At 67.0% G+C, this 228069-nt stretch carries 210 protein-coding genes, 8 tRNA genes, 2 pseudogenes and 1 riboswitch (1 of these 221 only partly in view); of the genes and pseudogenes, 88 read left to right on the forward strand and 132 right to left on the reverse strand.

Annotated elements, in window-relative coordinates; genetic code table 11:
• Positions 1–506, reverse strand: a 506-nt coding sequence (locus RBB34_RS03540; protein WP_306117819.1) for a GTP-binding protein, incomplete at its 3' end; no start/stop codon positions are given.
• A gap of 142 nt (positions 507–648) precedes the next feature.
• Positions 649–722: transfer RNA gene (locus tag RBB34_RS03545), tRNA-Gly, on the reverse strand.
• Positions 723–818: 96 nt separating this feature from the next.
• Between RBB34_RS03545 and asnB the strand changes: the two genes are divergently transcribed.
• The gene (gene asnB / locus RBB34_RS03550; RefSeq protein WP_306117820.1) at positions 819–2333 is read left to right on the forward strand and encodes an asparagine synthase (glutamine-hydrolyzing); all 1515 of its coding nucleotides are present in this window, start codon (positions 819–821) and stop codon (positions 2331–2333) included.
• Between the two features lie 19 nt (positions 2334–2352).
• On the opposite strand, the gene RBB34_RS03555 is transcribed toward asnB, so the two are convergent.
• A tRNA-Gly gene (locus tag RBB34_RS03555) sits at positions 2353–2426 on the reverse strand.
• Between the two features lie 40 nt (positions 2427–2466).
• Positions 2467–2551: transfer RNA gene (locus RBB34_RS03560), tRNA-Tyr, on the reverse strand.
• 165 nt (positions 2552–2716) lie between these two features.
• Here RBB34_RS03560 and RBB34_RS03565 point away from each other — a divergent pair.
• The 4 genes from RBB34_RS03565 to RBB34_RS03580 all read left to right on the forward strand — a co-directional run bounded on the left by RBB34_RS03565 (position 2717) and on the right by RBB34_RS03580 (position 5479).
• A complete protein-coding gene (locus RBB34_RS03565) occupies positions 2717–3550 on the forward strand; it encodes an RNA methyltransferase (RefSeq protein ID WP_306118028.1) in 834 nt (277 codons plus the stop codon).
• 179 nt (positions 3551–3729) lie between these two features.
• Positions 3730–4383 carry an OmpA family protein gene (locus RBB34_RS03570; RefSeq protein WP_306117821.1) on the forward strand — a complete coding sequence of 218 codons (654 nt, stop codon included), beginning with the start codon at positions 3730–3732 and terminating at the stop codon, positions 4381–4383.
• A gap of 162 nt (positions 4384–4545) precedes the next feature.
• A tRNA-Thr gene (locus RBB34_RS03575) sits at positions 4546–4621 on the forward strand.
• A gap of 93 nt (positions 4622–4714) precedes the next feature.
• Positions 4715–5479 carry an NAD kinase gene (locus tag RBB34_RS03580; protein ID WP_306117822.1) on the forward strand — a complete coding sequence of 255 codons (765 nt, stop codon included), beginning with the start codon at positions 4715–4717 and terminating at the stop codon, positions 5477–5479.
• A 74-nt stretch (positions 5480–5553) separates the two neighbouring features.
• Here RBB34_RS03580 and RBB34_RS03585 read toward each other — a convergent pair whose 3' ends face one another.
• Entirely contained in the window at positions 5554–6000 is a 447-nt protein-coding gene (locus RBB34_RS03585; RefSeq protein WP_306118029.1) for a fasciclin domain-containing protein, read from the reverse strand.
• Positions 6001–6321: 321 nt separating this feature from the next.
• On the opposite strand from RBB34_RS03585, the gene RBB34_RS03590 reads away from it, so the two are divergent.
• Complete coding sequence (locus RBB34_RS03590) at positions 6322–7722, forward strand: DEAD/DEAH box helicase (protein WP_306117823.1); 1401 nt, start codon at positions 6322–6324, stop codon at positions 7720–7722.
• A gap of 42 nt (positions 7723–7764) precedes the next feature.
• Here the strand turns inward: RBB34_RS03590 and RBB34_RS03595 are convergent, their stop codons facing one another.
• The 11 genes from RBB34_RS03595 to RBB34_RS03645 form a co-directional block, all read right to left on the reverse strand.
• Positions 7765–8100, reverse strand: coding sequence for a TfoX/Sxy family protein (locus tag RBB34_RS03595; RefSeq protein ID WP_306117824.1), 336 nt, complete (start codon positions 8098–8100; stop codon positions 7765–7767).
• Positions 8101–8139: 39 nt separating this feature from the next.
• The gene (locus tag RBB34_RS03600) at positions 8140–8316 is read right to left on the reverse strand and encodes a hypothetical protein (RefSeq protein WP_306117825.1); all 177 of its coding nucleotides are present in this window, start codon (positions 8314–8316) and stop codon (positions 8140–8142) included.
• 95 nt (positions 8317–8411) lie between these two features.
• Positions 8412–8795, reverse strand: coding sequence for a Fe-S cluster assembly scaffold SufA (sufA, locus tag RBB34_RS03605; protein WP_306117826.1), 384 nt, complete (start codon positions 8793–8795; stop codon positions 8412–8414).
• A gap of 231 nt (positions 8796–9026) precedes the next feature.
• Entirely contained in the window at positions 9027–9425 is a 399-nt protein-coding gene (locus RBB34_RS03610) for an SUF system Fe-S cluster assembly protein (RefSeq protein WP_306118030.1), read from the reverse strand.
• A 26-nt stretch (positions 9426–9451) separates the two neighbouring features.
• Positions 9452–10696: a cysteine desulfurase gene (locus tag RBB34_RS03615; RefSeq protein ID WP_306117827.1), complete on the reverse strand. Its 1245-nt coding sequence runs from the start codon at positions 10694–10696 to the stop codon at positions 9452–9454.
• A 198-nt stretch (positions 10697–10894) separates the two neighbouring features.
• Positions 10895–12169: a Fe-S cluster assembly protein SufD gene (sufD, locus tag RBB34_RS03620; protein ID WP_306117828.1), complete on the reverse strand. Its 1275-nt coding sequence runs from the start codon at positions 12167–12169 to the stop codon at positions 10895–10897.
• A gap of 12 nt (positions 12170–12181) precedes the next feature.
• Positions 12182–12937 (reverse strand): Fe-S cluster assembly ATPase SufC, encoded by a 756-nt coding sequence (gene sufC / locus RBB34_RS03625; RefSeq protein ID WP_306117829.1) that lies wholly within the window; start codon positions 12935–12937, stop codon positions 12182–12184.
• A gap of 123 nt (positions 12938–13060) precedes the next feature.
• Positions 13061–13438, reverse strand: coding sequence for a GIY-YIG nuclease family protein (locus RBB34_RS03630; RefSeq protein WP_346432523.1), 378 nt, complete (start codon positions 13436–13438; stop codon positions 13061–13063).
• 71 nt (positions 13439–13509) lie between these two features.
• Positions 13510–13707 (reverse strand): hypothetical protein, encoded by a 198-nt coding sequence (locus tag RBB34_RS03635; protein WP_306117830.1) that lies wholly within the window; start codon positions 13705–13707, stop codon positions 13510–13512.
• 84 nt (positions 13708–13791) lie between these two features.
• Positions 13792–15261, reverse strand: coding sequence for a Fe-S cluster assembly protein SufB (gene sufB / locus RBB34_RS03640; RefSeq protein ID WP_306117831.1), 1470 nt, complete (start codon positions 15259–15261; stop codon positions 13792–13794).
• Between the two features lie 201 nt (positions 15262–15462).
• Positions 15463–16608: a cysteine desulfurase family protein gene (locus RBB34_RS03645; protein WP_306117832.1), complete on the reverse strand. Its 1146-nt coding sequence runs from the start codon at positions 16606–16608 to the stop codon at positions 15463–15465.
• Between the two features lie 183 nt (positions 16609–16791).
• Between RBB34_RS03645 and RBB34_RS03650 the strand changes: the two genes are divergently transcribed.
• Together RBB34_RS03650 and tyrS are read left to right on the forward strand one after the other, a co-directional pair.
• Positions 16792–17472: an alpha/beta hydrolase gene (locus tag RBB34_RS03650; RefSeq protein WP_306117833.1), complete on the forward strand. Its 681-nt coding sequence runs from the start codon at positions 16792–16794 to the stop codon at positions 17470–17472.
• A 110-nt stretch (positions 17473–17582) separates the two neighbouring features.
• Positions 17583–18833 (forward strand): tyrosine--tRNA ligase, encoded by a 1251-nt coding sequence (tyrS, locus tag RBB34_RS03655; RefSeq protein WP_306117834.1) that lies wholly within the window; start codon positions 17583–17585, stop codon positions 18831–18833.
• 275 nt (positions 18834–19108) lie between these two features.
• Here tyrS and RBB34_RS03660 read toward each other — a convergent pair whose 3' ends face one another.
• Entirely contained in the window at positions 19109–22555 is a 3447-nt protein-coding gene (locus RBB34_RS03660; protein ID WP_306117835.1) for a DUF3971 domain-containing protein, read from the reverse strand.
• Between the two features lie 156 nt (positions 22556–22711).
• On the opposite strand from RBB34_RS03660, the gene RBB34_RS03665 reads away from it, so the two are divergent.
• Positions 22712–23161 carry a peroxiredoxin gene (locus tag RBB34_RS03665; protein WP_306117836.1) on the forward strand — a complete coding sequence of 150 codons (450 nt, stop codon included), beginning with the start codon at positions 22712–22714 and terminating at the stop codon, positions 23159–23161.
• 179 nt (positions 23162–23340) lie between these two features.
• Complete coding sequence (locus RBB34_RS03670; RefSeq protein ID WP_306117837.1) at positions 23341–24624, forward strand: M23 family metallopeptidase; 1284 nt, start codon at positions 23341–23343, stop codon at positions 24622–24624.
• Here RBB34_RS03670 and recJ read toward each other — a convergent pair whose 3' ends face one another.
• The 5 genes from recJ to RBB34_RS03695 form a co-directional block, all read right to left on the reverse strand.
• Positions 24625–26406, reverse strand: coding sequence for a single-stranded-DNA-specific exonuclease RecJ (gene recJ / locus RBB34_RS03675; protein ID WP_306117838.1), 1782 nt, complete (start codon positions 26404–26406; stop codon positions 24625–24627). It abuts the gene before it with no gap.
• Between the two features lie 49 nt (positions 26407–26455).
• Positions 26456–27436, reverse strand: a complete 981-nt coding sequence (gene glpX / locus RBB34_RS03680) for a class II fructose-bisphosphatase (RefSeq protein WP_306117839.1) — start codon at positions 27434–27436, stop codon at positions 26456–26458.
• Positions 27437–27568: 132 nt separating this feature from the next.
• The gene (locus RBB34_RS03685) at positions 27569–28906 is read right to left on the reverse strand and encodes a homoserine dehydrogenase (protein ID WP_306117840.1); all 1338 of its coding nucleotides are present in this window, start codon (positions 28904–28906) and stop codon (positions 27569–27571) included.
• Positions 28907–28948: 42 nt separating this feature from the next.
• The gene (locus RBB34_RS03690) at positions 28949–30166 is read right to left on the reverse strand and encodes an LL-diaminopimelate aminotransferase (protein WP_306117841.1); all 1218 of its coding nucleotides are present in this window, start codon (positions 30164–30166) and stop codon (positions 28949–28951) included.
• Positions 30167–30222: 56 nt separating this feature from the next.
• Positions 30223–30615 (reverse strand): hypothetical protein, encoded by a 393-nt coding sequence (locus tag RBB34_RS03695; RefSeq protein WP_306117842.1) that lies wholly within the window; start codon positions 30613–30615, stop codon positions 30223–30225.
• Between the two features lie 136 nt (positions 30616–30751).
• Between RBB34_RS03695 and phaC the strand changes: the two genes are divergently transcribed.
• The 4 genes from phaC (at position 30752) to radC (ending at position 35101) form a co-directional block, all read left to right on the forward strand.
• Positions 30752–32593 carry a class I poly(R)-hydroxyalkanoic acid synthase gene (phaC, locus tag RBB34_RS03700; RefSeq protein WP_306117843.1) on the forward strand — a complete coding sequence of 614 codons (1842 nt, stop codon included), beginning with the start codon at positions 30752–30754 and terminating at the stop codon, positions 32591–32593.
• Between the two features lie 111 nt (positions 32594–32704).
• On the forward strand, positions 32705–33427 hold the full coding sequence (gene sfsA, locus RBB34_RS03705) for a DNA/RNA nuclease SfsA (RefSeq protein ID WP_306117844.1): 723 nt from the start codon (positions 32705–32707) through the stop codon (positions 33425–33427).
• A gap of 35 nt (positions 33428–33462) precedes the next feature.
• Positions 33463–34296 (forward strand): type I methionyl aminopeptidase, encoded by an 834-nt coding sequence (map, locus tag RBB34_RS03710; protein WP_306118031.1) that lies wholly within the window; start codon positions 33463–33465, stop codon positions 34294–34296.
• 40 nt (positions 34297–34336) lie between these two features.
• On the forward strand, positions 34337–35101 hold the full coding sequence (gene radC / locus RBB34_RS03715) for a DNA repair protein RadC (RefSeq protein WP_306117845.1): 765 nt from the start codon (positions 34337–34339) through the stop codon (positions 35099–35101).
• Between the two features lie 183 nt (positions 35102–35284).
• Here radC and RBB34_RS03720 read toward each other — a convergent pair whose 3' ends face one another.
• Positions 35285–36817, reverse strand: coding sequence for an acyl-CoA carboxylase subunit beta (locus tag RBB34_RS03720; RefSeq protein WP_306117846.1), 1533 nt, complete (start codon positions 36815–36817; stop codon positions 35285–35287).
• An 81-nt stretch (positions 36818–36898) separates the two neighbouring features.
• Positions 36899–37681 (reverse strand): ATP12 family protein, encoded by a 783-nt coding sequence (locus RBB34_RS03725; RefSeq protein WP_306117847.1) that lies wholly within the window; start codon positions 37679–37681, stop codon positions 36899–36901.
• A 244-nt stretch (positions 37682–37925) separates the two neighbouring features.
• Here RBB34_RS03725 and parE point away from each other — a divergent pair.
• Positions 37926–39875, forward strand: a pseudogene (parE, locus tag RBB34_RS03730) (DNA topoisomerase IV subunit B); the annotation flags it as partial.
• A gap of 29 nt (positions 39876–39904) precedes the next feature.
• Here parE and RBB34_RS03735 read toward each other — a convergent pair.
• Complete coding sequence (locus RBB34_RS03735) at positions 39905–41041, reverse strand: DUF2336 domain-containing protein (protein WP_306117849.1); 1137 nt, start codon at positions 41039–41041, stop codon at positions 39905–39907.
• 165 nt (positions 41042–41206) lie between these two features.
• Positions 41207–41824: a nitroreductase gene (locus RBB34_RS03740; RefSeq protein WP_306117850.1), complete on the reverse strand. Its 618-nt coding sequence runs from the start codon at positions 41822–41824 to the stop codon at positions 41207–41209.
• An 88-nt stretch (positions 41825–41912) separates the two neighbouring features.
• On the opposite strand from RBB34_RS03740, the gene RBB34_RS03745 reads away from it, so the two are divergent.
• On the forward strand, positions 41913–42863 hold the full coding sequence (locus RBB34_RS03745) for a hypothetical protein (RefSeq protein ID WP_306117851.1): 951 nt from the start codon (positions 41913–41915) through the stop codon (positions 42861–42863).
• A 3-nt stretch (positions 42864–42866) separates the two neighbouring features.
• On the opposite strand, the gene RBB34_RS03750 is transcribed toward RBB34_RS03745, so the two are convergent.
• Both RBB34_RS03750 and thrS read right to left on the reverse strand, forming a co-directional pair.
• Positions 42867–43739, reverse strand: a complete 873-nt coding sequence (locus RBB34_RS03750) for a lysophospholipid acyltransferase family protein (RefSeq protein WP_306117852.1) — start codon at positions 43737–43739, stop codon at positions 42867–42869.
• A gap of 96 nt (positions 43740–43835) precedes the next feature.
• Entirely contained in the window at positions 43836–45851 is a 2016-nt protein-coding gene (gene thrS / locus RBB34_RS03755; protein WP_306117853.1) for a threonine--tRNA ligase, read from the reverse strand.
• 144 nt (positions 45852–45995) lie between these two features.
• Between thrS and RBB34_RS03760 the strand changes: the two genes are divergently transcribed.
• Positions 45996–46382 carry a DUF1622 domain-containing protein gene (locus tag RBB34_RS03760; RefSeq protein WP_306117854.1) on the forward strand — a complete coding sequence of 129 codons (387 nt, stop codon included), beginning with the start codon at positions 45996–45998 and terminating at the stop codon, positions 46380–46382.
• A 90-nt stretch (positions 46383–46472) separates the two neighbouring features.
• Positions 46473–46715 carry a hypothetical protein gene (locus RBB34_RS03765; RefSeq protein WP_306117855.1) on the forward strand — a complete coding sequence of 81 codons (243 nt, stop codon included), beginning with the start codon at positions 46473–46475 and terminating at the stop codon, positions 46713–46715.
• Between the two features lie 50 nt (positions 46716–46765).
• On the opposite strand, the gene RBB34_RS03770 is transcribed toward RBB34_RS03765, so the two are convergent.
• Positions 46766–47107: a hypothetical protein gene (locus RBB34_RS03770; protein WP_306117856.1), complete on the reverse strand. Its 342-nt coding sequence runs from the start codon at positions 47105–47107 to the stop codon at positions 46766–46768.
• 146 nt (positions 47108–47253) lie between these two features.
• Positions 47254–47338: transfer RNA gene (locus RBB34_RS03775), tRNA-Leu, on the reverse strand.
• Positions 47339–47490: 152 nt separating this feature from the next.
• Between RBB34_RS03775 and lipB the strand changes: the two genes are divergently transcribed.
• On the forward strand, positions 47491–48210 hold the full coding sequence (lipB, locus tag RBB34_RS03780) for a lipoyl(octanoyl) transferase LipB (protein WP_306117857.1): 720 nt from the start codon (positions 47491–47493) through the stop codon (positions 48208–48210).
• 2 nt (positions 48211–48212) lie between these two features.
• On the opposite strand, the gene RBB34_RS03785 is transcribed toward lipB, so the two are convergent.
• The 3 genes from RBB34_RS03785 to RBB34_RS03795 form a co-directional block, all read right to left on the reverse strand.
• Entirely contained in the window at positions 48213–49463 is a 1251-nt protein-coding gene (locus tag RBB34_RS03785; protein WP_306117858.1) for a site-2 protease family protein, read from the reverse strand.
• Between the two features lie 75 nt (positions 49464–49538).
• On the reverse strand, positions 49539–51551 hold the full coding sequence (locus RBB34_RS03790) for an acetyl/propionyl/methylcrotonyl-CoA carboxylase subunit alpha (protein WP_306117859.1): 2013 nt from the start codon (positions 51549–51551) through the stop codon (positions 49539–49541).
• A 131-nt stretch (positions 51552–51682) separates the two neighbouring features.
• Positions 51683–52684 carry a hypothetical protein gene (locus RBB34_RS03795; protein ID WP_306117860.1) on the reverse strand — a complete coding sequence of 334 codons (1002 nt, stop codon included), beginning with the start codon at positions 52682–52684 and terminating at the stop codon, positions 51683–51685.
• A gap of 138 nt (positions 52685–52822) precedes the next feature.
• Here RBB34_RS03795 and RBB34_RS03800 point away from each other — a divergent pair, with 138 nt between their 5' ends.
• The gene (locus tag RBB34_RS03800; RefSeq protein WP_306117861.1) at positions 52823–53647 is read left to right on the forward strand and encodes a methyltransferase; all 825 of its coding nucleotides are present in this window, start codon (positions 52823–52825) and stop codon (positions 53645–53647) included.
• Here RBB34_RS03800 and mnmD read toward each other — a convergent pair.
• Positions 53617–54330, reverse strand: coding sequence for a tRNA (5-methylaminomethyl-2-thiouridine)(34)-methyltransferase MnmD (gene mnmD / locus RBB34_RS03805; RefSeq protein WP_306117862.1), 714 nt, complete (start codon positions 54328–54330; stop codon positions 53617–53619). The two genes, RBB34_RS03800 and mnmD, sit on opposite strands and share 31 nt — an antisense overlap.
• On the opposite strand from mnmD, the gene RBB34_RS03810 reads away from it, so the two are divergent.
• Positions 54330–55487, forward strand: a complete 1158-nt coding sequence (locus RBB34_RS03810; protein WP_306117863.1) for an FAD-dependent oxidoreductase — start codon at positions 54330–54332, stop codon at positions 55485–55487. The genes mnmD and RBB34_RS03810 overlap by 1 nt on opposite strands.
• Here the strand turns inward: RBB34_RS03810 and RBB34_RS03815 are convergent.
• Positions 55465–57000 carry a cryptochrome/photolyase family protein gene (locus tag RBB34_RS03815; protein ID WP_306117864.1) on the reverse strand — a complete coding sequence of 512 codons (1536 nt, stop codon included), beginning with the start codon at positions 56998–57000 and terminating at the stop codon, positions 55465–55467. The genes RBB34_RS03810 and RBB34_RS03815 overlap by 23 nt on opposite strands.
• A gap of 8 nt (positions 57001–57008) precedes the next feature.
• On the reverse strand, positions 57009–57731 hold the full coding sequence (locus RBB34_RS03820; protein WP_306117865.1) for an SDR family oxidoreductase: 723 nt from the start codon (positions 57729–57731) through the stop codon (positions 57009–57011).
• Positions 57732–57908: 177 nt separating this feature from the next.
• Here RBB34_RS03820 and RBB34_RS03825 point away from each other — a divergent pair, with 177 nt between their 5' ends.
• Positions 57909–58109 (forward strand): hypothetical protein, encoded by a 201-nt coding sequence (locus RBB34_RS03825; RefSeq protein ID WP_306117866.1) that lies wholly within the window; start codon positions 57909–57911, stop codon positions 58107–58109.
• Positions 58110–58172: 63 nt separating this feature from the next.
• Here the strand turns inward: RBB34_RS03825 and tig are convergent, their stop codons facing one another.
• From tig to RBB34_RS03845, 4 genes are all read right to left on the reverse strand, one after another.
• Positions 58173–59657, reverse strand: a complete 1485-nt coding sequence (gene tig, locus RBB34_RS03830; RefSeq protein ID WP_306117867.1) for a trigger factor — start codon at positions 59655–59657, stop codon at positions 58173–58175.
• Positions 59658–59741: 84 nt separating this feature from the next.
• A tRNA-Leu gene (locus RBB34_RS03835) sits at positions 59742–59826 on the reverse strand.
• Between the two features lie 89 nt (positions 59827–59915).
• Entirely contained in the window at positions 59916–60503 is a 588-nt protein-coding gene (locus RBB34_RS03840) for a GDYXXLXY domain-containing protein (RefSeq protein WP_306117868.1), read from the reverse strand.
• A complete protein-coding gene (locus tag RBB34_RS03845; RefSeq protein ID WP_306117869.1) occupies positions 60496–61665 on the reverse strand; it encodes a DUF2157 domain-containing protein in 1170 nt (389 codons plus the stop codon). The genes RBB34_RS03840 and RBB34_RS03845 overlap by 8 nt, the downstream gene beginning before the upstream one ends.
• Positions 61666–61875: 210 nt before the next feature.
• Here RBB34_RS03845 and RBB34_RS03850 point away from each other — a divergent pair, with 210 nt between their 5' ends.
• Positions 61876–62019, forward strand: a complete 144-nt coding sequence (locus RBB34_RS03850) for a DUF1127 domain-containing protein (protein ID WP_306117870.1) — start codon at positions 61876–61878, stop codon at positions 62017–62019.
• 188 nt (positions 62020–62207) lie between these two features.
• Positions 62208–63629, forward strand: a complete 1422-nt coding sequence (trmFO, locus tag RBB34_RS03855; protein WP_306117871.1) for a methylenetetrahydrofolate--tRNA-(uracil(54)-C(5))-methyltransferase (FADH(2)-oxidizing) TrmFO — start codon at positions 62208–62210, stop codon at positions 63627–63629.
• 15 nt (positions 63630–63644) lie between these two features.
• On the opposite strand, the gene RBB34_RS03860 is transcribed toward trmFO, so the two are convergent.
• The 5 genes from RBB34_RS03860 to yajC all read right to left on the reverse strand — a co-directional run bounded on the left by RBB34_RS03860 (position 63645) and on the right by yajC (position 69043).
• On the reverse strand, positions 63645–64358 hold the full coding sequence (locus RBB34_RS03860; RefSeq protein WP_306117872.1) for a cyclic nucleotide-binding domain-containing protein: 714 nt from the start codon (positions 64356–64358) through the stop codon (positions 63645–63647).
• Positions 64359–64468: 110 nt separating this feature from the next.
• Complete coding sequence (locus tag RBB34_RS03865; RefSeq protein WP_306117873.1) at positions 64469–65308, reverse strand: phytoene/squalene synthase family protein; 840 nt, start codon at positions 65306–65308, stop codon at positions 64469–64471.
• 289 nt (positions 65309–65597) lie between these two features.
• Positions 65598–65996, reverse strand: a complete 399-nt coding sequence (locus RBB34_RS03870) for an Mth938-like domain-containing protein (RefSeq protein WP_306118032.1) — start codon at positions 65994–65996, stop codon at positions 65598–65600.
• A 19-nt stretch (positions 65997–66015) separates the two neighbouring features.
• The gene (secDF, locus tag RBB34_RS03875) at positions 66016–68595 is read right to left on the reverse strand and encodes a protein translocase subunit SecDF (protein ID WP_306117874.1); all 2580 of its coding nucleotides are present in this window, start codon (positions 68593–68595) and stop codon (positions 66016–66018) included.
• 100 nt (positions 68596–68695) lie between these two features.
• Entirely contained in the window at positions 68696–69043 is a 348-nt protein-coding gene (gene yajC / locus RBB34_RS03880; RefSeq protein WP_306117875.1) for a preprotein translocase subunit YajC, read from the reverse strand.
• 139 nt (positions 69044–69182) lie between these two features.
• Between yajC and RBB34_RS03885 the strand changes: the two genes are divergently transcribed.
• Complete coding sequence (locus RBB34_RS03885) at positions 69183–70070, forward strand: ATP-binding protein (RefSeq protein WP_306117876.1); 888 nt, start codon at positions 69183–69185, stop codon at positions 70068–70070.
• A gap of 203 nt (positions 70071–70273) precedes the next feature.
• On the opposite strand, the gene RBB34_RS03890 is transcribed toward RBB34_RS03885, so the two are convergent.
• Together RBB34_RS03890 and ppsA are read right to left on the reverse strand one after the other, a co-directional pair.
• Positions 70274–71878 carry an isocitrate lyase gene (locus tag RBB34_RS03890; protein ID WP_306117877.1) on the reverse strand — a complete coding sequence of 535 codons (1605 nt, stop codon included), beginning with the start codon at positions 71876–71878 and terminating at the stop codon, positions 70274–70276.
• Positions 71879–72226: 348 nt separating this feature from the next.
• A complete protein-coding gene (gene ppsA, locus RBB34_RS03895) occupies positions 72227–74608 on the reverse strand; it encodes a phosphoenolpyruvate synthase (RefSeq protein WP_306117878.1) in 2382 nt (793 codons plus the stop codon).
• A gap of 159 nt (positions 74609–74767) precedes the next feature.
• Here ppsA and RBB34_RS03900 point away from each other — a divergent pair, with 159 nt between their 5' ends.
• Positions 74768–75148, forward strand: a complete 381-nt coding sequence (locus RBB34_RS03900) for a hypothetical protein (RefSeq protein WP_306117879.1) — start codon at positions 74768–74770, stop codon at positions 75146–75148.
• A gap of 123 nt (positions 75149–75271) precedes the next feature.
• On the opposite strand, the gene prfB is transcribed toward RBB34_RS03900, so the two are convergent.
• The 3 genes from prfB to RBB34_RS03915 form a co-directional block, all read right to left on the reverse strand.
• Positions 75272–76400, reverse strand: a protein-coding gene (gene prfB / locus RBB34_RS03905) for a peptide chain release factor 2 (RefSeq protein ID WP_306117880.1) whose coding sequence is annotated in 2 segments (ribosomal slippage) — positions 75272–76330 and positions 76332–76400 — 1128 coding nt in all. Because the reading frame shifts where the segments join, the coding sequence is not laid out codon by codon here.
• Between the two features lie 98 nt (positions 76401–76498).
• On the reverse strand, positions 76499–78973 hold the full coding sequence (locus RBB34_RS03910; protein ID WP_306117881.1) for a penicillin-binding protein 1A: 2475 nt from the start codon (positions 78971–78973) through the stop codon (positions 76499–76501).
• Positions 78974–79199: 226 nt separating this feature from the next.
• Positions 79200–80471, reverse strand: coding sequence for an N-acetylmuramoyl-L-alanine amidase (locus RBB34_RS03915; RefSeq protein ID WP_306117882.1), 1272 nt, complete (start codon positions 80469–80471; stop codon positions 79200–79202).
• Positions 80472–81056: 585 nt separating this feature from the next.
• Between RBB34_RS03915 and RBB34_RS03920 the strand changes: the two genes are divergently transcribed.
• The 5 genes from RBB34_RS03920 to aat all read left to right on the forward strand — a co-directional run bounded on the left by RBB34_RS03920 (position 81057) and on the right by aat (position 87029).
• Positions 81057–83774, forward strand: coding sequence for a ribonuclease E/G (locus RBB34_RS03920; RefSeq protein ID WP_306117883.1), 2718 nt, complete (start codon positions 81057–81059; stop codon positions 83772–83774).
• 236 nt (positions 83775–84010) lie between these two features.
• Positions 84011–84454 carry a type II 3-dehydroquinate dehydratase gene (gene aroQ / locus RBB34_RS03925; RefSeq protein ID WP_306117884.1) on the forward strand — a complete coding sequence of 148 codons (444 nt, stop codon included), beginning with the start codon at positions 84011–84013 and terminating at the stop codon, positions 84452–84454.
• Between the two features lie 64 nt (positions 84455–84518).
• Positions 84519–85010: an acetyl-CoA carboxylase biotin carboxyl carrier protein gene (gene accB / locus RBB34_RS03930; RefSeq protein ID WP_306117885.1), complete on the forward strand. Its 492-nt coding sequence runs from the start codon at positions 84519–84521 to the stop codon at positions 85008–85010.
• A gap of 22 nt (positions 85011–85032) precedes the next feature.
• Complete coding sequence (accC, locus tag RBB34_RS03935) at positions 85033–86385, forward strand: acetyl-CoA carboxylase biotin carboxylase subunit (RefSeq protein WP_306117886.1); 1353 nt, start codon at positions 85033–85035, stop codon at positions 86383–86385.
• A 23-nt stretch (positions 86386–86408) separates the two neighbouring features.
• Complete coding sequence (aat, locus tag RBB34_RS03940; protein ID WP_306117887.1) at positions 86409–87029, forward strand: leucyl/phenylalanyl-tRNA--protein transferase; 621 nt, start codon at positions 86409–86411, stop codon at positions 87027–87029.
• A gap of 69 nt (positions 87030–87098) precedes the next feature.
• On the opposite strand, the gene RBB34_RS03945 is transcribed toward aat, so the two are convergent.
• The 9 genes from RBB34_RS03945 to gatB all read right to left on the reverse strand — a co-directional run bounded on the left by RBB34_RS03945 (position 87099) and on the right by gatB (position 92825).
• Positions 87099–87536 (reverse strand): DUF2155 domain-containing protein, encoded by a 438-nt coding sequence (locus tag RBB34_RS03945; protein WP_306117888.1) that lies wholly within the window; start codon positions 87534–87536, stop codon positions 87099–87101.
• 63 nt (positions 87537–87599) lie between these two features.
• Positions 87600–88346 carry a metallophosphoesterase family protein gene (locus tag RBB34_RS03950; protein WP_306117889.1) on the reverse strand — a complete coding sequence of 249 codons (747 nt, stop codon included), beginning with the start codon at positions 88344–88346 and terminating at the stop codon, positions 87600–87602.
• 18 nt (positions 88347–88364) lie between these two features.
• A complete protein-coding gene (locus tag RBB34_RS03955; protein ID WP_306117890.1) occupies positions 88365–88760 on the reverse strand; it encodes an NADH:ubiquinone oxidoreductase subunit NDUFA12 in 396 nt (131 codons plus the stop codon).
• Positions 88761–88835: 75 nt separating this feature from the next.
• A complete protein-coding gene (locus RBB34_RS03960; protein ID WP_306117891.1) occupies positions 88836–89216 on the reverse strand; it encodes a DUF427 domain-containing protein in 381 nt (126 codons plus the stop codon).
• Between the two features lie 136 nt (positions 89217–89352).
• Positions 89353–89745, reverse strand: coding sequence for a monovalent cation/H(+) antiporter subunit G (mnhG, locus tag RBB34_RS03965; RefSeq protein WP_306117892.1), 393 nt, complete (start codon positions 89743–89745; stop codon positions 89353–89355).
• On the reverse strand, positions 89738–90040 hold the full coding sequence (locus tag RBB34_RS03970; protein WP_306117893.1) for a monovalent cation/H+ antiporter complex subunit F: 303 nt from the start codon (positions 90038–90040) through the stop codon (positions 89738–89740). Before RBB34_RS03970 ends, mnhG begins: the two co-directional genes overlap by 8 nt.
• Complete coding sequence (locus RBB34_RS03975; protein WP_306117894.1) at positions 90019–90540, reverse strand: Na+/H+ antiporter subunit E; 522 nt, start codon at positions 90538–90540, stop codon at positions 90019–90021. Before RBB34_RS03975 ends, RBB34_RS03970 begins: the two co-directional genes overlap by 22 nt.
• Positions 90541–90708: 168 nt before the next feature.
• Positions 90709–91197: a GNAT family N-acetyltransferase gene (locus tag RBB34_RS03980; RefSeq protein WP_306117895.1), complete on the reverse strand. Its 489-nt coding sequence runs from the start codon at positions 91195–91197 to the stop codon at positions 90709–90711.
• Between the two features lie 128 nt (positions 91198–91325).
• A complete protein-coding gene (gene gatB / locus RBB34_RS03985) occupies positions 91326–92825 on the reverse strand; it encodes an Asp-tRNA(Asn)/Glu-tRNA(Gln) amidotransferase subunit GatB (RefSeq protein ID WP_306117896.1) in 1500 nt (499 codons plus the stop codon).
• A 210-nt stretch (positions 92826–93035) separates the two neighbouring features.
• Here gatB and RBB34_RS03990 point away from each other — a divergent pair, with 210 nt between their 5' ends.
• The 4 genes from RBB34_RS03990 to RBB34_RS04005 all read left to right on the forward strand — a co-directional run bounded on the left by RBB34_RS03990 (position 93036) and on the right by RBB34_RS04005 (position 95092).
• Complete coding sequence (locus tag RBB34_RS03990) at positions 93036–93320, forward strand: DUF6455 family protein (protein ID WP_306117897.1); 285 nt, start codon at positions 93036–93038, stop codon at positions 93318–93320.
• A 300-nt stretch (positions 93321–93620) separates the two neighbouring features.
• Positions 93621–93875, forward strand: a complete 255-nt coding sequence (locus RBB34_RS03995) for a YjhX family toxin (RefSeq protein WP_306117898.1) — start codon at positions 93621–93623, stop codon at positions 93873–93875.
• A gap of 87 nt (positions 93876–93962) precedes the next feature.
• The gene (locus RBB34_RS04000; RefSeq protein WP_306117899.1) at positions 93963–94541 is read left to right on the forward strand and encodes a Uma2 family endonuclease; all 579 of its coding nucleotides are present in this window, start codon (positions 93963–93965) and stop codon (positions 94539–94541) included.
• Positions 94538–95092, forward strand: a complete 555-nt coding sequence (locus RBB34_RS04005) for a Uma2 family endonuclease (RefSeq protein ID WP_306117900.1) — start codon at positions 94538–94540, stop codon at positions 95090–95092. The genes RBB34_RS04000 and RBB34_RS04005 overlap by 4 nt, the downstream gene beginning before the upstream one ends.
• A 6-nt stretch (positions 95093–95098) precedes the next feature.
• Here the strand turns inward: RBB34_RS04005 and RBB34_RS04010 are convergent, their stop codons facing one another.
• From RBB34_RS04010 to RBB34_RS04025, 4 genes are all read right to left on the reverse strand, one after another.
• On the reverse strand, positions 95099–95353 hold the full coding sequence (locus RBB34_RS04010; protein WP_306117901.1) for a hypothetical protein: 255 nt from the start codon (positions 95351–95353) through the stop codon (positions 95099–95101).
• The gene (gene gatA, locus RBB34_RS04015; RefSeq protein WP_306117902.1) at positions 95350–96831 is read right to left on the reverse strand and encodes an Asp-tRNA(Asn)/Glu-tRNA(Gln) amidotransferase subunit GatA; all 1482 of its coding nucleotides are present in this window, start codon (positions 96829–96831) and stop codon (positions 95350–95352) included. Before gatA ends, RBB34_RS04010 begins: the two co-directional genes overlap by 4 nt.
• A gap of 31 nt (positions 96832–96862) precedes the next feature.
• Positions 96863–97150: an Asp-tRNA(Asn)/Glu-tRNA(Gln) amidotransferase subunit GatC gene (gene gatC / locus RBB34_RS04020; RefSeq protein ID WP_306117903.1), complete on the reverse strand. Its 288-nt coding sequence runs from the start codon at positions 97148–97150 to the stop codon at positions 96863–96865.
• Positions 97151–97231: 81 nt separating this feature from the next.
• Positions 97232–97939, reverse strand: a complete 708-nt coding sequence (locus RBB34_RS04025; RefSeq protein WP_306117904.1) for a metal-dependent hydrolase — start codon at positions 97937–97939, stop codon at positions 97232–97234.
• Between the two features lie 74 nt (positions 97940–98013).
• On the opposite strand from RBB34_RS04025, the gene ruvX reads away from it, so the two are divergent.
• Positions 98014–98493 carry a Holliday junction resolvase RuvX gene (gene ruvX, locus RBB34_RS04030; protein ID WP_306117905.1) on the forward strand — a complete coding sequence of 160 codons (480 nt, stop codon included), beginning with the start codon at positions 98014–98016 and terminating at the stop codon, positions 98491–98493.
• Here the strand turns inward: ruvX and RBB34_RS04035 are convergent.
• The gene (locus RBB34_RS04035; RefSeq protein ID WP_306117906.1) at positions 98469–98810 is read right to left on the reverse strand and encodes a DUF6105 family protein; all 342 of its coding nucleotides are present in this window, start codon (positions 98808–98810) and stop codon (positions 98469–98471) included. The two genes, ruvX and RBB34_RS04035, sit on opposite strands and share 25 nt — an antisense overlap.
• 181 nt (positions 98811–98991) lie before the next feature.
• Between RBB34_RS04035 and RBB34_RS04040 the strand changes: the two genes are divergently transcribed.
• Entirely contained in the window at positions 98992–99933 is a 942-nt protein-coding gene (locus RBB34_RS04040) for an AEC family transporter (protein WP_306117907.1), read from the forward strand.
• Here the strand turns inward: RBB34_RS04040 and RBB34_RS04045 are convergent.
• Positions 99915–101555 carry an acyl-CoA dehydrogenase family protein gene (locus RBB34_RS04045; RefSeq protein WP_306117908.1) on the reverse strand — a complete coding sequence of 547 codons (1641 nt, stop codon included), beginning with the start codon at positions 101553–101555 and terminating at the stop codon, positions 99915–99917. The two genes, RBB34_RS04040 and RBB34_RS04045, sit on opposite strands and share 19 nt — an antisense overlap.
• 159 nt (positions 101556–101714) lie before the next feature.
• Here RBB34_RS04045 and RBB34_RS04050 point away from each other — a divergent pair, with 159 nt between their 5' ends.
• The 4 genes from RBB34_RS04050 to dprA are packed head-to-tail and all read left to right on the forward strand — an operon-like array spanning position 101715 to position 105778.
• The gene (locus RBB34_RS04050; RefSeq protein WP_306117909.1) at positions 101715–102677 is read left to right on the forward strand and encodes an aspartate carbamoyltransferase catalytic subunit; all 963 of its coding nucleotides are present in this window, start codon (positions 101715–101717) and stop codon (positions 102675–102677) included.
• The gene (locus tag RBB34_RS04055) at positions 102677–103972 is read left to right on the forward strand and encodes a dihydroorotase (RefSeq protein ID WP_306118033.1); all 1296 of its coding nucleotides are present in this window, start codon (positions 102677–102679) and stop codon (positions 103970–103972) included. Before RBB34_RS04050 ends, RBB34_RS04055 begins: the two co-directional genes overlap by 1 nt.
• 29 nt (positions 103973–104001) lie before the next feature.
• Positions 104002–104610 carry a glycerol-3-phosphate 1-O-acyltransferase PlsY gene (gene plsY, locus RBB34_RS04060; protein ID WP_306117910.1) on the forward strand — a complete coding sequence of 203 codons (609 nt, stop codon included), beginning with the start codon at positions 104002–104004 and terminating at the stop codon, positions 104608–104610.
• Positions 104611–104614: 4 nt separating this feature from the next.
• Entirely contained in the window at positions 104615–105778 is a 1164-nt protein-coding gene (gene dprA / locus RBB34_RS04065) for a DNA-processing protein DprA (protein ID WP_306117911.1), read from the forward strand.
• Here dprA and RBB34_RS04070 read toward each other — a convergent pair.
• A complete protein-coding gene (locus RBB34_RS04070) occupies positions 105740–105943 on the reverse strand; it encodes a hypothetical protein (protein WP_306117912.1) in 204 nt (67 codons plus the stop codon). The two genes, dprA and RBB34_RS04070, sit on opposite strands and share 39 nt — an antisense overlap.
• A gap of 245 nt (positions 105944–106188) precedes the next feature.
• Between RBB34_RS04070 and topA the strand changes: the two genes are divergently transcribed.
• The 5 genes from topA to rpmG all read left to right on the forward strand — a co-directional run bounded on the left by topA (position 106189) and on the right by rpmG (position 112555).
• Positions 106189–108789 carry a type I DNA topoisomerase gene (gene topA / locus RBB34_RS04075; RefSeq protein ID WP_306117913.1) on the forward strand — a complete coding sequence of 867 codons (2601 nt, stop codon included), beginning with the start codon at positions 106189–106191 and terminating at the stop codon, positions 108787–108789.
• A 111-nt stretch (positions 108790–108900) separates the two neighbouring features.
• A complete protein-coding gene (gene rnr, locus RBB34_RS04080; protein ID WP_306117914.1) occupies positions 108901–111180 on the forward strand; it encodes a ribonuclease R in 2280 nt (759 codons plus the stop codon).
• Positions 111181–111187: 7 nt separating this feature from the next.
• Positions 111188–111643, forward strand: a complete 456-nt coding sequence (locus RBB34_RS04085) for a DUF983 domain-containing protein (protein WP_306117915.1) — start codon at positions 111188–111190, stop codon at positions 111641–111643.
• Positions 111644–111761: 118 nt separating this feature from the next.
• Positions 111762–112286, forward strand: coding sequence for an NUDIX hydrolase (locus tag RBB34_RS04090; RefSeq protein ID WP_306117916.1), 525 nt, complete (start codon positions 111762–111764; stop codon positions 112284–112286).
• A 101-nt stretch (positions 112287–112387) separates the two neighbouring features.
• A complete protein-coding gene (rpmG, locus tag RBB34_RS04095; RefSeq protein WP_306117917.1) occupies positions 112388–112555 on the forward strand; it encodes a 50S ribosomal protein L33 in 168 nt (55 codons plus the stop codon).
• 69 nt (positions 112556–112624) lie between these two features.
• Here rpmG and RBB34_RS04100 read toward each other — a convergent pair whose 3' ends face one another.
• Entirely contained in the window at positions 112625–113998 is a 1374-nt protein-coding gene (locus RBB34_RS04100; protein WP_306117918.1) for a PleD family two-component system response regulator, read from the reverse strand.
• Between the two features lie 37 nt (positions 113999–114035).
• On the reverse strand, positions 114036–114407 hold the full coding sequence (locus tag RBB34_RS04105; RefSeq protein WP_306117919.1) for a response regulator: 372 nt from the start codon (positions 114405–114407) through the stop codon (positions 114036–114038).
• A 146-nt stretch (positions 114408–114553) separates the two neighbouring features.
• Here RBB34_RS04105 and RBB34_RS04110 point away from each other — a divergent pair, with 146 nt between their 5' ends.
• Together RBB34_RS04110 and RBB34_RS04115 are read left to right on the forward strand one after the other, a co-directional pair.
• A complete protein-coding gene (locus tag RBB34_RS04110) occupies positions 114554–114850 on the forward strand; it encodes a DUF3572 domain-containing protein (protein WP_306118034.1) in 297 nt (98 codons plus the stop codon).
• 97 nt (positions 114851–114947) lie between these two features.
• Positions 114948–116234, forward strand: a complete 1287-nt coding sequence (locus RBB34_RS04115) for a DNA polymerase IV (protein ID WP_306117920.1) — start codon at positions 114948–114950, stop codon at positions 116232–116234.
• Between the two features lie 67 nt (positions 116235–116301).
• Here RBB34_RS04115 and dnaE read toward each other — a convergent pair whose 3' ends face one another.
• The 26 genes from dnaE to RBB34_RS04245 all read right to left on the reverse strand — a co-directional run bounded on the left by dnaE (position 116302) and on the right by RBB34_RS04245 (position 145205).
• The gene (dnaE, locus tag RBB34_RS04120) at positions 116302–119811 is read right to left on the reverse strand and encodes a DNA polymerase III subunit alpha (protein ID WP_306117921.1); all 3510 of its coding nucleotides are present in this window, start codon (positions 119809–119811) and stop codon (positions 116302–116304) included.
• Positions 119812–120125: 314 nt separating this feature from the next.
• A complete protein-coding gene (locus RBB34_RS04125) occupies positions 120126–120830 on the reverse strand; it encodes an ABC transporter ATP-binding protein (protein WP_306117922.1) in 705 nt (234 codons plus the stop codon).
• A complete protein-coding gene (locus RBB34_RS04130; protein ID WP_306118035.1) occupies positions 120830–122056 on the reverse strand; it encodes a lipoprotein-releasing ABC transporter permease subunit in 1227 nt (408 codons plus the stop codon). Before RBB34_RS04130 ends, RBB34_RS04125 begins: the two co-directional genes overlap by 1 nt.
• 99 nt (positions 122057–122155) lie before the next feature.
• On the reverse strand, positions 122156–123481 hold the full coding sequence (gene proS, locus RBB34_RS04135) for a proline--tRNA ligase (RefSeq protein WP_306117923.1): 1326 nt from the start codon (positions 123479–123481) through the stop codon (positions 122156–122158).
• 497 nt (positions 123482–123978) lie between these two features.
• Entirely contained in the window at positions 123979–124269 is a 291-nt protein-coding gene (locus RBB34_RS04140; protein ID WP_306117924.1) for a DUF1467 family protein, read from the reverse strand.
• Positions 124269–124679: a methylmalonyl-CoA epimerase gene (gene mce / locus RBB34_RS04145; RefSeq protein ID WP_306117925.1), complete on the reverse strand. Its 411-nt coding sequence runs from the start codon at positions 124677–124679 to the stop codon at positions 124269–124271. The genes RBB34_RS04140 and mce overlap by 1 nt, the downstream gene beginning before the upstream one ends.
• Before the next feature lie 8 nt (positions 124680–124687).
• Positions 124688–126373, reverse strand: a complete 1686-nt coding sequence (locus RBB34_RS04150; protein WP_306117926.1) for a ribonuclease J — start codon at positions 126371–126373, stop codon at positions 124688–124690.
• A gap of 15 nt (positions 126374–126388) precedes the next feature.
• Entirely contained in the window at positions 126389–127237 is an 849-nt protein-coding gene (locus RBB34_RS04155; protein ID WP_306117927.1) for a biotin--[acetyl-CoA-carboxylase] ligase, read from the reverse strand.
• 61 nt (positions 127238–127298) lie between these two features.
• Positions 127299–128744 carry an NADH-quinone oxidoreductase subunit NuoN gene (nuoN, locus tag RBB34_RS04160; RefSeq protein ID WP_306117928.1) on the reverse strand — a complete coding sequence of 482 codons (1446 nt, stop codon included), beginning with the start codon at positions 128742–128744 and terminating at the stop codon, positions 127299–127301.
• Between the two features lie 9 nt (positions 128745–128753).
• Positions 128754–130274: an NADH-quinone oxidoreductase subunit M gene (locus RBB34_RS04165; RefSeq protein ID WP_306117929.1), complete on the reverse strand. Its 1521-nt coding sequence runs from the start codon at positions 130272–130274 to the stop codon at positions 128754–128756.
• Positions 130274–132286 (reverse strand): NADH-quinone oxidoreductase subunit L, encoded by a 2013-nt coding sequence (gene nuoL / locus RBB34_RS04170; RefSeq protein WP_306117930.1) that lies wholly within the window; start codon positions 132284–132286, stop codon positions 130274–130276. The genes RBB34_RS04165 and nuoL overlap by 1 nt, the downstream gene beginning before the upstream one ends.
• An 8-nt stretch (positions 132287–132294) precedes the next feature.
• Positions 132295–132603, reverse strand: coding sequence for an NADH-quinone oxidoreductase subunit NuoK (gene nuoK, locus RBB34_RS04175; RefSeq protein WP_306117931.1), 309 nt, complete (start codon positions 132601–132603; stop codon positions 132295–132297).
• A gap of 8 nt (positions 132604–132611) precedes the next feature.
• Complete coding sequence (locus RBB34_RS04180) at positions 132612–133238, reverse strand: NADH-quinone oxidoreductase subunit J (protein WP_306117932.1); 627 nt, start codon at positions 133236–133238, stop codon at positions 132612–132614.
• A 125-nt stretch (positions 133239–133363) separates the two neighbouring features.
• Positions 133364–133855, reverse strand: a complete 492-nt coding sequence (gene nuoI, locus RBB34_RS04185; RefSeq protein ID WP_306117933.1) for an NADH-quinone oxidoreductase subunit NuoI — start codon at positions 133853–133855, stop codon at positions 133364–133366.
• Positions 133856–133873: 18 nt separating this feature from the next.
• Positions 133874–134908: an NADH-quinone oxidoreductase subunit NuoH gene (gene nuoH / locus RBB34_RS04190; protein ID WP_306117934.1), complete on the reverse strand. Its 1035-nt coding sequence runs from the start codon at positions 134906–134908 to the stop codon at positions 133874–133876.
• Between the two features lie 30 nt (positions 134909–134938).
• Positions 134939–137029, reverse strand: coding sequence for an NADH-quinone oxidoreductase subunit NuoG (gene nuoG / locus RBB34_RS04195; RefSeq protein WP_306117935.1), 2091 nt, complete (start codon positions 137027–137029; stop codon positions 134939–134941).
• 30 nt (positions 137030–137059) lie between these two features.
• Positions 137060–137521, reverse strand: a complete 462-nt coding sequence (locus RBB34_RS04200) for a DUF3291 domain-containing protein (protein ID WP_306117936.1) — start codon at positions 137519–137521, stop codon at positions 137060–137062.
• A 90-nt stretch (positions 137522–137611) separates the two neighbouring features.
• The gene (locus tag RBB34_RS04205) at positions 137612–138679 is read right to left on the reverse strand and encodes a hypothetical protein (RefSeq protein ID WP_306117937.1); all 1068 of its coding nucleotides are present in this window, start codon (positions 138677–138679) and stop codon (positions 137612–137614) included.
• Between the two features lie 199 nt (positions 138680–138878).
• Positions 138879–140183: an NADH-quinone oxidoreductase subunit NuoF gene (gene nuoF, locus RBB34_RS04210; protein WP_306117938.1), complete on the reverse strand. Its 1305-nt coding sequence runs from the start codon at positions 140181–140183 to the stop codon at positions 138879–138881.
• A gap of 9 nt (positions 140184–140192) precedes the next feature.
• Positions 140193–140426, reverse strand: a complete 234-nt coding sequence (locus tag RBB34_RS04215; protein WP_306117939.1) for a hypothetical protein — start codon at positions 140424–140426, stop codon at positions 140193–140195.
• Between the two features lie 7 nt (positions 140427–140433).
• On the reverse strand, positions 140434–141885 hold the full coding sequence (gene nuoE / locus RBB34_RS04220) for an NADH-quinone oxidoreductase subunit NuoE (protein WP_306117940.1): 1452 nt from the start codon (positions 141883–141885) through the stop codon (positions 140434–140436).
• A gap of 103 nt (positions 141886–141988) precedes the next feature.
• The gene (locus RBB34_RS04225) at positions 141989–143179 is read right to left on the reverse strand and encodes an NADH-quinone oxidoreductase subunit D (protein WP_306117941.1); all 1191 of its coding nucleotides are present in this window, start codon (positions 143177–143179) and stop codon (positions 141989–141991) included.
• A gap of 46 nt (positions 143180–143225) precedes the next feature.
• Positions 143226–143615 carry a four helix bundle protein gene (locus RBB34_RS04230; protein WP_306117942.1) on the reverse strand — a complete coding sequence of 130 codons (390 nt, stop codon included), beginning with the start codon at positions 143613–143615 and terminating at the stop codon, positions 143226–143228.
• A gap of 32 nt (positions 143616–143647) precedes the next feature.
• Complete coding sequence (locus tag RBB34_RS04235; protein WP_306117943.1) at positions 143648–144259, reverse strand: NADH-quinone oxidoreductase subunit C; 612 nt, start codon at positions 144257–144259, stop codon at positions 143648–143650.
• A gap of 11 nt (positions 144260–144270) precedes the next feature.
• Positions 144271–144849: an NADH-quinone oxidoreductase subunit B gene (locus tag RBB34_RS04240; RefSeq protein ID WP_306117944.1), complete on the reverse strand. Its 579-nt coding sequence runs from the start codon at positions 144847–144849 to the stop codon at positions 144271–144273.
• Positions 144840–145205: an NADH-quinone oxidoreductase subunit A gene (locus tag RBB34_RS04245; RefSeq protein WP_306117945.1), complete on the reverse strand. Its 366-nt coding sequence runs from the start codon at positions 145203–145205 to the stop codon at positions 144840–144842. The genes RBB34_RS04240 and RBB34_RS04245 overlap by 10 nt, the downstream gene beginning before the upstream one ends.
• 298 nt (positions 145206–145503) lie before the next feature.
• On the opposite strand from RBB34_RS04245, the gene RBB34_RS04250 reads away from it, so the two are divergent.
• Together RBB34_RS04250 and RBB34_RS04255 are read left to right on the forward strand one after the other, a co-directional pair.
• Complete coding sequence (locus RBB34_RS04250) at positions 145504–146268, forward strand: GntR family transcriptional regulator (protein WP_306117946.1); 765 nt, start codon at positions 145504–145506, stop codon at positions 146266–146268.
• Positions 146269–146273: 5 nt separating this feature from the next.
• Complete coding sequence (locus RBB34_RS04255; RefSeq protein ID WP_306117947.1) at positions 146274–147305, forward strand: SIS domain-containing protein; 1032 nt, start codon at positions 146274–146276, stop codon at positions 147303–147305.
• Positions 147306–147350: 45 nt separating this feature from the next.
• Here the strand turns inward: RBB34_RS04255 and RBB34_RS04260 are convergent, their stop codons facing one another.
• The 8 genes from RBB34_RS04260 to RBB34_RS04295 all read right to left on the reverse strand — a co-directional run bounded on the left by RBB34_RS04260 (position 147351) and on the right by RBB34_RS04295 (position 154578).
• Positions 147351–148247: an N-acetylmuramic acid 6-phosphate etherase gene (locus tag RBB34_RS04260; protein ID WP_306117948.1), complete on the reverse strand. Its 897-nt coding sequence runs from the start codon at positions 148245–148247 to the stop codon at positions 147351–147353.
• Positions 148244–149170 carry a BadF/BadG/BcrA/BcrD ATPase family protein gene (locus RBB34_RS04265; protein WP_306117949.1) on the reverse strand — a complete coding sequence of 309 codons (927 nt, stop codon included), beginning with the start codon at positions 149168–149170 and terminating at the stop codon, positions 148244–148246. The genes RBB34_RS04260 and RBB34_RS04265 overlap by 4 nt, the downstream gene beginning before the upstream one ends.
• Positions 149167–149826, reverse strand: coding sequence for a putative N-acetylmannosamine-6-phosphate 2-epimerase (locus RBB34_RS04270; RefSeq protein ID WP_306117950.1), 660 nt, complete (start codon positions 149824–149826; stop codon positions 149167–149169). Before RBB34_RS04270 ends, RBB34_RS04265 begins: the two co-directional genes overlap by 4 nt.
• The gene (locus RBB34_RS04275; protein ID WP_306117951.1) at positions 149823–150692 is read right to left on the reverse strand and encodes a carbohydrate ABC transporter permease; all 870 of its coding nucleotides are present in this window, start codon (positions 150690–150692) and stop codon (positions 149823–149825) included. Before RBB34_RS04275 ends, RBB34_RS04270 begins: the two co-directional genes overlap by 4 nt.
• Positions 150689–151609: a sugar ABC transporter permease gene (locus tag RBB34_RS04280; protein WP_306117952.1), complete on the reverse strand. Its 921-nt coding sequence runs from the start codon at positions 151607–151609 to the stop codon at positions 150689–150691. The genes RBB34_RS04275 and RBB34_RS04280 overlap by 4 nt, the downstream gene beginning before the upstream one ends.
• Before the next feature lie 284 nt (positions 151610–151893).
• Positions 151894–153147 (reverse strand): extracellular solute-binding protein, encoded by a 1254-nt coding sequence (locus RBB34_RS04285; RefSeq protein ID WP_306117953.1) that lies wholly within the window; start codon positions 153145–153147, stop codon positions 151894–151896.
• Between the two features lie 32 nt (positions 153148–153179).
• Entirely contained in the window at positions 153180–154247 is a 1068-nt protein-coding gene (gene ugpC / locus RBB34_RS04290; protein ID WP_306117954.1) for a sn-glycerol-3-phosphate ABC transporter ATP-binding protein UgpC, read from the reverse strand.
• Positions 154248–154501: 254 nt separating this feature from the next.
• Positions 154502–154578, reverse strand: a tRNA-Asp gene (locus RBB34_RS04295).
• Between the two features lie 262 nt (positions 154579–154840).
• Here RBB34_RS04295 and RBB34_RS04300 point away from each other — a divergent pair.
• A tRNA-Val gene (locus RBB34_RS04300) sits at positions 154841–154916 on the forward strand.
• 50 nt (positions 154917–154966) lie between these two features.
• On the opposite strand, the gene RBB34_RS04305 is transcribed toward RBB34_RS04300, so the two are convergent.
• Together RBB34_RS04305 and RBB34_RS04310 are read right to left on the reverse strand one after the other, a co-directional pair.
• Complete coding sequence (locus RBB34_RS04305) at positions 154967–156616, reverse strand: EAL domain-containing protein (RefSeq protein ID WP_306117955.1); 1650 nt, start codon at positions 156614–156616, stop codon at positions 154967–154969.
• A gap of 271 nt (positions 156617–156887) precedes the next feature.
• Complete coding sequence (locus RBB34_RS04310; RefSeq protein WP_306117956.1) at positions 156888–158240, reverse strand: pilus assembly protein; 1353 nt, start codon at positions 158238–158240, stop codon at positions 156888–156890.
• Positions 158241–158461: 221 nt separating this feature from the next.
• Between RBB34_RS04310 and RBB34_RS04315 the strand changes: the two genes are divergently transcribed.
• Entirely contained in the window at positions 158462–160066 is a 1605-nt protein-coding gene (locus RBB34_RS04315; protein WP_306117957.1) for a fumarate hydratase, read from the forward strand.
• A gap of 9 nt (positions 160067–160075) precedes the next feature.
• On the opposite strand, the gene RBB34_RS04320 is transcribed toward RBB34_RS04315, so the two are convergent.
• Positions 160076–160429, reverse strand: a complete 354-nt coding sequence (locus tag RBB34_RS04320) for a DUF971 domain-containing protein (protein ID WP_306117958.1) — start codon at positions 160427–160429, stop codon at positions 160076–160078.
• A 59-nt stretch (positions 160430–160488) separates the two neighbouring features.
• Here RBB34_RS04320 and moaA point away from each other — a divergent pair, with 59 nt between their 5' ends.
• The 12 genes and pseudogenes from moaA to RBB34_RS04380 form a co-directional block, all read left to right on the forward strand.
• Entirely contained in the window at positions 160489–161505 is a 1017-nt protein-coding gene (gene moaA, locus RBB34_RS04325; protein WP_306117959.1) for a GTP 3',8-cyclase MoaA, read from the forward strand.
• A 1-nt stretch (position 161506) separates the two neighbouring features.
• Entirely contained in the window at positions 161507–162610 is a 1104-nt protein-coding gene (locus RBB34_RS04330) for an FAD-dependent oxidoreductase (protein WP_306117960.1), read from the forward strand.
• Between the two features lie 122 nt (positions 162611–162732).
• Entirely contained in the window at positions 162733–163656 is a 924-nt protein-coding gene (locus RBB34_RS04335) for a DMT family transporter (RefSeq protein WP_306117961.1), read from the forward strand.
• A 3-nt stretch (positions 163657–163659) separates the two neighbouring features.
• A complete protein-coding gene (locus tag RBB34_RS04340; RefSeq protein WP_306117962.1) occupies positions 163660–164556 on the forward strand; it encodes a DMT family transporter in 897 nt (298 codons plus the stop codon).
• A gap of 120 nt (positions 164557–164676) precedes the next feature.
• A complete protein-coding gene (locus tag RBB34_RS04345; RefSeq protein ID WP_306117963.1) occupies positions 164677–164832 on the forward strand; it encodes a hypothetical protein in 156 nt (51 codons plus the stop codon).
• A 353-nt stretch (positions 164833–165185) separates the two neighbouring features.
• Positions 165186–166394 (forward strand): multidrug effflux MFS transporter, encoded by a 1209-nt coding sequence (locus RBB34_RS04350; protein ID WP_306117964.1) that lies wholly within the window; start codon positions 165186–165188, stop codon positions 166392–166394.
• Between the two features lie 61 nt (positions 166395–166455).
• The gene (gene fdhD / locus RBB34_RS04355; protein WP_306117965.1) at positions 166456–167358 is read left to right on the forward strand and encodes a formate dehydrogenase accessory sulfurtransferase FdhD; all 903 of its coding nucleotides are present in this window, start codon (positions 166456–166458) and stop codon (positions 167356–167358) included.
• The gene (gene mobA, locus RBB34_RS04360; protein ID WP_306117966.1) at positions 167351–167989 is read left to right on the forward strand and encodes a molybdenum cofactor guanylyltransferase MobA; all 639 of its coding nucleotides are present in this window, start codon (positions 167351–167353) and stop codon (positions 167987–167989) included. Before fdhD ends, mobA begins: the two co-directional genes overlap by 8 nt.
• Complete coding sequence (gene mobB, locus RBB34_RS04365) at positions 167986–168525, forward strand: molybdopterin-guanine dinucleotide biosynthesis protein B (RefSeq protein WP_306117967.1); 540 nt, start codon at positions 167986–167988, stop codon at positions 168523–168525. Before mobA ends, mobB begins: the two co-directional genes overlap by 4 nt.
• Positions 168526–168533: 8 nt before the next feature.
• Positions 168534–169808 carry a gephyrin-like molybdotransferase Glp gene (gene glp, locus RBB34_RS04370; protein WP_306117968.1) on the forward strand — a complete coding sequence of 425 codons (1275 nt, stop codon included), beginning with the start codon at positions 168534–168536 and terminating at the stop codon, positions 169806–169808.
• Positions 169805–170431, forward strand: a complete 627-nt coding sequence (locus RBB34_RS04375) for a cytochrome b/b6 domain-containing protein (protein ID WP_306117969.1) — start codon at positions 169805–169807, stop codon at positions 170429–170431. Before glp ends, RBB34_RS04375 begins: the two co-directional genes overlap by 4 nt.
• A gap of 57 nt (positions 170432–170488) precedes the next feature.
• Positions 170489–171409: pseudogene (locus tag RBB34_RS04380) on the forward strand (NAD(P)-dependent oxidoreductase); the annotation flags it as partial.
• 10 nt (positions 171410–171419) lie between these two features.
• Here the strand turns inward: RBB34_RS04380 and RBB34_RS04385 are convergent.
• From RBB34_RS04385 to RBB34_RS04395, 3 genes are all read right to left on the reverse strand, one after another.
• Positions 171420–171893 carry an Lrp/AsnC family transcriptional regulator gene (locus RBB34_RS04385; protein ID WP_306117970.1) on the reverse strand — a complete coding sequence of 158 codons (474 nt, stop codon included), beginning with the start codon at positions 171891–171893 and terminating at the stop codon, positions 171420–171422.
• Between the two features lie 70 nt (positions 171894–171963).
• Positions 171964–172587, reverse strand: coding sequence for a uracil-DNA glycosylase family protein (locus RBB34_RS04390; RefSeq protein WP_306117971.1), 624 nt, complete (start codon positions 172585–172587; stop codon positions 171964–171966).
• Entirely contained in the window at positions 172580–173194 is a 615-nt protein-coding gene (locus tag RBB34_RS04395; protein WP_306117972.1) for a thermonuclease family protein, read from the reverse strand. The genes RBB34_RS04390 and RBB34_RS04395 overlap by 8 nt, the downstream gene beginning before the upstream one ends.
• A gap of 156 nt (positions 173195–173350) precedes the next feature.
• Between RBB34_RS04395 and RBB34_RS04400 the strand changes: the two genes are divergently transcribed.
• A complete protein-coding gene (locus tag RBB34_RS04400) occupies positions 173351–174895 on the forward strand; it encodes a HAMP domain-containing sensor histidine kinase (RefSeq protein WP_306117973.1) in 1545 nt (514 codons plus the stop codon).
• Positions 174896–174916: 21 nt separating this feature from the next.
• Here RBB34_RS04400 and cobT read toward each other — a convergent pair whose 3' ends face one another.
• Positions 174917–175951 (reverse strand): nicotinate-nucleotide--dimethylbenzimidazole phosphoribosyltransferase, encoded by a 1035-nt coding sequence (gene cobT, locus RBB34_RS04405; RefSeq protein ID WP_306117974.1) that lies wholly within the window; start codon positions 175949–175951, stop codon positions 174917–174919.
• 99 nt (positions 175952–176050) lie between these two features.
• Between cobT and RBB34_RS04410 the strand changes: the two genes are divergently transcribed.
• Genes RBB34_RS04410 through RBB34_RS04420 form a run of 3 tightly spaced genes read left to right on the forward strand, consistent with a single transcriptional unit; the run spans position 176051 to position 177858 of the window.
• Positions 176051–176836, forward strand: coding sequence for an adenosylcobinamide-GDP ribazoletransferase (locus RBB34_RS04410; RefSeq protein ID WP_306117975.1), 786 nt, complete (start codon positions 176051–176053; stop codon positions 176834–176836).
• A gap of 56 nt (positions 176837–176892) precedes the next feature.
• On the forward strand, positions 176893–177132 hold the full coding sequence (locus tag RBB34_RS04415; RefSeq protein ID WP_306117976.1) for a DUF1289 domain-containing protein: 240 nt from the start codon (positions 176893–176895) through the stop codon (positions 177130–177132).
• Between the two features lie 33 nt (positions 177133–177165).
• On the forward strand, positions 177166–177858 hold the full coding sequence (locus RBB34_RS04420; RefSeq protein ID WP_306117977.1) for a TIGR02281 family clan AA aspartic protease: 693 nt from the start codon (positions 177166–177168) through the stop codon (positions 177856–177858).
• Here RBB34_RS04420 and RBB34_RS04425 read toward each other — a convergent pair.
• The 8 genes from RBB34_RS04425 to RBB34_RS04460 form a co-directional block, all read right to left on the reverse strand.
• On the reverse strand, positions 177855–178679 hold the full coding sequence (locus RBB34_RS04425; RefSeq protein WP_306117978.1) for a sulfite exporter TauE/SafE family protein: 825 nt from the start codon (positions 178677–178679) through the stop codon (positions 177855–177857). The two genes, RBB34_RS04420 and RBB34_RS04425, sit on opposite strands and share 4 nt — an antisense overlap.
• A gap of 97 nt (positions 178680–178776) precedes the next feature.
• Entirely contained in the window at positions 178777–179784 is a 1008-nt protein-coding gene (dusA, locus tag RBB34_RS04430; protein WP_306117979.1) for a tRNA dihydrouridine(20/20a) synthase DusA, read from the reverse strand.
• Between the two features lie 391 nt (positions 179785–180175).
• A complete protein-coding gene (locus RBB34_RS04435; RefSeq protein WP_306117980.1) occupies positions 180176–180796 on the reverse strand; it encodes a YdeI/OmpD-associated family protein in 621 nt (206 codons plus the stop codon).
• 68 nt (positions 180797–180864) lie between these two features.
• Positions 180865–181218: a DUF1428 domain-containing protein gene (locus RBB34_RS04440; protein WP_306117981.1), complete on the reverse strand. Its 354-nt coding sequence runs from the start codon at positions 181216–181218 to the stop codon at positions 180865–180867.
• Between the two features lie 15 nt (positions 181219–181233).
• Complete coding sequence (locus RBB34_RS04445; protein WP_306117982.1) at positions 181234–181734, reverse strand: VOC family protein; 501 nt, start codon at positions 181732–181734, stop codon at positions 181234–181236.
• Positions 181731–182150: an SRPBCC domain-containing protein gene (locus RBB34_RS04450; RefSeq protein WP_306117983.1), complete on the reverse strand. Its 420-nt coding sequence runs from the start codon at positions 182148–182150 to the stop codon at positions 181731–181733. Before RBB34_RS04450 ends, RBB34_RS04445 begins: the two co-directional genes overlap by 4 nt.
• Before the next feature lie 12 nt (positions 182151–182162).
• Positions 182163–182582: a VOC family protein gene (locus tag RBB34_RS04455; RefSeq protein WP_306117984.1), complete on the reverse strand. Its 420-nt coding sequence runs from the start codon at positions 182580–182582 to the stop codon at positions 182163–182165.
• A gap of 38 nt (positions 182583–182620) precedes the next feature.
• Positions 182621–183277, reverse strand: a complete 657-nt coding sequence (locus RBB34_RS04460; RefSeq protein ID WP_306118036.1) for a TetR/AcrR family transcriptional regulator — start codon at positions 183275–183277, stop codon at positions 182621–182623.
• A 294-nt stretch (positions 183278–183571) separates the two neighbouring features.
• Here RBB34_RS04460 and RBB34_RS04465 point away from each other — a divergent pair, with 294 nt between their 5' ends.
• The 7 genes from RBB34_RS04465 (at position 183572) to RBB34_RS04495 (ending at position 191176) form a co-directional block, all read left to right on the forward strand.
• A complete protein-coding gene (locus RBB34_RS04465; RefSeq protein ID WP_306117985.1) occupies positions 183572–184531 on the forward strand; it encodes a putative sulfate exporter family transporter in 960 nt (319 codons plus the stop codon).
• Positions 184532–184676: 145 nt separating this feature from the next.
• Entirely contained in the window at positions 184677–185699 is a 1023-nt protein-coding gene (locus RBB34_RS04470) for an ABC transporter substrate-binding protein (protein WP_306118037.1), read from the forward strand.
• A gap of 100 nt (positions 185700–185799) precedes the next feature.
• Complete coding sequence (locus RBB34_RS04475) at positions 185800–186600, forward strand: ABC transporter permease (RefSeq protein ID WP_306117986.1); 801 nt, start codon at positions 185800–185802, stop codon at positions 186598–186600.
• The gene (locus RBB34_RS04480; protein WP_306117987.1) at positions 186597–187385 is read left to right on the forward strand and encodes an ABC transporter permease; all 789 of its coding nucleotides are present in this window, start codon (positions 186597–186599) and stop codon (positions 187383–187385) included. Before RBB34_RS04475 ends, RBB34_RS04480 begins: the two co-directional genes overlap by 4 nt.
• A gap of 10 nt (positions 187386–187395) precedes the next feature.
• A complete protein-coding gene (locus RBB34_RS04485; protein WP_306117988.1) occupies positions 187396–188463 on the forward strand; it encodes an ABC transporter ATP-binding protein in 1068 nt (355 codons plus the stop codon).
• The gene (locus RBB34_RS04490; RefSeq protein WP_306117989.1) at positions 188463–189788 is read left to right on the forward strand and encodes an amidohydrolase; all 1326 of its coding nucleotides are present in this window, start codon (positions 188463–188465) and stop codon (positions 189786–189788) included. The genes RBB34_RS04485 and RBB34_RS04490 overlap by 1 nt, the downstream gene beginning before the upstream one ends.
• Complete coding sequence (locus RBB34_RS04495) at positions 189785–191176, forward strand: M20/M25/M40 family metallo-hydrolase (protein ID WP_306117990.1); 1392 nt, start codon at positions 189785–189787, stop codon at positions 191174–191176. Before RBB34_RS04490 ends, RBB34_RS04495 begins: the two co-directional genes overlap by 4 nt.
• A gap of 1 nt (position 191177) precedes the next feature.
• On the opposite strand, the gene RBB34_RS04500 is transcribed toward RBB34_RS04495, so the two are convergent.
• From RBB34_RS04500 to RBB34_RS04535, 8 genes are all read right to left on the reverse strand, one after another.
• Positions 191178–191924, reverse strand: coding sequence for an energy-coupling factor transporter transmembrane component T (locus RBB34_RS04500; protein WP_306117991.1), 747 nt, complete (start codon positions 191922–191924; stop codon positions 191178–191180).
• Entirely contained in the window at positions 191918–193585 is a 1668-nt protein-coding gene (locus RBB34_RS04505) for an ATP-binding cassette domain-containing protein (protein ID WP_306117992.1), read from the reverse strand. Before RBB34_RS04505 ends, RBB34_RS04500 begins: the two co-directional genes overlap by 7 nt.
• On the reverse strand, positions 193557–194144 hold the full coding sequence (locus RBB34_RS04510; RefSeq protein WP_306117993.1) for an ECF transporter S component: 588 nt from the start codon (positions 194142–194144) through the stop codon (positions 193557–193559). The genes RBB34_RS04505 and RBB34_RS04510 overlap by 29 nt, the downstream gene beginning before the upstream one ends.
• 60 nt (positions 194145–194204) lie before the next feature.
• On the reverse strand, positions 194205–194816 hold the full coding sequence (locus RBB34_RS04515) for a YkoF family thiamine/hydroxymethylpyrimidine-binding protein (protein WP_306117994.1): 612 nt from the start codon (positions 194814–194816) through the stop codon (positions 194205–194207).
• Positions 194808–194919: riboswitch (TPP riboswitch) on the reverse strand. It overlaps the preceding gene by 9 nt.
• Positions 194920–195043: 124 nt before the next feature.
• On the reverse strand, positions 195044–195601 hold the full coding sequence (locus RBB34_RS04520) for a hypothetical protein (RefSeq protein ID WP_306117995.1): 558 nt from the start codon (positions 195599–195601) through the stop codon (positions 195044–195046).
• Between the two features lie 146 nt (positions 195602–195747).
• A complete protein-coding gene (locus tag RBB34_RS04525; protein WP_306117996.1) occupies positions 195748–202032 on the reverse strand; it encodes a GEVED domain-containing protein in 6285 nt (2094 codons plus the stop codon).
• A 23-nt stretch (positions 202033–202055) separates the two neighbouring features.
• Positions 202056–207839, reverse strand: a complete 5784-nt coding sequence (locus RBB34_RS04530; protein WP_306117997.1) for an SdrD B-like domain-containing protein — start codon at positions 207837–207839, stop codon at positions 202056–202058.
• Between the two features lie 82 nt (positions 207840–207921).
• Positions 207922–210951, reverse strand: coding sequence for a hypothetical protein (locus RBB34_RS04535; RefSeq protein ID WP_306117998.1), 3030 nt, complete (start codon positions 210949–210951; stop codon positions 207922–207924).
• A 660-nt stretch (positions 210952–211611) separates the two neighbouring features.
• Here RBB34_RS04535 and RBB34_RS04540 point away from each other — a divergent pair.
• The 3 genes from RBB34_RS04540 (at position 211612) to RBB34_RS04550 (ending at position 213834) form a co-directional block, all read left to right on the forward strand.
• Complete coding sequence (locus RBB34_RS04540) at positions 211612–212229, forward strand: exopolysaccharide biosynthesis protein (protein WP_306117999.1); 618 nt, start codon at positions 211612–211614, stop codon at positions 212227–212229.
• A 79-nt stretch (positions 212230–212308) separates the two neighbouring features.
• On the forward strand, positions 212309–212968 hold the full coding sequence (locus tag RBB34_RS04545) for a hypothetical protein (RefSeq protein WP_306118000.1): 660 nt from the start codon (positions 212309–212311) through the stop codon (positions 212966–212968).
• 215 nt (positions 212969–213183) lie between these two features.
• Positions 213184–213834: a Crp/Fnr family transcriptional regulator gene (locus RBB34_RS04550; protein WP_306118001.1), complete on the forward strand. Its 651-nt coding sequence runs from the start codon at positions 213184–213186 to the stop codon at positions 213832–213834.
• 52 nt (positions 213835–213886) lie between these two features.
• Here the strand turns inward: RBB34_RS04550 and RBB34_RS04555 are convergent, their stop codons facing one another.
• Entirely contained in the window at positions 213887–214228 is a 342-nt protein-coding gene (locus tag RBB34_RS04555; protein ID WP_306118002.1) for a hypothetical protein, read from the reverse strand.
• A gap of 92 nt (positions 214229–214320) precedes the next feature.
• Here RBB34_RS04555 and RBB34_RS04560 point away from each other — a divergent pair, with 92 nt between their 5' ends.
• On the forward strand, positions 214321–214758 hold the full coding sequence (locus tag RBB34_RS04560) for a hypothetical protein (protein ID WP_306118003.1): 438 nt from the start codon (positions 214321–214323) through the stop codon (positions 214756–214758).
• A 66-nt stretch (positions 214759–214824) separates the two neighbouring features.
• Here the strand turns inward: RBB34_RS04560 and RBB34_RS04565 are convergent, their stop codons facing one another.
• Positions 214825–215085, reverse strand: a complete 261-nt coding sequence (locus tag RBB34_RS04565; RefSeq protein ID WP_306118004.1) for a DUF1127 domain-containing protein — start codon at positions 215083–215085, stop codon at positions 214825–214827.
• Between the two features lie 92 nt (positions 215086–215177).
• Between RBB34_RS04565 and RBB34_RS04570 the strand changes: the two genes are divergently transcribed.
• The 3 genes from RBB34_RS04570 to purL all read left to right on the forward strand — a co-directional run bounded on the left by RBB34_RS04570 (position 215178) and on the right by purL (position 220204).
• On the forward strand, positions 215178–216596 hold the full coding sequence (locus tag RBB34_RS04570; protein WP_306118005.1) for a PLP-dependent aminotransferase family protein: 1419 nt from the start codon (positions 215178–215180) through the stop codon (positions 216594–216596).
• A 103-nt stretch (positions 216597–216699) separates the two neighbouring features.
• Positions 216700–217896, forward strand: a complete 1197-nt coding sequence (locus tag RBB34_RS04575) for a DUF418 domain-containing protein (RefSeq protein WP_306118006.1) — start codon at positions 216700–216702, stop codon at positions 217894–217896.
• 43 nt (positions 217897–217939) lie between these two features.
• Positions 217940–220204 (forward strand): phosphoribosylformylglycinamidine synthase subunit PurL, encoded by a 2265-nt coding sequence (gene purL / locus RBB34_RS04580; protein WP_306118007.1) that lies wholly within the window; start codon positions 217940–217942, stop codon positions 220202–220204.
• On the opposite strand, the gene RBB34_RS04585 is transcribed toward purL, so the two are convergent.
• Complete coding sequence (locus RBB34_RS04585) at positions 220140–220853, reverse strand: hypothetical protein (RefSeq protein WP_306118008.1); 714 nt, start codon at positions 220851–220853, stop codon at positions 220140–220142. The genes purL and RBB34_RS04585 overlap by 65 nt on opposite strands.
• Positions 220854–220936: 83 nt before the next feature.
• Between RBB34_RS04585 and RBB34_RS04590 the strand changes: the two genes are divergently transcribed.
• The 6 genes from RBB34_RS04590 (at position 220937) to RBB34_RS04615 (ending at position 224833) form a co-directional block, all read left to right on the forward strand.
• Positions 220937–221170 carry a BolA family transcriptional regulator gene (locus tag RBB34_RS04590; RefSeq protein WP_306118009.1) on the forward strand — a complete coding sequence of 78 codons (234 nt, stop codon included), beginning with the start codon at positions 220937–220939 and terminating at the stop codon, positions 221168–221170.
• A gap of 3 nt (positions 221171–221173) precedes the next feature.
• On the forward strand, positions 221174–221689 hold the full coding sequence (locus RBB34_RS04595) for a GNAT family N-acetyltransferase (RefSeq protein ID WP_306118010.1): 516 nt from the start codon (positions 221174–221176) through the stop codon (positions 221687–221689).
• 130 nt (positions 221690–221819) lie between these two features.
• Positions 221820–222155 (forward strand): Grx4 family monothiol glutaredoxin, encoded by a 336-nt coding sequence (grxD, locus tag RBB34_RS04600; RefSeq protein ID WP_306118011.1) that lies wholly within the window; start codon positions 221820–221822, stop codon positions 222153–222155.
• A 121-nt stretch (positions 222156–222276) separates the two neighbouring features.
• Complete coding sequence (locus RBB34_RS04605) at positions 222277–222759, forward strand: YtoQ family protein (RefSeq protein WP_306118012.1); 483 nt, start codon at positions 222277–222279, stop codon at positions 222757–222759.
• Positions 222760–222872: 113 nt separating this feature from the next.
• On the forward strand, positions 222873–223577 hold the full coding sequence (locus RBB34_RS04610; protein WP_306118013.1) for a TIGR02453 family protein: 705 nt from the start codon (positions 222873–222875) through the stop codon (positions 223575–223577).
• On the forward strand, positions 223574–224833 hold the full coding sequence (locus tag RBB34_RS04615) for a multidrug effflux MFS transporter (protein ID WP_306118014.1): 1260 nt from the start codon (positions 223574–223576) through the stop codon (positions 224831–224833). The genes RBB34_RS04610 and RBB34_RS04615 overlap by 4 nt, the downstream gene beginning before the upstream one ends.
• Here RBB34_RS04615 and ttcA read toward each other — a convergent pair.
• The 4 genes from ttcA to murI form a co-directional block, all read right to left on the reverse strand.
• Complete coding sequence (gene ttcA / locus RBB34_RS04620; protein ID WP_306118015.1) at positions 224821–225678, reverse strand: tRNA 2-thiocytidine(32) synthetase TtcA; 858 nt, start codon at positions 225676–225678, stop codon at positions 224821–224823. The genes RBB34_RS04615 and ttcA overlap by 13 nt on opposite strands.
• A gap of 96 nt (positions 225679–225774) precedes the next feature.
• Positions 225775–226392 (reverse strand): 30S ribosomal protein S4, encoded by a 618-nt coding sequence (gene rpsD, locus RBB34_RS04625; protein ID WP_306118016.1) that lies wholly within the window; start codon positions 226390–226392, stop codon positions 225775–225777.
• A 295-nt stretch (positions 226393–226687) separates the two neighbouring features.
• Positions 226688–227116: a hypothetical protein gene (locus tag RBB34_RS04630; RefSeq protein WP_306118017.1), complete on the reverse strand. Its 429-nt coding sequence runs from the start codon at positions 227114–227116 to the stop codon at positions 226688–226690.
• Positions 227117–227282: 166 nt separating this feature from the next.
• Positions 227283–228069, reverse strand: the 3' portion of a protein-coding gene (murI, locus tag RBB34_RS04635) for a glutamate racemase (RefSeq protein WP_306118018.1). The gene runs 20 nt beyond the window's last position; 787 of the gene's 807 nt are visible here — the last part of the coding sequence; its start codon lies beyond the right edge, outside the window; the stop codon is at positions 227283–227285.

Below are 228069 nucleotides of genomic sequence, written 5' to 3' on the forward strand. Positions count from 1 at the left end.
GAACCCTTGATCACCGGAATGTCGTCGCCGGGGAAGTCGTAGGACGACAGAAGCTCGCGCACCTCCATCTCGACGAGTTCGAGAAGCTCCTCGTCATCGACCTGGTCGACCTTGTTCAGGAACACCACGATCGCCGGAACGCCGACCTGGCGGGCCAGCAGAATGTGCTCGCGGGTCTGCGGCATCGGGCCGTCGGCGGCCGAAACGACGAGAATCGCGCCGTCCATCTGCGCAGCGCCCGTGATCATGTTCTTGACGTAGTCGGCATGGCCCGGGCAGTCGACATGCGCATAGTGGCGCGCATCGGTCTCGTATTCGACATGCGCCGTCGAGATGGTGATGCCGCGCGCCTTCTCCTCGGGCGCCGCATCGATCTGGTCATAGGCCTGGAAATCGCCGAAGAACTTGGTGATCGCCGCCGTCAGCGACGTCTTGCCATGGTCAACGTGACCGATCGTGCCAATGTTCACGTGCGGCTTGGTGCGCTCAAACTTTGCCTTGGCCATTGATGCGTCCTACTGTTTCAGGAGAGGAAGGGTCGGGTTCGACCGATTATGAGCGCGCGACATAAGCGTTCTGTCCGGCAATCGCAAGTGGCAAGTGCCAGCCATGATGCGGCGGCCGGACGCGGCGCAAGGCGCCCGGATATGGAGCGGGTGAAGGGAATCGAACCCTCGTCTTAAGCTTGGGAAGCTTCTGCTCTACCATTGAGCTACACCCGCGCGCGGATCATCATTAGCGGGTGCGGCGCGCGATGCAAGGCCGGCGAGACGATGACGCGCGTTTGCCTGCCAACCGGCCGGGAAGGACGAGCTCCCATGTGCGGATTTGTGTGTTTGTGGAATGTCGGCGACGAGGCACTCGCCGGAACGATGATCGCAAGGATCGCCCATCGCGGACCCGATGCGGTCGAGATCGCCCGGCTGCCCGGCGCACCGGTGGTCATGGCCCATTGCCGGCTATCGATCATCGGCACGCAGGACGGCGCGCAGCCGATCCACCAGACCGACGACCTGCTGGTCGTCAATGGCGAGATCTACAATCACGCCGATCTGCGTGCGATCCTGGGCGAGAGCGCGTTCGAGACCGAAAGCGACAGCGAGACGATCCTGCACCTGTTCCGCTCGGGCGCCTCGCGCTGGATCGCACGGCTCGACGGCATGTTCGCCTTCGTGCTGGCAACGCGCGGCCGCATCATCGCCGCGCGCGACCCGCTGGGCATCAAGCCGCTTTACATGGCGCGGATCGGCGAAGGACTGGCGTTCGCCTCCGAACTGAAGGCGTTCGACGGCATCGCCGTCGACGCGGTCGAGGCGATCGGGCCGGGCACGCTGTTCGACAGCCGCGACGGATGGCGCCATTGGTATCGCACGCCGCATGGCGCCGCCGAGATCGACCCCGATCTCGACATCGAGCGCACCGCGCACGAATTGCGGCTGGTGCTGATCGAGGCGGTCGCCAAATGGATGGTCGCCGATGTCGAGGTCGGCTCGTTCCTTTCGGGCGGGCTCGACAGCTCGATCATCGCGGCGATCGCGCAGAACGTGCGGCAACAGGCCGGCAAGGGTCCGCTCAAGACCTTCTCGGTGGGCATGGCCGGCTCGCCCGACCTCATCGCCGCGCGCGCCGTCGCCGAGCATATCGGCTCCGACCACGCCGAATACGCCTTCACCGCCGAAGACGTCGCCGCCAATCTCGGCCATGTCATCTATCATCTGGAAAGCGCCGACGTCGATCTGGTGCGCAGCGCCATTCCGACCCTGTTCGCTGCGCGGCTTGCCCGCCAGAAGGTCAAGGCGGTGCTGACCGGCGAAGGGGCGGACGAGCTGTTCGCCGGCTATGCCTATCACCACGGCTATGTGGACGATCCGCGCGCGCTGGCCGACGAACTCACCCGGTCGCTGGGCACCATGCACAACATCAACCTGCAGCGGGTCGACCGGGTGACCATGGCCGAGGGGCTGGAAGCGCGCACGCCCTTTCTCGATCGCGACTTCATCGATTTCGCCCAGTCGGTGCCGGCCGCCCTCAAATTGCGGCGCACCGATCCCCGGGCGCGCGAATCGACCGGCGAGACGACGGAGAAATGGATCCTGCGCAAGGCCTGCGCCGATCTGCTGCCCGCCGAACTGGTATGGCGCAAGAAGGCGCAGTTCGACGAGGGCTCGGGGACCGTCGACGCGCTCGGCCAGGCGCTGCGTACGCTGACGGGCCAGGGCGCGGTTACGCGCGAGGACGAGGCCCGGCTCTATGAGCGGGTGCTGCGCGAGCGGTTCGTCGATGCCGACCGGATCATCGACAATGCCGGGCGGTGGACGGCCGATCGGGTCTAGATGCGAGCTTTCAGGAGGCTGGAGCGGGTAGCGGGAATCGAACCCGCATATTCAGCTTGGAAGGCTGCTGCTCTACCATTGAGCTATACCCGCGACGGCGCCGATGGCGCGCTGTGCGAAGCCGGTTCGCCGATGGTGGAGGAGGCTGGATTCGAACCAGCGTAGGCATAGCCAACGGATTTACAGTCCGTCTCCTTTAACCACTCGGACACTCCTCCATGCGGCGAATGCCGGTGCGCGGCGCCTTCCTGCGCCGCGCCGCCTTATGCGGCGGCGAAAATGCCCTGTCAACATCGGCCAGGGCGTCACCGATAATATGGGGGCCAATTCGGTTTTCGCAATCGGCCATTTGCCGAGCAATGCAGACCGGCTATAGCGAGCCGATGAGCGATCCGACCGGCAAGCGCACGCGCAAGGACAGCCATTACGCGCGCCTGCGCCGCGACCACCGCGCCCGCAAGGCCGCGGGCGGGGCGCCGCCGTCGCAGGGTCCGCCCGAGGGCCAGGTCCTCCTTTACGGGCTGCACACCGTGCGTGCGGCGCTCGACAACCGTGCGCGCGTGATCCACGACATGCTTGTCACCGAAAACGCCGCCGCCCGGCTCGGTTTGCCCGATCCGGACGCCCTGCCCTTTGCGGTCGAGACCGTTCATCCGCGCCGCATCGATGCGCTGCTCGGCGGCGAGGCGGTGCATCAGGGCGTGGTCCTTCGCGCCGATGCGCTCGCGCCCAGGACCCTTGCCGATCTCACCGATGCCCGGCTCGTCATCGTGCTCGACCAGGTCACCGATCCGCACAATGTCGGCGCGCTGATGCGCTCGGGCGTGGCCATGGGTGCCGATGCGCTGGTCACCACCGCCCGACACAGCCCGGCCGAATCGGGCGTGCTGGCCAAGGCCGCATCGGGCGCGCTCGAACATCTGCCGATCGTGCATGTGCGCAATCTGGCCAACGCGCTCACGCAGATGGCCGAACGCGGCTTTCAGACGGTCGGGCTCGATTCGCAGGGCCCGCAAACGCTCGAGGAGACGCTGCGCGCAGGCCGAATCGCGCTGGTGCTGGGCGCCGAGGGCAAGGGCCTGCGCCACAAGACCCGCCAGAGCGTGACCGACCTGGCCAGGCTCGACATACCCGGCCCGATCAAATCGCTCAATGTTTCCAATGCCGCCGTGCTGTCGCTCTATATCGCGCACCGGCATGTTGGGGACGCCCGGTGATGCCGGTTTGACGGGCGCGGCGGGGCACAGCACAATGACCCAGACGGGAACGGCGACAGGACCACACGCCCGGGCGGCGCGCTTGCGGCCGGACGCAATTTGGCCTTGATTGGCCGGCAGTGGCGAGCGCGCCTCGCGCAATACTCCCGGCGGCATCGCAAAATTCATACGGGGACGACATGAACGTCAAGACCATCACCGCACTGGCCGCAACGGTCGCGTTCACGGCCGCGTGCACCACCATCGACCCGTTCACGGGTCAGCCGCAGGTCTCGCGCACGGCGGGCGGTGCGGCCATCGGCGCCGGCGTGGGCGCCGGCCTTGGCCTTCTCGCCGGCGGCGACGACCGCCGCAACGCGCTGATCGGTGCCGGCATCGGCGCGCTGGCGGGCGGTGCCATCGGCAACTACATGGATCAGCAGCAGGCGGCATTGCGCGCCCAGCTCGAGGGCACGGGCGTCTCGGTGACGCGCGTGGGCAACAACATCATCCTGAACATGCCCTCGAACATCACCTTCGCCACCGATCAGGACCAGGTGATCCCGGCCTTCTTCCCCACGCTCGATTCGGTGGCCATCGTGCTGCAGCGGTTCAACCAGACGCTGATCGACGTCTATGGGCATACCGATTCGACCGGTTCGCAGGAATACAATCAGGCGCTGTCGCAGCGGCGCGCCAGGGCGGTCGCCGACTACCTGGCCGGGCGCGGCGTCAACCGGCAGCGCATGGCGGTGATCGGCTTCGGCGAAAGCCGGCCGGTGGCCGACAACGCGACCGAGGCGGGCCGGGCCCAGAACCGGCGCGTGGAAATCCAGATCGTGCCGCTGAGCTGAGCGGCACCGAGATCGGGCGCCGCCTCCTTGCGGCGCTGCCGCCTGTCCGCGAAGGGGCCCGGATAGCGGCCCGTTCCGCACCATGTGAACCGCACCGGTCGGGCGTGACGGCGAATGTGACTTTACACGTGCCGCCGCTATGATAATCCCGAGACGGGACAAGCCCCTATAGCTCAGTTGGTAGAGCAACTGATTTGTAATCAGTAGGTCCGCGGTTCGAGTCCGTGTGGGGGCACCACAACCATGCCGGCGGCGGCCGCCGCGATGAACCTGCCATCGGATGCCAGGGTCGGCCGCCCTCGAAACGAGGGCCGATGCGGCGAAGCGACAGATGACAACCGCCCTCGCCTTCCTGTCCTCGGGCACGCCGGACGCCGACGAGTCGGCGCGTCTGCTCGCGGCAATCTACGGCCAGTGCGCGATCGAGCAGGCCGACGTGATCGTGCCGCTTGGCGGCGACGGCTTCATGCTGCAGACCATTCACCGGTTCATGAGTTCGGGCAAGCGCATCTACGGGATGAACCGCGGCTCGGTCGGCTTTCTGATGAACGATTATCGCGAGCAGGATCTGCACGCGCGCATCGCGGCGGCCGAAGCCGAATCCATCCATCCGCTGCGCATGGTCGCCCGGGACGCCGAAGGCACCGCTCACGAAGCGCTGGCGATCAACGAGGTATCGCTGTTCCGCCAGTCCTACCAGGCGGCCAAGCTGCGCATTTCGGTGGACGGCCATGTCCGCATCGACGAGTTGGTCTGCGACGGCGTGATGGTGGCGACCCCGGCCGGTTCGACGGCCTACAACCTGTCGGCCCACGGGCCGATCATCCCGATCGACGCGCCTTTGCTGGCGTTGACGCCGGTCAGTGCCTTTCGCCCGCGGCGCTGGCGCGGAGCGCTGCTGCCCAACCGGGTGACGGTGGACATCACCGTGCTGGAACCGGGCAAGCGCCCGGTCAACGCGGTCGCCGACCACAACGAGGTCAAGTCGGTGCGCCATGTGTGCGTGCGCGAAGAGCGCGCGGTGACCGCGACGATTCTGTTCGATGCCAGCCATTCGTGGGACGAACGCATTCTCGCCGAGCAATTCCGCTACTGACAACGAATAAAGGCCGGCGGCCCAGGGACCACCGGCCATGCGCGCCCCGGCGGAGCGCTTCCGTCATGCGACGATTACATCGTGCCTTCGGGCATGAGCACGGAGTCGATGACGTGGATGACGCCATTGGAGGCCTCGATGTCCGCCGTGACGATATTGGCATCGTTGACCATCGCGCCGTCGTCGAGGCTGATCGTGATGGTCGAGCCCTCCACGGTCTCGGCGGTCATGCCGTCTTCCAGATCGGAGGACATCACCTTGCCGGGCACCACGTGGTAGGTCAGGATCGAGGTGAGTTGATCGCTGTTCTCTTCCATCAGAAGGCTGTCGACGGTGCCGTCGGGAAGCGCCTCGAAGGCCGCGTCGGTCGGCGCGAAGACCGTGAACGGGCCGTCGCCCTTGAGCGTGTCGACGAGACCGGCTGCCTGGACGGCAGCGACGAGGGTCTCGAAGTCGTCATTGCCGGCGGCGGTGTCGACGATGTCCTTCATGTGGCCGTCGGCGAGCGCGGCGCCGGTCATGAAGCCAGCGGTGGCGACCGCTGCGATCGTCGTCTTGATGAAATTCATGAGTAGAACTCCCTGTGAGGAAAATGGGATGTGTCTGCGATGCTCGCGGCATCGAAAGGCATTACGCGTCTGGGGGCGATCGGTTTTCGCGGAACGCCGCGAAGAAGGCCGCCGGTCTTTTCCGCCACAGGGCTTTAAAGCCACAATTGGTGACACAAGCGGTCGGGTCATTGCGGGCGGTTGTTGACAAGCGGCCGCTTTTTTCCTAGGCGCGGGCCAAAGCGCCGCCCGTACGGGGCGCAGCGCGTACGCCAAAACCCAACGGACACACGCTTGGTATCCTTTGCCGAACTTCCCTTGTCGCCGAAGGTGATCAAGGCCGTCGAAGACGCCGGTTACACGGTGCCGACGCCCATTCAGGAACAGGCCATTCCCCATGTCGTTGCCGGCAAGGACGTGCTTGGCATCGCACAGACGGGAACGGGCAAGACGGCCTCCTTCGTTCTGCCGATGATCACGCGGCTCGAAAAGGGCCGCGCACGGGCGCGCATGCCGCGCACGCTGATCCTGGAGCCGACGCGCGAGCTCGCCGCCCAGGTCGACGAGAACTTCCAGAAATATGGCAGGCACCACAAGCTGTCGGTCGCATTGCTGATCGGCGGCGTCTCGTTCGAGGACCAGGATCGCAAGCTGGAGCGCGGCGCCGACGTGCTGATTGCGACGCCGGGCCGGCTGCTCGACCATTCCGAGCGCGGCAAGCTCCTGCTCAATGGCGTCGACATTTTGGTCATCGACGAAGCCGACCGCATGCTCGACATGGGTTTCATTCCCGATATCGAGCGCATCGCCTCGCTGATCCCGTTCACGCGCCAGACGCTGTTCTTTTCGGCGACCATGCCGCCGGAGATCGCCCGGCTCGCCGACCAGTTCCTGTCGGCGCCGGTGCGCATCGAGGTGGCCAAGGCGGCGACCACGGCGGCCACCGTCGAGCAGAAGGTGCTCAAGACCGGCCCGAAGGACTACGACAAGCGTGCCGCGCTTCGGGCGCTGCTGCAGTCGCAGGACGATCTGAAGAACGGCATCATCTTCTGCAATCGCAAGCGTGACGTGGCAACCTTGTTCCGGTCGCTCGAAAAGCACGGCTTTTCGGTCGGCGCGCTGCATGGCGACATGGACCAGCATTCGCGCACCCAGATGCTGGAAGGGTTCCGCAAGAACAAGATCCAGTTGCTCGTTGCCTCCGATGTCGCCGCGCGGGGCCTGGACATCCCCGATGTCAGCCACGTGTTCAATTTCGACGTGCCGATCCACGCCGAGGACTATGTGCACCGCATCGGCCGCACCGGCCGCGCGGGGCGCACGGGCAAGGCGTTCACACTGTTCGACAAGAGCACCGCGAAATATCTCGAGGCGGTCGAAAAGCTGATCGACAAGCAGTTGCCGCATGTCGAAGGCGTCGAGATCGAGGGCGAGGCGGACACCGGCGGCGGCGCGGGCGAGGAACGCAAGACGCGGCGCGACCGGATCCGCCAGGACAATGCCAAGCGCGCCGAAAAGGGCGGCCCGCCGCCCAGAGAAGATGGCGCGCCCGAATCGTCGCCGACGGAAAGAAACGGGTCCGACGAGCACAAGCCGCGCCAGAGCCGCGGCCGCGGTGGCCGGCGCAAACGCGACGAGGACACGCCGGTGGGCTTTGGCGAGGACATCCCCGCATTCATGATGAACGGCCGGTAAGCCGTACGACCGTCTCAAGGGACGGCGCGCCCGCGCCGGGACCTATCCCGCGCTTGCCGGCTGCGCGCGCTCGGCGGTTTCCATTGCAAGTCTTGCCCAGGGCGCCATCGCTTCGGGGCTGTCGAGCGCCTCGTCGGGCACCTGCCAATAGGGCATCGAGGAGTGCCGGCCCGTCCTGGGTGTGGTGTAGGTCCAGCGCGTCATGCCGGCGGCCTCGTATCGCGGCGCGGAGACATCGTCGCCCTTGACGTGGAGCGCGCCGTCGACGACCACCGCGCAGATGCCGGCCGGGCAATAGATCCCCTGGCCGCCGAACATGCGTCGGACCGTCACCGGGCAGACCGGGGCGAACAACTCGATCAGGAAAGCGTCATCCATGCCGTCATGGCCGCCGGCAAACGCCAAGCGGCGGCGATTTCACATCTTGTCGATGCCATACCACACGATGCTGGCCAGCACAGCAGCAAGCTGGATCGCAAACATGTGACGGACCATGAAACCGCCGACGCGCCCGGCGATCGTGCCGGTGAGGCTGGCCGCGGCCAGGGAAGGAATTTCGGTCCGGGAGAAGCCTGTGGCCTGAAGCGTTGTCATGTCTGCGTCTCCTGTCGTTGTTGACAGGATCAAAGCAGATGGCGCGCAGTGGCGATGTGCGGATCGTCACAGGGCGCTCGACCCCGGCCGCCCGGTCAGAGTTCGCCGCGCGCTTCGGCCAGTTCCTTCAGATCGGCGGGCTTGAGTTCGACCGACTCGCCGCAGCCGCAGGCCGAGGACTGGTTGGGATTGTTGAACACGAACCCCGTGCGCAGCTTGGTGACCTCGAAATCCATCTGTGTGCCCAGAAGGTACAGCATGGCCGCCGGGTCGACCCAGACATGGGCGCCGGCATGATTGATGTGGTCGTCCTTCGGATCGGGCTCGGTGACCAGGTCGACCGTGTATTCCATGCCCGCGCAGCCGCCCTTCTTGATGCCGACGCGCACGCCCTGCGCGCCCTGGTCGGCACGCGAGGTGACGATTTCCCTGACGCGGTCGGCGGCCGCATCGGTCATGGTCATGATGGCAAAGGCCATATTGAAACTCCGTGTCTTCCCATCAAGGTAGGCAGGGTGGCGGCGTGGCGCAAGGCAAAGCGGGCGTGCCCCTCATCCTTACCTTCTCCCCGCGAGCGGGGAGAAGGGGGCCTCGACCATCGCGGCTATCGTTTACCGCCGGCTGTATGCCGACACAAAGGCCGCTACAGTCCAAGTCTCCTTCTCCCCGCGAGCGGGGAGAAGGTGAGGATGAGGGGCAATGCACTGGTGTCAGTAGAGCCCCACCGCGATCTGCGCTTCCTCGCTCATGCGGTCGGGCGTCCAGGGCGGGTCGAAGGTCATCTCGACCTCGACATCCATGACGCCCTCGACGCCGCGCACGGCGTTCTCCACCCAGCCCGGCATCTCGCCGGCCACCGGACAGCCTGGCGCGGTCAGCGTCATCTCGATCTTGACCGTCCTGTCGTCCTCGATGTCGACCCGGTAGATCAGGCCGAGTTCGTAGATGTCGGCCGGGATCTCCGGATCGTAGACCGTCTTCAGTGCGGCGACGATGTCGTCGGTCAGGCGCGCGAGTTCCTCGCGCGGAATGGCGGATTGTGCGCCCGGCGCGGCCGTGTCGGCCGGGGCCGGCTCGGCAACCGTGTTCGGTGTGGCTTGATCGTCCATCATGGCCCTACCCTATCAGAAAACCGTCATGCGAAAAACGTCTGCGCCTTCTCGAGCGCTTCGGCCAGCGCCTCGATCTCGGCATGGGTGTTGTAGATGCCGAACGAGGCGCGGCAGGTGGAGGTTGCGCCAAAGCGCGTCAGCAGCGGCTGGGCGCAATGGGTGCCGGCGCGCACGGCAACGCCCGACCGGTCGATGACCATCGAAATGTCATGCGCGTGCAGTCCCTCGATCTCGAAGGAGACGATGGCCGCCTTGTCCGGCGCATCGCCGATGATGCGCAGCCCTTCAATGGCGCCCAGGCGCTCATGGGCATGGGCGCGCAGGTCGGCCTCATGGGCGGCGATGGCCGGGCGGCCGACGCGGTCCATGTAGTCGAGCGCCGCGCCAAGGCCGATCGCCTGGACGATGGGCGGCGTGCCGGCCTCGAAGCGGTGCGGCGGATCGGCATAGGTGACGCTGTCCTCGGTGACATCGAGGATCATCTCGCCGCCGCCCTGAAACGGGCGCATCTCGGCGAGCCTGTCCTTGCTGCCGTAAAGCACGCCGATGCCCGAGGGACCATAGGTCTTGTGGCCGGTGAACACATACCAGTCGCAACCGAGCGCCTGGACGTCGACCGGCAGGTGCACCGCGCCCTGGCTGCCGTCGACCAGAACCGGAATGCCGTGGCGGTGCGCGATCTCGCAAACCTGCCGGATCGGCACGACCGTGCCCAGCACGTTCGAGACATGGGTGATCGCGACGAGCCTGGTGCGCTCGGTCAGCCGTTTCTCGAACTCGGCGATGTCGAACCGCCCTTCATCGTCGACCGGCACCCAGACCAGTTTCGCGCCGTGACGCTCGCGCAGGAAGTGCCAGGGCACGATGTTGGAATGGTGTTCCATGATGGTCAGGACGATCTCGTCGCCCTCGCCGATGTTCGGAACGCCATAACCATGGGCGACCGTGTTGATCGCCTCGGTCGCCGATTTGGTGAAGACGATCTCGTCGACCGAGCCCGCGTTGAGAAAGTGCCGCACCTTCTCGCGCGCGCCCTCATAGGCCGCTGTCGCGGCGTCCGACAGGAAATGCAGGCCGCGATGGACGTTGGCATATTCGTTTTCATAGGCGTTTGTGAGCGCATCGATCACCGCGCGCGGCTTTTGCGCCGATGCGCCATTGTCCAGATAGACCAGCGGCTTGCCATAGACCTGGCGATGCAGGATTGGAAAGTCGGCGCGGATGGCGTCGACATCGTAGCCGGCGTTGGAGATCGGGTCAGCGCTCATATCTGCTTGTCCTTGCGTGCCTGCCCCTCATCCTCACCTTCTCCCCGCCTGCGGGGAGAAGGGGTCGCCGAAAACAGTGCGTCGGCATTCGCAGCACGGCGCCCGGGTCGGGCAGGACGCGAGCCGATCTGGATGTCACCTTCTCCCCGACTGCGGGGAGAAGGTGAGGATGAGGGGCGTTGCGAGACGACCGAAGCATCACCCGTGCGCCTCGAGCCAGGCATCGATGCGCGCTTCGAGCGCATCGACCAGGGCTTCGTCCTTGAGTTCCTCGACGATCTCGGCGACGAACGCCTTGATCAAGAGGCCGCGGGCGGTCTTTTCGGAGACGCCGCGCGCCATCAGATAGAACAGGTGGTCATGGTCGATCTCGGCGACGGTGGCGCCGTGGGCGCAGACGACATCGTCGGCGAAGATCTCCAGTTCCGGCTTGGTCGAAAAGCCGCCATGGTCGGACAGAAGCAGCGTGTTGCATGCCATCTGCGCGTCGGTCTTCTGCGCCGGCTGGGCGACGCGGATCTGACCCTGAAAGACGCCCTGACCCCTGGCGGTGACGACATTGCGCACGGTCTCGGTGGATGTCGTATGCGGCACGAGATGGTCGAGTTCCAGCGTGACGTCGCAATGGGCGTCGCCGCCGATCATGTTGACAGCGCGGAACGCCAGTTCGGCCCGTTCGCCGGTCGCCGCCGCATGCACTTCCTGGCGCACCAGCCGGCCCGACAGGTTGGCGATGAAGACCGTGGCCCTGGCATCCTCCTCGAGCGTCAGCCCGAGGCTTGCCAGATGGCTCGCCTGGGCGCCCTGCTCCTGCACGATGATCCAGGTGACATCGGCGCCCTTGCGCACGGTCAGTTCGGTGACGTTGGAGGCCAGTACCGCGTCATCGGTGCCAGTATGCCGGTCGACGAACAGCGCCCTGGCGCCCGCGCCGACCGTCACCTGGCTGCGCGTATGCACCTGCCCGCCGGCGTGCACGGACTGGATCTCGACGGGCGCCGCGATCTCGGCATCATCGGCAACGCTCAGGCGCAGGCCATCGGAGACAAAGGCGGTGTTGATCGCGCCAACGGCGTCATCGGCCTCGGCCGGCGCCTCGAGCGTCACGCCGCCGACATCGGCGCGCAGGCTGTCGGCCATGGCGTCGAACTGAAGGCCATCGACAGCCGGTGTCTCGGCAAGCGCACCGTTGACGAGCGCGAAGCGCCGCGCGCCGGGCAGGATTGGGTCCACCGGTTTTGCCGGGGCATCGGCGCGCCAGGCCGGCACCGAGCTGAGCAGCCGGCGAAGGTCGGTGTAGTGCCAGGCCTCGACCTTTCGGGTGGGCAGTCGGTTGGCCTTCAGGGCAGCCACCGCCTTGTCGCGCGCCGAAACGGCGCCGGCATTGCCCGGCAGGTCGTTGCAGCGCTGGGCGAACAGGTCGATCAGGGCGGTTTCGGCGCCGGTCAGGGGCGCTTGGGCTTGAAGGTTCATGGCGCGCTCCCCTCAGGCCGCCTGCTCGATGACGCCGGCATAGCCCTGCGCCTCGAGCTGGGCGGCCAGCTCCTTGTCGCCGGTCTTCACGATCTGACCGCGCGAGAGGATGTGCACGGTGTCGGGGACGATGTATTGCAGAAGCCGCTGATAGTGCGTGATCACCACGATGGCGCGATCGGGCCCGCGCAGCGCGTTGACGCCGTCGGCGACGATCTTCAAGGCATCGATGTCAAGGCCCGAATCGGTTTCGTCGAGCACGCACAGCTTCGGCTCGAGCAGCTTCATCTGCAGGATTTCCGAGCGCTTCTTCTCGCCGCCCGAAAAACCGACATTGACCGGCCGCTTGAGCATTTCCATGTCGATGTTCAGCGTCGCGGCGGCCTCGCGCACGCGCTTGATGAAGTCGGGCGTGGTCAGTTCGTCCTGCCCGCGCGCCTTGCGCTGCTCGTTCATGGCCACCTTGAGGAACTGCATGGTGGCGACGCCGGGGATTTCCATGGGATACTGGAAGGCCAGGAACATGCCGGCGCTGGCGCGTTCGGCCGGGTCCATCTCGAGGACGGACTCGCCATTGTAGAGGATGTCGCCCTGCGTGACTTCATAGTCCTCGCGTCCGGCGAGGATATAGGACAGCGTCGACTTGCCCGAACCGTTCGGACCCATGATGGCGGCGACCTCGCCGGCATTGACCGTCAGGTCGAGGCCCTTGATGATCTCGGTGCCATCCTCGGCGATCCGGGCGTGCAAATTCCTAATTTCTAGCATTTTTCCCTCTATGCGTCATTGCGAGGCATATCGCCCCTTGCCCGTTTTCCGTGCCGCCGGTCTATCGCCAATACGGCACCGTTTTCATTCCATCTTTGTTTCGAGCGGGCGGCACTCAGCTCGTCATTCCGGGGCCGCGCAGCGGAACCCGGAACCCAGACCGCCTTCCTTCGCCTTCTCGCCACGATCGCGGATCGCGTCCGATGGATTGTCTCGTTCGTAGCAACTCTCCAGTAAATCCAACCAATCGGGGTTGAAGCCCTCGATCAGGTAGAGTTTCCATGCCCGCCGCCACTTCTTCAGTTCCTTCTCCCTGGCTATCGCCTCAACGATGTTGTCGTGCCGTTCGTACCAGACCAGTGTCGTGCAGCCGTACCGGCGCGAAAATCCCGGTGTCAGACCATCCCTGTGCTCCTGCGCACGTCCCTGAAGATCACTCGTCACGCCGGTGTAAATCGTCCCGTTGCGCTTCGACGCCATGATGTAGACCCAACCGGACAACCGCGTCTCTTACTCCCATTTCTCGGCTCTGGTTTCCGGGTTCCGCTACGCGGCCCCGGAATGACGGCAAATCAGTCTCCTTTCGACCCGAACAGCCCGCGGGCCGCAAAGCTCACGGCGGCGATGCCGCCGAGAATGCCGGCCGAGGTGTAGGGCGAACCGAACGGCGCCCAGAAATAACCGACGGCCGTGGCAACCAGGATCGAGGCGGCGCCGGCCAGCCGGACAGTGCCCGAAAGGTCGCGATCATCGCCCTTGTCCACCATCATGCGCTCCATCAGTGCCAGGCGTGTGGCCTCGCCGTCGCCGCAAAGGGCCTGGCAGGACGGCCAGCAGCGTCCGCTACTGGCGCATCACCCCACGCTTCCCTCGAGCGAGATGCCGATCAGCTTCTGCGCCTCGACGGCGAACTCCATCGGCAGCTCCTGGATGACTTCCTTGACGAAGCCGTTGACGATCAACGCGATCGCCTCTTCCTCCGGGATGCCGCGCTGCATGCAGTAGAAGAGCTGATCCTCGGAAATCTTCGAGGTGGTCGCCTCGTGCTCGAGCTGCGCGGTGGCATTGTTGGCCTCGATATAGGGCACGGTGTGCGCGCCGCAGCGGTCGCCGATGAGCAGCGAGTCGCACTGGGTGAAGTTGCGCGCATCGGTCGCCTTGCGGTGCACCGACACCTTGCCGCGATAGGTGTTCTGCGATGTGCCGGCCGAAATGCCCTTGGAGATGATCCGGCTGGTGGTGTTCTTGCCCAGATGGATCATCTTGGTGCCCGAATCGATCTGCTGGGCGCCGTTCGACACCGCGATCGAATAGAACTCGCCGCGCGAATTGTCGCCGCGCAGGATGCAGGACGGATATTTCCAGGTGATCGCCGAGCCGGTCTCGACCTGGGTCCAGGAGATCTTGGAATTGTCGCCCCGGCAGTCGCCGCGCTTGGTGACGAAATTGTAGATGCCGCCCTTGCCTTCCGCATCGCCCGGATACCAGTTCTGCACGGTCGAATACTTGATCTCGGCATCCTCGTGCGCGATCAGCTCGACCACCGCGGCGTGAAGCTGGTTCTCGTCGCGCTGCGGCGCGGTGCAGCCTTCAAGGTAGGAGACGTAGGCGCCCTTTTCGGCGATGATCAGCGTGCGCTCGAACTGGCCGGTATCCTTCTCGTTGATGCGGAAATAGGTCGAAAGCTCCATCGGGCAGTGAACGCCCTCGGGCACGTAGACGAAGGAGCCGTCGGTGAAGACCGCCGAATTGAGCGCGGCGTAATAGTTGTCCGAAACCGGCACGACCGAACCGATATATTTGCGCACCAGATCGGGGTGCTCGCGCATCGCCTCGGAAATCGACATGAAGATCACGCCGGCCTTGGCCAGCTCTTCCTTGAACGTCGTGACGACGGAGACCGAATCGAACACCGCGTCGACGGCCACCCTGCGCTCCTGCACCCCGGCGAGGATTTCCTGTTCGGCGAGCGGAATGCCGAGCTTTTCGTAGGTGCGGCGGATTTCCGGATCGACGTCGTCGATGGTCTTGGGGCCGGTCTGGCCCTTGGGCGCGGCGTAGTAATAGATGTCCTGGAAGTCGATCTGGGGATAGTCGACGCGCGCCCAATCGGGCCGCTGCATCGTCTGCCAGCGCTTGTAGGCCTCGAGCCGCCACTGAAGCATCCAGTCGGGCTCGTCCTTCTTGGCCGAGATCAGCGCGATGATGTCTTCGTTCAGCCCCTTGGGCGCCTTGTCCATCTCGACGATGGTCTCGAAGCCGTATTTGTACTGGTCCACATCGATCTTGCGAACCTGATCAATCGTCTCCTGAACCGCAGGCATGGCGATCTCCCTTCCGAACAATCCCATCGGCGGCGTTGGGCACCGCTCATTGGAGAATTTAGGTCATAGCGCAGTTTTGAAAAGTTCTAAAGAGAAAAATCTGACTGTTCTCTGCAAGTTTTGTCGGATGTGGGGACTCCCCGCCCCCAGACAAGGCCGCCGGCCAGGCCGGAACGGTTGCCGCGCCGGGTTTTTCGGTGGTCACGCCGCGCGCATCCGTCCGATCAGCGGTGCAAGCGCTTCGCCAAGGGCATCAAGATCGTCGGCGGCGCTTGACGGGCCGATCGACACGCGCACCGCGCCCTCCCGGGCATGAGACCCCATGGCCTCGAGCACGTGGCTCCTGCCGACCTTGCCCGACGAACAGGCCGAGCCCGACGAAACGGCGAAGCCGGCCAGATCGAGGCCGATGGCCAGCGTCTCGGCCTTCACGCCCGGAACGGAGAAGAAACTGGTGTTGGCAACGCGCGGCGCGCCCGCTCCGTGGACGATCGCGTCAGGGGCGATGCCGCACAGCGCGTGTTCGAACCGGTCGCGGCGGTCGGCCAGCGCGGCGAACGCATCGAGCCCTGCCGCGGCCGCCTGGGCCGCCGCACCGAAGCCGGCAATATTCGCGACCGCTTCGGTTCCGGCGCGATGGCCGCGCTCCTGGCCGCCGCCGCCCATGAGCGGCATCGGCATCATCAGGTCCGAACGGGCGACGATGGCGCCGGCGCCCTTTGGCCCGCCGATCTTGTGCGAGGAAACGATCAGGAAATCGGCATAACCCTCTGCGACATCGACCGGAATGCGGCCCAGCGCCTGAACCGCATCGAGCACCAGCACGGCGCCGGCCTTGCGTGCCAGCGCACCGATTTCGGCGACCGGCTGGATGACGCCGGTCTCGTTGTTGACCCAGTGCAGCGCGACGAGCGGCGTGCCATCGCCCCGATCGTGCGCGGCAAGGGCGCGTTCGAGCGCGGCGAGATCGATCAGCCCGTTTGCGTTTACGCCGATCCGCGTGACGTTTTCGGGGGAGAAGCGACCGCCCGCAAGAAGGCAGGGATGATCGCTCGCGCCAACGAAAAGCCGGCCCATGGTCAGCGGCGCGCGGCCCATCGACCAGCCGGGGGTCAGAAGCGTGGCGGCCGCCTCGGTCGCGCCGGAGGTGAACACGACATGGTCGGGCTCGGCGCCGACGAGACCGGCCACCTGCCGGCGCGCCTTTTGCACCATGGCGCGCAGCGCGCGCCCGCTGCGATGGACCGAGGACGCATTGCCGTTGACATCGAGCGCGGCAAGCATGGCCGAGCGCGCTTCGGGCAGAAGCGGCGCGGAGGCATTGTGGTCGAGATAGCGCATGGTCATGGCCGGCTCGCGCCGCTCGGGCGGCGGGATTTCCTTGATATTTCGGCTTCGTTGGTCATATGACGGCCTCCGCCCGCGCGTTCAACCATACAAAGCCTTGAATCGAGGCCGCAAAAACGCATTTCACAGGTGGAAACCGGCGCGCAACGGTCGGGCACAGGCCGGTTTTGCCGAGGAGATACAATGCCAGAAGTGATTTTCAACGGTCCGGCGGGCCGGCTTGAAGGGCGTTACCAGCCCGCCAGCGACAAGACCGCGCCGATCGCGATGATCCTGCATCCGCACCCGCAATTCGGCGGGACGATGAACAACCCGATCATCTACAATCTGTTCTACATGTTCCAGAAGCGCGGCTTCACGACGTTGCGCTTCAATTTCCGCTCGATCGGGCGCAGCCAGGGCGAGTTCGACCATGGCGTGGGCGAGTTGTCCGATGCGGCCGGCGCGCTCGACTGGGTGCAGTCCATGCATCCCGAATCGAAGGCGTGCTGGATCGCCGGCTATTCCTTCGGCGCCTGGATCGGCATGCAACTGCTGATGCGCCGGCCGGAGATCGAGGGCTTCATCTCGATCGCGCCGCAGCCCAATACTTACGACTTCTCGTTCCTGGCCCCCTGCCCGTCCTCGGGCCTGATCATCCATGGCAGCCAGGACCGGGTGGCGCCGCCCGATGCCGTGCAGGGTCTGGTCGACAAGCTGCACACGCAAAAGGGCATCCTGATCACGCAGAAGACCATCGAGGGCGCCAACCACTTCTTCACCGAGCATTCGGACGTGCTGCTCGAGGAATGCGCGGGCTATCTGGATGCGCGCTTGCGCGGCGAGTTGGTGCCCGACACCGTCAAGAAGATCGCCGGCCGCTGATGGTCGCAGGCCCGGCGGCCGGCGCCGCGGGCGGCTTGATCTGGGCGCGCGGCCGGGCCAAGAGGAGCGCGCGCCGGCCCGGCGCGGTGATGCAACCGGAAAAGACCCCGATGTCCGCCTTCAAGTCCGATTTCCTCAACGTTCTGAACGAACGCGGCCTGATCCACCAGATCTCCGATCCCGAGGGCCTCGATGCCCGATGCATGGAAGGGCCGATCACCGGCTATGTGGGCTATGACGCGACCGCCACGAGCCTGCATATCGGCAATCTGATCACGCTCACCCTGCTGTACTGGCTGCAGCAGACCGGCCACCGGCCGATCACGCTGATGGGCGGGGGCACCTCCATGGTCGGCGATCCGTCGTTTCGCGACGATCAGCGCAAGCTGCTCACCAACGCCCAGATCGAGCGCAACATCGCCGGCATCAAGACGATCTTCGGGCGCATCCTGCGCTATGACAGCGGGCCGATGGACGCGATCATGGTCAACAATGCCGACTGGCTGCTGGAGCTGAACTATGTCGACTTCCTGCGCGAGGTCGGCCGGCATTTCTCGGTCAACCGCATGCTGACCTTCGATTCGGTCAGGCTCAGGCTCGACCGCGAGCAGTCGCTGTCGTTTCTGGAATTCAACTACATGATCATGCAGGGCTACGACTTCGTCGAGCTCAACCGCCGCTATGGCTGCGTGCTGCAGATGGGCGGCTCGGACCAGTGGGGCAACATCGTCAACGGGCTCGACCTGTCGCACCGCATGGGCGGCCCGCAGCTCTATGCGCTGACGACGCCGCTCCTGACGACCGCGTCGGGCGCCAAGATGGGAAAGACCGCGCAGGGAGCGATCTGGCTCAATGCCGATCTTTGTTCGCCCTATGACTTCTGGCAGTATTTCCGGAACACCGAGGACGCCGATGTCACGCGGTTCCTGAAGGTGTTCACGCGCCTGCCGCTCGACGAGATCGCCCGGCTCGGCGCGCTCGGCGGCACCGAGATCAACCAGGCCAAGAAGGTGCTGGCGACCGAGGCCACAGCCATCGTGCATGGCCGGCAGGCCGCCGAGGAAGCGGCCGAGACCGCACGCAAGACCTTCGAGGAAGGCGCGCTCGCCGAAAACCTGCCGACGGTCGACGTGCCGGCCGCCGAGCTTGGCGCCGGCATGGGCCTGCTGAGCCTGTTCGTCTCCGCCGGGCTTGCCAGTTCGAACGGGGAAGCGCGCCGGCACGTCAAGGGCGGCGCGGTGCGCGTCAATGACGAACCGGTGAGCGACGAGCGCATGACGCTCGACGACTCGTTCGTGAAAGAAGGCGTGATCAAGCTGTCGCTGGGCAAGAAGAAGCACGTGCTGGTGCGGCCGGCGTGAATGTGTCCCGCGAGTCCGGCCTGTTTGCCCGTCATCCTCCGGCCGACCACTTGATCGTCATCGACGAATGAGGGCGTGTCCGGCGCCCCACCTCCCCCTTGAGGGGGTCCGAAGGACGGGGAGCGACGCGTGGCGCGAGCCCGGCGAGTGGCGAGCGAAGCGAGACAGAGCCGGGTGGGGGTTGTCCTCCGCCCGCCTTGCTACCACCCCCACCCGCTCAACCATCGCTGCGCTCGGTTTCGCGTGCCTCCCCTCAAGGGGGAGACGGGCGCGCGTCAACGGAACTCGAAGATCGAGCGGAACAGCCCCGGCGCGATGATCGACAGCGGGTTGATGGTCACCTGCGGCGCGTCGAACGGCCCTTCGAGCTTGAAGGTCACCCCGATCAGGCCGCGCTCGCGGCCATTGCCCAGGATCAGCCCGACGAGCGGGATGTCGGCAAACAGCGAATTGAGCCCGTAGGCCGGCATGAACGTGCCCGAAAGGCGCATGTTGCGGTCCTGGTCGAAGACGGTGCCGCGCAGCACGAAACCGACCAGCGGGCCGCGCACCACGCCGTCGGCGAGCGTCAGGCCGGACGGCGACAGGCTGATCTCGCCCGAGGCGACCTCGAAACGCACGTCCGAGGTGTCGATGTCGCGCTGCACCGCCTCGCGCAGGCTTTCCGATCCGTCGCGGGGGCGCGAATTGGCCAGTTGCGACAGGCGCGGCTCGTCGAAGACGCGGAAATCGACCAGTTGCACCGGACCCGACAGCGTGCCGTCCGCCTCGCCGGCAAGGGCAAGGTTGAGGACGCCGCCGCGCACCTGGCCGTAGAGGTCGGCGAAACGCAGCAACTCGCCCGCATCGAACGCCTCCACCCGCACCTGGCGCGCCGCACCCTGCCCGCTGATGGCGATCGAAAAGGGCATGCCGCTCGCCGTGGTGCCGGTGATCGACAGGCTCTCGACGCCGCCGCCGGCGATCACGAGTTCGGCGCCGACATTGCTCAGCACCTCGCCGCCAAATCCGGTAACGCGTGCGATCTGCGCGTTGACGGTCACCGGCACCGTGTCGCCGCCGGCGTCCGGACCTGCGCCGATCTGCCGGCGCGCATGGCGGATCAGCGCGCGCACATCGAGCGCGGCACCGTCGACATCGACCCTGTATCCGGCGCCATCGCGGCGGATGTCGACGGCGACGTCGTCACCCGGATTGAGCGCCAGCGAGCCGAACCGCGCGCGCGTCAGCCCCGCCGCGCCGACATCGATGCGCCCGCGCGCGGAAAAGGGCTGGCCGAGCAGGCGGAAGTCCTCGAGTGTGGTCGATCCGTCGCGCATGACGAGTTCGAACGCCGCGCTGGCATCGATGCCCGGCCCCTTGGACCAGCCGATCCACGGCAGCAGCAACTCGGCCGCCGTCAGGTCGGCCTCCACCGACATCTGGGCGCCATCGCCCTCGACACGCACCGGCGTCGCCCCGCGCAGCAGGGTATCGAGCCCCGGCGCGAATCTTGCGCGATCGGCGTCATCGAGGCTCAGCGCGATGTCGCGTTCGGCAAGGACGCCGGAATCGCCGAAGGGCAGCACCATGTCGATGCGCGCCGGCAGGCCGTCGATCATGCCGGTCAGATCCATCACCGCCCGCGATGGGTCGACGGCGATGGTGCCGTCCAGATCGGCGAGCTGGCGGCCCTCGAAGGGCGCCGCGCTGGCGCCGTCGGTGATCGTCAGGTCGACGTTCCAGTCCGGCGGCGGGCCGCCCGGCCCGCCATTGAGCGCGAAATCCATGGTGATGTGGGCATCGACGTCACCGCTGAGGTCGGCCTCGTCATAGTCGCGATACTGCTTTGCATTGATCGGCCGAAAGGCGATGATCTCGCCGATGGCGTCCGCCTTTCCTCGAACATGCATGTCGAGGTCGGCACGCACGAGCCCGGTCTCGTCCTCGGGGTTGATCACCAGCAATCCGTCGCTTGCCGTCGCGGTGCGGCCGCTGGGCAGATAGACGGTGCCCGAGCGCAGCGCGATCTGCGCCGTCTGGTCTATGAACATCACGCGTCCGACGGCATCGCGCACGGGCGGCAGGTCACCTGCCACGTCAAAGCGCACGCCCTCGACCTGAAGATCGACGATCGTGTCGCCGCGCAGGCGCTCATCGGTCCCGGGTATGCGGCGCCGCAGCGGTTCGGCGATGTCGAACGTGCCGGAAACGACGCGCCCGCCGGCCAGATTGGACAGCACCCAGCGCCGCGCCGCGCGCGCCACCGGGGCCGGCCAGAACTGCTTGACCCCGGCGATCGTCATGTCGGTGACTTCGACCTGGAAGACGGCGATCGGCGTGTCCTCGCCGAGCGCCACGTCGCCCTCGGCAACCGCTCCGCCGGCTTCCGAATGCATCTCGATATTGGTGAAATCGAGGAATTGTCGCGCCGGATCAAAGAATCCCTGCGCCCGGGCGGCATAGCGCACCGGCGGTTCGGGCGAATCGGCCGGCGCGAGGTGGCCGCGATTGGCGATCAGATCGAACTCGACCGGCATGAAGGGCAGCGCGCCCCGGCCCGGCCAGTCCTCGAACGGCCGGCCGGCATCGCGGATGCGCGCCGAGACCTGCATGGTCGAGCGGCCAAGGCGCCAGTCGTCGCGCTGCATGGTCACGACATCGTCGTTGAACCCGTAATCGAACAACACTCGACCGGAAAACGGCACGAGATCGTCGGCGGAGAGCTTGAAGGCGAGGTCGCGGGGCTCGAGGGCCAGACGCAGCGTGTTGCCGGCGTCACCTTCGCCGCGATGCGTCATCTGCAGGACGGCGCGCATTGGCACCGGCGGCTGTTCGGCGCCCGGCTCGTGATCGCTCATGTCGTCGGAAAAAAGCGTCGGCAGGCGTCGGAAGGGCAGCCGCACACCGTCCACGCCAACGACCAGGCGCGCCGGCTCGCCGGCATCCGCGCGGGCCGGCACTGCGAGTTCGGCGCGCAGCGTGACCGGTGCACCGCCAAGGCGCATGTCGCCGGCCAGTTCCGCCGCGCCGCCGCTCGCCCTGCCCGAAAGGCTTTCGACGATCAGCGGCTCAGCCGCACCGTCCGGGGCGCCCAGCATCAGGCGCGAATCGGCCAGATCGAGCCTCAGACCGCCGGGCTGGCCATGCAGGTGGGTGGCGCCCCAGCCGCGCAACAGGGCGAACAAGCGATCGAAATGGTCTGGAATGTCCGACAGGCGGACGGGCTCGACCGGCCCGCCGTCCATTCCCAGCGCCGCGCGCAGCGCCGGAACCTGGGCAACCAGGCCACCGAGTTCGATGCCGCCAATGCGCGGGCTGCGCCTCAGCAGCGAGAAGGGATCGATGGCGACGGCGAGGCGATCGGCCTCGACGAGCCGCGCCCCGGTGTCAGCCTCGGTCAGTGCAACGTCCGAATAGGTGACGGCCAGATTGGGCGGCCAGTGCAGCCGCACGCGGGTGTCGCCGAGCATGGCGACCATGGTCTCCGGCACCATGCGGCGCAGCGTGTCTTCCGCGGTCCGCTCGAGCACGCCATCGCGGAGCAGCAGGACGAGCGCGCCGACCAACAGCGCGACCAGGCAGACCAGCACCAGCGCGATGCGGCGCAGGGCACGGCCGATCGGCGGCAGGAGCGGCGCATGAACAGGACCACGGCGACGCTCGCGGTGGGACGGCAGTTCATGCAGGGCCGGCGCCTGGTGCCGGTCGAAACGGACAAATTCGACGTCGTGCTTGTTCAAGCCCAGCTCTCGCGATCAACGCCATGGGCGCCCGGGTGCGGAATCGCGATGGACGCCGGACGCACGGACCTTATATCGTCTTGTGCAACGTTTTTCGATCGTTGACCATCCAACTTGCGAGGGAAACCAGACGTGACCAGTCCCGATGCCGGCGCAATGGCGCCCGACTTCAATCTGCCTGCCGACAATGGCGAAACAATGTCGCTGTCCTCACTGAAGGGGAAGCAGGTCGTCCTGTACTTCTATCCCAAAGACGACACCAGCGGCTGCACAAAGGAAGCTGTCGAGTTCTCGGGACTGCTGGAGGATTTTGCTGCGGCCAACACCGTCATACTTGGCGTTTCGCCCGACAGCGTTGCAAAGCACGACAAGTTCAAGGCAAAGCACGATCTGACGGTCACGCTTTTGGCCGATGAAGACAGGCAAGCCATCGAGGCCTATGGCGTGTGGGTGGAAAAGAGCATGTACGGCAAGAAATATATGGGCGTTGACCGCTCGACCTTCCTGATCGATGCCGATGGCCGGATCGCCAAGGCCTGGCGCAAGGTGAAGGTGCCCGGCCACGCCGAGGCCGTGCTTGAAGAGGCACGCGCGCTCGCCGGCTGACGGTCGGGCCAGGGGGCGGCCGCGCCCCCGCCCTTCCGCGGACGCCATCGCCGGCACGACTGAACCGGCACTGGCGGCCACGGCCCGCCGCAATCTTCGCGTGTGGGGCGTGACACCGATTGTTAACCCTAACGATTTCTAATTGCGCCCGAAACGTCGACTGTCGGGGGCATGGGAACGTGAACAAAACGGCCATATTCGGACGCCGCACTGAACCACACACCATCGTTATCGCAAAGGGCAGCCATATCCGGCATTTCACGCTGCGTCCGTGGGTCGCCGCCCTGGCCGGATCGGTGCTGCTGGCCGCCAGTTGCGGCTATCTGGTCGCCACGGGCTATCTGATCATGCGCGACGACATCATCGATGCCGCGCTCATGCGCCAGGCGCGCGTACAGCACACCTATGAGGACCGGATCGCCGCGCTGCGGGTGGAGGTCGACCGGATCACCTCGCACCGGCTGCTCGACCAGCAGTTCATCGAACGCAAGATCGCCGAACTGGCCAACCGCCAGTCGGCGCTGGCGCAGCGCTCGGGCGCGCTGATGCCGCTGGTGGAGCGGGCACGGGCGACCGGTGTGATGCCCGGCGCGGTGCCGGACGAGGTGCTGCCCATTCCGGCGCAGCGGCCCGACCGGCTCGACGGAACGAGCCGGAAGGCATCGCTCGCGCCGTCGATGCGTGGCAGCGCCCGGGTCGATGAAGGGGCCGCGCCCACACAACGGACCGCGCGGCTGCCCGGGGCCGGTGCGCGCGATGGATTTGCGCGCCTGGGCCAGGTCGACACGACGCTCGATGAACTCGAAACGAACCAGTTCGCCCAGTTGAGCACGCTGACGCGCGCCGCCCTTGCCAAGCGCAACGAGCTGATCGAGACCGCCCGCGCCAATGGGCTGTCCATCGATGCCGAGCCGGTGCAGGTCGAGGCCGTGGGCGGCCCGTTCGTGCCCTATGCCGAAGACATGCCCGGCCAGGCTTTCGTCGAAGGGCTGCAATCGCTGCAGGCCGCGCTCGACGCGCTGGACCAAGCGCGCGGGGAGGTCTCGGCCTATCCGATCGCCCATCCCGTGCCCGGCCAGGCCATCACCAGCGGCTTTGGCAAGCGGCGCGATCCCATCATCGGGCGCAGCGCCTTTCATGCGGGCATCGACTTTCGCGCGCCGACCGGCACGCCGATCCGCGCGACGGCGGCGGGCAAGGTCGTCACCGCCGGACGCAATGGCGGCTATGGCAAGATGGTCGAGATCGATCACGGCAACGGGCTGACGACGCGCTTTGCCCATATGAGCCGGATCGACGTCAAGCGTGGCCAGCGCGTCGTCGCGGGCCAGAAGATCGGCGCCTCGGGCAATACGGGCCGGTCGACCGGGCCGCATCTGCACTACGAGGTGCGGGCGGGCGAACGGGCGGTCGACCCGATGCGCTATCTGCGCGCGGGCAACAAGCTGGGTGCCTATCTGTGATCAGGCCGGCGGCGCCGCGTCGATGACGCGAAGCTGCGGCGTGCGCCGCCCGTTCCAGTGATTGATCGAGACCGTGCCGGCCAGATGCAGCGTCCGGCCGGCATGCTCCGACAACAGGCGGCCCAGGGGCTGATCGGCAACCCGAAAGGCGATCGCATCGAGCGGGCGCAGGCCGAGCCCGCGCAGGGACAGTTTCAGATGGCCGTTGCCGACCGGCCGGACCGAGGCGACCTGGTGATGGGGAAACGCAAAGATCGGCTCGGAATGGCCCGTCCCGTAGGGGCCGGCGGCGTGCAGCCGCTCGATCAGTTCCACCGTCACGCCGGCCGATGACAGCGCGCCGTCGATCTTCAGCGTATCGCTGGCGACGAGCGCATCCACCGCATTGCCGGTCTGCGCCTCGAAGAAGGCGCGAAGATCGGCGAGCCTGTCGCGCATCACCGTGATGCCGGCCGCCATGGCATGGCCGCCGCCCTTTTCGAGCAGGCCGGCCTCGACCGCCTGACGCACCAGCCGGCCCAGATCGAACCCGGCGATGGACCGGCCGGAGCCGGTGCCGCGGCCCGCCGCGTCGAAGGCGATGGCAAAGGCCGGTCGGCGCGTCGTCTCGCGCAGCCGCGCCGCGATCAGCCCGACAATGCCCGGATGCCAGTCGCCGCTGGCGGTGACGATCACGGCGGGCGGATGCGCCGACCGCATTTCGAGCGCCGCTTCGGCCTTGGCCTCCTCGACCATGGCCGTCTCGATGGCCTGGCGCTCGGTGTTGAGCGCGTCGAGCCGTGCGGCGAGCGAGTGCGCGGTGTCGGCATCGTCCGTGGCAAGCAGTTGAGCACCGAGCGCGGCATTGCCGATGCGCCCGCCGGCATTGATGCGAGGGCCGATCAAAAAGCCCAGATGGAACGGGTTCAGCGGCTCGCCGATGCGCGCAACCGCCGTCAGCGCGGCCAGACCGGGATTGCGCATGCGCCGGGCGACGACGAGCCCCTTGGTCACGAAGGCCCGGTTCAGCCCGATCAGCGGGACGACATCGCAGACCGTCGCCAGGGCCACGAGGTCGAGCATGCCCATCAGGTCGGGCAGATCCGTCCGGCCACCCTGCCGGAGCTGGCGAGCGACATCGACCAGTGTCATGAAGACCACGCCGGCCGCGCACAGATGGCCCAGCCCGGACAGATCGTCCTCGCGATTGGGATTGACCACGGCGCGGACCGCGGGCACAGGCCCGCCCACCTGGTGGTGGTCGATGACGACGATGTCGGTACCGCTGCCGGCGACGGCCTCGAACGCCTTCGCGCTGTTGGTGCCGCAATCGACCGTGACGATCAGGTCGGCCGTCTCGGCAAGCGCGCGCAGCGCCTCGGGATTGGGACCATAGCCCTCGAAGATGCGGTCGGGGATATAGACCTGCGCCTGGATGCCCAGCTGACGCAGGAACCTCTGCAGCAGCGCACTGGAGGCGGCGCCGTCGACATCGTAATCGCCGAAGATCGCCACGCGCTCGCCATTGGCGATCGCCTGGACGATGCGCGCCGCTGCCGCGTTGAGGTCGGTGACGACGGAAGGGTCGGGCATCAGCGCCCGGATCGTCGGGTCGAGGAAACCGGGCGCGGCCTCGACGGTCACGTTGCGCCCGGCCAGGACGCGCGCCACGATGTCCTCGATGCCGTGCGTCTGGGCGATGTCGAGCGCGATATTGGCCTGGCGCGGGGTTAGGCGTTCCACCCAACGGCGCTCGCAGGCCGAAACGCGCACATCGAGGAACGGCCTTTGATGTTCGGTCATGGCGTCATCTCGCCCGGCGGCGCGATGGCGTCAAGCAGCGCGCTGCGGCTCAGAACTTTTCCATGTCCAGGTGCCGCGCGGTGATTTCGCGGATCGTCTTGGACTGCGAGCGCATGACGATGGTCTCGGTCTCGATGAAATTGCGGGCAAAGCGCACCCCGGCCAGCATCTTGCCATCGGTGACGCCGGTCGCGGCGAACAGTACGTCGCCGCTGGCCATGTCGTGGATCGCGTAGACGCGCCCGGGATCGGCGATGCCCATGCGCTCGGCGCGGGCCCGCTTCTCGTCGGTGTCGAGGATCAGCCGGCCCTGCATCTGCCCGCCCACGCAGCGCAGCGCGGCGGCGGCGAGCACGCCCTCGGGCGCCCCGCCGGTGCCGATATAGATGTCGATGCCGGTGTCCTCGGGGTCGGTCGTGTCGATCACGCCGGCGACATCACCGTCGCCGATCAGGCTGATCGCCGCGCCCGCCTCGCGCACCGCGTCGATCAGCGCGGCATGGCGCGGCCGGTCGAGGATGCAGGCGGTGATCTCGTTGACCGGCACGTTCTTGGCATTGGCCAGCGCATAGATGTTGTCGGCCGGCGCTGCGTCCAGGTCGACAAGGCCGTCGGGGTAGCCCGGCCCTATGGCGATCTTTTCCATGTAGACATCGGGCGCGTTGAGCAGGCTGCCCTTCGAGGCGATGGCGATCACGGCCAACGAATTGGGCTGGTTCTTGGCGCAGACCGTCGTGCCCTCCAGCGGGTCGAGCGCGATGTCGACCTCGGGCCCGCCGCCGGCGCCGACGTTCTCGCCGATATAGAGCATGGGCGCCTCGTCGCGCTCGCCCTCGCCGATCACCACCGTGCCGGAGATCGGCAGGCGGTTGAGTTCGGCGCGCATGGCATCGACGGCGACCTGATCGGCCGCCTTCTCGTCGCCGCGTCCGCGCAGGCGGGCCGCCGCCACCGCCGCGCGCTCGGACACGCGCGCCAGTTCGATCGACAGTTCGCGGGTCAGCCCGGGGGTGTGCATGGTCTCGTTCATCGGCGGCGCCAAATCCGGTTCATCGTTCTGCAGGTCACAGACCATACAGCGGCCCCATGACAAAGTCGAAAAGGGCCCTGCCCCAAACAAAATCGATTTAACGTTGATCGTCCAACTGCGCCGGACCGGGCCTCATTCGGCCTTCTCGATACGGATGACCTGCGGCCGGTCGATCAGGTGGCCGTCACGGACCATGGCCTCGATCGCCTTGCGAATCGCCTGCTCGGTCGTCTCGTGGGTGATCAGGATCACCGTCTTGGGCGGGTTGTCGGCGCCATCATGGGCCGCATGCGCCATGGGCGCGTCGCCGTGCTGGACGATCGATTCCAGCGAGATGTCGTTTTCGGCCATGCGCGTCGCGATCGCCGCGAACACGCCCTTGCGATCATGGACGGTCAGACGCACGAAATAGCCGCCCGAGTGGGCCCGCATGCGCGCCCGCACGTAAGGGGCGAGCGTTGCCGCGGGACGACCGAGCGCCGGCGCCTGCTGGCGGCCGGGCTGGGACTTGGCGATGTCGGCGATGTCGCCGATCACCGCCGAGGCGGTCGCATTGCCGCCCGCGCCGGGCCCGGACATCAGCAGCGAGCCGACGATGTCGGCCTCGACGGCCACCGCATTGGTCACGCCCTCGACCTGGGCGATCACCGAGCCGAGCGGCACCATGGTCGGATGCACGCGCTGCTCGATGCCCGTGGCGGTGCGCTGGGCGACGCCGAGCAGCTTGATGCGGTAACCCAGCTCGCGCGCCGCCTGGATATCGGCTAGCGAGATGTTGGAAATGCCCTCCATGTAGATTTCGTCGGCAGCGATCTGCGTGCCGAAGGCCAGGCTCGTCAGGATGGCCAGCTTGTGCGCGGTGTCGTGCCCCTCGATGTCGAAGGTCGGATCGGCCTCGGCATAGCCGAGCCGCTGGGCCTCGGCGAGGCAGGTGTTGAAGCCGATCCCGTCGTGCTCCATGCGCGTGAGGATGTAGTTCGCCGTGCCGTTGAGGATACCGTAGACGCGGGTGACGTCATTGCCCGACAGCGATTCGCGCATCGTCTTGATGATCGGGATGCCGCCGGCGACCGCCGCCTCGAAATTCAGGATGACGCCCGCCTGCTCGGCCTTTTGGGCGAGCGAGACGCCATGGCGGGCGAGCAACGCCTTGTTGGCGGTGACCACGTGCCGGCCGGCATCGAGCGCGGCGTCCACGCTGGCCAGCGCCGGCCCGTCCTCGCCGCCGATCAGTTCGACGAAGACATCGATGTGATTGCTCGCGGCCAGTTGCACCGGATCGTCAAACCAGTGCATGCCGGCGTGCTCGAAGCCACGGTCCTTTTGCCGGTCGCGGGCGCTGACCGCGGTCACCTCGACGGGCCGGCCGCATTGCGCGGTCAACACCTCGCTCTTGTGCGCCAGAACGCGCGCCACCGAGGCGCCCACCGTGCCAAGGCCGGCAAGCCCGACGCGCAAACTCTCACTCATCTCGATCGTCCCTTCAATGGCGCCTGGAATGGTCGGGCGCGCTCAGCGCCGCGCGGTCAGAGAGACCACATTGTGCAGATTGCTGTCGGCGCTCGAAACGAAGCGCCGGATGTTGCGCGCGGCCTGCCGGATTCGGTGCTCGTTTTCGACAAGAGCGATGCGCACATGGTCGTCGCCATGCTCGCCGAAGCCGACGCCGGGCGCGACGGCCACATCGGCCCTTTCGATCAGCAGCTTGGAAAACTCCAGCGAGCCCAGATGCCGGAACGGCTCGGGCACCGGCGCCCAGGCGAACATGGTCGCCTCGGGCGCGGGCACGGCGAAGCCGGCATTGGAAAAGCCCGACACCAGCACGTCGCGGCGGCGCCGGTAGGTGTCGCGCACCTGGGCGATGTCAGAACCGTCGCCATTGAGCGCGGCGGTGGCGGCGACCTGGATCGGGGTGAAGGCGCCGTAGTCGAGATAGGACTTGACCCGGGTCAGCGCGCCGATCAGCCGCTCGTTGCCGACCGCGAAACCCATGCGCCAGCCCGGCATGGAAAAGGTCTTGGACATGGAGGTGAACTCGACGCACAGATCCATCGCGCCGGGCACCTCGAGCACCGAGGGCGGCGGCGTCGCGCCGAAATAGATCTCCGCATAGGCCAGATCCGACAGGATGATCAGATCGTGCCGGCGGGCGAACGCGACCACGTCCCGGTAGAAATCCAGCGTAGCCACATAGGCGGTCGGGTTGGACGGGAAGTTGAGAATCACGGCCAGCGGCTTGGGTATGGAGTGCTTGATGGCGCGCTCGAGCGCGGCCATGAAGGTCTCGTCGGGCGCGGCCGGCACGGAGCGGATCACCCCGCCCGACATGATGAAGCCGAAGGCGTGGATCGGATAGGTCGGATCGGGGCACAGCACCACATCGCCCGGCGCGGTGATCGCCTGGGCCATGTTGGCGAAGCCCTCCTTGGAGCCCAGCGTGGCGACGATCTGCGTTTCCGGGTCGAGCTTGATGCCGAACCGGCGCGCGTAATAGGCGGCCTGCGCCTTTCTCAGCCCCGGAATGCCCCTTGAGGAGGAATAGCGGTGCGTGCGCGGATCGCGCACCGTCTCGCACAGCTTGTCGACGATCGTTTGCGGGGTCGGCAGATCGGGATTGCCCATGCCCAGGTCGATGATGTCGCGGCCGGCCGCGCGCGCATCCGCCTTCAGGCGGTTGACCTGTTCGAACACATAGGGCGGCAGGCGCCTTGTCTTGTGGAACTCTTGCATGGCGGGCATCCGGTTTGCTCACATGCTATAGCTCGCACCGGCGCAGAAATCGAGTGTCAGCGTTGCTCGATCCGTGCCAGCGTTTCGTCCGAGTGCGTGGCGGCGAGCCGCTGCAACTCCGCCAGCCGGGCCCGGTAGGCCTGCGTCGAGATCCGTCCGGCCGCCCTGGCGGCGGCGAGCGCCTGCATCTGGGCGAAGAGCGCGGTTCGCGTGCGCGGATCGCCGGCCTGCAATCGTGACTGCGGCTCGCGATTGAGGTTGGGATAGGTGCCCGTATTGCGAATCGCGACCTGAGGGACCAGATCGGACCCGTGAGCGGCCGGCGGTGCGGTCGGCGCAAGATCGGCGAATGCGGTGTCGATGGACGAACTCGACGTGCAGCCGGCCAGCGCGCCTCCGAAAAGCGGGCCAAGCGCAATGGCGACAAGGGCGGATCGTGTCAGGGCCAAGGCGTTGGGCCTTCGTTCTGCTTGATGGTCATCGAACTGCAACGCTAGTATGGCCTGAGCAAGGCCGCCGCAAGCCCGGGCCGCGTCGTGCGGCCCTCCGGATGCGGCAGTCCGGACGATTTGGGATGAACAGTCAATGAGCGCAAAGGCAAAAGACCCCGATCAAACCGGGGCCCATGACGGTCAGGCCGATGCGCTCGATGCCTATGTGATCAAGGATCCCGAGGCATTCGCCCGCAACCTTGCGCGGATGATCGAGGCGGCCGGTCACGCCGCGGCGAACTGGGTGGCCCCGCGCGAGCGCGGGGAAACGCACGATACCATCTCCGAGCCGGCCGCCGAGATGGCCAAGACCTTCTCCAAGGTCACCGAATACTGGCTGTCGGACCCGCAGCGGGCGATCGAGGCGCAGACCAGGCTGTTCTCGGGCTACATGAACATCTGGGCCAACTCGATCAAGCGGATGGGCGACCCCTCCATTGCCGAGGCGGTGAGCACGGACCCGCGCGACAAGCGATTCGCCGACGAGGACTGGAAGGACAATGCCTTCTTCTCCTTCCTCAAACAGGCCTATCTGGTGACCTCGAACTGGGCGAGCGAGCTTGTCGACGAGGCCGAGGGACTGGACCCGCACACCAAGCACAAGGCGCAATTCTACATGCGCCAGTTCACCAGTGCGCTGTCGCCGTCGAATTTCATGGTTTCCAACCCGGAGATCTTCAAGGAGACGGTGGCCACGAACGGCGCCAATCTGGTGCGCGGCATGGAGATGCTGGCCGACGACATCAAGTCCGGCAAGGGCGAGGTGCGCCTGCGCCAGGCGGACTATTCCAAGTTCGAGATCGGCAAGAACCTGGCCACCACGCCGGGCAAGGTGATCGCGCGCAGCGATCTGGTCGAGGTGATCCAGTACGCGCCGACGACCGATACCGTTCTCAAGCGGCCGCTTCTGATCTGCCCGCCATGGATCAACAAGTTCTACATCCTCGATCTGAACCCGGACAAATCCTTCATCAGATGGGCGGTCGGCCAGGGCCACACCGTGTTCGTGATGTCCTGGGTCAACCCGGATGAACGCCACGCCACGATGGACTGGAACGCCTATGTCGAGGACGGGCTGTTCTTTGCGCTCGATGCGGTCCGGCAGGCCACCGGCGAGACGCGCGTCAACGCCATCGGCTACTGCGTGGGCGGCACGCTGCTGGCCGCGGCGCTGGCACTGATGGCGCGCAATGGCGACGAACGCATCGCCACGGCAACCCTATTCACCACGCAGGTCGACTTCACCCATGCGGGCGATCTGAAGGTGTTCGTCGACGACGAACAGCTCGAGGCGCTGGAAGCGCGCATGAAGCGCAGCGGCTATCTGGACGGCTCGAAGATGGCGACCGCCTTCAACATGCTGCGCGCGGGCGACCTGATCTGGCCGTATGTCGTCAACAACTACATGAAGGGCAAGGATCCCCTGCCCTTCGATCTGCTTTACTGGAACGCCGATTCCACGCGCATGGCTGCGGCCAACCACATCTTCTATCTGCGCAACTGCTATCACGAGAACAATCTCGCCCGCGGGATGATGCGGCTTTCGGGCAAGCGCATCAATCTGGGCGACGTCACCGTTCCGGTCTACAACCTGGCCACGCGCGAGGACCATATCGCGCCGGCCCTGTCGGTGTTCGAGGGTTCCAAGCTGTTCGGCGGCGCGGTCACCTACGTGCTCGGAGGCTCGGGTCATATTGCCGGCGTCGTCAACCCGCCGCATCGCAACAAGTACCAGTTCTGGTCGGGCCCGAAGGTCGAGGGCACGTTCGCCGAGTGGCTGGAAAAGGCCGAAATGACGCAAGGCTCGTGGTGGCCCCATTGGGACGGCTGGATCCGCGAGCACGACGATGCCGAGGTCAAGGCGCGCAAGCCGGGGATCGGCCGCAAGAAGCCCCTGGCCGACGCGCCGGGAGACTATGTGCGCGTCAGGGTGTGACGGGCGGGGTCGCCCAGACGTGGCCCATCGCAACGCGTTCGCATCCGCCCCCCTCTGTCCCTGGGGTACAGGGTGGGGTGTTTCATGCCGTGCCGATCCGGATTGTCTGACATGATCTTCGACCCGCCGCTGATCGAGGCGCGGCTGATCCGCCGCTACAAGCGCTTTCTGGCCGACGTCACCCTGGCCGATGGCGGCGAGGCGACCGTCTCGGTGCCCAATACCGGCTCGATGATGGGCCTGACCGCGCCGGGCGCGCGCGTCCTGCTGTCGCGGTCGTGCGACCCCAAGCGCAAATATCCGCACCGGCTGGAGATCGTCGAGGCCGACGGTACGCTGGTCGGCATCAATACCGGCCTGCCCAACCGGCTCGTCGAGGAGGCGATCGACGCCGGCATGATCGGCGATCTGGGCGAATATGCGAGCCTTGCCCGCGAGCGCAAATACGGCGCCAATTCGCGCATCGACATCCTGCTCGAGGATCCCGCGCGCGGGCGCGCCTATGTCGAGGTCAAGAACGTGCATCTGCGGCGCCGGGCCGGCCTCGCCGAGTTTCCCGATACCAAAACGGCGCGCGGCGCCAAGCATCTGCGCGAACTGGCGGCGATGGCGCAGGGCGGGCATCGCGCGATCATGGTCTATCTGATCCAGCGCGCAGACTGCGAAAGCCTGCGCCTTTGCCGCGATCTCGACCCCGACTACGCGGCGCAATTCGACCGGGCGGTGGGGCTCGGACTTGAAGCTTTCGCCGTTCGATGCCAAATCTCGCGGAGTGCGATCGTGCCCGAAGCGGTCATTCCCATCGATGAACCCATCATGACGGCGGCGCAATGACGCGCGGGGTCGCCCGGCAGGAACGGACGGACAACATGGTCAGCTATCTGGACGCAGCCATCGCACCGGTCAAGAACACCGGCCAGATCCGGCTTCATGGCGAAGCCGGCTTCGCCGGCATGCGCAAGGCCGGCGCGCTCGTGGCAAGGGCACTCGACGAAGTGGCCCCGCTCGTCGTGCCGGGCACGACCACCAGCCGCATCGACCGGTTCCTGTTCGAGTTCGGCATGGACCACGACGCCGTGCCGGCGACGCTCAACTATCGCGGCTATACCAAGAGTTCGTGCACCTCGATCAACCATGTCGTCTGCCACGGCATTCCCAACGACAAGCCGCTGCGCAATGGCGATATCGTCAATGTCGACGTGACCTATGTGCTCGATGGCTGGCATGGCGACTCCTCGCGCATGTATCCGGTCGGCCAGCCCAAGCGCGCCGCAGAGCGGCTGCTCGAGGTCACCCATGAATGCCTGATGCGCGGCATCGCGGCGGTCAGGCCCGGTGCGCGCATGGGCGCGATCGGCGCGGCCATCCAGGCTCATGCCGAGGGCGAGCGCTGCTCGGTGGTGCGCGACTTCTGCGGACACGGCATCGGCCAGTTGTTCCACGACGCACCCAACGTGCTGCATTACGGCCGCGCCGACGAGGGTGCCGAGATGAAGCCGGGCATGATCTTCACCATCGAGCCGATGATCAATCTGGGCCGGGCGCACGTCAAGGTACTGGGCGATGGCTGGACGGCGGTCACGCGCGACCGCTCGCTTTCGGCGCAGTACGAGCACACGGTCGGGGTGACCGAGACCGGCTGCGAGGTCTTCACCCTGTCGCCCGGCGGTCTTGACCGACCGGGGCTTCCGATCACACGGTAAGGCGAGCGGCCGGGCACAGCGCCGGCACAGCGGGGCGGTGATGGGCGGAGACGATGACGAGCGGCAGGCATTCTTTTCCGAATCGCAAGGGTCCCGCCCGAAGCCGCAACCTCCGGACGAAAAGGTGCCCCGGCCCTCGCCCAATGCCGGCCACAGGGACCGGCTGAGGGCGCGCTTCGCGCGCGCGGGCAGCGAGGCGCTCGCCGACTACGAACTGCTCGAAATGGTGCTGTACCGGTCGATCCCGCGCCGGGACACGAAGCCGATCGCCAAGGCGCTGATCGCCAGGTTCGGATCGTTCGGCGCGGTGCTCGGCGCCGACGCAAGGCGGCTGGCCGAGGTGCCCGGCATGGGCGAGGCGAGCGCGCTCGATCTGAAGATCGTCGCCGCCGCCGGCCGGCTGATGGCGCGCCAGGGAATTGACGACAGGCGGGTGCTCAGTTCGTGGTCGGCGGTCATCGACTATTGCACCGCCGCCATGGCGCATGAGAGCCGCGAGCAGTTCCGGGTGCTTTATCTTGACAAGAAGAACGGGCTGATCGCCGACGAGGTGCAGCAGACCGGCACGGTCGACCACACCCCGGTCTATCCGCGCGAGGTGCTGCGCCGGTCGGTCGAACTGCACGCCACCGCGGTGGTGCTGGTCCACAACCATCCGTCGGGCGATCCCACGCCCTCGCGGGCCGACATCCAGATGACCAAGACGATCGTCGATGTGCTCGCCCCGCTCGGCATCCTCGTTCACGACCATGTGATCATCGGCAAGTCCGGCCATGCCAGCCTGAAGGGGCTGGGGCTGATGTGACGGGCGGGTGTGCGCGTCTCGCCTCCCCCTTGAGGGGAGGCACGCGAGACCGAGCGTGCGATGGTCGAGCGGGTGGGGGTAACAAATGACCGCGATGTCAGCACCGGCACCCCCACCCGGCTCTGCCTCGTTTCACTCGGCACTCGCCGACCTCCCCTCAAGGGGGAGGTTTGACCGCGCACCTCACAACGGAATGTTGTCGTGCTTCTTCCAGGGGTTTTGCAGATCCTTGTTCCTGAGCAGCCGCAGCGCCCGGGCCACCCGCGGCCGCGTATCGCGCGGCATGATCACCTCGTCGACATAGCCGCGCTCGGCGGCGACGAAGGGCGACAGGAACCGATCCTCATAGGACCGGGTATGGGCCTCGATCCTGTTGGGATCGCCCAGGTCCTTGCGGTGGATGATCTCGACCGCCCCCTTGGCGCCCATCACGGCGATCTGCGCCGAAGGCCAGGCATAGTTGATGTCGCCGCGCAGATGCTTGGAGGCCATCACGTCATAGGCCCCGCCGAACGCCTTGCGCGTGATCACGGTCACCTTGGGCACGGTCGCCTCGCCATAGGCGAACAGAAGCTTCGCGCCGTGCTTGATCAGCCCGCCATATTCCTGGCTGGTGCCCGGCAGGAAGCCCGGCACGTCGACGAAGGTGACGATCGGGATCGAGAACGCGTCGCAGAACCGAACGAAACGCGCCGCCTTGCGGCTGGCATCGGAATCGAGCACGCCCGCCAGCACCAGCGGCTGATTGGCGACGAAACCGGTGGTGCGGCCTTCCATGCGGCCGAATCCGGTGACGATGTTTCTGGCGAATTCGGCCTGGATCTCGAAGAAGTCGCCCTCATCGACCGTCTTCTCGATCAGTTCGGTGATGTCGTAGGGCTTGTTGGCGTTGTCGGGCACCAATGTGTCCAAGGACGGGTCGGGGACGGCCGAGGATTGGTGATGGGCGAGTTCGGGCACCGGCGCGGTGTTGGAAGCGGGCAGGAAATCGACCAGCCGGCGCATCTGCAAGAGCGCGTCGACATCGTCGTCATAGGCGCCATCGGCGATCGACGAGCGCGTGGTGTGCACCCTGGCTCCGCCCAGTTCCTCGGCGGTGACGGACTCGTTGGTGACGGTCCTGACCACGTCCGGTCCGGTGACGAACATGTAGGAGCGCTCGCGCACCATGAAGACGAAGTCGGTCATCGCCGGCGAATAGACATCGCCCCCCGCGCACGGGCCCATGATCACCGAAATCTGCGGGATGACGCCCGAGGCCAGGATATTGCGCTGGAAGACCTCGGCATAGCCGCCGAGCGCGGCCACGCCCTCCTGGATGCGCGCGCCGCCGGCATCGTAGAGCCCGATGATCGGCGCCCGGTTCCTGAGCGCCATGTCCTGGACCTTCATGATCTTGCCGGCGTGCGTTTCCGAAAGCGAGCCGCCAAAGACGGTGAAGTCCTTGGCGAAGACGAAGACCGTGCGGCCGTTGATCGTGCCCCAGCCGGTGACGACGCCGTCGCCGGGGATCCTGGTTTCGTCCATGGAAAAGTCGGTGCAGCGGTGTTCGACGAACATGTCGAACTCCTCGAAACTGCCCTCGTCCAGCAGCACGGCCAGCCGTTCGCGCGCGGTCAGCTTGCCGCGGGCGTGTTGGGCCTCGATGCGCTTTTGCCCGCCGCCGAGCATCGCCACGGCGCGGCGCCGGTGCAGTTCCTCGATCACCTCTTTCATGAAACGTCCCCTCGCAGATCGGTTCTGTCCTGCGATAGCAGGGTCTGCGGGCAAGACAATACGGCGTACGGACGAGGCGGGCTATGTGCGAAGCGCGTCGATCATCCGCGCGGCGGCATCCATCTCGCGCCGGCGGCGCTGCCGGACGGCGCGCGCCTGGGCGTCCTCGCCCCATTGGGCGATGTTGAAATCCTCGTCGACATGGGCAGCGGCCCAGGCGTCGTCGGCGCCCCATGCGGCGCGGTAGACGCCATAAGCAAGGACCGCCGAGCCGGTGAGCGTGGTCATCGAATGCAGCGCGGCGAGGGCGACCGGATCGGTCACCTGAGCGACCAGCGCGGCCATGGCCCTGAGCGTCTCGCGCGGCTGGGCGACATGGATGACCCCTTCGGCGAGATGAAACCGTCCGCCGGCCTGGCGCTCGGCCCATTCGAGCGGGCCGTCCCAACTGTCGCGCTGGAGGGCGACGAGCGTTTCGGGCCCCTCGGCCCGGTAGCACACGAGGTCGGAGCCGAAGAAACGCACGATGTCTTCATGCACCGCCTGGGGGTCGGCCGCCACGCCGTCGATTGCCGTGTTGACAAGCCGGAAGGCCGGCATGGTCGACGGATCGATCGTCTCTTCCTGGGCGCCGAATTCGTCGGCGACGATGCGCGCGGCCGGCGCGGTTCCGAGCGCGACGATCGCCTTGCCGGGCGTGCGGGCCGGCCGGCCGTCGAGTTCGACGGCAAAGCCGCCGTCATGTTCGCCGACGGCCACCTTGTCGTAAAACCGCCGGGGCAGGTCGGGTCGCATATTGGCCCGTGCCGCGCCCATCGGATCGGCGGGCTGGTCGGTGTGCAATTGCGCCAGCAGGTCGCGCACGATCGTAACTCCCAAGATGCAGCTTGCGCGATAGCCGATCGGTGGCCCATGCGGCAAGAGCGGTGGCCGTGGCGTTTCGCCACCGGCGCGCCCATATGCGATAGTGCGGCCTGATTCGGCCCGAATTCTCGGACAATGGATGGTCATGGACGACACAGGCGATCTCTTCGGCAATGCGCAGCCGGCCCCCTCGCCCGCCGCGCACGGAAAACCTTCAGCGCGCGGCCGCGCCGGCAAGGCGCAGGCGGCCACGAACGGAAGCGATTACGATGCCGCCTCGATCGAGGTGCTGGAGGGGCTGGAGCCGGTGCGGCGCCGGCCGGGCATGTATATCGGCGGCACGGACGCCAAGGCGCTGCATCACCTGTTCGCCGAGGTGATCGACAATTCCATGGACGAGGCGGTGGCCGGCCACGCCAGCTTCATCGAGGTGTCGCTCGACGCTGACGGGGCGCTGACCGTTTCCGACAACGGGCGCGGCATCCCGGTCGATGCGCATCCGAAGTACAAGGACAAGTCGGCGCTCGAAGTGATCATGACCACGCTGCATGCGGGCGGCAAGTTCGACGGCAAGGCCTATGAGACGTCGGGCGGGCTGCACGGCGTCGGCGTGTCGGTCGTCAATGCGCTGTCGGAGAGCCTCGAGGTCGAGGTGGCACGCAATCGGCGGCTCTACCGTCAGCGCTTCAGCCGCGGCGTGCCGCTCGGCCCGATCGAGGATCTGGGCGAGGTGCACAACCGGCGCGGCACGCGGGTGCGCTTTCGTCCCGATGCGGCGATCTTCGGCGCCAATGTCAGCTTCGATCCGGCGCGGCTGGCGCGCATGGCGCGCTCGAAGGCCTATCTGTTCGGCGGCGTGGAAATCCGCTGGGAATGCGCCGAGGCGCTCGTCGCACCCAAGGATCGCGACAAGACCCCGCTCAAGGCGACCTTTCACTTCCCGGGCGGGCTCAAGGACTATCTCGAAGCCTCGCTGCCTGGCGATCATCGCGTCACCGATCAGGTGTTCGCCGGGCGCACCGAAAAGGCGAGCGGGCATGGCGCGCTCGAATGGGCGATCACCTGGCACACGGGAGACGGATTCGTTCATTCCTACTGCAACACCATCCCAACGCCCGAGGGCGGCACCCATGAGGCCGGGCTTCGCCAGGCGATCACGCGCGGGCTGAAGGCCTATGGCGAGATGGTCGGCAACAAGCGCGCCGCGATCATCACCACCGACGATGTCATGCTGTCGGCGGCGGCGATGCTGTCGGTGTTCGTGCGCGAGCCCGAATTCGTCGGCCAGACCAAGGACCGGCTGGCGACCACCGAGGCCCAGCGCATCGTCGACACCGCCCTGCGCGATCCGTTCGACCACTGGCTGACCGCCTCGCCGCAACAGGCCAACCAGTTGCTCGACTGGGTGATCGAGCGCGCCGACGAGCGCGTGCGCCGTCGCAAGGAAAAGGAGGTCAGCCGCAAGAGCGCGGTGCGCAAGCTGCGGCTGCCGGGCAAGCTCGCCGACTGCTCGCAGAACGCGGCGGCGGGCGCGGAGATCTTCATCGTCGAGGGCGATTCGGCGGGCGGATCGGCCAAGCAGGCGCGCGACCGGGCGACGCAAGCCATCCTGCCGCTGCGCGGCAAGATCCTCAACGTCGCCGCGGCGGGCCGCGACAAGCTCGGCGCCAACCAGCAGCTCGCCGACATCGTCCAGGCGCTGGGCTGCGGCACGCGGTCAAAGTACCGACAGGACGATCTGCGCTACGAGCGGGTGATCATCATGACCGACGCCGATGTGGACGGCGCGCATATCGCTTCGCTGCTGATCACCTTCTTCTTCTCGGAGATGCCGGAGCTGATCCGCAACGGGCACCTGTTCCTTGCGGTGCCGCCGCTGTACAAGCTCAGCCAGGGCGGGCGCACCGCCTATGCGCGCGACGACGCGCACCGCGCCGAGCTTCTGGCCCGCGAATTCAATGACAGCAAAAAGGTCGAGATCAGTCGCTTCAAGGGCCTGGGCGAGATGCTGCCCAAGCAGCTCAAGGAGACCACCATGGATCCGGCCAAGCGGATGCTGCTGCGCGTGGAGATCGACGAGATCGACCCGGCCGGCACGCGGAAGACCGTCGATTCGCTGATGGGCACCAAGCCCGAGGCGCGCTTTCGCTTCATCCAGGACAACGCGGCGTTTGCCAGGGATCTGGACATCTGAGCGCCGCGGCGGGGTACGGGCCGTCGCGCTCAGGCCGCCGCCAGTTCGCGGGCGTGCGCGCGGGCATTGTCGCGCATGGCATCGAGGTGGATCGCGCGCAACAGGTCGACGATGTCGTCATTGGCCGCGTGCGGCGAGCCGCGCCGCTCCTCGTCCATGGTCTCGATCAGCCGGCGCGTGACCTCCTGGACGCCGGCGACAAGCCGGCCGATGGCGATCTCGCGCCACAGCGCCACGGCATGGACCAGCACCGTCTGGACCGGCTCGACCAGTCCGGCCCGGCCGAGCAGCGCGCGCAACTGGTTGGGCCGATGATTGACCATGATCGCGGTCACACGCCCCGTGGGCACCTCGGTGAGCACGGACAGGAGTTCGGCGAGGAAGTCGATCTGGCCCTCGCAGGCCGCGCGCACCATCATCACGGGCGTCAGATCGCCGGTGTCGCCGAGCGCGTCGATCAGCTTTTCGCAGGGCGCGCCGTCCAGCGTCCTCAAAAGCGCGCACAGCGCCTTCTGGCGCGTGTCGCGAATCAGTTCGGGCGCCGCCTCGCCCACCGCATGCCGGTAGAGCGCGCTTTCGCCGAGCGCGGTGCCGGCCGCGCGCATCAGCGCGTAGCGCAGCTCGGGTTCGAGGTCGCCGCGCTGCAAAAGCGCGCCCCGGACACCGGCGTGACCGGCATGGCGTTCGACGATGATCGCCCGGCACCGGGCGCAGATGCGGGCATTGGCATTGGACAGGAGCGCCACCGCGCTGTCGGCCGACCCATGGCGGGCCAGAGCGAGGGCGAGACGCGGCGGGACTTCGGGTCGCGCGGCGATCAGGCCCTGCAGCCGGCCGGAGGCGCCACGCGCTCGCTCGACCAGATCGCTTTCGGCGATCACCGGCGACCGCGCCAGGATCATCGCGGCGATCTCGGTCTGGTCATGGGCCAGCGCGGTCACGATCTGGGCCGGAGCCCGCGGGCTCGTCGACAGCGCCTCGGCGAGCGCCAGGCGCACTTTCGGGGACGGATCGTCGAGCAGCAGCGTGAGCGCCGCCTCGGCGGCGACGCGCTCGTCGATATCGAGAGCGGCGGTCAGATAGGCGCGCGCCAGCGCGGCCGCCGCGGCGGCGCGCCGCGTGACGTCCGCCGATTCCTTCCACTTGAGAAACTGCCGTACGATCAACGCATTGCACCCCGGCTCACCATGCGGCCGACGCTAGGCGCAAATGGTTTACGTTTGGTTCACCATCACCGGCAAGGGCCCGTTAACCCTGGTGTTCCACGCCCGACATTCGTTGACGCGCGTGCCGCCAGCAATGTGCCGCACGTCAAGTCCGCCACGCCGGCTTCAAGCGGCCGGTTCGCCGGCCGGCGCCTTTGCCTGCGTGATCAGCGCGTCGACATCGGGCCGCGGACGGTCCGGGATGACGGCGTTGCAGTGGCCGATATGGACGATCGCCGCCATCCGCTCATGCGGCGCAAGGCCGATGATCGCCCTGCCCTGGGCATCGTCGCAGAACCAGCCGGTCACCCAATTGGCGGCAAGGCCCTGGGCGGTGGCGGCGGTGACAAGGTTCATCGCCACCGCGCCGGCCGACAGGAACTGCTCCCATTGCGGGATCCGGTCATGCTCGGCGGCGGTGGAGACCACGCCAACGGCCACGGGCGCGCGGGCCAGCCGGTTGCGCTCGCGTTCGCGCTCGTCCTCGCGCATCGGCCCGTTGCGACGCTCGGCGAGCGCAGCGAGCCTTTCGCCGATGGCGCGGCCCGCTTCCGGCCGGTAGACGATGAACCGCCATGGCTCGAGACGCCCATGGTCGGGCGCACGGGCCGCGATCCCCAGGAGCCGGCGCAACTCGGCCTCGGTCGGGCCGGGACCGGTGATCTGCGTCAGCGGCACCGAGCGGCGGCGCTCGAGAAAGGCAAGGACGGTTTCATCGGCGGTGCGAGCGGTTTCGGCAGACATGGGCCCTCCTGTGATTTGTCTCCGATATGCGACAGCGGCCTTGAAATTGCCACCCGATTGGGCTTTCAGTTCGGCACCGGAGGGTTTCGTGACGACATTTTCGCGTGTTTCACGTTGTGCGCGCGCCATGGTGGTGGCGGGGATGGCCGGACTGGTCGCGGCCGGGCCGACGCAGGCGCAGGATGAGCAGGAACAGCAACAGGCGGTCGAGCCGCTGAGCTATGCGCCGGCCGAACGCGTTGCGCCGCTGTTCGGCGTCACATCGGGCGAGTTGCTGCTCGATGCACGCCTGACCGAGCAGAGCGCACCGCTTGCCGACGGTATGGTGTGGCGCATCTTCGGCGCCCAGAGTGGCCCCGATGGCAAATTGCCGCTGATCGCCGTCGCCCGCGGCGGGCCGGCGCGCTTCCAGCTCGAGACGGGCAGCTATCTCATCCATGGCGCCTTCGGCCGGGCGGCGGCCAGCGCGCGGATCGATCTGGGCGCGGAAACGGTGCAGAAATCCATGGTTCTGAACGCCGGCGGGCTCAAGCTCGAAGCCATGCTGCCCGATGGCGGCGAAGTGCGGCGCTCCAAGCTCAGCTTTGACATCTTTACCGCCGGCGACAGCGGCGAGCGCGAACTGATCCTGCCCGACGTGCCGCCAGGGCGGACGATCCGGCTGCACGCGGGCACCTATCACGTGGTTTCCGACTACGGCGAGGTCAATGCGACGATCCGGGCCGACCTGCTCGTGGAGGCCGGACAGTTGACCGAGGCGTCGATCGAGCACCGGGCCGCGCAGGTGACGCTGAACCTGGTGCGCTCGGAGGACGGCTATCCGCTGGCGGACACGGCATGGTCGGTGGTCGGCGTGTCCGGCGAGGTCATCGCCGAGCATGTGGGCGCCTATCCGGAAATGGTGCTGGCCGCCGGCGACTACACGGTCATCGCCAAGAATCGCGACAACATATATCAGCGCGACATCACCGTGGAAGCGGGCAAGGACGTCACCGTGCGCGTCATCGCCAACGGCGAAAACGCGACGGCGGCGCGATGACCGCTAGCCACACGGGGCGTTGCGCGCTTGCTCGCCATGGGCGCGGGAGGCGCGGCGCGGGTCGAGCCGGAACACGCTGTCATGCAGGTGCTGCAGCAGATCCTTGCGGTCGGTGTATCCGGCCAGTTGATCCCAGGGCATGACTTCGCCGATCCAGGCCTTGATCTGCTTGCCGTAAAGGCGCTGGAATTCGCGGATGAGCAGCGAGGTTCGCAATGTCAGCGAGAACTGGCTGACAAGATGGAACAGGCGGCCGTTCTGACCCTCGAAATAGACCGGTATGACCGAGGCCTTCGCCGCCTGCACGAGCCGAGCCACGAACATCTTCCACGGCAGGTCCTGTGCACGGCCGAGCCCCTTGGGGGCGGTCGCCACCCCGCCGGAGGGAAAGATGATGATCGTCACCCCTTCCTTGAGCAGGCGCAACGCTTCCTGGCGCGTCTTCAGGTTCAGCGCGAGCGCCTCCTTGGTCTCCTCGAAGGAGACCGGCAGCGAATAGGGCCGGAGTTCGGGCACCTTGAGCAGATCGTTGTTGATGATCACGCGGAACGGCCGGCCGAGCCGTTCGGCCAGCGACAGGAACGCAATGCCGTCTCCGATGCCATAGGGATGATTGGCAATCATCACCAGCGGCGTATCGGGCAGATCGCGCGGCGGCCACGGCCCGCCGGCATCGAGCCTGACCTCGATCAGGTTGAGCATCTCGGTGAAGACGCCGTCCTGCTTGCCGAAGATCTCGCTGCGCCAGAACTCGTAAAGATCGGCGAGGCGGTCGCGGCCCGACATGGTTTCGACGGTCCGGATCACCCAGCGCTTGATCGGCGGGTCCGTCGGCCGCGCATAGGTCAGTTCGGCGAATCTTACATTGCGTGTCATCGTCGTCGCTGGCCCGGACATTGCTTGCCGTGAGGGGACATTAGCAAGTTGCGCAACGCCTGTCTGCCCAGACAGGTTCAAGCCCAACCGACCGGACTACGCAGCGGCCGGGCGGCCGGATCGCTCGGCCCGGCGGCGAAGATCGGGCGGCAGCGCCTCCTGCTGGAGCGCGGCGAGCGCTTCGTCAAAGCCCAGCACGGTCTGGTCGCGCGAGCCCAGCCGACGCATCGACACCGTGCGTTCTTCGGCCTCGCGCTTGCCGCAGACCAGGATCACCGGCACCTTGGTGACCGAGTGTTCGCGCACCTTGTAGTTGATCTTCTCGTTGCGCAGATCGGTTTCGACCTTCAGCCCCGCCCCGCGCAGGGCCTGTGCGATCCGCTCGGCATAGGCGTCCGCCTCCGAGGTGATGGTGGCGACCACGACCTGCACCGGCGACAGCCATAGCGGCAGATGGCCGGCATGGTTTTCCAGAACGATGCCCAGAAAGCGCTCGATCGACCCGCAGATCGCACGGTGGATCATGACGGGCTGCTTCTTTTCGGAATCGGAGTCGATATAGAACGCGCCGAAGCGTTCGGGCAGGTTGAAGTCGATCTGCGTGGTGCCGCATTGCCATTGCCGGCCGATCGCATCGCGCAGGGTGTACTCGAACTTCGGACCGTAAAAGGTGCCCTCGCCCTCGTTGATCCCAGTGGTGATGCGCCCGCCCGATTCGGCCTGCATGCGGCCGAGCACGCGGCGCAGGATCTCCTCGGCATGGTCCCACATGGCGTCGGTGCCCACGCGCTTTTCGGGCCGCGTGGCGAGCTTGACCAGCACCTCGTCAAAGCCGAAATCGCGATAGACCGACAGCATCAGCTCGTTGATCTTCAGGCATTCGGCCTCGAGCTGGTCTTCGGTGCAGAAGATGTGCGCATCGTCCTGGGTGAAGCCGCGCACGCGCATCAGCCCGTGAAGCGCGCCGGACGGCTCGTAGCGGTGCACATTGCCGAACTCGGCCATGCGGATGGGCAGGTCGCGATAGGATTTCAGCCCGTGCTTGAAGATCTGCACGTGACCGGGGCAGTTCATCGGCTTGAGCGCGAACACGCGCTGATCGGCAGCGGGGTCGTCGGGATTGGTCAGCGCATGGGCCGATTTCACCGCGAACATGTTCTCCTGGTACCAGCCCCAGTGCCCAGAGGTCTCCCACAGGGCGGTGTCGAGCACCTGCGGGGCGTTGACCTCCTCGTAGCTGCCTTCGAGGCGGCGGCGCATATAGGCGATGATCGCCTGAAAGACGCGCCAGCCCTTGCCGTGCCAGAACACGGTGCCCGGACCCTCCTCCTGGAAGTGGAACAGGTCCATCTCGCGACCCAGGCGCCGGTGGTCGCGCTTTTCGGCCTCCTCGATCATGTGCAGATAGGCATCGAGCTGCTCGCGGCTCGCCCAGGCGGTGCCGTAGATGCGCGAGAGCATGGCGTTGTCGGCATCGCCGCGCCAATAGGCGCCGGCCACCTTGGTCAGCTTGAAGGCATTGCCGATCTGGCCGGTGGAGACCATGTGCGGTCCGCGACACAGGTCGAACCATTCGCCCTGGCGGTAGATCTTGACGTCCTCGCCCTCCGGGATCGCATCGACGAGTTCGACCTTGTAGTGCTCGCCCATCTCGCCGAACACCTGCCGGGCCTTGTCGCGCGGCCAGACCTCCTTCTCGAAGCGTTCGTTGCGCCTGATGATCTCGGCCATCTTCTTTTCGATCTTCGGCAGATCGTCGGTGGTGAACGGTTCGTTCTTGGCGAAATCGTAGTAAAAGCCGTTTTCGATCACCGGCCCGATGGTGACCTGGGTGCCGGGCCAGAGCTCCTGCACGGCCTGGGCCATGACATGGGCGGCGTCGTGCCGGATCAGCTCGAGCGCACGCGGGTCCTCGCGCGTGACGATCTCGACGGCACCGTCCTCCACCGGATCGGACAGGTCGCGCACGCTTCCGTCGATCGCGATGGCAACGGCCTTCCTGGCGAGCGACTTGGAAATCGAGGCGGCGACCTCGGCGCCCGTCGTGCCGGCGCGATAGCCGCGTTTGGAGCCATCTGGGAATTGCAGGGAAATCTCGCCGGAAGCGGCCATGATCGTCTCTCCTTTCCAGTCCCGCCAACACATGCGGGTGGTTCTGTTGCACCGCGCAGATAGGGGTTTCGGGCCAGGGCGTAAAGATGCTTGATGAGGCCAATGGCGCCGTGCGCGAGACCCATGGCGGGCAAGGGAGGGACAATGGAACAGGCAATCGAGCAGACCGTGGACAATGGCCTGTCGCCGATGTGGTTCGAGGCGATCCTGCATCGGGTGGCCCTTGGCGCCGAAATCGCGGGCGTCACCGCGATCATCCTGGGCGCGTTGTGGGCGTTCGTCCGCGCCGGCCGGGACTGGGCCGACGCCGATCGCAGGGCGCAGGCCTATCACACCTTCCGGCTCACTCTGGCGCGCGGTATCCTGCTCGGTCTGGAATTCCTGGTCGCCGCGGACATCATCGGGACGGTGGCGTTCGACCCGACGCTTCAAAACCTCTCCGTGCTCGCCGTGATCGTGCTGATCCGGACCTTCCTGAGCTTCTCGCTGACCATGGAGATCGAGGGCCGGCTGCCCTGGCGGGAAAAGTGAGCATCGAGACCGCGGCCGAACGCATTAACGCGGGAACGAAGCGGGATCGCCAGCCGTTGGCCGACGGTGGAAACCGCAAGGAGGTTCGACATGGTGGACGAGGCGACCGAACATATGGGCGAGACCAAGCCCATGGCCAACCACGATCACGACATGGTTCATGAAGTGAGCAAGCGGCTCGATGCGGTCTGGCGCTACGACCAGTACATCGCCAATGCCGAAGGACAGGACCGGCTGCGGCAATACTGGATGGACGTCAAGAACCAGGACCTGAAGAACATCGAGACGCTCAAGGAACTGATCAAGGCGCATGCCAACAAGGGCTGCTTCTGAGCGGCGTGCCCGCGCCGGCATCGGCCGGCCCGCCGCGGCCGGCGAGCCGGTCAGGCCCGCATCACCAGCAGCACCGCCGCCAGCGCCGCGAGGATGAGGACAGCGACGATCGCGGCGATGATCGCGACCGGGGCAATGGCGTCGTAACGCCTCTTGCGTGCCGGTTCGCGGCGATTGCGGTCGCTGCCCGGGTCCGCAACGGCTTCGGGGCGTTGCCGGGTTTCGGCCCGGTGGGCCATGTCGACCTGGCTCGGCGTCGGCGGCGCGCCGGCGGCCTCGGCGTCGGTTCCGAGCGGGGCGGCGGCTGGATCGGGATAACTGACCTTGTCCCCGGTCCTGCCGGTGTCGATGTCGTGCCGCAGCCGGTCGGCGGTTGGCTTGTCGTCGGTCACCATGGTGCTCCCTGCGCGATCGATCCGAAGCAGGAACCCGGCGCATGGCGCACCGTTCCATCGGCCTCATGGGCAGTCCGGCGGCCAGCAGTTCGGCCCGCCCCCAGACATGGCTTGAGCGCCGCGATCAGAAAATGAGCTAAAAATGGTGCGGCCGAGAAGACTCGAACTTCCACGGGTTGCCCCACAGCGACCTCAACGCTGCGCGTCTACCAATTCCGCCACGGCCGCACGCCTTGGCAAACCGGCTCTCGCCGACCCGGTGCCGATAGCAAAGGCGGATTCAAACCACAAGGGCCAAGCGGGGCGAATCGCTTCATGAAGGCCGACTTGCATCGGTCGGCGCGATGGGCCATCTGGCAGCGATGAGCCAGGCACCCAGCATGGAAGGACCCCGAACGCGCGGCGATCTGCCGGGCCTGTTTCATCCCGTGCCCGGCGCGCCGCCGGTGCAATGGCGGATCGCCGAAGGGCTGACCGGCTACCAGCAGGCGCTCGCCGTCATGGAAGCGCGCGTTGCCGCCATTCATGGGGGCTACGCGCCCGAACTGGTCTGGCTCGTCGAGCACCCCCCGCTCTACACGGCCGGCACGAGCGCCGATTCCTCCGACCTGACCGATCCGGAACGGTTTCCGGTCTACCGGACCGGACGCGGCGGCCAGTACACCTATCACGGGCCGGGCCAGCGCGTGGCCTATGTCATGGTCGACCTCAAGCGCCGCCGGCAGGACGTTCGTGCCTTCGTTGCGGCGCTGGAAGCCTGGGTGATCGGCACGCTCGACCGGTTCAACGTGCATGGCGAGCGACGCGAGGACCGCGTCGGCGTGTGGGTGCGGCGGCCCGAGCGCGCCGGCCCCGTGCCCGGCACGGCCGCCGAAGACAAGATCGCCGCCATCGGCATCCGGCTGCGCAAATGGGTGTCGTTCCACGGCGTTTCGATCAATGTGGAACCCGACCTCGATCACTATTCGGGCATCGTGCCGTGCGGGGTGAGCGATTATGGCGTCACCAGCCTGGTCGATCTCGGCCTGCCCGTCACGATGGCCGATCTCGACCTGGCGCTCAAAGCCGAATTCGAAACCCGTTTCGGACCGGTCGGCTGAGGTCAGGCGAAGAGCAGGCCGACGCTCCAGACCAGCACCGCGGCGTGCGTGAGGGACACCGCCGCAAGACCTGCGGCAATGGCCACGCGTTCGGCGCCGCTCATCGCCGTCAGCGGGCGCTTCGGCCTGACGCCATTGCCGGCGGTCATCACGCTGAGCACCGCGATGACGAGGCCTGCGACCAGCATCAGATGCAGCGGCACGCCGAGCGCGATGCCCGTGGCGACCATGCAGATGAGCAGGGTCGAGGCGGCCACGCCCTGGCCGAGCCTTGAGGCAAAGAGTTGGCGGATCACCTGCCCGCCATCGAATTTCCACACCGGCGCCAGGTTGCCCAGGTTGAACAGCGCGCAGATGAGCGCGATGACGACCAATGCCCGGGCATGGAGCGGTTCGAGCCCCGCGGCAAGGAGGCTGTGCGCGGCCATCAGCGTGGCGGCCAGGAAGGCCGAGAAGCCCGCGCCCATGAGCGCGGCGAAACCGACCTCGAAACGCGTGTCATAGGGCCGGCCGCCGAGCGCCAGCCCGCCGAGCACGGGAATGAAGATCATCCGCGCGCTGCGATGGCCCATCAGGCGGAAGGCGGCCATGTGGCCCAGTTCGTGCAGCGCGACAACCGCGGTAAGCGTCGCCGACAGGAACAGGCCGAACGCATCGAGCCCGAACAGTGGCCACAACAGAAGCGCCGACACGCCGGCCATGGCCAGTTGGGTCGACGGACGCTCGAAGACGCCGCCCTTGACGAAGCGGCCCGTTTCGGCCCAGATCTTCAGCTTGCCGGCCATGCGCCGCAGCGCGAAGAAGCGAAACACGAAGAAGGCGGCACCCCGGTAGGTGTCGGTCTCGCACAGCATGACGCGGCAGCGCCCGCCCGGCAGCGGCGCGATCGCCACCTCGTAGCGATGGTTGCGCCAGTGGCTCTGGTCGAGGGCGCTGTCGGCGGTATAACGCATCCGGAACCCATGCGGCGCCACGACGTCTTCAAGGGCGAAATCACGTTCGATCGGCTTGCCGTCGCGGCCCTCATGGGCGGTGACGATCCGGCCGGTTCGCGCATCGCCGTCCAGCGGCCGGACATGGGCGATGGCCCCGTTCCAGCCCGCATCGGCGCCGAAGGGGTAAAGCGCCCGCCAGACGCGTTCGGCGGCGCAATCGACGAGCACGCTCGCGCCCACCGAGCGCCGGCCGAGCGGCGCCGCCATGACGAACCAGATCAGGCCAACGGTCAGGGCAAGACCGAAAAGGATGAACACGGCGGGCTCCGCTTGCAGGGGGCCAATCCTAACCCCGAACCGTTGCGAGAGTGTTGCCGGCCCACGGTGCGGCGGCTATTCGAACTCCATGATCACCGCGTCGACGGCCAGGCTGTCGCCGGCCCGCGCATGGATCGCGGTGACGGTGGCGTCACGTTCGGCGCGCAGGACGTTCTCCATCTTCATCGCCTCGATGACGGCGAGCGTGTCGCCGGCCTGAACCTTCTGGCCCGCCTCGACATGAAGGGAGACGACAAGGCCCGGCATCGGGCACACAAGCGCGCGCGAGGTGTCGGCGACCGCCTTTTCGGGCATCAGCGAGGCCAGGTCGGCGACATGCGGGGGCAGGACGTGCACGTCGAGGCCATGGCCGCGCCAGTCGATGCGGCAGCCATTGGCCCTGGGGCGGATCTGGGCGGTGACGGCGCGGCCGCCGACCTCGCCCCGCCAGAGCGGATCGCCGAGGCGAAAGTCGGTCGATACGGCGAACGGCGGCATGTCGCCGACGGTGACATGCATGCTCGTGCGCTCGCCAAGCACCGGATCGGCAATGGCGACATCGAGCCACGCCGTGTCCAGTTTCGCCACCCAGCGCGAGCGGATGCGGCCCGAATGGGGCGCGATGCGCCCGGCATGGCGGTCGAGCCGGTCCTTGCGGATGATCTCGATGGTCACCGCGATCGCCGCCACAATGCGCTGCGCCTGGGCATCGGGCGCGGGCGGGGCGAAGCCGTCGGGATATTCCTCTGCGATGAAGGCCGTCGTCAGACACCCGTCCCGCCAGCGCGGATGGGCCATGAGCGAAGCCAGAAACGGCATGTTGTGGGCAATCCCGTCGATGACGAAACCGTCCAGCGCCTCCGACATCGCCTCGATCGCCGCCGGACGCGTCGGCGCCCAGGTGCACAGCTTGGCGATCATCGGATCGTAGAACATGGGAATTTCGGCGCCGGCGAACACGCCGGTATCGTTGCGCACGACGAGCGCGTCTTCGCAGCGCTCGGCCGGCGGCTGATAGCGGGTCAGCCGGCCGATCGAGGGCAGGAAGCCGCGCATCGGGTCCTCGGCATAGACGCGGCTTTCGATCGCCCAGCCTTCGAGCCCGACATCGTCCTGCGCCAGCGCCAGCTTCTCGCCGGCAGCGATACGGATCATCTGCTCGGCCAGGTCGAGGCCGGTGACCAGTTCGGTCACCGGATGCTCGACCTGCAGCCGCGTGTTCATCTCGAGAAAATAGAAGTTGCGGTCCTTGTCGACGATGAACTCCACCGTGCCGGCGCTGCGATAGTCGACGGCCCTTGCCAGCGCGACGGCCTGCGCACCCATCGCCGCGCGCGTTTCCTCATCGAGGAACGGCGAGGGCGCCTCCTCGATCACCTTCTGGTTGCGCCGCTGGATCGAGCATTCGCGCTCGCCAAGATGGATGCAGTTGCCGTGGGCGTCGGCGAGCACCTGGATCTCGATATGGCGCGGCTCCTCGACGAACTTCTCGATGAAGATGCGATCGTCGCCGAAACTCGATCCGGCCTCCGATTTCGACCGCGCAAAGCCGTCGCGCGCCTCCGCCTCGGTCCAGGCGATGCGCATGCCCTTGCCGCCGCCGCCGGCCGAGGCCTTGATCATCACCGGATAGCCGATCCGGTCGGCGATAAGCGCGGCCTCGTCGGCATCGGCGATCAGGCCCATATGGCCCGGCACGGTGGACACGCCGGCCTTTGCGGCGATCTTCTTGGAGGTGATCTTGTCGCCCATCGCCTCGATGGCGCTGGCGCCGGGACCGATGAAGACGACTCCCGCCGCTTCCAGTGCCTGGCAGAAGGCGGCGCGTTCTGACAGGAAGCCATAGCCGGGATGGACGGCCTGCGCCCCCGTTGTCTTGGCGGCCTCGATGATCGCTTCGATGCTCAGATAGCTCTCGGCGGCCGGCGGCGGGCCGATCCGCACCGCCTCGTCGGCCATCTGTACGTGCAGGGCCTCGCTGTCGGCGTCCGAATGAACCGCCACCGTCGCGATGCCCATGCGCCGCGCCGTCTTGATGACGCGGCAGGCGATCTCGCCGCGATTGGCGATCAGGATCTTGTCGAACATGGCCGGCTCGCCCGTCTTGCTATGGTTCTTGTCCCGGCCTTGTTAGCGAAAACGCGTGGCAGGGCAATCACCTGTTCGGCCTATGGGCCGCACGGCGGCACCGGGCGCGGGCGCGGGTCCGGCCACGCGGATCAGGCGACCTTGTCCATCAATGGCGCCAGCGAGGGATGCAGGTCGGGCGATTCGGCCTTCAGAAAGCGCAGCAGCGCCTTTTCGTTCTCGTGCAGGATGCCGTCGCGACCGATCCGCTCGGCGATCCACTCGGCCTCCCGGGCATCGATCACCTCGGCGGCGGCGTTCGCCGCTTCGAAGGCCTCGTTCGACCGGCGCCAGCCTTCCTCCAGGCCGCCCTTGCCGGTGACGGCGTCGACATAGCCGCGAAGACCGCCGGCGAAGACGCGCGAGAAGAAGCCGGCGACATCGACCGAAGTGTCGTCGAGCCAGGCCTGGCGGCGCAGTGCCTGCTTGCGGTCCACCGGCACGTGCCGCGTGGCGGCCATCAGCGAAAAGCCGATCGCCTTGACGAACAGATCCGACCAGGCCGGATCGTTGTCGGCTTCGACGGTCGCATCGTTGATCTCGAACAGCACCTCGGCCTCCTGGCGCGAAATGCCGGCATGGCCGTCGCCGCCAAAGGCGTAGAGAATGCGGCGCAGCATCGCCACGTCGTCGGCGGTGACCACGCCCGGCCGCGCCATCCGGCCGCCGGCCAGCGGGCCCTGGCCGGTGACGACCACATGGGCGATCTGGCGCAGCGCGAAGGCGCTCAGTTCGGCCGGCATGGAGCGCGCCTTTTCCATCACATTGACCAGCAATTCGACCTCGGTGCGCGTATCGACCACGCCGTCGGTCGCGATCGCCCTGATCAACCAGTCGGCATTGTGCTCGGAAATATAGCCCCGAGGCGGCTCCTGATTGACGAGATAGTCGGTCAAGGCCTCGACGAAGAACGTAACCCATTCGGGCGCCCGGTCGCGGCAGGACCGGTCGAGCGCGAACAGGGCCTCGGCCTCGGCCCGGCTGACGACGCCGTCGCCGAAGACCTCAAGGCGCAGGGTCAGCACGTCCGCCTCGGTGATGCGATTGCGCGCGACCATTCCGGACATCGGCGCCTTCAGGACCAGTTCACCCATCGTCTTTCTCCGCACCGTGGGGCATATGCGTGCCCGTTGAACCGTGCCAGAATAGGCCGGCCGGCTTGAATTTGCCCTAAACGGCATGGTTAAGGCCGGGTTGCCCGCTTTCCCGCCGCCACAGGAAGGACACAGCCGATGGCCGACGCATTGGCCCAGGCCTATGAGGCCGCCCTCCGGCACGAAAAGGCCGGCCGCATCGATCAGGCCGCCCGGCTCTACCGGCGCTGTCTGGCCCTCGATGCCGAAGATCGGTGCGGCGCGGCGATGCGCCTGGCCTCGATGGGCGCGGCACAAGCGCCCGACAAGGCGCCTGACGCCTATGTCGCCACGCTGTTCGACCAGCATGCCGAACGCTTCGACGACATCCTGACCGGCGCGCTCGGCTATGCGGTGCCGATGCAGGCGGCGCAATGGCTGGCCGACAACGCGCCCGGCCCCTATCGCCGCATGCTCGATCTGGGCTGCGGCACCGGGCTTGCGGGGCTGATGCTGATGGAGATGTGCGCGCATGCCACGGGCGTCGACATCTCGCCGGAGATGGTCGACAAGGCCGACGAACGCGCGGCTTATGACGCGCTCTATGTCAACGAGGCGGTGCATTTCCTAACCGAATGGGCGCGCGGCGACGATCGGGAACATGCGCCGTTCGACCTGATCGTCGCCACCGACGTTCTGCCCTATTTCGGCGCGCTCGAGCCGCTGTTCGACGGCGTCGGCGCCAATGCGGCAGCGGACGCGCGGCTGGTCTTTTCCGCCGAGACGCTGCCCGGCCTTGACCATGAGAGCGCGGCATGGGCCATCACGCCGCATCAGCGGTTCGCGCATGGGCCGCACTATCTTCAGGCGATGTGCGCGCGCGCCGGCTTCGCCTCGATTGAGCACCTGGCGCCGATCACCGTGCGCAGCGAGCAGGGCGCGCCGATTGCCGGCTATCTGGTGGTCGCCGCGCGCGGTCGGTAGCCGCGCAGCATGGCGCGCTTGGCGCCGTGGCCGGGGACCTTCTCCACGGCAAAGCCGGCGCCCTCAAGGTTGCGACGCACCCAGCCCGCGGCCGTGTAGGTCGCGAACGTGCCGCCCGGGCGGGTGCGCCCGAACACCGCGCTCATCAGTTCGGCCGACCACATTTCGGGATTGCGTGCCGGCGCGAAGCCGTCAAGATACCAGGCATCGGCCCTGTCCCGCCAGGCCGGCACGGTCCTCCCCGCTTCGCCGGTGAGGAGCGTCAGTTCGGTCCACGCGTCCAGCGCAAGTGTGTGCGGTTGGTCCGAAAGGGGCGGCCAGTGTGACAGCAGCACCTCGCACAGCGGCGCAAGGTCCGGCCAGCGGCCGATGGCGCGGCGGATGTCGCCGGCCGCCATGGGATAGGCTTCAAAGGAGACAAAGCGCAGGCGCTGGCCGGCCCGGCGCGCAATCCGCCATTGGCGCCAGGTCTCCAGCAGGTTGAGCCCGGTGCCGAATCCCAGTTCGGCGATCACGAAATCGCCGCCAACCGCCCAGCGTTCGGCCAGCCGGTTGTGACCGACGAACACATGGGCGGTCTCGGCGCGGCCGTCCTCGCGCGCATAAAAATGGTCGCCAAAGCGCGTCGAAAACGGCATATCGCCGTCGATCCAGTCCAGTCCGTCTTCCGTGGGTTCGTCCATTGTCCGCCCTTCGCCCGCATACGCCCGATATCGCCGTCATCGGCGCCGGCGTGGTCGGGCTGTGGTGCGCGCTGATCGCCGCCCGGCGCGGCGCCACCGTGACGCTGATCGAAAAGCGCAAATGCGGCGCGGGCGCAAGCGGCGGCGTGCTCGGCGCCCTCATGCCGCACCAGCCGGTCGGCTGGAACGCCAAGAAGCAATTCCAGCTCGACGGCCTGTTGTCGCTGCCCGGTCGGATCGCCGACCTCGAGCGCGCAACCGGTGTTGACTGCGGCTATCGCCGCGTCGGCCGGCTGATGCCGATCGCGCATGCCGAAAAACGGCGCCAGAGCGCGCAATGGGCCTATGGGGCGCGCCGGAACTGGCCGGAGGGCCTCGACTGGACCGTCCTGGAGGGCAATCCGGCACCGGGCTGGCTGGCCGACACGGTGCCCGTCCATGGCTGCAACCGCGATACGCTGGCGGCACGCCTGTACCCGCGCGGGCTCGTCGGCGCGCTCGGCGCGGCGGTCTCCGCCATGCCGAAGATCCGAATCAAGGAACAGGCCGAAGCGATTGATGTCGCCGATGAAATCGGGCTTTTCGATGGCGCTGTGCTCGCCCCGGGCGCGACGATCCTGGCCGCCGGCACGGGCAGCTTCCCACTGGTCGATCCGGCCGATCCGCACCGCATCGGGCGCGGCGTCAAGGGCCAGGGGGCGCTGCTGGCGCCGGCTGCGCCGGTCGATCCGGGCCTGCCGATCCTGTTCGACCGGGGCGTTTACGTGATCGCCCACGACAGCGGGCATGTGGCGGTGGGCTCGACGTCCGAGGACAGCTACGCCGCGCCGGAGACGACCGACAGCCAGCTCGACGCGCTGATCGACAAGGCCAGCGCGTTGTGCCCGGCGCTGGACGGGGCGCGCATCGCCGAGCGCTGGGCCGGCGTCAGGCCGCGCGCGGCGGGCCGCGAGCCGCTTGTCGGCCCCCTGCCCGGCCGCGCGCGCCTCGTGCTCGCGACGGGCGGGTTCAAGATCACATTCGCCATCGCCCATCTGATGGCCGAGGCGGCCGTCGCCCTTGCCGCCGGCGAGCCGCCCCCGCAGGCTCTGCCCGCGGCGTTCCTGCCCGAAAGCCGGCTGAGGGAGACGTCACTCACGCCTCCTCGATCCGCTTGAAGAAGCGCGCACTATCGGCCCGTATCGCGTCCTTTCTTTCGTCCTTCATCCGGTCGAGCGTGCCGTACATCATGGCCATGCGCCGATTGCCGGCAAAGCGCTGGCGGTTCTCGATCAGGAAGTTCCAGTAAAGGTAATTGAACGGGCACGCTTTCGGCCCGGCCTTCCTGTTGACGCTGTACCGACAGCCGCCGCAATAATCGGACATGCGGTCTATGTAAGCGCCCGACGACGCATAGGGCTTGGTGGCGAAAAGGCCGCCGTCGGCGAACAGTGCCATGCCGACCACATTGGGCATTTCCACCCATTCATAGGCATCGTGATAGACGATCAGAAACCACTCCTGGACCTGGCGCGGATCGAGGCCGGCCAGGAGCGCGAAATTGCCGATCACCATGAGCCGCTGGATGTGGTGGGCATAGGCGTTTTGTCGCGTTTGCCCAATGGCCTGGCGCAAACACTTCATGTGCGTCTGGCCGGTCCAGAACCATTGCGGCAGTTCGCGCGTCGCCGCAAGCGCGTTGGCCTCGCCATAGCCGGGCATGTTCAGCCAGTAGATGCCGCGCACAAACTCGCGCCAGCCAATGATCTGGCGGATGAACCCCTCGACCGAGTTGAGCGGCGCGGCGCCCGCGCGCCAGGCGGCCTCGGCCTTGTCGCAGCATTCGCGCGGATCGAGCAGGCCGACATTGAGGAGCGCGGACAGATGCGAGTGATACATCAAGGCCTCATCGCTCATCATCGCGTCCTGATAGGCGCCGAAATCGGCCAGCGCATGGGTGACGAACCAGTTGAGATAGCGCGTCGCCTGCCGGCGCGTGACCGGATAGGCAAAGGGCTCAAGGTCGCCGAAGTGATCGCCAAAGCGCGCTGCGACCAGATCGAGGACCTGCTGCGTGGTCTCGTCGACCGACCAGTGGGGCCGGTCCGGAAAAGACAGGCCGTCGGCCGGCGGCGCCCGGTTGTCCCGATCGAAATTCCAGCGGCTTCCGGCGGGCTCCCCGCCTTCCATCAGAAAGCCGGTACGGCGGCGCATCCGACGATAGAAGGTCTCCATGCGCAGCGACTTGCGGCCCTTTGCCCATGCGGCGAAATCGTCGCGCGTCGCGATGAAGCGGTCGTCGGTGCGGATTTCGACGTCGACGTCGAGTTCGCGCTGCCAGTCCTTCATCATCTGCAGAACGCGCCATTCGCCCGGCTCCGTGACGACCACGCGGTCGGGCCCATGGCGCTCGACCGCCTGCCGCAGCGCCTGTGTGAACGAGCTGACGCGATGATCGGGATCGTCGAGCTGCCGGTAGTCGACCTCGAAACCGTCATTGCGCAGATCGTCCGCATAATGGCGCATGGCCGCAAAGATGAAGGCGATCTTCTTCTTGTGATGGCGCACATAGGTCGCCTCGTCGTCGACCTCGCACATCAACACGATATCGCCGTCGCGATCGGCATCGCGCAGCGTGGCGATGTCGCGCGAGAGCTGATCGCCCAGAATGAAGCGCAGCGCGCGCGCCATGACCGCGCTCAGCCCTTGGTGCGCAGCGTCGACCGGCCGCCATCGACACCGATCACCTGGCCGGTGATCCAGGCGCCCTGGTCGGTCAGCAGCAGGCGGGCCAGTCCGGCAATGTCGGCGGGCGCGCCAAGGCGCGGAATGGCATGCATGCCGGCGATCGCTTCGGCCATCTGGCCCGACCGTGTCATCGGCTTGGCAAGCGGCGTGTCGGTCAGGCTCGGCGCGATGGCGTTCACGCGCACATGGGGGGCAAGCTCGGCCCCCAGCGAGCGCGTCAGCCCCTCGACCGCGCCCTTGGCCATGGCGACCGAAGCGTGGGCCGCGAAACCCTGGGCGACCGCGACGGTCGAGAACAGCACGACCGAACCGCCCTCGCCGGCCTTCAGCGCGTCGACCGACGCCCGAATGACGCGCGCGGCGCCGAGCGCGTTCAACCCAAAGTCTGCCAGGTAGTCGTCATCGGTGAGCCGGCCGAACGGCTTGAGATTGATCGTGCCGACGGCATAGACCAGCCCGGCAATGTCATCGCCGCCCGCGGCCGCCGCCGTGGCGACAGCCGAGGGGTCGTTGACGTCGGCGACGCTGTGCGCGACCCCCAGTTCGGCCGCGAGCTCCTGCAGAGCCTGGCCGTTGCGCCCGACCAGATGCACCGCGTGGCCGGAGCGAACGAGCTCGCGGGCGATGGCGGAGCCGATGCCGCCATTGGCGCCGTAGATCAAATACATGCCCAAATTCCTTCCTTCTTGCTCGGGCGCCGGGTCGGGGACGATCCGACGAACCGCGCACTCCGGTGCGACCTAGCGGGCGATGCGGAAGGTCAAGGCAAAGATCGGCGCGCGGTTTGCGCGCGGCGATGCGGCCGAACCTGGTTCGGGTCACGGCGCATTGCCGAAACCAAGGCCGCAATGATGGGTCTGTCCATACCCAGGATCAGCCAGCGCGCGGCGATGCCCATCGACTCTCAAACGCTCTTGTCGCTCGCCGTCGCCACGGTGGTCTACATCGCGTTGACATGGGTGCGCGAGCGGCGCTTTCCGAGCACGAGACTGCTGGCGGTGTTCATGGTCACGGTGCTCGCCGCGCTCATTGTCGTCGACCTCGTCTTGTGAGCCCGCAAACGAAAAGGCCGGCGCTGGGCACCGGCCTCCTTTTCGGTTCGCCGAACGGGTCGTTCAGCCGGCCTTGTCGGTCTGATCCTTGTCGGTGACTTCCTCGTCGGTCTTGCCCTTGGCGGAAGCCGTCGCCTTCTTGCCCGCCTGCTTCTTCGGGGCGGCCTTCTTCTCTTCGGACGTGTTCGAATCCGCCTTGGCCGCCTCGTCCTCCTCGTCATCGGCCATCAGCTCTTCCTTGCTGACGGTCTTGTCGGTGACGTCCACCTCGGTGAGCAGGTGATCGACGGTCTTCTCCTCGAAGATCGGGGCGCGCAGATTGGCCACCGCATCGGGGTTGTTCTGGAAGAACTCGTAGATCTGGCGCTCCTGGCCGGGATACTGGCGCACATGGGACATGACCGCCTGCTGCATCTCGGTTTCGGTTACCTCGACGCCGGCTTCCTCGCCGATCCGCGACAGCACCAGCCCGAGCCGCACGCGCCGCTCGGCGAGCTTGCGGTATTCCTGCCGCGCCTGGTCCTCGGTGGTGTCCTCGTCCTCGAAGGTCCGGCCGGCCTGCTCGAGTTCGCGCGTGATCTGCGACCAGATGTTGTTGAACTCGGTCTCGACCAGCTTTTCGGGGCTTTCGAACCGGTACATCTCGTCGAGCGCATCGAGCAGCTGGCGCTTGACCTTCTGACGGGTCATGTTGCCGTACTGGCCCTCGATCTGCTCGCGGATGATGGTGCGCAGGCGCTCGATGCTCTCGATGCCGAGCTTTTCGGCCAGTTCGTCATTGAGCTCGATCGGCTCCGCCTTCTCGACCTTGACGACATTGACCTCGAAGACCGCTTGCTTGCCGGCCAGGTGGGCGGCCTGGTAATCTTCGGGAAAGCTGACGGTCACGGTCACGTCGTCACCGGCCTTGACGCCGACGAGCTGTTCCTCGAAGCCGGGAATGAACTGGCCCGAGCCGAGCACGATCTGCGCGCCCTCGTCGGCGCCGCCCTCGAACGCCTCGCCGTCGATCTTGCCCAGATAGTTCATGGTCACGCGGTCGCCATCGGCCGCCTTGCCGTCCTTTTCGGACCATTCGGCCGCCGACTGGGCGACGCGCATGACCTGCTCCTCGACCTCCTCGTCGGCGATCTCGACGACCGGGCGGGTGATCTTGATCGACGAATAGTCCTTGATCTCGATCGGCGGCATCACCTCGTATTTCAGCGAGAACTCGAAATCGCTCTCGCCCTCGAGCACCTTTTCGGCCTCGCTCTCGTCCTCGGTCATGTCGATTTCGGGCGGGGTGGCCGAACGTTCGCCTCGGTCGGCGAGCACCGAACCGGGCGTGTCCTTGATGATCTCGTTGACGATCTCGGCCATGAACGACTTGCCATACATCCGCCGCAGATGGCTGACCGGCACCTTGCCCGGGCGGAAGCCGTTCAGGCGCACGCGCGGCTTGGCGTCGTGCAGCCGGTCGGTCAGCTTCGCCTGAAGGTCGGTCCTGGGAACGACGACCTTGATTTCGCGCTTGAGCCCTTCATTGAGGGTTTCGGTGACCTGCATGTTCAAACCTTCATGTCTGCCGGCGCGGGGCCCGTCATGGCCAACCGATCGCGCCCTTGATCTCGACCTCGCTGGATGGCGAATTGGTGCGGATAGAGGGAGTCGAACCCCCACGCCTTGCGGCACCGGAACCTAAATCCGGCGCGTCTACCAGTTCCGCCATATCCGCACGCGGGACATACCGGAGCATGCCGCCAGTGGCGCGCTCTATACCACCCTGACCGGGCGGTTCAAACGAAAAAGCACCGCGCTCACCGGTCAATAGAGCGGTTCGGTGACGATCACCTCGCCGCCCTGGCGCAGCGCCTTGATCTGGGCGGTGCCGGTCGCGTCGACGGCGAGCACCACTTCGGTAAGCTGGCCATCGCGCATGTTCGTTTCAAGCTCGGGCGCGCGATGCTCGTTGGTGTAGAACCGGTCGATGCCGTAATCGACGGACAAATTGACCGTCTGCGCGCTGGCATAGTTCGCGGTGCCCCGCAAGAAGACACCGCCCGGCGGCGGTTCGAGCGATACGCGCACCGGTTCGAATACGCCATCCGGCCCCGCCTCGACGCTGACATAGACCGTCAGGTCGCGTTGCGCATCCACGCCCTCGAGCGCCGCACGCAGCGGGTCGAGCGCCGGGCCCTCGATGCTGGCGGCCTCATAGCCGAGCCGGACATAGCGCCCGCGCAGCAGGTCGCGCGGGTCGACCGGCGCGGTCCTGAGCACGACCTCCTGCCCCTGGCGAAGAATGCGGGCGCGATCCGCGATCATCCATGCCAGCATGGCGCACAGGGCGAGCGTGGCGATCAGTGCGCCGGGCAGCACGAAGCGTTTGGTGGATGCGGCACGCTCAGCCATGGTCATGCTCCCGGCGGGCGGAACGGAAGCGCCGTTCGGCGACATAGATCACAAGCGCGATCGCCGTCAGCGTCAGGCCGACGGCGAAGAAGAAGCCGGCGGTGCCGAGCAGCGTGGCGACCGTTTCGGCATAAAGGAACAGGGTCTCGCCCACGAACAGCACATAGCCGGCATAGCGGATCGGCCGCGAACGGGCGCCATGGGCGAAAAGGGCAAACAGGGCGAAGGCCAGCGTCATCGGGCCGACGACGATCAGCGGCAGCAGGTCGCCGGCCTCGGTATGCAGCGCGAAAAGGGCGAAGACGCCGAGGCCGAACGCGGCACCGGCACGCGGCCGGCGCAGGCCCGGCACGCCGCGAAGGCGGCCAGGGGCGACCCGTTCGGCCCACAGCACCGCCACCGCGAGCGCCAGCGCGATCAGCCAGATCGCCAGCCGGATCGCATCGGGCAGGCCGTCATAGGCGTCGATGACGGCCTCGATCACCGCGCCGGCAAAGGGCAGAAGTCCGACCACGAAGGCGGCAATGGCGGCCCACCTGACCCACCGCGCGGCCATCAGCGTGCCGAGCCCGTAGCCGGCCGCGCAGAACAGCGCAAACCCGGCGAAGACCGGCGTGAGCAGATTGTCGGGCTCCGGCGTTTCCAGATACCACCAGGCGGCCGCGCCCAGCGCGAAAAGGGCGAGCACATGGCTGCGCACGCACAGCGCGGCAAGGCCCAGCCCGGCGGCGAAGCCAAGCATGGCCTGGCCGACATCGCCGGGCAAATGGTACATCTGGCCGACCAGGGCGACACCGCCGACATAGGCCGCGCCGCCGACGAAATAGAATGCCTCCTCAAGGCGCAGATGCCGGCCATGATCGCGCAGGCGCACCACCGCCCCGCCAACCAGACCGGCGCCGATCAGCACCATGACGCCAGCCACGCGTGCAAGCCGCGGGATGGCCTCCCAGTTGGCCGAGATGAACATCAGGATCGCCGCGGCAAACGAAAGCGCGGCGAAACCGGCCACGATCCGCAGAAAGGAAAAGCGCCGGGCCGGCCTTTCGGTCGCCACCGAGAGCGAACCGCGCACGTCGTCAAGAAGGGTTTGCGCGACGTCATCGGAAACGACGCCGCGGCGCTGCCAGTCCTTGATCTGGTTTTCCAGATAGCTCGCCATGCCGGACCGGATTAATGCCTTTTTCTCAACGGTTTACGCAATCACGCCATGTTACGGACCGGTTACCAACAGGGCGGAATTGTGCAATGCAAAATATGCATGGATGCCATGCACAAATCGCGGTTATCAGCGGCACCGGGCGGGCCTATATCGGGCTCGCAACGAACAACAAACCGGATCACACCGGAAGTCAACGGAAAGGACAACGCCATGAACCTGACACGCTCGTTCGCCCAGTGGCGCAAGGCACGCAAGACCTACAACGAGTTGAGCCGTCTTTCGACGCGCGAGCTCGACGATCTGGGTATTGCACGCGGCGACATCGCCGAAATCGCCCGCCGCTCGGTGCGCTGAATACCGATGGAATTCGTCCGCCGGCCTTCCTCCTCCCGGGCCGGCGCGACGATGAAGGGGAGCGGCTTCCTCCCGGCCGCACCTTCTCATGGAACACCTGCCGTCCTCCCCGGCAGGTGTTTTTTTGTGTCCGACAGGGGCGCGGGAGACGTGTTGCCGGCCTCCGGGCCGTGCGCTAGTTTCGCGCCATGAGCGATGCTCCCATTCATGTTGTCGGCGGCGGCCTGGCCGGTTCGGAAGCGGCCTGGCAGATCGCGCGCCAGGGCGTACCGGTGGTGCTGCACGAAATGCGCGGGGTTCGCGGCACCCAGGTGCACAAGACCGACGCGCTGGCCGAACTGGTGTGCTCGAATTCGTTTCGCTCCGACGATGCCGAACTGAACGCGGTGGGCCTTCTGCATGCCGAATTGCGGCTGGCCGGCTCGCTGATCATGGCGAGCGGGGACGCCAACCAGGTGCCGGCCGGCTCGGCGCTGGCCGTCGACCGCGACGGCTTCGCCCGGCAGGTGACCGAGGCCATTGCGGCCCACCCGCTCATCACCGTGGTCCGCGAAGAGGTGACCGGCCTGCCGCCAGCGCAATGGGGCTCGACGATCATCGCCACCGGTCCGCTGACCGCGCCGGCGCTGGCCGAGGCCATCGCCGCAGAAACCGGCCAGGACGCACTGGCATTCTTCGATGCGATCGCGCCGATCGTTTATGCCGACACGGTCGACACCGACATCGCCTGGTTCCAGTCGCGCTACGACAAGACGGGGCCCGGCGGCACCGGCAAGGATTACCTGAACTGCCCGATGGACAAGGCGCAGTACGAGGCCTTCATCGACGCGCTGCTCGGCGGCGAGACGACCGATTTCAAGGACTTCGAGGGCACGCCCTATTTCGACGGCTGCCTGCCGATCGAGGTGATGGCCGCGCGCGGGCGCGAGACGCTGCGCCACGGCCCGATGAAGCCGATGGGACTGACGAACGCGCACAAGCCCGACGAAAAGCCTTATGCCGTCGTGCAGCTGCGCCAGGACAACGCGCTGGGCACGCTCTACAACATGGTCGGCTTCCAGACCAAGCTGCGCTATGGCGCGCAAAAGGACATCTTCCGGCGCATACCGGGGCTGGAAAACGCCGAATTCGCCCGGCTGGGCGGGCTGCACCGCAACACCTATCTGAACTCGCCGGTCCTGCTCGGGCCCGACCTTTCGCTGCGATCGCGGCCCGATATCCGCTTTGCCGGACAGATCACCGGCTGCGAGGGCTATGTGGAATCGGCGGCGATCGGACTTCTTGCCGGGCGCTTCGCGGCGGCGCAGAAGACGGGCCAGCCGGTCGAACCGCCGCCCCAGACGACGGCCTTCGGCGCGCTGCTGGCGCATATCACGGGCGGCCATCTGGTCGCCGAGGACGAGCCGGGCAAGCGCTCCTTTCAGCCCATGAACATCAATTTCGGCCTGTTTCCGCCGCCGCCCGAGGGGGCGATGCGCAAGCCCGACGGCTTTACCGGCCGGTTCCGCGGCAAGGACAAGGCGCTGGCCAAGAAACGCGCGCTGACAGCGCGGGCGCTTGCCGATTGCCGCGCCTGGCTGGGAACCGGCGCGCTGGAAGCGGCGGAGTAGCCGGTCCGCGGCGCCTCATTCGGGTGAAGGACGGGCGGCCTGTGCGCGGTTCGACAGGTGCAGCTTGGCCCGCATGTCGGCGGCGAAGGCCTGGCCGACCACGTTGCGCAGTTCACGGTCGCGCCCGGTCAGCCGGCGCAGGCGATCCGCATCGATGGCAAAGACGGTCGCGGCGGTCGCGGCGACGACGGTCGCGGTGGCCGGCGTGCCGGTCAGTGCGGTTACCTCGCCAATGAAGGTCCCGGGCAGGCATTCGCCGATGCGCTTGCCCCCCGAAATGACGTCGGCGCGCCCCTGTTTGAGGTACAACAGGTTCGCCACCGGCTGGTCCTCGGTCGCCAGCACGCTGCCCGGTTCGACATCGATCCAGTGGCCGGCGTCGAAGAGCCGGCGGGCCGCGTGCCTTGGCAGGTCGGCGAACTTGCTGGCCAGCAGCGCCTTTTCGTCAGCGGAAAAGCGGACGCGGCGGTCGAGGATGAAGCGCCGGGTCAGGCCGAGCAGCGAGATCGTTATGAAGAAGCACTGGATCACGGCCGAAGCGAGGTTGAAATCGCGCCACAGGCTCAGCAGCATGCAGCAGGCGGCGGCTATGATGACGGTCGGATAGGTGTAGCCGTTGCCGCGCACCGCCCCCAATTGCAGCGCAGCATAGGCGCCGACATGCAGCGCCACGCCGAACAGGCCGACCATCTGGTAGACGGCCACGGTTTCGGGGATCCATGGCGTCACGGCTCCTCCCTTTGCTGCGATGGCGCGCACCACCATATGGCACGCCCTGCCGGCCGCCAAGCATCACGACCGCCGGGCCCGCCGAGCCGGCGTGACGGGCCTTCATATCATCATCGGGAAAGCGCAAAGCGTGTGATGCGCCACTGCGCGCGCACCGGCGAGATCGTCACCGGCCGGGTACTTGCGCCGGCCCCTGCGCGTTCGGCCGCATCGAACACCGCGTCGGCGACGCCAAGCACGGAAAAGGGCGGGCGCAGGGTCCTGTCGACCGATGCAAGGGCGTTCCTGGCCTGGCGCAGATGCTGGCGGCCGAGTGCGACGAAGGCGCTCGTCGCCGTGGCGGCGGCATCGTCATCGTCGCCGGCGAGCCAATGGCTCGCGTCGAAGCCGGCCGCCGACAGCAGGTCCCCGGGCAGATAGACCTGGCCGCGCGCGCGGTGCACCGGCATCTGGCGGATCAGGTTGGCGATGCCGTAGGCGACGCCGGCATGGCCAGCCGGATCGGCGGTGGGGGGCACCGCGCCGCCATTGAGGATCTGGCAGGCCATCTGGATCAGCGCCGAGCCCGTCTCGCCGAGATAGCCCTCAAGATCGGTGCGCGCGGGCATGGGGTCGTCATAGAGATCGAAGATGCGCGCTTCGAGCATGTTGTCGAAGGTGGCGGCGGGCAGGTCAAAGCGGTTGATGGTCTTAAGAAGCGGCGCAGCGACCGGGTGGTGACCGGCCTCCTCGGCCCGGTCGCCGTCGATCACCTCGCGCCACCATTGCAGGCGGATCTCGCCGGGCAGCGGCTCGGAGACAATGTCCCGGATGCGCGCGATCTCGGCGTTGAACAGGAACAGCGCGGCCAGCGCCTCGCGCTTGTCCTCGGGCGCAAAAAGCACCGAAAGGTAGCGCTCGCGATCGGCCGCGCGCAACTGTCCCAGAAGATTGCCGGAGGTGTCGCCCATGGGGGCGATATGGCACTGGCGGGCGAGGTTGGCCAGTGGGGTGGTGCAGAGGGCCTCAGCCGGTTTGTCTTGCTCGATCGGTCGGGCCGTGTCGGATGTTCAGCGGCTTCCTTCTCCCAGCGGGGAGAAGGATACGAGACACATCGAAGCGAAGCTGCGTTGATGTCACAGTTGGATGAGGGGGCGCGATTGCAGGAAATGCCCCTCACCCAGTTGCGGCTGGTTCGCTTGCGCTCACAAGCCTCACATCCCTCTCCCCGCAAGCGGGGCGAGGGAGGCGGGGCGCACTCTACCGCGCATCCTCCACCGCGATCAGCGCGGCGGCGACCTGCCGGTCCTCGGCAAGCAGCACGTTGAATGTGCGCACCGCGGCGCCGGTCGCCATCGACTCGACCGCAACGCCGTGTCCGTTGAGCGCTTCGCGCAGCGGCCGGGGCAGAACCCGCAGATCCTCGCCGCAGCCGACCAGCAGCAGTTCGATGCCGCCGGACTGATCGAAGACCGGCGCCAGGCTTGCCTCGTCGATGTCCTCGAAGCGGGCGACGTCCCAGCCGTGAATGCCCGAGGGCAGGACGATCACCGAGCCCCTGTGCGACATGTCGGCGAAGCGGAAGCCGCCATTGCCATAGGCGTCGATCGGCGCGCGGCCCGGATAGTGCGCGTCGCGGATCTCGATGCCGGCGCGGATGGTGCGGGCCACGGCGCGCCTACGCCGTGTCCATGTCGACGGGGGCGGTGTTGGCCGTCGCCGCCTTCTCCTTTTTGGCCTCGTCGTCCCCCTGCGACAGGGCGCCGGGGCGCAGGCGGAACATGATCAGGATCGGCGCGGCCACGAAGATCGAGGAATAGGTGCCGATCACCACGCCGAAGATCATCGCCGATACGAACGAGCGCAGCACCTCGCCGCCGAAGACGAACAGCGCCGACAGGGCCAGCAGCGTCGTCACCGAGGTCAATATGGTGCGCGGCAGGGTCTGGTTCATCGACATGTCGAGCAGTTCGGGAATCGGCATCTTCTTGTATCGTCGCAGATTCTCGCGCACGCGGTCATAGACGACCACCGTGTCGTTGAGCGAATAGCCGACAATGGTCAGGATCGCGGCGATACTGGACAGGTTGAACTCGAGCCCGGTGATCACGAACATGCCGATCGTCAGCAGCACGTCATGGGTGGTGGCGATGATCGCGCCGAGCGCGAACTGCCACTCAAAGCGCAGCCAGATATAGACCAGAATCGCGGCCAGCGCGGCGAGCACCGCGATGGTGCCGGCGGTCGCCAGTTCGCCCGACACCGTCGGCCCCACCACCTCGACGCGGCGTATGTCGTAATCCTCCTCGAGCGCGGCGCGCACCTTGGTGACGGCGCTCTGCTCGGCGGTATCGCCGCCATCCTGGCTTTCGATGCGGATCAGGACATCGCGTTCCGAGCCAAAGCCCTGCACCTGCACGTCGCCAAGATTGAGCCCCGACAGCGCCGTGCGGATCTCGCCGATATCGGCGGTGTCGGCCTGCGACTGCACCTCGATCAGCGAGCCGCCCTTGAAATCGATGCCAAGGTTCATGTTGACCGTGGCGAACAGCGCCATGGAGGCGACGACGACCGCCGCCGAAGCGGTGAAGGTGTAGCGGCGCAGCCACATGAACCTGATCTTGGTGTCCGGGCGCAAATGCCTGCCAAGGCCGAGCGGCAATTCCTTGGGCTTGCGGCGCTTGAGCCAGAACGCCATCATCCAGCGCGTCAGGATGAAGGCGGTGAACACCGTCGTCACGATGCCGATGGCGAGCGTGACGGCGAAGCCGCGGATCGGCCCCGAGCCGAGATAGAACAGGATCACCGCGGCGATCAGCGTGGTCACATTGGCATCGACAATGGTCGTGAAGGCGCGCTGGAAGCCGGCGTCGATCGCCTGGATCAGACTTCGCCCGCCAAGGCGCTCCTCGCGGATGCGCTCGAAGATCAGCACGTTGGAATCGACCGCCATGCCCACCGTGAGCACGATGCCGGCAATGCCCGGCAAGGTCAGCGTGGCGCCGAGCCCGGACAGCGCGCCCAGGACCAGCGTGATGTTGATCAAGAGCGCCAGATTGGCGATCACGCCCAGGAAACCATAGGCAACGAACATGAAGCCGACGACGAGAAACGCGCCGATCAGCCCGGCGATCTCGCCGGCGGCGACGGAGTCGGCGCCAAGGCTGGGGCCGACCGTGCGCTCCTCGACGAAGGTCGGCTTGAGCGGCAGCGCGCCGGCGCGCAGCAGGATCGCCAGATCGTTGGCGCCCTCGATGGTGAAGTTGCCTGAGATCTGGCCCGAACCGCCCAGGATCGGCTCGCGGATCACAGGCGCCGAGATCACCTGATCGTCAAGGACGATGGCAAAGGGCCGGCCGACATTCTCCTGGGTGGCGCGGCCGAAGCGCTGGGCGCCGGTGCCGTCGAAACGGAAGGTGACGATCGGTTCGTTGGTGCGCTGGTCGAAGCCGGCCTGGGCGTCCTCCAGGTTCTCGCCGGTGACGATTTCGCGGGTTTCCAGCAGATAGGGAATTGGCGGATCGTCGGTCGAATAGAGCACCTCGGTGCCGACCGGCGGACGGCCGTCGAGCGCTTCTTCGACCGGGGTCGTCGCGTCGACCATCTGGAAGGTCAGGCGTGCGGTGGTGCCGATCAGGTCCTTGAGGCGCTGCGGGTCGTCGAGCCCGGGCACCTGCACGATGATGCGATCGGTGCCCTGGCGCTGGATGATCGGTTCCGTGGTGCCCAGTTCGTCGATGCGGCCGCGAATGACCTCGACGGTCTGGCTGACCGCGCTCGCCATGCGGTAGTCGAGGCCCTGGTCGGTGATGGTCAGTTCGAACCGGCCGTCGGCGCCCTCGTCGAGCGTGACCTCGCGGATCGTGCCGCCGGTCAGAACGCCGGTCGAGACCGGCGCGAGCAGGTCGGCCAGCGCTTCGCGCGCGGCCTCCGCCTCGCCGGGATCGCGCAGCCGGAAGCTGACCCGCTGACCCTGGCCGGACAGCCCTGTATAGCCGATGCCCTCGGCGCGCAAGAGCCGCCGCACCTCGTCGCCGACGCTCTCCAGGCGCTGGGCGACCAGATCCTCGCGGTCGAGCATGAGCTGCAGGTGCACCCCGCCCTGAAGGTCGAGCCCGAGCGCCAGCGTGTCGTTGGGAATGACCTCGGGCAGGCTGTCGCGCACCGACTGCGGATAAAGGTTGGGCAGCGCGAAGGCGATCCCGACCGCTACGGTCAGCCAGATCAGGGCCGTCTTCCAGGGGGCGAAATAGAGCATGTCAGGTCACGTCCGCAATCGGTCAGGCGCGGGCCGGCCGGCACCGCGCGTTTAACATAGCGCGCCATTGTGGCAATCGGCGCGCTATCGAAGTCCGGTCCTACGCCTTCTTGGCGTCGTTGGCCGCGACCGGTTCGCCCTTCACGCGCACATCGGCGACCATGGAGCGCACGACGCGCACCTTGGTGCCCTGGGCGATCTCCACTTCCAGTTCGTTGTCCTCGAACACCTTGGTGACCTTGCCGACCACGCCGCCACCGGTGACGATGGTGTCGTTGCGGCGGATCGCACCGAGCATTTCCTCGCGCTTCTTCATCTGCTGGCGCTGCGGGCGGATGATCAGAAAGTACATGATCACGAAGATCAGGATGAAGGGCAGCAGACTCATGATGAGAGACGGACCGCCCGCGGCGCCACCCGCTTGAGCAAACGCCGGTGTCACAAACATGCACAACTCCTTGAGAACCGATATCCCGGAAGGGGACCTTGAAATTTGCGGCGAATATAGTCAGGCAAAGCGCCGATGCAACCAAAGAAGGGTCGGCCGGCGCCATCGCGCGCGCCGATCCTACGCAGGGGCCGAGCCGATGGCGACCGAAGACGCTGGCGCGCTGGCAGCGCTGAACGCAAAGCTCGACCGGCTGATCGCGGCGATGGACCGGCTGGCACCGCCGCCCGCGCCACTGCCCGATTTCGATGCGGCCGAGTGCTTTTTGTGGAATGCGGAGGCGGGCGCGCTCGTTGCCGTCGCCCGGATCAACCGCATCGAGATCGGACTCATCCGCGGTGTCGACCGGGTGCGCGACATCCTGATCGACAACACCACGCGCTTTGCGGCGGGCCTTCCGGCCAACAACGTGCTGCTGTGGGGTGCGCGGGGGATGGGCAAATCCTCGCTCGTCAAGGCGGCCCATGGCGCGGTCAACGCACAGGCGTCGAACGGGCGCGGGCCGCTCAAGCTGATCGAGATCCACCGCGAGGACATCGACGCCCTGCCCCGGCTGCTCGGGATCGTGCGCGATGCGCCGTACCGGTTCATCGTGTTCTGCGACGATCTGTCCTTCGACCAGGACGATACGTCATACAAGTCGCTGAAGGCGGCCCTTGACGGCGGTGTCGAGGGTCGGCCCGAAAACGTGATCTTCTATGCGACCTCGAACCGGCGGCATCTTCTGCCACGCGACATGATCGAAAACGAGCGTTCGACGGCGATCAACCCGTCAGAGGCGGTCGAGGAGAAGGTGTCGCTGTCGGACCGGTTCGGCCTGTGGCTGGGTTTCCACAAATGCAGCCAGGACGATTACCTGGCGATGGTGGACGGCTATGTCGCCCATTACGGGCTCGACGTCGAGCCCGAGCAACTGCGCCGCGACGCGCTTGAATGGGCAACGACGCGCGGCGGCCGCTCCGGGCGCGTCGCCTGGCAGTTCATCACCGATCTGGCCGGTCGCCTGGGCAAGCGGCTGGAGGGGTAGCCCTTCTCCCCGTGTGCGGGGAGAAGGGTTTGCGATTGCCTCCCACTTGAGGGGAGGCGCGCGAGACCGAGCCTGCGACGGTCGCGCGGGTGGGGGTACCGAAGAGGCGCATCGGCCACTCCATTACCCCCACCCGGCTCTGTCTCGTTTGCACTCGCCAGTGGCCGACCTCCCCTCAAGGGGGAGGTGAGCCAAGGTGCAGATCACTCCGCCGGGACGGCGAACTGGTTCATCGTGTTTTCGGTGCCGCCGGCCTTGAGCGCCGCATCGCCGGAGAAATACTCCTTGTGGTCGTCGCCCATGTCCGAGCCGGCCATGTTCTGGTGCCTGACGCAGGCGATCCCTTCGCGGATTTCGCGGCGCTGAACGCCCGCCACATAGCCCAGCATCCCCGCTTCGCCGAAATATTCGCGGGCCAGATTGTCGGTCGAAAGCGCCGCGGTATGATAGGTGGGCAGCGTGATCAGGTGATGGAAGATGCCGGCCTGGCGCGCCGCGTCGGCCTGGAAGGTGCGGATGCGCTCATCGGCCTCGGCGGCCAGATCGCTGTCGTCATAATCGGCACTCATCAGCCGGTCGCGGTCGTAGCTGGTGACGTCCTTGCCGGCTTCGACCCAGGCGTCATAGACCTGCTGGCGGAAATTGAGCGTCCAGTTGAAGGATGGCGAGTTGTTGTAGACCAGCTTGGCGTTCGGCACCTGCGCGCGAATGGCGTTCACCATTTCGGCGATCTGGCCGATATGCGGCTTTTCGGTCTCGATCCACAAAAGGTCGGCGCCGTTGCGCAGCGAGGTGACGCAGTCGAGCACCACCCGGTCCTTGCCGGAGCCCTTCTTGAACTGGAACAGGCCGCTCGGCAGGCGCTTGGGGCGCATCAGCTTGCCATCGCGACGGATCAGCACGTCGCCATTGCCGATCTCGGCTTCGGACACGTCCTCGCAGTCGAGAAAGGCATTGTACCGGTCGCCCAGATCGCCCGGCGCGTTGGACACGGCGATCTGCTTGGTCAGGCCGGCGCCGAGCGAATCGGTCCGCGTGACGATGATGCCGTCATCGACGCCCAGCTCCAGGAAGGCGTAGCGGCAGGCGCGCACCTTGGCGAGGAACTCGGCATGGGGCACGGTGACCTTGCCGTCCTGGTGGCCGCACTGCTTTTCGTCGGACACCTGGTTTTCGATCTGCAGCGCACAGGCGCCCGCCTCGATCATCTTCTTGGCCAGAAGATAGGTCGCCTCCTCGTTGCCGAAGCCGGCATCGATGTCGGCGATGATCGGCACGATGTGGGTCTCGAAATTGTCGATCTTCTTCTGCACGGCCGCCGCGGTCACCTCGTCGCCGCCATCGCGCGCAGCGTCGAGCTCGCTGAAAAGACCGCCAAGTTCGCGCGCATCGGCCTGCTTGAGGAAGGTATAGAGCTCCTCGATGAGCGCGGGAACGGAGGTCTTTTCGTGCATGGACTGGTCGGGCAGCGGGCCGAATTCCGAGCGCAGCGCGGCGACCATCCAGCCCGAAAGATAAAGATAGCGGCCCCTGGTCGAGCCGAAATGCTTCTTGATGGAAATCATCTTCTGCTGGCCGATGAAGCCGTGCCAGCAGCCCAGCGACTGGGTGTACTTGGCCGGGTCCGCGTCATAGGCAGCCATGTCCTGGCGCATGATCTTCGCGGTATATCTGGCGATGTCGAGGCCGGTCCGAAACCGGTTCTGAAGCCGCATGCGGGCGACATATTCGGGATTGATGCCGTCCCACGGCCGGCCATGGGCGGAGATCAGCTCCGAGGCGGTCTGGATTTCATTGTGGTAGGTCATGTCCTGCTCCTGGCGTGGCGGCCCCGCCGTGCGGGCGCCGTGTCGAAATCCTGTAAAGCCTGTCACAGCGCGGCTCCGCCCACGTCCATTCACGCTGCCGGACCGCCATTGCGACGGCTGGATCGGCTCATACGTAACGCCCATTGGCGGAAACGGCACGCGAATGCTGCATCCGCGTTGTCAAAATCGTGTAAAAATGGCTGGCAGATGGGGCGCAGGCTGTCGGATTGTGAAGATTTTGACAAGCGGCGCGACGGCCCACGCGTCATCACGCCCTCGCATGCGGCGAGACGAAGGGTGGGCGCGGTCACGACATGAAGGGCCGGCGTGCGCCGGGCCCGCGACCCCCTACCCCTCGGCGTCCTTCACATGGCCCTTGACGTCCAGGAAGCTGTCGGGCGTCACCGAGATCGTGTCGATGCCGGCCTCGACCAGCAGCCTTGCGTAATCGGGCGAGTTGGATGGCGCCTGACCGCAGAAGCCGACCTTGGCCCCCGCCTTGTGCGCGCGCTCGACGACCGACCGGATCATCCACAGCACCGCCGGATCACGCTCGTCGAACACATCGGCCAGTTCGCCCGAATCGCGGTCGACGCCCAGGGTGAGCTGGGTCAGGTCGTTCGAGCCGATGGAAAAGCCGTCAAAGCGCTCGGCGAACTGCTCGGCGAGGATCACATTGGAGGGGATCTCGCACATGACGTAGATCTCGAGCCCGTTCCGGCCGCGCTCGAGCCCGGCGCCCGCCATCACCTCGAGCACCCTGTCGGCCTCGGTCAGCGTGCGGCAGAACGGGATCATGACGACGACGTTGTCGAAGCCCATCTCCTCGCGCAGCTTGAGGATCGCCTTGCATTCGAGCTCGAAGCCGGGCCGGTAGCCGTCCGAGTAGTAGCGCGAGGCGCCGCGCCAGCCGATCATCGGGTTTTCCTCCCGGGGCTCGAAATCGTGTCCGCCCAGCAGCTCGGCATATTCGTTCGTCTTGAAGTCGGACATGCGCACGATCACGCGGTTCGGATAGGCAACCGCTGCGATGCGCGACAGACCGCGTGCCAGTTCGTCGACGAAGTAGTCCTCCTTGTTGTCGTAGCCGCGGGTGATCTCGGCGATCTCCTGCTTGACGTCGTCATCGCCCAGCGTGTCGAAATTGACCAGCGCCATCGGGTGAACCTTGATGACGTTGTTGACGACGAACTCCATGCGGGCCAGGCCCACGCCCTCGGCCGGCAGCCGCCACCAGCGAAAGGCGGCCGAAGGGCTGGCCAGGTTCAGCATGATCTTGGTCCTGGTCTCCGGCACCTCGTCGAGAGAAATCTCCTCGGCGGAATAATCGGCAATGCCCTCGTAGACATAGCCCTCCTCGCCTTCGGCACACGAGACGGTCACCTCCTGGTGGTCGTGCAGCACGTGGGTGGCATTGCCCGTGCCGACGATGGCCGGAAGGCCCAGTTCGCGGCTGACGATGGCGGCGTGCGAGGTACGGCCGCCATGATCGGTGACGATGGCCGAGGCGCGCTTCATGATCGGCACCCAGTCGGGGTCGGTGGTCGATGTGACGAGAATGCCGCCATCGATGAACTTGTCGATGTCCCTGACATCCTCGATCAAACAGACGGTCCCGCCGACGACGGCACCGCCGACCGAAAGCCCGGTCAACAGGCGCCGGCCCTTGTTGTCGATGGTGTAGGACTTGATCGTGCCCTGGTTGGCGCGCGACTGCACCGTCTCGGGCCGCGCCTGAACGATATAGAGCTTGCCGGTCTCGCCATCCTTGGCCCATTCCATGTCCATTGGCTGGCCGTAATGGTCCTCGATCGTCACCGCCATGCGGGCCAGTTCGATGATCTCGTCATCGCTGAGCACGAAGGCGGCGCGCTCGGCCTTCGAGGTCGGAACGTTGCGCGTGACCGGTCCGTCGCCGCGGCCGTAGATCATCTTGATGTCCTTGGAACCGCGCGCCTTTTCGATCACCGGCTTGAGCCTGGGATTGGACAGGAAGGGCTTGTAGACCTCGTATTCGTCCGGATTGACCGCGCCTTGCACGACGTTTTCGCCGAGCCCCCAGGCCGCGTTGATCAGCACCGCCTTGTCGAAGCCCGATTCGGTGTCGATCGAGAACATCACGCCCGAGCCGCCAATGTCGGCGCGCACCATCTGCTGAACGCCGATCGACAGGGCAACCTCGGTGTGATCGAAGCCGTGATGGCGGCGATAGGTGATCGCCCGGTCGGTGAACAGCGAGGCGTAACAGCGCCGGCAGGCCTCGAGCAGGGCCACCTCGCCGCTGACATTGAGATAGGTCTCCTGCTGGCCGGCGAAGCTGGCCTCGGGCAGGTCCTCGGCGGTGGCCGACGAACGCACGGCCACCGACATGTTCTCGATGCCTTCGCGCTCGCCCAGTTCCCGATAGGCGGCAAGGATGTCGCTGCGAATGTCGTCGGGCCACTGGCCATTGAAGATCGCATCGCGAATCGCCTCGCCGGCCTGCTTCAGCGTCAGCCGGCCATCGTCGAACCGTTCGACGCGGTCGCGGATGAACGCGTCGAGGTCGTTCGCCTTCAGATAGGCGCGAAAGGCGTCCGAGGTGGTGGCGAACCCGCCGGGGACGGCGACGCCCTTGCCGCCGAGTTGCTGCACCATCTCGCCCAGAGAGGAGTTCTTGCCGCCCACCTTTGCCACGTCGCCGCGCGACAATTGCTCAAAGAAGATGACATTGCGGTTTGATTGGAGCACGGACGGCCTCCCGTTTCGAGTTCGGTCGGCGGCACAATTGGCGCTGGTGGCGCCCGGGTCATTGACCCTTGTCAATGGCTGCGCGGTGGTGGCCGCTATGGTATGGGCACAAGGGATCGGGCGCGGCGGGCGCCGCCACAGCATATCGAGGATATCGTGATGGACAGCAACGCGCTGACGGCATTGAGAGAACGGCTGGAGAGCGCGGCAACGCTCGATGACGCGCTGGCAGGCGATGCGGCAGCGATGCTGTCGGACGGCTTCCGGGAACCGATCGCGCCGGAGGCGACCAAGACCGGGCTGCTGGGATCGGCGGAAAGCGCCATTCGCGTCGTCGGCCATGCCTATCCGGGCTGGGCGCTGTCGTTTGACGGTCACGCAAGCCCGCGCGACAACACCAAATGGCGCTGTACGCTCAGGGAATCGCGCGGGCCGGACGACGACCAGATCGTCGGCATCGGCAACGCCAACTCGATGCGCCTGGCGCTTCTGGCGGCGGTGGCGCATATCAAGATCATGCATGCGGCCGGCTATGGCTGAGCGCGCAGGCCGATGGTCGTTTTCGGCCCTTGCGTCCGGTCACGCCCGGCCGCGGCGCAACCGGGGATGACGAAGAGAAGGGAGCGGCGGAGGCGACGAGGACGGACAGGGGGTTCGGCAAACCTACGCGACGTCGTCGATATCGGCATCCTCGCCGCCGGTGACCCGGTGCGCCAGCGCGGCTTCCATGAACGGGTCGAGCGCCCCGTCGAGGACGTCGCCCGGTGCGGTCGATTCCACGCCCGTGCGCAGATCCTTGACCAGTTGGTAGGGCTGCAGGACGTAGGACCGGATCTGGTGGCCCCAGCCAATGTCCGACTTGGCGTCGAACTGGGATTGCGCGGCTTCCTCGCGCCGCTTCATTTCCAGATCGTAGAGCCGGGCGCGCAGCGCCTTCATGGCATTGGCGCGGTTCTGGTGCTGGGATTTTTCCGACGATGTGACGACGATGCCGGTCGGCAGGTGGGTGATGCGCACCGCCGAATCGGTGGTGTTGACGTGCTGGCCGCCGGCGCCCGAGGAACGGTAGGTGTCGATGCGGATATCCTTGTCGGCGATCTCGATCTCGACATTGTCGTCGATCACCGGATAGACGCCGACCGAGGAAAAGGAGGTATGCCGGCGGGCATTGGAGTCATAGGGGCTGATGCGCACCAGGCGGTGCACGCCGGTCTCGGTCTTCAGCCAGCCATGGGCGTTGTGGCCCTTGACGAGCAGCGTGGCGGACTTGATGCCGGCCTCGTCGCCGGCCGAAAATTCCTGCAGTTCGACCTTGAAGCCATGGCGCTCGGCCCAGCGGGTGTACATGCGCAGCAGCATGTTGGCCCAATCCTGGCTCTCGGTGCCCCCTGCCCCCGAATGGATCTCGACGAAGGTGTCGTTGGCGTCCATCTCGCCAGAGAGCAGCGCCTCGATCTGGCGCTTTTCGATCTGGCCCTTGAGCGCCCGGATGGCCTGTTCGGCCTCGGCGACGGTCTCGGCGTCGTCCTCCTCCTCGCCCAGTTCGATCAGCGCGACATTGTCCTCGAGCGCCTGGTCGAACCCCCTGATCGCGCCGATCATGTCTTCCAGACGCTGGCGCTCCTGCATGAGCTTTTGCGCCTCGGCGGCGTCGTTCCAGATGTCGGGATCTTCTGCGCGCGCGTTCAGATAGTCGAGGCGTTTGACGGAGGCATCCCAGTCAAAGATGCCTCCTCAGCAGGGCTATGTCCTGCCTGATGCTGTCGGTCAGCGTGGCGATTTCCGCGCGCATGGGTGAAAGCGATCCGATGAGTTGCAGTTGCGGCGCGGCGGGCGCGCCCTCCCCCGTCACTTAAGTCGGCGCGCCTTGGCTGTAAAGGGCAGCCGATGTCAGAACAGTCCGCCGGCGCCCTCCTGGACGGCCTGCTGCGCGTCGGGCGAGATCTGACGCTGCCGCTCGGTGCGCTGCACCTGGATCGCCACCTGCTCGGCGCCGATGACGAAATAGCTGTCGGCGGGGCCAGTGCCGGGCTTGAACGCCTCGATGATGATGTCGCCGCCCTGGCCGTTGGCGCGCATGCCGGTCTTGCGGTCGATCTCGATGAGGTTCATGCCCGCCGGCAGGTGGAAATCGGTCAGCGGCTCGTCGGCCAGCACATCGGCCATGAAGTCCTTGAAGACCGGCGCGGCCAGGCCACCGCCGGTCGAGCCGCGCCCCATCTCGGTGGGCTGGTCAAAGCCGATATAGACGCCGGTCACGATGGACGGCGTATAGCCGACGAACCAGGCATCCTTGTAGTCGTTGGTGGTACCCGTCTTGCCGGCGATCGGCCGACCCAGATCGCGCAGGATCGTCGCCGTGCCCCGCTGCACCACGCCTTCCATCATGGAGGTCATCTGATAGGCGGTCATCGGATCGAGCACGATCTCGCGGGTGTCGGTCAGTTCGGGTTCGTCCTGGCCGAGCCACTGGCCGGCATTGCAGCCCTCGCACTGGCGGCTGTCCTGCTTGAAGACGGTGCGGCCGTAGCGGTCCTGAATGCGGTCGATCAGCGCAGGCTCGATCTGCCGGCCGCCATTGGCGATCACCGAATAGGCCGAGACCATGCGCAGAACGGTGGTCTCGCCCGAACCCAGCGCCATCGCCAGCACCGGCGACAGATCGTCGTAAAGGCCGAACTGCTCGGCATATTCGGCGACCAGGTTCATGCCCATGTCCTGGGCCAGGCGCACCGTCATCAGGTTGCGCGACTTCTCGATGCCAAGACGAAGCGTCGACGGACCGGCCGCCTCGCCGGTGAAGTTCTGCGGCTCCCAGACCTCGCCGCCCGAGACGAGCTTGATCGGCGCGTCCATGATGACCGAGGCGGGCGTGTAGCCATTGTCGAGCGCGGCCGCATAGACGAAGGGCTTGAAGGACGAGCCGGGCTGGCGATAGGCCTGCGTGGCGCGGTTGAACTGGCTTTCGTGGAAGGAAAACCCGCCGGCCATGGCCAGAACGCGACCGGTGTTGGGATCCATGGAGACGAGCGCGCCGGAAACGGCCGGAACCTGGCGCAGCAGATAGTCGGCCGAGTCCTCGGCCTTGGGCTGGACGTAGACGACATCGCCCGGCGCGACCACCTCGTCGATCGAGCCGGCCGAACGCGTGCCGCCATCCTCGCGCAGTTTGAACGCCCACTGCATGTCGTCGCGGGCGATGGATGCCTCGTCGCGCTCGTCGGTCACGCCGCCGTCGAGCTTGCGCTCGGGCCGAAGGCCGATGCGCACGCCGTCGTCGCCGGTGCCGAGCACGACGGCGACATCCCACTCGGGTACGTCCGGCAGCCGGTCGAACTCGGCCAGCGCCGGCCCCCAGTCGCCGGAAATGTCGATCTGGCCGATGGCGCCGCGCCAGCCCCAGTTGCGGTCGAATTCGAGCAGGCCGCGCTGCAGGGCGATCCGCGCCTGGTTCTGGATCTTCGGGTCGAGCGTGGTGCGCACCGACAGCCCGCCCTCATAGAGCGCGTCGTCACCATAGCGCTCGATGATCTGCTTGCGGACCTCCTCGGTGAAGTATTCCGACGCGAACACGAAGTCGCCCGAGCGGCGGAAATTGACGCCCAGTTCGCGCTGCTTGGCCTGTTCGGCGTCCTCGACGGTGATGTAGCCATTGTCGACCATGCGGTCGAGAATCCAGTTGCGCCGGTCGAGCGCGGCCTCGGTGTCGTCGAAGGGATGATAGTTCGCCGGCGCCTTGGGAAGCGCGGCGAGATAGGCAGCCTCGTGCAGGTCGAGTTCGTTGACCGCCTTGCCGAAATAGGTCAGCGCGGCCCCGGCAATGCCGTAGGAGCCGGCGCCGAAGAAGATCTCGTTGAGGTAGAGTTCGAGAATGCGGTCCTTGGTGTAGGCCTGCTCGATGCGGAAGGCGAGGATCGCCTCCTTGACCTTGCGGTCGATGGTGCGGTCGGACGACAGAAGGAAGTTCTTGGCGACCTGCTGGGTGATCGTCGAGCCGCCGAGCAGGCGCCGGTCCTGGCCCTCGATGACGATCTGCGCATTGGTGACCATGGCCCGGGCGAGCGCAAGGAAGTCGACGCCGGTATGGCTGTAGAAATTCTTGTCCTCGGCGGACAGGAAAGCCGCCTTGACGCGATCGGGCACGGCCTGGATCGGCAGGAACAGCCGGCGCTCGCGCGCGAACTCGCCCATCAGGCGGCCGTCGACCGAATAGAACCGGGTGGTCACCGGCGGCTCGTAGCGGGCAAGCACCTCGTAGTCGGGCAGATCGTCGGTGAGGTCGCCGACATAGATCGCAATTCCCGCGGCGACGATCAGAAAGCCGACGACACCCAGACCAAAAAGATAACCCAAAAGGCGCAGCATTCATCCAACCCGTTCAATCACCTAGCCGCGCGCATCATTGCCGCGCAACTTCCCCTGCGGTGCGGCCACAATGCGACAGCAACATGGCGACCGGAGCCGTATACACCAAAGATCGGCCGGCGTTGCGCCGCGGCCACAAAAATTCGCGTCCGTTACGGTTACACGGCGCCGCAACGTAACCTGCGGCAGTCGCCGTGCCCGCACAACCGGGTACGGTCGGCGCCGTTCACTCGCCCTGCCGCGCGGCGATTCGGCGGCCGGCCAGTTCGGCATATTCGGTCACCGCAGCGGCCAGTTCGGCGGCCATGCCGGCGCGCCACTTCTCGTCATTGAGCAGCACCTCGTCTTCCTTGTTGGAAAGATAGCCCAGTTCGACGAGCACGGAAGGCACGTCGGGCGCCTTCAGAACGCGGAAGCCGGCGAAACGGTGCGGATTGTTGATCATGCGCCAGGACTTGGAGATGTGCGAGACGAGAATGCGGGCGAACTGAACCGAAAAGCCGAGCGTCTCCTGGCGGGCCAGATCGACGAGAATGTCGGTGACCGGACTGAGCTCGTCCTCATAGGTAATCCCGGCAATCGAATCGGACAGGTTCTCCGAGCGCGCGATCTCGGCGGCCACGTCGTCCGAAGCGCGGTTGGAAATCGTGTAGACCGTGGCGCCGCGCACATAGGACTGGCGCACCGAATCGGCATGCAGGGAGACGAACAGCGAGGCATTGCGCTGGCGCGCGAAGCGGACCCGGTCGTTGAGCGCGATGAAGACATCGTCCGTGCGCGTCATGACGACGTCTATGCCGTCGATCTTCTCGAGTTCGGCGCGCATCTGGTGGGCGAATTGGAGCACCACGTCCTTCTCGCGGGTGCCGCCGACGCCGATGGCGCCCGAATCGATGCCGCCATGGCCGGGATCGAGCACGACGACGAAATCGCCCTGGTTGGCAAGGCGCGACAGCGGCTTGGCGCCCAGCCGATCGGACTTGCCCGAGCGCACCACGATCGAGCTGGTCTGCATGGTGTCGATCATTGCGCGGCGAAAGCTCTGCGCATCGGTCGTCGACAGATCGATGGCAAGCCGGTAGAGCCCGTCCGAGGGCCCCGATTCGATGCCGTCGACCCGCAGCGGCTCGGCGAGCTCGAAAATCATGCGCGAGGACGCATTGCCCATGTCGCCGTAGCGCACCGTCTCGAACAGGGTTCCCAGATCGTCCTCGTCGAGTTCGAAGCCATAGCCGATGCGCTCGAAGTCGAGCACCAGCCGGAACGGATGGTCGAGCAGTTGATGGCTGACCGAGACCTGGCGGTCAAAGCCGATCTCCAGGCGCGCCCCGGCCCCGTTGCGATCGTAGGAGACGCCGATCTCGACCGCGACGGGCGCATCGAAGGCGGTGCGTGCCGGCGCGATGGCCAGCAGCAGTGCCACAAAGACCATGGCAATGGGCCAGGCCGGTGCCCCCGCGCGCCCGATGGTGCCTGTGATGCCGCCGGCAACGGTCATGATCGGCTTCCCCGCCCCTTGTTCGCTTCGCCCGAAGGCGATCATAGGACAGCCATGGTTAATCGCGTCTTTACCAAGCCCGGGCGCCCGACGCCACCGGCGCCTGTGGCGTCCGCGACCGGCGGCTGCCCCGTGCCGCAATAAAACAGCTTGCGTGCGCGCTGCCAAATACCTAGTTTGTAACAAGCGGTTCGACGCCGGAATTGCGGGCGAACCGCCGCAGGATTACCTGAGCGCCGCCGCGCGTGGCGCCAAGGTCATGACCGGAAACCGCATCGCAGTTTCCCACCCCCGCATTGCGGGCACAAGCCGTGGCCGGCCCCAACTGCCGGCCCACACAACTGAATCGCCGTTCGGCCATGTTTATGAATGACATGACATATTCCGACCGCAGCCCGGCCTCGAGGCATGATGTCCCGGCTCGGCGCGTTGAGGAACTGTCGGCCCGGCGGCACAACAAACAACCGGGCAGGCGACGGCCAATAGGGGCATCCAGGCTCGTCGTACGTGCCGGCGCGGGGCGACGAAGCGTTGCCCATCCTCGTATGAAGGCACGCGCCGCCAGGCCCGGCGGAAGCAGAACACATGTCAAACAAGATGATTATCGATTCCTCCCACCCGGAGGAAACACGCGTCGTTGTCGTAAAGGGTAACCGCCTCGAAGAGTTCGACTTTGAATCCCAGCACAAGAAGCAGATCCGAGGCAATATCTATCTTGCCAAGGTAACGCGGGTCGAACCGTCGCTGCAGGCGGCCTTCGTCGATTATGGCGGAAACCGCCACGGGTTCCTCGCCTTCTCCGAAATCCACCCGGACTACTACCAGATCCCGCTGGCCGATCGGCAGGCGCTGCTCGAAGAGGAAGCCGCCCTTGCCGAACAGGAAGCCAGCGAGGACGATGACGACCAGCGCCAGGCTTCAGATGGCGAGGAGCAGCGTTCGGGGCGCGGGCGGCGCCGGCGCGGCCGGGGACGGGACCGGTCGAAGGCCAATGGAAAGGCCGCCAGCGCCCTGCCCGACGCCGAGCCGGTGGCGATGGACGACCTGCTGGCCGCATGGGCCGATGACGACAGCGAGCCAGGCGCGGCCAGCCATGCCTCGGTCATGGCGACCGATGCCGGCCCGGGACAGACGGTTTCCGGCGATCCGGGCGATGGCGACGATGACGACGTCGACGACGACGACAGCTTCGACGATGTCGGCGAGGACGATGCGCTGGAGGATGCGCGCCCGCGGCGCCGGCCCTCGCGCCGCCAGTACAAGATCCAGGAAGTCATCAAGCGCCGGCAGGTGATCCTGGTGCAGGTCGTCAAGGAAGAGCGCGGCAACAAGGGCGCGGCGCTGACCACCTACCTTTCGCTGGCCGGGCGCTATTCGGTGCTGATGCCGAACACGGCGCGCGGCGGCGGCATCTCGCGCAAGATCACCGCGGCCTCGGACCGCAAGCGGCTCAAGGACATCGTCAAGAAGCTCGACGTGCCCAAGGGCATGGGCGTGATCCTGCGCACGGCGGGCGCCAACCGCACCCAGAGCGAGATCGAGCGCGACTACGAATATCTGATGCGGCTTTGGGACAATGTGCGCGACCTGACCCTGTCGTCGACCGCGCCGGCGCTGGTCTACGAGGAAGGCAGCCTGATCAAGCGCTCGATCCGCGATCTGTACAACAAGGACATCGACGAGATCACCGTTGCCGGCGAAGGCGGCTATCGTGAAGCCAAGGACTTCATGAAGATGCTGATGCCCAGCCAGGCCCGGGTCGTCAAGCCGTGGAAGGACACCGCGCCGATCCTCGCGCGCACCGGCATCGAGGCGCAGCTCGACAAGCTGATCCAGCCGCAGGTGACGCTCAAGTCCGGCGGCTACATCATCATCAACCAGACCGAGGCGCTGGTCGCCATCGACGTCAATTCGGGCAAGTCGACACGCGAGCACTCCATCGAAAAGACGGCGCTTGCCACCAATCTGGAAGCGGCCGAGGAGGTCGCCCGCCAGTTGCGCCTGCGCGATCTGGCCGGGCTGATCGTGATCGACTTCATCGACATGGAGGAAAACCGCAACAACCGCGCGGTCGAAAAGAAGCTCAAGGAGTGCCTCAAGCGCGACCGCGCGCGCATCCAGGTCGGCCGGATCTCCCATTTCGGGCTTCTGGAGATGAGCCGGCAGCGCATGCGCGCCTCGGTGCTCGAAAGCACCATGCAGGTGTGCAATGCCTGCGGCGGGACAGGCTATGTGCGCTCGCCGCAATCGGTGGCGCTGCACATCATCCGCTCGCTTGAAGAGCACCTTCTGAAGAACGCCAAGCATCACGTCACCGTGCGCACGCCGGCCGACAACGCGCTTTACATCCTCAACAACAAGCGCGACACGCTGGCCGAGATGGAACAGCGCTTCGGCGTGACGATCACCGTCGCCATCGACAACGAGATCGGCGCGGACATGCTGGCGATCGATCGCGGCGAGATCTCGAACCTGCCCAAGAAGGACAGCAGCGCCATCGCCATTGGCGACTGGGACGAGGAGGACGCGGACGTCGAGGAACCGGCGGCGGCGGAGGCGGCGGTCGAGAGCGCCGAGCAAGCCGGTCCGGTCGAGCCCGACGGCAAGGATGACGACGAGCAGCCATCGCGCCGGCGCCGACGTCGGCGGCGCCGCAGCGGTCGCGACCGCGACGATGAAGCCGAGACGATCGCCGAGGGACAGGCATCGGACGAGGACGACGATGGCGCCGGCGGACGACGCCGCAAGCGGCGTTCGCGCGGCCGTCGCGGCGGACGCAACCGGCGCACGCCCCACATTCCGGCGGCCGAACCGGTCGGCCCCCTCGCGGACATGATCGCCGCCGAAGCCGCCCGGAGCGAGGCGGACGAGACCAGGGCGGACCAGGCCCGGCCCGACACGGCACGCAAGGACGCGGCGAAGGACGAAGCGCCAATGGCTGCGGACGGCCAGGCCCATCGCGCCAATGGCGATGGGCGCAAGGGCGATGGGCGCAAGGCCGACATCGCCGAACCGGCCGAACCGGCCGAACCGACCGCGCGGGCCGCCGCGCCGGAGCCCGAAGCGACCCAGACGGCGGCCCGCGGCGAACCGGGCGATGGCGCAAGCGCCGGCGCCTCGGGCGCGACGGCCGATGAAGGCGGCGGCGAGGACAAGACCGAAGACGGCGAGGAGCGCGTGCGCGCCACACCCGAAACGGTCGATCTGGAGGTCGAGCCGGTCATCGTTTCCGACAGTGCCGTCGATACCGAGCGCAAGCCCAAGCGCGTGGGGTGGTGGGCCCGCGGAAAGAGCTTCTTCTGAGCCGACCGCGCGACGCCGATCGGGAGACCGCGTCCAGGCCCGGAGCTTACCTGGCGGCGGGGTTGCATCTTGCCGAAAGGCCGGTCGGTCTTGCGACGGAGCGCTGGGCTGCGAAAAAGCGGCGCAATCGCGTCGGATCGGTCGCCAAATGTCGGTGTCGCCAGCCGCCCACGCTTGCCCGGGTCGCGATTGCGCATTAGGCAGGCGCAGCGAACACGCATGAAGGCGCCACAGCCATGGGTAGACATGTCCTGATCCTGCACGGACCGAACCTGAACCTTCTGGGCCGGCGCGAGCCGGGCATCTATGGAAGCCGGACGCTCGACGAGATCAACATGGAATGCGAGCGGCTCGGCGCCGAACTGGGGCTGGAAGTCGCGCACTACCAGTCCAACAGCGAGGGCGATCTGGTCACCATGGTGCAGGAGGCCGGGCTTGCGGGCAAGGCGATCGTCTTCAATCCGGGCGCCTATTCGCACACCTCGATCGCCCTGCGCGATGCCATTTCCGGCTCGGGCGCCCAGGTGATCGAAGTGCACATCTCCAACATCCATGCGCGCGAGCCATTCCGGCACGGCTCGATGATCACGCCGGTGGCGCGCGGCATGATATGCGGGCTTGGCACGGACGGATATCTGCTGGCGCTGCGGGCACTTGCGGCCGAGCCCGCTGCGGCGTAAGCGGTCACATCAAGGGCGACGGCGCAGATCTCGGGCGCCGGTCACCGGGCATCAAGAGGACACAATGGCGGACAAGAAATCGGCGTTCGACAAGGATCTGGTCAGCGATCTGGCGCGCATTCTCAACGAGACCGACCTGACCGAGATCGAGGTCGAGCAGGGCGAGATGCGCATCCGCGTCAGTCGCGAGGCGCCGGCCCAGTTCGTCAGCCACATGGCGCCGTCGGCACCGCCGGCCGCCCCGCCCGCGGCCGCCGCACCGCAGCCCGCAGCCGAATCGGCCGAGCCGGCCGCAGGCGCCGCGCCGCAGGCGCCGAGCACCGAGAATGCGCTGCCCGCCCCCATGGTCGGCACCGCCTATCTGGCGCCGGCGCCGGGCGCCGAGCCGTTCATCGCCGTGGGCGCGAGCGTCGCCGAGGGGGAAACGCTGCTGATCATCGAGGCGATGAAGGTGATGAACCAGATCCCGGCGCCGCGCGCCGGCACGGTGACCGCGATCCTGATCGAAGACGGCGAGCCGGTCGAATTCGGCCAGCCGCTGCTCGTGATCGAATAGCGGCAGGGACGGTTCGTATTCGATGTTCAACAAGGTCCTGATAGCCAATCGCGGCGAGATCGCCCTGCGCATCCTGCGCGCCTGCAAGGAGCTGGGCATCCCCACCGTTGCGGTCCATTCGACCGCCGACGAGATGGCGATGCATGTGCGGCTGGCCGACGAGAGCGTGTGCATCGGTCCGCCGCCCTCGCGCGACAGCTATCTGAACATTCACCAGATCGTTGCGGCCTGCGAGATCACCGGCGCCGACGCGGTCCACCCCGGTTACGGCTTTCTGTCCGAGAACGCCAAGTTCGCCGAGATCCTGGAAGCACACAACATCACCTTCATCGGCCCGACCGCGCAGCACATCTCGATGATGGGCGACAAGATCGAGGCCAAGCGCACGGCCGCCCGGTTCGGCATTCCCGTCGTGCCCGGTTCCGACGGCGGTGTCAGCGACCCGGCCGAGGCCAGGCGCATCGCCGCCCAGATCGGCTATCCGGTGATCATCAAGGCAGCGGCCGGCGGCGGCGGGCGCGGCATGAAGGTGGCGCGCAGCGAGGCCGATCTGGCGCTGGCGCTCGACACGGCACGCTCGGAGGCGGGCGCGGCCTTCGGCAGCGATGCGGTCTATGTCGAGAAATATCTGGACAAGCCGCGCCACATCGAGGTGCAGATCGTCGGCGACGGCGCAGGCAAGGCGGTGCATCTGGGCGAGCGCGACTGCTCGCTGCAGCGACGACACCAGAAGGTGTGGGAGGAAGCGACCTCGCCGGCGTTGAACGCCGAAAAGCGCGAGGAGATCGGCATGGTCTGCGCCAATGCGGTGGCCGAGATGGGTTATCGCGGCGCCGGCACGATCGAGTTCCTTTACCAGGACGGCGCGTTCTACTTCATCGAGATGAACACGCGGCTTCAGGTCGAGCATCCGGTGACCGAGGCCGTGACCGGCATCGATCTCGTGCACGAGCAGATGCGGGTCGCCTCGGGCGCCGGGCTTTCGGTGCGGCAGGACCAGATCTTCTTCAACGGCCATGCCATCGAGTGCCGGATCAATGCCGAGGATCCGCGCACATTCATGCCCTCGCCGGGCACGATCACCCATTACCACACGCCGGGCGGGCTGGGCGTGCGCGTCGATTCGGGCGTATATGCCGGCTACACGATCCCGCCCTATTATGACAGCCTGATCGGCAAGCTGATCGTGCACGGGCGCAATCGGGTCGAATGCATGATGCGGCTGCGGCGCGCGCTCGGCGAGTTCGTCATCGACGGCATCGCCTCGACGTTGCCACTGTTTCAGGATCTGGTCGAAAATCCCGACATCGCCAATGGCGACTACGACATCCATTGGCTGGAGAGCTACCTGGCCGACTCCGGGGCGAGCCGGTGACGATGCGATAGCGGTTGCGATCGATGGCCGAGCATGACGGCAAGAACAGCGAAAGCCGGATCACGCCGCAGGTCCTGCTCAAGGCCTATTCGGTGGGACTGTTCCCGATGGCCGAGGATGCCAGCGACCCGACGCTCTACTGGGTCGAGCCGGAGATGCGCGGCATCATCCCCCTCGATGCGTTTCATGTTCCCAGGAGCCTTGCCAAGACGGTCCGGCAGGGCCGCTACGAGGTTACGGTCAATGCCGCCTTCGGGTCGGTGATGCGGGCCTGCGCGGAACCCGCGCCCGGTCGCGGCAAGACGTGGATCAACCGCACCATCCTCGAACTGTACGCGAAGCTGCACGCGATCGGCCATGCGCACTCGGTCGAGGCCTGGGACGACGATCAGCTCGTGGGCGGGCTGTACGGGGTCACGCTCGGCCGCGCCTTTTTCGGCGAGAGCATGTTCTCGCGCAGGCGCGACGCCTCCAAGGTGTGCCTGGTGCATCTGGTCGAGCGGCTGCGCGAACGCGGCTTCGTGCTGCTCGACACCCAGTTCACGACCGAACATCTCAAACGCTTCGGCGCGGTGGAGGTGCCGCGTGCCGACTACGAGCACATGCTCGCCGAGGCGCTGATCGGCTCGGCCGTCTTCGACTGAGGCGGCCGGGTCGTCTCGTCGTCCTCGGCGCGACCGGGCACGAGGACGCAGGCGGCAATCGAAGGCCGCTCAGGTCTGCGGCGGGGGAACTTCGGAGTCGGCCTTGCAGCCCTTCAGCCAGACGTCATATACCGCGTGCTCGATCGCATTCAGGCCGGGACTGTCGGCAAACATCCAGCCCGCGAAGATCCGGCGGATCTTGCGGTCGAGCGTGATCTCGTCGACCTCGACGAAGGTCGACGAGCCCGGCGGCAGGTCCTGCACGCGCGAGTAGCACACGCGCGGCGTGATCTGCAGCGCGCCGAACTGCACCGTCTCGTCGATATAGACGTCGAACGTGATGATCCGGCCGGTGATCTTGTCGATTCCGGAGAACTCGGCGACGGGGTTGGCGATCTTGTCGGCCTGATCGATGGCCGCCGCGCCGTGCGGCATGACGGCGACGGCGATGCCGGCGAGCAGGATCGTCAGGGCGCGAATCGGTTTCATGGCGGCACGATAGGTCATTTTTCGGTTCGTGTTCATGGCTTCCGATAAACGCAAGCTGTGACCAAATCAGGGTCGGCGCGGTCAGTGCCGGACGACGCCGCTGCGCCGTGCCGACATGAAGCGGCAGTGCGACCCCTCGAGCACGGCGCCGCACAGGATGCCGGTGCGGTAAACGCCGGTGTCGATGGCGATGCGATTGGGAAAGATCATCGGTCGCGGATGGATGGTATGGCCGTGCACCACGACCTTTCCGAGGGACCCGCGAAACCCGAGAAACGGCTCGCGAATCCAGAGCAGATCGTCGGGCGCCTGGTCCTTGATGGCCACATCGGGCCGGATGCCGGCATGGACGAACAGGAAGTCACCCTGGACATGAAAGAGTGCGAGCGACTCCAGGAACGCGCGGTGGGCCGCCGGCAGCGCCGCGGAAAAGACGGCCGAGAGCGCGTCGAGGTCGCGGCCGGCATGGTCGTGATCGATGCCGTAGGATCGCAGCGTCTCGCGCCCACCCCAGGCCAGCCAGCCCGAAGCGACGGCATGCGGATCGGAGAGCATGGTCAGCATCCAGTCGTCATGATTGCCCTTGAGGCAAACGAGCTTCGAATCGGCGGCCCTGCGGGCGATCAGCGTCTCGATGACGCCGGGCGTGTCGGGGCCGCGATCGCAATAGTCGCCCAGACACACGATGCGGTAATCGGCGGGCGGGTTCTCGGCCAGCTCGGCATCGATGGCCTGCAGCAGCGTGTCGAGCAGGCCGCGATAGCCGTGCACGTCGCCGATGGCGTAAACGCGCATGCCCTGTGGTAAGCGCGCCTGGCTATAGAACATCGGTGCGGTCTGTCGCGATCAACCGGGCGTCCAGGCGTCGTAGTCACCATCGGCGCGCGGACGGGATTCGGGGTTGAGCATGGACCCCCTGGGCCGATAGGCGCCGGGCGTGCCGGTCATGTTCGGCTCGAAGGGCCGCTCCCAGGGATGGGGCGTATAGTCTTCCTGGCTCGGCGGGATGTCGACACGATGATGGAGCCAGCCGCTCCAGCCCGGCGGGACCGTCGAGGCCTCGGCATAGCCGTTGTAGATCACCCAGCGGCGCGTTGCCCCGTCGGCGTCCTTGCCGCCTTCGTAGTAGACATTGCCGAATGCGTCCTCGCCCACGCGCCTGCCATGCCGCCAGGTGAAATAGCGGGTGCCGAGCGTCTGGCCGTTCCACCAGGTGAAGAACTGCGTCAGAAAGGTCTTCATGGTCGAGCTCTCGTTCGTCGGGGCGTTTATCGCGCCGCCCATGCTGCGATGCAAGAGGATCGGGACGCAAATTCGTCAGGCGTTCGCGCCGATCTCCTCGATGGTGACCTTTTCGGGATCGAAGGCCAGATAGCCCTTGAGCACCTGCGACCCTTCCAGCGGGCGGTCATAGGTCCAGGCGATCTCCTCGCCCTCGAAACCGAAATAGGAGGCATCGCCCTTCAGCGGACAATGCGTCGACTTGCCGGCGACGGCGTCCAGCGATGTGGTCGCGTCGGATCGGGGGATATAGATCACCGGATCGTAGATGTCGTGGCCGGACTCCTGGACGCGGATCGCATCGGTGCTATCGGCGAGCATGCGGCCGCGATGATGCACGCGCACCCTGCGGCCGACCGGCTTGATGCGGGCGAAATGGGCGTCGGTGTCGGGATTGCGTATCGTGGTGTCGACCATCGGGTCAGCCCTTCGGTTCGCGTTGGTCCTTGCGGCACGGCCATGCTGGCCGGTGCCCGCTGACCAGACAACCGGACGCGGTCGCCTGGGTTCCATGCGCACCCGCCGGCGTGCGGGCCGGCCGCCCGGCCCGAGCCTAGCCGCCCTGTCCGGGAACCGACGGGGTCTCGGAGCGGAAACCGCGCGGCATGTCGCCGATCTGCTCGTATTTGCCCGTCAGCGCGTTGACCACCGATTTCTCGCGGGCGCCGAACTTGATTGAGGCGCGCGAGAACAGATGCGCGCTGACCGGGGCGGTGGCCAGAATGAAGGTGACGGCCGCAAAGGCCTTGGCGATGACGATGCCCTGCCCCGAGGCCAGGCCGGTGCTCAGAAGGATCAGCCCGGCGCCCAGCGTGGCAGCCTTGGTGGTGGCGTGCATGCGCGAATAGACGTCATCGAGGCGCACAAGGCCGATGGCGGCCAGGAGCACGAAGCCAGCACCGATGACGGCGAACACCGCAAAGACCAGCTGCAGCAATTCAAGCATCAAGATCGCCTCCCCTCTTGGCCACATCGACAAGATATTTGGCGAAGACGACCGTCGCCAGGAAGGAGACCAGCCCCAGTGCGACGGCGATGTCGAAATACCAGTAGCTGCCGATATACATGCAATAAAGGCCGATGAAGGCGACGCCGGAAACGGTCAAGGTGTCGAGCGCCCAGATCTTCTCGTCCAGGCCACGGCCGACGACGATGCTGAACACCTCGATGACGAAGGCGACGGCGAGCATGGCCATGGCCAGGAGTATAAGCGCGTCGGTTATCGCTGCTGCATAGCCCATATCACATTGGCCTCGAAGTTGGTCTTGACGTATTCGATCAGCTTGCCCTTGCGGCTGCCGGCCTTGTCGCCCGGATCGGACGCGTCGATGACATGCATGTAGAGCGTCGACTTGTCCTCGGACACATCGACGGTCAGCGTGCCGGGAATCATCGAAATCATGTTCGCGAAGATGGTGATCTCGACATCGTCGCGCGTGTCGAGCGGCACGGCGAGAATGCCCGGCGCGTAGGCCCAGCGCGAGCGCGGCTGCAACAGCATCCAGCCGATCTGGATCGAGCCGACGACGAGTTCGCTGACGAAGATCCACACCAGATAGAGCAGCCGCAGCGGGTGGCGGAAATAGTTCTTGCGGTCCCGGTTGGCGACCAGATAGTCGCGGATGATGAACCCCGAGACGAGCGCGGCGATCAGACCGACGACGGCGTTGGGCAGGTTGAAATTGCCGGTCGCCAGCAACCACAGCAGAACCAGCACGAAGATGAAGGTGGCGTTTCGCATCGGCGCAGGCTTATGATCCGGTCCGGGTGATCGATCTGGCCGGTCGGCCCGGCGCGGCTTTGCCATCTATTAGGCAGGCCGGCGTGCCGGTGCAAGACAAACCGGGCGCGCCCGCAGCGGGACGGCCGGCTTCATCGTGTCGCAGCGGCCCCGGACGGCGCGCCGGCGCTACCAGATCACCTTTTCCATGATGACGGCCGGAATGCCCGAGCCCTTGACGCCGCAATCGGGCGTGGTGCCGACCTTGCGAAAGCCGTGGTGCTCGTAGAACCGGACGGCGCGGTCATTGGCCTCCTCGACTTCGAGGCGAATCTTGCGCACGTCGGGAAAGCACGCCTCGACTTCGACCAGCAGCTTCTTGCCGATGCCCTGGCCCTGCGTGCCGGGCCGCACGTAGAGTTGATGGAGCATGGAGGTCTCCGTGTCGCGCTGGGTGACATAGGCCATGCCGGCGATCTCGGCGCCGTCGTCGCAGACGATGAACTCCGAACGCGGCTTGTTCATGCGCTGCTTGAGCGCGGGCACCGAATGCCAGGCGCTGGTCAGCTCGGCCACCTTCTTGCGGCCGTAGATCGTGTCATAGGTGTCGTGCCAGGTCTCGGTGAGCATTGCCGAGATGGTCTCGAGGTCCTCCGGGGCCGCGGTGCGGATCCACATTGAAGTCAGTCAGGGTCCCTGCTCGAGCGTTGCCCCGCAGATTGACACATTGCCGGCAAATGACAAGAGGGAAGGCCGATCGGGCGCCATCGGCGCCCTTGCGGGCCGGAGAGCGGCCCTCCCCGCGGTCAGTCCGCGATGCCGAGCTTGTCGCGCACCAGCTTGTTGACCGCCTGGGGGTTGGCCTTGCCGCCGGTCGCCTTCATCACCTGGCCGACGAACCAGCCGGCAAGGTTGGGCTTGGTCCTTGCCTGCTCGACCTTGTCGGGATTGGCGGCGATCACCTTGTCGACCTCGGCCTCGATGGCGCCGGTGTCGGTGACCTGCTTCATGCCGCGCTCGTCGACGATCCGTTCGGGGTCGCCACCTTCCTCCCAGACGATCTCGAACAGGTCCTTGGCGATCTTGCCGGAGATGGTGCCCTTCGCGATCAGATCGATGATGGCGCCCAGTTGCCGGGGCGAAACGGGAGTCTGTTCAATCGTTTGGCCGGACTTGTTCAAGGCGCCCAGAAGGTCGTTGATCACCCAGTTGGCGGCGGCCTTGGAATCGCGACCGCTGGCAACCCTTTCGAAATAGTCGGCTACGGCGATGTCGGAGACCAGCACCGAGGCATCGTAGGCGGTCAAGCCCTCGGCCATGAAGCGGGCGCGCTTTTCGTCGGGCAGTTCGGGCAGGCTGGCGGCCAGTTCCGCGATGAAGGCATCGTCGAATTCGAGCGGCAGCAGGTCCGGATCGGGGAAATAGCGGTAGTCGTGCGCCTCCTCCTTGGTGCGCATGGATCGGGTCTCGCCCTTTTGCGGGTCGAACAGGCGGGTCTCCTGCTCGACCTCGCCGCCATCCTCGATCAGGGCGATCTGACGGCGGGCCTCGTGCTCGATGGCCTGGCCGACAAAGCGGATGGAATTGACGTTCTTGATCTCGCAGCGCGTGCCGAAGGCGGCGCCCGGCCGACGCACCGACACGTTGACGTCGGCGCGCATGGAGCCCTCGTCCATATTGCCGTCGCAGGTGCCCAGATAACGCAGGATCTGGCGCAGCTTTGTCAGATAGGCCTTGGCCTCCTCGGCCGAGCGCATGTCGGGCTTGGAGACGATCTCCATGAGCGCGACGCCGGACCGATTGAGATCGACATAGGACATGGTCGGATGCTGGTCGTGCATCGACTTGCCCGCATCCTGCTCCAGATGCAGCCGCTCGATGCCGATCTCCACCTCTTCATATTCGCCGTTGCGGTCCGGGCCGACGGCGACCTGCACCACGCCCTCGCCGACGATGGGCTGCTTGTACTGGGAGATCTGGTAGCCCTGCGGCAGATCGGGATAGAAGTAGTTCTTGCGGTCGAAGACCGAGCGCTTGTTGATCTGCGCCTTCAGCCCCAGCCCGGTGCGCACCGCCTGGCGCACGCATTCGATGTTGATGACCGGCAGCATGCCGGGCATGGCCGCATCGACAAGGCTGACGTTGGCGTTGGGCTCGGCGCCGAAGGCGGTCGACGCACCCGAGAACAGCTTGGCCCTGGAGGTGACCTGGGCGTGGACCTCCATGCCGATGATGACCTCCCAGTCGCCGGTGGCGCCGGCGACGAAGCGTTTGGAATCGGGCGTGCGGGTGTCGACGAGGGTCATGGGTGGTGTCTTTGGTGCGGGCTTCGATGATGTCTGGATGTCCGGCCGAATGTCGGAACATGCCTCGTGGTTAGTGCATGCATGCGGGCTCCGCAAGCGCCCGCGGGGCGCGTACGGGCGGCGGGGGCGTCCGGCAAAACCTTTGATCGAGGTCAAGGCCGGCGGGCCGGACGCGCTGGCATGATCGGCGCAACACAGCAAGGAAAGCCGATGTCGATCCTCACTCAATTGACCATGCGCCAGCGCCATGCGGCCCTGTTTCAGGCCATGTCGGACCGGCTGGGCCTGAGCGAAGCCTTCGCGCGGCGCGCCGGCCATGGCGATGCACCGCGCCGGGCCGTCGACCGCTGCATGAGCTGCGATCAGGTGAGCGCCTGTGAGAGTTGGCTGGCCGAGAACGCCGCTCCGGTCGAGGCGCCGGGCTATTGCCGCAACCACGACATGTTCGAGCGGCTCAAGCACGATATCGAGGCCGAGGGCTTCAAGCGCGCCTGACACGATTTCTCCCCCTCCCAACCGACTGGCCGGGCCTTCATCTTCCGATGAGCCCGGCACTTTTTTGACCGCGCCTGGCCCGATCCGGGCGCGCGGCTGGACATTGACGCTCTGGTCGCCTATTCCATCGCCGTTCGAAGGAGTGTTCATGTCCGGTTCTTCCGAGGCCCGATAACGCCCTGACCGCGCCGGTCCGCTCGCAGCGGATGGCGGGTCGGGGCCTGACATTGGCAACCGGCCGCCCGGTCGGGCGGCTTGTCTTTGTCTGCGGCCAGCAGCCGCCTATCGAACGAAGAACCCATGGACATTTCACGCGCCGAACAGCGCATCCTGCACCTGCTTGCGCAGGGCGGGCACATTCAGGCCACAAAGACGGACAAGCGCGTCGTGCACGTCGCTTGCTACACGCGCGAGGGATGGCGCTACCCCGATCTCGATGTCGCGCTCTTCCGCAAGCTCAAGCGACGCCGGACGATCCGTTCGCTCAATGGCGGGCCCTACCGCATCACGCGGCGCGGGCTCGAACTGGTCAGAAGCCAGATGGACAACCGGTGAGCGTGACGGGCGCGGCCGACGAGCCGCGCCCGTTTGCCGGCCTGGGCGCCAATGCTATATTCGTTCCGTCAAGCGATGGAGCCGGCGATGAACGTCCAAAGCCCGCCGAAGATGAATTTCGAGGAGTTCATGCGATGGGGCCCGCGCCAGGACCGCAAGTACGAGTTGGTGCGGGGGGTGCCGGCGATGCTGCCATGGGTGAGACTGAAGCATTCGCGGATCGTCATGGCGCTCGTCCAGACGATCGGACCACAACTGAAGGGCACGGAATACGAGCTCGCCGATGCCGAGTTCGCCTTGCGGACCGGCGAGGACTCCTCGCGCTTCGCCGACCTTCTGATCATACCGGCCGGGCTGCCCGGCGATACGCCGCACATCGACGATGCCATCGTCGTGGTCGAGGTGCTGTCGCCTTCGACCCAGCACAATGATTTCGGGCCCAAGCGCGAGGAATATCTCGGCCTTGAGAGCCTTGACACCTATCTCGTCTTCGATGCCGACGAGCCGCGCGTGTGGCAGTGGACTCGCAACGAAGATGGCGGCTTCGCTATCGAGCCGATCATCCTCGAGGACCGCGACGCGGCGGTCGAGCTTTCGCGGCTCGGCGTGATGGTTCCGCTGGCCGACATCTATTCGGACCTGGCCGGTGTCAGGAGCGACCCATGAACGTCCAAAGCCCACCGAAGATGAATTTCGACGAGTTCATGCGCTGGGGCCAGCGCCAGGACCGCAAGTACGAACTGGTACGGGGGGTGCCGGCGATGCTGCCTTATGTCAGACGCAATCACTCGCTCATCGCCGGCAATGTCTACTTCGCGTTGAGAAGCCGCCTGGACGGTGACGCCTACAGCGTCCACGCCGGCGACTTCGCCATCCCGACCGGTGACGATACGATGCGGTATGCCGATGTGTTCGTCGAAACGGCCGGGGGCTCGGGCGACGCACAATGGACCGAGAGCGCAATCGTCGTGGTCGAGGTGCTGTCGCCTTCGACCCAGCACAATGATTTCGGGCCCAAGCGCGAGGAATATCTCGGCCTCGAGAGCCTTGACACCTATCTCGTCTTCGATGCCGACGAGCCGCGCGTTTGGCAGTGGACGCGCAACGATGACGGCGGCTTCGCTATCGAGCCGATCATCCTCGAGGACCGCGACGCGGCGGTCGAGCTTTCACGGCTCGGCGTGATGGTTCCGCTGGCCGACATCTACCGGGACTGAGACGCCTCAGCCTTCGATTTCGGCCCGGATCGCCGCATGCTCCTGGGCGAACGATCCATCGAACGGCGCCCGGCCGGCGCGGCGATACCAGTAGCGCGCATTGCCTTCATCGCCCTCGATGCGGTGGCACAATGCGTGGATCCAGTCGAACAGCGCCTCCCCCTCATGGGCCTGCGCGATCTGGTGGGCGCGCTCATAGCCCGGCCCGACGGTGAAACCGTCCTGCTCGAGCGCATCGAGTGCCGTGCGTGCCTCGCTCACCACCATTTCTCCGGCGTGAACCGTCCCGCAGCCTGTTCGATCACGTAAGCGGTCGCAAACAGCGTTTCCTCATCGAACGGCCGGCCAATCAGCTGGAGGCCGAGCGGCAGGCCATTGCCGTCAAGACCCGCCGGCACGGCGATGCCCGGCAGGCCGGCCATGTTCACCGTCACGGTGAAGACGTCGTTGAGATACATCTTCACCGGATCGGCGTTCATGTCCTGATCGCCGATGCCGAAGGCGGCCGAGGGCGTCGCCGGCGTCAGGATCGCGTCGACGCCGTCGGCGAAGACCGTCTCGAAATCGCGCTTGATCAGCGTGCGGACCTTCTGGGCGCGCAGATAATAGGCATCGTAATAGCCGGCCGACAGCACATAGGTGCCGATCATCACGCGGCGCTTGACCTCGGCGCCAAAGCCGGCGGCGCGCGTTGCCTCATACATCTCGGTGACATCGCTGCCCGTCACGCGCAGCCCGTATTTGACGCCGTCATAGCGGGCCAGGTTCGAGGACGCCTCGGCCGGCGCGACGATATAATAGGCCGGCAGGGCGTATCTGGTGTGCGGCAGCGAAATCGGTTTGATCTGGGCCCCGGCCTGCTTCAGCCAGTCGATGCCCTGCTGCCACAGCGTGTCGATCTCGGCGGGCATGCCGTCCATGCGGTATTCGGCCGGCACGCCGATCGTCATGCCCCTGACGGACCGGCCGATCGCCGCCTCGTAGTCCGGCACGGGCCGATCGACCGAGGTCGTGTCCTTGGCGTCGACGCTCGCCATGGAATTGAGCATCAGCGCCGCATCGCGCACGTCGCGCGTTATCGGCCCGGCCTGGTCGAGCGAGGAGGCAAAGGCGACGATGCCCCAGCGCGAACAGCGACCATAGGTGGGCTTGAGCCCGACCGTGCCGGTGAAGGCCGCCGGCTGACGGATCGAGCCGCCCGTGTCGGTCGCCGTCGCGCCCGCGCACAGCCAAGCGGCGACGGCGGCGGCCGAACCGCCCGAAGAGCCGCCGGGCACCAGCGCCTTGTTGTCGCCTTCGGCGCGCCAGGGGTTGATCACCGGCCCGTAATGCGACGTCTCGTTGGACGAGCCCATGGCGAACTCGTCCATGTTCAGCTTGCCCAGCATGACGGCGCCGTCGTCCCACAGGTTCTGCGTGACGGTCGACTCATAACGCGGCGCAAAGCCATCGAGGATGTGGCTGCCGGCCTGGGTGTGCACGCCGCGCGTGGCGAACAGGTCCTTGATGCCGAGCGGAATGCCCTCGAGCGCGCGCGCCGCGCCGGCGCCGATCTTTTCGTCCGACTGCCGCGCCATCTCGCGCGCCCGATCCGGCGTGACCGCGACATAGGCGTTCAGCGCCTGGTTGGCAGCCTCGATCGCGCCGAGATAGGCATCGGTGAGCTCCAGCGCGCTGCATTCCTTGGCCAGGAGCTTGTCGCGCGCCTGGGCGATGGTCAGGGACGTCAGATCGGTCATGTCTCGGTCAGGCCAGAGTGGTTCTTTCGCGTTACTCGACGACCTTGGGCACAAGGAAGAAGCCGTCCTGCGATGCGGGGGCGTTGGCGACGATGTCGTCGGCCCGGTCGCCGTCGGTGACCACGTCGTCACGGGTCTTCATGGTCATCTCGGTCACCGAGGTCATCGGCTCGACACCGTCGATATCGACTTCGTTGAGTTGCTCGACGAAGCCCAGAATCGCGTTCAGTTCGCCCTCGAGATGCGCGGCCTCGTCATCGGTCACGGCTATCCGCGCGAGCCTTGCGACACGCTTGACGGTGGCGGTGTTGACGGACATCGGGCACTCCGGGGAAACGACGATTGCGTGTTCCCGCTATAGCGACGCGCGCGGCCCCGTGCAACGGGCCCGGTGGCGGCGCTACAGCGTCACCGCCTGGCCGACCTTCGGCACCAGCACCTTGTCCGCCTCCTCTTCCATCGACGCCAGGAACGCATCGGGGGTCTGGTCGATGATCGGAAACGAACCGTAATGGCAGGGCACGACGCGCGTGAAGTTGAAGAAGCGCCTGCACGCCAGCGCGGCGGTCGCCCCGCCCATGGTGAACCGGTCGCCGATCGGCACGATGCCGACCTGCGGCCTGTGCAGTTCGGCAATCAGCGCCATGTCGGAAAAAATGTCGGTGTCGCCCATGTGGTAGAGCGTCGGCGCATCGGCGAATGTCAGCACAAGGCCGGCCGGATTGCCCAGATAGACATTGCCGCCGCCACCGGTCTGCCGCGAGGAGGAATGCTCCGCCTTGACGAAACTGGTGGTGAAGCCACCGCAATCGACCGTGCCGCCATGATTGCCGGGATTGATCTTGTGTTCGTCGAGCCCCTGGCCGACCATATGCATGCAGATTTCGAAATTGGCGACCAGCATGGCGCCGCTGGCGGTGAGGATATCGAGCGAATCGCCGATATGGTCGTCATGGCCATGGGTCAGCAGCACATGGGTGACGCCCTCGGCCACCGCCTCCCAGCCGCCGTTCCAGGACGGGTTGCCCGAAAGGAAGGGGTCGATCAGGATCTGCGCGTCGCCGGCCTCGATGCGGAACGCCGAATGGCCGTACCAGGTCAGTTTCATCGTCAACACTCCTCGCAATTGCGCTTCGCCCACACTATGGATCGCACGGTGCACCGTCCATCGGGATGCGAAAAATGACGGCACTCATCGATGTCGAGGACATTGCGGGCTCGATCGCGCCCGGCCAGACGGTGGCCGCGCTCGATGTCGGCACCAAGACCATCGGCGTCGCGGTCAGCGATCGCGGCCTTGGCTTCGCCCATCCGCGCCCGGTGATCCGGCGGCGCAAGTTCGGCGCCGACATGGCCGCGCTGAAGGCCGCGCTCGCCGGCGACAATGTCGGCGCGTTCGTCGTCGGCCTGCCGGTGAACATGGATGGCAGCGAAGGCCCGCGCGCGCAGTCGACCCGCGCCTTCGTGCGCAACATGGCAAGCCATTTCGAATTGCCGGTCGCCTTGTGGGACGAGCGGCTGTCGACGGTGGCGGCCGAGCGCGCGCTGATCGATCAGGATGTCAGCCGGGCCAAGCGGGGCGCACGCATCGATTCGGCGGCGGCCGCCTTCATCCTGCAGGGCGCGCTGGACCGGATCTACTCGGCGGCCGGGGAAACCTGAGCGCGCTCGTAGCTGTCGGGCTGCTGCGCCGCCTCGCCCGGCTCGCGGCGGACAGCCCACCAGCGGGCGATCGCCTTGCGCCGGCGGAAGGCCAGTATGCCCATGATCAGGAAGGTGTCGACGATGCAGGCCTTGATCAGAAGGCGCACGATCACCTCCTTTTCCATGCCCAGGATCTGGCCGTAGATCGCGAAGACCAGATCGTGCGTCGACCGGCTGAAGAATGTCAGGCCCAGGCTGATGTCGTTGAGCGACAGCCAGTACCAGCCCCACAGGAAGCCCATGGGCACGAACCAAAACCAGAACACATAGCGCATGACCGCTCCATCGTTCGTGCCCGCCGGCGGTGGCCCGCCATGGCCGGACTATCGGCCTTATGCATTGGCGGCTCAATGCAAACCATTCGTTAAGGTTAACGGGCCGGGACCGGCCATGGCGGACCCGCTCCGGACCGGTTCGGCGGATCGGTTGCACCGTGCGGCGCGGCGGGCGTAAACGATGGCAATGGCCATCATCTTCGCGGCGATCTCGCCGATCTTCCTTCTGATCATCGCCGGCAACGGACTGCGCCGCCTGCCCGTGTTCGAACCGGGGCTGTGGCGCGGGCTCGAGCAACTCGGCTTTTACGTGCTGTACCCGGTGCTGCTGTTCACGACGATCGTGCGGGCGGATTTCTCCGGGCTTGCACTGGGGCCGGCGATGCTCGTCCTCGCCATCGCCTGGACCCTGGTCGGGCTCGCGGCACTGGCATCGTGGCCGCCGCTGCGAGCCCGCGGCGTGTCAAGGCCGACATTTTCGTCGGTGTTTCAGACCGCCACGCGCTGGAACGGCTTCATCGCGCTCGCGGTCGCCGAGGAGATGTTCTCGCCCGAGGGGCCGGCCATGGTCGCGCTTGTCATGGCCGTCGTCATCATCCCGCTCAATGTTGCCGCGGTGACCGTGGTGGCCTGGTTCACCGACAGCCACGCCAACCCGATGCGCACGGCGCGCAAGGTCGCAACGAACCCGCTGATACTGGCGACCGCGGCAGCGCTGATTGTCCGGCTCGCACCCTTTGCCCTGCCCGGCCCGGTCATGGAGGCGTTGCATCTGGTCGGACGCGCCGCGCTCGGCATGGGCCTTCTTGCCATCGGCGCCGGGCTGAAGATCACCGGCACCGGCCTTTCCGCATCGAGCCTGTGGACGCCGACGCTGCTCAAGCTCGGCGCTCTGCCGGCGCTGGTGGTGGGACTGTCGCTGGCGCTGGGCATCGGCAGCGAGGAGATCGCCTATCTGTCGCTGTGCGCGGCGGTGCCGACGGCGATGAACGGCTTTGTCCTGGCCCGGCAGATGGGCGGCGACGCGGAGAGCTATGCGGCGACGGTGACGGTGCAGACGGCCCTGTCGTTCCTGACGATCCCGCTCGTGCTGGCGATCACCGTTCAGTTGACCGGCGGGTAGAGCGCGTCGAGCAGCGTGCGCGCGTCAAAGCGCCCGTCGAGCATGCCATAGGTGGCCCGCCAGGCGCCGCCCAGCCGCGTGTCGGCAAACGCGCCCGCGAGCCCGCCCATGCCCAGCCGTTCCAGTTCGGCGGCCGCGGCGGCAAGGGCGAGCTGCTCGGTGGCGATGCGCGCGGCGCCCTCGTCCTCGGCGGCCAGCGACAACGCGGCGCGGATGACGTTGATCGTCTTGTCGGCGCGCGCGCCAAGGTCGCGGGCAAGACCGTCCAGGATCGCCTCGAGGGTGGCCTCGGACCGCTTGAAGACGCGCAGCAGATCGAGCGCCATGACGTTGCCCGAGCCCTCCCAGATCGAATTGACCGGCGCCTCGCGATAGTGCCGGGCCAGCACCATCTCCTCGACATAGCCGTTGCCGCCGAGGCACTCCATCGCCTCGGCGAGAAGCGGCGGGGCGGCCTTGCACACCCAGTACTTGACGACCGGCGTCATCGCCCGGGCAAAGGCGCCCTCGCCCGCATCGCCGCGCGCGGCGTCATAGGCACGCGCCAGCCGGAACGACAGCGCCGTGGCCGCGGCGACGTCGATCGCCATGTCGGCGAGCACGCGCGTCATCAGCGGCTGGTCGATGAGCGCGCCGCCGCGTACCTTGCGCCGCCTTGCGTGATGGACCGCCTCGGCCAGTCCGGCGCGCATGATGCCGGCCGAGGCCAGCGCGCAGTCGAGCCGGGTCAGCGTGACCATTTCCAGAATGGCGCGCAGCCCGCCGCCCTCCTCGCCGACCCGCTGGCCGACGGCACCGCCGAACTCGACCTCGGCGGAAGCGTTCGAGCGGTTGCCCAGCTTGTCCTTGAGCCGCTGGAAGTGCAGCCGGTTGGGCTCGCCGCCGGACAGGATGCGCGGCACCAGAAAGCAGGTGATGCCCGCATCGGTGCGCGCCAGCACGACAAAGGCATCGCTCATCGGCGCCGACAGGAACCATTTGTGCCCGGTCAGCCGGTGCAGGCCGCCGCCGGCCGGCTCGGCCCGCGTGGCCATGCCCGAAAGATCGCTGCCGCCCTGCTTTTCGGTCATGCCCATGCCGATCAGCAGGCCCGATTTGTGATCGGGCGGCCTGTGGGAGAGATCGTATTTGCGCGTGCTCAGCCGCGGGCCCCATTCACGCGCCAACCGGGGCTCGACCATCAGCGCGGCAAACGAGGCGCTGGTCATGGTCAGCGGGCACAGATGGCCGGTTTCCAGACCCGCCATCAGATAGAACCGCGCCGCCCGGGCCAGATGGCCCTCGCCCGCCCCGCGCGCGATATCCTCCCAGACCGAGCTCGACAGGCCGTAGCTGACCGAGCGGCGCATCAGCGCATGCCAGGCAGGGTGAAACTCGACCTGGTCGAGCCGGTGACCCTGGCGATCATGGGTGCGCAGGCGCGGCGGGTTCTCATTGGCAAGCCGCGCCAGATCCTGCGCCTCGGCCGACTGCACGAATCGGCCGATCCGGTCGAGCTCCTCGAGCACGTTCGCATCGAGCCCGTGGGTCAGCCGCAACAGCAGCGGGTCGCCGCGAAAGGCATTGTGGCCGGTCAGCGGCGGCGGCTGATTGGTGACGGCGTGGGTGGAAACGGCGGACATGGCGCGGCATTGCTCCTGTTGGGGCGAGCCTAACCCGGCAGCCGGTCGGGGCAAAACGGCAACTTGGCCCGATCGTCGGGGCAAAGGCGAAAAAGCGTGCATAGCGGCCGGCCGGCCGCTTGCCGCGAGGCGGGGTTGGGCCTATGCCACCGCTTCAGCATGGCTGAACCCGCGCCCTTTCCCGTTTTCGCCCACCGGCACCTGCTCGGCATTGCCGGGCTGTCCTATCCCGACATCGCCCAGCTTCTCGACCGGGCCGATGCGGCCGTCGACATCTCGCGGCGGCGGCTGAAGAAGTCGGCCGTGCTGCGCGGGCTGACCCAGATCAACCTGTTCTTCGAGGCCTCCACGCGCACCCAGGCCTCGTTCGAGCTTGCCGGCAAGCGCCTTGGCGCGGACGTGATGAACATGTCGGTGGGCACGTCTTCGGTCAAGAAGGGCGAAACGCTGATCGACACGGCGATGACGCTCAATGCCATGCATCCGGACATCCTCATCGTGCGCCACCAGGCGGCCGGCGCGGCGGCGCTGCTGGCGCGCAAGGTCGGCTGCGCGGTGATCAATGCCGGCGACGGCGCGCACGAGCATCCGACCCAGGCGCTGCTCGACGCGCTGACCATCCGCCGCCACAAGGGCAGGCTCGACGGGCTGACGGTGGCGATCTGCGGCGACATCCTGCACAGCCGCGTGGCGCGCTCGAACATGGTGCTGCTCAACATCATGGGCGCGCAGCTTCGCGCGGTCGGTCCCTCGACGCTGATGCCGGCGGGCATCGAGGCGATGGGGGCGCGGCACTATGCGCGCATGCAGGACGGTATCCGGGGCGCCGACGTGGTGATGATGCTGCGCCTGCAGCGCGAGCGCATGACGGCCGGCTTCGTGCCCTCGGTGCGCGAATATTTCCGCCATTACGGTCTCGATGCCCGCAAGCTCGCCCATGCCGCAACGGACTGCCTGGTCATGCATCCGGGCCCGATGAACCGGGGCGTGGAGATCGCCTCGGAGATCGCCGACGGGCCGCAATCGGTCATCGAGGAGCAGGTGGAAATGGGCGTCGCGGTGCGCATGGCGGTGATGGAAGCGCTGCTCGATGCGCGCAAATGGGAGGGCGACGCTTCGTGATGCCGATGACGGACGATGCGGTCTACGAGAATGCGCGGATCGTCGACCCGGCGCGCAACCTCGATGCGCGCGGATCACTGGTCGTGCGCGAGGGGGCGATCGTGGCGGCCGGGCCCGAGGCGCGCAATCAGGGGGTGCCCGAGGGCGCGGCGCGGATCGACTGCGCCGGCCTGACCGTCATGCCCGGCCTCGTCGATCTGCGCGTGCATATCGGCGAGCCGGGCGGCGAACATCGCGAGACGATCCGTTCGGCCTGCGCGGCGGCCGCCGCCGGCGGGGTGACCTCGCTCGTCATGATGCCCGACACCGATCCGGTGATCGACGATGTCGCGCTGGTCGAGTTCGTGGCGCGCACCGTGCGCGAAATCGACACGGTCCGCGTGCATCCGGCCGCGGCGATCACCAAGGGGCTTGCCGGGGCCGAGATGACCGAGATGGGAAATCTGCGCGAGGCGGGCGCGGTGATGTTCACCGAAGGGCGCCAGACGGTGCGCGACGCCGCCGTGATGCGCCGTGCCATGACCTATGCGCGCGATCTGGGCGCGCCGATCGCGCACCACACGGTCGAGGCGGACCTTGCCGGAAACGGCGTGATGAACGAGGGACTTCTGGCGAGCTGGCTCGGCCTGCCCGGCATTGCGCGCGAGGCCGAACTGCTGCCGCTGGAACGGGACCTGCGGCTCGCCCGGCTGACCGGCGCGACCTATCACGCCGCAAAGATCTCGTGCGCCATGTCGGCCGAGGCGATGCGCCGGGCCAAGGCGGCGGGCCTTGCCGTGACGGCGGGGGTCTCGATCAACAATCTGGCGCTCAACGAGAACGACATCGGCGAATACCGCACCTTCTTCAAGCTGTCCCCGCCCCTGCGCCACGAGGACGACCGGCTGGCCATGGTCGAGGCGCTCAGGAACGGCACGGTTGACGCCATCTGCTCGGACCATGACCCGCAGGATGTCGATACCAAGCGGCTGCCATTCGCCGAGGCGGAGGATGGCGCGGTGGGCCTGGAGACGCTGCTGAGCGCGGCGCTGCGGCTCTTCCATTCGGGCGATGTGCCGCTGATGCGCCTCGTCGACGCGCTCACCCACAGGCCCGCGCGCATAGCCGGGCTCGAGGCGGGCACGCTCATGCCGGGCCGGCCGGCGGACTTCATCGTCGTCGACCTCGACGAGCCCTTCGTGCTCGATCCGGCCGATCTGAAGTCGAAATCCAAGAACACCGCCTTCGATGGCGCGCGGCTGACGGGCCGGGTCAGGCGCACCGTCGTTGCCGGCCGGACCGTGTTTGGCGCATGATAGCCTGGGCGAAACGAAAGGACTGAGCGATGGAGGCAACCGGCGCGTGGCTTTCGATGGCCGCCATCGCGGCGCTGGTGGGCGGCTATCTTTCGGGCTCGATCCCGTTCGGCCTGCTTCTGACGCGGGCGGCCGGGCTCGGCGACATCCGCGCGATCGGCTCGGGCAATATCGGCGCGACCAACGTTCTGCGCACCGGCAACAGATGGCTGGCCGCGGCCACTTTGCTGCTCGACGCGCTCAAGGGCCTGGCGCCGGTGGTCATCGCGGGCGCGTACGGGCTCGAGGCGGCGATGGCGGCAGGCCTTGGTGCCTTTGCCGGCCATCTTTTTCCGGTCTGGCTCGGATTTCGCGGCGGCAAGGGCGTTGCCACCTTTGCCGGCATTTCGCTCGGCTATTCCTGGGTCGTGCTGCTGGCCTTCGCCGTGGCCTGGCTGCTCACCGCCTTTCTGACCCGCTATTCCTCGCTGGCCGCTCTGGTCGGCGTGGCGGTGACCACGCTGACCCTTTTCGTGCTGGGCGAGCCCGGGCTCGGTTCGCTTTACGTGGTATTGACCGGGCTCGTCGTCTTCAAGCATCGTTCCAACATCGCGCGGCTGCGCGCGGGCACCGAAGGCAGGATCGGGCAGAAAGGATGACGTTTTGGGCGAACCGGGACAGGCCGATGCCGAACCGCGCGCGGTCCGTTTCGCATTGTCCGAGCGCCAGCGCGTCGCCTGGCTGCGGCTGTACCGCACCGACAATGTCGGCCCGGCCACCTTTCGCGACCTGATCAACCATTGCGGGTCGGCCGAGCGCGCCCTCGCCATGCTGCCAGAGTTGTCCACGCGCGGCGGACGCAGGCGCTATCCGCAAATCCCGAGCGCCGAAGATGCCCAAGCCGAAATCGACGGCCTTGCGGCCATCGGCGCCCGGCTGGTCGGGATCGGCGAGGCCGACTATCCGGACCTGTTGCGCCTTGTCGAGCACGCCCCGCCGCTGATCGCCGTCAAGGGCGAGCCGGCCGCCCTGCATCGGCCGGCGATCTCCATCGTCGGCTCGCGCAATGCCTCCATGGCCGGTCTGACCATGGCGCGGCGGCTGGCCGGGGACCTGGGCGCGGGCGGCCATGTGATCGTTTCCGGTCTTGCGCGCGGCATCGACGGCGCGGCCCATGAGGCGGCCCTTGCCACCGGCACGATCGCCGTGCTCGCCGGCGGGATCGACCGCCCCTACCCGCCGCAGAACGCACAATTGCTCGACCGGATCGCGTCGGGCGGTGCGGGCTGTGCGGTCACCGAAATGCCGCTGGGCTGGGAGCCGCGCGCCCGCGACTTTCCGCGGCGGAACCGGATCATCGCCGGACTCTCGCTGGGACTGGTCGTGGTCGAAGCCGCCGCGCGATCGGGCTCGCTGATCTCGGCCCGGCTGGCCGGCGAGATGGGCCGGATCGTCATGGCCGTGCCGGGCTCTCCGCTCGACCCGCGCGCCCATGGCACCAACATGCTGATCCGCGACGGCGCCACGCTCGTCACGGGCGCGGCGGACGTGCGCGAGGCGCTGGCGCCGCTCGACGGCGCCCCGGCGCCGCCGGAGCCCCGATCCGCGCTCGAGCCGGAGGGGACCATGACGGTGCCGCCCGATGACGATGCGCGCGCCCGGCTCGTCTCGCTTCTGGGACCCACCCCGACCGCGGTCGACGACCTGATCGCCGAGACCGGGCTTTCAGCCTCGCAGGTGTTCCTGATCGTGCTGGAACTGGACCTGGCCGAACGGATCGAGCGTCACTCAGGCAACCGAATCTCGCTTGTTGTCGGCCACGCGTAGCGGGCGCTGGCCGCGCACGATATCGCTGGCCTCGATATAGGCCATTTCGATCATGAATGTGAGCAAGTCACAGCGCTCGGCCTCGGCCATGGTTCGCAGTTCGCCCAGCAAGGCCTGAATGTAGCGAATGCGATCGAGACGCGACTGACGTATCTCGGTATGCATGTCTACCCCATACACTTTGCGCAAATCAGCGCTGTTGCCGCCCGGAATCGACTATAGCAATCATCGGTTGTATTGCAACGTCATGTACCACTACAGATAACATGTTTTGTCGCGTTTTCCATAGGGAACGCGGCGTCAGCATTCCGACAATTCACGTCGCCCCCCTTGACCCGGCGGTGCGCCACGGCCATCTCCTTGCCCGCCTGCAGCATTTGCCGGTCCATTGCCGGGACGAAAATCATATCATGGAAGTCGTGGTCGTTGAGTCGCCCGCCAAGGCGAAGACAATCAACAAATATCTGGGTTCGGACTACAAGGTGCTGGCCTCGTTCGGCCATGTGCGCGATCTGCCGCCCAAGGACGGATCGGTGCTGCCGGACGAGGATTTCGCGATGTCCTGGCAGGTCGACACCGCCTCCAACAAGCGGCTCAACGAGATCGCATCGGCGGTCAAGAGCGCCGACGGGCTGATTCTGGCGACCGACCCCGATCGCGAGGGCGAGGCGATCTCCTGGCACGTGCTCGAGGTGCTCAACAAGAAAAAGGCGCTCAAGGACAAGCCGGTCAAGCGCGTGGTGTTCAACGCCATCACCAAGAAGGCGGTGATGGACGCCATGGCCCGGCCGCGCGAGATCGACGCGCCGCTCGTCGAGGCCTATCTGGCGCGCCGGGCGCTCGACTATCTGGTCGGCTTCACCCTGTCGCCGGTGCTGTGGCGCAAGCTGCCCGGGGCGCGTTCGGCCGGCCGGGTCCAGTCGGTGGCGCTGCGGCTGGTCTGCGACCGGGAAACCGAGATCGAGCGGTTCAAGCCGGAGGAATACTGGCAGATCGTCGCGCATCTCAAATCGTCGGCCGGCGCGCCGTTCACCGCGCGGCTGACGGGGTTCGACGGCGACAAGATCGGCAAGATGTCGATCGGCGACGGCGAGCGCGCCGGGGCGATCAAGACGATGCTCGAGGGGGCGGGCTTTGCCGTCGCCTCCACCGAGGCCAAGCCGGTCAGGCGCAATCCGCCGCCGCCCTTCACCACCTCGACGCTGCAGCAGGCCGCCTCGGCCAAGCTCGGCTTTGCGCCCGCGCGCACCATGCAGATCGCCCAGAAGCTCTACGAGGGCGTCGATCTGGGCAAGGAGACCGCCGGCCTGATCACCTATATGCGGACCGACGGGGTGCAGATGGCGTCCGAAGCGGTGGCCGGCGCGCGCGATGCCATCGGTGAGCGGTTCGGTGCGCAGTTCGTGCCCGACAAGCCGCGACACTACGCGTCCAAGGCCAAGAACGCCCAGGAGGCGCACGAGGCGATCCGGCCGACCGATTTCGCGCGTGCGCCGGACGCGATCCGCGGCAAGCTCAATGACGAGCAGTTCAAGCTCTACGACCTGATCTACAAGCGCTCCATCGCCAGCCAGATGAAGGCCGCCGAACTCGAACGCACCACGGTCGAGATCGTCGCCGACAATGGCGGCAAGCGCGCCAGTCTGCGCGCCACCGGCTCGGTGGTCACCTTCGAGGGCTATTTCGCCGCCTATACCGAGCACAGGGACGATGCCGGCGCCGAGACCGAAGACGATGCCGACAAGCGCCTGCCGCCGCTGGCCGAGGGCGAGGCGTGCGGGCGCGAGACGATCGAGGCGAGCCAGCATTTCACCGAGCCGCCGCCGCGCTACACCGAGGCCTCGCTGATCAAGAAGATGGAGGAGATCGGCATCGGCCGACCCTCGACCTATTCGGCGACGGTATCCACGCTCAAGGATCGCGACTATGTGCGCCTGGACAAGCGCGCGCTGGTGCCCGAGCCCAAGGGGCGGCTCGTCACCGCCTTCCTGCAGGATTTCTTCGAGCGCTATGTCGAATACGACTTCACCGCCGATCTGGAGGAGAAGCTCGACCTGATCTCCGACGGCAAGCTGGCCTGGAAGGACGTGCTGCGCGATTTCTGGCGCGAGTTCTCGGCCCATGTCGACGACACCAAGGAACTGCGCATCGCCGATGTGCTCGACGCGCTGAACGAGCGGCTCGAACCGCTGGTCTTTCCCAAGCGCGAGGACGGGTCCGATCCGCGTATCTGCCCCAAATGCGGCAGTGGCCGGCTGAGCCTGAAGCTGGGGCGGTACGGCTCGTTCGTGGGCTGTTCGAACTATCCCGAATGCACCTTCACGCGCCAGCTCGGCGAAGAGGGCAATGGCGAGGCCGACGCGCTGGCCGACGGACCCAAGGTGCTTGGGCGCGATCCGTTCACCGACGAGGAGATCACGCTGCGCACCGGCCGGTTCGGCCCCTATGTGCAGCGCGGCGAGGGCAAGGGCGCCAAGCGTTCGAGCCTGCCAAAAAGCTGGAAGCCCGAGGAGATCGACTTCGAAAAGGCGCAGGCGCTCTTGTCGCTGCCGCGCGATGTGGGCGTGCACCCCGAAACCGGAAAGATGATCTCGGCCGGCCTTGGCCGCTACGGCCCGTTCGTGCTCCATGACGGCAAATATGCCAATCTGGAGACCATCGAGGACGTCTTTTCGATCGGGCTCAACCGCGCGGTCACCGTGATCGCCGAAAAGGCGGCCCGCGGCGGACGCGGACGGTCGGCGCCGGCCGCGCTCAAGGAGCTGGGCGAGCACCCCCAGGTGGGCGGGCCGGTCACCGTGCGCGACGGGCGCTACGGCCCTTACGTCAATCACGGCAAGATCAACGCGACGATCCCCAAGGGCACCGATCCGATGAGCGTCGATCTCGACCAGGCCGTCAAGCTGATCGCCGAGCGCGCCGAAAAGGCCGGCAAGAAGGTCGCCGGTCCGTCAGGCGCGGGAAAGAAGCGCGCTTCGAAAAAGAAGAAGGCCGCTGCCGGCGATGGTTGACGGTCGCCCCCGTCCGGCTCTTGCTCCGGGCCGCCGCAGCCGAGCCCGGAATGACGGCACGCGCGAGCGCGGCTCCGCGATGACCGCTGTCGCGGCTTCCTGGCGCGTTCGATGAGCCGCAAGCCGCAAAGGTCGCGCGGGCTGCCCTCGCGCGAGGATATCGCGGCGTTCATCCGCGAGAACCCGGACCGGGCAACCAAGCGCGACATCGCGCGCGCCTTCAACCTCAAGGGCGATGCGCGGGTCGCGCTCAAGCATTTCCTGAAGGAGCTCGAGGAAGACGGGCTGTTCGAGCGCCGGGGCAAGCGTTTCGCGCCGCCGGGCGCGCTGCCGCCGGTCATGGTGCTCGAGGTCACCGGGCGCGACGCCGATGGCGGGCTGCTTGCCCAGCCGGTCGAATGGGACGACACGCGCGGCGCCACCCCGCACGTCGCCATCCGTCCGCCCAAGCCAGGCCGCGCCAGGGCGCCGGCGCCCGGCATCGGCGACCGCGTGCTCACGCGCATCGGCGAACAGGGCGAGGACGGAAGCTATGCGGGCCGGGTCATCAAGCGGCTGGAAAAGCGCAAGAGCGCGATCCTGGGCGTGGTGCGGCGCACCGACAAGGGCGGCTACCGCATCGAGCCGACCGAGCGCAAACAGAACGAACTTGACGTCGACAGCGCCCATCTGGGCGAGGCCAGACCGGGCGATCTGGTCGAGATCGCGGTCACCAGGACCGGCCGGCACGGGCTCGCACGGGCGCGCGTGCTCGAGGTCATCGGCTCGCTGAAGAGCGAAAAGGCGGTCTCGATGATCGCCATTCACGCCCATGGCATCCCGCACATCTTTCCCGACGCGGTGATCGCCGAGGCCGAAGCCGCCGAGCCCCCTGCCCTGGCACCGCCGCGCGAGGACTGGCGCGAGGTCCCGCTGATCACCATCGACCCCGAAACCGCCAAGGACCACGACGATGCCGTCCATGGCATGCCCGACGACGACCCGAAAAACCCCGGCGGGCACATCGTCACCGTCGCCATCGCCGATGTCGCCCATTTCGTGCGGCCCGGCTCGGCGACGGATCGCGAGGCGCAAAGACGCGGCAACTCGGTCTATTTCCCCGACCGGGTCGTGCCGATGCTGCCCGAGCGCATCTCCAACGATCTGTGCTCGCTGCGGCCGGACGAGGACCGGCCGGCGATGGCCGTTCGCATGGTCTTCGACGCCCAGGGCCGCAAGAGGCGCCACAGTTTCCATCGCATCATGATGCGCAGCCATGCAGCGCTGTCCTACGAGCAGGCGCAAGAGGCGATCGACGGAGCGCCCGATTCCGTCACGGAGCCGATCCTTGCGAGCATTCTCGAGCCGCTCTGGGCCGCCTATCGATGCCTTCTGCGGGGCCGGCAGGATCGCGAACCGCTGGAACTGGACATTCCCGAGCGCAGGATCGTTCTTGGCGAAGACGGCACGGTGGACAAGGTGGTGGTGCCGCCGCGCCTGGACGCGCACAAGCTCATCGAGGAATGCATGATCCAGGCGAATGTCGCCGCCGCCGAAACGCTGGAGAAGAAGAAGCAGGCGCTGGTATTCCGCGTCCATGACGCGCCGGCACTCGCCAAGCAGGAAGCGCTGCGCGAGTTCCTGAAGACGCTCGACATTCCGCTGGCGCGCGGCGCGCAGCTTCGCCCGTCGGCCTTCAACGCCATCCTGTCGCGAGTCGCCGATACCGACCATTCGCCGCTGGTGCACGGCGTGGTGCTGCGCTCGCAGGCCCAGGCCGAATACTCGCCCGACAATATAGGCCATTTCGGCCTCAATCTGCAGCGCTATGCCCATTTCACCTCGCCGATCCGGCGCTATGCCGACCTGATCGTCCATCGCGCGCTGATCCGGGCGCTCGATCTGGGCGAAGGCGACGAACTGCCCGACATGGAACTGGACCGGTTGCGCGAAATCGCCGGGCTGATCTCGGCGGCCGAGCGGCGCGCGGTCAATGCCGAACGCGACACGGTCGACCGGCTGATCGCCGAGCATCTTTCCGATCGCCTCGGCGAGACGTTCGCGGCGCGCGTTTCGGGCGTCACCGGCTCGGGGCTGTTCGTCACGCTCGATGCCTATGGGGCCGACGGCTTCGTTCCGGCGGCGACGCTGGGCGATGAGTACTTCCGCCACGACGAGGCGCTGCACGCCATGGTGGGCGAGACGAGCGGACGCGGCTACCGGCTGGGCGATCCGGTCGAAGTGCGGCTGGCGGAGGTCCAGGCGATGGCCGGCGCGATCCGCTTCGAGATGGAGAGCGCGCCGCGCGATCTGGGTCAATCGACGAGATCCCGACACAAGGCCCGCAAGGGCCGGGCGGGCCGTGCGGGCACGAAGCGGTCGCGCAAACGCGGACGCGCAAGACGAGGATAGACCGGTCATGAGCGAGAGTTTTCAGCCGCAGACCTTTGGCGGCAACCGCACGCACCGCAGGCGCCCGCTGTGGACGGCGATGGCGCGCGGCGCCGCCGGGCGATGCCCCAATTGCGCGCGCGGGCCGCTGTTCGCGCGGTTTTCCAAATCGGTCGAGCACTGCGCGGTGTGCGACGAAGCCATTCATCACCACCGTGCCGACGACCTGCCGGCCTATCTGAACGTGTTCATCGTCGGCCATGTGGTCATCGCCGGCTTCGTGATCGTCGAGCGCGTCACGCAATGGTCGTCGTTTGCGCATCTGGCGCTGTGGCTGCCGCTGACGATCGCCATGTCGCTGATGCTGCTGCAACCGATCAAGGGCGCGGTGATCGGCCTGCAATGGGCCAATTTCATGCACGGCTTCGGTGGCGAGGAGGATGCGGTCGCCGATCCGGACATCGACCCGGCAAGCCATGGCTGAACCGGCGGCCGCGCCGGGCGCGCTGCGGCCCAAGGCCGCCGCCTCGCTGCTGCTTGCCGACATCTGCGGGCGCGCCCCGCGGTTTCTGATGGGCCGACGGCCGGCGAGCCATGTCTTCATGGCCGGCAGACGCGTCTTTCCCGGCGGCCGCGTCGAGCGCGCCGATACCCTTGCAGACGGGGCACTGCCGGTATCGGCCGACGACATGGCACTGCTGCAATCCGAGCTGCGCCCCGCCCGAACAGACCGCCGCGCCCACGGCTTTGCACACTGCGCGATTCGCGAGACCGCAGAGGAAACGGGCCTGGCCGTGGGCGCGAGCACGCTGGCCACGCCGGTCCGCTACATCGCCCGCGCGATCACGCCGCCGGGGATGGCCCGCCGCTTCGACACGCGCTTCTTCCTCGCCGTCGTCCGGGTCCCGTTGCCGCCATGCGCAAAAGGCGACGGCGAATTGGACGGGATCGGCTGGTATGCGGCCGAGGACCATGGCGAGGCGGACCTTCACCCGATCACGCGGCTGGTCATCGACATCGCGACCGGGCGCCTTTCGGCCGACCCGGACCTGACAGATCCGGTGCAGATCACCTTTCACCGCCTCGTGCGGGGGCGGCCGCGGATCACCGCTCACCGCTTGACTTGAGCGCGCCGATGGGTCATCTGGACGCCAACGCTGGAGCGCGGCGCGCATCCGGCATTTTTGTTTGACCCGGACCTCGTCCGACGCGGAGCGGAACTGCTGCCATGGCCAAAGCGACAACCATCAAGATCAAGCTGCAATCGACGGCCGATACGGGCTATTTCTACGTCACCAAGAAGAACAGCCGGACGATGACCGACAAGATGGTCAAGCGCAAATACGACCCGGTGGCCAAGAAGCACGTCGACTTCAGGGAAGCCAAGATCAAGTAGCGGCGCCCCGCTCTCGCCGTTGCGTCACGACCGGCCGCCCGGCACCGCCGCGGCGGCCTTTTGGCCGCGTCAGGCGGCCCTTGCGATCACCCGGTTGCGGCCGGCATTCTTGGCCTCGTAAAGGGCGGTATCGGCCTTCTTCAGCAGCGCGGCGGCGTCCTCGCCCGACCCTTCGGCAAGCGTTGCGACACCGACCGAGGCTGTCACCGGGATCTGGCCGGCGCGGCCGAGCGGAAACAGCCGCTCCTCGACGCCCGCGCGCAGCCTTTCGCCGATCTCGGCGGCCAGGACGGCGGGCGTGTCCGGCATGACGATGACGAACTCCTCGCCGCCATAGCGGCAGACCAGGTCCATGCCGCGCACCTGGGCACGCAGGCGACGGGCGAATTCGCGCAGCACCTCGTCGCCGCCGTCATGGCCGTGCGTGTCGTTGACCGCCTTGAAATGGTCGATATCGGTGATCAGCAGCGACAGCGCCCGCTCGCGCCGATGCGCGCGGTCGACCAGCGTTTCAAGGTGGGTGTCCAGATAGCGCCGGTTGTGCAGGCCGGTCAGCCCGTCGGTGACGGCCAGCTCGATCGATTCGGCGACATTGGAGCGCAGCCCGTCATAATAGTGCTTGCGACGCACCTGGGTGCGCAGCCGGGCGGTGAACTCGTTGGGATCGACCGGCCTGACCACATAGTCGTTCACGCCCAGATCGAGCGCGCGGCTGATCAGCGCGTCGTTCTCGGTATCGCTGACCAGCAGGATCGGCAGATAGCGCGTGCGGTCGAGCGAGCGGATCTGCGAGACCAGGCGCAGCGGGTCGAAATCGGCGAAGTCGGCCGACATGACAAGGCAGTCGAACCGGCCCTCGGCCGCCGCCAGCACGCCCTCCTGCGGATTGCGCACATGCTCGATGCGCGCCTTGCCGCGCAGGATGGCGGCGAACTTCTCGAACACCGAGACCCGCTCGTCGACGAGCAGCACCTCGGCGCGCTGGGCCGCATCGGCCGGCTGGCGGCCGAGCAGTTCCTCAATCGCGATGTCGCGCGTTGTGTGGGCGCGCAGGCGCAATTCGTCGGTGAGCATCTTCAGGCGCACCAGGCTCTTGACCCGCGCCAGAAGCTGCGTCTCGTTGACCGGCTTGGTCAGGAAATCATCGGCGCCGCATTCAAGGCCGCGCACCCGGTCGGCCATCTGGTCGAGGGCGGTGACCATGACGACGGGGATGTCGAGCGTTGCCGGGTCGGACTTGATGCGCCGGCAAACCTCGAAGCCGTCAATGCCCGGCATCATGATGTCGAGCAGCACGATGTCGATCGGCTCGTCGGCCAGGATGGCGAGCGCCCGCTCGCCGTTCAACGCCGTGGTGACGTCGTAATACTCCATGGTCAACCGGCGGTCGAGCAGGTCGAGATTGAGCTGGTTGTCGTCGACGACGAGTATGCGTGCGGTCATGACGTCTCACCCCGGCCCGGCACGCCGGCCGGCGTGCTCATGCCTCGCCAAGATAGGACTGAATGGTTTCGATAAACTTAGGGACCGAAATGGGCTTGGAAATGTAGCCCTCGCAGCCGCCCTGGCGGATGCGCTCCTCATCGCCCTTCATGGCGAAGGCGGTGACCGCGATCACCGGAATGGCATGCAGATCGTCGTCGGCCTTGAGCCATTTGGTGACTTCAAGGCCGGAAATCTCGGGAAGCTGGATGTCCATGAGGATCAGGTCAGGCCGGTTGTCGCGCGCCAGGTCCAGCGCCTCCAGCCCGTTGCGGGTGCGCACCGTCTCGTATCCGCTGGCCTCGATGATGTCGCGGAAGAGCTTCATGTTCAGCTCGTTGTCCTCTACGATCATGACGGTCTTGGCCATGCTCAACCCCCTTGCTGCGCACCGGTGCGGGCGAGTCTCGCCGCCCTTCTGAGTGTGCCCGCCCCACCCTTTGCTTGGCTATAGGCCGATATGATTGAAAAACAACCAATCCCGGAGGCCCAATGCGACCGCACCCGTCAAGTCCGATGCAAGGCGCCATGGATGGCGACGCCCACTCGCTGGCAATCGCCGCGCTGGGCTGGATCGCCGCCGACCGGACGATGCTCGGCCGCTTCGTGGCGGTGACCGGTATCGAGCCGGAGACGATGCGCCAGGCGGCCGGCGAGCCCGGCTTTCTTGCCGGCGTGCTCGACTTCCTGTTCGCGCACGAGCCGAGCCTTGTGCGCTTTTGCGAGGAAGCGCATATCGACCCCGCGGCACTCGAACGGGCGCGCCAGGCGCTGGGCGGGGGACCTGCGCCCGGACCGGGCGATCTGGCCTGACCGGACGCCGCCGGCCAGGCCGCCGCACGCCGGCTTGACGGGGCGGCGTGTTCCTCATACGTTCGTAGCGCTCACTCGCCTCGATCATGGCGCTGCGATGGCCCCTTTCTGCCGCGATTGCCTGGCGGCCGCCTCCACCGGCGGGCGGCGTTGCGCGGCCTGCGGCAGCCCGCGGCTGGTCGCCCATGACGAGCTCGACACGCTGGCCATCGCCCATGTCGATTGCGATGCGTTCTACGCGGCGGTCGAAAAGCGCGACGACCCGTCCCTGCGCGACCGGCCCGTCATCATCGGGGGCGGCCGGCGCGGCGTGGTCTCGACCGCCTGTTACATCGCGCGCATCAAGGGGGTGAAGTCGGCGATGCCGATGTTCAAGGCGCTCAAGGCGTGCCCGGACGCGGTGGTGATCAAGCCGGATATGGCCAAATATGCCCGCGTCGGCCGGCAGGTGCGGGCGATGATGGAAGCGCTCACGCCGCTGGTCGAGCCGCTGTCGGTCGACGAGGCGTTCGTCGATCTGTCCGGCACGGAAAGGCTGCATGGGGACATTCCGGCGCGCACGCTCGCGCGCTTTGCACGGCAGGTGGAAGAGGAGATCGGCATCACCGTGTCGGTCGGCCTTTCCTACTGCAAGTTCCTGGCCAAGGTGGCCTCGGATCTCGACAAGCCGCGCGGCTTCTCGGTGATCGGGCGCGCCGAGGCACGGGCGTTTCTGGCGCGCCAGCCGGTGACGCTGATCTGGGGCGTGGGCAAGGCCATGGCCGGCAAGCTCGAACGCGACGGCATCACCCGCATCGGCCAGTTGCAGACGCTGGACGAAGCCACGCTCCTGAAGCGGTATGGCGCGATGGGCCGGCGGCTTCACCGGCTTTCGCGCGGACAGGACGATCGCAGCGTCGATGCGCGCGCCGGCGTCAAGTCGATCAGTCACGAGGTCACCTTCAATGACGACCATGGCGATGCCGAAACGCTGGTTCCGGTGCTGCGCACGCTGAGCGAGAAGGTGTCGGCGCGGCTGAAGGCCAAGGGACTGGCGGGGCGCACCGTGACGCTGAAGCTGAAGGACGACAGCTTCCGCACGCGCACGCGCAACCGCCAGCTCACCGACCCGACCCAGCTTGCCGATCGCATTTTCCGCGTCGCCCTGCCGCTGCTGGAGCGCGAAATCGACGGCACCCGATACCGGCTCATCGGCGTGGGCGTTGCCGAGCTTGCCGATCCGGCGCGCGCCGATCCGGGCGATCTCGTCGACCCGCAGGCCGGCCGCCGCGCCCGGGCCGAACGCGCCATCGACGCCCTGCGCGGCAAGTTCGGCGAAGGCGCGGTCGAGACCGGCTACACCTTCGGCACCGATCACCGCGGCCGGCCGCAGCGCGATCGCTGAAACGTGCGGTGACGCGATCGAACCATCGTGCCGCAGCGGCTCCGGGTCGGTCTCATCACAGGGCGCCCTAAGACACCAGTTCGACCTCGACGACACCGTCGATCGCCTTCATCGCGCTGGCAACCGGCGCACTGACGGCATAGCGGCCAGGCAGTTCGATCTCGACCTCGCCCCCCCCGTCGGGCTTGAGGATGATCAGCGACACCGGGCTCGCGCCATTGGGCTGCAACTGCCGGGCAATGGACGGCGCCGGCGCGCTGTCGCGCATGAAAACGCGCAGCATGTGCGCGCCATCGCCGCCATCGGCGTCGTCGAGCTCGTTCATCGAGGTCACCATCAAGGTCATCGACCCGTCATCGCGGTGCCGCACGGAGACCGTGACCACGAACGATCTGCCCGGTTCGGCGATGTCGCCATATTGCTGCAGCGTCTCGGAGAACATGACCACTTCATACTGCCCCGTCGCATCGGACAGCGTGACAATGCCCATCTTGTTGCCATTGCGCGTGCGCCGGACCTGACGGCTGGCCACGGTGCCCGCCAGCCGGCCCGCCTCCGCGCCGCGCTTGATGGCGATGGCGAAGTCGGCGTAGCTCTGAACGCGCATCTTGTCGAGCCTGGCGCGGTGGGCATCGAGCGGATGGGCCGAAAAGTAGAACCCGATCGCCCGCAATTCGCGCATCAGCCGTTCGGCGTCGCTCCAATGGACACCGGCGGGAAGCACCAGCCTTTCGGGTTCGCCTGCCCCCACGGCGCCAAAGATGTCGACCTGGCCGCTGGCCGCCTCTTCGGCGACGCGCTGCGAAAGGCCGATGATGCGTTCGATGCCGGCGCTGAGCGCCGCCCGGTCATGGCCGAAACAGTCGAGCGCGCCGGCCTCGATCAGCGCTTCGAGCGTGCGCCGGCCGACCAGCTTGGGATCGATGCGGCGGGCAAAGTCCTCAAGGCTATCGAAACGGCCATCGGCACGCGCGGCCACGATGTGATCGACGGCGGCCTCCCCGACCCCCTTGATCGCGCAAAGCGACCAGTAGATCCGGTTCTCGCCCACCTCGAAACGCCGATGGGAGGTCTGCACCGAAGGCGGGGCGACCTCGATGCCCAGCCGCAGCGCATCGCGCCTGAAATCGTCCAGCTTTTCGGTCTGGGCCATGTCGAACGTCATCGACGCGGCCAGGAACTCGACCGGATGATGGGCCTTCAGATAGGCCGTCTGGTAGGCGAGCATGGCATAGGCGGCCGCATGCGACTTGTTGAAGCCGTAATCGGCGAACTTGGCCAGAAGATCGAAGATGAAGTCGGCCTGCGCCTTGGAGACGCCACGCTCGACGGCGCCCTCGACGAAGCGCACGCGCTGCTTGTCCATCTCGGCGCGGATCTTCTTGCCCATGGCGCGGCGGAGAAGATCGGCTTCGCCGAGCGAATAGCCGGCGAGCACCTGGGCGATCTCCATCACCTGTTCCTGATAGACGATCACCCCTTGCGTTTCCGCGACGAGGTGATCGATCTTCGGATGGATCGAGGCGATCTGCTCGTCGCCATGCTTGCGCGCATTGTAGGTGGGGATGTTGTCCATCGGGCCGGGCCGGTAGAGCGCGACCAGCGCGATGATGTCCTCGATGCGGTCGGGCTTCATGCCGATCAGCGCCTTGCGCATGCCCGGGCTTTCCACCTGGAAGATGCCAACCGTCTCGCCGCGCGACATCATCTGATATGTGGGCTGATCGTCGAGCGGCAGCGCGGACAGGTCGATGTCGACGCCCTTGCGCGCGATCAGACTGACCGCAAGCTGCAGCACGCTGAGCGTCTTCAGGCCAAGGAAGTCGAACTTGACCAGGCCGGCCTGCTCGACCCATTTCATGTTGAACTGCGTCACCGGCATGTCCGAGCGCGGATCGCGATAAAGCGGGACGAGTTGCGACAGCGGGCGGTCGCCGATGACGATACCGGCCGCGTGGGTGGAGGCGTGCCGGTAAAGCCCCTCCAGTTTCAGCGCGGTGTCCAGCAACTGGCCGACGATCGGCTCGCGGGCGCGCTCCTCGCCGAACTTCTCATCGCCCTCGATGGCCCTTGCAAGCGTCGTCGGATTGGCCGGATTGTTCGGCACCAGCTTGCACAGCCGGTCGACCTGGCCATAGGGCATTTCGAGCACGCGGCCGACGTCGCGGAGCACGGCCCGGGCCTGCAGCGTGCCGAAGGTGATGATCTGGGCGACCTGATCGCGGCCATACTTGTCCTGGACGTAACGGATCACCTCGTCGCGCCGCTCCTGGCAGAAATCGACGTCGAAATCGGGCATCGACACGCGCTCGGGATTGAGAAAGCGCTCGAACAGCAACGAAAAGCGCAACGGGTCGATATCGGTGATCGTCAGCGCCCAGGCAACGAGCGAGCCCGCACCCGAGCCGCGCCCGGGCCCGACCGGGATGCCCTGGGCCTTGGCCCATTTGATGAAGTCGGCCACGATGAGGAAGTAGCCGGGAAACCTCATCCGCTCGATGACCGACAATTCGTGCGCGAGCCGCGCCGCATAGGCGGCCCGGTCGTGGCCGGGCGCCAGCCCCTGCCGCTCGAGCCGCGCGGCCAGCCCGGCCTCGGCCTGGCGCCGCAATTCGTCCGCCTCGGCCTTTTCGGCCTGCTGCGCGCTCGTGCCTTCGGGAACGGCGACATAGCGCGGCAGGATCGGCGATTGCGGCCGCGGAAAGAACGAGCAGCGCCGGGCGATCTCGACGGTGTTGGCCGCCGCCTCGGGCAGATCGTCGAAAAGGGCGACCATCGCCTCGGGCGGCTTGAGCCAGTGATCGGCGGTCAGACGCCGGCGATCGTCCGTCGACAGCAAGGCCCCCTCGGCGATCGCCACCAGCGCGTCATGGGCATCATAATCCTCGGCGGCCAGGAAGAACGCCTCATTGGTGGCAACCAGCGGCAGACCGTGACGATAGGCAAGCTCGACACTGCCCGCCTCGATCGCCGGATCGAACGTTCCATGACGCTGCAGTTCGACATAGAGCCGGTCGCCGAAAACGCCCCCGAGCCGTTCGAGGCGACGCTCGGCCTCGGCTTCATCGCCGGCCGCCAGCGCCGCGCCAAGCGGACCGCGCGGTCCGCCGGTCAGGCAGATGAGCCCCTGGCTGCGTCCCTTCAGCCATTCATCGTGCACACGCACGGCATCGAGATCGGTGCTGTCGAGATAGGCGCGACTGATCAAGGCGACAAGATTTGCATAACCGGCCTGGGTTGCCGCCAACAGCACCAGCGGCGCCCGATCCGGCGCTGCGCCATCGCGCCGGCCCATCCCGTGCCGCGCGCCCGAAAAGACGATGTCGACCTGACAGCCGATGATCGGCTGGACACCGGCGGAGGCAGCCGAGACCGAGAACTCAAGCGCCCCGAACAGATTGGCAGTGTCGGTCACGGCGATCGCCGGCGTACCGCTGCGCCGGGCCCAGTCGACGATCGTCTTGAGCGGCAATGCGCCCTCCAGAAGGGAGAAGGCCGAATGGGTCCGCAGATGCACAAAGCCGGGCTCGCTGCCCGCGACCGCCGCCGACCCGTTTTCCGCCAGCGTCTCGTTCATCCCCGTTCCTCCAAAACCGCCTGCCGGCACGCCGGCTCCGCTCGACGCCCAGACTCACCGAGCGGCCCTGCCCTGCCCAGCGGCGCGGCGCATTGTCCACGCCTTCCGGCGCCGCCCTTCCGGTTCAGATGTAACCGATCGCCATTGCCAGCATGGCCACGAATGACATCACGGCGGCCAGCGACGCCATGTCCCGCACAATCCCGATCATGCCTGTCCTCCTGTACGCTACTTTTTCTTCTTATGTTCCATTTTCGTTCTTGCGTCAAGGGACAAAACCTGCAATTATTCGCCTGACGGTCGGCCGGCGCCGGTCAGGCCCGGCGGGAGTCGGTGAGCGCGAAGGGAACGAGCCGCCCTTCATTGAGCGTGACGATACGGTCCATCCGTCGCGCCAGGGCGTGGTTGTGGGTGGCGAACAGGGCCGCCAGGCCCGACTGTCGAACGAGCGCCTGCAGGGCGTCGAAGACATAGGAGGAGGTGTCGGGATCGAGATTGCCGGTGGGCTCATCGGCCAGAAGCACGAGCGGCGCGTTGGCGACGGCGCGCGCGATGGCCACGCGCTGCTGCTCGCCGCCGGACAGTTCGGCAGGGCGGTGGCTGCCGCGGTCGGCCATGCGCATGTATTCGAGCAGTTGCCGGCTGCGCTTTGCGGCCTGGTGGCGCGACAGGCCGGCGATCATCTGCGGGATCATGACGTTTTCGAGCGCGGAAAATTCGGGGAGGAGATGGTGAAACTGGTAGACATAGCCGATGTCGTTGCGCCGGCGGGCGGTGCGGGCGCGGTCGCTCAGCGAGCCGCAGGGGCGCCCGGCGAGCCAGACCTCGCCCGCATCGGGGCGTTCGAGCAGGCCGGCGGCATGCAGCAGCGTCGACTTGCCGGCGCCCGAAGGGGCGACGAGCGCGACCATTTCGCCGGCCGCCAGTTCGAGATCGGCGCCCCGCAGCACCTGCAGGCTCCGTCCGACCTCGTGATAGCTGCGCGAGACGCGTTCGAGCCGCAGGACGGGCGCGGGCATCACTCGTACCTCAGCGCTTCGACCGGGTCGAGCCGGGCGGCACGGCGCGCCGGAACGATCGCGGCGAGCAGCGACAGCGTCAGGGAAAGGCCGACCACCGCCAGGGTCTCGCCGGGATCGATGCGTGCCGGGATTTCGGTGAGAAAGCGGATCGTGGGGTCCCAGACATCGGTGCCCGACACCGCGTTCAGAAGGCGCTGGATGGACTCGATGTTCCAGCACACGATCAGCCCCAGCAGCAGGCCGGTGGCGGTGCCGACGACGCCGACGCCGGTGCCCGCCATGATGAAGATGCGCAGGATGGCGGACTGGGTGGCGCCCATGGTGCGCAGGATGGCGATGCCGCGGCCCTTTTCCTTGACCAGCATGATCAGGCTCGAGACGATGTTCAGGGAGGCGACGATGACGACGATCGACAGGATCAGGAACATGGCGTTGCGCTCGATGACGAGGGCCGAAAAGAAGGCGGCGTTGCGCTGGCGCCAGTCGACGAGAAAGAGCGGGCGGTCGCCGGCCTGTTCGATCAGCGGCTTGTACCGGTCAACGGCATCGGGGTCGTCGACGAACACCTCGATGAATTGCACCGTGCCTTCGGAGTTGAAGTAAAGTTGCGCCTCCTCAAGCGGCATGAAGATGATCGAGGCGTCGTATTCGGACATGCCCATCTCGAAGATGGCGGCCACCGGATAGGACTTGACGCGGGGCGTGGTGCCAAAGGGCGTGACATCGCCCTCGGGCGACACAAGGGTGATGCTGTCGCCGACGACGAGGCCAAGGTTCTGCGCCATGCGCAGGCCAAGGGCGATGCCGGTGCCGGCATCATAGCCCTGAAGGGAGCCTTCGACGATATTGCCGGCGACCGCCTCCAGCTCGGCCAGATCGTCGGGCCGGACGCCGCGCACCAGCGCGCCGGTGCCCGCGCCGACATTGCCCGAGGCCAGCGTCTGCCCCTCGACGACCGGTATCGCGCGAATGACGCCGTCAAGGGCGGCGATGCGGCTCGCCACATCGGCGTAGTCGTCGAGCGGGCGTTCCATGGGCTGGACGATGACGTGACCGTTCAGGCCGAGAATGCGGTCGAGCAGTTCGGCCCGGAAGCCGTTCATCACCGACATGACGATGATCAGCGCGGCAACGCCCAGGGTGACGCCGACGAGCGAGATGATGGTGACGACGGACACCGCCGCCTCCTTGCGGCGCGGGCGCAGATAGCGCCAGGCGATCATGCGTTCGAACGCCGAGAACGGTCCGGCTCCGGCGTCGGCCGGGCCGCCGGCCGGCGCGGTGGCGGGCTGCGCCGCTGGGCCGTCATGCCGGTTCACGGCCTAGCCTCCCGCAATGCGCGCAATGGCGGCCTCGAGCGACATGGCCTGCCTTTCGCCGCTCGCCCGGCGCTTGATCTCGACCTGCCCCTGCTTGATGCCGCGCGGGCCGACGATCAGTTGCCAGGGCAGGCCGATCAGATCAGCGGTGGCGAACTTGGCGCCCGGCCGGCCGTCGGTGTCGTCGTAAAGCGGGTCGCAGCCGGCCTGCCCAAGCGCCTGATAGGCGCGCGCCGACCAGTCGTCGCAATCGGCATCGCCCGGCTTCATGTTGATGACCATGGCACCGAAGGGCGCGATCTCGTCCGGCCAGACGATGCCGTCCCGGTCGTGGCAGGCCTCGATGATCGCGCCGACGAGCCGCGAGGGACCGATGCCGTAGGACCCCATGGACACAGGCACCTCCCTGCCGTCGGGACCGGCGACGGTGGCGCCCATGGGCTCGGAGTATTTGGTGCCGAAGTGGAAGATGTGGCCGACCTCGATGCCGCGCGCCGACAGCCGGTCGGTCTCGGCCATTGCCTGCCAGGCCCGTTCGTCGTGCATGTCGTCGGTCGCCGCATAAGGTCTCGTCCAGGCCTCGACGATGGCGGCGATGGCGGCATCGTCGCCGAAATCCACGTCGGCGTCGGGCACCTGCATGTCGAGGAAGGCGCGGTCGCAGAAGACCTGCGACTCGCCGGTCTCGGCCAGGATGATGAATTCATGGCTGAGGTCGCCGCCGATCGGGCCGGTCTCGGCGCGCATCGGGATCGATTGCAGCCCCATGCGCGCAAAGGTGCGCAGATAGGCCACGAACATGCGGTTGTAGGCGGCGCGCGCGCCCTCGAAGTCGAGGTCGAAGGAATAGGCATCCTTCATCAGGAACTCGCGGCCGCGCATGACGCCGAAGCGCGGGCGAACCTCGTCGCGGAACTTCCACTGGATGTGGTAGAGATTGAGCGGCAGGTCCCTGTAGGAACGTACATAGGACCGGAAGATGTCGGTGACCATCTCCTCATTGGTCGGTCCGAACAGCAGCGCGCGATCGTGGCGGTCGCGGATGCGCAGCATTTCCTGGCCGTAATCGTTGTAGCGGCCGCTCTCGATCCACAGATCCGCCGGCTGGATGGTCGGCATGAGGATCTCGATCGCCCCGGCCCGATCCTGCTCCTGACGCACAATGGCGTTGATCCGGTCGAGCACGCGCTTGCCAAACGGCAGCCAGCTGTAGATTCCCGCCGATTGCTGGCGGATCATGCCGGCACGCAGCATCAGCCGGTGCGAGACGATCTCGGCCTCCTTCGGGTTCTCCTTCAGGATCGGCAGGAAGTAGCGGGAAAGTCGCATGACGGGTCCGGTCTGGCGTGGTGGCGGAAAAGCCGTGGAATCGGTCATCGGTATGGCGGGCACCGCGCCCTTCTAATGCGGCAACGACCGATTGCAAAGGCGCAATGCGGCCCCGCCCGTCTTGCCGCTAAAGCACGAATTGGGGCGGCTTATGACATTTTTTCAAGAGTTAGTCGCAATTTACCGGTGACAATCGCCGCGTGTATTGCTAGCGTCCGGGCGCAGCGTGCGGCGGACTTTCGCCAAGCGCCCCGAAACGGGTCAAAGTCTTGGGAGGATGCTGATTTTCCGGCGCCTTTTGGCTGCCCCTTCCGCGGGGAAGGATACGGAAATCACCCGTTTCAAATGGCAGGACTTCGGTCCTGCCATTTCTTTTGCCGTGGCAGGACTTCGGTCCTGCCATTTCTTTTGCCGTGGCAGGACTTCGGCCCTGCCATTTCTTTTGCCGGTTCCGCCGCGCCTTGCTTTTTGGGCGCAACGCACTTGCGCGGGCCCGCTTACTCCCGGGCCGGCTCGACGGCACCAAAGTCGGGCACGATGGCCGGAATGTCATCGAGGCCGAGCCCGATCACCACCGTGACAATGTAGAACAGCGCGAAGACGACGATGGCAATCGCCGTCGTCAGCATCACCTTGTAGCCCATGCGCGGGGCCACGGGCGCGCCGGCCTCGGTGCCATCGGTCACCTCGCCCTGCTCGTGCTGGGAGCGCACGCCGAACGGCAGCACCGTGAACAGCACCACCCACCAGATGATGAAGAAGATGGCGATCGCCGAGAGCCAGCCCATCAGCGCGCCACCTGCTCGAGTTCGATCAGCGTGCCGTCGAAGTCCTTCGGATGCAGGAACAGCACCGGATTGCCATGGGCGCCGATCTTCGCCTCGCCATCGCCGAGCACCCGCATGCCGTCGCGCATCAGCCGTTCGCGCGCGGCGGCGATGTCCTCGACCTCGTAGCAGACATGATGCATGCCGCCGGCGGGGTTGCGTTCGAGGAAGGCGGCGATGGGCGAGCCCTCGCCGAGCGGAGCGAGCAATTCGGTCCTGGTGTTGCCCAGATCGACGAAGACCACGGTCACGCCATGTTCGGGCAGCGCCTGCGGCGCCGAGACCCTCGCCCCGAGCGTGTCGCGATAGCGCCGCGTGGCCGCGCCAAGGTCGGGCACGGCGATGGCGACATGATTCAGGCGCTCGATCATGGCCCCGTCTACACCCGGTCGACCAGCACCGTCACCAGCGGCTTCTTGCCCCAGGCGACGCGCGCGGCGGCGCGAACGGCACGGGCCGCGGCTTCCTCGACGGCATCGAAATCCTTGCGTCGGCCGCGCGGCATGCTCTCGAGGGCGCCGACCACCGCGTCGAAGATCAGATCCTCCATGTCCTCGCCATGCACGTCCTGGCGCGGCAGGCCGATGGCGACAACCTGCGGCTCGCTGGCGATCTCGTATTGCCGGTCGAGCACCAGCGAGACGGCGACATGGCCGGCAAAGGACAGCCTGCGGCGCTCGATGACGCCGACCGCATCGTCATCGCCGATGATCCTGCCGTCCTTGTAGATCTCGCCATGGGGCACGTCGTCGACGATCTCGGGGCTGCCCGGCGCAAGGCGCACGAGATCGCCATTGCGCGCGTCGATCACGTCGTCGATCCCCGCCTGCCGCATCAAGGCGGCATGGGCGGCCAGATGCGCCGGCTCGCCATGGACGGGAATGCCGACCCGCGGCCGCGTCCAGCCATACATCTGGCGCAACTCGTTGCGGCGCGGATGGCCGGAGACATGCACGAGCGCGTCCGCATCCTCGATCACGTCGATGCCCATGTCGATCAGCCGGTTCTTGGTCTCGTTGATCGCCTTTTCGTTGCCGGGGATGGTGCGCGAGGAATACACGACCAGGTCGCCGGCGGTCAGCTTGACGTCGCGCATCTCGTCGCGCGCCAGCTTGGCAAGGGCCGCGCGCGGCTCGCCCTGCGAGCCGGTCAGGATGATGACCACCTTGTCGCGGGCCAGATAGCCGAACTCGTCTTCCTCCACGAACGGCTCGAGCCCTTCCATGAAGCCCAGTTCGGTCGCCACGTCGACCACCCGCTTGATCGATCGCCCCATCAGCAGGACACGGCGGCCGGCCTCCTGCGCGGCCAGCGCGATCGACTTGATGCGGCCGACATTGGACGAAAAGGTCGTGATCGCCACGCGTCCGCTGGCGCCGGCGATGACCTCGGCCAGCCCCTGCGAGACCTGGCGCTCCGACGGCGATTCCCCCTCGCGCATGGCGTTGGTGGAATCGCACACCAGCGCAAGAACGCCCTCCTCGCCCAGTCGCCGAAACCGATCCTCGTCGGTCAGCGGGCCGAGCGCGGGGTCGATGTCGTGCTTCCAGTCGCCGGTATGCAGCACCAGCCCGGCCGGCGTGCGGATCGCCAGCGACATCGGCTCGGGGATCGAATGGGTGACGGCGATGGCCTCGATCTCGAACGGGCCGATGGTGAAGCGGTCGCCGCCGTCATAGGTCGTGACGGGAATGTCGGGCGCGCCCTGCTCGCCTTGCGCCTTGGCCTTGAGCATGCCGGCGCCGAACGGGGTCATGTGCACCGGCATGGACCCATCGGGCGACAATCGCTCGTAGAGCGACAACAGCGCGCCATAGTGATCCTCGTGGGCGTGGGTGATGACGATGCCGGCGAGGTTGGCGCGCTCGGCCTCCACGAAGCGGATGTCGGGCAGGACCAGATCGACGCCCGGCAGATCGGGTCCGGGGAAGGTGACGCCGCAATCGACCATCAGCCACTGGCGGCGCCGGGCCGGCCCGAAGCCGTAAAGGGCCAGGTTCATGCCGATCTCGCCGACACCGCCCAGCGGGACAAAGACCAGTTCTTTGGTGTTGCTATCGGCCATCGGTGTTCGCTTTCGTCATGGCGCGCGGGGCGAATCGCCGGCCACCGCGCCGAAATGCACATCGCCCGCCGTTATCACGCGCGTTGAGCCGTTGTCATGCCGGATGACCAGGCGGCACTTTTCGTCAAGCGTCTCCAGCGTGCCGCGCAGGACGCCGTCCTGGGTGCGGATCGCCACCGGCGCGTTCAGGCCGGCGGCGCGCTCCAGCCATTGCGCGCGGATGGCGCCGATGCCGGCGCCGCGGTCCCACAATCGGTAGGCGCCCAACCAGGCATCGCTGAGCGCCACGAGCAGATCGGCCGCATCGCCGCGATAGCCGCGTGCGCGCAGATGGGTCGCCCGATAGGGCGTGTCCTGCGGGTGGCTGACGACATTGACGCCAAAGCCGATGCAGACCGCGTAGCCGGCATCGGGCAGGCGAGCGGTCTCGAGCAGGATGCCGGCGAGCTTGGCGCCGCCGATCAGCACGTCATTGGGCCATTTGAGCTCGACGCGGGCCGCCGATGCGGTGTCCGCGTCACGCCCGTCAACGCCATCGACGCCGAGCACGGTGCCCAGTTCGGGCGCGGCGATCTCGAGCGCGCGCGACAGCGCGATGCTCGCCACAAAGCCCAGCACCGCCAGTTCCTCGAGCGTGCCGTCAACGGCCAGCAACAGCGATGCGGCCAGATTGCCCTTGGGCGTCGCCCAGGGGCGACCGCGCCGGCCGCGGCCGGCGACCTGCTCGTCGGTGACGAACCAGACCGGCCCGCGTTCGCCGGCGGCCGCCTGCGCCAGGGCATGGGCATTGGTCGAGGCGATGGTCTCGAACGCCTCAAGGCGATAGCCGGCGCCGCGCGCCCGGTCGGAGAGTTCGAAGATCATGAAAGCCGCCGCGAACGGATGCGCCATCGGGCACGGGCGGCGAGGCGCAACACCGCAACCATCAGAAGAACGTCCGGGCGGCCGCCTCGGCATAGGCGGCGATCGGCCCGCCGATGACGATATAGGCCAGGACGAACAGACCGCTTGCCCCCATCACCAGCCGCAGCTCGCCGGCGGGGGCGACGAAACGGCCCTCCGGCGCGTCGAACCACATGATCTTGACGATGCGCAGGTAATAATAGGCGGCCACGGCCGACGACAGCACGCCGATGATGACGAGCGGCCACAGGCCCGCCTCGACGGCGGCAAGGAAGACGTACCATTTCGCCCAGAAGCCGGCGAGCGGGGGTATGCCGGCGAGCGAGAACATCAGCGCGGTCAGGATCGTCGCCATCAGCGGGTTGTTGGCGGCATAGCCGGCCAGATCGGAGATCTGCTCGACATTGCCCTCGTCCTTGCGGCGCATGGCCAGGATGAAGGCGAAGGTGCCGAGCGTCATCGCCAGATAGATCGCCATGTAGAGCATGACGCCCTGCACGCCCGCGACGGTGCCGGCGGCCAGGCCGACAAGCGCGTAGCCCATATGGCCGATCGACGAATAGGCCATCAGGCGCTTGATGTTGCGCTGGCCGATGGCGGCAAAGGCGGCCAGCGCCATGGACGAAATGGAAATGAAGACGACGATCTGCTGCCAGTCGGCGGTGACCGGCTGGAACGCGCCCATGACGGCGCGCACGACAAGCGCCATGGCGGCCATCTTCGGCGCGGCGGCCAGAAAGGCGGTCACCGGCGTGGGCGCGCCTTCATAGACGTCGGGCGTCCACATGTGAAAGGGCACGGCCGAAATCTTGAAGGCAAGACCCGCCAGCAGGAACACAAGGCCGAACAGAAGGCCGAGCGAGCGCTCCTGGCCGGCGATCGCCGCGCTGATTTCGGCAAATCCGATATGGCCGGTGAAGCCGTAAACGAGCGAGATGCCGTACAGCATCATGCCCGAGGACAAAGCGCCCAACACGAAGTATTTGAGCCCCGCCTCGGTCGAACGCACCGAATCGCGATTGATCGCGGCGATCACATAAAGCGACAGCGACTGCAGTTCGAGCGCCATGTAAAGCGACAGCAGATTGTTGGAGGAGACCATCAGCATCATGCCCAGGGTGGCCAATGCGATCAGGATCGGGAACTCGAAGCGATCGAACTTTTCCTCGCGCGCAAAGCCGACCGACATGACCAGCGCGACCGCCGAGCCGGTCAGCACCAGGAACTTCATGAACAGGGCGAACGGGTCGTGCAGATGCGCGCCGGCGAAAGCCGGGCCCAGCGGCGTGAAGAACACCATCCAGCCGGCGGCGGCGATCAGCAGCGCCACGGTGAGCGAGGTCACGATGGCGTTGGCGCGATCCTTGCGCGCGAAAACGCCGACCATGAGCAACGCCATCGCGCCGACGGCGATGATCAGCTCCGGCGCGGCGATGACGAGGCTTCGAGCAAGTTCGGATGGGGTCATGGACATCGCTCAGTTGATGGTCGCGGCGAGATCGGCGCCGGCGGCCGCGGCATCGAGCGCGGCCTGATAGTCGATCAGGAGCGCCTCCACCGAGGGGCCGATGACATCGAGAACCGGGGCGGGATAGACGCCGAAGAAGATGGTCAGCGCGACGAGCGGGTAGAGCAGCGTCTTTTCGCGCGGCGACAGGTCGACCAGCGCCTTGAGCGTCTCCTTTTCGAGCGCGCCGAAGATGACGCGTCGATAAAGCCACAATGCGTAGCACGCCGACAGGATCACACCGGTGGTGGCAATCAGCGCAAACCAGGTGTTGACCCTGAACAGACCCATCAGCGTCAGGAACTCGCCGACGAAGCCGGAGGTGCCCGGCAGTCCGACATTGGCCATGGTGAACACCATGAAGACGACGGCATAGGCCGGCATGTTCTGGACCAGCCCGCCATAGGCGGCGATCTCGCGGGTGTGCAGCCGGTCGTAGACGATGCCCACGCACAGAAACAGCGCGCCCGACACCAGGCCGTGGCTGAGCATCTGGAAGATCGCGCCTTCCACGCCCTGGGCGTTGGCGGCGAAGATGCCCATCGTCACGAACCCCATATGGGCGACGGACGAATAGGCGATCAGCTTCTTCATGTCCTGCTGCATCATCGCCACCAGCGAGGTGTAGACGATGGCGAACACCGACAGAAGGAAGACGAGCCAGGCAAGATCGGCCGAGGCGAGCGGGAACATGGACAGCGAAAAGCGGATGAAGCCATAGCCGCCCAGCTTGAGCAAGATGCCCGCCAGGATCACCGAGCCGGCCGTGGGTGCCTCGACATGGGCGTCGGGCAGCCAGGTGTGCACCGGCCACATGGGCATCTTGACGGCGAAGGAGGCGAAGAAGGCCAGCCACAGCCAGAACTGCATCTGGGCGGGGAAGTCGTGGGCCAGCAGATCGGGGATCGAGGTGGTGCCCGCCTCCCAGTACATGGCCATGATCGCCAGCAGCATCAGCAGCGAGCCCAGCAGCGTGTAAAGGAAGAACTTGAAGGAGGCATAGACCCGCCGCTTGCCGCCCCAGACCCCGATGATGATGAACATCGGGATCAGGCCGCCCTCGAAGAAGACGTAGAACAGGACGATGTCGAGCGCGCAGAACACGCCGATCATCAGCGTCTCGAGGATCAGGAAGGCGAGCATGTAGGCCTTGACGCGCTCCCTGATCGCCTCCCAGCTCGCCAGGATGCAGATCGGCATCAGGAAGGTCGTCAGGATGACGAACAGCATCGAGATGCCGTCCACGCCCATCCGGTAGGTCAGCCCGCCGCCAAGCCACCGGGCCTCCTCGACGAACTGGAAACCGGGATTGGAGGTGTCGAAGCCGGCCCAGATCAGAAGCGAGACCAGGAAGGTGAAGATGGTCGTTAGAAGCGCGACCATGCGGATGTTGCGCAGGCCCATCTCCGTTTCGTCGGAGATGAACAAGATCACCAGGACGCCGACGAGCGGCAGGAAGGTGACGAGGGAAAGAAGCGGCATGCCGGCCATCACAGCGCGCCTCCGAGCGTGATCCAGGTGATCAGCGCGGCAAGGCCGATCATCATGGCAAAGGCGTAGTGATAGACATATCCGGACTGCCACCTGACCACGCGACCGGTGACGTCGGTGACGCGGCGGGCGATGCCGTCGGGTCCGAAGCCATCGATCAGCCAGCCGTCACCGCGCTTCCACAAAAACGTGCCGAGGCGCCGGGCCGGCCGGACGAAGAGAAAGTCGTAGAGTTCGTCGAAATACCACTTGTTGAGCAGGAACCGGTAAAGGCCGCTGTGCTGGCGTGCGAGCGCGGCCGGCATTTCGGGCGCCCGGATATACATGTACCAGGCCGTCCCCAGACCGATCAGCATGGCGATGGCCGGACTTGCCTTCACCCAGTACGGCACTTCGTGGAAGTCGTCGAGGATGGTGTTGTCGGGCCCGGCGAAAAGGGCGGTGCGGAAGAAATCGTTGTACCAGCCCTCCTGATCGCCGTAGTAGCCGACAAAGGACGAATAGAAGAAGAAGCCTGCCAGAAGCGAGCCGGCGGCAAGGATGTAAAGCGGGATCAGCATGACCTGCGGCGATTCGTGCACATGGTGCATGACGTCGGCGGTGGCGCGCGGTCGGCCGTGGAACGTCATGAAGATCAGCCGCCAGGAGTAGAAGGCGGTGAACACCGCGGCGATCAGCAGCAGGCCGAAGGCATAGTCCGCCGCGACGTTGCGGCCGACAAAGGCGCTCTCGATGATGGCGTCCTTGGAGAAGAAGCCGGCGGTGCCGATATAGGTGCCCGGAATGCCGAGGCCGGTGAGCGCAACCGTGCCGATGATCATCATCCAGTAGGTCACCGGAATGTGCTTTCTCAGCCCGCCCATCTTGCGCATGTCCTGTTCGTCGGAGACGGCATGGATGACCGAGCCGGCGCCCAGGAAGAGCAGCGCCTTGAAGAATGCGTGCGTGAACAGGTGATACATCGCCGCCCCGTAGGCGCCCACCCCCAGCGCGACGAACATGTAGCCGAGCTGCGAGCAGGTCGAATAGGCGATGACGCGCTTGATGTCGTTTTGCACCAGGCCGACGGTTGCGGCGAAAAAGGCGGTCGTGGCGCCCACGACCGTGATCACGGTCAGCGCCGTCAGCGAGAACTCGAAGATCGGCGACAGACGCGCGACCATGAAGACGCCGGCCGTGACCATGGTCGCGGCGTGGATGAGGGCCGAGACCGGCGTTGGGCCTTCCATCGCGTCGGGCAGCCAGGTGTGAAGCAGGAACTGCGCCGACTTGCCCATGGCGCCCAGGAACAGCAGCAGGCAGACCACCGTCAACGCGTCCTGCCGGTTCAGCTCGTAGCCAAGGAAGGTAAGGACAACCTCCTGGGCGGTCTGCGACGGCTCGCCGGCAACCGGGGCGAAGGCGGCGGCGCCGGCGAAGATCGTGTCGAAATCAACCGAACCGAACAGCACGAAGACGCCGAAAATGCCAAGCAGGAAACCGAAGTCGCCGACCCGGTTGACGATGAACGCCTTCATGGCGGCATTGTTGGCCGAGGCCTTCTTGTACCAGAAGCCGATGAGCAGGTAGGAGGCCAGGCCCACGCCCTCCCAGCCGAAGAAGAGCTGGACCAGATTGTCGGCGGTCACCAGCATCAGCATGGCGAAGGTGAACAGCGACAGATAGGCGAAAAAGCGCGGCCGGTGCGGGTCGTGGTGCATGTAGCCGATCGAATAGACATGCACGAGCGCCGAGACCGTGTTGACGACGACCAGCATGACGACGGTCAGCGTGTCGATCCGGAAGGCCCAATCGACCTGAAGATTGCCCGAGGCCATGAACCGGGCGACCTGGACGATGCGCGGTTCGGCATCGGAGAAGCCGACCGTGATCAGCGCGATCCAGGACAGGATGGCGGCGAGGATGAGAAAGCCGGAGGTGACGTATTCGCTGGCCTTGGCACCGATGGCGCGGCCGCCAAAGCCGGCGATCAGCGCGCCAAGGAGCGGCAGGAAGACGATGGCGTGATACATGGCTCCGGTCAGCCCTTCATCATGGACACGTCTTCAACGGCGATCGAGCCGCGATTGCGGTAGAAGACGACGAGAATGGCAAGGCCGATGGCCGCCTCGGCGGCGGCAACGGTCAGAACGAACAGGGCGAATACCTGGCCGACCAGATCCTGCAGATGCGCCGAAAAGGCAATCAGGTTCAAATTGACCGACAGCAGGATCAGCTCGACGCTCATCAGGATGACGATCACGCTCTTGCGATTGAGGAACACGCCGAAAATGCCGATGACGAACATCAGCGCCGAAACGGTAATATAATGGGCAATGGTGATGGTCATGGTTCGGCTCAGATCCCCTTGCCGCTGTCGACATCGACCAGTTCGACGCTTTCGTCGGCCTTGCGGCCGACCTGGCGGCCGACATCCTGGCGCTTGACGTGCGGGCGCGGGTCGCGCAGCGTCAGGACGATGGCGCCGATCATGGCGACGAGCAGCACGAGCCCGGCGATCTGGAAGAAATAGACGAAGTCGGTGTAAAGAATGTCGCCAAGGGCGGCGGTGTTGCCCCGGACCTGCGGGTCGGGAATGGGCACCGAGGGCGCTCCGGGCGGCGCGATGGTGACCGCCTGGCCGACGAGCACGATCACAAGCTGCAGGCCGATGACGATGCCGACAAGGGCGCCGATGGGCGCGTATTCGAGCACCCCGTGCCGCATCGCCCTGTGGTCGATCTCCAGCATCATGACCACGAACAGGAACAGCACGGCCACCGCGCCGACATAGACCGCCAGCAGGATCATGCCGAGAAACTCGGCGCCGGTCAGCACGAACAGGGCGGCAGCGTTGAAGAAGGTCAGGATCAGATAGATCACCGAATGCACCGGATTGCGCGCCACCACGACCATGACGGAGGCGGCGACGGCGACGAAGGCGAACATGTAGAAAAAGGCCGCTGCGAGGCCGGACAGAAGCATTGCAATCCCCGATCGATAATGCCGCGCTCCCTTAGCAGGCGCAGCATCCAAGGGCTAGGTCATAAGGGCACAATCGCGGTGGATTTGGTCGCATCCCACCTGCCGATCGTGCCCGCGCGGCCAGATCACCGGTAGGGGGCGTCGAGCGCCATGTTGCGCGCGATCTCGCGCTCCCACCGGTCACCATTGGCGAGCAGTTTTTCCTTGTCGTAATAGAGCTCTTCGCGCGTTTCGGTGGCGAACTCGAAGTTCGGCCCCTCAACGATCGCATCGACCGGGCAGGCCTCCTGGCAGAAGCCGCAATAGATGCATTTGACCATGTCGATGTCGTAGCGCACGGTGCGCCGCGTGCCGTCATTGCGGCGCGGACCGGCCTCGATGGTGATCGCCTGCGCCGGGCAGATGGCCTCGCAAAGCTTGCAGGCGATGCAGCGCTCCTCGCCGTTGGGATAGCGGCGCAGGGCGTGTTCGCCACGAAAGCGCGGGCTCAGCTTGCCCTTTTCATGGGGATAGTTGAGCGTCGCCTTGGGCGCGACGAACCGGCGCATGGCCAGGAAGAAGGCGCCGACGAACTCGGCCAGCAGCAGCGATTTGGCGGCTTGTGCGAAAGTGCTCATAACCTCGGACCTTTCCAGTTACGCCCAGCCGGTCAGCTTGAGGAAGGATGCGGTCGCGGCAACCATGAACAGGGATATGGGCAGAAATACCTTCCAGCCAAGACGCATGAGCTGGTCATAGCGGTAACGCGGCACGATCGCCTTGACCATGGCGAACATGAAGAAGACCAGGCACAGCTTGAACACGAACCAGACCGCGCCGGGCACCCAGGTGAAGGGCGCGAAATCGAACGGCGGCAGCCAGCCGCCAAGGAACAAGATGACGGTGAGCGCGCACATCAGGAGGATCGCGATGTACTCGCCCAGCATGAACAGCAGATAGGGCGTGGACGAGTATTCGATCATGTGGCCGGCAACGAGTTCGGATTCGGCCTCGACCAGGTCGAAGGGCGGGCGGTTCGTCTCGGCCAGCGCCGAAATGAAGAAGATCACGAACATCGGAAACAGGCCCAGCCAGTGCCAGTCCAGAAGGGTATTGGGCAGACCCATCCAGGTGCCCAGCCCGTCACGCTGCGACAGCACGATGTCGGTCATGTTGAGCGAGCCGACCAGCAGCAGCACGGTGACGATGACGAACCCGATGGACACCTCGTAGGAGACCATCTGCGCGGCCGAGCGCAGCGCACCGAGGAAGGGGTATTTCGAGTTCGACGCCCAGCCGGCCATGATCACGCCATAGACCTCGAGCGCCGAGATGGCGAAGACGTAAAGGATGCCCACATTGATCGAGGCGATCGCCCAGCCTTCGTCTATCGGGATCACGGCCCAGGCGCCCAGTGCCAGAACGGCCGAAATGAGCGGCGCCATCAGGAATATGCCCTTGTTGGCACCGGCCGGAATGACCGGCTCCTTGATGACGAACTTCAAGAGGTCGGCAAAGGACTGCAACAGGCCGAACGGGCCGACCACGTTGGGCCCCTTGCGGCTTTGCACCGACGCCCAGATCTTGCGGTCCGCATACAGAATGAAGGCGGTGAAGATCAGCAGCGCAACCAGGAACACCAGCGACTGGATGAGAATGATCAGGCCGGGAAGAATGTAGGTCTCGAACATGAAAGCCCGCTTTGTGGTGCCCTTGTGCGCCTATTCGGCGGCCTGGGCGTAAGTCTTGCGCGCAAGCGAGGCGCATTCGGCCATCACGGCCGATGCGCGCGCGATCGGGTTGGTCAGATAGAAGTCCTTGACCGGCGATGCAAACCCCGACTTGCCCAGCCGGCCGTCGCCCTTGGCCGCAAGCGCCCGGACATCGTCGGCAGACCCCGGCTCGATGGTGTCGAGCGCGGCAAGATGCGGATGGGCCTCGAACAGGCGCGCGCGCAATTCGCCCAGCGAATCAAAGGGCAGCGTGTGATCGATGACGGCGGACAGGGCGCGGACGATGGCCCAGTCCTCCTTCGCCTCGCCCGGCGGGAAACCGGCGCGGTTGGTCATCTGCACCCGGCCCTCGGTGTTGACGTAGATCGCCGACTTTTCGGTATAGGCGGCGGCCGGCAGGATGATGTCGGCGTGATGGGCGCCGACATCGCCGTGGGTGCCGATATAGATGGTGGTCGCGCCCTGCTTGCGCTTGCGCAGGTCGAGCTCGTCGGCGCCCAGCAGGAACAGCACATCGTTATCCGTCACCATCTTCGCCGCGCCGAGCCCACCCTTGCCCGGCACGAAACCGATGTCGAGCGCGCCGACACGGGCGGCCGCGGTGTGCAGCACCGAAAAGCCGTTCCAGTCATCGCTCAGCGCGCCGGTCCGGTCGGCCAGCCTTGCAGCCAGACCCAGCAAGGCCGCCCCGTCGCCGCGGGCTAGAGCCCCCTGCCCCACGACGATCAGCGGCCGCTCGGCCTGATCCAGCGTGCGGGCAAAGGCGTGCGATCCCTCGGCGAGCTCCCTGAGCGTTTCGGGGCCGGCGCCGAGCGCTTCGTAATCGTAGCGAAGATCGCCCATCTCGCCGATCACGCCGATGGGAATCGGTGCCGCGCGCCAGGCCTTGCGGATGCGGGCGTTCAGCACCGACGCCTCGAAACGCGGATTGGCGCCGACGATGGCGATCGCATCGGCATCCTCGATGCCGTCGATGGTCGCGTTGAAGATGTAGGAGGCGCGCCCCAGCGCCGGATCGAGCGCGGCGCCGTCCTGGCGGCAGTCGATATTGGGCGAGCCGAGCCGCTCCATGAGCTGGCCGAGCGCGAACATCTCCTCGACACCGGCCAGGTCGCCGGCAATGGCGCCGATCCGTTCGCCCGAGGTGCCGGCAAGCGCGCCCCTGATGGCCGCGAAGGCGTCACTCCAGGAGGCGGGCTTGAGCCTGCCGTCGGCGCCGCGCACATAGGGCCGGTCGAGGCGCTGCGTGCGCAGCCCGTCCCAGACAAAGCGCGTCTTGTCGGAGATCCACTCCTCGTTCACCGCCTCGTTGACGCGCGGCATGATGCGCATGACCTCGCGGCCGCGCGTGTCGACCCGGATCGCCGAGCCGACCGCGTCCATGACGTCGATCGATTCGGTCTTGGTCAGCTCCCAGGGGCGGGCCTGAAAGGCGTAGGGGCGCGAGGTGAGCGCGCCGACCGGGCACAGGTCGATGACATTGCCCTGCAGTTCGGACGTCATGGCCTGCTCGAGATAGGTGGTGATCTCGGCGTCCTCGCCGCGGCCGATCAGGCCCAGTTCGGAGATGCCCGCCACTTCGGTGGTGAAGCGCACGCAGCGCGTGCAGTGGATGCAGCGCGTCATGATGGTCTTGACGAGCGGGCCGATATACTTGTCCTCGACGGCGCGCTTGTTTTCCTGGAAGCGCGAGGAGTCGATGCCATAGGCCATGGCCTGGTCCTGCAGGTCGCATTCGCCACCCTGATCGCAGATCGGACAGTCGAGCGGATGGTTGATCAGCAGGAACTCCATCACGCCCTCGCGGGCCTTCTTGACCATGGGCGTGTTGGTGAACACCTCCGGCGGCTGGCCTTCGGGGCCCGGACGCAGGTCGCGCACGCCCATGGCGCAGGAGGCTGCCGGCTTGGGCGGGCCGCCCTTCACCTCGACCAGGCACATGCGGCAATTGCCGGCGATCGACAGGCGCTCGTGATAGCAAAAGCGCGGGATCTCGGCGCCGGCCTCCTCGCACGCCTGCAAAAGCGTGTAGTGGTCCGGGACCTCGATCTCGTTGCCGTCAACCTTGATCAGGGCCATGGGGGCTTTCCATCTCTCAGTTCGTTTGTCTCACGCGCAGCGCTGGCTCTGCCACAACTTGACGTGCGGCAGGTGCGCCCAGTCGAATGCGTGGTCCGTATTGCCGTGCCGGTCCAGATGGTCAAGCCGTCGGCGTGCTTCATCGGGCGAAGGTCGATGCCCATCCTCCACCCACCACATCGCAAAGTGATGGGACTGGATCGCGTCAAACCACTCGGCCTTGCGCCGGTAAACGTGCTTGTGGACGGTATTCCAGACGTAGTGTTCGAGGTGCCGGGGTGTTTCCCAGACACTCATGTTGAAGATCACCATCGGATCGTCGAACACGCCCATCGCGAGCGTGTTGCCCTCGGCAACCTGATAGCGCCAGACAAAGCCGTCCGAGCGTTCGGCGACCGCGTTCACCTGGTCGATCCTCGCAACGAAATCGGCCATGGCCGGATCGTCGAGCGGTTGCTTTGCGCGAGCAATGTTTGCCTCGGCCAGCAGCAAGGGCTTTCCTCCGTTTTATCGCCGGCCTTGTGCGAGTGCCGGTCAATGGGCCGGCCCGGACGCCTTGGCGCCCGGACCGATGGATTTGTCTCAGCGCGGCTCCTTGCCGAACACCTTCACATATTCCTCGCGGCCACCCTTGGCGAGCGCGGCAGCCTGGGCGATCCAGTCGTCCCGCTCGATGCGGCCCTTGAACTGAAGATAGTCGTCGACCCAGGCCACTTCCTGCGGCGACCAGCGGGAAATCTGCGTGAATGTCCAGATGCCCAGCGAATTGAGCACCTGCTCGAGCTTGGGGCCAACGCCGGCGATCATCTTCAGATCGTCGGGCTTGCTGGGCTTGTCGGCCTTGGCCGGGCGCTTGAAATCCTCCGGCGCCACGCTGGCCTGGGCGGTGTCTGCCCGGGCGGGCCTCGCGGTCGGCGTGGCGACCGGCTCGGCCGCCGGAACCGCAGCCGCCACCGAGCCTGCGCCGTCGCGGCCGGACGCGGTTGCCGCGCCATTGCTGCGCTTGCGGTCCCCTGCCGTCTCGACCAGCCTCGGAGGGGCCGCCTTGGCCGGGCCTGACTTGGTTTGGCCGGTCTTGGCCTGGCCGGTCTTGGTTTGGGTCTTGGCTTCGTCACGCGGCGGTGCGGATCCGGTCGCATCGGCAGAAGCGGCGGGCTTGACCGCCGGCCCGGCGGAAACCGGCGCATCGGCGGAACCGTCCGTGCCTGCCCACGCAAATCCGGCCGGGTTGGCCATTGCCATGGCAGCCATCGCATAGGGCGCCGGCGCGCCATTGTCGCCCGAGGCCTTGAGCGCCGTGCCCATCATGCCGGTAACCGTGCCGAACACGGTGCCCATGACCTGGCTCGCCACGCCCATGGAGAGCGCCGAGCCGGCGGCCATCGCGCCCAGCGGATGAGGCATCAGGCCGGGCATGGCCTCAACGCCCGGCATGGCCCGCGCCATGGTCTTCCAATTGTCCGCCATCGCTTCCTGCCCCGGCCACAGGGTCGGCATCGGCACGTCCTCGGGCACGGCCGTGTCGGCCATGTCCTCCAGAAAGGTCTGGGCGCTCTTCTGCAAGGGCTCCATGCCCGGCATCAGCGCAATGAACGGGTTGTCCCTGACAAAGGGGGTCATCAGTTTCTCTGCGAACGCAAACATCGACATGTTCGTCTCCTTGGCTGTCGCTATCGTTCGCCTGTCCGTGGTGTTTCCTCGTCACTGGCGGGCCGCGATTGCCGCGTCCCACCCGGCCCGGTTTTCGGGCTTCTGGCTGCGTCTATAGCGATGGCCCCGCCATTGTCTTGGCCGACTTTGGCAGTGGGCACCGTTCTTGCTGCATTGCAGCATAGTCTGCGCCGGATTTCTACTCCGCGGCCTGCAAAATCGGCTGGCTCCGGTGGCTGTTGCGCGAAAACTCGTCGATCCGGCGCTCGATCTCGGGCCGGAAGTGCCGGATCAGGCCCTGGATCGGCCAGGCCGCCGCATCGCCGAGCGCGCAGATGGTGTGCCCCTCGACCTGCTTGGTGACGTCGAGCAGCATGTCGATCTCGCGCTTGTGGGCGTTGCCGACGACCATGCGCTCCATGACGCGCCACATCCAGCCCGTGCCCTCGCGGCACGGCGTGCACTGGCCGCAGCTCTCGTGCTTGTAGAAATAGGAAAGCCGGGCAATGGCTTTGACGATGTCGGTCGACTTGTCCATGACGATCACCGCAGCCGTTCCAAGGCCCGATTGCAGCGCCTTGAGGCTGTCGAAGTCCATCGGCGTGTCGATGATCTGTTCGGCCGGCACCAGCGGCACCGAGGAGCCGCCCGGAATGACGGCGAGCAGATTGTCCCAGCCGCCGCGCACGCCGCCGCAATGGCGGTCGACGAGCTCGCGGAACGGAATCGACATCTCCTCTTCCACCGTGCACGGCATGTTGACGTGGCCGGAGACGCAGAACAGCTTGGTGCCGGTGTTGTTCTGCTTGCCGATGCCGGCGAACCAGCCGGCGCCGCGGCGCAGGATCGTCGGCACCACGGCGACCGATTCGACGTTGTTGACCGTCGTCGGGCAGCCGTAAAGGCCGACATTGGCCGGAAAGGGCGGCTTGAGGCGCGGCTGGCCCTTCTTGCCTTCGAGGCTCTCGAGCAGCGCCGTCTCCTCGCCGCAGATATAGGCGCCGGCGCCGTGATGGACATGAACGTCCATGTCCCAGCCAAGCTTGTTGTCCTTGCCCAGAAGGCCGGCCTGGTAGCACTCGTCGATCGCCGCCTGCAGCGCCTGACGCTCGCGGATGTATTCGCCGCGAATGTAGATATAGGCGGTATGGGCGCTCATGGCGAAACCGGCGATCACGCAGCCCTCGATCAGGGTGTGCGGATCGTGGCGCATGATGTCCCGGTCCTTGCAGGTGCCGGGCTCGGATTCATCGGCGTTGATGACCAGGTAATGCGGACGCTCACCGACCTGCTTGGGCATGAACGACCATTTGAGCCCGGTCGGAAAGCCCGCGCCGCCGCGCCCGCGCAGGCCCGACGCCTTGACCTCGTTGATGATCCACTCGCTGCCCTTTTCGATCAGGGCCTTCGTGCCGTCCCAGTGGCCACGGCCCATCGCGCCCTTGAGCGAGGTGTCGCGCAGGCCGTAGATGTTGGTGAAAATGCGATCCTTGTCAGCGAGCATGGTCTTCTCTCAGTCCGCCGGTTCCGATACGATGTCGAGCCGTCGTTCGATGCGGGAAGCGCGCTCTTCCAGCGAACTCAGACGCGCGAACACGCTGTTCATCTCGCCTTGCATCGCGTGCATGGGAAGTCGAACGCCAATCATCTCTTCACGCAAATCCTTCTGACCTTCTTCGATGCGCACGACCCGCTCCTGGACTGACTTCAGCACTTCGTAGATCAGATCGTTTGTCACCTCAGCCATTGCCGCCTCACCTGGGCTTCTTGCCGAAGACACGAGCATACTCGTCAACGCCGCCCTTGGCCAATGCCTTGGCCTGCCTGACCCAGTCGTCGCGCTCGATGCGGCCCTTGAAGCTGAGATAGCCGTCGACCCATTCGCGCTCGGCCTTCTTCCACCTGGCGATCTGGTCGAACGTGTAAATGCCCAGACCGTTGAGCTTTTCCTCGAGCTTCGGCCCGACGCCGGAAATCAGCTTCAGGTCGTCGGGCTCGCCCGGCCGCTCCATGGCGGCGGGGCGGCCGGCATCGCTCGTCCCCTGCTTGGCGCGCGGCCGATCGGGCGATGCGGCATCGTCGGCGCCGCCGACGACATTGTCGCGCGTGCGGCTTCCCTGGGCCGCGACGCCCGTCGCCGAGGCCGGCTTGACGACCGGATCGCTGGCGGCGCCGCGTCCGGTGGGCGGCGCCGCGCTCGCCTTGTCACCGGGCTCGTTGCCGGTGGCGGTCGGCTCGGTCGTGGCAAGCGGCGAAGCCGGCCTGCCCGGAGCGCTGCGTGCCTTGGCCGAGGCGGCCGGGCTCTCGCTTCCGGTCAGTTCGGACCGCCGGCGCGGCTTTTCGGCGCGGCCCGATGCGGTGGCGGCAAGCTTCATGGTCGGATTGCCGCTGTCGACACCCTTGCCGCGCCTGCGCGGCCGGGGACGCACTTCGCTGGCGGTGGCGGCGATGGCCTCGGTCGGGCTCGGCGCCTTCGCGCGCGGGGGCGCCTTGCCGGCCGACTTCGCCCTTCCCTTGCCCGCCTCTTCCGAGCCCGGCTCCGGCGCCCTGGCGTCAGGCCCGCTACCGGCGTCCTGCGCCGAAGCGGTGTCTTCAGCGACATCGAGCAGCGTGGTCAGGCCCGACGCCGGCGCCGAGCGGATGCGATCGATCTGCGGGCCGGGCGCGATGCGTCCGCCATGGCCGGCCTCGAAGGCATCGATGATTTCCTCGAGCCGCTCGGGCGTGAGATCCTCGTAGGTGTCCGGACCGATCATCACCATGGGCGCGTTGACGCAGGCGCCCTGGCATTCGACCTCCTCCCAGGAAAGCGTGCCCTCGGCATTGGGAGCAAAGGGCTGCTCATTGATCTTCCTGCGACAGACGGCCTTGAGGTCCTCGGCCCCGCGCAGCATGCACGGTGTCGTCCCGCAGACCTGGACATGGGCCATGGTGCCGACCGGCTGGAGCTGGAACTGGGTGTAGAAGGTCGCCACTTCCATCACCCGGATGAGCGGCATGTCGAGCACTTCGGCCACGTGCTCAATGGCGGCCCGGGTCACCCAGCCCTCCTGCTCCTGGGCGAGCATGAGAAGCGGAATGACGGCCGACCACTGGCGGTCGCTCGGATACTTCCCGATCCAGACCCTGGCCTCGGCCGAACGGGCGCGGTCGAATGCGAAGCCTTCGGGCTGGAGCGTGTCTTCGGCGAGACGGCGTACGGACATCAGATGTCACCAAACAGGTCTAGAACAGCGGTTTCGATGGCGGGCGGCGAAAAGGTCACCTTGCCCTGCGTGACGATACGGGTGTCGAGCCGACGCGCCATGGCTAACGGTCCACCTCGCCGAACACGATGTCGATCGAGCCGAGCACGGCGGACACGTCGGCCAGCAGATGGCCGCGGCACAGGAAATCCATCGCCTGTAGATGGGCGAAGCCGGGCGCGCGCAGCTTGCACCGGTAGGGCTTGTTGGAGCCGTCGGAGACCAGGTAGACGCCGAATTCGCCCTTGGGCGCCTCGACTGCCGCATAGACCTCGCCGGGCGGAACCTTGTAGCCTTCGGTGTAGAGCTTGAAGTGATGGATGAGCGCTTCCATGGAGCGCTTCATCTCGCCGCGCTTTGGCGGCACCACCTTGCCGTCGGTGTTGGAGACCGGCCCCTGGCCGTCCGCGCTCATCAGCCTGTCGACGCATTGGCGCATGATGTGTGCGGACTGGCGCATCTCTTCCATGCGGATCAGGTAGCGGTCGTAGCAATCGCCGTTCCTGCCGATCGGAATGCGGAACTCCATCTCGTCATAGCATTCATAGGGCTGGGCACGGCGCAGATCCCAGCGGGCGCCCGAGCCGCGCACCATCACGCCGGAAAAACCGCGCGCCCAGGCATCGTCGAGATCGACCACGCCGATATCGACATTGCGCTGCTTGAAGATGCGGTTCTCGGTGAGAAGATCGTCGATGTCCTCGACGACCTTCAGGAAGGGGTCGATCCAGTTGCCGATGTCCTCGACCAGTTCGGGCGGCAGATCCTGGTGGACGCCGCCGGGGCGGAAATAGGCCGCATGCAGGCGCGCGCCGGAGGCGCGCTCGTAGAACACCATCAGCTTCTCGCGCTCCTCGAAACCCCACAGCGGCGGGGTCAGCGCGCCGACGTCGAGCGCCTGGGTCGTCACGTTGAGAAGATGGGACAGGATGCGCCCGATCTCCGAATAGAGCACGCGGATGAGCTGGCCGCGGCGCGGCACCTCAAGCTCCAGCAGCCGTTCGACGGCGAGCGCGAAGGCGTGCTCCTGGTTCATCGGCGCGACATAGTCGAGCCGGTCGAAATAGGGAATCGCCTGCAGATATGTCTTGTGCTCGATGAGCTTTTCGGTGCCGCGATGCAAAAGGCCGATATGCGGGTCGACGCGCTCGCAGATCTCGCCGTCGAGTTCGAGCACGAGGCGCAGAACGCCGTGCGCCGCCGGATGCTGCGGTCCGAAATTGATGTTGAAATTGCGGACGTTGTGTTCGGTCATGGGGCGTGGGTCGCTACTCGTGGGTCGTCGATCGAAGCCGACATGATCAATCGTTGCTCGCGTTCCGTTCGGCCACCTTGCGGATCAGGCCGCCCAGCATCTTGCCGATCTCGCCACACAGACCGAGCAGGCGGTCCGCCTCGCGCACCGCCATTAGGTCAATTCGCGCCGCGAGCATCACCAGGGTTTCAAGCTCCTTCAGCGAGCCCTGTGCGATCCGCAGGAACTGGGCAAAGCTGCCTGCGCCACCCCTGCCGAACCCTTCGGCAATGTTGGCCGGCACCGACACCGACGCCCGCCGCATCTGGCTAGTAAGCCCGAACTGCTCGGTCTTCGGGAAGCCGGCGCTCACCGCATAAACATCCGCCGCCAAGTCCATCGCCATCTGCCAAACTCTCAAGTCCTGGTAGGAGCGAATAGCCCCCGCGTCCTTCACGACCTACCACCCGCGAACAACGACCGACTCATTCACTTCCCTTCCGCCTTCTCATCCCCCGGCAGCACGTATTCCGTCCCCTCCCAGGGCGACAGGAAATCGAAATCGCGGAACTCCTGACGCAGGTTGACCGGCTCGTAGACCACGCGCTTGGCCTCGTCGTCATAGCGCACCTGGACGAACCCGGTCAGCGGGAAGTCCTTGCGCATGGGATGGCCCTCGAAGCCGTAATCGGTCAGGATACGGCGCAGGTCGGGATGGCCGGTGAACAGGATGCCGTAGAGATCGTAGGCTTCGCGTTCGAACCAGTTCGCACCGGCAAAGACGCCGGTGGCCGAGGGTACAGGCGTTTCCTCGTCGGTCGCCACCTTGATGCGGATGCGCTGGTTCAGCGTCGGGCTGAGCAGGTGATAGACGACATCGAAGCGCCTGTCGCGCTCGGGATAGTCGACGCCGGACAGATCGATAAAGCAGACGAACCGCAGCTGCACGTCATCGCGCAGGCGGGTGAGCACGTCGATGATCTGGTCGATGCCCACGGTCAGCGTCAGTTCGCCATGGGCGATCATCGGGTCGTGGTCGACGTCGCCAAGCACGTCGGCGACGGTGCCGGCCAGGTCTTCCAGGCTTTCCACTGTGACCATGTCAGCCGCCCCTAGCGCTCGATCGTGCCGGTGCGGCGGATCTTCTTTTGCAGCACCAGAATGCCGTAGAGCAGCGCCTCGGCGGTGGGCGGGCAGCCGGGCACGTAGACATCCACCGGCACGATGCGGTCGCAGCCGCGCACCACCGAATACGAATAGTGGTAATAGCCGCCGCCATTGGCGCACGACCCCATGGAAATGACGTAGCGCGGCTCGGCCATCTGGTCATAGACCTTGCGCAGCGCCGGCGCCATCTTGTTGGTCAGCGTGCCGGCGACGATCATCACGTCGGACTGGCGCGGGCTGGCGCGCGGGGCGACGCCAAAACGCTCGACGTCATAGCGCGGCATGGAGGTGTGCATCATCTCCACGGCGCAGCAGGCCAGCCCGAACGTCATCCACATCAGCGAGCCGGTCCGGGCCCAGTTGATCAGTTCGTCGGTCGTGGTGACCAGAAAGCCCTTGTCGGCCAGTTCGTTGTCGATCTCGCCGAAGAACGGATCGGCGTGGCCGGCCGGCTTGCCGATCTTCGGATCGACGAGCCCCGTGGGTCGCGGGGCGACAAGGGTCCGGTCGTCGGTCAATCCCATTCCAGCGCTCCCTTTTTCCACTCATATATGAAGCCGATCGTCAAAACGCCAAGGAACACCATCATCGACCAGAAGCCGAACAGGCCGATCTCGCCGAACGAAACGGCCCAGGGAAACAGGAATGCCACCTCCAGATCGAAGATGATGAACAGGATCGCGACCAGATAGAAGCGCACGTTGAACTTCATGCGGGCATCGTCGAAGGCGTTGAAGCCGCATTCATAGGCGGACAGCTTCTCGGGATCGGGGTTCTGATAGGCGACGATGAACGGCGCGATCAGCAGCGCGGCCGCAAGGCCCAGGCAAACGCCCAGAAAGAGAATGACCGGCAGATAGGATGCGACGACAGCTTCCATGATCTCTTTGTCCCGATGTTCGCGCACCACGTAACGGCATCTATCGCAATGCACCATATGGCCGATGGCCGCATATGCCGGCTCGTCGGCCCGTTGCGGCCGAACTATCGCCTCGCTCGCCAAGGTGCAAGGCAAACCGGTCCGCAAACGCACACAATCGGGCGAGCTCGCCGGTCACGACCGCCATCCTGCCGCCGGCATCGGTTGCGGCCGGGGCGCCGTTGCGGGCGGAATTCATTGACTTTGGCCAGGCTTTGGTATTTTTTTGGTATCAAATGCACGGACTGGCCTTGTGCCCATGAACAGCCTGTTTTCGCCCGAAGCGCTCAGTGAAGCGGGGCGGGGCCCGCTCTATCGCCGCCTTGCACGGGGCATCGACGAGCAGATCGCCGCCGGCACGCTGCGGCCGGGCGATTCGCTGCCCTCGGAGCGCGACATGGCCGCGCTGACGGGCCTGAGCCGGGTGACGGTGCGCAAGGCCGTGCAGCACCTTGTCGAACAGGGCCGGCTGGTCCAGCATCGCGGCTCGGGCACCTTCGTTGCCGCGCGCCCCGAAAAGCTCGAACAGTCGCTGGCGCATCTGACCTCGTTCACCGAGGACATGGCCCGGCGCGGCATGGCGGTGCAGTCGACATGGCTGTCGCGGGCGATCCATGCGCCGACGCCGGACGAGGTGATGGCGCTGGGCCTGGGTGCGGCCGACCGCGTGGTGCGGCTGGAGCGGGTGCGCCGGGCCGACGGCGTGCCGCTGGCGATCGAGCGGGCCTCGCTGTCGACGGCGCTGCTGCCGGACCCGGATATCGTCACCCGCTCGCTTTACGAGGTGCTTTCGGCGCGCGGCCTCAGGCCGACGCGCGCGGTGCAGCGCATCACCGCCGGAACGCTCGAAGGTGCCGATGCGGCGCTTCTGGAAGTGGGCGACGGCGCGGCGGCGCTTCGCATCGAGCGCGTCTCCTATCTCGCCTCGGGGCGGGTTGTGGAGTTGACCCGTTCGCTCTATCGCGGGGACATGTACGACTTCACCGCTGAACTGCAGATTCCGGTTCACGACGCAGGACACTGAAAACCATGGATTTTCCCAGCCAGATGGCGCGCGAGATCGCGCAGATCCCGCAAGCGGCCGCGCGCCTGCTCGAGCATTCGGGCACCGATATCGAACGCGCCGGCGCGGCGCTGCGCGCGGCCGATCCGCGCCTTGCCATCACCGTGGCGCGCGGCTCGTCCGACCACGCCGCCGCCTATCTGAAATATGCCATCGAACTGAGTTGCGGGATACCGGTCGCCTCGGTCGGCCCGTCGGTGGCCTCGGTCTATGACCGGCCGCTCAAGCTCGACAACGCCGCCGCGCTGGGCATTTCGCAATCGGGCAAGAGCCCGGATATCGTTGCGATGATGCGGGCGGCGCGCAAGGGCGGGGCGCTGACGCTGGCGCTCACCAACACCGCCGGCGCTCCGATCGCCGCCGAGGTCGACCATTGCATCGATCTGGCGGCCGGTCCCGAGACCAGCGTGGCGGCCACCAAGAGCTTCGTCGCCTCGGTCATGGCTGGCCTTGCCATCCTCGCCCAATGGCAGCAGGACGAGGCGCTGAAGGCCGCCATCGCCGCCCTGCCCGACCGGTTGGCCCAGGCGCTCGAATGCGACTGGTCGGCGGCCGAAAAGCGCCTGGCGCGCGCCGGACAGGCCTATGTGCTCGGTCGCGGGCCCGGATTTGCCATCGCACTCGAAATGGCGCTGAAGTTCAAGGAGACCTCGGCTGTGCATGCCGAGGCCTACAGCGCCGCCGAGGTGCTGCACGGGCCGGCCGCGCTGGTCGGCGCCGGTTTTCCGGTGCTGGCGCTGGCGGTCGACGATGCGGCGCGCGGCCAGGTGATCGAGACGGCCGGCCGGCTCGCCGATCAGGGCGCCGATGTGTTCCTGACCGATGCGGGCGGGGCGCGCAATGTCGCACCGCTGCCGATCGCCCATGGCGATCATCCGCTGACCGCGCCGCTGGTTGCGGTGGTCAGCTTCTATGTGTGCGTGGAAGCGCTGTCGCGGCGTCGCGGGCTCGACCCCGATTCGCCGCCGCATCTGCGCAAGGTCACCGAAACTGTCTAGGCTCTGGCCCAACCCGACGGGCCGCGCGGTGATACCGAGCGGACCCTAGCCGGTCGCGGCCGCCAGCGTCCGGCCCAGATGGCCATCATTGGCATCGAGCGCGGCCTGCGCCGCGGCGCTGTCGCAGTCGAGCGTCAGCATCACCACGGCGCGCTTGATCGAGCCGCCGGCGGCCTTCAGGGCCTGCTCGGAGGCGGCCTCGTCCGCGCCGGTCAGATCGGCGACCATCAGCCGGGCGCGGCGTTCGAGCTTGGCGTTGGTCGGGCGCATCTCGACCATGCGGCCGCGCCAGACGAAACCCAGCCGGACCATCAGCGCGGTCGAAAAGGCATTGAGCGCGATCTTCTGGGCGGTGCCGGCCTTCATCCGCGTCGAGCCGGCGACGACCTCGGGACCGGTGGCGGTGACAATGGCGATCTCGGCCGCCGGGCCGAGCCGGCCATGGGCGTTGTTCATGATGCCGATCGTCAGCGCGCCGCGCCGGCGCGCCCGCGCGATGCCCGCAACGGCGAAGGGCGTGTTGCCCGAGGCGGCGACGCCGATGACGATGTCGGCCTCGCCGACGCCGAGGGCGTCGATCTCGGCTTCGGCCGCCGCGCCGTCATCCTCGGCGCCCTCGATGGCGCGGGTGAAGGCGTCCTTGCCGCCGGCCATGACCGAGACCGCGCGCTCAGGCGGCCAGGCGAAGGTGGGCAGCAGTTCGGCGGCGTCCTGGGTGGCGATCCGGCCCGACGTGCCGGCCCCCAGATAGATCAGCCGGCCGCCAGTGCCGATGCGCGCGGCGGCGCGGTCGACGGCCTCGACGATCACCGCGCTTTGGGCGGAGACGATGGCCGCCGCGTGAAGCTGGCTCTCGGTGATCGCGGCGACGATCTCCGCTGTCGGCCAGTCCTCGATGCCGTCATAGCGCGCCGAGGCGGTTTCGGTGGTCGGATGGGTCATCGGGTTGCCTCGTTGTCGAGCGGTTCAAGCGCAAGGCGCGCGGCGGTGGCCGCCGCGTCGATCTTCGGAAAGACCAGTTCGGCGTCGGGCAGTGCGGCCTCGATGGCGGCGACAATGGCCGGATGAAGCCGCAGCACGCCGCCGATCAGGCCGACCGGCGCCGGTCCGCAGCGGGCGATCAGGGCGCGGGCGAGCCGGGCGATCTCCTCGCCGGCCCGGGTCAGAATGCCCAGCGCGGTCTCATCGCCTGCCCGCGCGGCGTCCGCCACGGCGGGCGCCAGGGCGCCGACGGCGCCACGGTCGCGGCCATAGACATAGGCGCGCGCCGAATCCCAGTCCGCGCCGCCGACGATGCCGGCCAGCGCATCGGCCAGAACGGCGGTGTGCGTCGCCCGCCCGCGCTCCTCGATATCTCGCCAGACCGCGCGCAGGGCGGCAAGGCCGATCCACGCGCCCGAGCCGGCATCGTCGATCAGGACGCCGCGCCCGCCGACGCGGGTGACGGCGCCGTCCGGCGCGATCGACATGCCGACCGTGCCGGTGCCGGCGGAGACCAGATGTCCCTGCCCCGGCGCGAACGCGGCGCGAAAGGCGAGCGCGACGTCGTCGCTCAGCCGGATGTTCGCGGCCGGCGTGCCGAAGGCGCTGGCGAAGATGGCCCGTGCGTCGTCGTCGGTCGCCGGATCGTGGCCGGTGATCCCGGCGCGAATGGCGCCGATGTCGCCGTGCGGGCGCCGGGCGGCGATCGCCGCGATGGCCTCGATGAAGGCAGCGCGCGCCTCGGGGCGATAAAGGTGGCCGTTGGCGCCGGGCGCGGCATGGCGGGCAAGCTCCCTGCCCTGTCCGTCGACGAGCACCCAGCGCGTCGCGGTGCCGCCCATGTCGATGCCCAGCGCCAGCGCCTCACCGGCCCTGCCGCTCACGCCATCGCTCCGGCGAAACGGCGGGTGATCTCGCGCGGATTGGTGATCGCCGTGCCGACCACGACGGCATGGGCGCCGGCATCGCGCGCGGCGCGCACCCGTTCGGGCGTATCGAAGCGGCCCTCGGCGATGACGGGCACGCGGACGGCGCCGGCGAGCGCCTCGACAAGGGCAAGGTCCGGGCCCTGCGCCTTGAGATGGGCCGTCCGGTCGGTGTAGCCCGACAGCGTGGTCGCCACATAGTCGGCGCCCAGATCGGCGGCGCGGCGGCCCGCTTCGAGCGTATCGACATCGGCGAAGACCGCGACGCCCAGCGCCTTGACGGCCGGGATCAGTTCGGCGAGCGGCAGGCCGTCGCGCGGCCGGTCGGTGGCGTCGAGCGCGACCAGCCTGGCGCCGGCGGCGACGAGCGGGGCGGCATCGGCAAGATCGGGCGTGATGTAGACCGGATAGTCGTCGCGATGGCGCTTGGCGATGCCGATGACCGGCAGCCCCGCCGCCTTGCAGGCCGCCACGTCCTCGGCGCCGTTGGCGCGGATGGCGACCGCGCCGCCCTGCGCGGCGGCCTGCGCCATGGCGCCCATGAACACCGCGCCGTGCAGCGGGTTGTCGGCCCGCGCCTGGCAGGAAACGATCAGCCCGGGCGCGAGGATCACTTCAGCGCCCCCGACGTCATGCCGTTGATGAACTGGCGCGACAGGATGATGTAGAGCACGGTGATCGGCAGCGCGGCGAGCGTCAGCCCGGCGAACATGACGCCCCAATCGGTGTTGTATTCGCCGATGAAGGTGGTCAGCCCCTGCGGCAGCGTCTTCAGGCTGTCCTGCTGGATGAAGACCAGCGGGAAGAAGAAGTCGTTCCAGATCGGCACCAGATTGTGGATCGCCGAGATGATCAGCGCAGGCTTGCACAGCGGCAGCATGATCTTGAACATGATGCGCGCCTCGCTGGCCCCGTCCATGCGGGCGGCATCCTCCAGCTCGCGCGGCAGCGAGCGCAGGAAGCCGGTCATGATGAAGACTGTCGAGGGCAGTCCCATCGCCACATAGACCGCGATCAGCGACAGATGGGTGTTCAGTATGCCCATGTCCCGGAACAGGATGAACAGCGGAATGATGGCGAGCTTGAGCGGCAGGGTGAGCCCGGCGATGAAGAACAGCAGCAGGAAGCTGGCGCCGAAGAACTCGTAGCGGCCGATCGCATAGGCCGCCATGGTGCCGAGCATCAGGATCAGCCCGATCGATGTGCCGGTGACGAAGATCGAGTTGAACATGTAGCGCGGAAAGGTCGTCTCCGTGGCGATCCGCACGAAGTTCTCCAGATTGGTGAAGTCGGGAATCGCGAAGGGCTGCTGGAAGATCTCGACATTGGACTTGAAGCCCGAAAACACCATGATGACGACCGGAAACAGCATCAGGAAGGTGTTGGCGATCAGCAGGATCTGCACCAGCCCGGCGCGGCCGAGCGTGCCGACAAGGCCGCGCTCGGCCATCGGTGCGGCCATGGTCGGAGCGGTCGTCATATCTGGATCTCCCTTCGGCGCAGGCGTACCGTCCAGAACGCGGCGACCACGGCGATGAAGGCGAAGATGAGCACGGCGAGCGCCGAGCCCTGGCCGAAATCCTGCACGCCGGCGGACTGGTTGCCAAAGGCGGTGCGGTAGAAATAAAGGCCCAGAACGTCGGTCGAGCCGAAGGGCGAGCCGTCAAGGCCGACCATGATGTAGGGCAGTTCGAACCAGTTGAACGAGCCGATGAACAGCAAGATGAAGACGATGGTCGCCGACGGGGCGATCAGCGGCCAGACGATCTTGCGGATCAGGATCCACTCATTGTCGGTCTCCATGCGCGCGGCATCGAGCAATTCGGGCGGAATGCGCTGCAAACCGGCCAGGAAGACGAGCGTGGGAAAGCCGACCCAGGCCCAGGCGTTGACGAAGATCAGCGCGCCGAGCGCGGTCTCGGACTGGCCGAGCCAGGGCTGGGCGAGGTCGTCAAGGCCGACGGCGCGCAGGGACTGGTTCACCACGCCGAAGATCGGATGGAAGAACAGCTTCCACAGAAAGCCGATGATGACGGTCGAAAGGACGACCGGCAGGAATACGGCGACCCGGTGGAAGGCGGCGCCGAAGGGCTCGCGCCACAGCGCATAGGCGAGGATGAAGCCGAAGCCGTTCTGCACCACCATCAGCGAGAAGAAGACGATGACGTTGTGCATGAAGGCGCGGCGCGTCCATTCGGCAAACGGCTCCTGGAACAGCACGATCCGGAAGTTCTCGAACCAGACGAATTCGCCGCGCTGCAGCCCGTTCCAGTCATAGAAGGCGTAGGCGAGCGCGGAGACGATCGGATAGGCGACGAAGGTGACCATCACCGCAAGCGGCGGGATGATCAGGAAGGCGATCCACAGGCCGCGGCCGGTCAGGCGGAAATTGAGCATTCGTTCGGTCCTCGGCATGCGCCCGTACGTCCGAAGGTCGGGCCCGGACTCGCCGGCAAAACGATCGCCGTTTCAGGGCTCGGCGCGGGGCTCGGCCCCGCAAACCAGGGCGCCGCGCCGCCTCGCATCCCGATACCGTCAACCGGTCCGGGCACGGCGCGCCCGTTCATTGCCGCTTCCGGGCTGCCAGGCGGTGCCGCTTCGGCAGCGGTGCCCGGCACTGGCGGACCCGACGGCGCAGGATGCGCCGCCCTGGGCGGCGCATCCGGTCGTCCCCGTCGCGATCAATCCTGGAACGGTTCGTGATAGGTCGCAATGCCCTCGGTGACCGCCTGGCCGACCTCTTCGGGCGTCGCCTCGCCGGCCATCATCTTCTGCACCTCGGACTGGATCAGCACCGAGCCCGACGGTTCCTGATAGCGAAAGTCGGTGAGCATGACATAGGGGATCGAATTGGCGTTCAGGTCGGCGACCTCCTGCAGCAGCGGGTCCTCGAAAGTCACGCCCGGGATCGGGGTGATGTTGCCCAGCGAATTGGCGAACATCTGGCCGAATTCCTGGGTGGCCAGGAAGTTGAGCCATTTGAGAACGGCCTCCTCGTGCTCGGTCGTCGCGCTGCCTGCATAGCCGCCGTCGAAGAAGGTGGCGACCAGCGGGGTGTCGCCCTCGTCGGCGCCGGGGGCGGCGAACAGTCCGATTTCCAGATCCGGGTTCTGGCTGCGGAAATTGGCGATCTCGAAGGAGCCGCCGGCGAACATGGCCGCAAGGCCGGAGACGAAAAGCTGCTGGGCGGAAGGATAGTCCAGCCCCTGATAGCCGTCTGGCAGATAGGGCTTGATCTCGTTGACCTTCTCCAGCGCCTCGATGAACCGCTCGTCGGTGAAGTCGGCCTCGCCGGCGCGCATGTCGGCGATGAAGTCCTGACCCATGGTCGAGGCGCCCAGCGAGAAGGTCAGCGTCTCGTTCTGCCAGGCGGTCGCGGTGCCGTTGGCGAAGGCGAACATGCCCGCTTCCGTGATCGTTTCGGCGGCGGCGATCAGGTCGTCCCAGGTCTGCGGTTCATCGATGCCCAGATCGTCGAAGATCGCCTTGTTGTACATGACCAGCATGGTCTGCGAGGCGAACGGAACGGCATAGGTCACGCCATCGGACCTCAGCGTCACCGCGTCGACCGCCGATTGCGGGAAGTCGGCCAGCGCCGGGACCTTGTCCTCGTCGAGCGGCATCAGATAGCCGCCATTGGCGACGGCCTCGAAGGCGCCATAGGCGCGCACCATCATGGAATCGGGCGCGTTGTCGGCGGCCAGCGCCGTCGACAGGATGGTGGCGTATTGCGAGGCCTCGAAGGCTTCGAACGCGACCTCGACCCCCGGGTTCTGCGCCTCGAACCGGGCGATGATCTCCTCATATTGCTCGCGATCCTCCTGGCGCCAGGACCAGAAGCTGATCTCCTGCGCGAAGGTGGGGGCGGTGGCCGCGATCACGGCCGGCGCGGCGACCGCGGCGGCCAGGGCGGATAGGATCAGCTTGCGTTGCATGGGTACTCCTCCTTGATGCAAGTGGCGTCGTGTCAGGCCAGTCTGTGGCCGTTGTCGGCATCGAAATAGTGCACATGACCCGGTTTCGGCCGGAGACGCAAAGGCGCGCCATCGTCGATATGGGCGTTGGGATCGGTGCGCAGGGCGGCGAGCGTGCCGTCCTCGAGCCGGGCATAGGTGAAGGCGTCATCGCCCAGATATTCAGTGTAGACCGCCCGGGCGGCAAAACCGGGGCCGGCCTCGCCCACGGCGATGTCGACCGCGTCGGGCCGCAGGCCGATGGTGATGTCCTGCGGCGCGCCTTGAGGCAGGTCGGCGAGCGCGACGGGGTCGCCACCGCCCAGCGTGACGCCGTCGTCCTGCCGCCGCACCGGCAAAAGCGCCATGCGCGGCGAGCCGATGAAGGCGGCCACGAAGGTATTGGCCGGCGTCTCGAACAATTCGCGCGGCGTACCGACCTGCTCGATGCGCCCCTTGTTCATGACGACGATGCGGTCGGCCAGCGTCATCGCCTCGATCTGGTCGTGGGTAACGTAGATCATGGTGCCGCCAATCTGCTTGTGCAGCCTTGCGATCTCAAGGCGCACCTCCGAGCGCAGGGCGGCGTCGAGGTTCGACAGCGGCTCGTCGAGCAGGAAAAGCTGCGGCTTGCGCACCAGGGCGCGGGCAATGGCGACGCGCTGGCGCTGGCCGCCGGAGAGTTCGCGCGGCTTGCGGTCGAGCAGTTCGGTGAGCTGCAGCATGCGCGCGGCCTCGTCGATGCGCGCGGCGATCTCGGCAGCCGGAAGGCCCATGATCGTGACGCCGAACGCCATGTTCTCGCGCACATCCATGTGCGGGTAGAGCGCATAGGACTGAAAGACCATGGCGATGCCGCGCTGGTGCGGGGCGACATCGTTCATCAGCCGGCCGTCCATGTGCAACGTGCCGGCCGTGATCGGATCGAGCCCGGCGATCAGGCGCAGAAGCGTGGACTTGCCGCAGCCCGACGGGCCGACAAACACCACGAACTCCCGGTCGTTGATCTGAAGATCGACGCCGTGGAGCACCTGGACCTGCTTGAAGTTCTTCCTGATGCCGGTCAGCGACAGACGGGCCATCTTGCCTCCGCTCGTTCCCCTGCCCGAATATCGCGTCTTGGGGAACGGGTCAAACCAATTTAATACCAGATTGAGGCCAAACGCAGCGGGCACGGCGGGATGCCGCGCGAACCTTCCCCGCCGGCCGACGGCGGCCGATCCGCGACGACACCGCAACGGACCCGCAATGGCCTGGCCGATGCTCACGACAACGGGCCGATGCTCACGACAATTTGTGCAACACGATGATTTTTGAAAGGAAGCGAAATCGCAAATGGCGCGAGTGACGGGGCTCGAACCCGCGACCTCCGGCGTGACAGGCCGGCACTCTAACCAACTGAGCTACACCCGCATTTGCGCGCCCGCACCATGGTGCGGCCCGGTCGACTTAGGTGGTTCTTCGAACCCTGTCAAGCTGCTCGAAAGCGGATTTGCACGGGCGCCGGGCAGCCCGGTTGCGCGGCGATTTCGCCACGCGATCGCCGTGCCGCGCGCGGCAGACCAGCCGACCCGGCGAACGCCCCGCGCGCAGCGTCCGCGCCGGCCGGTGCGCCGCATTTCGAACCGGGCAGCTTGCGCGCACGCCGTTTGCTCGCTAGATCGCACTCGGTCACGGGCGATTAGCTCAGCTGGTAGAGCGCTTCGTTTACACCGAAGATGTCGGGAGTTCGAGTCTCTCATCGCCCACCATTCCCCCCGCCGGACGAAACGGGCCAGGGCACCGGGCGGATGAACGTGCGTCAGGCGGCGTCGGAAACGCGTTCGCCGGCACTCGCCGGTTCGGCGGGCGCGGCATCGTCATCCTTTCCGGCCGCTGCGCCATCGCCATGGCATGTGCCGCTGCGATAGGCCTCCGACAGCCGATCCAGAGCCATCGGCGCCTGATAATAGTAGCCCTGGAAAAGACGGCAGCCGGCCAGCGAGGCACGATGGTTGTCGTCGCGTGTCTCGATGCCCTCGGCGACCACGATGCGGTCCATCTGGCCGGCGATCTGGGTGACCGCGCTGACGAAGGTGTCGGTGACGATGTCGGTGCCGATGGTCTGGATGTAGGACTTGTCGATCTTGATGATGTCGAAGGGCAGCTTGCGGAGCTGGTTGAACTCGCTGTAGCCCATGCCGAAATCGTCGAGCGCGATCCGGAAGCCGGCCGCGCGGATGTCGGCGATCTTGGCCACGAAGGCGTCTGAGGTTTCGAGCAGCGCGCTCTCGGTGATCTCGAGGATGAAGCGCGACGGCGCCACGCCGCAGGCGTCAAGGATCTGCAGGTATTCGGCCAGAAAGCCCTCATGGGCCAGCTGGCGGGCGGAGATGTTCACATTGACCGGAACGTCGGGCAGACGCGGCATGTCGTGGCAGACGCGGCGCATGACGTAGCGGCCCAGTTCGCAGATGAGCTGCGATCTTTCGGCCACGGGAATGAACTCGGCCGGCGAGATCGCGCCGCGCACCGGATTGGTCCAGCGCACCAGCGCCTCCAGCGAGCTGAGGTTTCCGTTCGCATCGACGATGGGCTGGTAGTGGACCTCGAGCTGGTCCTGCGTGATCGCCGCGCGCAGTTCGCGCTCGATGAAGCGCTCGCGCTGCATCTCGTCGAGAATCGCCGAGCCGAACACCAGCCAGCTTCCCCGGCCGGCATTCTTGACGCGGTAGAGCGCAAGGTCGGCATAGCTGAGCACGTCGTTGAGATCGCGGCTGTGGGTGGGCGCCAGCGCGATGCCGAGCGAGGCGGAGATCGCCGGGCGGTTGTTTTCGATCGCCGCGCCCTGGCGCAGCACTTCCAGATAGCGATCGCAGCATTGGCCGACCATCGCCTCGGTGACGCGCGTGTCGTGGCAGACGAACAGGGCGAGTTCATCGCCGCCGAGCCGGCCGACCACCGCGCCGGGAAAGGCCTGTCGGGCGGCCTGCGCGCAAAAATGAAGGACCGCGTCGCCGGCCGGATGACCGAACACGTCGTTGATCTGCTTGAAATGGTCGATGTCGATGAGCACGACGGCGACCGAGCCATTGGCGCCATGGTTGCCGATAGCCTCGTCGAGGGCATGCAGGAAGTGACCGCGCGTCAGCGCGCCGCTGACCGGATCGGTGGCGTTGCGCGCCTGGAGTTCCTGCTGCAGCCGGCCGACGCGGCGCAGCTTGGCGCGCATGGTCATGTACAGCAGCAGCGCCAAAGCCAGGGTGAGCAAAATGGTGGCGAATTCGAGCCGGCCCACATCCATCTGGCCGTAGCGGGCGAGCAGATCGTTCCGCGACAGCGCATGCGAAAATGCGTGCATGCTGGTCAGGAAGGCGATCGCCGCAATGAGCGCCGTTTCGATGACGGTGCTGAATCGTCTGGGCGGTTCGGAAACGAACAGGTTACGCTTCTTGCCAAGCGTTGAGAACATCGGAAAACCATCCACGGGACCGGGCGCTGCCGCATCGTGCCGACGCGGCCGGAGCCTGCATTGCCAAACATGCCGTCAAACGGCGCAAGACCAGTTCGCACGCCTCATGCGTGGATGTCCCGACATCGTATCGGGATTGTTTCTAGGCTTCCTTAACGCAATTGGGCCAATTGCGCGTTTTGACTTGCTTTTTCCACGCGCATGGCCGGGGTGGCGGATGCACGGCTCGGTGGCCGGCCCGCCGGAGCGGGCCGGTGCCGTGCGGCCAGTGTCAGCTCGTCAGGCGCAGCGCCGAGATGCGGCGGCCGATATCCTCGAAGGCATCCTCCAGCGCTCCGGCATCGCGTGACTGGTAGAAACCGTTCTTGTCGGTCGCGCATTCGCGCATGACATCGACGCCGGCGGCCGAAACCGTCTTGCCGAAAGCGATCGAGAAGACGGTCACGCCATTCGCCTTGGCCTCGGCGCAGGCTTGCTTGGTCCAGTTGTCGGCCTGAGCCAGGTCGGTGCCCCAATTGCCCGGGTTCCAGGGCAGGTTGGCCGAGCGCTGGTTGTCGCCGTCGGTCATCAGCACCATCACCTTGCGGCGGTCGGTCGATGCCGGCCTGGCATCGGTGAACGGCTCCTCGGGCGTCAGAAGGCGCAGGCCCCACATCACGCCGGGCGCCATATAGGTGTCCTGGGTCGGATACATGGCGCCGATCGCGGCGCGAAGCTGGCCGAAATTGCCCGTCAGCGGCTTGATCGGCTCGCCGCACCAGACATTGAGCAGGCCTTCGAAGGGCACGTCGGGGCGCTGGTCCTTGAGCGTGTGGGGCGAGGGGCGCGAGCCGACGCAGCCCCGCCAACGCTTTCGCACGGTCACGTCGCGGCACTGCCATTGCCGGCTGATCTCCTTGCGGTCGCACACCTTGCGCCGATAGGGCACGCCGTCATTGTAGCGCGTCTGCATGCGGCAGTTGGAGTATTCGAACTTGCGCTTCCAGCGGCAGCGGTTCTCGGTGTATTCCTCGTCGTCGGGCACGGTGATCCAAGAGGCATTGCGATTGGCCATGCCGACATTGACGTGATTGGTGAACGGCACCAGGCCGACCCGCACATCGTTGTCGCCCGCCTCGTCCTCGATCTTCGTCACGAAGTCGGTGGCGATGCGCTTGAGGTCGACCATCTTGTTGTCGGCCGACATCGAGTAGGTGTTGTCCAGCACCAGAACCAGTTCCAGATCGGTGCCGCGGTTGATCGGCACGGTGGCGTCGGCCTGGTTGACGAAGACGCCCGGCGCAAGCGAGCCGAAGAACAGCGCGTCGGTGCGCGCAAGGGCGGTCACCGCGATCTCGTCGTCGACGATCTCGATCCGCACATCCTCGACCGCGCCCTCGAAATTGGCATCGACAAAGCGCTTGACGTCGTCGCGCGAGGGCTCGACCTCGTTGACCTCGTGATAGCGGCCGGCGAACAGGACCGCCGCGTCGACCGACGCCTGCAGGCGGACCTGGGTGCGGCTGATATTGGCGTATTCGATGGCCATGGCGACGCTGCCGATGAGCGGAAAGGACGCCATGACGAACATCATGCCGAAATTGCCCGATCGCGATCGGGCGAAACGCCGCAACATTTGCATCATCGTCGTCCGTTCCCGTTAAGGTTCGTGATTGCCCCATCGGACCACAAACTTCTTTCGCGATCGTCAATCCCAGCGGGCAGAATCGATCAATGACAATCTATTCGTGCGGCTGCCTCGCCCTCGCCCCTGCGTTGCAGCATGCTGCGATGCACCAAAGCACTGATTGCGATTTGTCGCGCAGCGGCTAGAACAGGCGCAAAACCATACCGGAGGCCCGAGCGATGAGCGCGCTGTTCCCGCTGTCAAAGTCCGAAACGACCTTCCGCCGGCTGACGGCCGATCATGTCGGCATCGACAGTTTTCGCGGCGAAGACATGCTGGTGGTCGAGCCCGAGGCGCTGCGGCTCCTGTCGGAAGCGGCCTTCGCCGACATCAACCATCTGCTCCGCCCGGGCCACCTGAAGCAGCTCGCGGCCATTCTCGAAGACCCCGAGGCGACCGACAATGACCGCTTCGTCGCCTACGATCTTCTCAAGAACGCCAACATCGCCGCGGGCGGCGTGCTGCCCATGTGCCAGGACACGGGCACGGCGATCGTCATGGCCAAGAAGGGCCGTCGCGTCTGGACCGACGGCGGCGACGAGGCGGCGCTCGGCCAGGGCGTGCGCGATGCCTATGAGAAGAAGAACCTGCGCTATTCGCAGCTCGCCCCGCTGTCGATGTTCGAGGAGAAGAACACGCGCAACAACCTGCCCGCCCAGATCGACATCTACGAGGAGGGCGAAGACGCCTACGAGTTCCTGTTCGTCGCCAAGGGCGGCGGGTCGGCCAACAAGACGTTCCTGTATCAGGGCACGCCGTCGCTTCTCACCCACGACCGGATGATCGAATTCCTGCGCGAGAAGATCCTGACGCTCGGCACCGCCGCCTGCCCGCCCTATCACCTGGCGATCGTGATCGGCGGCACCAGCGCCGAGATGAACCTGAAGACCGTCAAGCTCGCCTCGACGCGCTATCTCGATGGCCTGCCGACGGAAGGCTCCGAAGACGCGCACGCCTTCCGCGATCTCGCCATGGAAACCGAAATCCACAAGCTGACGCAGCAGATGGGCGTCGGCGCGCAATTCGGCGGCAAGTATTTCTGCCACGACGTGCGCGTCATCCGCCTGCCCCGGCACGGCGCCTCGCTGCCGATCGGCCTTGGCGTGTCCTGCTCGGCCGACCGGCAGGCGCTCGGCCGCATCAGCCGCGACGGCGTCTTCCTCGAGCGGCTGGAGACCAATCCGGCCCAGTACATGCCCGACGTCGACGAGGCCGCGCTCGGCGGCGAGGTGGTGCGGATCGACCTCAACCAGCCCATGGCCGCGATCCTGACCGAGCTGAGCCGACACCCCGTCAAGACCCGACTTTCGCTGACCGGCCCGATCATCGTCGCGCGCGACATCGCGCACGCCAAGATCCGCGAGCGGCTCGAAAACGGCGAGCCGATGCCCGACCATTTCAAGGATCACCCGATCTATTACGCCGGCCCGGCCAAGACCCCCGAAGGGTTCGCCTCGGGCTCGTTCGGGCCGACCACGGCCGGCCGCATGGACGCCTATGTCGACCAGTTCCAGTCCTTCGGCGGCTCGATGGTGATGCTTGCCAAGGGCAACCGCTCACGGCAGGTGCGCGAGGCCTGCGCGCGCCATGGCGGCTTCTATCTGGGCTCGATCGGCGGACCGGCCGCGCGCCTGGCGCAGGATTGCATCAGGAAGGTCGAAGTCGTCGAATATCCCGAACTGGGCATGGAGGCGATCTGGAGGATCGAGGTCGAGGACTTCCCCGCCTTCATCGTCATCGACGACAAGGGCAACGATTTCTTCAAGGAGTTGAAGCTGGGTTGACCCGGCCGGTTACCGGCTCAGCCCCTTTTCGTCGAGCTCGGCCAGATAGGCGGCCCAGCGGGCCTCCGTGTCGCGGCCCAGTTCGTCCAGATAGGTCCAGGTGAAGATGCCGGTCGAATGCATGTCGTCGAAGACGATGCGCACCGCGTAATTGCCGACCGGCTCGACCTGCATGATCCGCACGTCCTTCTTGCCGCCGACGGTCTTGCGCTGTTCGGGGCTGTGGCCCTGCACCTCGGCCGAAGGCGACATCACGCGCAGCATCTCGGCCGGCAGTTCGTGGCGGCTGCCGTCGTCGAAAGTGATCGTCAGAAGGCGCCGGTCAGCGGCGATTCGCAATTCGGTCGGCCAGCGGTCGGTCATGGCCCCGATGTGACGCGTCGGGTCTTGACCGTCAAGGAAAACCGATGGACCGTAACCCGATGACGGACCAAGACAATGCACCGGCCATGATCGACCCGTTCGGTCGCACCATTTCCTATCTGCGCGTATCGGTCACCGACCGGTGCGATTTCCGCTGCGTCTACTGCATGTCCGAAGACATGACTTTCCTGCCCAGGCGTGACCTTCTGACGCTCGAGGAACTGGACCGGCTGTGCACGGTCTTCGTCGAAAAGGGCGTGCGCAAGCTTCGCCTGACCGGCGGCGAGCCGCTGGTGCGCAAGAACATCATGCATCTGGTGCGCCAGCTCTCACGTCACCTGGCTTCGGGCGCGCTCGACGAACTCACCCTGACGACGAACGGCTCCCAGCTTGCCCGGTTCGCCGATGAGCTGGCCGATTGCGGCGTGCGGCGGGTGAATGTCTCGCTCGACACGCTCGATGCCGACAAGTTCAAGGCGATCACGCGCTGGGGCGATCTCTCGCGCGTGCTCGGCGGCATCGCGGCGGCTCGGCGCGCCGGCATTCAGATCAAGATCAACGCGGTCGCGCTCAAGGATTTCAACGATGCCGAGATCGAACCCATGATGACATGGGCGCATGGCGAAGGGCACGATTTCACCCTGATCGAGACCATGCCCATGGGCGAGATCGACGAGGATCGCACCGACCGCTACCTGCCGCTCACCGAGGTCCGCGCGAAGCTCGCCGAGCGCTATACGCTCGAGGACATTCCCTACAAGACCGGCGGACCGGCGCGCTATGTGCGCGTTGCCGAGACCGGCGGCCGGCTCGGCTTCATCACGCCGCTGACCCACAATTTCTGCGAAAGCTGCAACCGCGTCCGGCTGACCTGCACCGGCACGCTCTACATGTGCCTTGGCCAGGAAGACGCCGCCGACCTGCGCGCGCCCTTGCGCGAATCCGAAGGCGATGAGCGCGTCGCGACGGCCATCGACCAGGCGATCGCCCGCAAGCCCAAGGGTCACGACTTCGTCATCGACCGGACCACGCAGGCCCCGGCGGTCGGCCGTCACATGAGCGTGACGGGCGGCTGACATGAAGACCGCCATCGTCGGCGGCGGCATTGCCGGCCTTTCGTCCGCCTGGGCGCTGACCAAGCGCGGCCATGACGTTGCGCTCTACGAGAAGGGCCCGATCCCCAACCCCCTTTCGGCCTCGGGCGACGAGCATCGCATCATCCGCCGCGCCTATGGCGGCCTGTCCGGCTATGCACGGCGCATCGACGAGGCCTATGAGGCCTGGGACGAGCTGTGGGCCGATCTGGGCGAAAAGCACCTGGTCGAAAACGGCTTCCTGATCGTCAGCCAGCGGCCGGGCGACGAGGCCGAGCAATATCGCGACGGTCTGCGCGCCGGCGGCTATCCGCTCGAATTGATGTGTGCGGACGAGGCGGCGGCGCGCTTCCCCTTTCTGGAGGCGGGCACCTTCCGCTATGCGGGGTTCAGCCCGGAGGGCGGCGCCCTGCTGTGCCGGAAGATCGCCGCCGGGCTTGTGAAATGGCTCCGCAACCATGGCGCGGCCGTGCATGACGACACCAGGGTCACCGCCGTCGATCCCGCCGGGACGGTCACGACGACCGAAGGCGCGCGCGATTTCGACCTTGTCATCGTCACCGTCGGCGCCTGGGTGCTCGATCTCGTGCCCGCGCTTGCCGGCCGGCTGACGACCTACCGCACGGCGGTCGCCTACTTCACGCCGCCGCCGGACCTGGCGCCCGCCTGGGTCGGCGCGCCGGTCATGCTGGACGCGGGCGCCGATTCGGATGGCTACGCCATCGCGCCGATCGGCGGGTCGGGCCTGAAGCTCGGCACCGGCAACCACAAGCGCCCTGCCCCGCCCGATGCGGACCGCACGCCCGCCCCGGGCGAGGCCGACGCCATCCGCAAATGGTTCGCCCCGCCGCTCACCCGGCTGGACGAATACCGGCACGAAAAGACCGTCACCTGCGCCTACACCTTCACCGCCGACCAGCGTTTCCTGATGCACCGGCGCGACCGGCTGTGGGTCGTCTCGGCGTGTTCGGGCCATGGCTACAAGTTCGGCGCGGCAATCGGGCGTCGCGTGGCGCGCCACCTGCCCGATGGCGACGAGGAGGGCCTGCGCGCCTGGCTGGAAGCGCGCGAGCGAGTGGACCGCTGAGGCCCGGACCGGCCTTGTCCGACCGGACCGGGCCGTGATAGCGCCGTGACCGGGATCGGGCGCTCGGGTGCCTGCATTCCCGGTTCGGCGGGGCCGACGGCGCCCCCATCTTGCAGGTTCCGATGCAACTGTCGGCAAATCTTCGCGCCAGTGCCTTCATGGCGCTGTCCATGGCCGGTCTGGTCGTCAACGACGCGCTGGTCAAGACGCTCGGCGGCGCGCTGGGCATCGGGCAGATCATGTTCGTGCGCGGCGCGATCATCGTCGCTTTCCTGGCGGCGTTCGTGTGGCTGCGCCGGGCGCCCGGACGGGCGCGCGACGCGCTGTGCTGGCCGGTCGCGCTGCGCACGTTCGGAGAGGTGGTCGCCACGATCCTGTTCCTGAACGCGCTGTTTCACATGCCCCTGGCCAATGCGACCGCCGTGCTGCAGGCGCTGCCGCTGGTGGTCGCGCTGGGCGCGGCGCTGTTCCTGGGCGAGCCCGTCGGCTGGCGGCGCTTCAGCGCCATCGCGGTCGGCTTTGCCGGCGTGATGCTGATCGTGCGGCCCGGGTTCGAGGGTTTCAACGCGTTCGCGCTGTTCGCCCTTGGCGCTGTGTTCTTCGCCGCCCTGCGCGATCTTGCGACGCGAATGGCGCCGGCAGGAATACCCTCCTTGACCATCTCGCTGATCACGGCGGCGGCTGTCGCGGTGATCGGCCTTGCGCTGATCCCGGTCTCTGGCGGCTGGCGGCCGATGACGCCGGCCATCTGGCTCACGCTCGCCGCGGCGGCCGGCTTCCTGTTCATCGGCTACCACTTCGTGGTGATGGCGATGCGCGTCGGCGAGATCGGCTTTGTCGCCCCGTTCCGCTATACGAGCCTGTTGTGGGCGATCATTGTCGGCATCGTCGTCTTCGGCGACTTTCCCGACGCGCTCATGCTCATTGGCTCGGCGATCGTCGTCGCCACGGGCATCTACACCTTGCACCGCGAGCGCGTGACGCAGGCGCGGCTGCGCGCGGCGACACACTCGGCCGAATCGGCACCGTCGGCGCGGGGCACGTGAGCGATGTCCGCCACCGTCATCGAGCAGAACAACATGCGCGCGATCGGCCTGATGGTGCTGTCCATGGCCATGTTCGCAGTCGAGGACATGCTGATCAAGCTGACCACGGCGACGCTCGGCGTCGGCCAGATCATGCTGGTGCTGGCGGTCTTCGGCGCCGCAGCGTTCTCGCTGATGGCCTGGCGCAGCGGCACCAAGCTCTTGACCCGCGACCTGCTCGACCGCGCGGTCATGGTGCGCAATCTGGGCGAGATCGTCGGCACGATCGGCTTCGTGACGGCGCTGGCGCTGGTGCCCATCTCGGTCGCCTCGGCGATCCTTCAGGCGACGCCGCTGGCGGTGACCATGGGCGCGGCGATCTTCCTGCGCGAACCGGTCGGCTGGCGGCGCTGGACCGCGATCATCGTCGGCTTCGCCGGCGTGATGCTGATCATCCGGCCCGGGTTTGCGGGATTCGATGCCAATGCGCTGTTCGCCGTGATCGGGGTCGCCGGGCTCGCCGCGCGCGACCTGGCAACGCGCGCCCTGCCCGCCGCGATCACCTCGGCGCAGGTGTCGGCCTATGCCTATTGGGCGCTGATCCCGCCGGCCCTCGTCCTGATGATGCTCGATGGCGGCTGGCGGCCGGTCGAAGGGGCGGCGATCGCCTATCTGTGCGCTGCGGTCGTTATCGGCGTGTTTGCCTATTACATCCTCACCCACGCCATCCGGATCGGCGATCTTTCGGTCATCGCCCCGTTCCGCTATTCGCGGCTGCTGTTCGCACTGCTGGTGGGATTCTTCGTCTTCGCCGAACGCCCCGACCTGCCGGTGCTGGCCGGCTCGGCCCTCGTCATCGCCACGGGCGTTTACGCGCTCTACCGGGAACGGGTGCGGAAGGGCCGCATCGAGACCGCCTGATCGTTCATTTTTGCTGATCGCTCGCTTGCGTTCTATTCGTTTGATTGATGCGCAAGGCAATCCTACCGTCCGCCTGCCCCTTGCACCGACGCAAGAGAGCCGAACGCGGAGCGATGAAACATGACGTGCAGATCCCGACCATGGCCGCAACAGGAGCCGATCGACTATGAGCGGGTGCGGTGCGAGGCGCGCCGCGAGCGCCGGCGCGTGATGAACGCGGTGATCCGGTCGGTGTTCACCTGGCGCGCGCGGCACCGGCGCCCAAACGGGGCGTGACGATCGTCATCACCGGCGGCGGCCGTCGGACCCCTTCATCCCGCCTGCAGCGATTTGAGGGAAAGCGGGAACCGGTTTCGCGGCCGCGGCGCGCCATCGGGTCGGCGCCGGTACGGTGACCCCGCGCTCGCCGGACACATTCGACAACCGCGCGGCCGGGCACAGCACCGGCCGCGCCGCACACCGCCGATCCCGGCGGTCACGAACGCGACCGGCAAACCGGACCCTGCCGGCCGTCAGGCCTGGCGCGCCCGGAGCGGTGCGCGGGACGCTTGCCCTTCCCGGCCGGGTTCCGGCCTTTCCTCTTTCCGGAATCCGGGCTACACGAGGGCACCCATCAATTCGGATGCCCTATGTCTCAAGCGATCCTGCCCCGCTCAGGCGTCGCCAGGCCGCCCTTGGCCGTGCTGGTGATGATGGCGGCGATAAGCCCTCTGGCCATCAACCTGTTCGTTCCGTCCGTGCCGTCGATCGCGGCCGATCTTCAGGCGCCCTACGCCAAGATCCAGCTCGGGCTGTCGCTCTATCTGGTCTTCATGGCGATCATGCAGCTGGTCACGGGACCGATCTCGGACCGACTCGGCCGCCGACCGGTCGCGCTTGCAAGCCTGGTCATCTTCGTTATCGGTTCGGTGATGTGCGCCGTGGCGCCCAATGCCGACATGTTTCTGGCCGGCCGGATCGTGCAGACGACGAGCGCGATCGGGTTGATGCTGTCGCGCACCATCGTGCGTGACGTCTACCCGCGCGACAAGTCTGCCTCGATGATCGGCTATGTAGTCATGGCCATGGCGGTCGCACCGATGGTCGGCCCGGCCATCGGCGGGCTGATCGACCAGCTTGCCGGCTGGCGCGCTGTGTTCGTGCTGCTGGCGGCCTGCGGGGCGGTCACGCTGGCTGCGAACTGGCTGATGCTGCCCGAAACCAATGCCAGCCGCGGCCAGAGCGTGCGCGACCAGATGCGCGCCTGGCGCGGCCTTGCGGGCATGTCGGCCTTCTGGCTGTACACGATGAGCGCCGGGCTGACGGCGATGGTGTTCTTCGGTTTTCTGGGCGGAGGGCCGGCGGTCGCCACCGGCGCGCTGGGCCTCAGTCCGTTCCAGTACGGGCTCTGGTTCGCCTTGTGCGCCTTCGGCTATGCGATCGGCAATTTCCTGTCCGGACGGTATTCGCAGCGCCGGGGCATCGAAACGATGATGCGCGATGGCGCCGCCACCACCTTGTCGGGACCGGTGATCGTCCTGATCCTGTTTGCGGCCGGTCTCGACCACCCGGCCTCCCTGTTCGTGCCGCTGATCCTGCTGGGCATCGGCAATGGCATGGTGCTGCCCAACTCGGTCGCCGCCGTGATCAGCCTCAAGCCCGAGGCGGCGGGTGCGGCCTCGGGCCTTCTGGGCGCGCTGCAGATCGGGCTTGGCGCCATCGGCTCGGTGATCGGCGCGCTGGCGGCCGGCGATGGCAGTTCGGCGATCGGCCTTGCCATCTTCTTGTGCATCGTTTCGCTTGGCGGGCTCGTCGGCACGCTGTTGGCCATCCGTTCGCCTCGGCCCATCGAGGTCTGACCGCGGGCATGTGGGCCATTTCGCCGTTGTCTGCGGCGGCCGGCTTGGGCATAGTCGCCCGATGAACACCAGGACGGCAGCAACCGGCGCGACGGGCTACATCATCGAGCCCGACCCGGACGCGCCGGGCCTTTCGGTCGAGGTCGAAGGCCACGACCAGGATGGCAGACCGGTCGTCGCGCGCGTCGTCACAGAACGGCCGCTGACGCTCTACCTCAACGGCCAGGAGATCGTCACAATGATGACGATCGGCGATCACCCCGACCTTCTCGCCGTCGGCTATCTGGCCAACCAGAACATGCTGCGTCCCGAAGACACGATCACCGCGATCGACCATGACGAGGATGTGGAGGTGGTCGTGGTACGCACGGCGCGCCAGACCGATTACGAGACGGTGCTGCGCAAGAAGGTGCGCACCTCCGGCTGCGCGCAGGGCACGGTTTTCGGCGACGTCATGGACAGCTTCGATGCCGCTCAGTTGCCGGCCGGCCCGGGCCTGCGCACCTCCTGGCTGCACGCGCTGACAAAGGCGATCAACATGACGCCGAGTCTTTATCTCGCCGCCGGGGCGATCCATGGCTGCGTGCTGTGCGCGCGCGACAGGCCGCTTGTGTATTTCGAGGATGTCGGCCGGCACAATGCGGCCGACAAGGTCGCCGGCTGGATGCGCCTCAATGGCGTGCACGGCGGCGACAAGATCTTCTATACAACCGGGCGGCTGACCTCGGAGATGGTCATCAAGACGGTGATGATGGGCATTCCGATCCTGGTATCGCGGTCGGGCTTCACCGCCTGGGGCGTCGAACTGGCCCGGCAGGCCGGGCTCACGCTGATCGGCAGAGCGCGCGGCAAGCGCTTCACCGTCGTGTCGGGGCAACACCGCATCGTCCGCGATTTCGATTTCTCCGGTGTGGACGAGGAAAGCCCCGCCCATCGCCGCAAGGGCGCAAGGGACGATGACTGAGGCGAGCCCGCATGGCGAACAGATCGTCGGCGTCGTCCTGGCCGGCGGCCTGTCGCGGCGCATGAACGGTCAGGACAAGGCGCTGATGCCGCTCGCCGGCAAGCCGCTGATCGGGCATGTGATCGACCGGCTGGCGCCGCAGGTGGGCCTGATTGCGATCAACGCCAATGGCGACCCGCAGCGCTTTGCGATGACCGGTCTGCCGGTCTTCGCCGATACGATACCGGGCCATGCGGGGCCGCTGGCGGGCGTCCTCGCGGCCATGGACTTTGCGCGGGCGCGCGGGCCCGGCCTGACCCATGTCGCAACGGCGGCGACGGACACGCCGTTTCTGCCGCTGGATCTGGTCGCCCGGCTCGCAGCGGCGAGCGCGACGCCCGACACGATCGCCATGGCCCATTCGCACGGCCAGCGGCATCCGGTCTTTGCGCTGTGGCCCGTCGGCCTTGCCGACGATCTGCGCGCTTTCCTGGCCTCGACGGAAAGCTACAAGGTGATGGTCTGGGTCGAACGCCACCGGCTTCGCCCGGTCGAATTCGGAACCGAAGGCGGCGACCCGTTCTTCAACATCAACACGCCAGCGGAGCTGGCACATGCAAAGGCCCGGTTTCGCGAGGAGGCACGACCATGACCGACCACCCGCCGTGTTTCGGCATTGTCGGTTGGAAGAACACCGGCAAGACCACCATGACCGCCAGGCTGACCCGCGAGCTGAGCCGGCGCGGCCTGACCATCTCCACCATCAAGCGCGCCCAGTCGGGCTTCGAGATCGATCAGCCGGGCACCGACAGCCATACCCATCGACAGGCCGGCGCCTATGAGGTGGCGATCGTTGCGCCCGAGCGATGGGCGCTGATGCACGAAAACCATCCCGGCGAGCCCGAGCCGCCGCTCGATGACATCGTGGCGCGCCTGTCGCACTGCGATCTTGTGCTCGTCGAGGGTTTCAAGGAAGCGCACCATCCCAAGCTGGAAATGCGCCTTGCGGCCGAGGTGCACACGCCGGCGCTGCACGAGAGCGATCCCACGGTGATCGCGCTGGCCTACGACTCGGTGCCGTCCGACAGCCATCGCCTGCCCGCGTTCCAGCGCGATTCGATCGGCACGATCGCCGACAGGGTCGTCGTGTCCTGCGGGCTCGAGGCCTATCGCCGGCCGGCGAGGTGACGGCGGCGATGGGCACGCTTGTCGACGACTGCTTCGCCCCCGACAGCCGGCGCATGCGCCACGGCGATGTCCTGGCGCTTCTGGCCGCGCGGCTCGAGCCTGTCACGGGCGAACGGTCCATCGCCGTCATGGACGCCCGGGGGCGGGTGGCGGCCGAAGACATCGTCTCGCCGATTGCCGTGCCGCAAAGCGACAATGCCGCCGTCGACGGCTTTGCCTTTGCCAATGGCGCGCATCTGGCCGCGGGCGGCACGCTGCAACTTGCCGGCCGCGTCGCGGCCGGCGACCGGCCGGGCAGGCTCGCGCCGGGGCGATGCATGCGCATCTTCACCGGCGCACCCATGCCGCAGGGCGCTGACACGGTCGCCATGCAGGAGGATTGCGCCGTCCATCCCCGCGAGCCCGACCGCATCGTCATCCCGCAGGGGCTGAAGCCCGGGGCCAATCGTCGACTGGCCGGGGAGGATTTCGGCACCGGCGACCGTATCGTCGCGCGCGGCGACGTGCTGCGCCCGCAGGATCTGGCCGCCCTCGCCGCCACCGGGCACAGCACGATCGCCGTGCGGAGCCGTCTGCGCATCGGCGTGCTGTCGACCGGCGACGAAATCGTCGAACCGGACGCTGGCGGCCTTGGACCGGCGCAGGTGCACGATGCCAACCGGCCCATGCTGCTGTCGCTGGCCGCCTCGCCGCGCGCCGTGGTGAGCGATCTGGGCTTGTTGCGCGACGACCCGGCGTTGCTGCGGCGCACGCTCGCCGAGGCGGCGCGCGGCCACGATCTGATCATCACCTCGGGCGGCGCCTCGCGCGGCGAGGCGGATCACATGCATGATGTCCTCGGCGAATTGGGCACCTGCCATCTGTGGCAGATCGCCATCAAGCCCGGCCGACCGATGCTGTTCGGCCGGATCGGCGACACGGTGCTCGTCGGCCTGCCCGGCAATCCGGTTGCGGCGCTGGTCTGCTTTGCCGTCTATGTGCAGCCCATGATCGGCCATCTTTGCGGCGCCGATGTGCGCCCGCCGACCGGCTACGACCTGCCCGCCGCCTTCGAGATCGGCAGGAAGAAGACCGGCCGGCGCGAATTCCTGCGCGCCTGGACGGCCATCGATCCGCAGACCGGGGCGCTGAGCGCGCACAAGTTCTCGCGCGACGGGTCGGGACTGATCTCGGGACTGCAGGCGGCGCAGGGCCTGATCGAACTGGACGAGGACGTCGCGCATGTCGGGCGCGGCGATCCGGTGCGCTTCGTGCCCTTTGCCGAAATGGGCCTGTGTCCATGAGCGGGCAGGCGCTCGAGGGCGCGGCGGCCGAACCGGGCGCGCGGCACAAGGCGCGCTCGGACACGCTGGTCAGCGGACCGCCGCACAGCGCCCATGAGCGCCCGCTCCGCGCCGACCGCCATGGCGGCTACAACCGCATTTCGGTCGCCCTTCACTGGCTCGCCGCGCTGGCGATGATCGTGCTGACATTCCTGGTGGGCATCGAGGCGATCGAGACCCATGTCCGGCTGGGCATGATCGTCGCCCCATTGCTGGTGCTGCATGCGATCCGCCGGCTGCTGCGCGGCTTTCCAAGGCCGGCGGACGAGCCGGCCCTTGCATCGCTGCTGGCGCGGCTGACAATGATCGCACTGCTGATCGCGGTACCGGTCCTGGCCATGACCGGTCTGGCGCTGCCGGCCGCGCGGGGCGTGCCCTACACGCTGTTCGGCGCGGCGCTTCCCGCCCTGCCCTGGTCCGGCGATCGTGCCCTTGCCGCCCTTCTGGGCTGGGTGCACCTTGCGGCGGCCGCGACGGCGTTCCTCGCGCTGATCGCCCATCTGCTCGTTGCGCTCAGCTACAGCCTGCGCGGCCTGCGCTCGGTGATCGCGCGCATCGGCACGCCCGTCGACCGGGGGCGCTGACGGTACGGTTCGGCCCGGGCCGTCCCTTGCGGATCGCGTCCGAAACACTATCGATGGCGCGCAGCACGAGCAAACAAGTGGAGATCTCGACACATGGCGAAAGCGGCATTCATCGGCCTTGGCGTGATGGGCTATCACATGGCGGCGCACCTGGCCCATCGCCGCGGCCACGAGGTCACGGTCTACAACCGCACGGCGGAAAGGGCCCAGGCATGGGTGGGCGAGCATGGCGGCGCGCATGCGCCGACACCGGCCGAGGCGGCACGCAATGCCGATTTCGTCTTTGCCTGCGTGGGCAATGACGACGATGTCCGGCAGGTGACGATCGGCCCGAACGGCGCCTTTTCGGCGATGAAGGCGGGATCGGTGTTCATCGACAACACCACCGCCTCGGCCGCGCTTGCACGCGAATTGGACGCGGCGGCGCGCCAGGCCGGCTTCGGCTTCATCGACGCGCCCGTCTCGGGCGGCGAGGCGGGCGCCGTCAATGGCGCGCTGACGGTCATGTGCGGCGGCGAGGCGGAGGTCTTCGCGCGCGCCCGGCCGATCATCAACAGCTATGCGAAGATGGTCGGATTGATGGGCCCGGCCGGGGCTGGGCAGCTGACCAAGATGGTCAACCAGATCTGCATCGCCGGGCTCGTGCAGGGGCTGTCCGAGGGTCTTCATTTCGCCCGGCGCGCCGGGCTCGACGTCGAGGCCGTGGTCGAGGTGATTTCCAAGGGCGCCGCCGGCTCGTGGCAGATGGACAACCGCCACAAGACGATGAATGCCGGCCAGTACGATCACGGCTTCGCCGTGGACTGGATGAGAAAGGATCTCGCCATCGTGCTCGGCGAGGCCGACGCCAACGGGGCCGCCCTGCCGGTGACCGCGCTGGTCGACCAGTTCTACAAGGACATCCAGAACATGGGCGGCAATCGCTGGGACACCTCGTCGCTGCTGGCGCGGCTCGAGGCGATCGCCGGAAAACGTTAGGCGCGGCGGCCTATTTCCGGTCGAGTTCGAGATAGTCGAGCGGCATTTCGGTGGTGAACTTGATCTGCTCCATGGCGAAGGTCGAGGACACGTCGCGAATCTCGATCTTGCCGATCAGCCGCTTGTAGAAGGCATCATAGGCCGGGATGTCGGGCACGACGACGCGCAGCAGATAGTCGACATCGCCGCTCATGCGGTAGAACTCGACCACTTCGGGGAATTCGGCGATGACCTCGGAAAAACGCTTGAGCCATTCGGTCGAATGCATGTTGGTGCGGATGGCGACGAACACCGTCACGCGCACATTGACCTTTTCAGGGTCGAGCAGCGCGACGCGCCTGCGGATGACGCCCTCCTCTTCCAGCTTCTGGATACGGCGCCAGCAGGGCGTCGTCGACAAGCCCACGCGCTTGGCGATGTCGGCGACGGCGATGGTCGAGTCCTCCTGCAGGAGACGCAGGATCTTGCGGTCGAGACGGTCCATGAGTGGAAATTCTTTCCATCGTTGCGAGCCTTTACCCGCATAGAATAGAAAACAAATCCGCACAAGCCCGTCACAGACGGCGATGCACCTCGCCCCGCAGCACCGGCAGCAGTTCGGCTTCGAACCATGGGTTGCGCTTCAGCCAGCCGGTATTGCGCCAGGATGGATGCGGCGTCGGCACGACCGTGTAGGGGGCGTGGTCGAGCGCCATGATCGCCCTCCAGTCCGCGACCGTCTCTGTCAGGCTGGCGCGGCGGTGCCTGCCCAGATGATAGGCCTGGGCATGGGCGCCCACGGCGACGACCAGTTCGAGCTGGTCCATTTCGGCGAACAGCCGGTCGTGCCAGGTGCGGGCGCATTCGCGCCGCGGCGGCAGATCGCCGCCCTTTGCATCCAGGCCGGGAAAGCAGAAGCCCATCGGCACGATGGCGATGCGCGCCGTGTCGTAGAAGGTCGCCGCATCGATGCCGAGCCAGTCGCGCAGCCGGTCGCCCGAAGCATCGGTGAACGGCCGGCCCGAGGCATGCACGCGGGTGCCCGGCGCCTGGCCGCAAATGCATATGCGGGCCGTCGCCGAGACAACGCAGACCGGGTTCGGCTCGTGCGGCAGCGCCGTGCGCCCCTGCGGAGCGTCGCGGCAGATGCGGCAGGCGGCGATGCTGCGCCCGAGCGCTTCGAGCCGGTCCTCACTCATGATGGCCGCCCAGCCCGAGCCAGCCGCGCGCTCGCCGGAGCAAGGACCGAGGCTCGAGGCCGGCGGCCGCATGGCGCGGATCGTTCTGCGCGCGCCAGTCCGAGGGACGCTCGAATTCGAGCGCCCACAACCCGCGCCCTGCGCGGCGCGCCTGCGTCTCCTGCCGGCCGTAATCGCCGAAGGCGACGGCCCAGCCGGCCTCGACCATGGCCGCGTTCAGCGTCTCGCCCTCGGGCGCGTCATCGCTCCGGCATACGCCGAGCAGGCGGTCGAAACGGTCGCGCTCATGGCCCTTGCAGCGCACGTCGCCCGTGCCGATCAACGCGGCCAGGTGATCCATGGCCAGGCGGCCGCAGGGAACGGTGCGGTCATCGGCCGCGATGCAGGTCTGTTCGCGTTCGGGCGCGTCGATCCCGCGCAGGCGCACGCGCACACCGGCCACGGCAAGCGAATCGCCGTCGCCGATGCGCGCCGTTCCGGTCACCGTGTCGCTGCCGGCCTCCTGCACCACCACCGCGGCGGCGGCGGTGGCCGCAAGCACGGCAGCGGCGACGATCAGATCAGCCAGCGTGCGCCCACGTCGTCGCCTGTGCCTACCGGCGGCCATGCAAGTCCTTTCGCTGCCATCGCTTTCCCGGCTCCCGCCCGCCGGGCCGGGCGGCCCGTGAAGGGAGTCTTAACACTTGGGAAAGTATGTTCGCGCCCCGATGCGCCGTCTCGCGCAAGCCGAAAACGCGAACCGTCCCAAGGTCCCACCCTCCCTATGCAGGCGCACGACAGCCCCGACAAGACCATCGTCGACCGGCGCAAGTCCGTCCGCAACCAGGAGGTGCGCAACGCGCTGCGCCGCACGCGCGACAAGCTCGCCCTGCAAGGCTTTCCCTCCCAGGACTACGATCGGGAGTTGCTCGCCATCCACGCCAACGCGCTGATCGCCTCGATCAGCGCGGTGCCGCTGCTGATCATCCTGACCGCGTTCGCCGGCTTTTCCAGCGGCTTTGACTCGCGCATCGTCGCCTGGGCGCTGATCGCCAACCTGCTCTATGTGGCCATGGGGCTGCTGTCCAAACGCTTCCTTGACCGCAAGGACAGGTCCGACCCGCGCTCCTGGCGGATGATCTTTCTTTTCGCGCACGGGATCACCGGGTTTTCCTGGACCTATTTCGCGGTCAGCACCTGCACCGATTGCGGGGCCGAGGCGGCGCTGTTCTTCCAGGCTTCGGTGCTGCTGATCGCCATCGCGGCGACCGCGACCATCTGCTATGCGATCCGGTTTTCGATCCTGGCCGGCTTTTTCATTCCGGTGACGATCTTCGCGTTCGTTCATGTCGGCAATTCCACCAACGGCATTCTGGCCTCGGCCATGCTGGTCTGCGCGCTGTTGTTCTTCACCTTCGTCGCCGAGCGGCTGAACAAGGCGTCGGTCGCCTCGATCGCCTATCGCGCCGAGAACCAGGCGCTCATCGCCGAACTGGAGATGGCCAAGTCGATCTCGGACGAGGCGCGCCGGCGGGCCGAGGAGGCGAATCTTGCCAAGTCGCGCTTTCTGGCCTCGATGAGCCATGAGCTGCGCACCCCGCTCAATGCCATTCTGGGCTTTTCCGAAGCCATGCAGAGCGAGATGCTCGGCCCGATCGGCAACGAGACCTACAAGGGCTACGTTGCCGACGTGCACGCCTCGGGCAAGCATCTGCTCGAGCTGATCAACGAAATCCTCGATCTCAGCCGCATCGAGGCGGGCAAGTACGAACTGCGCGAGGAGGCGCTGCGGCTTACCGACGTCGCCGAGGACTGCATGGCGCTGGTGCGCATGAGGGCCAATCAGAAGAACATCACGCTCAAGCCGCAATTCCAGGAGGGGCTGTCGCGCATCCTGGCGGACGAACGGGCGCTTCGGCAGATCCTGCTCAACATGATGTCGAATGCGGTCAAGTTCACGCCGAGCGGCGGGACGATCGAGGTCAAGGTGGGCTGGACCGCAGCCGGCGGGCAATATGTCACGGTCAAGGACAACGGGCCCGGCATTGCGCAGGACGAGATCCCGGTCGTGCTGTCCGCCTTCGGCCAGGGGTCGATCGCCATCAAGAGCGCCGAACAGGGCACCGGGCTCGGTCTGCCGATCGTGCAGGCGCTGCTGGCCATGCACGGCGGGCGATTCGAGCTGAAGTCGAAACTGCGCGAGGGCACCGAGGCGACGGCCTTCTTTCCGCCGGCGCGCACGCTCGAGGCCCTGCCCGCCCAGCCGGTCGCCGAACCGCCGGCGCCCGGTCCCGCCGGCCGGCCGCGGCGGATGAAGCAGCCGGCCTGACGATCGCCGCGAACGAGCGAATCAGTCCGGGTCCTTTTCGCTCACCCCGGCCTGGGCGAAGGTCGCCATGTTGGAATGGCACAACGCGGCGGCCTTGACGATGCCGGCGGCGAGGGCGGCGCCGGTCCCCTCGCCCAGCCGCATGCCAAGGTCGAGAAGCGGCGCCTTGCCGAGTCGCTCGACGAGCGCGCGATGGCCCGGCTCGGCGGAAACGTGTCCGATCAGGCAATGGTCGAGCGCATCGGGCCGAATGGCGTGCAGCACGGCGGCGGCGGCCGTCGCCACATAGCCATCGACGATGACCGGTATGCGCTCGGCGCGGGCGGCGAGGATCGCCCCGGCCATGGCGGCGAGTTCGCGCCCGCCGAGCCGGCGCAGAAGTTCGAGCGCATCGTCCAGATGCGCCCCGTGCAGTTGCACCGCGCGGGCTACCGCGTCGGTCTTGCGTGCCATGCCCGCGGCGTCGACGCCGGTTCCGGGGCCGACCCAGTCGGCCGCCGCGCCGCCATAAAGGCCGTGGCACACGGCGGCGGCGATCGTCGTGTTGCCGATGCCCATCTCGCCGATGCACAAAAGGTCGGTGCCGCCGGCGATCGCCTCCATGCCATAGGCCATGGTGGCAGCGCAGGTGACCTCGTCCATGGCCGGGCCCTGCGTGATGTCGCCGGTGGGAAAGTCGAGCGCCAGGTCGAAGACCTTCAGACCGAGATCATGGGCCACGCAGATCTGGTTGATCGCGGCGCCGCCGGCGGCGAAGTTCTCGACCATCTGGGCCGTCACCGACGCCGGATAGGGCGACACGCCCTGCGCGGTGACACCGTGATTGCCGGCGAAGACGGCAACCAGCGGCCGGGTGACCGCCGGCGCCCGCCCGGTCCACGCGGCCAGCCATTCGGCGATCTCCTCGAGGCGGCCGAGCGAGCCGGCCGGCTTGGTCAGTTCGCCATTGCGGGCGCGGACGGCGGCGGCGGCCCGGGCATCGGGACCGGGCAGGTCTCGCAACAGCGCGCGAAAGTCGTCGAAAGGCAATCCGGTTGACACGAAGGCTCCTTGCATTGGGGTAATCGAACCGCAGGCCGATGGCCGGGCGCAGTTGGACCATCGCGGCCGGCCATGTAAAGCCTGCAACTTCGAGACCATGCAAACGGACCCGTCATGACCAGCCTGCCCGACCGTTCCTCGATCATGCGTGCGCTCGCCTTCCTGAGCCGGTTTCCGGTCGCCGGGCGCCATTTCGAAGGGGCCGGGCCCGGCCGGACGGCCCGGGACGCGGCCGCATTTCCGCTCGCGGGCGCGATCATCGCCCTGCCCGGCGCAGCCGCGATCGCGCTCTTTTCGCTGCTCGGCGCCACCGCGCTGCTTGCGGCGGCGCTGGCGGTGACCGCCACGATCGCGGTGACCGGCGCGCTGCACGAGGACGGGCTGGGCGACACGGCCGACGGGTTCGGCGGCGGCACCGATGCCGAGGGCCGCCTCGCCATCATGAAGGACTCGCGCGTTGGCGCCTATGGCGTGCTCGCCCTCACCGCGAGCGTGCTCTTGCGCACGCTGGCGCTCGGCGCGCTGATCGGCGGGGCCGGTGCCATCGGGGCCGCGCTCGCCTTTATCGGCGTTCAGGCGGGATCGCGCGCCGCGCTTGTCTGGTACTGGTCCGAACTGCCGCCGGCGCGCGATGACGGGGTCGCCGCCGGCGCCGGCCAGCCGGCCGATGATGCTGTCTCCGGTGCGCTGCTCGCCGGGGCGGCGCTGTTTGCGGCCCTGGGGCTCCTGACCGCGGGCTTGCTGCCGACCCTGCTTGCCCTCGTCTTCGCCGCAGCCTCGCTGGCCGCGTTTTCGCGGATCAGCCGGCGGCTGATCGACGGGCAGACCGGCGACACCATCGGCGCGGCCGAGCAGATCGCCCAGCTCGCGCTGCTGGTCGGCCTTGCAATGGCGCCGTGAAGGGCCATTTGAGCGCGGTAACGTTGCGGAGCCAGCCAGAGCCTTGCGGAGCCAGAATGTCCGAACCGATCCAATCGCCCTGCATTCTGGTCTGCTCCATCGACACGGAGACCGGCTATTGCTTCGGATGCGGGCGCACGGGCGAGGAAATCGCCGCGTGGACGCAACTGACGCCCGAACAGCGCCGCGCCGTCATGGACGCGCTGGCCGGCCGGCTGGCGACGATCACCCGCAAGCCCCGGCGGCAGACCCGCCGGCGACGGATCGCCGAAGGCCGCGCCAGGGACAGCGGCTGACAGTACACCGCAACAGGACGCCAGAGCCGACCCATGTTCTACCTTGCCATCATCGTCATCGGCGTTTCGCTGGTGGTCCTGTTCGCCATGGGCGAGACCGGCACGCTGGCCGGGCTCGGCGGCGATCAGATCGCGAGCCTGGTCTTTCTGGGCCTAGTCGGCGCGCTCGTCGCCTCGGGACTGATCGCCGGGCGCCAGCGGCTGACGACCCTGGCACGCCAGTTGCTCGTTTGGGTCGGCATCGTGATCGCGCTGGTTGCCGGCTATGAATATCGCTTCGAGCTGCAGAACGTCGCCAGCCGTGTCAGCGCCGGGCTTATCCCCGGCGCGCCGATGACGGCGACCGATGCCGAGGGCGGCCAGATCGTAACGATCAGCCGCAACCGGCGCCATTTCTCGACATCAGCGCGCGTCAATGGCGCCGAACTGCGCTTCATCGTCGACACCGGCGCCAGCACCGTCGTGCTGACCCACGAGGATGCCGCCGAAGTGGGCTTTGCCACCGAAACGCTCGACTACGCCGTTCCGGTCGCCACGGCCAATGGCATGACGCGGGCCGCGCCGGTGCGGATCGAGCGCATGGAAGTGGGCGGCATCGTGCGCACCGACGTCGCGGCGCTGGTCGCCGAACAGGGCCAGCTGTTCGAGAACCTTCTTGGCATGAACTTCCTGGACACGCTGGCCGGCTTCGAGGTGCGCGGCGACCGGCTCATCCTGCGCGACTAGCTTGAGACGGCGCTGACAACGAAGCGCGCGGCGACCACGAACATGAACACGCCGAAGGCCAGCTCGAGCTGGCGCTTTTGCAGCCGGTGGGCAATGCGCACACCCAGCGGCGCCACCGCGAGCGTCACCGGGATGATCACCGCGACGGCCAGCCAGTTGACATGGCCGGTCGACAGCGGCGGCAGCCCGGGCGCCCCCCAGCCCGCCCACATGGCGCCGAACAGGCCCGGAATCGAGATCAGCACGCCGACGCCCGACGATGTCGCCACCGCCTGCAGGATCGGGCGGCCGTAGAGCGTCATGAAGGTGTTGTTCATCACCCCGCCGCCAATGCCCATCAGCGCCGACACAAAACCGATGATGGCGCCCGCCGCGAACCGTCCGGCGGGTCCGGGCAGGTCGTCGGCGATCTGCCAGCCGTGCCGGGCGAAGACGAGCTTGATGCCGACGGCGACGGCAATCACCGCAAAGACGATCTGCAGGCCGGCCGCCGAGATCGAGGCGAAGACGAGCGCTGCGACGGCCACGCCTGCGGGAACGGCGAGCAGATAGGTGCGCAACAGCGCCATGTCGACGGTGCCGCGCGCCCGGTGCGAGGCAAACGAGCGCAGCGAGGTCGGCACGATGATGGCCAGCGAGGTGCCGACGGCCAGATGCATGCGCACCGCCTCGTCGATCTGAAGGAAGCCGAAAAGCTGGTAGAAGACCGGCACGAGGATCGCCCCGCCGCCAATGCCGAACACGCCGGCGAGCAGCCCGGCGACGAGCCCGGCCGCGGCCAAAGCGAGGGCAAGGGGGGCGATGGTGGCGATCTCGGCCAAGGCGAGGCGACCCTTCCGGCGTGTTGCAGACCCCTTGATCGGCCGGCACACGGGTCCAGGCAAGCCGCCGGCCGTGGCAAACGGTTCGGTCTGCCGCTCAGGCGGCGATGCGCTCGGCGTCGCAGACCGCCTCGTACGCCCGGCGCAGAACATCGCCGTCGGCGTCCGGACGCGGGCCCTGTTCGGAGAGGATGCGGCGCCAGCGGCGGGCCCCGGGCCGGCCGTGGAACAGGCCGACCATGTGGCGCGTGACGTGCGCGGCGCGTCCGCCCCCGGCGACGTGCCGGTCGACATGGGCGGCCATGGTCGCGACGACGGCGGCAAGATCGGGCGCCGGTCCGGTGTCGCCGTACAATGCGCGGTCGATCTCGGCCAGCATCGCCGGTGTCTGATAGGCGGCGCGGCCGATCATGACGCCGTCCATCACCGCCAGCTGCGCACGCGCGCCAGCGAGTGTGGCGATGCCGCCATTGATGCCGATGAAGCGGCCCGGGCGATCGCGCTTGAGCGCGTGGACGAGCGCGTGGTCGAGCGGCGGGACGTCGCGGTTCTGCTTCGGGCTCAGCCCTTCGAGCCAGGCCTTGCGCGCATGCACCCACAGCGCGTCGGCGCCGGCCTCGAACACGCGCCCGGCGAGATCCCACAGCGCCGTGCGCGGGTCCTGGTCGTCGACCCCGATGCGGCACTTGACGGTCACGGGCACCGTGCCTGCCGCCTGCTTCATCGCGGCGACGCAGCGCGCGACCAGTTCGGGCCGGCGCATCAGGCAGGCGCCGAAGGTGCCCGACTGCACCCGGTCGGACGGGCAGCCGACATTGAGGTTGATCTCGTCGAAACCGTGCGCCGCGCAGATGCGCGTGGCTTCGCCCAGCTTCTCGGGCTCGCTGCCGCCGAGCTGGACGGCAAGCGGATGCTCGCACGGATCGAAACGCAGAAGCCGGCCGCGATCGCCATGGATCACCGCATCGGCAACGACCATCTCCGTATAGAGCAGTGCCCGCCGCGAAAGCTGGCGGTGGAACAGGCGGCAATGCCGGTCCGTCCAGTCCATCATCGGCGCGACGGCCAGGATTTTGCCGTTGTCTTTCAGTGATTTATGATACATTTCAAAGTTATCGATTCACGAATGCCGGGCACTGAAATGGACGTGACTGGACGCATTTGTACCCCGCTTGATCGCTCAGTGCACGCCAATTGCGCACCGTTGTCGGGCACCGCTCGGCATGAAGACCATCTTCAAGGCGAGTCAATGGCATTGGCGCGCGCAGGTTCATGCGTGATCATCACAAGGCCAATGCCGAGATCGGCCTGCGACAGTCTCATCAACTGCAGGGTCTGCGCCTGGTGATCGTGCCGGCCGCCATTGTAGAAGACCCCATTCTGCCGAGCAGGTTTGGGTCAAGGCCAGGGATCTTGGCGGCGGGCGAGCTCAATGGGACGTAGGAGCGGCATGGTCGCGGGACGGGGTCGGGCGGTGTTGGCCGGCCGCAGGCCGATCACCGTTCGGTCGCGCCTTTGCCGGCAAGGATGCGTTCGCGGAACCGGGCGATGCGGGCAAGGCGCGTTTCGGACTTCTTCGCGCCGTTGAGGTTGATGACATAGCTCGTCTGCCGCCCTGGCGTCAGCGCATGAAAGGCGTCCGCGAGCTCGGCATCGGCGGCAAGGGCCTCGGCCAGTTCGTCGGGCCAGTCGAGCGTGCTGTGGCGCCTTGATGGCCTCCTGCCAGCCTCGGCATGGCCCATCGCCTGCGCAAGGTAAGACAGGATGATCGGCGCCATCGTCTCGACCCGGACATCATCGGCAAAGCGGATCATGTCGGGATGCGGAGTGTTTGGGCCTTGTCGCTCGAGTATGCCCTCGGGGTCGCTCATCAGCGCAGCGTCAAAGAAGCTGAGCCGGAAATCGCCGCGAAACGCACCGATGATGGCGATGTTGCGGCCGGCATGCATGTAGCACGGATGCGCCCATTTCACCGTCTCGACGAGCCCGGCATCAAGGCATATGCGCCGCAACGCCCGCAGGCCGACGATCCAGCGCCGCGTCGAGCAATCGGACGTTGCAAAGCGTTCGCAACGTCCGCAGCCCTTGACGAAATAGTCCTCGATATCGGTGATCATCGGTGCCTCGCGCGGATGGGCCGAGCCGCCTCAGGACCGAGTCGGCAGGGCCCGACGCGCCCGACGCTTCATGACTGCATGACCACTTCGAACCCGCCATAGATCAGGCGCTTGCCGTCGAACGGCATCGGATTGGCATCGGGCGCCATGCGCGGGTCCTCCATCGCCTTGGCCCAGCCGGCATCGCGCGCCGCCTTGTCGGGCCAGGCCACCCAGGAGAAGACGACGGTCTCGCCCGGCGCGGCCTTGACCGCCATCTTCATCGAGGTCACCTCGCCGTCGGGCACGTCATCGCCCCAGCAATCGACGACCGCGGTCGCGCCGTGCTCCTTGAACACCTCGGCCATCGCCCGCGAATGGGCGACAAACGCGTCCTTGTTGTCCTCGGACACCGCGCACAGCATGCCATCCACATAGCTCATGATCGTTACTCCCTGTCAGCTTCCATGTTGCGTTGCATTATCGGCAAACGCCGCCTCCAGGGCGGCGATATCGATCTTTCTCATCGTCATCATGGCGTCGAACACGCGCCTGGCGCCGTCGCGGTCGGGACCGGTCGTCATTTCCATCAGCCGCTTCGGCGTGATCTGCCATGAGTGGCCCCAGCGATCCTTGCACCAGCCGCACTGGCTCTGCTGGCCGCCATTGCCGACGATCGCGTTCCAATAGCGATCGGTTTCCTCCTGATCGTCGGTCATCACCATGAAGCTGACGGCCTGGTTCGGCGTGAAGGCCGGACCGCCGTTCAAACCCAGAAACGGCCGGCCGAGTACGGTGAATTCCACGGTCAGTTCGGCGCCGGCCCCTCCGTCCGGAAAGTCGCCGGGCGCAAGATTGATGCGGTCCACCCGGCTGTCGGGGAAGGTCGCGGCGTAAAAGGCCGCCGCCTTGCCCGCTTCGCCATGGCCGAACCACAGGCATGTGACGAGGTCGCTCATGCGGCGTTCCCCCGAACGTAGGCCGCGTAGTTGTCGAGGATCGCCTGCCAGCCATCGCGCTGCATCGCGGCAGGATGGGCCAAATCGGGATCGAAGACGGTGCGCACGCGGGTGCCGTCCGCCTGCCGTTCGAAGGTGGTCCGGGCGCGGCGGCCGTCATCGAGGCGCAGGGTCAGGGCGCGTTCGGGGTCGACCTCGTCATAGGTGCCGGCGAAGTCGAACCCCGCCGAGCCGTCACGGGCCTGCATGCGGGCGTTGTGGGTGCCGCCGACGCGCAGGTCGACCTGCGCCGACGGGCAGCACCATTGCGGGCTGGCGAAGTTCCATTGGGTGATGGCGTCCGGTGAGGTGAACGCCTGCCACGCCGTGGCGGGCGGAACGGGAACGTGGGTTTCGATGGTGATCGGTCCGGTCATGGCGCTGCTCCTTCAGGCGGCCCTGTCGCCGGCGAAGTTCAGCATCCAGGGGATGCCGAAACGGTCGGTGAACATGGCAAAGCGCTCGGCCCAGAAGGTCTCGCCGGCCGGCATCTCGACGCGCTGCGCATCGCTGCCCAGGGCATGGTGGATGCGGTCGAACTCTGCCCGTGAACGCGGCGCGATCTGCACCCGGAAGCCCTGCGGTTTCGAATACATCGCCTCGGGCGCGTCGGACGCCATGATGGTCGCGCCGTCTATGCGCATCGACATGTTCATGACCAGATCGTCGCCGCCGGGCATGCGGCTTTCGGCGTCGGGTGCGTCGGCGTTGCGGAAAACGCCCATGATCTCGCCGCCCAACGCCTCGGCGTAATGTGTCATGGCTTCAAGGCAATCGCCCTTGAAGAACAGGTAGATGGTCGGCTGCATGATCGTTCCTCCCTGTGGTCGTGATGGCATCGGCCCGTTCAGCCCGCCTCCCCCTTCGCGGACCCGGTCAATGGCCCAGGCGCAAACAACAGTTCGATGTAGCGCTTGAGATGGCCGATGGTCTGGCGCGCCGTCTCGGCGTCGCCGGACGCCTTTGCGAGGATGAACGCGCCCTGGATCACCGCCTGGGTGTGCCGGGCCAGGGACGTCGCGTCCCAGTCGTCCGGGGCGATGCCGCGCGCGTCCATCGCCGCCTGGATGTCCGGCTCGAGCGTCGCCGCGTGGCCGAAGATCGATGCCGCGCAGGCCTCACGAATGGCCGGGTGCGTTTCATAGGTCTCCTGGGTCATCGTACCCACGAGGCAAGTGAACCCCGGCAGTTCCCCCTCGATCATCCCCTTGCGGAATTCGACATAGGCGAGCACGCGCTCAAGCGGGTCGTCGGGCGCGTGGTAGGGCGCGGCCGCGAACAAGGCGCTTGTGGTGTCGATCCAGTACTGCGCGGCGGCGACGCCGAGCGCCTCCTTGCTCTTGAAATGGTGAAAGAAGGCGCCCTTCGTCACGCCAGCGGCGACACACAGATCGTCGATCGTGGTGGCGGCAAAGCCCTGCGTGCGGATCACGTCGCGTGCCGCTTCGAGCAGGCGGGTGCGGGCATCGCCGCGTTCGGGCTGGAGCCTGGTCGGTTTCGGCATGCGGTGAAGATACCAGCCAGTTGGTATGTAGGTCAAGATCGGCTTCTTCCCGCAAGCCGGAACGGTCGAGCGGCCCTGCCCGTGTTCGCCCCTTCTGACGCGACCGGCATGTCACCATGATCAATGGCGGCGTGTCCGCCGCCCTCTTGCGACCTTCGCGCGCCGCCGCGGGTGCCGGACCCAAGGGGTCGCAAGAACGGATGCGGGCCGCGGCGCTGGCAAGACGCGCCGGGCCGTGATAGCGCACCGGCCATGTCGGCCACTCTCAGACAACGCACCGGACAGGCAACGCGCGTGCTACGCGGTCTTGGCCTGGCGCTGACCATCGCCGCGGCGGCCGCCTTTCTGGGCGCCCATTACGGTGCCCCGGCCATGCTGTTCGCGCTGTTGATCGGCATGGCATTCAATTTCCTGGCCGAGGAAAGCCATATCAGGCCGGGCGTGGATTTCGCCGCCTCGACCTGCCTCAGGCTCGGTGTTGCGCTGCTCGGCGTGCGGCTGACCTGGTCGGACTTCGCAGCGCTCGGCCCGGTGCCGGTGATCGCCGTGATCGGTCTGGTCGCCCTGACCATCGGGGTCGGCGTCGCCCTGGCCCGCCTGATGGGCCAGAACGCGCGGCTGGGCCTTCTGACCGGCGGGTCGGTCGCCATATGCGGCGCCTCGGCGGCGCTGGCGCTGGCTTCCGTGCTGCCGCGCGATGGCCGGCTGGAGCGCGACACGCTGTTCACCGTGGTCGCCGTGACGACGCTGTCGACGATCGCCATGGTCGCCTATCCGCTGCTGTTCGCCGCGCTGTCGGCGACCGACGCGCAGACCGGCATGCTGATCGGCGCGACGATCCATGACGTCGCCCAGGTCGTCGGCGCGGGCTATTCGGTCAGCCAGGAGGCCGGCGACACCGCCGTCATGGTCAAGCTGATGCGCGTTGCGCTGCTGCCGGTCGTTCTGATCGCGGTGATCGTCGCCACCGCCAATGGGCGGGCCGAAAGCGGCCGGATCCGCCTGCCCTGGTTCCTTGTCGCCTTCATCGTGCTGGCCATCGTCAACAGTCTGGGGCTGATCCCGGCGCCGGTCGCCGAGACCGCCGAGACCGCCTCGCGCATCCTTCTGATCACCGCGATCGCCGCGCTCGGCGTCAAGACCGCGCTCAAGCAGATGGCCGATCTGGGCGGCGGCTACATCGTGCTGGTGGTCGCCGAAACCGCGATCCTGCTGGGCATGGCGATCGTCATCGCCAAGCTGTTCCTGCTCTAGGGTCTGTTGCATGTCAGCACGCGAAGATGCCTTGCGCCGCTTCCCCAGTTTTGGAAAACTGGAAACGATCACTGGTTCGAGCCGCACGGCAGCGCCGCGCGGCAAACGCCGCAATCCAGCAATGAGGGATATGACAATGATGCCCATGATTCCGCGTGCCGCCGGCGCCGCCGTGCTCGCGCTCGCCATCTGGCCCGCCGCCGCGCAGGCCGAGACCCTGACCATCTCCTGGTGGGGCTTCAATGGCGAAAAGCTCGACAAATACGTCATCGCGCCGTTCAAGGAGCAGTGCGGCTGCGACGTCATCTTCGAGACCGGCAACAATGCCGACCGCCTCAACAAGCTCAAGATCCGCGGCGGGCGCGGCGTCGACGTCATCTACCTGACCGACAGCTTCTCCCAGCAGGGCATCGAGGAGGGTCTGTTCCAGCCCATCGACCGGTCCATGACTCCCAATATCGAGGGCCTGCACGAAATGGCGCAGGCACCGCAGGGCGAATACGGGCCGGCCTACACGATCGGCCGCGTCGGCATCGTCTATGACAGCGAGAAGGTCGACCCGCCGATCACCGCCTGGGCGGATCTGTGGCGCGAGGATCTTGACAATTCGATCTCGCTGCCCGGCATCACCACCACCGCCGGGCCGATGGTCGTCATGCTGGCCGGCGAACAGGCCGGCACCGACGCCTTCGAGGATGCCGACCCGGCTTTCGCCAAGATCGAGGAGATCAAGCCGAACGTGCTGAAGAACTACAATACCGGCTCGGAGATGATCAATCTGTTCTCGACCGGCGAGATTACCGTTTCGCTGGCGCAGGACTTCGCGCTCGGACGGCTGCAGGACGCGGTGCCCTCGGTCGTCTGGGCCGATCTGGAGGACGGCGACATCGCCACGCTGAACACCGTCAACATCCCGACCGGCGCCGAGAACGTGGAACTGGCGCATGAGTTCATCAACTTCATCCTCGATCCCGAGCGCCAGAAGATGCTCGCCGAGGACGGTGTCGACGCGCCGGTCCATGCCGATGTCGAACTGAGCCCGGAAGCGGCCGCCAAGTGGACCTATGGCGAGGAGATGCTGTCCAACCTCAAGCGCGTCGACTATGAGAAGATGAACGCGGCAAAGGGCGACTGGATCGACCGCTGGAACGAGATGTTCGGCGGCTAGAACGTCGGCAAACGAGCCTGCGGCGCCCGCCCGATCCGGGCTGGCGCCAGCCACCGCGCAAGGGGGAAAATCTTTGCTCAAGCGCCTTTCGGGGTGGGCGATGTCGGCGCCCGCTACGGCCCTTGTCGTCGTCTTCCTGATCCTGCCCGTGGGTGCGACGATCGCCGCCACCTTCGCGGTCGGCGGCGGCCCGTTGGCGGCCTATGTCGACTATCTTTCGAGCGGCTTTCGACGCACCGTGCTGTGGCGCACGCTCGAAATCGCGCTGCTGACGACGCTGTTCTCGGTGATCATCGGCTTCTTCACCGCCTATGTGGTCTCGCGCGCCAGCCCGCGCTGGCGCTCGATCCTGATCATCGCGGCGGTGTTTCCGCTGCTCACGGGCGTCGTGGTCCGGTCCTTCGCCTTTCTCATCCTTCTGGGCCGCAACGGCATGGTCAACAATGTGCTGGTCTGGCTGGGCGTGGAGGGCGCGCCGTTTTCCATGCTCTACACCGAGGGCGCGGTGATCGTCGCCATGGTCTATCTGTTCGTGCCGCTGATGGTGCTCACGCTCGTCGGCGTGCTCGAGAACATTCCCGATGACGTGATCCAGGCCGCCGCCTCGCTCGGCGCCACGCCGCCGCAGATCTTCCGCCAGGTGATCTTTCCGCTTGCCGTGCCGGGGCTGATCGTCGGCGCGGTGCTGGTCTTCACCGGATCGTTCACCGCCTATGCCACGCCGCAGCTTGTCGGCGGCGAGAACGTCATGGTGATGGGTACCTTCCTGCATCAACAGGCCATGGTGACCTTCGACTGGGACAGCGCCTCGACGATCGCGGCGATCATGGTCGTTGTCACCCTGGCCGTCGTGCTCGCCATGACGCGCATGGCCAGGCGCCTGAACCCGATGGCGACATGACCGGCCGGCTTTCCCCTGTCCTGATCGGCTTTGCGGTGCTGGTCTATGCGTTCCTGATGGGTCCGCTGATCATCGTCATCGGCGCTGCGCTTTCGGACACCACCTTCCTGACCTTTCCGCCCCAGGGGCTGTCGCTGCGCTGGTTCGAGCGCATCTTCGAGATCGGCGCGTTCCGGCGGACCATGGTGACGAGCTTCCAGGTGGCGACGCTCGCCACCATCTGCGCGCTCATCGTCGGCATACCGGCGGCCTACGCACTCAACCGCTACCGCGTGCAACTTCCGGGCTGGCTGTCGACGCTGTTCGTGCTGCCGGTGCTGGTGCCCGAGATCGTGCTGGGTTTTTCGCTTTTGCGCTCGATCCAGGTCGGCGCCGGCTTTCCGGTGTTCTCGACGCTTCTGATCGGTCACACGCTGCTGGTGCTGCCCTATTGCGTGCGCGTGATCTCGGCGAGCCTTGCCTCGTTCGACTTTTCCATCGAGGAAGCGGCGATCAGCCTTGGTTCGCCGAAATGGAAGACGTTCTTCACCATCGTGCTGCCCAATGTGCGCTCGGGCGTGATCGCCGCGTTCATCCTGGCCTTCATCACCTCGATCAACGACGTCTCGGTTGCGCTGTTCCTCACCGGGCCGGGCATTTCCACATTGCCGATCCAGATCCTCGCCCATGTCGAGCAGTTCTTCGATCCCGTCATCGCCTCGGTGTCGGTGCTGCTCATGGTGCTGACCGTCGCCGTCATGGCGGTGGTCGAGCGCACCCTTGGCCTGACCTTCCTGACCAAGTAGACCGCCCGTCATGACCGCCCCCCTGTCGCTTGCCAACCTGACCGCCCATTACGGGACAACCAAGGTCCTCGACGATCTGTCGCTCGATGTCGGCGAGGGCGAACTCGTCTCGTTGCTCGGCGCGTCTGGCTGCGGCAAGACGACCACGCTGCGGCTGATCGCCGGCTTCCTGGTGCCCACGGCGGGCACCATCCATCTGGGCGAGACGGACCTGACGCGCCTGCCCGCCCACCGGCGCAATATCGGGCTCGTCTTTCAGAACTATGCGCTGTTTCCGCATCTCAGTGTGCTCGACAATGTCGCCTTCGGGCTCAAGCAGCGCGGCATGGCAAGCGCGGCGCGTGCCGAACGGGCCCGCGCCATGCTCGCGCGCGTCGGGCTGACGCCGCTCGAAGAGCGCCTGCCGGGCGAATTGTCCGGCGGCCAGCGCCAGCGCGTGGCGCTGGCGCGCGCGCTCGTCATCGAGCCGCCGCTGCTGATGTTCGACGAGCCGCTGTCCAATCTCGATGCCAAGCTGCGCGTCGACATGCGCGTGGAGATCCGCCAGCTCCAGCGCGCCAACAACACGACCGCGGTGTTTGTCACCCACGACCAGGAGGAGGCGTTCTCGATCTCCGACCGCGTGGCGATCATGGATGCCGGGCGCATCCGCCAGTTCGATGCGCCCGAAACGCTCTATCAGCGGCCCGCCAACGCGTTCGTTGCCCGTTTCGTCGGCTTCGAGAACTTGATCGCGCTCGAGGCGAGGCGGCGCGAGGGCGCGATCGTCCATGCCGAGGGGCCGGGCGGGATCTCGGTCGCCCTCGACCAGGACCGGCTCGGCGCGATCCCCGACCGCTTCACGCTGGCAACGCGCCCCGACGGGCTTCGCGTGACCGCGCAGCCGGAGGCGGAGGGCATTCCGGCCTCGCTCGGCCTGCGCACCTATCTGGGCCGGGCCTATCATTATCAGGCCGAAACGCCGGCCGGCCATCTGGTCGCCTCCGGCCCGCTGTCGCGGCCGCTCCAAAGCGGCGACCAGGCCCGGCTGGTGCCCGAGGCCGAGCAATGCTGCATCCTGCCCGAGGGCGAGATCTGATGACGACGCTGATCCGCAACGCCTGGCTGCTGCCGTGCACGCCGGACATGGCGGTGATCGAGGGCGGCCATGTGCTGGTCGAGGACGGCATCATCGCCAGCGCCGGTCCCGGCGAGGGACCGCCAAGGCCGGGCGCCGAGCTGATCGATGCGGGCGGCGACATCGTCATGCCCGGCATGGTCAATGCGCACGCGCATCTGCCGATGACGCTGTTTCGCGGGCTCGGCGAGGATGTCGACGACCGCCTGTTCCGCTATGTGCTGCCGATGGAACGGCGGTTCGTCTCGCCCGACATGGTGCGCATCGGCACCGCGCTCGGCGCCTGGGAATCGATCCGGGCCGGCGTGACCACCGTCGCCGACATGTACTACTTCGAAACCGAGGTCGGCCATGTGCTGGACGAAGCGGGCCTGCGCGGCGTGGTCGGCCAGACCATCGCCGATTTCGACCCGCCGGACCATGACAGCATCGATGCGGGCTTCGCGCTGACCGAGAAGCTTGCCGACACTTTCGCCGGCCATGACCGCATCACCGCCTCGATCGCCCCGCATGCGCCGTACTCCACCGACATCCCGGTCATGGCCCGCGTCGCACGCTGGGCCGAGGATCATCCGGACGCGCCCGTGCAAATCCATCTCGCCGAGATGCGCAGCGAGATGGACTGGGCAGAAAGGACCCATGGCTGCCGACCGGTCGAAACGGTCGACCGCGCCGGGCTGCTGCGCGACGGGCTGATCGCCGCACACTGCCTTTACCTCGACGACGCCGAGATAGCGCGCATGGCCGCGGCCGGGGTGCGCGTCGCCCACAATGCGCGCTCGAACGCCAAGGCCGGGCGCGGCATCGCGCCGGTCGACAAGATGCGCGCGGCCGGGATACCGGTCGGCATCGCCACGGACGGGCCGATGAGCGGCAACACGCTCGACCTTTTCGCGCAATTCGGGCCGGTCTCGATGTTCGCCAAGCTGCTGGGCGGCTCGCGCAAGCCAATGCCCGCGGCCGAGGTCGTCCGCATGGCGACCGCCGAGGGCGCGCGCGTGCTCGGCCTTGACGACCGCATCGGCACGCTGACGCCGGGCATGGCCGCCGATCTGATCCGCATTTCGCTCGACGCGCCGCGCCTGCAGCCTGTCTACGATCCCTATGCGACGCTGGTCTTTGCCGCCCAGCCCGAGGACGTCACCGCCGTGATGGTCGCGGGCCGCTGGCTGATGCGCGACCGGCAGGTCCTGAGCCTCGAGCGCGCCAAGGTGCTGCGCGATGCCGGACAGATCGCCACCCAGTTCAGGGCCGAAATGGCCCGCATCGATGGAGACGAGACATGAGTGCCGAGCAAGCCGCCCTTCAAAGCGTCGAAGCGACGATCGATACCAGCGTCGAGCGGCTGATGGATCTGATCCGCATCCCCTCGATCTCCACCGACCCGGCCCATGCCGACGACTGCCGGCGTGCCGCGCAATGGCTGTGCGACGAACTGACCTCGCTCGGCTTCGATGCAAGCGTGCGCCCGACGGGCCAGCACCCCATGGTCGTCGCCCATGATCGCGATGCGCCGGCGGGCGTGCCGCATGTGCTGTTCTACGGCCATTACGACGTTCAGCCGGTCGACCCGATCGCATTGTGGCAGCGGCCGCCCTTCGAGCCGGCGCGCGTGCCGCAGCCCGATGGCGATAGCTGGATCACCGGGCGCGGCGCCTCCGACGACAAGGGCCAGCTGATGACCTTCATCGAGGCGTGCCGCGCCTTTAAGGCGGCGAACGGCACGCTGCCGCTCAAGGTCTCGATCCTGCTGGAGGGCGAGGAGGAAATCGCCTCGCCGAGCCTTGCGCCGTTCCTTGAAGCGACCGCCCAGGAACTGAAGGCCGATGTCGTGCTCGTGTGCGACACCGACATGTGGGACAAGGATACGCCCGCCATCACCACCATGATGCGCGGGCTCGTCGGCGAGGAGATCACCGTCACCTGCGCCGACCGCGACCTGCATTCGGGCATTTTCGGCAATGCGGCGGCCAATCCGCTGCAGGTGCTCGCCAATGTGCTGGCGAGCCTGCGCGCGCCGGACGGCAGCATCGCCATCGAGGGCTTTTATGACGACGTCAAGGACCTGCCCGAGGCGGTGCGGGCGCAATGGTCGCGCCTTCCGTTCGATGCCGAGGGGTTTCTCGGCATGGTCGGGCTCAGCCAGCCGGCGGGCGAAGCGGACCGGCCGGTGATCGAGCAGGTGTGGGCGCGGCCGTCCTTCGAGGTGCACGGCATCCAAGGCGGTTTCACCGGCAACGGGTTCAAGACCGTGATCCCCTCGACGGCGATGGCCAAGGTCTCGTTCCGCATCGTCGACGGCCAGGATCCGGACAAGGTGCGCGCGGCCTTCCGCGACCACTGCCGGGCGCGGGTGCCGGCCGACTGCACGATCGAGTTCGCCGAGCATGGCGGCAGCGCTGCGACGGTACAGCCCCATGACAGCCCGATGCTGAACCGCGCGCTTGCCGCGCTGACCGAGGAATGGCAGACCGAGGCGGCGTGCGCGGGCACGGGCGGGTCGATCCCGATCGTCACCGCGTTCAAGGATCAACTGGGCATGGATGCGCTGCTGGTCGGCTTTGCCCGCTTCGACAACCGCATTCACAGCCCCAACGAGAAATACGATCTTTCCAGCTATCACAAAGGCATACGCAGCTGGGTTCGGATCATGGCAAAACTCGCCGAAGGCTGAGTCAGCCCCCGCGCATCGTGAACGCCACGACGATGGCGACCAGCAGCACAGCCGCCGCACACACGCTGAACACCGCATCCTTGCGGGTCAGCGCCGGCGCGCCGGTGACCGTGCGCGGTGCACCGGGCGCCAGCCCGCGCGCTTCCATGGCGAGCGCCGAGCGGCCGGCCCGGCGGATCGCATAGGCCAGAAGCGGCACGATCAGCGAGACCAGCTCGGTCGGACCGGGCACGCGCCGCGGCGGCCGGCCCCGGCGCATGGCCCGCGCCAGGCGGATCTGCTGCATTTCCCGGCCCAGATCGGGCACCAGTTGCAGCGCCTGGAACAGCGCGAAGCCGATCTGCGGCGGCAGGCGCCAATGGACCATCAGCGCCTTGATCAGCGCACCCGGATCGGTGGTGAGCGCGAACACGGCCGAGGCCATGCCGCATGCGATTGCGCGGAAGAAGAGGATCAGCCCCGCCGAGACGGCCGGGGCGCCGAAGGGCGTTTCCGCCGCGACCTTGAGGGCAAACGCGCTGTCCTGCCGGAACAGCACGCTGGTCGTGAAGAAGCCGAAGCCGAACAGGGCGAACGGCACCATCAGCGCCAGCACCAGGAACGGCGAGCGCCGCTCGAGCACGATCAGCGCGAGCGACGCCACGGCAATCGTCGCAAGCTGGAAGCGAAGATCGAACACCAGGATCGAGGCGACGATCCAGGCCATGCAGATCACCAGCTTGGGCAGGGGATGCAGCGCGCTCAGCACGGTGTCCGCTCCAGCCAGCCGAGCACCGGGGCGATGGCGGGCGGAGCCAGATCGGCACGGGCGAGCAGCGCCCCCTGGCGCAGGATGTCGCCGGGCCGGCCCTGGACGAGGATCCCGCCCTCGCCAAGCACGATCACGCGATGGCAGGTGCGCAGCGCGAAATCCATGTCATGGGTGATGACGGCGACCGCCCTGCCCTGCCCGGCGATCGCCTCGATATTGGCCGCGACCTCGGCGGCGCCGCGCGCGTCCAGCCCGGATGTGGGTTCATCGAGCACGATCAGCGGCCAGCGGTCCGTCGCCGTCAGGCAGGCGAGCGCGAGCCGGCGCTTCTGGCCCTGCGACAGCTCGAAGGGGTGCTGGCCGGCCACCGCGCCAAGGCCCCAGCGCTCAAGCAGCGGCGCGGTGGCGTCGGGCGCGGCCGTCTTGTCCAGTGCGGAGGCGAGTTCGTCCCGAACGCTGGCCTGAAGGAACTGGTTTTCGGGGTTCTGGAAAGCGATCGCGCCGACCGGGCCGTCGCGACGGCCGCCCTTGAGCCGCAGCAGGCCGGCGAGGCTGGCACCGAGCGTCGACTTGCCCGCTCCGTTGGCGCCCACAATACCGAGCACCTCGCCGGCCCGGATGTCGAGCGTGACGTGGCGCAGGACGACCGGGCCGAAGAGCGGCGCGCAGGCCGCCCCTTCGAGGCGGCACAGGACGGGGCCGGACTGAATGCCGCCTGCCGGGCGCAGCGGCCGTACCGCCTCGCTGAGCATGGCGTGGGCCTTGCGTCGGTCCGGCGCGGCCAGTTGGCCGAGATTTTCCATGAGATCGCCGACGGTCACCGCCGGCCCTGCTGCGGCAAGACCGGCCGCATGCAAGACACGGTCCAGGCGGCTTGCAAGCGGGGTCCAGATGCCCTCGGCGTCGAGGCGGTCGCCATGGTCGCGAAACAGCGGCCCCGGCGGCCCCGCAAGCCTTTGCACGCCCTGCCCGTCCAGCACAACAACCCGGTCGACCGCCGCGATCAGATCGTCGAGCCGGTGGTCGACGATCAGCACGCCGCCCTGCCCTTCGTCGAGCAGCAGGTCGTAGACGCGCGCCGCCGCCGCCGGCGCAAGGCTGGCGGTCGGCTCGTCGGCCACGAAGAGCGGGGCGTCGGCGATCAGCGTCGCCGCCAGCGCGACGAGCTGCTTTTCGCCGCCCGAAAGCGTTGCCGTGCGCCTGTCGCGCCAATCGGGCGGCAGACCGACACGGGCCATCGCCGCCTCGACCCGTGCGGCGATCGCCTTATGGGGCAGCGCCCGGTTTTCGAGCGCGAAGGCCACCTCGTCGCCGACGCGCAGACCGGTCAGGGTCTGATCGGCGTCCTGGAAGAAATGGGCGACCGTGTCGGCCCAGTCGGCCGGCGGGCGGCTTTCAACCGGCGCGCCGGTGATCTCGACCGTGCCGTCGACCGTGGCCGGCACGGTCTGCGGGATGATGCCGGTCAGGGTCTGTAGCAGGGTCGACTTTCCCGAGCCCGACGGGCCGAGCAGCAGCACGCGTTCGCCCGGCCCGACAGAGAGCGAGGCCGGGCCGACGGCGTCGCGCTGCGCATAGGGATAGCGGACGCGGACATCGCGCCAGCGGGCAAGCGCCGCCGCCTGCCCCTCAAGCGGCAAGGGCGGCGCGACGGTCATGATCGATCCTCAGCCCGGAAAGCACGCCGGTCCTGTAGAGTGCGTTGACGACGATCCAGGCCAGCAGCCCGCCAAGGAGCGCCCCCGACAGGCAGCGCAGCGTGAACATGACGACCAGCAGGGTCGGCGCCAGATCGCCATAGTCGAAGCGGATCCAGGTGTAGATGAAGGAAAACGCCGCCGCACCGACCCCGGCCGCCATCAGCACCGGCAGCGAATAGCGCTTCCAGCGCGTCGCGGCGAACACCGCCTCGGCGCCCGCGCCCTGCACGAAGCCGCTGAGCAGCAGGATCAGCCCCGCCGGCGAGCCCAGCAGGATCTGCGTCGCCGCGGCCAGAACCTCGGAGACGAGCGCGACACCGGGCTTGCGGATGATGGCGGCGGCGATCATCGAGACGATGAACCAGAAGCCCATGAAGACATCCATCGTCACCGGGCCGAACACGGCCTGGGCGATCAGCCAGACCTGCACCCAGCCCAGATACAGAACGCCGAACACCGCGCCGAGCACGGCGATGATCAGGGTTTCGCGCAAGGTCCACAGATTGCCGTCGGTCATGATCCGGCCCCTTTCATGCTGGTTGGAGAAAGTGCGCGCGGCCGCGCCGCGCCGGGGCGATCAGGCGCGGCGGCTCGGGCTGTTCGCCGAGACCGTGACATCCATCGCCACATGGCCCGAGGGCGCGCCGAAACGCGTGAACGCCTCGCCCAGCGCGGCGAAGACCGCGCCGGCATCGCCGGAAAGCCTGGTGCAGAAGTTCTTCGACCTGTCGAAGACAGCCGAGGCCTTCACGAAGTCGATGCAGCCATAGATCTCGTCCATGTGCCCGCCTTCGCCGAGCGGATAGAGCGAGAACTGGCCGACGGCGGCCTGGCCCGTCTCGGGGGCCTTGTCGACCGCTGCCAGCGCCGCCTCGATGCGCGCGTCAAGCGGGCCGGCGGGTACGGCATCGGGGTCCGGGCGGCAGATCGGATCGTCCGGCTCGCCCGGACAGCCGCGCGAGACGGTCGCCGACAGGACGCAATGGGTGCCGGTGCCCGCGGCGGCGACGAACAGGTCGCGCATGGCCGCAAACAGGATCGGGGGCGGGCCGACGATGAGCGTCGTCACATCGTCGGTCTCGATGCGCAGCCGTTCGCGATGGGGATCGAGCGCGGTCAACGCGCCCGTGATGATGCCGACGAAATCGTCGGACATGGGATACAATGCAATCTGTGCGCCGGAAAACATGGCTCGCCTCGCTCCGCTGGTATTACCCAGATCAGCTTGAGGGTTCGCGGCCTTGCGGCCCGCATCTCAGCCCCGGCGATACGGAGCACCCCTGTCGAATGTCTCCGGTGCATAACCGCGTGCTTGCGCCAAGTAAACGAAAAAATGCCGCCCCACCGTTTCGGCGAGGCGGCATTTCACGGATTGCAGCGTGGCGGGAATACCGCCCGCGCGGCGGACAAGCCCGCCTATTCGGCGGCCACGCGCACGCGATAGACGGCCGTCGCGGCGGTCTCGTCGGCCAGCGGTTGGGTGAGCACCCAGCGCACCGTGCGGTATTCGGACGGCGCGGCGAGCACGCGCTGCTTTTCGCCGTCATCGTTGACGATGGTCTTGTAGGCCGGTTCGGTCTGCCAATCCTCGCCGGGCACCAGCACCTCGAACCGCATGGCCTCGCCCGAGCGCGCCGAATCGCCGACAAAGGCGGTGCCCTCGGGGATCGGGCCCTGCACGATGAAGCCGGTGAGCGCGTCGCCCGACTGGTTCCTGTGGGCGATGCGGTATTCGATGACCGAGCCCGGATCGACACGCTCGGCCGGCGCCATCACCTCGTTGCCTTCGTCATCGCGGGTGACGATCATCGCCTGAAGCGAGCTGGCCACCGGCGGCCGATCCTCGGCCGGTGCGGTCGCGGCGGGCTCGGCCTGTTGCGCAAAGGCCGGCAGCGCCAGCACGATCGCGGCGAGCAATGCGGCCAGCGCAATGCTGACCAGCCCGGTGCGGAAATGCGTGTGTTGCTGCTGCATGGTCTGATTCTCCTTGTTGGCCGCCGCGATCGCCACTGCGTGCAGGATCGAATCTCGGCTATCTTGGGTTGTAATTTCGACTTTCATTCGCCTTATCGGAGTGTCCTTGTCAATGCCGGCCGGGCCGTGAGCGCCCTTGCGGCCACCTACTGGATCTGCACCTGAAAATAGAATCGGGCGACGGCGCCCGGGCCGAACGCGCCGGTGCACTGCCAGGAGACCGGTCCGCTCCCGCCATTGCCCGGATCGCCGACCAAGCACGACACGCCCGCGGGCACGGAGGTGGTCGAGGCCGGGCAGTGCGACGGCGCCGGGACGAGCGAGGCGCCCGGCGGCGGCGCCGGCGTGCTGCCATAGGCCGCCGTGAAGGCCGGCGTGGTGTCGAGCACATCGACATCGAAGGCCGGCGCGCTGGTCGGGTTGGTCACGGTCAGCTCGTAGACGAGGATCTGGCCAGGGCTGCCGGCATTGAGCGGACCGAAGGCGGTGGCCGCGGCGCTGTCGTTGCACACGCCCTTGGCGATCTGCAGGGACACCGGAGCGACGACCTCCACCCGGTCGGTATTGGCCAGGCAGTAATCGGGATCGAACCCGCCGGGCAGCAGGCTCGTAACGGCGGCACAACTGCCCCCGTCGCCGACCGCCCGATAGGGGTCGATGTCGAGCGGATCGCCGGCGAAATCGACAAAGGCGACGACATCGAAGACCAGTTCGGCCCCGGTCGAGGCGCCGCCGGCGACCTGAACGCGGGCGATGATCTGGATGAGTTCGCCCTCGACCACGGGGATCGCGCCCGCAATGGGTGTGTCGCCGGGATCGAAGGCCTGATCGCCATTGACGTCGCGATAAAGCTGCACATCGGCGAAGGTCGATGCGGTCGGGCTCTCGCCGATCGTGTTGACGAGGAAGAGCACGGTGCCGGTGGTGCGCATGCGATAATTGTGCGCAAAGGTGACCATCGCACCCGGTGCGGCCGACCGGGAGCGGTCCTCGGTGAGCGTCGGCACGTCGATCTGGCCGAAATCGACACCGGTGTAGGCGGTGGCGGCGGCCGGCACGAACACCACCGCGCCATCGGCCGGGTCGGGATTGGAAAGGCCCGGCAGCGACCCGCCGGCGGCGTTGTCGGAAGCATGCAGCCATTGCGCTTCGCCCAGCGCGGCCGCGACTGTCACCTGCTGGCCGGCCGCCGAGGGAGCGAGCGCCATGAGATAGCCGCCATCGCCGGCCGTCGTCGCCGCGCCGTAGACAGCCTCGCCGGCATCGGGCCGGCCATCGCCGTCATTGTCGTCGAAGGCTGTCACGGCGATGCCGGCGATTCCCGCCTCGGCTGCGCCCTGCACACCGTCATGGGCGGCGGTGGCGCCGGCGGCCGCGCCATTGTCCATGAACACCGTGCCCGAAACGCTGATCGGCGGGTCGACGATGGTGACCTGATGGTCCTCCACCTCGCCCGACGCGGACGGACCGACGGGCATGTCGCAGTCGCCTTGCGCCTGGCAGACGCGGAAGCGCGCAAAGGTGGGTCCGGCGGCGAGGCCGCCGAGAACCGTGCCGCCGACCAGGGCGGCGCCGGCCGTGACGGGCTGGTCGCTGGCGACCTGCTCGCCCGGATCGGTGAAGTCGCCATCGCCGTTCCAGTCGATCCAGACGTTCAGATAGCCCGAACCGACGATCGGCAGGTTGAACACGAAGGGCTGGCCGGGGACGAACGCGCCCGGCAGCGCCGCGCCGCCATCCTCGTCGTTCGCGCCGTCCTGATCGTCGGCAAGGGCGCCGGCGTCCTGCAGCGTGCCGTTGTCGATGTCGGTGGGTGTCGCGCCGATCCGAACCTGTGGCGGGTCGTTGACGGTGTGGCGCGGCCCGCCATCGGCTTGCGTCGTGGCATAGCCGAGGGCGGCCGGCGCATCGCCGAAATCCCCGGCCAGGACGGTGACCGGATGGTCCTCCACCTCGCCATCGGGCGCGGCGGTGGCGACGTCGAGGCCGGCGGCGGTCGACCAGCGGAAGCGGGCGAAGGTCGGGTTGGACAGCGGCGCAACCGGCGGATTGACCAGAACCTCGATAACGCCGTTGGCCGCCCCGTCCCCATCGCCGGTGCCGCCGTCCTGAGAGTCGGTGGCGACCTGCTCGCCGGTATCGTCGAAATCGCCGTCGCCGTTCCAGTCGATCCAGGCTTGCAGATATCCGCCCGCGCCCGACACACCTACGTTGATGGTCGCCGGAACCCCCTGGATCAGGCTTGCCGGCAGCGTCACGCCGTCATCGGCATCGCTGACACCGTCATTGCCGACCGGAGCGGTCTCGGTGGTGACCGCCGCGCCGAGCGTGTAGCCCGTCCGGGTCACATGGTAGGTGTCGCCATAGCCCGTCGGCGCATCGGAATAGTCGGCCGGTCCGTAGGCGAAGTCGAGACCGGAGACGACGCCGCCATCGGCAACGGTCACATTGTCCAGAAATTCCACCGTCCGCGTGGCCGCGCTGCCCGGCGGGCCGACGGTGAAGGCCGGCACGCGCACCCGATAGACAAAGTCGGAAATCACCGCCGGGAAGCGGTATTCGCCATTGGCGTCCGTCGTCACGGTGCGGATCAGATTGCCGCCGCTGTAGAGCTCGACGGTCAGGCCGGCGCCGGCCGCCGCGCCTTCGCCGGAATCGACCACGCGGTCGCCATCGGCATCGACATAGACTGTGCCTTCCAGCGTGCCATAGGGGAAGGGCCGTGCGCCGCGGCAGCCAAGGCCGTCATTGCCGCCGGCGCCTGGGCCGCTGCCCAGCAGGAACGCCGTGCCGGTGCCGGTGGGGTTCAGACCCGGCCCGGCATTCAGCCCGGTATCGATCTGATAGACGTTGCCGCCGGTGTTGCGGTAGCCGAACAGCGTCGCGCCAGTGGCGTCGAACCATCCCGCGCCGAAATTGTCGTTGTAAGGCGGACCGGTTGGCCCAAAACGCACCAGAGACGCCGAACCCGCCCCCGTCAGGTCGACCTTGATGGCGGCAACGCGTCGTGCATTCGAGTCGATGCCGTAGAAGACCTGATCCACCCCATTGTAGATAAAATCCGCTGCATTGATGCCGAAGCCGGCAGCAATGTTGTGGGTCAGGACCGCCGGCGTCTGCTTCCGGTCGACGACATAGATTCTATTGTTGTCTACATTGAACACATACAGATTGCCGTCATCGTCTATATCGCCGGCGGAACGGGAGAAACTGCTGGCGCCGGAAAAGGCCGAGATGTCGATCAGGCCGAGATCGACAAAGCTGCCGGCGGCATCGACGGCGTAAAGACGGCTTGAGTTGTTCAGGACGCCGTATCCGAGCACCGAGTCGCCATTTTCCCACACGCCCCAGGCGCCGTTCTTGTTGCTGCCGGAATTCGGGGAGTTGTTGAAATTGGCGTCGTACTGCCCGGTGCCGGAATTGTAGCTGAGCGTGACCTCGGTGAGGACCGCGCCGCGCACCTGGTAGAAGGTGCCGTCGCAGGCCATCTGGGACATCGCCGTGACGGTCACGGCGTAATCCTCCACCTCGCCATCGGGCGCGGCGGTGGCGGCGTCAAGGCCGGCGGCGGTCGACCAGCGGAAGCGGGCGAAGGTCTGGCTGGTGGTCGCGGTGACGGGCGGGGTGACGATGAAGTCGATGGTCCCGGTCGCGGCGTTCTCGTCGCCGGTCTGATTGTCCTGCAGATCGGTTGCGATCTGCTCGCCCGGATCGAACGTCCCGTCGCCGTTCCAGTCGATCCAGCCTTGCAGATAGCCGTCATTCAGCGCGTTTTCCGACACAGCCACGCTGATCCGCGCGGGAACCCCCTGATAAAGGGCGGGAAGGGTCACCCCGTCCTCGTCGTCGGTGCCGTTGGCATCGTCGCTGGTTCCGCCGGTTCCGGCCCCGGGCTCATCGCGATCGGGCGCCGATGCTCCCATGTAGAGCGCGGCATCGATCGGATGCGCCGCCTCGGCATAGCCCGGCGCATCGCCGAAATCGGCGCAAAGCGGGAAGAACTGTCCCTTGTTGACCGCCTGATCCGCAACCCAGGCATAGACAAGGACGACACCGTTGGCCGGCATGGTCACCGTCATGTCGTGGCTGGCGCTGCCCTGGTCGTGAAAGCCCGTGCTCGCGGGCGAACGCGCAAGCAGGTTTCCGGCACTGTCGCGCACCGCGAGGATCGCATGTTCGGCGAACCCGGTGTCGAGCACGCTGATCGTCTGGCTCGTGCCCGCCGGGGCCTGCCACCGCGTCACCATCACGTGGCTTTCTCCGATGCCGCCGACCGGGCCAGTCGTTAGATCGAGTTCGGCAATCGGGGACGTGCCGGCGATGGCGAAGGTTCCCGTCGCATCCGGCGTGGTGTTCGGGCGCTGCGGGAGATTGTCGAGGTCATAGGTCCAGCCCGTCCGCAGGAAATTGTCGTCATTGCTAAAACCCGACATGGGGCCCACCCATCCGGCATGGCTCATCTGGCAATGGCCGGCGGGCACGACCGGCTGGTAGGGGTTCGATATCGCCACCGTGTAGTCCTCGACCTCGCCATCGGGGGCGACCGAAGCGGGGGTGGCGCCGGTCACGCCCGCATGGGTGGTCAGGCGCAGACGCACGAAGCTGTCGCCCGCCACCCCGCCCGAAAGGCCGGACCAGTTGAGCGTCGCCGTGCCGCCGGATGTACCGTCGGCCACCGCCACGGAGGCGTGTTCGTCAGTGTCAAAATTGCCATTGCGGTCGAAATCGATCCAACCATGCAGTGTCGCCGGCGCGCCGCTGGTGTTGGTGACGGTGGCGTCGAGGGCGTAGCTGCCGGCGGCGGATAGGACGGGCGGGAGGCTGGCCACCCCGTCCTCGTCGTCGGTGCCGTTCGTGTCGTCGCCATCGGCATCGGGGCTGGCGAGCGGGGTCGCATCGGCGTCGATGGCCAGGCCGAGCTGGAGGCCGGCCGTGACCGCGTGCGTGGCCTCGCCATAGCTTGTGCCCGCCACCGGCGCATCCGAGCGGTCGACGGGCGCGGTCGCCAGCGTGACGAACAGATCGCCCGCGCCGGTGCCTTCATTGTAGGGTTCAAGGTCGAGCGCGGCGGTGTCGCCGGACGTGTTCAGCACGACCGGGTCGAACGTCACGGTGCCGGTGCCGGTGTCCACCGCAAAGCTGGTCGAGACCACTTCCGCATTGGCGAAATTCCTGTCGGGGCTGACGAGCAGCGCGAAGCCCTCGCCGGCGGTCAGGCCCATCGCCGCATAGTCGAACGAAAAGCTCAGCGGGTCATTGCCCAGATCGCCGCTGCCCTGTTCTTCCAGGCGCCAGTGGCGGTCAGGCACGCGGTAATCGGCGCCGACGCTGGCAACGGTGGTCGTGGTGAACTGGGTGACGTCGCCGCCCTGATGGGCGGTGATGACATAATCGCCCGACATGTCGTTGACGCCTGCGCCGGCGCCGACATCGAACGTCATCTCGGCGCTGGTCGCGCTGTCGCGGCGGTCGCTCTGCGGACCCAGACAGTTGCTGAAATCGTTGCGCCCGATGGCATCGCGATTGAGATTCTCCGGATGCCCGCTCGTGTATAGGTTTTCGAACGCGCCGGTGAAATCGGCGCCATACTTGGCGCCGAGATAGGCGTTGACCTCGCTGAGCTGGCAGTCGCTGAGCGCCGCGTCGTAAAGGATCACTTCGGCGATCCGAGAATCGTGAAAACTGCTCGTATTCCGGTTGCTGTTGATCTTCAGCAACCGGAATACGAAATTCATGTTCTCGTTGGCGGAATCGACCAGCGTGCCTTCGCTGAAGAGTTCCAGGAGGTTCGAGGGGCTGTTGCGCGCCCGCATCCCGTAGAGTTTGATCACATTGTCTTCGAACGGCCCGAAGGAGCGATCCGTGATGCCCGTGAAAGGCACGTCAAAACTGTCGCTTGCAGAGCGATAGGTGATCTGGAAGGACCCGTTATTGCCGGGCGCATTCGCGTTGGAGAAGAAGGCGTCGAGATTGCTGGGGTTGGGGTCGTCGCTCGCCAGCACCATAAACAGGGTGAAGTTGTTGGTGTTCACATCCGGGATGTTGTTGATCAAACGATCGTTGCCGTCGAAATCGAGGACGGCGCGGCCACCGAACAGCGCATCGCTCGACACATATTCGGGCCGGAAGCCGCTGGTGTCGCCGATGGTCACATCGTGTCCGTTGCTCGACTTGTCCGCCCAGCAGGCGACCTGATCGCCATTGCCGGCCGAGGCGGTGCAGGCGGAGTCGGTGTAGATCGTGCCGGTATCGTCGGCGTCCAGCCACAACACCATGTTGGCGGTCCGGTCCGAACCATCGGAAAAGGTCTCGGGCGGCTGCGCCCGCGCCGGCAGGGCGATCATCGTCGCGACGGCGAACGCGCCCCACAGCGTCGCCAGCGCGCCGCCCCTGACCGCCCGCGCCGCCGCGTGCCGGCCTGCCTGTGTCATGCTCGCCTCCGTGTGCCCAGGTCTCATTGGCCGCCGATCCCCATCCGGTCGAGCAGATCCCAGATCCCCTCGTCGATCTTGGCGCGCACGCGCAGGTAAAAACCTGTGCGGTGGATGTCCTCGATCTTGTCGCGCTCGATGTCAGCCCAGGAATAGCCCAGCGAAACCAACGTGTTCTTCGCCGGCACGAAGCCGATCTCTCCCCCCAGGCCGTAATGGGCCGCGCCAATGTCCGGTTCGACGAACACCGTGCCGTTCAGCCCCAGCACCACGCGCTCATGGGCGTCCCATTCGAACCCGGCGGTGCCGAGCAGCACGGTGCTGTCGAGGTCGAGCCCGTCATAGCGCTGCTCAAGGTGGCGGCCGGCATGACGGGCGCGGATGCGCAGATCGTCGTTGAGCCGGTATTCGCCGCCCAGCGACCAGCTATGGGCCAGTTCGCGCGTTTCGGCGGCGCGGTCGTCGTCATATTCGAAGCCGTACCAGGCCAGCGCCGACCAACGGTTGTGCTCGCCCGGCCGCCAGGCGGCGCCAAGGCGGGCGCGGTTGCGGGTGCGCTCGCCGGCTTCGGCGTCGGTGTAGGCAAAGCGGTTGCGGGCCAGCACCGTGATGTCGCCGAAGCGCTTGCCGAGCGAAGCGCTGGCGTACCAGTTCTGCGTGCCGTCGTCGGTGCGGCTCCATTCGGGGCGCAGTTCGAACAGCGTCGTGCCGTCTTCGTTCTGATAGCCGTAGCCGAGCGTGATCGCGGTGTTGCGGCGGTGGTCCTCCGACAGCGGCTCGACATGTTCGAAGGAGGCGGTGAGGTCGTGATGATCGTTCCATGTCCAGCGCCAGTCGAGCCCGCCGGCAATGCCGCCATCGCCGCCCTCGCGATGCTCGGCATAGCTTGACACATGCTCGTTCCAGGTCACTTCGATGCCGGCGCGCGAGGTGACGGCGTCCTCGCCGGCGAAGTCGGACAGGCCGAACAGGCCCGAGGTCGAGGACGACAATTCGGTCTTGCCATAGACGCGCACGCGGTCATTGACCCGGTAGTCGGCTTCGAGCAGCCAGCGCCGGCGCGAGGCATCGTCGAGGGCCTGCTCATACTCGAGGCCAAGGCGCGCGCCGGGCAGCCAGTCGGACCTGATGTCGAGGCCGACAATCCCCGACCAGGTCTCGCTCGGCGCCGGCTCGCCGGGGCGATCGGTCACCGAATAGCGCGCGCCGAACACCGCGTCGATCTGCTCGTTGAGGCGCAGCTTGGCGCGGCCCTCGACGCCGTAGCGCTCCTCGCCGGTCGGCTTGTCGCGGCTGTAGAGCGCCTCGCCCTCCAGATCGAGTCGCTTGGTACCGCGCAGGGCGGCCTCGATGCGCAATTCGGTGCGGCCCGGGCCGATCGTGGCGCCGGGCGGGTCGAAATCGACGTCGGTGTCGGCGGCGGCGACCGACAGGCGGCCGCGCTTGCCCTCAAGTTCATAGCGGGCGCGGTAGCCTTCGCCGATACGGCCGAGATGGTCCTCGCTCTGGGCGGCCTCGACCTCGAGCCGGCCGTAGCGACCCAGATCCGCCTCGACATAGCCGGCGCGCACCGTGCGGTCGTCGTCTTCGGGCGCCTCCGCCATCGAGCGGACCTCGCGATAGCCGATGGTGACGGTGTCGGTGACGGCAAGGCCGATCTCGCCGCCGATGATCCAGTAGCGTTCGGTGCCGGAATCGACCTCATAGGTGACCCGGATGAATTGCGGGTTGAGGTTGTCGTCGGTCGCCATGACCGGGCGGGCGAAGATGATGGTGTCGGCGAAGAAATCGAGCGTGTAGTCGGTGTTGCGGCGCAGCGTGACGGCGCTGATCGCGACCTCGGGCTGGTCGCGGTCGTAGGCGACGATCTCGACACGCTCGCTGCCGTCGATATAACCGGTCAGGTCGAGCGCATAGGGGCCCGATATGCCGCGGGCAGGGAATTCGCGCACCACCTGGCTCTGGTCGGTGTAGGCGGCGAACAGGTCGACCGTCAGCCGGTCGCGCTCGATATGGGCATGGGCGCCGGTGACCGACCGGCTGTAGCCGCCCAGTTCGATGGCATCGCTTTGCGGGCCGACGGTGATATCGCCGTAAAGGACGTAGGACAGGCCCTTTTCGACCTTGACGTAGAGCTGGGAGTTGGACTGGGCGTCAAAGCCGCGCTCGGCGCTGTCGCCATAGACCGGATAGTAGGCGTCCGGATCGATATCGCGGAACAGGCGATCCTCGGTGTCGCGGTCGCTCTCATAGCGCAGGGTGAGCAGCGCGTCCCCCCGGATCCGGCCCTTGAGGTAAAGCGCCCCGCGCACGCCCTCGATGGTGTCCTCAAAGCCCGACAACTGATCGTCCTCGATCAGCGGGGCCAGGCTGGCGCCGCCCTCGCCGAAGCGCACCGCGCCCTCGATGATGCCGACCGCCAGGCGCTGGTCGAGATCTGGCGTCAGTCGGATATCGGCGGTGTGGGTGCCAAGGCCCGAGCGCACGGTGATCGTCTGCGTGCCCGACAGCGCGGGCGGGTAGTAGTCGAAGATCGCCTGACCGCGGTCGATGAAGACCTGGGTACCGGGCTCGCTTAAGCGGATGTCGGTGACATCGAAGCGGCCGGCGGCGGGATCGAGCGTGACCTCGATGGGCGTGCGGGTCGGCCGGCCCTCTTCGTCGATGGCGCGCACCAGCACCGGGATCGCGGTCGCCGGATCGGCGAGAGCTGTGGGCGGGGCGATGATCTCGAGCGCGGTCGGCTTGCCCGGTGCATAGACGGTGATCGTGATGCCGCCCCGGTCGTTGCCGAAGGGGTCGGTCTGGACGAGGCGGAGTTCGTTGGCGCCGCCCTTGAGGCGCACGGCGATGAATTCGGCAGCTTGCACGCCACCGGCCTGGTACATCGTGCGCTGGCCGATCCGCTCGGCGCCGATGGATTGTCCGTTGACCTCCAGCTTGAGCCTGACCGCCGCCGGTCCCTTGATGCGGATCGAGATGTCGTCGTCGTTGAGGATGTCGCCGTCCTCAAGGTCGAGGAAAGCCAGTTCAGGCGAGAGTTCGCGCGTCAGCGCTTCCAGATCGACCGTGCTCTCGATCGCCTTGCCGTGATCGGTGTCAAGGGCCACCTCCGCCTCGCCGTCGGCGCGCGGCGCGCGCGTTGTGACCTGGGTGGAGGTCAGGCTTTCGGCGCGGCGCGATTTGCCGGCGCCAGCGATGGTGCCGCCAAGGGCAAGGTCGGTGGCGGGCAGCGCAAACCCGTCATCGGCGTGGTTGCCGGCGCGGGCGATCACCGCATCGAGCACGGCGCCGGTGCCCGGACCGATGGCAAAATCCTCCTGCCGGATCTCGCCTCGCTTGAGGTCGACGAAGCGCGTGCCCGGCGCGAGCGCGTCGCGCGTCCGGGTCATCAGGACGGACGTTCCGGCGGGCAGCGTCGCGCCGTCGACGGCAAAGACATGGGTGACCGGGCGCAGGCCGGGCAGCGAATAGTTGCCGTCCGGATCGGTGATGACCACCGCGCCGTTCTGCAGATAGATGCGCACGCCGGGAACGCCCGGCTCGATGCGCTCTTGGCCCGGTTGCACGTCGCGGACGCCATTGCCGTTGACATCGACGAACACCGTGCCGAGCACAACGCCCTCATCGGCGAAGACGCCGTCGGTCGCTTCGACCCGGACGATGTGGCGCGCGGTGTTGGAGACAAGCTGTTGCGGCAGCGCCGGCAGCCGGCCGGTTGCGACGGCGCTGTTGACGGCCTCGCCGAGCGCGGCGCTTGACGTGACGCGCGCAACGTAGCTGACGGTCAGCGTGTCGCCCGGCCCCAGATCGAGCGCGGACAGATCGAACCACAGTTCCGGGCCGACGCCGCCGGTCGGGTCGGCGAGCGGCGCGCCGTCGATCTGCGCGGTCCCTTCAAGATAGGCAAAGCCGGCGGGCAGCGTGTCGGTGAGGGCCAGATCGAGCATTGCCACTTCGCTGCGATTGGCGATCTGCACGGCGTAGCGAATGAACTCGCCGCGCTCGAGGCGGTCCCGGTCGGCGGTCTTGTCGATGGCGAAATCGAGCTTGGCGCCCGGATCGAGCGGAATATCCACGCCGAACGGGCCGGCCGAGGCGATCGCGAAGGCCTCGCCATAGGAGGCGAGCGGATCGACATTGCGGTCATAGCCGGGGAAGACCGTGCGCTGCGAGGGAAAGGCCAGCCCGCCCGGATCGAGCACGGCGATCCGATAGCTGCCCGGGGGCACGTCGGCGAACCGGTAGAAGCCGCTCTGGTCGGTGACCGCCTGGTCGACAGGTGTGCCGGTGGCGCTCAGAAGCGTGACCTGGGCATTGGGCACGGGCGCGTTGCTCAGCGCATTGAACACAAAGCCACCGGGGTTGACGACCAGCGTGTCGGTGAGCGCGGTCGTTCCGCAGCTTAGCGTGGCGGTGACCAGCGTGTTGGCGAGGGCCGAAACGACCCCGTTGAAGCGCGCGGCGGGAACCTGGTCCTGGACCGGCACGGCGGCGCTGCGGAAGACGCCGGTATTGGGGCCGGTCTCGGTCGCCGTGACTGCCTCGCGGTCAAATTCGGGTGTCGAATCAAGGGTGATGGAGATGGTTTCGGCGACTGCGCCATCGCGGTTGCACACGCCCGCATTCACCTGCAACCAGGCATTGGCGTTGACCGGCATCGTCTCGATGTCGCTGGCAAAGGTCTGGTCCATGAAGGCGAGCGTGCCGCCCTGCCCCGTCACGGGCGTCTGGACGCGATTGGACTCGAAGGATTCGGGCTCGCCGGTTCCGACCGGCTGATAGCCCTCGGCGCGGTTTTCAAGCAGCAGCCCGCCGGCATTGGCATTGACCGTCACGCTCAGCCTTACGGTGTTGGAAAAACCAGCCGGAAAGGCGTCCGGCGTCGCAACGTCGCCGTCGGGATCGTAGAGGAAGGCGACGGCATCTACTTCGCCCGCCGGCGGCGGCGTCGTGGTGTAGCTGTGCTTGGGGCCCGTTGCGGCCGCATGGTAGATCGGCCGGAACGTGATGTTGCCGTCGGCACCGGCAAATTGCGTGTTCTGCGGGATCGCATCGCGCACGATGACGCCGGCGCGCGCCACGCCGTCGATCGTCAGCGTTTCACCTTCGAGCGTTGCGGCCGGCGGAAGCGGACCGAGCCCGTTGTTGCGAAGTTCGAGCGCATAATCGAGCACGTCGCCGGCGGCCACCGAGACCGCCTGGGCGCGCTTTGCGATGACCAGGCCACCTTCGGAGGTGCGGGCCGTGCCGGTCGCCAGGTCGCCGACCGCTTCGGCCGGGTCCTGCGCGACAAGGTCGATGAGCCCTTCTTCGGCAACACTGGCGCCGGAGGGCATTTGAAAGCGGACGATGAAGGACGCGCGCTCGCCCGGGCCGAGCGATATCGCGCCGCCGCCCGCAAATGACGGCTCGCCGCCATCGATGGCCCCGTCGCCATTGACATCGCGGAAGATCAGCACGTCATGCAGGGCCAGATCGTCGCCGGTCTGCTGGACGGCGTCGATGGCCGGGTTGAGCGGAACGTTGCCGATGTTTTCGACGAAGAAGACGAACTGGCCGATCACGCCCGGCGAGGCGAGGATCGTCTGGTCCGCGTCCACCGCGATCGCCGGCAGTTCATTGATCACGATGACGGCGGTGTTGCTGAAGACCTGCTCGACGATGCCGAGCGCGGGATTGAAATAGGTCGCCTGGGCCTGGGCGTGGATCTGCGCGCCAGCGGGCGGCATGTCGGCCCGCGCCGATGCGATGGCGAAGAAAAGCACGATCAGTGCACCACATAGGCCGCGAACGATGCTTGGCATTCGTTCCATCCCCGCAACGGCATGCAAATCCGAGGTTACGTGCCCGAACGGGGCGGGCCGCGCGGGCCCACCCCGTTGCCGGCTAGTTGGCCGCCTGGAGCGGCGTGGACGCGCCGGACGTGTCGTTGCCCAGATTGCCGTCGATTTCGACGATGAAGGTCAGCACCGCCGTTTCGCCCGGCGACAGCGTGCCGTATGTGGCGATGACGTCACCGGTGGCACCCTGTCCTGGCTCGGTGCTGATGGTGCCGCCAACCGAGCCGTCGTCGACGTCGGCGAAGCCGGCCACGGCCTCATAGGTCGTGAATGCCGGCGTCTGGTCCCTGATCTCGACGCCTTCGGCATCGCCGCCGCCGGTATTGGTGGCCGTCACGCGGTAGACGATGCACTGGCCCGGACTGCCCGGAAGCTGGCCCTGCTGGAAGGCCGTGTCCGCCGTCCCGTCACAGTCATCGTCGCGCGCCTGCTCCTTGACCAGCTGCAGGTTGCCCGAGACGACGGTGACCGTGTCGGTGACGGCGTTGTTGGCGGTATTGCCGTCGGTGACCGCGCCGGGGGCGGCGTCGGTCAGGGCGCTGTCGATGGTGATCACCGCCTGCTCGGAGGTGCCGTCCAGCGCGCCGGGCGGCACCTGGACGCGGTGGAACAGCAGCACGCTTTCGCCGGGGTCGAGGGTCGCATCGGCATTGCCGATGTTTGCGCCCGCTGCGGTCATGACCTCGGTGATGGAGGTCACGGCAGCGTCGCCGGCATCGAGCACGCCGTCATTGTTGCTGTCGACCAGGATGACGCTCGAAAAGGTCAGGAACGGCGTGGTCACCGACAGCGCGCCATCGGTGATGCCGACATTGCCGACATTGGACAGGGTGTGCGTGAGCACCGCGGTTCCGCCCGAGGTGGCCTGGCCGGTCTGGTCGGGCGTGATCTGCAGATCGACGATCGCGTTGACCGTCACCCGGTCGAGCTTGACGTCGAAGGCCCCGGTGGTCGGCGAGATTGCCTTGAACCAGATGTCGACATCGCCCGGCTTGGCATCGGCCGGCACCGTCACTCGCGCGGTGATCGTCTTGGTGCCGCCCGCGGCCAGAACGCCGGTGTTGTTGGAAGGCGTGGTGCCGTCGAGGAACTGCACGTTCCAGTTCGCCGGCAGGCCGGTGCCGGGCGCCAGGCCGTCGCCGATCGGCGAGCCGGGGGGTGGCGTCGTCGTGTTCGGGTCGGCGTAGAACTGCAGGTCAAAGCTCTGCGGCGTCACCGAGGTGTTCTCGATCACCAGCGCGAAATCGACCGTCGTGCCCGGATCGGTGGTCTGCGTGACCCAAGGATTTCCGGAATTGGTGGCGTCGTCGTCCGGATTGGTGCCGGCCGTCGCCACAATGCCGCCGTCATCGTTCTTGAGGTCGACCGTGTCGGCAACCACCGCCGAACTCAGAAGCGCAACCGATTCGTTGACGATGTTGGTGTCCGACTGGGCGGTGGCGACCACCTCACGCACCCATGGGGGCGCCGTGTCGGACCGCGACTCGGCCGGATCGAGGTCGGCGATCAGCACGATCTCGACCGCACCGCCGGCAGGCACCGTAACGTCCGGATTGCCGTCGGAATCGGTGTCGAGGATGACCTGGCCCGACGCCGTTTCAAAGCGGAAGGTGGTCGAACCGGGGAAGTCCGCTGTCGGCGTGATGCCCGGCAAGGGCGTCGTTCCGGCCAAGTCAGCCGTGGTGTCGCGCTCGGTCAGGTTGAATGTCTCGGTGGCGTTGGAATCGTTGGACAGGATGAAGGAGAACGGAATCTCCGAGCCCGCCGCCCACTGATTGGTCGGCGTCGCGGTGATGTTGCCGTTGGTGCCATCCTCTTCCACAACGTCATTTGTGGTGTCGCTATCGGTGTCCGTGCTCGATGCAAGCGTACCGCCCAAACCGGCCGGATCGTCCGGATAGGTGTCGGTCGCCGGCGGCGTCGTGCCGGATTGGCTGTCGGCAAGCGTGACGCCCAGATCGGCGTTCACCGTGAAGGGCGGGTTCGGCCCCGGGTCGTCGGGATCGCAGGTCGCGCCCACGCAGGCATAGACCCGGTTGTTGTAGGTACCCGCAGGCGTGCCGCCGGTGATGGTCGCCTGGAACGTCACCTCGCCGACGGTGCCGACCGGAACGTCATCGACCGTGAACAGGATCGTCTGGCGATCGTTGCCGGTGTCGAAGTCGTCGACCGACAAGGCGCTCGCCAACGCGACGCCGAAATCGATGGTGTCGCCGGTGCCCGCGGTTGCGTCGACCCCGTCGGTATGGTCATCGGTGAGCGTGCCGCCGAACGACCAGCTGGCCGAGCCCGGCGTATAGGTCAGTTCGGGCGGCAGCGGGTCCTTGATGCGGACCACGCCCGGCGCGCCGCCGGCATTCTGATAGGACAGCGTGACGGTGACCGTGTCGCCCGGCGCGCCATTGGACGGCGTGATCGACTTGTTGGTGAGGACGATCGCACCGGACTGATAGATGATGTCGTCATTGACGGCGTCGGTCTTGTTGGTGTCGAAGACAGACTCGGCCTCGATCTGGATCGGCGTGTCGGTCTCGCTGCCCGCGGCTCCGGCCGGGTAGTTCGCCTGGACGACGATGCCGAACACCTCGCCGGCTGCCAGCGGCGGCGTAGCGGTGATGGGCGTTGTGCTGTCGGCAACGCCGTTGGCGTCGGCGTCGGGGAAGATCTCGACGGTGCCCGTGGCGAAGCCCGTATTGGCGACCGACAGATTGAAGGTATCGACGCCGTTGCCGAGGTTCTCGATCGTATGCGCGAAGGAGACCAAACCGCCCTGGTCCGAAGCGGTCTTGGCGCCGACGAGCGCGTCATCAAGCTCGGGCGTTCCGGCATCGGCCTGGACGCCGTCATAGGACGATTCCAGATCGACCGCGGCGATCTGGTTGACGAGCGTTTCGACCAGGTTGGACTGGACGGTCACCTGAAGACCGCCGGCGGTGGTGTAGACCGCCGTCGCCTGGTTGCCGATCACCGAGCCGGCCGGCGCGATCTGCGCCAGAGCCGGTGCGGCGAACAGCGTTGCCGCGGCGATCGGGACCGTGGCGGACGCCAGCCCTAATCGTTTACGTAGTAGTGTCATGATGGCTCTCATCCCTGGGTTGTGCTCACAAGCAGCCGAGATGGCCGTAGAACGCCGACCGAACCGCTTCGCCTTATAGCGGGGCCATGAGAGGGCGCAACCAATGGATTTATTTAAAGCAAACTTTCTTCCTCAGGTTGCATACGGTTGCGATAGAGGATGGTTAATCAAGTGTTGCGGCCGCAGCGCTGCCGATGGACGCTTCGAACAATCCGCGCGGCATTCTGCGCACAAAGCAAACTATATCTGCTCTATGACAAACGCTTTCACTGCACTAAAATCGATATTTCTCTTGTTTTTTGATGACCGAGACCGTATTTTCTAGATGAGAACTCCATTTACTCAGGATATATATTATCACAACCCTCCCGACATATTCGGAGCCGACGAAAACGTCCTCGTGCAGGACTCCCCACGAAGAAGCCGCATCGATTCCGGTTGCAGGCGATCGGCGGCCGGCCGAACGCGCAAGGACGGGCGAATCGGCGTCGGTGATTCGGCCACGCCCGGCGGCCGGCCGGCCTTGCGCACGCCGTTGCGACGCCCGGCCCGCCGCCTTTGCCGGGCGCGCAAACCGTGCCTAGCTTAAGCCATGAAAACGTGGCACGAGGCGCCAGCCAGCGCTGTCTGACGCAGCGCGTTGATGGAGCTTTGGCAGGGATGACCGAGACCGGCGCACAGGATTCGCTTGTCGATCTGCTCGAGCGCATTCAGGCGTGCCGAACGGGCGAACGCATCAGCGTGGGCACGCTGATGGAGCGGCTCGGCCGAGCCACGTTCGGACCGGCGCTGCTGTTGCCGGCGCTGCTCGCCGTCATGCCGATCATCGGCGCGCTGCCCGGGGTGTCGATCGTCATGGCGCTGATCGTGCTGGTCTTTGCGCTGCAGATGCTGTTCGGCCTGCAAAAGCCCTGGCTGCCACGGCGGCTTTCGACCATGACCCTTCCCAAGTCCAAGCTCGACGCGGCGATCGAGGCGATCAAGCCCTGGGCGCTGCGGCTCGAACGCGTGCTGCGGCCGCGCTGGGGCTTTCTGACCGAGCCGCCGCTATCGTGGTTCGGGGCGCTCGTCGCCACGTGCCTGGCGCTGGCCATGACGATCGGTGCACTGGTCCCCGGAGGCATCGTTCCGCCGGCCATCGCCATGCTGATCCTGGCGGTCGGCTTGACGGTCCGCGACGGGCTGTTCATCGCCTTGAGCGTTGCTTCCACGCTGGGCATGTTCGGCGCCGGAGCCTGGTTGTTCTCGAGCGGCACGGCGCTGGGTTGGCTGGCCTAGGCGAGCCGGCATTGATCGATTTGCGCGCCTCTCGCGTTACCCGTGCAACCGGACCGGATGCGACAGGGAGGCACGCGCCATGCCCGACACCGAAACCGCCGATACCGTCAAGGCCCTGCTCGCGCGCTACGGCCGCAGCTATTCTGCCGAACTGGGCCTCGACCTCAGCCGGAACACGCCGTCGGTGCTGTTTCGATGGCTGTGCGCGAGCCTTCTGCTCAGCGCCCGCATTTCCGCCGATCTGGCCATGCGCGGCGCCAAGGCGCTCGCAGAGAACGGATGGACCACCGCCGAAAAGATGGCCCAGAGCACCTGGGAAGAGCGCACCCGCTGCCTCAACCAGTCCGGCTATGCGCGCTATGACGAGCGTACATCGAGCATGCTGGGCGATGTGGCGCAGATGCTGCTCGAGCGCTATGACGGCGATCTGCGCAAGCTGCGCGAGGAAGCCGGTCGCGATCCGGCGCGCGAGCACGAGCTTCTGACCCGGTTCAAGGGCATCGGCGATGTCGGCGCCGACATCTTCCTGCGCGAGGCGCAGATCGCCTGGCGCGAGAACTATCCGCTGGCCGACAAGAAGGCATGCAATGGTGCCCGCAAGCTGGGCCTGCCCGACACGGCGGCCGAGTTGAGCACGCTGGTGCCGGACGAGGGGTTCGCCGATCTGGTCGCCGCGCTGGTGCGCGCCGATCTCGATGGCGCCGATGCCGATTCGCTGCGCAGGTCGGCCGCCGATTGACGGCATCGCGCCTCGGCGATCGTGCCAATTCGCGCGGGCGCGCGCCGAACCACAACCCCTGATCGGGGGCGAGCGGCCAGCCGCGCGCTGCAGTTGCGTGCGCGCAGGCCAGCGTCGCAACCCACGGTTTGAACGGCCGGAAAACCGCGATTCTCGTTTTGACACGCGCGGATCGGTCGCTAACGCTAAATCGCGTTCGCAACCGTTCCAGACGCATGGCAATCAGTTTCAACGACTCCCCCTATGAAAGTCTCAGTCCGGCGCTGCGCCGCCATGTCGAAAGCAGGCTCAGGCGCCGCGCCTTCCACAAGGGCCAGCATCTTTACACAACGGGCATGGAGCATCAGGGGCTTTTCTGGTTCCGCTCGGGCATAGCCCTTTCCTACAAGACGACCGACGATGGTGACTACGATATCGCCGTACCGATATATCGGGGCGTGTGGACGGCTCCGAGCTTCGTCAACGGCCAGCACGCGATGTCGCAAGTGGCGATGACCACATGCGTGGTCGATTCGATCGATCCGGACGCTTCGGCATCGCTGGCCCAAGACAGGGAATTCATGAAGCTGATTTCTGCCTGGTGCGCGGAGGATTTCTCGCTGCTCGTCAGCGCGTCGGCCACGATCAACCAGGGCCGTGCCGAAGACAAGATCCTCAGCTATGTCCGCAACGCCATCAAGATTTCGCGCAACGATCCCAATGCCGACGAAACGACGATGACCGGCGAACTCGAATGGCCGTTCACCATCTCGCAGATGGCGCGATTCACGCGCTTTTCGCGGCCGCATCTGAGCCTCGTGCTGAGCAATCTGGCCGCCGATCAGCGCCTGGAGATTGGCAACGGCCGGCTCGTCCTGCACTACTGACGCAGCAGCCATCGCGGACGGATCGAGCCGATGCGCCCGCGCGATGCGGGCCCTATCGGGCGGCGCTGACCAGTTCGCCCGGCGTCGTGCGCGTGACGGTGATCTGTTCGGTCACCGCGTTGCACAAGAACACCAGATTGGCGTCGATCGAGACCAGCTTGACGCGGTAATGGGCGGCGGTGTCGGCGGTCACCGACACATGCCGGTCGCTGGCGCCGATATTCGACAGCATCGCCTCGATGGCCCGCGGGCATTGGCTGAACCCGACGGCCTTGCGCAGCAGGAGCTCACGGCTCGCCGGCTCCTCGGCGGCAATTGCCGGCATGCCGGCCGTGGCAGCGCCGGCCAGCAAAGCGGCGGCGGCCAAGCCGCTTGCTCGTTTGATGTAAGACATGGCAGTGTCCCCCGGTCTTCGTCATTGCTCGGTTGCGTTGGCTTGCCTGACCGGCGACGCTTCGGCCGCCTTGACCCCGTTCGGACGAGCCTATGCGTGATTCGGCCCCCGAGAAAAGCGTGTTTGCGCCGCATTTGGGCGCATTTGTTGCAGCGCTGTCGCTTGCCGGGCTCGCCGGCTGTCAGACCTTCGAGCCGCCCGGCGGGCCGCTCGAGGCGCAGGTCGATGCCGATACCGCGCTGGTTGCGCTTCAGCGGATCAACGAAAGGGCGCTTGAATGCTGGGTCAGAAGCGGCGACCGCCGGTTTGCACCCTACGCGCTGGTGCCCGAACTCGACACGGCGGCCGGTGCGCCACGCATCCTGGTCGTCGCCCGCGGGGAGCCGCAGGCCCTGCCCGAACTCGTCATCACCGCGACGGGCGACCCGGTGCGGCTGACAACGTTCGGCCCGCTCGCCGGCCGGGGACTGTCGGGGCGAATCAATCGGGACATTCTGGCCTGGAGCGCCGGGCGCCAGGGGTGCGGATGAGCGGCGAGCGCGATCGGGGCGGCCGCGGCCGCTGCGCGAGAACGACAATGGGCCAAGCCAGCCCGATCAGCGATGGCGCTCGAAGAAGGGCAGCGACTTGCGGATTTCCCGGTTCGCCTGGTCGACCGTAAGGCCGATGTCCTCGAGACCGTCGGCATCGAGTTCGCTGAGGTGAATGCGGGTGCGCCGCTTTTCCAGCTTCTCGCCGATCATCGCGCCCAGGACCCGCATCCAGATGCGGAACGGCACCGCGCCGGCGTTCTCGTAACGCACGCCGGCAATGGTGAATGGTCCACGCCGAAACGGGATTGATTCAATTGTATCCATTGCCGAGCCTCATTGACGTCTTGTGATGTCCTGTCTTTGAGAAAGTGGGATACATTGACACAATTGCTGCATCAATATACAGAATTGTCACCATGACAAATTGGATGCCCGACATTGCCGGCCTCGACGGCCCGCTCTATGTGCGCCTTGCCGACGGCATCGAGCGGGACATCGTCTCGGGTGCTCTGCCCGCCGGCGCCAAGCTGCCGCCGCAGCGCAATCTGGCTTTCGACATCGGGGTGACCGTGGGCACGGTCAGCCGCGCCTATGCGCTGGCGCGCGAGCGCGGGCTGGTGTCCGGCGAGGTCGGACGCGGCACGTTCGTTGCCGGCGCCAGCCGGACCCCTTCGGGCGGCGAACCGCACTGGTATCCCAAGCCGGCGGCCAGCGAGACGAGCGGCGATGACGGCACGATCCGCTTCGACAGTTCGGCCGCCTTTTCCGACCGGAGCTACGCGCAGATGTCGGCGATCCTCGCCGAAATCCTGCGCGAGGGCGACGACCGGATCACCGACTATGTGCGCGGCGTCCGGCCGGACTGGCAGCGCGCCGGCGCCCGTTGGATCGCCACCGGGGCGGGCTGGGAGCCCGAGCCGGAACGGATCGTGCCGGTGCACGGTGCCCATGGCGGCATCATGGCGGTGATTGCCGCCATGACGAGCCCGGGCGACCTGATCGCCGTTGAAGCGCTGACCTATGGCACCGTGCCGCGCAGCGCCCATCTGATCGGCCGGCGCACGGCCAGCATTGCCGTCGACGACAAGGGCATCGTGCCCGACTCGCTCGACAACCTTTGCGCCCAGCAGCACCCCAAGCTGATATTCGTCATGCCGGCCGTGCACAATCCGCTGACGATCGCCATGCCCGAGGATCGGCGCCGTGCCGTCGTCGACATCGCCCGCCGCCACAATCTGTGGATCGTCGAAGACAGCCTTTATGGCAGCCTCGACCGCGATCCGCACACGCCGTTCGCCGCCCTTGCCCCCGAGCGAACCTTCCACGTCTCCGGCCTGTCGAAGGCGGCCGCCGCGGGCGTGCGCGGCGGCTGGCTGGCCTGCCCCCCTGCCCTGACTTCGCGCGTGAGCGCCAGCCACAAGCTGCTCACCGGGGGCAAGAGCTTCGTCATGACCGAGCTTGCCGCGCGGATGGTGCTGTCGGGCGCCGCCGAGGCGCTGCGCGCCGATGTGCGCGCCGAGACCATGTCGCGACTTGCCATCGTGCGCGACGTGTTCGCCGGCTGCGACTTCAACAGCCGCGACCATGTGCCCTTCGTCTGGCTGCGCCTGCCCGAACCGTGGCTTTCGGGAACGTTCAAGGCGGCCGCGCTGGACGAGAACATCCGGATCGACGACGAGGACGAATTCAAGGCCGGACGCGGCGACACCCGCCTGCATGGCGTGCGCATCGCGTTCGCCTCGACGATCAAGGACGAGGCGGTGCTGCAACAGGGCGTGCGCACGCTGCGGCGGCTTCTCGATTCCGGCCCGGCGGCCTATCACAGCTACAACTGAGCCGCCACGGCGCAAAGCGCGCCGGGGGCGCGATCAGGCCATTGACAAGTGGGGCGCAGCGGTTTCAACGCGGGGCCCGCAACCCGGCAACAGGACCAGACCCATGGGCTACTGGACACAAACCGCTGCGGCAGGGCGCGAGGTCCTGCCCGACCTGGTGCGCGCCTTCGCCCTGTTCGGCATCGCCCTTGTCAATGTCGAGTTCCTCGCCTGGCCGGCGGTGACAGGCTATCCCGACGCCGCCTTCGGATCAGGCGCCGATTCGGCCGCCTACTTCGCCGTCAGCGCGCTGTTCCTGCTCAAATCCTACACCCTGTTCTCGTTCATGTTCGGTGTCGGCTTTGCCTACCAGATGCGGTCGGCCGAGCGGCGCGGCACCGGTTTCGCCGGCGAGTACTGGCGCCGGGTGGCTGGCCTTCTGATACTCGGCGTGGCGCATGTTGCGCTGCTGTTCCAGGGCGACATCCTGATCATCTACGCGATCCTGGGCGCGGTGCTGTTCGTGTTCCGCAAGGCCGGCCCGCGCACGCTGATCGGCTGGGCGATCGCGGCCTATGTCGTCCAGGTGCTGGTCACGGGCGCGGTCGCCGTCCTGATCTGGCTCGGCGCGACGTTCGCTCCCGAGGTGATGGCCGAGCAGGCCGCCGGCGTCATGGACCAAGCCGCCGCGCGCGCGCAACAGGTATTCGGTGCCGGAACGTTCGCCGAAGCGGTCGCGCTGCGCCTTGAGGAATGGGCCAATTTCATCGTCTTCGGCCTGTTCATCCAGGGCTTTGGCGCCTTTTCCTTCTTCCTGTTCGGGCTGGCGGCGGTCAGGCACGGGGCGATCGCCGATCCCGACATGCCGATCTGGCGCCGCGCGCGCCGCCTCTACCTGCCCGTCGGCCTGGTTGGCAGCGCGCTCGGCGCGTGGGTGCTGCTTGCCGCCGAGAGCGCGCTGGCGCCCCAGATGATGTTCGGCATGTTGATCATTACGGTGTTCGCGCCGTTGTCGTCGGCCGGCTATATCGGCCTGATCGCGAAGTGGGCAAGCGGCCCGCCCGGGCCGGTCAAGGCCTTCCTGGCGCGCGGCGGCACGGCGACGCTGACGGCCTATCTGCTGCAAAGCCTGCTGTTCTCGCTGATCTTCAATGCCTACGGGTTGGGCCTTTTCGGCACGATCGGCGTGGCGGGCAGCACCGCGATCGCCTTTGCGGTGGCGCTGGCTTCGATCGTCTTGTCGAGCGTCTGGCGAATGCGCTTCGGGCGCGGTCCGATGGAGGCTCTGCTTCGGCGATGGACATATCTGGGTGCGCGGTGAGCGGTCGCTGGCATAACGGTGTGAGCGGCGCTACATAGCGGCCATGACGATCCCCAATGCCATTGCCATCACGCCCGAACTGATCGAGGCGCACGGTCTGACGCCGGACGAATATGCCCGCATTGTCGAACTGATCGGCCGCGAGCCGACCATCACCGAACTGGGCATCTTCTCGGCGATGTGGAACGAGCATTGTTCCTACAAGAGCTCCAAGAAATGGCTGCGCACCCTGCCGACCGAGGGCCCGCAGGTCATCCACGGCCCCGGCGAGAATGCCGGCGTGGTCGACATCGGCGACGGCCAGTGCGTCGTCTTCAAGATGGAGAGCCACAACCACCCCTCCTATATCGAGCCCTATCAGGGCGCGGCGACCGGCATGGGCGGCATATTGCGCGACGTGTTCACCATGGGCGCGCGGCCGGTCGCGGCGATGAACGCGCTCAGATTCGGCGAACCCGATCACCCCAGGACGCGGCATCTGGTCGCCGGCGTCGTCGCCGGGATCGGCGGCTACGGCAATGCCTTCGGCGTGCCGACGGTCGGCGGCGAGGTCGGGTTCGACGCCCGATACAACGGCAATTGCCTGGTCAACGCGTTCGCCGCCGGAATCGCCGACACCGACGCGATCTTCCTGTCGAAGGCCGAGGGCGTCGGCCTGCCGGTCGTCTATCTGGGCGCCAGGACCGGCCGCGACGGCGTCGGCGGTGCGACGATGGCCTCGGCCGAGTTCGACGATACGATCGAGGAGAAGCGGCCGACCGTGCAGGTGGGTGATCCGTTCACCGAGAAATGCCTGCTCGAAGCGTGCCTCGAACTGATGGCGACCGGCGCGGTGATCGCCATCCAGGACATGGGCGCGGCCGGGCTGACCTGCTCGGCCGTCGAGATGGGCGCCAAGGGCGATCTGGGCATCGCGCTCGATCTGGACCGCGTGCCGGTGCGCGAACAGATGATGAGCGCCTACGAGATGATGCTCTCGGAAAGCCAGGAGCGCATGCTGATGGTGCTCGACCCGGCAAAAAAGACCCAGGCCGAGGCGATCTTCGCCAAATGGGGGCTCGACTTCGCCGTGGTCGGCGAGACGACCGACGATCTGCGCTTCCGCGTGCGCCATCAGGGCGACGGGGTCGCCGACCTGCCGATCAAGGAGCTCGGCGACGAGGCGCCCGAATACGACCGGCCCTGGGTCGAGCCCGGCGCCTATCATGACTGGGACGATGCGGCGATCGGCGAGCCGGACGATTACGGCGCGGCGATCGCGACCCTGCTGGGCTCGCCGAACCTGTCCTCGCGGCGCTGGGTGTGGGAGCAGTACGACACGCTGATCGGCGGCAATTCGCTGCAGTTGCCCGGCGGCGATGCCGGTGTGGTGCGCGTCGACGGCCATCCGAGCAAGGCGCTCGCGTTTGCCTGCGATGTCACCCCGCGCTATGTCGAGGCCGACCCACTCGAAGGCGGCAAGCAGGCCGTCGCCGAATGCTGGCGCAACCTGACGGCGGTCGGTGCCGAACCGCTGGCGGCGACCGACAACCTCAATTTCGGCAATCCCGAGCGCCCAGAGATCATGGGCCAGTTCGTCAAGGCCATCGAGGGCGTCGGCGAAGCCTGCGCGGCGCTGGGCTTTCCCATCGTGTCGGGCAATGTCTCGCTTTACAACGAAACCCACGGCCAGGCGATCCTGCCCACGCCGACCATTGGCGGGGTCGGGCTGCTGCCAGACTGGTCCGTCATGGCGCGGATCGGCACCATGGTCCCGGGCGATGCGGTGTTCGTTCTGGGCGGCGACGGCACGCATCTGGGCCAGTCGGCCTATGCCCATTTGATCGCCGAACGCGGCGACGGCCCGCCGCCACCCGTCGATCTCTACCAGGAAAAGCGCAATGGCGATTTCGTGCGTTCGGCGATCGGGAACGGCCAGGTGAGCGCCTGCCACGACGTCTCGGACGGCGGGCTGGCGATCGCGCTGGCAGAGATGTGCATCGCCTCGGGCCATGGCATGGCGGTCGAGGTGGGCCAGACGCACCCGCCGCATGCGCTGTTGTTCGGCGAGGACCAGGGCCGCTACGTGGTCACCGTTCCGGCCGACAACGCCACGTTCTTCGCCGTCAATGCCGAGGGCGCGGGCGTGCCGTTCCGCCGCATCGGCGTGGTGGCCGGCGATGCCTTGTCATTGACCGGAGCGGTTTCGGCAAGCATATCTGTGGGCGAGATGCTTCGCGCCCATGAGGGCTGGTTTCCGGACTTCATGGCCGGAGCGGCGCCGGCGGGCGCGATGCGAACACCGAGCGCCGACGAGACAGATCGATGACGATGGCAGTCGCCAGCAGCACCGGGATGGACAGCTCCAGGCACTCCTCGATGACCATGAAGGCGTCCGCGGCGCGTTCGGACACCGTTATGCCCCATGGCGCGAGCCGGCGTTCGATGCCGTCCGCATATTGGGAGACCATCGCCACGAGCGCGGCCAGGGCGATGCAGAGCGCCGGCGCCTGTCGATCGCGCAGCCCGGCCAGGAACGCCCTTGCGTGCCGCCCGATCATGACCGCTGTGGTGCCCACCACGATGCCAAGGATCGCCAGCGACGCCAGCCGCTCGAAAGGCGGCACGCCGGGGCCGAAATACTGCATCGATTGCGACAGGCCGTAGGTCCAGCCGTCATGATTGTCGAGGTCGAGCTCGCGCAGAAACATGATCGTCAGGATCGACGGCACATACCAGTGCCGCAGCGCCGACCGGAGGCCGACCAGCGTCGCATACACGATCAGGCAGACCAGATAGGCGGCCGCCGAGAGCGTTTCGATCGAACTGGCTTCGCCGCCGGCAAGCGAAAGCACGTCGGCGCGCACCAGCATGGCAAGGCCCAGCGCATAGATGGCGGCCGCCCCCGCAAAGCGCGCGAGGTCGGATCGGGAGTGCGGCTCGAAGGTCGTGTCAGTATAGTGCAAGAGTTCTGCCACCGGTTGGCGTCGCATGAACGCAACGCTGCATGTGACAGTTTTGTGAACAGAAGAAGGCAGCCACCACGGTTCAGGAGCCACCAATGCCCATGAACGCCCATGACATCGAACGCATGATCAAGAACGCGATCCCCGATGCGCAGGTCACGATCCGCGATCTGGCCGGCGACGGCGATCACTATGCCGCCGAGGTCGTCTCGGAGAGCTTTCGCGGCAAGAGCCGCGTGCAGCAGCACCAGATGGTCTATCAGGCGCTGCAAGGCAATATGGGCGGCGCTCTGCACGCGCTGGCCCTGCAGACATCGGCGCCGGAGTGAAGGGTGCGCCAGGCGGTCTCCGACCTTGTCGTGCGGCCGTTCCGCCAGGCCGACGGCGAAACCATGGCCGTCGTGCACCGGCGCGCCATACTGGCGACCTCCGACCGGTTCTACAGCGAGAGCCAGCGGCGCAACTGGGCGGCCGGCCTGATCGCCGACAGTTACAGGCGGCTGGCCGATGACGGCGAGTGGTTCGAGGTTGCCTGCATCGGCGAACGCCTGATCGGCTTTTGCGGCCGCGTCGACGACGCGATCCGGGGCCTTTACGTCGAACCGGCCTGGCAGCGGCGCGGCGTGGGGCGCCTGCTTGCCGAGCGCGCCGAGGCGGCGATCCGCGAACGTGGCCATACCCATACCGCGATCCGTTCGAGCCTGCCCGCCGTCGACTTCTACCGTGCGCTGGGCTATCGCGACGGCGAGACCCGGGTTCACCAGACGCGTGGCGGCGAGCCCATGGCCGTGCTGGTCATGCACAAGCAGCTCGCACCGGCAACCGAACCGGGCGACCGGATACGATGATCGGCGGCGGTTTCGGCCGCCGTAGGCTTGTCCCGGAGCGGCCGGCTTCCTACAAATGAGGACGCGCCACGGGCGCCGAACCCGATTTCCAACCGCCGGGCCTTGAACCCGGATGCGAAAGGACGATCAAATGGCAGCGATGAACGAATTCATCGACAACGAGGTCAAGAGCAACGACGTCGTGCTCTTCATGAAGGGCACGCCAGGCTTTCCGCAGTGCGGATTTTCCGGCCAGGTCGTCCAGATTCTCGACTATCTCGGCGTCGACTACAAGGGCGTGAACGTGCTCGCCGACGACGCGTTGCGCGAGGGCATCAAGCAGTATTCGAACTGGCCGACGATCCCGCAGCTTTATGTGAAGGGCGAGTTCGTCGGCGGCTGCGACATCGTCCGGGAGATGTTCCAGGCCAGCGAATTGCAGACGCACCTCGAAGAAAAGGGTGTCGCCGTCAAGGGCGCGGCCTGAGACCCGATGATGCCCGGGCGGCTGACCGGCCGCGTCGGAACACCGGCAATCGCCGCGCCGGCATGCGTGCGCGGCGCCTCGTTCATGCCGTAGTCAGCGGCGAGCAAATCGGAACGCGACAATGACCTGGACCGTCTATCTTTCCGGCGAAATCCACACCGACTGGCGCGACCAGATCGCCGAGGGCGTCGCGCAGGCCGGCCTGCCGGTCCGGCTCACCGGCCCGGTGACGCATCACGAGGCCTCAGACGATGTCGGCGTCGCGATCCTGGGCGCCGAGCCCGACACTTTCTGGCACGACCACAAGGGCGCCAAGATCAACGCCATTCGCACCCGCACCCTGCTCGAGCAGGCCGATGTCGTCGTCGTGCGCTTCGGCGAGAAATACAAGCAGTGGAACGCGGCCTTCGATGCCGGCTTTGCCAGCGCACTCGGCAAGGCGCTGATCGTCATGCATCAGGACGAGCATGCCCACGCGCTCAAGGAGGTCGACGCGGCGGCGCTGGCGGTCACAAATACACCGCAGCAGGTCGTTGCCATCCTCGACTATGTCATCATCGGCACCCTCGCCGGCTACACCGAAAAGGCCGAGGCGGCGCAGTAGACACCGCCCGCCAGGGGGCAGCAATGGCGCGGGCGCGGCTGGCGCGTTTCGCCGCGATCGGCTAAGGAACGGGTCCGGCGCTATGGTGCGCCGGTCCCATACCGATCGTTCCCATGCCCGAACCGGTTACATTCCAAGGCTTTGGCGGCAAGGCGCTGCCCTTTCTGAAGGCGCTCGGCTTTCATCAGGACCGCCACTGGTTCGCCGAAAACAAAGCGCTGTACGAATCGGAAATCAGGCAGCCGCTCGGCGACCTGGTCGAGGCGGCCTCGGCGCGGTTCGAACAGGCAGGCCTGCCCTTTCGCGGCAGCCGCAAGACCTCGCTGTTTCGCATCCATCGCGATGTGCGCTTTTCCAAGAACAAGGATCCCTACAACACCCATGTCAGCGGGCTGATGAGCCGCACCGGCACCAAGAAGGACAACGGGTTCATCTATTTTCACATCGCCAACGAGAGCAGCTTTCTGGCGGCCGGTTTCCACCAACTGGGCAGCGAGGAACTGCACGCATTCCGCCGGCGAATCATCGGCCATGGCGATGACTGGCGCGCGGTGATCGCCGCACTTGCCGCGCGAGCAGACACGCTCGACACGGACGGCAATCTCAAGCGCATGCCGCGCGGCATGGACGATGCGCCCGAGGATTTGCGGCCCTTCATGCTCTACCGGAGTTTCGTCTTTTCGCGCGGGCTCGACGACGCACTGGTGACATCGCCCAAGCTCGTCGATGCGATCGTCGAGATCGGGCGCGCCGCAATGCCGCTGGCCGAATTCGGCTGGCGCGCCCTCGATCCGCTGCGCGAAGGCCCCACCGCATGAGAGCGCAGACGACCGAATCGGCGGGCGGGGCGGCACGGCCCCACAAATCCGGCATGGGCGGGCGCGAATTCATCGTGCTGATGGCGGCGCTGATCGCGATCGTCGCCTTTTCCATCGATTCCATGCTGCCCGCCCTGCCCGTGATCGGCGACGATTTCGGGCTGACCGACCCCAATGACCGACAATTCGTGCTGATCGCCTTCGTCCTCGCCTTCGGGCCGACGCAGATCGTCTTCGGCCCGCTCAGCGACCGTTTCGGGCGCAAGCCGGTGCTTCTGGCCGGGCTGCTGGTCTTCGTGCTCGCCTCCTATGGTGCGGCGCTGACCGGCAGCTACTGGGCGCTTCTGGCCTGCCGGGCCCTGCAGGGCACCGGCGCGGCGGCGGTGCGCATCACCACCAATGCCATCGTGCGCGACTGCTATGCCGGCCGGGAAATGGCGCGCATCATGTCCTATGTGTTCACCGTCTTCATGCTGGTGCCGATCGGTGCGCCGGCCGTCGGCCAGGCGGTGGTCGCGGTCGCCGGCTGGCACTGGCTGTTCGCGCTTCTGGGCACGTGCGGAGCCGCGCTGGCGCTGTGGTCGGGCATGCGCATGAACGAAACCCTCGATCCCGGCGAGCGGCGTGCGCTCGACGCGCGCAGCATCATCGCCGCGTTTCGCGAGATCCTGACCAATCGCATCGCGCTTGGCTACACGCTCGCCGTCACCTTGTTCTTCGGCGGGCTGTTCTCCTTCATCGTGTCGATCCAGCAGATCGTGGAGACGATCTACGGGCTCGGCGACTGGCTGGCGGTGATCTTCGCGGTCACGGCGAGCGCCATGGCGGTCGCCTCGATCGGCAACGCAACCATGGTGCGCAAGCTGGGCATGCGGCGGATCTCCCATGGCGCGCTGATCAGCTTCACCGTCTTCGGCGGGGTGCTGCTGGCGCTCAGCCTGGTCATGGTGCCGCCGTTTCCGGTCGCAATCGGGCTGATCGCGCTGGTGATGATGTCGTTCGGGCTGGTCGCCGGCAATTTCAACGCGCTCGCCATGGAGCCGCTCGGCCATGTGGCCGGCGCGGCCTCATCGGTGCTGGGCATGATCTCGTTCACCGGCGGGGCGGTGTTCGGCTCGCTGACCGGCCAGGCCTTCAACGGCACCGTGACCCCGCTCGCCGCGGCCTATTTTCTCTACGGCACCGTGGCGCTGACCATCGTCCTTTTCACCGAACGCGGCCGGCTGTTCGGCAGCGAGCACGATCAGGACGCGTGATCGCCGCGAACCGCCGCAAAGTCGAACAGCGATGGATCGAGCAGATGGCTCGGGCGCACATTGGCGAGCGCCCGGATCATCGTGTCCTTGCGTCCGGGCATCTTCGCCTCCATTTCGGCGAGCATCGTCTTCATCGCATCGCGCTGCAGCCCGTCCTGCGAGCCGCACAGATCGCAGGGGATGATCGGAAATTCCATCGCCGCGGCGAACTTCGCAAGATCCGCCTCGGCGCACCAGACCAGCGGCCGCAAAACCTCGATATCGCCCTGGTCATTGAGCAGCCTGGGCGCCATGGTCGCCAGTCGTCCGCCATGGAACAGGTTCATGAAGAAGGTCTCGAGCATGTCCTCTCGATGGTGGCCGAGCACCAGCGCCGAGCAGCCCTCCTCGCGCGCGATGCGGTACAGGTGACCGCGCCGGAGCCGCGAGCACAGCGCGCAATAGGTGCGATCCTCGGGCACCTTCTCGGTGACGACCGAGTAGGTGTCGCGATATTCGATGCGATGGGCAATGCCGTGCCGGGCGAGCCATTGCGGCAGGACGTGCCCGGGAAAGCCCGGCTGGCCCTGATCGAGATTGCACGCCAGAAGGTCGACCGGCAGCAGGCCGCGCCACTGAAGATCGATCAGGCAGGCCAGAAGCCCGTAGGAATCCTTGCCGCCCGACACCGCCACGAGCCAGCGCGCGCCGGGGGTGAGCATCGAGAAATCGTCGAGCGCCTGTCGCACCTGGCGCAGCAGCCGCTTGCGCAGCTGGTTGAAGGAAACGCTCGACGGCGCGCCGGCGAACAGGGCCGGTCCCGGCCCTTCGGTGCGCGCCTCGATGTCCGGGTGGTGAACGCTCATGCCCCCTCGCAACGGTTCGGCCTTTCTAACCGAGCCTGGCACAAACAAAAAGGCCGTCCTGGCGGACGGCCCTTTTTGCGCACGGTCAGGCGGTGATCAGCGCGAATACCACTCGACCACCAGGTTGGGCTCCATCATCACCGGATAGGGAACCTCGGCAAGGCCCGGCACGCGGGCATAGGTGGCGGTCATCTTGTTGTGATCGACGTCGATATAGTCGGGCACGTCGCGTTCGGGCAGTTGTGTGGCCTCGAGCACCAGGGCGAGCTGCTTGGACTTCTGGCGCAGCTCGATCACGTCGCCCGGCTTGCAGCGATAGGACGGGATGGTCACGCGCTGGCCATTGACCTTGACATGGCCGTGGTTGACGAACTGGCGCGCGGCGAAAATGGTCGGCACGAACTTGGCCCGATAGACGATCGCATCAAGCCGGCTTTCGAGCAGGCCGATCATGGTCTCGGGCGTATCGCCCTTGCGGCGGGCGGCTTCCACATAGGTCTTGTGGAACTGCTTTTCGGAGATGTCGCCGTAATAGCCCTTCAGCTTCTGCTTGGCGCGAAGCTGCACGCCAAAGTCCGAAAGCTTGCCGCGGCGACGCTGGCCGTGCTGGCCAGGCCCGTATTCGCGGCTGTTGACCGGCGATTTGGGCCGGCCCCAGATGTTCTCGCCCATGCGGCGGTCGAGTTTGTGCTTGGTCGATTTGCGCTTGCTCATGGCATTCCCTTCAAAAAATAAGCCCGGAGCGCCATGCTCCGGACCAAGGAAACGCACCCTCCTCTGCCGACACATGATGCCGGCCGACAGGGCATTGCACGCACGCTTTGCGCAAATGCCCGCGGGATACGTCGGTGTCCGTCAACGGAAAATCGATGGACCGGCGCGCGATACGCCAATGGCGCGATGGTGTCAAGCACCCGGCGCGGCGCCGGCAGCACCACGGCCCGCAACGAAAAAGGCGCCCGAAGGCGCCTTTCCGCGGACATCATCGTCCCTGACCGGCTCGTGCCGGTTACTGGCTGATCGGCGCGGTCATGGCGCCGCCGTCTTCCATGACCGGTCCGTCGACATCGGTCATGCCGGGGCCGAAGTCATATTCGCTGTTCCCGTTGGTGTCGTGATGCATCATCACATAGACACCGTTGGCCGGGTCGAGCGGCGCGGTGCCGTCGATGCGAATGTTCGTGTATTCGCCCGGCTGCAGGGTCGCGTGCCCAAGCGAAGCGGGCGGAGCGCCGGCCGCACTGTCGTGCAGGACGAGGAAGACGGTCTCGTCGGTCTCTGCCGAAATTCCGGTCACGGCATTGCCTTCGATCTTGGCATTGGCCGAGCTGAGGTCCTTGCGGACCACCGGACCGTCGTCATCTTCGTTGGCGTCCTGCGCGAGGGCGGGGCTTGCGATAAGTGCGGTCGCTGCGACCGCCATCAGAATGCGTTTCATTGTCAGCCTCCTGGCTTGTTGGCGTTGTCACGAGGGGCGAACGTGTCTGCCGTTTCCCTCTCGCTCACCGCCCAACACCGGCCGCGCATCTCCGTTCCCCGATCGCCGATACACGGATTGCCCGTCGCGATAAAACATCCGTGACCGCCGGTGACCGGGACACGGTTCAGGCAAGTGCCGGCAGCAGGCCGAAGCCGCGCGCCAGACGCAGCACCTCCTCACCCGGATTGCCGGAGGTGAAGCCGGCGACATCGCTCATGCCCGGATCGCGCGGGCCGAACGCGATGTCTTCGGCCAGCGCCTGCGCGCGGCGGGCGATCGCCTCGGAGGTGTCGATCCAGTCGACCGGCCAGGGCGCGGTCTTGCGCATGCGGTTGACCAGGAACGGATAGTGCGTGCAGGCCAGCACCACGATGTCGGTGCGGCGGCCGCCCTCCTGGACGAAACAGGGCGCAATCTCGCGCGCCACCGCGGTCTCGTCGACGAAGCCGGTGCGCATATAGGTCTCGGCCAGCGCGGCCAGTGTCTCGCTGGCGACCAGCCGCACATGGCACCGGGCGGCGTATTGCCGGATCAGTTCGCGCGTATATTGCCGCCTGACCGTGCCGGGGGTGGCCAGCACCGAGACGAGCCCGGACCGCGTGCGCTCGGCCGCCGGCTTGATCGCCGGAACCGTGCCGACGAAGATCTGGTCGGGGAAATCGGCGCGCAGCGTATCGATCGCGAGCGTCGAGGCGGTGTTGCAGGCGATCACGATCAGGCCGGGGCGGTAGCGCGCGACCAACTCGCCCATCAGATTGCGCAGCCTTTCAAGCAGCGCGCCCTCCTGCCAGGCGCCATAGGGAAAGGCCGCATCGTCGGCGACGTAGACGATGCGCAGGTCCGGCAGGATGATGCGCGCCTCCTTGACCACGGACAGCCCGCCAATGCCGCTGTCGAAGAACAGCACCGAG

The sequence above is a fragment of the Roseitalea sp. MMSF_3546 genome (assembly GCF_030732865.1).
Taxonomy (GTDB): Bacteria; Pseudomonadota; Alphaproteobacteria; order Rhizobiales; family Rhizobiaceae; genus Roseitalea.

Bases quoted from the DNA above. Each gene is read 5' to 3' on its own strand.
- RBB34_RS04445 (WP_306117982.1), bottom strand. From the start codon at position 181,734: ATGAGCGACCTCGTCACATGCCTGTGGTTCGGCCATGGCGAAGCGGGC.
- RBB34_RS04415 (WP_306117976.1), top strand. From the start codon at position 176,893: ATGTCCGAACCGATCCAATCGCCCTGCATTCTGGTCTGCTCCATCGAC.
- RBB34_RS04350 (WP_306117964.1), top strand. From the start codon at position 165,186: ATGTCTCAAGCGATCCTGCCCCGCTCAGGCGTCGCCAGGCCGCCCTTG.
- RBB34_RS03975 (WP_306117894.1), bottom strand. From the start codon at position 90,540: ATGCGAAACGCCACCTTCATCTTCGTGCTGGTTCTGCTGTGGTTGCTG.
- recJ (WP_306117838.1), bottom strand. From the start codon at position 26,406: ATGACCGAACATCAAAGGCCGTTCCTCGATGTGCGCGTTTCGGCCTGC.
- RBB34_RS03570 (WP_306117821.1), top strand. From the start codon at position 3,730: ATGAACGTCAAGACCATCACCGCACTGGCCGCAACGGTCGCGTTCACG.
- nuoG (WP_306117935.1), bottom strand. From the start codon at position 137,029: ATGGCCCTGATCAAGGTTGACGGCAACGAGATCGAGGTCCCGGACCAC.
- RBB34_RS03850 (WP_306117870.1), top strand. From the start codon at position 61,876: ATGAACCTGACACGCTCGTTCGCCCAGTGGCGCAAGGCACGCAAGACC.
- RBB34_RS03580 (WP_306117822.1), top strand. From the start codon at position 4,715: ATGACAACCGCCCTCGCCTTCCTGTCCTCGGGCACGCCGGACGCCGAC.
- ttcA (WP_306118015.1), bottom strand. From the start codon at position 225,678: ATGAGCGTTCACCACCCGGACATCGAGGCGCGCACCGAAGGGCCGGGA.
- RBB34_RS04435 (WP_306117980.1), bottom strand. From the start codon at position 180,796: ATGATCACCGATATCGAGGACTATTTCGTCAAGGGCTGCGGACGTTGC.
- RBB34_RS04000 (WP_306117899.1), top strand. From the start codon at position 93,963: ATGAACGTCCAAAGCCCGCCGAAGATGAATTTCGAGGAGTTCATGCGA.
- RBB34_RS04245 (WP_306117945.1), bottom strand. From the start codon at position 145,205: ATGGAAGCTGTCGTCGCATCCTATCTGCCGGTCATTCTCTTTCTGGGC.
- RBB34_RS04490 (WP_306117989.1), top strand. From the start codon at position 188,463: ATGACGACGCTGATCCGCAACGCCTGGCTGCTGCCGTGCACGCCGGAC.
- RBB34_RS04345 (WP_306117963.1), top strand. From the start codon at position 164,677: ATGACGTGCAGATCCCGACCATGGCCGCAACAGGAGCCGATCGACTAT.
- RBB34_RS04320 (WP_306117958.1), bottom strand. From the start codon at position 160,429: ATGACCGACCGCTGGCCGACCGAATTGCGAATCGCCGCTGACCGGCGC.
- RBB34_RS04615 (WP_306118014.1), top strand. From the start codon at position 223,574: ATGAGAGCGCAGACGACCGAATCGGCGGGCGGGGCGGCACGGCCCCAC.
- RBB34_RS04565 (WP_306118004.1), bottom strand. From the start codon at position 215,085: ATGGATACAATTGAATCAATCCCGTTTCGGCGTGGACCATTCACCATT.
- RBB34_RS04250 (WP_306117946.1), top strand. From the start codon at position 145,504: ATGAACAGCCTGTTTTCGCCCGAAGCGCTCAGTGAAGCGGGGCGGGGC.
- RBB34_RS04535 (WP_306117998.1), bottom strand. From the start codon at position 210,951: ATGACACTACTACGTAAACGATTAGGGCTGGCGTCCGCCACGGTCCCG.
- tyrS (WP_306117834.1), top strand. From the start codon at position 17,583: ATGTCCGCCTTCAAGTCCGATTTCCTCAACGTTCTGAACGAACGCGGC.
- nuoL (WP_306117930.1), bottom strand. From the start codon at position 132,286: ATGTATCACGCCATCGTCTTCCTGCCGCTCCTTGGCGCGCTGATCGCC.
- RBB34_RS03900 (WP_306117879.1), top strand. From the start codon at position 74,768: ATGGACAGCAACGCGCTGACGGCATTGAGAGAACGGCTGGAGAGCGCG.
- asnB (WP_306117820.1), top strand. From the start codon at position 819: ATGTGCGGATTTGTGTGTTTGTGGAATGTCGGCGACGAGGCACTCGCC.
- RBB34_RS04040 (WP_306117907.1), top strand. From the start codon at position 98,992: ATGGCAATGGCCATCATCTTCGCGGCGATCTCGCCGATCTTCCTTCTG.
- glp (WP_306117968.1), top strand. From the start codon at position 168,534: ATGGGCACGCTTGTCGACGACTGCTTCGCCCCCGACAGCCGGCGCATG.
- RBB34_RS04280 (WP_306117952.1), bottom strand. From the start codon at position 151,609: ATGCTCAATTTCCGCCTGACCGGCCGCGGCCTGTGGATCGCCTTCCTG.
- RBB34_RS03800 (WP_306117861.1), top strand. From the start codon at position 52,823: ATGGCCGACGCATTGGCCCAGGCCTATGAGGCCGCCCTCCGGCACGAA.
- RBB34_RS04130 (WP_306118035.1), bottom strand. From the start codon at position 122,056: ATGATCGCCTGGCGCTATCTGCGCCCGCGCCGCAAGGAGGCGGCGGTG.
- map (WP_306118031.1), top strand. From the start codon at position 33,463: ATGGTCAGCTATCTGGACGCAGCCATCGCACCGGTCAAGAACACCGGC.
- RBB34_RS03890 (WP_306117877.1), bottom strand. From the start codon at position 71,878: ATGACCTACCACAATGAAATCCAGACCGCCTCGGAGCTGATCTCCGCC.
- aroQ (WP_306117884.1), top strand. From the start codon at position 84,011: ATGGGTAGACATGTCCTGATCCTGCACGGACCGAACCTGAACCTTCTG.
- RBB34_RS04440 (WP_306117981.1), bottom strand. From the start codon at position 181,218: ATGAGCTATGTGGATGGCATGCTGTGCGCGGTGTCCGAGGACAACAAG.
- radC (WP_306117845.1), top strand. From the start codon at position 34,337: ATGGGCGGAGACGATGACGAGCGGCAGGCATTCTTTTCCGAATCGCAA.
- RBB34_RS04520 (WP_306117995.1), bottom strand. From the start codon at position 195,601: ATGCAGCAGCAACACACGCATTTCCGCACCGGGCTGGTCAGCATTGCG.
- RBB34_RS04610 (WP_306118013.1), top strand. From the start codon at position 222,873: ATGCCCGAACCGGTTACATTCCAAGGCTTTGGCGGCAAGGCGCTGCCC.
- RBB34_RS04570 (WP_306118005.1), top strand. From the start codon at position 215,178: ATGACAAATTGGATGCCCGACATTGCCGGCCTCGACGGCCCGCTCTAT.
- RBB34_RS04495 (WP_306117990.1), top strand. From the start codon at position 189,785: ATGAGTGCCGAGCAAGCCGCCCTTCAAAGCGTCGAAGCGACGATCGAT.
- RBB34_RS03885 (WP_306117876.1), top strand. From the start codon at position 69,183: ATGGCGACCGAAGACGCTGGCGCGCTGGCAGCGCTGAACGCAAAGCTC.
- RBB34_RS04235 (WP_306117943.1), bottom strand. From the start codon at position 144,259: ATGGTCACAGTGGAAAGCCTGGAAGACCTGGCCGGCACCGTCGCCGAC.
- RBB34_RS03920 (WP_306117883.1), top strand. From the start codon at position 81,057: ATGTCAAACAAGATGATTATCGATTCCTCCCACCCGGAGGAAACACGC.
- sufA (WP_306117826.1), bottom strand. From the start codon at position 8,795: ATGGCCTTTGCCATCATGACCATGACCGATGCGGCCGCCGACCGCGTC.
- RBB34_RS04335 (WP_306117961.1), top strand. From the start codon at position 162,733: ATGCAACTGTCGGCAAATCTTCGCGCCAGTGCCTTCATGGCGCTGTCC.
- RBB34_RS04330 (WP_306117960.1), top strand. From the start codon at position 161,507: ATGAAGACCGCCATCGTCGGCGGCGGCATTGCCGGCCTTTCGTCCGCC.
- RBB34_RS03990 (WP_306117897.1), top strand. From the start codon at position 93,036: ATGTCGATCCTCACTCAATTGACCATGCGCCAGCGCCATGCGGCCCTG.
- dnaE (WP_306117921.1), bottom strand. From the start codon at position 119,811: ATGAACGAGACGCTGGCGGAAAACGGGTCGGCGGCGGTCGCGGGCAGC.
- RBB34_RS04590 (WP_306118009.1), top strand. From the start codon at position 220,937: ATGCCCATGAACGCCCATGACATCGAACGCATGATCAAGAACGCGATC.
- purL (WP_306118007.1), top strand. From the start codon at position 217,940: ATGACGATCCCCAATGCCATTGCCATCACGCCCGAACTGATCGAGGCG.
- cobT (WP_306117974.1), bottom strand. From the start codon at position 175,951: ATGCAAGGAGCCTTCGTGTCAACCGGATTGCCTTTCGACGACTTTCGC.
- RBB34_RS03945 (WP_306117888.1), bottom strand. From the start codon at position 87,536: ATGACCTATCGTGCCGCCATGAAACCGATTCGCGCCCTGACGATCCTG.
- proS (WP_306117923.1), bottom strand. From the start codon at position 123,481: ATGCGACTTTCCCGCTACTTCCTGCCGATCCTGAAGGAGAACCCGAAG.
- RBB34_RS03915 (WP_306117882.1), bottom strand. From the start codon at position 80,471: ATGACCGTTGCCGGCGGCATCACAGGCACCATCGGGCGCGCGGGGGCA.
- RBB34_RS03950 (WP_306117889.1), bottom strand. From the start codon at position 88,346: ATGTTCTATAGCCAGGCGCGCTTACCACAGGGCATGCGCGTTTACGCC.
- thrS (WP_306117853.1), bottom strand. From the start codon at position 45,851: ATGGCCGCTTCCGGCGAGATTTCCCTGCAATTCCCAGATGGCTCCAAA.
- mnhG (WP_306117892.1), bottom strand. From the start codon at position 89,745: ATGCTTGAATTGCTGCAGCTGGTCTTTGCGGTGTTCGCCGTCATCGGT.
- ruvX (WP_306117905.1), top strand. From the start codon at position 98,014: ATGACGGCACTCATCGATGTCGAGGACATTGCGGGCTCGATCGCGCCC.
- rpsD (WP_306118016.1), bottom strand. From the start codon at position 226,392: ATGAGCAAGCGCAAATCGACCAAGCACAAACTCGACCGCCGCATGGGC.
- sufD (WP_306117828.1), bottom strand. From the start codon at position 12,169: ATGAACCTTCAAGCCCAAGCGCCCCTGACCGGCGCCGAAACCGCCCTG.
- RBB34_RS04140 (WP_306117924.1), bottom strand. From the start codon at position 124,269: ATGGGCTGGCTCTCGGCGATCGCCATCTTCTTCATCATCTGGTGGGTG.
- RBB34_RS04260 (WP_306117948.1), bottom strand. From the start codon at position 148,247: ATGACCCATCCGACCACCGAAACCGCCTCGGCGCGCTATGACGGCATC.
- RBB34_RS03955 (WP_306117890.1), bottom strand. From the start codon at position 88,760: ATGAAGACCTTTCTGACGCAGTTCTTCACCTGGTGGAACGGCCAGACG.
- RBB34_RS04545 (WP_306118000.1), top strand. From the start codon at position 212,309: ATGCCCGACACCGAAACCGCCGATACCGTCAAGGCCCTGCTCGCGCGC.
- RBB34_RS04115 (WP_306117920.1), top strand. From the start codon at position 114,948: ATGGCCCCTTTCTGCCGCGATTGCCTGGCGGCCGCCTCCACCGGCGGG.
- RBB34_RS03845 (WP_306117869.1), bottom strand. From the start codon at position 61,665: ATGGCGAGCTATCTGGAAAACCAGATCAAGGACTGGCAGCGCCGCGGC.
- RBB34_RS04285 (WP_306117953.1), bottom strand. From the start codon at position 153,147: ATGCAACGCAAGCTGATCCTATCCGCCCTGGCCGCCGCGGTCGCCGCG.
- RBB34_RS04340 (WP_306117962.1), top strand. From the start codon at position 163,660: ATGTCCGCCACCGTCATCGAGCAGAACAACATGCGCGCGATCGGCCTG.
- mnmD (WP_306117862.1), bottom strand. From the start codon at position 54,330: ATGGACGAACCCACGGAAGACGGACTGGACTGGATCGACGGCGATATG.
- nuoI (WP_306117933.1), bottom strand. From the start codon at position 133,855: ATGAGCACTTTCGCACAAGCCGCCAAATCGCTGCTGCTGGCCGAGTTC.
- RBB34_RS03795 (WP_306117860.1), bottom strand. From the start codon at position 52,684: ATGGGTGAACTGGTCCTGAAGGCGCCGATGTCCGGAATGGTCGCGCGC.
- RBB34_RS04180 (WP_306117932.1), bottom strand. From the start codon at position 133,238: ATGCTTCTGTCCGGCCTCGCAGCGGCCTTTTTCTACATGTTCGCCTTC.
- sufB (WP_306117831.1), bottom strand. From the start codon at position 15,261: ATGCCTGCGGTTCAGGAGACGATTGATCAGGTTCGCAAGATCGATGTG.
- RBB34_RS04410 (WP_306117975.1), top strand. From the start codon at position 176,051: ATGACCAGCCTGCCCGACCGTTCCTCGATCATGCGTGCGCTCGCCTTC.
- RBB34_RS04550 (WP_306118001.1), top strand. From the start codon at position 213,184: ATGGCAATCAGTTTCAACGACTCCCCCTATGAAAGTCTCAGTCCGGCG.
- tig (WP_306117867.1), bottom strand. From the start codon at position 59,657: ATGCAGGTCACCGAAACCCTCAATGAAGGGCTCAAGCGCGAAATCAAG.
- RBB34_RS04045 (WP_306117908.1), bottom strand. From the start codon at position 101,555: ATGTCCGCCGTTTCCACCCACGCCGTCACCAATCAGCCGCCGCCGCTG.
- RBB34_RS03635 (WP_306117830.1), bottom strand. From the start codon at position 13,707: ATGATGGTGGACAAGGGCGATGATCGCGACCTTTCGGGCACTGTCCGG.
- lipB (WP_306117857.1), top strand. From the start codon at position 47,491: ATGGAAGGACCCCGAACGCGCGGCGATCTGCCGGGCCTGTTTCATCCC.
- RBB34_RS04375 (WP_306117969.1), top strand. From the start codon at position 169,805: ATGAGCGGGCAGGCGCTCGAGGGCGCGGCGGCCGAACCGGGCGCGCGG.
- RBB34_RS04460 (WP_306118036.1), bottom strand. From the start codon at position 183,277: ATGCCGAAACCGACCAGGCTCCAGCCCGAACGCGGCGATGCCCGCACC.
- trmFO (WP_306117871.1), top strand. From the start codon at position 62,208: ATGAGCGATGCTCCCATTCATGTTGTCGGCGGCGGCCTGGCCGGTTCG.
- RBB34_RS03685 (WP_306117840.1), bottom strand. From the start codon at position 28,906: ATGAGTGAGAGTTTGCGCGTCGGGCTTGCCGGCCTTGGCACGGTGGGC.
- RBB34_RS03760 (WP_306117854.1), top strand. From the start codon at position 45,996: ATGGAACAGGCAATCGAGCAGACCGTGGACAATGGCCTGTCGCCGATG.
- RBB34_RS04205 (WP_306117937.1), bottom strand. From the start codon at position 138,679: ATGTCGATGTTTGCGTTCGCAGAGAAACTGATGACCCCCTTTGTCAGG.
- RBB34_RS04085 (WP_306117915.1), top strand. From the start codon at position 111,188: ATGAGCGAGAGTTTTCAGCCGCAGACCTTTGGCGGCAACCGCACGCAC.
- nuoF (WP_306117938.1), bottom strand. From the start codon at position 140,183: ATGCTCGCTGACAAGGATCGCATTTTCACCAACATCTACGGCCTGCGC.
- RBB34_RS04480 (WP_306117987.1), top strand. From the start codon at position 186,597: ATGACCGGCCGGCTTTCCCCTGTCCTGATCGGCTTTGCGGTGCTGGTC.
- RBB34_RS04305 (WP_306117955.1), bottom strand. From the start codon at position 156,616: ATGTTCTCAACGCTTGGCAAGAAGCGTAACCTGTTCGTTTCCGAACCG.
- RBB34_RS04215 (WP_306117939.1), bottom strand. From the start codon at position 140,426: ATGGCTGAGGTGACAAACGATCTGATCTACGAAGTGCTGAAGTCAGTC.
- nuoN (WP_306117928.1), bottom strand. From the start codon at position 128,744: ATGACCCCATCCGAACTTGCTCGAAGCCTCGTCATCGCCGCGCCGGAG.
- RBB34_RS04540 (WP_306117999.1), top strand. From the start codon at position 211,612: ATGACCGAGACCGGCGCACAGGATTCGCTTGTCGATCTGCTCGAGCGC.
- RBB34_RS04155 (WP_306117927.1), bottom strand. From the start codon at position 127,237: ATGATCTTCGAACTCTCCGACCGGGCGCGCGGCGCCGGCTATCGCCTT.
- RBB34_RS03615 (WP_306117827.1), bottom strand. From the start codon at position 10,696: ATGAGCGCTGACCCGATCTCCAACGCCGGCTACGATGTCGACGCCATC.
- RBB34_RS04390 (WP_306117971.1), bottom strand. From the start codon at position 172,587: ATGAGTGAGGACCGGCTCGAAGCGCTCGGGCGCAGCATCGCCGCCTGC.
- sufC (WP_306117829.1), bottom strand. From the start codon at position 12,937: ATGCTAGAAATTAGGAATTTGCACGCCCGGATCGCCGAGGATGGCACC.
- RBB34_RS03980 (WP_306117895.1), bottom strand. From the start codon at position 91,197: ATGTGGATCCGCACCGCGGCCCCGGAGGACCTCGAGACCATCTCGGCA.
- RBB34_RS04005 (WP_306117900.1), top strand. From the start codon at position 94,538: ATGAACGTCCAAAGCCCACCGAAGATGAATTTCGACGAGTTCATGCGC.
- accC (WP_306117886.1), top strand. From the start codon at position 85,033: ATGTTCAACAAGGTCCTGATAGCCAATCGCGGCGAGATCGCCCTGCGC.
- mce (WP_306117925.1), bottom strand. From the start codon at position 124,679: ATGATCGAGCGCCTGAATCATGTCGCCATCGCCGTGCCCGACCTTGGC.
- RBB34_RS03600 (WP_306117825.1), bottom strand. From the start codon at position 8,316: ATGACAACGCTTCAGGCCACAGGCTTCTCCCGGACCGAAATTCCTTCC.
- RBB34_RS03970 (WP_306117893.1), bottom strand. From the start codon at position 90,040: ATGGGCTATGCAGCAGCGATAACCGACGCGCTTATACTCCTGGCCATG.
- RBB34_RS03790 (WP_306117859.1), bottom strand. From the start codon at position 51,551: ATGTTCGACAAGATCCTGATCGCCAATCGCGGCGAGATCGCCTGCCGC.
- RBB34_RS04420 (WP_306117977.1), top strand. From the start codon at position 177,166: ATGTTCTACCTTGCCATCATCGTCATCGGCGTTTCGCTGGTGGTCCTG.
- RBB34_RS04485 (WP_306117988.1), top strand. From the start codon at position 187,396: ATGACCGCCCCCCTGTCGCTTGCCAACCTGACCGCCCATTACGGGACA.
- RBB34_RS04560 (WP_306118003.1), top strand. From the start codon at position 214,321: ATGCGTGATTCGGCCCCCGAGAAAAGCGTGTTTGCGCCGCATTTGGGC.
- RBB34_RS03650 (WP_306117833.1), top strand. From the start codon at position 16,792: ATGCCAGAAGTGATTTTCAACGGTCCGGCGGGCCGGCTTGAAGGGCGT.
- nuoH (WP_306117934.1), bottom strand. From the start codon at position 134,908: ATGTTCGAGACCTACATTCTTCCCGGCCTGATCATTCTCATCCAGTCG.
- RBB34_RS04025 (WP_306117904.1), bottom strand. From the start codon at position 97,939: ATGAAACTGACCTGGTACGGCCATTCGGCGTTCCGCATCGAGGCCGGC.
- RBB34_RS04225 (WP_306117941.1), bottom strand. From the start codon at position 143,179: ATGACCGAACACAACGTCCGCAATTTCAACATCAATTTCGGACCGCAG.
- RBB34_RS03815 (WP_306117864.1), bottom strand. From the start codon at position 57,000: ATGGCGCGCGCGCTGCGCTTCATTCTGGGCGATCAGCTCTCGCGCGAC.
- RBB34_RS04125 (WP_306117922.1), bottom strand. From the start codon at position 120,830: ATGCCCGCGCCCGTCCTGCGGCTCGAACGCGTCTCGCGCAGCTATCAC.
- nuoK (WP_306117931.1), bottom strand. From the start codon at position 132,603: ATGACCATCACCATTGCCCATTATATTACCGTTTCGGCGCTGATGTTC.
- dusA (WP_306117979.1), bottom strand. From the start codon at position 179,784: ATGTATCATAAATCACTGAAAGACAACGGCAAAATCCTGGCCGTCGCG.
- RBB34_RS03750 (WP_306117852.1), bottom strand. From the start codon at position 43,739: ATGACACGCAATGTAAGATTCGCCGAACTGACCTATGCGCGGCCGACG.
- RBB34_RS04605 (WP_306118012.1), top strand. From the start codon at position 222,277: ATGACCTGGACCGTCTATCTTTCCGGCGAAATCCACACCGACTGGCGC.
- sfsA (WP_306117844.1), top strand. From the start codon at position 32,705: ATGATCTTCGACCCGCCGCTGATCGAGGCGCGGCTGATCCGCCGCTAC.
- gatB (WP_306117896.1), bottom strand. From the start codon at position 92,825: ATGACCCTCGTCGACACCCGCACGCCCGATTCCAAACGCTTCGTCGCC.
- secDF (WP_306117874.1), bottom strand. From the start codon at position 68,595: ATGCTCTATTTCGCCCCCTGGAAGACGGCCCTGATCTGGCTGACCGTA.
- RBB34_RS04385 (WP_306117970.1), bottom strand. From the start codon at position 171,893: ATGGACCGTCTCGACCGCAAGATCCTGCGTCTCCTGCAGGAGGACTCG.
- RBB34_RS04150 (WP_306117926.1), bottom strand. From the start codon at position 126,373: ATGGCCGATAGCAACACCAAAGAACTGGTCTTTGTCCCGCTGGGCGGT.
- ugpC (WP_306117954.1), bottom strand. From the start codon at position 154,247: ATGGCCCGTCTGTCGCTGACCGGCATCAGGAAGAACTTCAAGCAGGTC.
- aat (WP_306117887.1), top strand. From the start codon at position 86,409: ATGGCCGAGCATGACGGCAAGAACAGCGAAAGCCGGATCACGCCGCAG.
- RBB34_RS04050 (WP_306117909.1), top strand. From the start codon at position 101,715: ATGGCTGAACCCGCGCCCTTTCCCGTTTTCGCCCACCGGCACCTGCTC.
- RBB34_RS03645 (WP_306117832.1), bottom strand. From the start codon at position 16,608: ATGACCATGCGCTATCTCGACCACAATGCCTCCGCGCCGCTTCTGCCC.
- RBB34_RS03840 (WP_306117868.1), bottom strand. From the start codon at position 60,503: ATGGCTGAGCGTGCCGCATCCACCAAACGCTTCGTGCTGCCCGGCGCA.
- RBB34_RS04630 (WP_306118017.1), bottom strand. From the start codon at position 227,116: ATGAAACGCATTCTGATGGCGGTCGCAGCGACCGCACTTATCGCAAGC.
- nuoE (WP_306117940.1), bottom strand. From the start codon at position 141,885: ATGTCCGTACGCCGTCTCGCCGAAGACACGCTCCAGCCCGAAGGCTTC.
- RBB34_RS04555 (WP_306118002.1), bottom strand. From the start codon at position 214,228: ATGTCTTACATCAAACGAGCAAGCGGCTTGGCCGCCGCCGCTTTGCTG.
- RBB34_RS03995 (WP_306117898.1), top strand. From the start codon at position 93,621: ATGGACATTTCACGCGCCGAACAGCGCATCCTGCACCTGCTTGCGCAG.
- mobA (WP_306117966.1), top strand. From the start codon at position 167,351: ATGACTGAGGCGAGCCCGCATGGCGAACAGATCGTCGGCGTCGTCCTG.
- RBB34_RS04515 (WP_306117994.1), bottom strand. From the start codon at position 194,816: ATGTTTTCCGGCGCACAGATTGCATTGTATCCCATGTCCGACGATTTC.
- RBB34_RS04525 (WP_306117996.1), bottom strand. From the start codon at position 202,032: ATGACACAGGCAGGCCGGCACGCGGCGGCGCGGGCGGTCAGGGGCGGC.
- RBB34_RS04475 (WP_306117986.1), top strand. From the start codon at position 185,800: ATGTCGGCGCCCGCTACGGCCCTTGTCGTCGTCTTCCTGATCCTGCCC.
- RBB34_RS03665 (WP_306117836.1), top strand. From the start codon at position 22,712: ATGGCGCCCGACTTCAATCTGCCTGCCGACAATGGCGAAACAATGTCG.
- RBB34_RS03690 (WP_306117841.1), bottom strand. From the start codon at position 30,166: ATGCAAGAGTTCCACAAGACAAGGCGCCTGCCGCCCTATGTGTTCGAA.
- moaA (WP_306117959.1), top strand. From the start codon at position 160,489: ATGACGGACCAAGACAATGCACCGGCCATGATCGACCCGTTCGGTCGC.
- RBB34_RS04035 (WP_306117906.1), bottom strand. From the start codon at position 98,810: ATGCGCTATGTGTTCTGGTTTTGGTTCGTGCCCATGGGCTTCCTGTGG.
- RBB34_RS04275 (WP_306117951.1), bottom strand. From the start codon at position 150,692: ATGACGACCGCTCCGACCATGGCCGCACCGATGGCCGAGCGCGGCCTT.
- RBB34_RS03960 (WP_306117891.1), bottom strand. From the start codon at position 89,216: ATGGTCGACACCACGATACGCAATCCCGACACCGACGCCCATTTCGCC.
- gatA (WP_306117902.1), bottom strand. From the start codon at position 96,831: ATGACCGATCTGACGTCCCTGACCATCGCCCAGGCGCGCGACAAGCTC.
- RBB34_RS04395 (WP_306117972.1), bottom strand. From the start codon at position 173,194: ATGGCCGCCGGTAGGCACAGGCGACGACGTGGGCGCACGCTGGCTGAT.
- RBB34_RS04255 (WP_306117947.1), top strand. From the start codon at position 146,274: ATGGATTTTCCCAGCCAGATGGCGCGCGAGATCGCGCAGATCCCGCAA.
- fdhD (WP_306117965.1), top strand. From the start codon at position 166,456: ATGAACACCAGGACGGCAGCAACCGGCGCGACGGGCTACATCATCGAG.
- RBB34_RS03565 (WP_306118028.1), top strand. From the start codon at position 2,717: ATGAGCGATCCGACCGGCAAGCGCACGCGCAAGGACAGCCATTACGCG.
- RBB34_RS04505 (WP_306117992.1), bottom strand. From the start codon at position 193,585: ATGACCGTCGCGCCGCCCTTGCCGCTTGAGGGGCAGGCGGCGGCGCTT.
- RBB34_RS04110 (WP_306118034.1), top strand. From the start codon at position 114,554: ATGCAAGGCGCCATGGATGGCGACGCCCACTCGCTGGCAATCGCCGCG.
- RBB34_RS04105 (WP_306117919.1), bottom strand. From the start codon at position 114,407: ATGGCCAAGACCGTCATGATCGTAGAGGACAACGAGCTGAACATGAAG.
- RBB34_RS03610 (WP_306118030.1), bottom strand. From the start codon at position 9,425: ATGGACGATCAAGCCACACCGAACACGGTTGCCGAGCCGGCCCCGGCC.
- RBB34_RS03585 (WP_306118029.1), bottom strand. From the start codon at position 6,000: ATGACCGGCGCCGCGCTCGCCGACGGCCACATGAAGGACATCGTCGAC.
- RBB34_RS04450 (WP_306117983.1), bottom strand. From the start codon at position 182,150: ATGACCGGACCGATCACCATCGAAACCCACGTTCCCGTTCCGCCCGCC.
- RBB34_RS04400 (WP_306117973.1), top strand. From the start codon at position 173,351: ATGCAGGCGCACGACAGCCCCGACAAGACCATCGTCGACCGGCGCAAG.
- topA (WP_306117913.1), top strand. From the start codon at position 106,189: ATGGAAGTCGTGGTCGTTGAGTCGCCCGCCAAGGCGAAGACAATCAAC.
- rpmG (WP_306117917.1), top strand. From the start codon at position 112,388: ATGGCCAAAGCGACAACCATCAAGATCAAGCTGCAATCGACGGCCGAT.
- RBB34_RS04455 (WP_306117984.1), bottom strand. From the start codon at position 182,582: ATGCAGCCGACCATCTACCTGTTCTTCAAGGGCGATTGCCTTGAAGCC.
- RBB34_RS04470 (WP_306118037.1), top strand. From the start codon at position 184,677: ATGATTCCGCGTGCCGCCGGCGCCGCCGTGCTCGCGCTCGCCATCTGG.
- plsY (WP_306117910.1), top strand. From the start codon at position 104,002: ATGGAGGCAACCGGCGCGTGGCTTTCGATGGCCGCCATCGCGGCGCTG.
- RBB34_RS03765 (WP_306117855.1), top strand. From the start codon at position 46,473: ATGGTGGACGAGGCGACCGAACATATGGGCGAGACCAAGCCCATGGCC.
- RBB34_RS03825 (WP_306117866.1), top strand. From the start codon at position 57,909: ATGGGTCTGTCCATACCCAGGATCAGCCAGCGCGCGGCGATGCCCATC.
- phaC (WP_306117843.1), top strand. From the start codon at position 30,752: ATGAGCGCAAAGGCAAAAGACCCCGATCAAACCGGGGCCCATGACGGT.
- RBB34_RS03740 (WP_306117850.1), bottom strand. From the start codon at position 41,824: ATGTCTGCCGAAACCGCTCGCACCGCCGATGAAACCGTCCTTGCCTTT.
- RBB34_RS03595 (WP_306117824.1), bottom strand. From the start codon at position 8,100: ATGGATGACGCTTTCCTGATCGAGTTGTTCGCCCCGGTCTGCCCGGTG.
- accB (WP_306117885.1), top strand. From the start codon at position 84,519: ATGGCGGACAAGAAATCGGCGTTCGACAAGGATCTGGTCAGCGATCTG.
- RBB34_RS04070 (WP_306117912.1), bottom strand. From the start codon at position 105,943: ATGCATACCGAGATACGTCAGTCGCGTCTCGATCGCATTCGCTACATT.
- grxD (WP_306118011.1), top strand. From the start codon at position 221,820: ATGGCAGCGATGAACGAATTCATCGACAACGAGGTCAAGAGCAACGAC.
- yajC (WP_306117875.1), bottom strand. From the start codon at position 69,043: ATGTTTGTGACACCGGCGTTTGCTCAAGCGGGTGGCGCCGCGGGCGGT.
- RBB34_RS04240 (WP_306117944.1), bottom strand. From the start codon at position 144,849: ATGGGATTGACCGACGACCGGACCCTTGTCGCCCCGCGACCCACGGGG.
- rnr (WP_306117914.1), top strand. From the start codon at position 108,901: ATGAGCCGCAAGCCGCAAAGGTCGCGCGGGCTGCCCTCGCGCGAGGAT.
- mobB (WP_306117967.1), top strand. From the start codon at position 167,986: ATGACCGACCACCCGCCGTGTTTCGGCATTGTCGGTTGGAAGAACACC.
- RBB34_RS04315 (WP_306117957.1), top strand. From the start codon at position 158,462: ATGAGCGCGCTGTTCCCGCTGTCAAAGTCCGAAACGACCTTCCGCCGG.
- RBB34_RS04510 (WP_306117993.1), bottom strand. From the start codon at position 194,144: ATGACCGACGGCAATCTGTGGACCTTGCGCGAAACCCTGATCATCGCC.
- RBB34_RS03865 (WP_306117873.1), bottom strand. From the start codon at position 65,308: ATGGGCGACACCTCCGGCAATCTTCTGGGACAGTTGCGCGCGGCCGAT.
- RBB34_RS04100 (WP_306117918.1), bottom strand. From the start codon at position 113,998: ATGACCGCACGCATACTCGTCGTCGACGACAACCAGCTCAATCTCGAC.
- glpX (WP_306117839.1), bottom strand. From the start codon at position 27,436: ATGAACGAGACCATGCACACCCCCGGGCTGACCCGCGAACTGTCGATC.
- RBB34_RS04090 (WP_306117916.1), top strand. From the start codon at position 111,762: ATGGCCGGCAGACGCGTCTTTCCCGGCGGCCGCGTCGAGCGCGCCGAT.
- RBB34_RS04575 (WP_306118006.1), top strand. From the start codon at position 216,700: ATGGGCTACTGGACACAAACCGCTGCGGCAGGGCGCGAGGTCCTGCCC.
- RBB34_RS04055 (WP_306118033.1), top strand. From the start codon at position 102,677: ATGCCGATGACGGACGATGCGGTCTACGAGAATGCGCGGATCGTCGAC.
- RBB34_RS03910 (WP_306117881.1), bottom strand. From the start codon at position 78,973: ATGCTGCGCCTTTTGGGTTATCTTTTTGGTCTGGGTGTCGTCGGCTTT.
- RBB34_RS04530 (WP_306117997.1), bottom strand. From the start codon at position 207,839: ATGCCAAGCATCGTTCGCGGCCTATGTGGTGCACTGATCGTGCTTTTC.
- RBB34_RS04310 (WP_306117956.1), bottom strand. From the start codon at position 158,240: ATGATGCAAATGTTGCGGCGTTTCGCCCGATCGCGATCGGGCAATTTC.
- RBB34_RS03720 (WP_306117846.1), bottom strand. From the start codon at position 36,817: ATGAAAGAGGTGATCGAGGAACTGCACCGGCGCCGCGCCGTGGCGATG.
- gatC (WP_306117903.1), bottom strand. From the start codon at position 97,150: ATGTCCGTCAACACCGCCACCGTCAAGCGTGTCGCAAGGCTCGCGCGG.
- RBB34_RS04165 (WP_306117929.1), bottom strand. From the start codon at position 130,274: ATGGCCGGCATGCCGCTTCTTTCCCTCGTCACCTTCCTGCCGCTCGTC.